Annotated in this window: 226 protein-coding genes, 3 tRNA genes and 2 pseudogenes (2 of these 231 only partly in view); 121 read left to right on the top strand and 110 right to left on the bottom strand. The window is 68.0% G+C overall.

Annotated features, from left to right (window positions below; translation table 11 throughout):
* On the bottom strand, positions 1-38 hold the 5' portion of the coding sequence (locus tag TS85_RS16555) for an Lrp/AsnC family transcriptional regulator (protein ID WP_044333733.1). Its footprint begins 430 nt before the window's first position; only the first 38 of its 468 coding nucleotides appear in the window; it begins with the start codon at positions 36-38; its stop codon lies beyond the left edge, outside the window.
* 131 nt (positions 39-169) lie between these two features.
* Here TS85_RS16555 and putA point away from each other — a divergent pair, with 131 nt between their 5' ends.
* Entirely contained in the window at positions 170-3,865 is a 3,696-nt protein-coding gene (gene putA, locus TS85_RS16560; RefSeq protein WP_044333735.1) for a trifunctional transcriptional regulator/proline dehydrogenase/L-glutamate gamma-semialdehyde dehydrogenase, read from the top strand.
* Between the two features lie 49 nt (positions 3,866-3,914).
* Here putA and TS85_RS16565 read toward each other — a convergent pair whose 3' ends face one another.
* Positions 3,915-4,151: a hypothetical protein gene (locus tag TS85_RS16565; RefSeq protein WP_044333737.1), complete on the bottom strand. Its 237-nt coding sequence runs from the start codon at positions 4,149-4,151 to the stop codon at positions 3,915-3,917.
* 150 nt (positions 4,152-4,301) lie between these two features.
* On the opposite strand from TS85_RS16565, the gene TS85_RS16570 reads away from it, so the two are divergent.
* The 10 genes from TS85_RS16570 to TS85_RS16615 all read left to right on the top strand — a co-directional run bounded on the left by TS85_RS16570 (position 4,302) and on the right by TS85_RS16615 (position 14,487).
* Positions 4,302-5,033, top strand: a complete 732-nt coding sequence (locus TS85_RS16570) for a response regulator transcription factor (RefSeq protein ID WP_044333739.1) — start codon at positions 4,302-4,304, stop codon at positions 5,031-5,033.
* Positions 5,030-6,355: an ATP-binding protein gene (locus TS85_RS16575; RefSeq protein WP_044333740.1), complete on the top strand. Its 1,326-nt coding sequence runs from the start codon at positions 5,030-5,032 to the stop codon at positions 6,353-6,355. Before TS85_RS16570 ends, TS85_RS16575 begins: the two co-directional genes overlap by 4 nt.
* An 84-nt stretch (positions 6,356-6,439) precedes the next feature.
* A complete protein-coding gene (locus tag TS85_RS16580; RefSeq protein WP_044333741.1) occupies positions 6,440-7,135 on the top strand; it encodes a carbonic anhydrase in 696 nt (231 codons plus the stop codon).
* Complete coding sequence (locus TS85_RS16585; RefSeq protein WP_044333742.1) at positions 7,132-8,631, top strand: SulP family inorganic anion transporter; 1,500 nt, start codon at positions 7,132-7,134, stop codon at positions 8,629-8,631. Before TS85_RS16580 ends, TS85_RS16585 begins: the two co-directional genes overlap by 4 nt.
* Positions 8,632-8,884: 253 nt before the next feature.
* A complete protein-coding gene (locus TS85_RS16590) occupies positions 8,885-9,709 on the top strand; it encodes a TorF family putative porin (RefSeq protein WP_044333744.1) in 825 nt (274 codons plus the stop codon).
* A gap of 243 nt (positions 9,710-9,952) precedes the next feature.
* Positions 9,953-10,225: a hypothetical protein gene (locus tag TS85_RS16595; RefSeq protein ID WP_407082082.1), complete on the top strand. Its 273-nt coding sequence runs from the start codon at positions 9,953-9,955 to the stop codon at positions 10,223-10,225.
* Between the two features lie 174 nt (positions 10,226-10,399).
* Complete coding sequence (gene otsB, locus TS85_RS16600; RefSeq protein WP_044333746.1) at positions 10,400-11,131, top strand: trehalose-phosphatase; 732 nt, start codon at positions 10,400-10,402, stop codon at positions 11,129-11,131.
* A complete protein-coding gene (locus TS85_RS16605) occupies positions 11,128-12,924 on the top strand; it encodes a glycoside hydrolase family 15 protein (RefSeq protein WP_044336461.1) in 1,797 nt (598 codons plus the stop codon). Before otsB ends, TS85_RS16605 begins: the two co-directional genes overlap by 4 nt.
* Complete coding sequence (locus tag TS85_RS16610; RefSeq protein WP_044333748.1) at positions 12,921-14,318, top strand: alpha,alpha-trehalose-phosphate synthase (UDP-forming); 1,398 nt, start codon at positions 12,921-12,923, stop codon at positions 14,316-14,318. The genes TS85_RS16605 and TS85_RS16610 overlap by 4 nt, the downstream gene beginning before the upstream one ends.
* Before the next feature lie 95 nt (positions 14,319-14,413).
* A tRNA-Gly gene (locus TS85_RS16615) sits at positions 14,414-14,487 on the top strand.
* Between the two features lie 10 nt (positions 14,488-14,497).
* On the opposite strand, the gene TS85_RS16620 is transcribed toward TS85_RS16615, so the two are convergent.
* A complete protein-coding gene (locus TS85_RS16620) occupies positions 14,498-15,064 on the bottom strand; it encodes a hypothetical protein (protein ID WP_155006456.1) in 567 nt (188 codons plus the stop codon).
* Positions 15,065-15,126: 62 nt separating this feature from the next.
* Complete coding sequence (locus TS85_RS16625) at positions 15,127-15,624, bottom strand: winged helix-turn-helix transcriptional regulator (RefSeq protein WP_044333753.1); 498 nt, start codon at positions 15,622-15,624, stop codon at positions 15,127-15,129.
* 148 nt (positions 15,625-15,772) lie between these two features.
* Between TS85_RS16625 and TS85_RS16630 the strand changes: the two genes are divergently transcribed.
* From TS85_RS16630 to TS85_RS16640, 3 genes are read left to right on the top strand one after another with little or no spacing between them, the layout of a single operon-like run.
* Positions 15,773-16,087, top strand: a complete 315-nt coding sequence (locus TS85_RS16630) for a CC_3452 family protein (RefSeq protein WP_044333754.1) — start codon at positions 15,773-15,775, stop codon at positions 16,085-16,087.
* 49 nt (positions 16,088-16,136) lie between these two features.
* Positions 16,137-18,224 carry a RelA/SpoT family protein gene (locus tag TS85_RS16635; protein ID WP_044333756.1) on the top strand — a complete coding sequence of 696 codons (2,088 nt, stop codon included), beginning with the start codon at positions 16,137-16,139 and terminating at the stop codon, positions 18,222-18,224.
* 57 nt (positions 18,225-18,281) lie between these two features.
* Positions 18,282-19,307: a glycosyltransferase family 2 protein gene (locus TS85_RS16640; RefSeq protein ID WP_044333757.1), complete on the top strand. Its 1,026-nt coding sequence runs from the start codon at positions 18,282-18,284 to the stop codon at positions 19,305-19,307.
* A 61-nt stretch (positions 19,308-19,368) separates the two neighbouring features.
* Here the strand turns inward: TS85_RS16640 and TS85_RS16645 are convergent, their stop codons facing one another.
* Both TS85_RS16645 and TS85_RS16650 read right to left on the bottom strand, forming a co-directional pair.
* Positions 19,369-20,100, bottom strand: a complete 732-nt coding sequence (locus TS85_RS16645; protein WP_044333758.1) for a class I SAM-dependent methyltransferase — start codon at positions 20,098-20,100, stop codon at positions 19,369-19,371.
* Between the two features lie 15 nt (positions 20,101-20,115).
* Positions 20,116-20,508, bottom strand: coding sequence for a GtrA family protein (locus TS85_RS16650; RefSeq protein ID WP_173426283.1), 393 nt, complete (start codon positions 20,506-20,508; stop codon positions 20,116-20,118).
* A 157-nt stretch (positions 20,509-20,665) separates the two neighbouring features.
* Here TS85_RS16650 and TS85_RS16655 point away from each other — a divergent pair, with 157 nt between their 5' ends.
* The gene (locus tag TS85_RS16655; RefSeq protein WP_227698805.1) at positions 20,666-22,477 is read left to right on the top strand and encodes an AcrB/AcrD/AcrF family protein; all 1,812 of its coding nucleotides are present in this window, start codon (positions 20,666-20,668) and stop codon (positions 22,475-22,477) included.
* On the opposite strand, the gene TS85_RS16660 is transcribed toward TS85_RS16655, so the two are convergent.
* The 6 genes from TS85_RS16660 to TS85_RS16685 form a co-directional block, all read right to left on the bottom strand.
* A complete protein-coding gene (locus TS85_RS16660; protein ID WP_044333759.1) occupies positions 22,437-23,075 on the bottom strand; it encodes a MarC family protein in 639 nt (212 codons plus the stop codon). The two genes, TS85_RS16655 and TS85_RS16660, sit on opposite strands and share 41 nt — an antisense overlap.
* A gap of 25 nt (positions 23,076-23,100) precedes the next feature.
* Positions 23,101-23,973: a bifunctional methylenetetrahydrofolate dehydrogenase/methenyltetrahydrofolate cyclohydrolase FolD gene (gene folD / locus TS85_RS16665; protein ID WP_044333760.1), complete on the bottom strand. Its 873-nt coding sequence runs from the start codon at positions 23,971-23,973 to the stop codon at positions 23,101-23,103.
* Entirely contained in the window at positions 23,970-24,272 is a 303-nt protein-coding gene (locus TS85_RS16670) for a DUF167 domain-containing protein (RefSeq protein WP_044336467.1), read from the bottom strand. Before TS85_RS16670 ends, folD begins: the two co-directional genes overlap by 4 nt.
* A gap of 5 nt (positions 24,273-24,277) precedes the next feature.
* Positions 24,278-24,580 carry a YggT family protein gene (locus TS85_RS16675; RefSeq protein WP_044336469.1) on the bottom strand — a complete coding sequence of 101 codons (303 nt, stop codon included), beginning with the start codon at positions 24,578-24,580 and terminating at the stop codon, positions 24,278-24,280.
* A 95-nt stretch (positions 24,581-24,675) separates the two neighbouring features.
* Positions 24,676-25,575 (bottom strand): acetylglutamate kinase, encoded by a 900-nt coding sequence (gene argB / locus TS85_RS16680; RefSeq protein ID WP_044336472.1) that lies wholly within the window; start codon positions 25,573-25,575, stop codon positions 24,676-24,678.
* Between the two features lie 40 nt (positions 25,576-25,615).
* Positions 25,616-26,296: a queuosine precursor transporter gene (locus TS85_RS16685; protein WP_044333761.1), complete on the bottom strand. Its 681-nt coding sequence runs from the start codon at positions 26,294-26,296 to the stop codon at positions 25,616-25,618.
* 98 nt (positions 26,297-26,394) lie between these two features.
* Here TS85_RS16685 and TS85_RS16690 point away from each other — a divergent pair, with 98 nt between their 5' ends.
* Together TS85_RS16690 and TS85_RS24225 are read left to right on the top strand one after the other, a co-directional pair.
* Positions 26,395-27,711: a NupC/NupG family nucleoside CNT transporter gene (locus tag TS85_RS16690; protein WP_044333762.1), complete on the top strand. Its 1,317-nt coding sequence runs from the start codon at positions 26,395-26,397 to the stop codon at positions 27,709-27,711.
* A gap of 208 nt (positions 27,712-27,919) precedes the next feature.
* A complete protein-coding gene (locus tag TS85_RS24225; RefSeq protein ID WP_162184736.1) occupies positions 27,920-28,741 on the top strand; it encodes a PilZ domain-containing protein in 822 nt (273 codons plus the stop codon).
* A gap of 7 nt (positions 28,742-28,748) precedes the next feature.
* On the opposite strand, the gene TS85_RS16700 is transcribed toward TS85_RS24225, so the two are convergent.
* The 6 genes from TS85_RS16700 to TS85_RS16725 all read right to left on the bottom strand — a co-directional run bounded on the left by TS85_RS16700 (position 28,749) and on the right by TS85_RS16725 (position 33,911).
* Positions 28,749-29,618, bottom strand: a complete 870-nt coding sequence (locus TS85_RS16700) for a 3-hydroxybutyryl-CoA dehydrogenase (RefSeq protein ID WP_044333763.1) — start codon at positions 29,616-29,618, stop codon at positions 28,749-28,751.
* Positions 29,619-29,665: 47 nt separating this feature from the next.
* Positions 29,666-30,643 (bottom strand): L-histidine N(alpha)-methyltransferase, encoded by a 978-nt coding sequence (egtD, locus tag TS85_RS16705; RefSeq protein WP_044333765.1) that lies wholly within the window; start codon positions 30,641-30,643, stop codon positions 29,666-29,668.
* Position 30,644: 1 nt separating this feature from the next.
* Complete coding sequence (egtB, locus tag TS85_RS16710) at positions 30,645-31,916, bottom strand: ergothioneine biosynthesis protein EgtB (protein WP_155006605.1); 1,272 nt, start codon at positions 31,914-31,916, stop codon at positions 30,645-30,647.
* Between the two features lie 61 nt (positions 31,917-31,977).
* Entirely contained in the window at positions 31,978-32,535 is a 558-nt protein-coding gene (locus TS85_RS16715; RefSeq protein WP_044333768.1) for a cob(I)yrinic acid a,c-diamide adenosyltransferase, read from the bottom strand.
* Positions 32,536-32,687: 152 nt separating this feature from the next.
* Entirely contained in the window at positions 32,688-32,915 is a 228-nt protein-coding gene (locus TS85_RS16720; protein ID WP_044333770.1) for a twin transmembrane helix small protein, read from the bottom strand.
* Between the two features lie 9 nt (positions 32,916-32,924).
* The gene (locus tag TS85_RS16725; RefSeq protein WP_044333772.1) at positions 32,925-33,911 is read right to left on the bottom strand and encodes a glutamyl-Q tRNA(Asp) synthetase; all 987 of its coding nucleotides are present in this window, start codon (positions 33,909-33,911) and stop codon (positions 32,925-32,927) included.
* A 97-nt stretch (positions 33,912-34,008) separates the two neighbouring features.
* On the opposite strand from TS85_RS16725, the gene TS85_RS16730 reads away from it, so the two are divergent.
* The 4 genes from TS85_RS16730 (at position 34,009) to TS85_RS16745 (ending at position 39,374) form a co-directional block, all read left to right on the top strand.
* Positions 34,009-34,575: an HNH endonuclease gene (locus TS85_RS16730; protein WP_044333774.1), complete on the top strand. Its 567-nt coding sequence runs from the start codon at positions 34,009-34,011 to the stop codon at positions 34,573-34,575.
* Between the two features lie 343 nt (positions 34,576-34,918).
* Positions 34,919-37,195, top strand: coding sequence for a transglycosylase domain-containing protein (locus TS85_RS16735; RefSeq protein ID WP_077228667.1), 2,277 nt, complete (start codon positions 34,919-34,921; stop codon positions 37,193-37,195).
* A 266-nt stretch (positions 37,196-37,461) separates the two neighbouring features.
* Complete coding sequence (locus TS85_RS16740; protein WP_044333776.1) at positions 37,462-38,463, top strand: threonine aldolase family protein; 1,002 nt, start codon at positions 37,462-37,464, stop codon at positions 38,461-38,463.
* A complete protein-coding gene (locus TS85_RS16745) occupies positions 38,460-39,374 on the top strand; it encodes a DMT family transporter (RefSeq protein ID WP_044333778.1) in 915 nt (304 codons plus the stop codon). The genes TS85_RS16740 and TS85_RS16745 overlap by 4 nt, the downstream gene beginning before the upstream one ends.
* Here TS85_RS16745 and TS85_RS24805 read toward each other — a convergent pair.
* The 4 genes from TS85_RS24805 to TS85_RS16760 are packed head-to-tail and all read right to left on the bottom strand — an operon-like array spanning position 39,284 to position 44,186.
* Complete coding sequence (locus TS85_RS24805; RefSeq protein WP_077228668.1) at positions 39,284-40,105, bottom strand: Rossmann-fold NAD(P)-binding domain-containing protein; 822 nt, start codon at positions 40,103-40,105, stop codon at positions 39,284-39,286. The genes TS85_RS16745 and TS85_RS24805 overlap by 91 nt on opposite strands.
* 4 nt (positions 40,106-40,109) lie before the next feature.
* Positions 40,110-40,877 carry an APH(3')-I family aminoglycoside O-phosphotransferase gene (locus tag TS85_RS16750; protein ID WP_044336478.1) on the bottom strand — a complete coding sequence of 256 codons (768 nt, stop codon included), beginning with the start codon at positions 40,875-40,877 and terminating at the stop codon, positions 40,110-40,112.
* A gap of 37 nt (positions 40,878-40,914) precedes the next feature.
* Positions 40,915-42,528 carry a M28 family metallopeptidase gene (locus TS85_RS16755; protein ID WP_044333779.1) on the bottom strand — a complete coding sequence of 538 codons (1,614 nt, stop codon included), beginning with the start codon at positions 42,526-42,528 and terminating at the stop codon, positions 40,915-40,917.
* On the bottom strand, positions 42,525-44,186 hold the full coding sequence (locus tag TS85_RS16760; protein WP_044333780.1) for a M28 family metallopeptidase: 1,662 nt from the start codon (positions 44,184-44,186) through the stop codon (positions 42,525-42,527). Before TS85_RS16760 ends, TS85_RS16755 begins: the two co-directional genes overlap by 4 nt.
* 119 nt (positions 44,187-44,305) lie before the next feature.
* On the opposite strand from TS85_RS16760, the gene pepN reads away from it, so the two are divergent.
* Together pepN and TS85_RS16770 are read left to right on the top strand one after the other, a co-directional pair.
* Positions 44,306-46,894, top strand: coding sequence for an aminopeptidase N (pepN, locus tag TS85_RS16765; protein WP_044333782.1), 2,589 nt, complete (start codon positions 44,306-44,308; stop codon positions 46,892-46,894).
* A gap of 7 nt (positions 46,895-46,901) precedes the next feature.
* Complete coding sequence (locus tag TS85_RS16770; RefSeq protein WP_044333783.1) at positions 46,902-47,294, top strand: hypothetical protein; 393 nt, start codon at positions 46,902-46,904, stop codon at positions 47,292-47,294.
* Between the two features lie 176 nt (positions 47,295-47,470).
* On the opposite strand, the gene TS85_RS16775 is transcribed toward TS85_RS16770, so the two are convergent.
* A complete protein-coding gene (locus TS85_RS16775) occupies positions 47,471-49,090 on the bottom strand; it encodes an alkaline phosphatase D family protein (RefSeq protein ID WP_044333784.1) in 1,620 nt (539 codons plus the stop codon).
* Between the two features lie 157 nt (positions 49,091-49,247).
* Here TS85_RS16775 and TS85_RS16780 point away from each other — a divergent pair, with 157 nt between their 5' ends.
* Complete coding sequence (locus TS85_RS16780) at positions 49,248-50,807, top strand: hypothetical protein (RefSeq protein WP_052507975.1); 1,560 nt, start codon at positions 49,248-49,250, stop codon at positions 50,805-50,807.
* Here the strand turns inward: TS85_RS16780 and TS85_RS16785 are convergent.
* From TS85_RS16785 to TS85_RS16795, 3 genes are read right to left on the bottom strand one after another with little or no spacing between them, the layout of a single operon-like run.
* Complete coding sequence (locus tag TS85_RS16785) at positions 50,735-51,943, bottom strand: glycosyltransferase (protein WP_044333785.1); 1,209 nt, start codon at positions 51,941-51,943, stop codon at positions 50,735-50,737. The two genes, TS85_RS16780 and TS85_RS16785, sit on opposite strands and share 73 nt — an antisense overlap.
* Before the next feature lie 19 nt (positions 51,944-51,962).
* Positions 51,963-52,496: a DUF2141 domain-containing protein gene (locus tag TS85_RS16790; protein ID WP_044333786.1), complete on the bottom strand. Its 534-nt coding sequence runs from the start codon at positions 52,494-52,496 to the stop codon at positions 51,963-51,965.
* Positions 52,493-53,419, bottom strand: coding sequence for a hypothetical protein (locus tag TS85_RS16795; RefSeq protein WP_052507976.1), 927 nt, complete (start codon positions 53,417-53,419; stop codon positions 52,493-52,495). Before TS85_RS16795 ends, TS85_RS16790 begins: the two co-directional genes overlap by 4 nt.
* 186 nt (positions 53,420-53,605) lie before the next feature.
* Here TS85_RS16795 and TS85_RS16800 point away from each other — a divergent pair, with 186 nt between their 5' ends.
* A complete protein-coding gene (locus TS85_RS16800) occupies positions 53,606-54,703 on the top strand; it encodes a glycosyltransferase (RefSeq protein WP_044336482.1) in 1,098 nt (365 codons plus the stop codon).
* Here the strand turns inward: TS85_RS16800 and TS85_RS16805 are convergent.
* The 6 genes from TS85_RS16805 to pyrE all read right to left on the bottom strand — a co-directional run bounded on the left by TS85_RS16805 (position 54,688) and on the right by pyrE (position 60,711).
* Positions 54,688-56,781 (bottom strand): TonB-dependent receptor, encoded by a 2,094-nt coding sequence (locus TS85_RS16805; protein ID WP_155006606.1) that lies wholly within the window; start codon positions 56,779-56,781, stop codon positions 54,688-54,690. The two genes, TS85_RS16800 and TS85_RS16805, sit on opposite strands and share 16 nt — an antisense overlap.
* Positions 56,782-56,807: 26 nt before the next feature.
* A complete protein-coding gene (locus tag TS85_RS16810) occupies positions 56,808-57,911 on the bottom strand; it encodes an AI-2E family transporter (RefSeq protein ID WP_077228865.1) in 1,104 nt (367 codons plus the stop codon).
* Between the two features lie 59 nt (positions 57,912-57,970).
* Complete coding sequence (gene lepB, locus TS85_RS16815) at positions 57,971-58,843, bottom strand: signal peptidase I (RefSeq protein ID WP_044333788.1); 873 nt, start codon at positions 58,841-58,843, stop codon at positions 57,971-57,973.
* The gene (gene acpS, locus TS85_RS16820) at positions 58,843-59,256 is read right to left on the bottom strand and encodes a holo-ACP synthase (RefSeq protein ID WP_044333789.1); all 414 of its coding nucleotides are present in this window, start codon (positions 59,254-59,256) and stop codon (positions 58,843-58,845) included. Before acpS ends, lepB begins: the two co-directional genes overlap by 1 nt.
* 148 nt (positions 59,257-59,404) lie before the next feature.
* Entirely contained in the window at positions 59,405-60,133 is a 729-nt protein-coding gene (locus TS85_RS16825; RefSeq protein ID WP_044333790.1) for a pyridoxine 5'-phosphate synthase, read from the bottom strand.
* Positions 60,130-60,711 carry an orotate phosphoribosyltransferase gene (gene pyrE, locus TS85_RS16830; RefSeq protein WP_044333791.1) on the bottom strand — a complete coding sequence of 194 codons (582 nt, stop codon included), beginning with the start codon at positions 60,709-60,711 and terminating at the stop codon, positions 60,130-60,132. Before pyrE ends, TS85_RS16825 begins: the two co-directional genes overlap by 4 nt.
* Positions 60,712-60,880: 169 nt before the next feature.
* On the opposite strand from pyrE, the gene coxB reads away from it, so the two are divergent.
* The 9 genes from coxB to TS85_RS16870 all read left to right on the top strand — a co-directional run bounded on the left by coxB (position 60,881) and on the right by TS85_RS16870 (position 67,981).
* A complete protein-coding gene (gene coxB / locus TS85_RS16835; RefSeq protein WP_044333792.1) occupies positions 60,881-61,945 on the top strand; it encodes a cytochrome c oxidase subunit II in 1,065 nt (354 codons plus the stop codon).
* A gap of 1 nt (position 61,946) precedes the next feature.
* A complete protein-coding gene (gene ctaD, locus TS85_RS16840) occupies positions 61,947-63,620 on the top strand; it encodes a cytochrome c oxidase subunit I (protein WP_044333793.1) in 1,674 nt (557 codons plus the stop codon).
* A gap of 432 nt (positions 63,621-64,052) precedes the next feature.
* Positions 64,053-64,340, top strand: coding sequence for a hypothetical protein (locus TS85_RS16845; protein ID WP_044336487.1), 288 nt, complete (start codon positions 64,053-64,055; stop codon positions 64,338-64,340).
* Positions 64,341-64,401: 61 nt separating this feature from the next.
* Positions 64,402-65,307 carry a heme o synthase gene (locus TS85_RS16850; RefSeq protein ID WP_044333794.1) on the top strand — a complete coding sequence of 302 codons (906 nt, stop codon included), beginning with the start codon at positions 64,402-64,404 and terminating at the stop codon, positions 65,305-65,307.
* Positions 65,304-65,447, top strand: a complete 144-nt coding sequence (locus TS85_RS25880) for a hypothetical protein (RefSeq protein WP_173426241.1) — start codon at positions 65,304-65,306, stop codon at positions 65,445-65,447. Before TS85_RS16850 ends, TS85_RS25880 begins: the two co-directional genes overlap by 4 nt.
* Complete coding sequence (locus TS85_RS16855; RefSeq protein ID WP_044333796.1) at positions 65,444-65,977, top strand: cytochrome c oxidase assembly protein; 534 nt, start codon at positions 65,444-65,446, stop codon at positions 65,975-65,977. The genes TS85_RS25880 and TS85_RS16855 overlap by 4 nt, the downstream gene beginning before the upstream one ends.
* Before the next feature lie 85 nt (positions 65,978-66,062).
* A complete protein-coding gene (locus TS85_RS16860) occupies positions 66,063-66,947 on the top strand; it encodes a cytochrome c oxidase subunit 3 (RefSeq protein WP_044333798.1) in 885 nt (294 codons plus the stop codon).
* A 25-nt stretch (positions 66,948-66,972) separates the two neighbouring features.
* Positions 66,973-67,347 (top strand): DUF983 domain-containing protein, encoded by a 375-nt coding sequence (locus tag TS85_RS16865; RefSeq protein ID WP_044333799.1) that lies wholly within the window; start codon positions 66,973-66,975, stop codon positions 67,345-67,347.
* Positions 67,348-67,354: 7 nt separating this feature from the next.
* Positions 67,355-67,981 (top strand): SURF1 family protein, encoded by a 627-nt coding sequence (locus TS85_RS16870; RefSeq protein WP_044333800.1) that lies wholly within the window; start codon positions 67,355-67,357, stop codon positions 67,979-67,981.
* Here the strand turns inward: TS85_RS16870 and TS85_RS16875 are convergent.
* Positions 67,978-68,628 (bottom strand): glutathione S-transferase family protein, encoded by a 651-nt coding sequence (locus TS85_RS16875; protein WP_044333801.1) that lies wholly within the window; start codon positions 68,626-68,628, stop codon positions 67,978-67,980. The genes TS85_RS16870 and TS85_RS16875 overlap by 4 nt on opposite strands.
* Before the next feature lie 118 nt (positions 68,629-68,746).
* On the opposite strand from TS85_RS16875, the gene thrC reads away from it, so the two are divergent.
* The 4 genes from thrC to TS85_RS25525 all read left to right on the top strand — a co-directional run bounded on the left by thrC (position 68,747) and on the right by TS85_RS25525 (position 72,406).
* Entirely contained in the window at positions 68,747-70,138 is a 1,392-nt protein-coding gene (gene thrC / locus TS85_RS16880; protein WP_044333803.1) for a threonine synthase, read from the top strand.
* Positions 70,135-71,007 carry a class I SAM-dependent methyltransferase gene (locus TS85_RS16885; RefSeq protein ID WP_044333804.1) on the top strand — a complete coding sequence of 291 codons (873 nt, stop codon included), beginning with the start codon at positions 70,135-70,137 and terminating at the stop codon, positions 71,005-71,007. The genes thrC and TS85_RS16885 overlap by 4 nt, the downstream gene beginning before the upstream one ends.
* Positions 70,992-71,303, top strand: coding sequence for a hypothetical protein (locus TS85_RS16890; RefSeq protein ID WP_155006457.1), 312 nt, complete (start codon positions 70,992-70,994; stop codon positions 71,301-71,303). The genes TS85_RS16885 and TS85_RS16890 overlap by 16 nt, the downstream gene beginning before the upstream one ends.
* 164 nt (positions 71,304-71,467) lie before the next feature.
* Positions 71,468-72,406: a hypothetical protein gene (locus tag TS85_RS25525; RefSeq protein ID WP_155006458.1), complete on the top strand. Its 939-nt coding sequence runs from the start codon at positions 71,468-71,470 to the stop codon at positions 72,404-72,406.
* A 98-nt stretch (positions 72,407-72,504) separates the two neighbouring features.
* On the opposite strand, the gene TS85_RS16895 is transcribed toward TS85_RS25525, so the two are convergent.
* The 3 genes from TS85_RS16895 to TS85_RS16905 are packed head-to-tail and all read right to left on the bottom strand — an operon-like array spanning position 72,505 to position 74,113.
* Positions 72,505-73,149 (bottom strand): heme exporter protein CcmB, encoded by a 645-nt coding sequence (locus tag TS85_RS16895; protein WP_044333806.1) that lies wholly within the window; start codon positions 73,147-73,149, stop codon positions 72,505-72,507.
* Positions 73,146-73,712: a heme ABC exporter ATP-binding protein CcmA gene (gene ccmA, locus TS85_RS16900; protein WP_044333807.1), complete on the bottom strand. Its 567-nt coding sequence runs from the start codon at positions 73,710-73,712 to the stop codon at positions 73,146-73,148. Before ccmA ends, TS85_RS16895 begins: the two co-directional genes overlap by 4 nt.
* Complete coding sequence (locus TS85_RS16905) at positions 73,709-74,113, bottom strand: metallopeptidase family protein (protein ID WP_155006459.1); 405 nt, start codon at positions 74,111-74,113, stop codon at positions 73,709-73,711. Before TS85_RS16905 ends, ccmA begins: the two co-directional genes overlap by 4 nt.
* 49 nt (positions 74,114-74,162) lie before the next feature.
* Between TS85_RS16905 and TS85_RS16910 the strand changes: the two genes are divergently transcribed.
* Entirely contained in the window at positions 74,163-74,450 is a 288-nt protein-coding gene (locus TS85_RS16910; protein WP_044333809.1) for a 4a-hydroxytetrahydrobiopterin dehydratase, read from the top strand.
* Here the strand turns inward: TS85_RS16910 and TS85_RS16915 are convergent, their stop codons facing one another.
* The gene (locus TS85_RS16915) at positions 74,451-75,236 is read right to left on the bottom strand and encodes an SDR family oxidoreductase (RefSeq protein WP_044333810.1); all 786 of its coding nucleotides are present in this window, start codon (positions 75,234-75,236) and stop codon (positions 74,451-74,453) included. It lies immediately after the preceding gene.
* A gap of 58 nt (positions 75,237-75,294) precedes the next feature.
* Here TS85_RS16915 and TS85_RS16920 point away from each other — a divergent pair, with 58 nt between their 5' ends.
* The 4 genes from TS85_RS16920 (at position 75,295) to TS85_RS16935 (ending at position 81,307) form a co-directional block, all read left to right on the top strand.
* Positions 75,295-76,059: an ATP-binding cassette domain-containing protein gene (locus tag TS85_RS16920; protein WP_044333811.1), complete on the top strand. Its 765-nt coding sequence runs from the start codon at positions 75,295-75,297 to the stop codon at positions 76,057-76,059.
* Between the two features lie 187 nt (positions 76,060-76,246).
* A complete protein-coding gene (locus tag TS85_RS16925; RefSeq protein ID WP_044333812.1) occupies positions 76,247-77,800 on the top strand; it encodes an ABC transporter permease/substrate-binding protein in 1,554 nt (517 codons plus the stop codon).
* 16 nt (positions 77,801-77,816) lie between these two features.
* Positions 77,817-80,273, top strand: coding sequence for a glycoside hydrolase family 3 protein (locus TS85_RS16930; protein ID WP_044333813.1), 2,457 nt, complete (start codon positions 77,817-77,819; stop codon positions 80,271-80,273).
* The gene (locus tag TS85_RS16935; RefSeq protein ID WP_044333814.1) at positions 80,270-81,307 is read left to right on the top strand and encodes an aldose epimerase family protein; all 1,038 of its coding nucleotides are present in this window, start codon (positions 80,270-80,272) and stop codon (positions 81,305-81,307) included. Before TS85_RS16930 ends, TS85_RS16935 begins: the two co-directional genes overlap by 4 nt.
* A gap of 37 nt (positions 81,308-81,344) precedes the next feature.
* Here TS85_RS16935 and TS85_RS16940 read toward each other — a convergent pair whose 3' ends face one another.
* From TS85_RS16940 to TS85_RS16950, 3 genes are all read right to left on the bottom strand, one after another.
* Positions 81,345-82,922 carry an aldehyde dehydrogenase (NADP(+)) gene (locus TS85_RS16940; RefSeq protein WP_044333815.1) on the bottom strand — a complete coding sequence of 526 codons (1,578 nt, stop codon included), beginning with the start codon at positions 82,920-82,922 and terminating at the stop codon, positions 81,345-81,347.
* 89 nt (positions 82,923-83,011) lie between these two features.
* Positions 83,012-83,794: a FadR/GntR family transcriptional regulator gene (locus tag TS85_RS16945; protein ID WP_052507977.1), complete on the bottom strand. Its 783-nt coding sequence runs from the start codon at positions 83,792-83,794 to the stop codon at positions 83,012-83,014.
* 19 nt (positions 83,795-83,813) lie between these two features.
* Positions 83,814-83,906: transfer RNA gene (locus TS85_RS16950), tRNA-Ser, on the bottom strand.
* A 157-nt stretch (positions 83,907-84,063) separates the two neighbouring features.
* On the opposite strand from TS85_RS16950, the gene TS85_RS16955 reads away from it, so the two are divergent.
* Complete coding sequence (locus TS85_RS16955) at positions 84,064-84,831, top strand: DUF1134 domain-containing protein (protein WP_077228670.1); 768 nt, start codon at positions 84,064-84,066, stop codon at positions 84,829-84,831.
* 37 nt (positions 84,832-84,868) lie between these two features.
* Here TS85_RS16955 and TS85_RS16960 read toward each other — a convergent pair whose 3' ends face one another.
* The gene (locus TS85_RS16960; protein ID WP_044333817.1) at positions 84,869-86,194 is read right to left on the bottom strand and encodes a dihydroorotase; all 1,326 of its coding nucleotides are present in this window, start codon (positions 86,192-86,194) and stop codon (positions 84,869-84,871) included.
* A gap of 44 nt (positions 86,195-86,238) precedes the next feature.
* On the opposite strand from TS85_RS16960, the gene ygfZ reads away from it, so the two are divergent.
* Positions 86,239-86,979, top strand: coding sequence for a CAF17-like 4Fe-4S cluster assembly/insertion protein YgfZ (ygfZ, locus tag TS85_RS16965; protein ID WP_044333818.1), 741 nt, complete (start codon positions 86,239-86,241; stop codon positions 86,977-86,979).
* 114 nt (positions 86,980-87,093) lie between these two features.
* On the opposite strand, the gene TS85_RS16970 is transcribed toward ygfZ, so the two are convergent.
* The 22 genes and pseudogenes from TS85_RS16970 to TS85_RS17065 form a co-directional block, all read right to left on the bottom strand.
* Positions 87,094-88,230: an OmpA family protein gene (locus tag TS85_RS16970; protein WP_044333819.1), complete on the bottom strand. Its 1,137-nt coding sequence runs from the start codon at positions 88,228-88,230 to the stop codon at positions 87,094-87,096.
* A gap of 101 nt (positions 88,231-88,331) precedes the next feature.
* Positions 88,332-88,835: a DUF2793 domain-containing protein gene (locus TS85_RS16975; protein ID WP_044333820.1), complete on the bottom strand. Its 504-nt coding sequence runs from the start codon at positions 88,833-88,835 to the stop codon at positions 88,332-88,334.
* Complete coding sequence (locus TS85_RS16980) at positions 88,832-91,012, bottom strand: GTA baseplate fiber-binding domain-containing protein (RefSeq protein WP_044333821.1); 2,181 nt, start codon at positions 91,010-91,012, stop codon at positions 88,832-88,834. Before TS85_RS16980 ends, TS85_RS16975 begins: the two co-directional genes overlap by 4 nt.
* A gap of 1 nt (position 91,013) precedes the next feature.
* A complete protein-coding gene (locus TS85_RS16985) occupies positions 91,014-91,433 on the bottom strand; it encodes a hypothetical protein (RefSeq protein ID WP_044333822.1) in 420 nt (139 codons plus the stop codon).
* Positions 91,430-92,236: a DUF2163 domain-containing protein gene (locus TS85_RS16990; RefSeq protein ID WP_044333823.1), complete on the bottom strand. Its 807-nt coding sequence runs from the start codon at positions 92,234-92,236 to the stop codon at positions 91,430-91,432. Before TS85_RS16990 ends, TS85_RS16985 begins: the two co-directional genes overlap by 4 nt.
* Positions 92,233-94,491 (bottom strand): DUF2460 domain-containing protein, encoded by a 2,259-nt coding sequence (locus TS85_RS16995; protein WP_044333824.1) that lies wholly within the window; start codon positions 94,489-94,491, stop codon positions 92,233-92,235. Before TS85_RS16995 ends, TS85_RS16990 begins: the two co-directional genes overlap by 4 nt.
* A complete protein-coding gene (locus tag TS85_RS17000) occupies positions 94,491-95,057 on the bottom strand; it encodes a hypothetical protein (protein ID WP_044336491.1) in 567 nt (188 codons plus the stop codon). Before TS85_RS17000 ends, TS85_RS16995 begins: the two co-directional genes overlap by 1 nt.
* 12 nt (positions 95,058-95,069) lie before the next feature.
* Positions 95,070-95,291, bottom strand: a pseudogene (locus TS85_RS24810) (phage tail assembly chaperone); the annotation flags it as partial.
* A complete protein-coding gene (locus TS85_RS17005) occupies positions 95,288-95,605 on the bottom strand; it encodes a gene transfer agent family protein (protein ID WP_077228671.1) in 318 nt (105 codons plus the stop codon). The pseudogene TS85_RS24810 and the gene TS85_RS17005, both read right to left, overlap by 4 nt.
* A gap of 113 nt (positions 95,606-95,718) precedes the next feature.
* Positions 95,719-96,126: a phage major tail protein, TP901-1 family gene (locus tag TS85_RS17010; protein WP_044333826.1), complete on the bottom strand. Its 408-nt coding sequence runs from the start codon at positions 96,124-96,126 to the stop codon at positions 95,719-95,721.
* Positions 96,127-96,521: 395 nt separating this feature from the next.
* Complete coding sequence (gp17, locus tag TS85_RS17015; RefSeq protein ID WP_044333827.1) at positions 96,522-96,923, bottom strand: tail completion protein gp17; 402 nt, start codon at positions 96,921-96,923, stop codon at positions 96,522-96,524.
* Positions 96,920-97,117, bottom strand: coding sequence for a hypothetical protein (locus tag TS85_RS17020; RefSeq protein ID WP_044336493.1), 198 nt, complete (start codon positions 97,115-97,117; stop codon positions 96,920-96,922). The genes gp17 and TS85_RS17020 overlap by 4 nt, the downstream gene beginning before the upstream one ends.
* Positions 97,114-97,683 (bottom strand): head-tail connector protein, encoded by a 570-nt coding sequence (locus tag TS85_RS17025; RefSeq protein WP_227698523.1) that lies wholly within the window; start codon positions 97,681-97,683, stop codon positions 97,114-97,116. Before TS85_RS17025 ends, TS85_RS17020 begins: the two co-directional genes overlap by 4 nt.
* A 14-nt stretch (positions 97,684-97,697) precedes the next feature.
* The gene (locus TS85_RS17030) at positions 97,698-97,976 is read right to left on the bottom strand and encodes a hypothetical protein (RefSeq protein WP_044333828.1); all 279 of its coding nucleotides are present in this window, start codon (positions 97,974-97,976) and stop codon (positions 97,698-97,700) included.
* The gene (locus tag TS85_RS25530) at positions 97,973-98,737 is read right to left on the bottom strand and encodes a hypothetical protein (protein ID WP_155006460.1); all 765 of its coding nucleotides are present in this window, start codon (positions 98,735-98,737) and stop codon (positions 97,973-97,975) included. Before TS85_RS25530 ends, TS85_RS17030 begins: the two co-directional genes overlap by 4 nt.
* Entirely contained in the window at positions 98,737-99,003 is a 267-nt protein-coding gene (locus TS85_RS17035; protein WP_044333829.1) for a spike base protein, RCAP_Rcc01079 family, read from the bottom strand. Before TS85_RS17035 ends, TS85_RS25530 begins: the two co-directional genes overlap by 1 nt.
* A gap of 103 nt (positions 99,004-99,106) precedes the next feature.
* The gene (locus TS85_RS17040; RefSeq protein WP_044333830.1) at positions 99,107-100,162 is read right to left on the bottom strand and encodes a phage major capsid protein; all 1,056 of its coding nucleotides are present in this window, start codon (positions 100,160-100,162) and stop codon (positions 99,107-99,109) included.
* A gap of 78 nt (positions 100,163-100,240) precedes the next feature.
* Positions 100,241-100,735, bottom strand: a complete 495-nt coding sequence (locus TS85_RS17045) for a hypothetical protein (RefSeq protein ID WP_044333831.1) — start codon at positions 100,733-100,735, stop codon at positions 100,241-100,243.
* Positions 100,732-101,136, bottom strand: a complete 405-nt coding sequence (locus tag TS85_RS17050; RefSeq protein ID WP_227698806.1) for an HK97 family phage prohead protease — start codon at positions 101,134-101,136, stop codon at positions 100,732-100,734. Before TS85_RS17050 ends, TS85_RS17045 begins: the two co-directional genes overlap by 4 nt.
* Positions 101,133-101,441 (bottom strand): DUF6127 family protein, encoded by a 309-nt coding sequence (locus TS85_RS17055; protein WP_044333832.1) that lies wholly within the window; start codon positions 101,439-101,441, stop codon positions 101,133-101,135. The genes TS85_RS17050 and TS85_RS17055 overlap by 4 nt, the downstream gene beginning before the upstream one ends.
* Positions 101,441-102,547: a phage portal protein gene (locus TS85_RS17060; RefSeq protein WP_044333833.1), complete on the bottom strand. Its 1,107-nt coding sequence runs from the start codon at positions 102,545-102,547 to the stop codon at positions 101,441-101,443. The genes TS85_RS17055 and TS85_RS17060 overlap by 1 nt, the downstream gene beginning before the upstream one ends.
* A 224-nt stretch (positions 102,548-102,771) precedes the next feature.
* Positions 102,772-103,440 carry a spermidine synthase gene (locus TS85_RS17065; RefSeq protein WP_044333834.1) on the bottom strand — a complete coding sequence of 223 codons (669 nt, stop codon included), beginning with the start codon at positions 103,438-103,440 and terminating at the stop codon, positions 102,772-102,774.
* A gap of 199 nt (positions 103,441-103,639) precedes the next feature.
* On the opposite strand from TS85_RS17065, the gene TS85_RS17070 reads away from it, so the two are divergent.
* Positions 103,640-104,050: an endonuclease domain-containing protein gene (locus tag TS85_RS17070; RefSeq protein ID WP_044333835.1), complete on the top strand. Its 411-nt coding sequence runs from the start codon at positions 103,640-103,642 to the stop codon at positions 104,048-104,050.
* Positions 104,051-104,159: 109 nt separating this feature from the next.
* Here the strand turns inward: TS85_RS17070 and TS85_RS17075 are convergent, their stop codons facing one another.
* The 4 genes from TS85_RS17075 to TS85_RS17090 all read right to left on the bottom strand — a co-directional run bounded on the left by TS85_RS17075 (position 104,160) and on the right by TS85_RS17090 (position 107,728).
* Complete coding sequence (locus TS85_RS17075) at positions 104,160-105,476, bottom strand: DNA-packaging protein (protein WP_044333836.1); 1,317 nt, start codon at positions 105,474-105,476, stop codon at positions 104,160-104,162.
* Positions 105,473-105,922 carry a hypothetical protein gene (locus tag TS85_RS17080; RefSeq protein ID WP_044333837.1) on the bottom strand — a complete coding sequence of 150 codons (450 nt, stop codon included), beginning with the start codon at positions 105,920-105,922 and terminating at the stop codon, positions 105,473-105,475. Before TS85_RS17080 ends, TS85_RS17075 begins: the two co-directional genes overlap by 4 nt.
* A 501-nt stretch (positions 105,923-106,423) precedes the next feature.
* Positions 106,424-106,879 (bottom strand): hypothetical protein, encoded by a 456-nt coding sequence (locus TS85_RS17085; RefSeq protein ID WP_044333838.1) that lies wholly within the window; start codon positions 106,877-106,879, stop codon positions 106,424-106,426.
* 138 nt (positions 106,880-107,017) lie between these two features.
* A complete protein-coding gene (locus TS85_RS17090; protein WP_227698524.1) occupies positions 107,018-107,728 on the bottom strand; it encodes a LexA family transcriptional regulator in 711 nt (236 codons plus the stop codon).
* Here TS85_RS17090 and TS85_RS24995 point away from each other — a divergent pair, their 5' ends adjacent.
* The 52 genes from TS85_RS24995 (at position 107,729) to TS85_RS17340 (ending at position 147,236) form a co-directional block, all read left to right on the top strand.
* On the top strand, positions 107,729-107,989 hold the full coding sequence (locus TS85_RS24995; RefSeq protein WP_044333839.1) for a hypothetical protein: 261 nt from the start codon (positions 107,729-107,731) through the stop codon (positions 107,987-107,989).
* Positions 107,990-107,991: 2 nt separating this feature from the next.
* Complete coding sequence (locus tag TS85_RS26150; RefSeq protein WP_052507978.1) at positions 107,992-109,410, top strand: MucR family transcriptional regulator; 1,419 nt, start codon at positions 107,992-107,994, stop codon at positions 109,408-109,410.
* Complete coding sequence (locus tag TS85_RS17105) at positions 109,407-109,694, top strand: hypothetical protein (protein ID WP_044333840.1); 288 nt, start codon at positions 109,407-109,409, stop codon at positions 109,692-109,694. Before TS85_RS26150 ends, TS85_RS17105 begins: the two co-directional genes overlap by 4 nt.
* The gene (locus TS85_RS25540; RefSeq protein ID WP_155006461.1) at positions 109,691-109,837 is read left to right on the top strand and encodes a hypothetical protein; all 147 of its coding nucleotides are present in this window, start codon (positions 109,691-109,693) and stop codon (positions 109,835-109,837) included. Before TS85_RS17105 ends, TS85_RS25540 begins: the two co-directional genes overlap by 4 nt.
* On the top strand, positions 109,834-110,337 hold the full coding sequence (locus TS85_RS17110) for a LexA family protein (RefSeq protein WP_044333841.1): 504 nt from the start codon (positions 109,834-109,836) through the stop codon (positions 110,335-110,337). The genes TS85_RS25540 and TS85_RS17110 overlap by 4 nt, the downstream gene beginning before the upstream one ends.
* A complete protein-coding gene (locus TS85_RS17115) occupies positions 110,337-110,582 on the top strand; it encodes a hypothetical protein (protein ID WP_162184737.1) in 246 nt (81 codons plus the stop codon). Before TS85_RS17110 ends, TS85_RS17115 begins: the two co-directional genes overlap by 1 nt.
* Before the next feature lie 173 nt (positions 110,583-110,755).
* Positions 110,756-111,139 (top strand): hypothetical protein, encoded by a 384-nt coding sequence (locus TS85_RS17120; RefSeq protein WP_044333843.1) that lies wholly within the window; start codon positions 110,756-110,758, stop codon positions 111,137-111,139.
* Positions 111,139-111,282 (top strand): hypothetical protein, encoded by a 144-nt coding sequence (locus TS85_RS25545; protein ID WP_155006462.1) that lies wholly within the window; start codon positions 111,139-111,141, stop codon positions 111,280-111,282. The genes TS85_RS17120 and TS85_RS25545 overlap by 1 nt, the downstream gene beginning before the upstream one ends.
* On the top strand, positions 111,282-111,689 hold the full coding sequence (locus tag TS85_RS17125) for a hypothetical protein (protein ID WP_044333844.1): 408 nt from the start codon (positions 111,282-111,284) through the stop codon (positions 111,687-111,689). The genes TS85_RS25545 and TS85_RS17125 overlap by 1 nt, the downstream gene beginning before the upstream one ends.
* Positions 111,689-112,138, top strand: a complete 450-nt coding sequence (locus TS85_RS25000; protein WP_052507979.1) for a hypothetical protein — start codon at positions 111,689-111,691, stop codon at positions 112,136-112,138. The genes TS85_RS17125 and TS85_RS25000 overlap by 1 nt, the downstream gene beginning before the upstream one ends.
* The gene (locus TS85_RS17135) at positions 112,135-114,102 is read left to right on the top strand and encodes a transposase domain-containing protein (protein WP_162184738.1); all 1,968 of its coding nucleotides are present in this window, start codon (positions 112,135-112,137) and stop codon (positions 114,100-114,102) included. Before TS85_RS25000 ends, TS85_RS17135 begins: the two co-directional genes overlap by 4 nt.
* A gap of 18 nt (positions 114,103-114,120) precedes the next feature.
* Complete coding sequence (locus TS85_RS17140; protein ID WP_044333845.1) at positions 114,121-115,095, top strand: AAA family ATPase; 975 nt, start codon at positions 114,121-114,123, stop codon at positions 115,093-115,095.
* A complete protein-coding gene (locus TS85_RS17145) occupies positions 115,092-115,514 on the top strand; it encodes a helix-turn-helix domain-containing protein (RefSeq protein ID WP_077228674.1) in 423 nt (140 codons plus the stop codon). Before TS85_RS17140 ends, TS85_RS17145 begins: the two co-directional genes overlap by 4 nt.
* The gene (locus tag TS85_RS17150; protein WP_044333846.1) at positions 115,511-116,227 is read left to right on the top strand and encodes a gp16 family protein; all 717 of its coding nucleotides are present in this window, start codon (positions 115,511-115,513) and stop codon (positions 116,225-116,227) included. Before TS85_RS17145 ends, TS85_RS17150 begins: the two co-directional genes overlap by 4 nt.
* Positions 116,224-116,430: a hypothetical protein gene (locus tag TS85_RS17155; protein ID WP_044333847.1), complete on the top strand. Its 207-nt coding sequence runs from the start codon at positions 116,224-116,226 to the stop codon at positions 116,428-116,430. The genes TS85_RS17150 and TS85_RS17155 overlap by 4 nt, the downstream gene beginning before the upstream one ends.
* A 2-nt stretch (positions 116,431-116,432) precedes the next feature.
* Positions 116,433-116,828 carry a hypothetical protein gene (locus tag TS85_RS17160; RefSeq protein ID WP_044333848.1) on the top strand — a complete coding sequence of 132 codons (396 nt, stop codon included), beginning with the start codon at positions 116,433-116,435 and terminating at the stop codon, positions 116,826-116,828.
* A 71-nt stretch (positions 116,829-116,899) separates the two neighbouring features.
* Positions 116,900-117,553 carry a glycosyl hydrolase 108 family protein gene (locus TS85_RS17165; protein WP_052507982.1) on the top strand — a complete coding sequence of 218 codons (654 nt, stop codon included), beginning with the start codon at positions 116,900-116,902 and terminating at the stop codon, positions 117,551-117,553.
* Positions 117,550-118,074, top strand: coding sequence for a hypothetical protein (locus TS85_RS17170; protein ID WP_044333849.1), 525 nt, complete (start codon positions 117,550-117,552; stop codon positions 118,072-118,074). The genes TS85_RS17165 and TS85_RS17170 overlap by 4 nt, the downstream gene beginning before the upstream one ends.
* A 7-nt stretch (positions 118,075-118,081) precedes the next feature.
* Complete coding sequence (locus TS85_RS17175; RefSeq protein ID WP_155006463.1) at positions 118,082-118,276, top strand: hypothetical protein; 195 nt, start codon at positions 118,082-118,084, stop codon at positions 118,274-118,276.
* On the top strand, positions 118,273-120,306 hold the full coding sequence (locus TS85_RS17180; protein WP_044333851.1) for an SGNH/GDSL hydrolase family protein: 2,034 nt from the start codon (positions 118,273-118,275) through the stop codon (positions 120,304-120,306). The genes TS85_RS17175 and TS85_RS17180 overlap by 4 nt, the downstream gene beginning before the upstream one ends.
* Positions 120,307-120,320: 14 nt before the next feature.
* On the top strand, positions 120,321-121,073 hold the full coding sequence (locus TS85_RS17185; RefSeq protein WP_044333852.1) for a hypothetical protein: 753 nt from the start codon (positions 120,321-120,323) through the stop codon (positions 121,071-121,073).
* Positions 121,074-121,116: 43 nt separating this feature from the next.
* Positions 121,117-121,569, top strand: coding sequence for a hypothetical protein (locus TS85_RS17190; RefSeq protein ID WP_044333853.1), 453 nt, complete (start codon positions 121,117-121,119; stop codon positions 121,567-121,569).
* Positions 121,562-121,969 carry a hypothetical protein gene (locus TS85_RS17195; RefSeq protein ID WP_155006464.1) on the top strand — a complete coding sequence of 136 codons (408 nt, stop codon included), beginning with the start codon at positions 121,562-121,564 and terminating at the stop codon, positions 121,967-121,969. The genes TS85_RS17190 and TS85_RS17195 overlap by 8 nt, the downstream gene beginning before the upstream one ends.
* A complete protein-coding gene (locus TS85_RS17200; RefSeq protein WP_044333855.1) occupies positions 121,966-122,268 on the top strand; it encodes a hypothetical protein in 303 nt (100 codons plus the stop codon). The genes TS85_RS17195 and TS85_RS17200 overlap by 4 nt, the downstream gene beginning before the upstream one ends.
* A complete protein-coding gene (locus tag TS85_RS17205) occupies positions 122,268-122,840 on the top strand; it encodes a phage protein Gp27 family protein (protein ID WP_044333856.1) in 573 nt (190 codons plus the stop codon). The genes TS85_RS17200 and TS85_RS17205 overlap by 1 nt, the downstream gene beginning before the upstream one ends.
* Positions 122,840-124,351, top strand: coding sequence for a terminase large subunit domain-containing protein (locus TS85_RS17210; protein ID WP_077228676.1), 1,512 nt, complete (start codon positions 122,840-122,842; stop codon positions 124,349-124,351). Before TS85_RS17205 ends, TS85_RS17210 begins: the two co-directional genes overlap by 1 nt.
* Positions 124,352-124,366: 15 nt before the next feature.
* Complete coding sequence (locus TS85_RS24240; protein WP_052507983.1) at positions 124,367-126,502, top strand: phage portal protein family protein; 2,136 nt, start codon at positions 124,367-124,369, stop codon at positions 126,500-126,502.
* Positions 126,495-126,884, top strand: a complete 390-nt coding sequence (locus TS85_RS17220) for a phage portal protein family protein (protein WP_044333857.1) — start codon at positions 126,495-126,497, stop codon at positions 126,882-126,884. The genes TS85_RS24240 and TS85_RS17220 overlap by 8 nt, the downstream gene beginning before the upstream one ends.
* Positions 126,881-127,066: a hypothetical protein gene (locus TS85_RS17225; protein ID WP_044333858.1), complete on the top strand. Its 186-nt coding sequence runs from the start codon at positions 126,881-126,883 to the stop codon at positions 127,064-127,066. The genes TS85_RS17220 and TS85_RS17225 overlap by 4 nt, the downstream gene beginning before the upstream one ends.
* Before the next feature lie 2 nt (positions 127,067-127,068).
* On the top strand, positions 127,069-127,650 hold the full coding sequence (locus TS85_RS17230) for a DUF1643 domain-containing protein (RefSeq protein ID WP_044333859.1): 582 nt from the start codon (positions 127,069-127,071) through the stop codon (positions 127,648-127,650).
* Entirely contained in the window at positions 127,651-128,790 is a 1,140-nt protein-coding gene (locus TS85_RS17235; protein ID WP_052507984.1) for a phage minor head protein, read from the top strand.
* A gap of 122 nt (positions 128,791-128,912) precedes the next feature.
* On the top strand, positions 128,913-130,013 hold the full coding sequence (locus TS85_RS17240; protein ID WP_044333860.1) for a phage protease: 1,101 nt from the start codon (positions 128,913-128,915) through the stop codon (positions 130,011-130,013).
* A complete protein-coding gene (locus tag TS85_RS24245) occupies positions 130,013-130,819 on the top strand; it encodes a hypothetical protein (RefSeq protein ID WP_052507985.1) in 807 nt (268 codons plus the stop codon). Before TS85_RS17240 ends, TS85_RS24245 begins: the two co-directional genes overlap by 1 nt.
* Positions 130,820-130,831: 12 nt before the next feature.
* Positions 130,832-131,737 carry a Mu-like prophage major head subunit gpT family protein gene (locus TS85_RS17250; RefSeq protein ID WP_052507986.1) on the top strand — a complete coding sequence of 302 codons (906 nt, stop codon included), beginning with the start codon at positions 130,832-130,834 and terminating at the stop codon, positions 131,735-131,737.
* On the top strand, positions 131,737-132,360 hold the full coding sequence (locus TS85_RS17255; RefSeq protein WP_044333861.1) for a hypothetical protein: 624 nt from the start codon (positions 131,737-131,739) through the stop codon (positions 132,358-132,360). Before TS85_RS17250 ends, TS85_RS17255 begins: the two co-directional genes overlap by 1 nt.
* 109 nt (positions 132,361-132,469) lie before the next feature.
* The gene (locus tag TS85_RS17260) at positions 132,470-132,883 is read left to right on the top strand and encodes a phage protein Gp36 family protein (RefSeq protein WP_044333862.1); all 414 of its coding nucleotides are present in this window, start codon (positions 132,470-132,472) and stop codon (positions 132,881-132,883) included.
* Positions 132,883-133,443 carry a phage virion morphogenesis protein gene (locus TS85_RS24250; protein ID WP_052507987.1) on the top strand — a complete coding sequence of 187 codons (561 nt, stop codon included), beginning with the start codon at positions 132,883-132,885 and terminating at the stop codon, positions 133,441-133,443. Before TS85_RS17260 ends, TS85_RS24250 begins: the two co-directional genes overlap by 1 nt.
* A gap of 127 nt (positions 133,444-133,570) precedes the next feature.
* Positions 133,571-134,236, top strand: coding sequence for a phage protein Gp37 (locus TS85_RS24255; protein WP_052507988.1), 666 nt, complete (start codon positions 133,571-133,573; stop codon positions 134,234-134,236).
* A 2-nt stretch (positions 134,237-134,238) separates the two neighbouring features.
* Positions 134,239-134,478 (top strand): DUF2635 domain-containing protein, encoded by a 240-nt coding sequence (locus tag TS85_RS17275; RefSeq protein WP_044333863.1) that lies wholly within the window; start codon positions 134,239-134,241, stop codon positions 134,476-134,478.
* Positions 134,475-135,911, top strand: a complete 1,437-nt coding sequence (locus TS85_RS17280) for a phage tail sheath subtilisin-like domain-containing protein (protein WP_044333864.1) — start codon at positions 134,475-134,477, stop codon at positions 135,909-135,911. The genes TS85_RS17275 and TS85_RS17280 overlap by 4 nt, the downstream gene beginning before the upstream one ends.
* Before the next feature lie 34 nt (positions 135,912-135,945).
* Positions 135,946-136,317 (top strand): phage tail tube protein, encoded by a 372-nt coding sequence (locus tag TS85_RS17285; RefSeq protein ID WP_044333865.1) that lies wholly within the window; start codon positions 135,946-135,948, stop codon positions 136,315-136,317.
* Positions 136,318-136,421: 104 nt separating this feature from the next.
* Positions 136,422-136,706: a phage tail assembly protein gene (locus TS85_RS17290; protein WP_044333866.1), complete on the top strand. Its 285-nt coding sequence runs from the start codon at positions 136,422-136,424 to the stop codon at positions 136,704-136,706.
* 122 nt (positions 136,707-136,828) lie between these two features.
* Positions 136,829-138,412: a tape measure protein gene (locus TS85_RS25795; protein ID WP_052507989.1), complete on the top strand. Its 1,584-nt coding sequence runs from the start codon at positions 136,829-136,831 to the stop codon at positions 138,410-138,412.
* The gene (locus TS85_RS17300; protein WP_044333867.1) at positions 138,409-139,641 is read left to right on the top strand and encodes a DNA circularization protein; all 1,233 of its coding nucleotides are present in this window, start codon (positions 138,409-138,411) and stop codon (positions 139,639-139,641) included. The genes TS85_RS25795 and TS85_RS17300 overlap by 4 nt, the downstream gene beginning before the upstream one ends.
* Positions 139,634-140,707 carry a phage baseplate assembly protein gene (locus TS85_RS17305; RefSeq protein WP_052507990.1) on the top strand — a complete coding sequence of 358 codons (1,074 nt, stop codon included), beginning with the start codon at positions 139,634-139,636 and terminating at the stop codon, positions 140,705-140,707. Before TS85_RS17300 ends, TS85_RS17305 begins: the two co-directional genes overlap by 8 nt.
* Positions 140,704-141,432 carry a phage baseplate assembly protein V gene (locus tag TS85_RS24260; RefSeq protein WP_052507991.1) on the top strand — a complete coding sequence of 243 codons (729 nt, stop codon included), beginning with the start codon at positions 140,704-140,706 and terminating at the stop codon, positions 141,430-141,432. Before TS85_RS17305 ends, TS85_RS24260 begins: the two co-directional genes overlap by 4 nt.
* Positions 141,429-141,689 (top strand): hypothetical protein, encoded by a 261-nt coding sequence (locus TS85_RS17315; protein WP_044333868.1) that lies wholly within the window; start codon positions 141,429-141,431, stop codon positions 141,687-141,689. The genes TS85_RS24260 and TS85_RS17315 overlap by 4 nt, the downstream gene beginning before the upstream one ends.
* On the top strand, positions 141,686-142,174 hold the full coding sequence (locus TS85_RS17320; protein WP_052507992.1) for a phage GP46 family protein: 489 nt from the start codon (positions 141,686-141,688) through the stop codon (positions 142,172-142,174). Before TS85_RS17315 ends, TS85_RS17320 begins: the two co-directional genes overlap by 4 nt.
* Complete coding sequence (locus TS85_RS17325) at positions 142,171-143,217, top strand: baseplate J/gp47 family protein (protein ID WP_044333869.1); 1,047 nt, start codon at positions 142,171-142,173, stop codon at positions 143,215-143,217. Before TS85_RS17320 ends, TS85_RS17325 begins: the two co-directional genes overlap by 4 nt.
* Entirely contained in the window at positions 143,214-143,816 is a 603-nt protein-coding gene (locus tag TS85_RS17330) for a YmfQ family protein (protein ID WP_052507993.1), read from the top strand. Before TS85_RS17325 ends, TS85_RS17330 begins: the two co-directional genes overlap by 4 nt.
* Before the next feature lie 3 nt (positions 143,817-143,819).
* Positions 143,820-144,338, top strand: coding sequence for a gp53-like domain-containing protein (locus TS85_RS17335; RefSeq protein WP_044333870.1), 519 nt, complete (start codon positions 143,820-143,822; stop codon positions 144,336-144,338).
* Positions 144,339-144,743: 405 nt separating this feature from the next.
* Complete coding sequence (locus TS85_RS17340; RefSeq protein ID WP_227698525.1) at positions 144,744-147,236, top strand: TonB-dependent receptor domain-containing protein; 2,493 nt, start codon at positions 144,744-144,746, stop codon at positions 147,234-147,236.
* Here the strand turns inward: TS85_RS17340 and dapF are convergent, their stop codons facing one another.
* Together dapF and TS85_RS17350 are read right to left on the bottom strand one after the other, a co-directional pair.
* Positions 147,237-148,190, bottom strand: coding sequence for a diaminopimelate epimerase (gene dapF, locus TS85_RS17345; protein WP_044333872.1), 954 nt, complete (start codon positions 148,188-148,190; stop codon positions 147,237-147,239). It lies immediately after the preceding gene.
* 37 nt (positions 148,191-148,227) lie between these two features.
* Positions 148,228-148,890, bottom strand: coding sequence for a glutathione S-transferase family protein (locus TS85_RS17350; RefSeq protein WP_044333873.1), 663 nt, complete (start codon positions 148,888-148,890; stop codon positions 148,228-148,230).
* 252 nt (positions 148,891-149,142) lie between these two features.
* On the opposite strand from TS85_RS17350, the gene TS85_RS17355 reads away from it, so the two are divergent.
* Positions 149,143-151,488, top strand: coding sequence for a DUF2339 domain-containing protein (locus tag TS85_RS17355; RefSeq protein WP_227698526.1), 2,346 nt, complete (start codon positions 149,143-149,145; stop codon positions 151,486-151,488).
* 16 nt (positions 151,489-151,504) lie between these two features.
* Here the strand turns inward: TS85_RS17355 and TS85_RS17360 are convergent, their stop codons facing one another.
* Positions 151,505-151,852 (bottom strand): PilZ domain-containing protein, encoded by a 348-nt coding sequence (locus tag TS85_RS17360; RefSeq protein WP_155006468.1) that lies wholly within the window; start codon positions 151,850-151,852, stop codon positions 151,505-151,507.
* Between the two features lie 122 nt (positions 151,853-151,974).
* Positions 151,975-152,457 carry a DUF6456 domain-containing protein gene (locus TS85_RS17365; protein WP_044333877.1) on the bottom strand — a complete coding sequence of 161 codons (483 nt, stop codon included), beginning with the start codon at positions 152,455-152,457 and terminating at the stop codon, positions 151,975-151,977.
* 86 nt (positions 152,458-152,543) lie between these two features.
* Between TS85_RS17365 and TS85_RS17370 the strand changes: the two genes are divergently transcribed.
* Together TS85_RS17370 and TS85_RS17375 are read left to right on the top strand one after the other, a co-directional pair.
* On the top strand, positions 152,544-153,107 hold the full coding sequence (locus TS85_RS17370) for a helix-turn-helix domain-containing protein (RefSeq protein WP_044333878.1): 564 nt from the start codon (positions 152,544-152,546) through the stop codon (positions 153,105-153,107).
* An 83-nt stretch (positions 153,108-153,190) separates the two neighbouring features.
* Positions 153,191-153,559 carry a hypothetical protein gene (locus TS85_RS17375; protein WP_044333879.1) on the top strand — a complete coding sequence of 123 codons (369 nt, stop codon included), beginning with the start codon at positions 153,191-153,193 and terminating at the stop codon, positions 153,557-153,559.
* A gap of 26 nt (positions 153,560-153,585) precedes the next feature.
* Here the strand turns inward: TS85_RS17375 and TS85_RS17380 are convergent.
* From TS85_RS17380 to TS85_RS24815, 7 genes are all read right to left on the bottom strand, one after another.
* Positions 153,586-153,661, bottom strand: a tRNA-Val gene (locus TS85_RS17380).
* A 91-nt stretch (positions 153,662-153,752) separates the two neighbouring features.
* Entirely contained in the window at positions 153,753-154,679 is a 927-nt protein-coding gene (locus tag TS85_RS17385) for a winged helix DNA-binding protein (RefSeq protein WP_044333881.1), read from the bottom strand.
* A gap of 168 nt (positions 154,680-154,847) precedes the next feature.
* Positions 154,848-156,323, bottom strand: coding sequence for an NAD(P)(+) transhydrogenase (Re/Si-specific) subunit beta (locus TS85_RS17390; protein WP_044333883.1), 1,476 nt, complete (start codon positions 156,321-156,323; stop codon positions 154,848-154,850).
* A 25-nt stretch (positions 156,324-156,348) separates the two neighbouring features.
* Positions 156,349-156,642, bottom strand: a complete 294-nt coding sequence (locus tag TS85_RS17395) for a proton-translocating transhydrogenase family protein (protein ID WP_044333884.1) — start codon at positions 156,640-156,642, stop codon at positions 156,349-156,351.
* Between the two features lie 2 nt (positions 156,643-156,644).
* On the bottom strand, positions 156,645-157,013 hold the full coding sequence (locus TS85_RS17400) for an endonuclease domain-containing protein (RefSeq protein ID WP_044333886.1): 369 nt from the start codon (positions 157,011-157,013) through the stop codon (positions 156,645-156,647).
* A 146-nt stretch (positions 157,014-157,159) separates the two neighbouring features.
* Complete coding sequence (locus TS85_RS17405; RefSeq protein WP_044333889.1) at positions 157,160-158,281, bottom strand: NAD(P) transhydrogenase subunit alpha; 1,122 nt, start codon at positions 158,279-158,281, stop codon at positions 157,160-157,162.
* Between the two features lies 1 nt (position 158,282).
* Complete coding sequence (locus TS85_RS24815; protein ID WP_077228678.1) at positions 158,283-158,420, bottom strand: aa3-type cytochrome c oxidase subunit IV; 138 nt, start codon at positions 158,418-158,420, stop codon at positions 158,283-158,285.
* 162 nt (positions 158,421-158,582) lie between these two features.
* On the opposite strand from TS85_RS24815, the gene TS85_RS17410 reads away from it, so the two are divergent.
* Positions 158,583-160,010: a sigma-54-dependent transcriptional regulator gene (locus tag TS85_RS17410; RefSeq protein WP_044333890.1), complete on the top strand. Its 1,428-nt coding sequence runs from the start codon at positions 158,583-158,585 to the stop codon at positions 160,008-160,010.
* 155 nt (positions 160,011-160,165) lie between these two features.
* On the opposite strand, the gene TS85_RS17415 is transcribed toward TS85_RS17410, so the two are convergent.
* Positions 160,166-160,729, bottom strand: a complete 564-nt coding sequence (locus TS85_RS17415) for a cytochrome b (protein WP_044333892.1) — start codon at positions 160,727-160,729, stop codon at positions 160,166-160,168.
* Between the two features lie 107 nt (positions 160,730-160,836).
* Between TS85_RS17415 and TS85_RS17420 the strand changes: the two genes are divergently transcribed.
* On the top strand, positions 160,837-162,021 hold the full coding sequence (locus tag TS85_RS17420; protein ID WP_227698527.1) for a Gfo/Idh/MocA family protein: 1,185 nt from the start codon (positions 160,837-160,839) through the stop codon (positions 162,019-162,021).
* A gap of 153 nt (positions 162,022-162,174) precedes the next feature.
* On the opposite strand, the gene TS85_RS17425 is transcribed toward TS85_RS17420, so the two are convergent.
* From TS85_RS17425 to TS85_RS17435, 3 genes are all read right to left on the bottom strand, one after another.
* On the bottom strand, positions 162,175-163,131 hold the full coding sequence (locus tag TS85_RS17425; RefSeq protein WP_044333894.1) for a cation diffusion facilitator family transporter: 957 nt from the start codon (positions 163,129-163,131) through the stop codon (positions 162,175-162,177).
* Positions 163,132-163,137: 6 nt separating this feature from the next.
* Positions 163,138-163,500, bottom strand: coding sequence for a hypothetical protein (locus TS85_RS17430; protein ID WP_044333895.1), 363 nt, complete (start codon positions 163,498-163,500; stop codon positions 163,138-163,140).
* 136 nt (positions 163,501-163,636) lie between these two features.
* Positions 163,637-164,404, bottom strand: a complete 768-nt coding sequence (locus TS85_RS17435) for a Bax inhibitor-1/YccA family protein (protein WP_044333896.1) — start codon at positions 164,402-164,404, stop codon at positions 163,637-163,639.
* 119 nt (positions 164,405-164,523) lie between these two features.
* On the opposite strand from TS85_RS17435, the gene thpR reads away from it, so the two are divergent.
* Positions 164,524-165,060: an RNA 2',3'-cyclic phosphodiesterase gene (gene thpR, locus TS85_RS17440; RefSeq protein WP_044333897.1), complete on the top strand. Its 537-nt coding sequence runs from the start codon at positions 164,524-164,526 to the stop codon at positions 165,058-165,060.
* Positions 165,061-165,103: 43 nt separating this feature from the next.
* Here thpR and TS85_RS17445 read toward each other — a convergent pair whose 3' ends face one another.
* Together TS85_RS17445 and TS85_RS17450 are read right to left on the bottom strand one after the other, a co-directional pair.
* Entirely contained in the window at positions 165,104-167,398 is a 2,295-nt protein-coding gene (locus TS85_RS17445; protein WP_044333898.1) for a TonB-dependent receptor, read from the bottom strand.
* Positions 167,395-167,889 carry a MarR family winged helix-turn-helix transcriptional regulator gene (locus tag TS85_RS17450; RefSeq protein ID WP_044333899.1) on the bottom strand — a complete coding sequence of 165 codons (495 nt, stop codon included), beginning with the start codon at positions 167,887-167,889 and terminating at the stop codon, positions 167,395-167,397. Before TS85_RS17450 ends, TS85_RS17445 begins: the two co-directional genes overlap by 4 nt.
* Positions 167,890-168,134: 245 nt before the next feature.
* Between TS85_RS17450 and TS85_RS17455 the strand changes: the two genes are divergently transcribed.
* Entirely contained in the window at positions 168,135-169,694 is a 1,560-nt protein-coding gene (locus tag TS85_RS17455) for a spinster family MFS transporter (protein ID WP_044333900.1), read from the top strand.
* Between the two features lie 160 nt (positions 169,695-169,854).
* Here the strand turns inward: TS85_RS17455 and TS85_RS17460 are convergent, their stop codons facing one another.
* From TS85_RS17460 to TS85_RS17470, 3 genes are all read right to left on the bottom strand, one after another.
* A complete protein-coding gene (locus TS85_RS17460; RefSeq protein WP_044333901.1) occupies positions 169,855-170,391 on the bottom strand; it encodes a superoxide dismutase family protein in 537 nt (178 codons plus the stop codon).
* Positions 170,392-170,474: 83 nt separating this feature from the next.
* Positions 170,475-171,521: a hypothetical protein gene (locus TS85_RS17465; RefSeq protein ID WP_044333902.1), complete on the bottom strand. Its 1,047-nt coding sequence runs from the start codon at positions 171,519-171,521 to the stop codon at positions 170,475-170,477.
* Between the two features lie 2 nt (positions 171,522-171,523).
* On the bottom strand, positions 171,524-172,324 hold the full coding sequence (locus TS85_RS17470; RefSeq protein ID WP_155006469.1) for a hypothetical protein: 801 nt from the start codon (positions 172,322-172,324) through the stop codon (positions 171,524-171,526).
* A 105-nt stretch (positions 172,325-172,429) separates the two neighbouring features.
* On the opposite strand from TS85_RS17470, the gene TS85_RS17475 reads away from it, so the two are divergent.
* From TS85_RS17475 to TS85_RS17500, 6 genes are read left to right on the top strand one after another with little or no spacing between them, the layout of a single operon-like run.
* Positions 172,430-173,062 carry a hypothetical protein gene (locus TS85_RS17475; RefSeq protein WP_044336536.1) on the top strand — a complete coding sequence of 211 codons (633 nt, stop codon included), beginning with the start codon at positions 172,430-172,432 and terminating at the stop codon, positions 173,060-173,062.
* Complete coding sequence (locus TS85_RS17480; protein WP_044333905.1) at positions 173,059-174,207, top strand: hypothetical protein; 1,149 nt, start codon at positions 173,059-173,061, stop codon at positions 174,205-174,207. The genes TS85_RS17475 and TS85_RS17480 overlap by 4 nt, the downstream gene beginning before the upstream one ends.
* The gene (locus TS85_RS17485) at positions 174,197-175,153 is read left to right on the top strand and encodes an AAA family ATPase (RefSeq protein ID WP_044333907.1); all 957 of its coding nucleotides are present in this window, start codon (positions 174,197-174,199) and stop codon (positions 175,151-175,153) included. Before TS85_RS17480 ends, TS85_RS17485 begins: the two co-directional genes overlap by 11 nt.
* A complete protein-coding gene (locus tag TS85_RS17490) occupies positions 175,150-176,439 on the top strand; it encodes a DUF58 domain-containing protein (RefSeq protein WP_044333910.1) in 1,290 nt (429 codons plus the stop codon). The genes TS85_RS17485 and TS85_RS17490 overlap by 4 nt, the downstream gene beginning before the upstream one ends.
* A complete protein-coding gene (locus TS85_RS17495) occupies positions 176,436-177,434 on the top strand; it encodes a stage II sporulation protein M (protein WP_044333912.1) in 999 nt (332 codons plus the stop codon). The genes TS85_RS17490 and TS85_RS17495 overlap by 4 nt, the downstream gene beginning before the upstream one ends.
* Positions 177,427-178,272, top strand: a complete 846-nt coding sequence (locus tag TS85_RS17500) for an RDD family protein (RefSeq protein ID WP_155006470.1) — start codon at positions 177,427-177,429, stop codon at positions 178,270-178,272. Before TS85_RS17495 ends, TS85_RS17500 begins: the two co-directional genes overlap by 8 nt.
* Before the next feature lie 7 nt (positions 178,273-178,279).
* On the opposite strand, the gene TS85_RS17505 is transcribed toward TS85_RS17500, so the two are convergent.
* Entirely contained in the window at positions 178,280-178,483 is a 204-nt protein-coding gene (locus TS85_RS17505; RefSeq protein WP_044333915.1) for a hypothetical protein, read from the bottom strand.
* 14 nt (positions 178,484-178,497) lie between these two features.
* A complete protein-coding gene (locus TS85_RS17510) occupies positions 178,498-179,835 on the bottom strand; it encodes a hypothetical protein (protein WP_044333916.1) in 1,338 nt (445 codons plus the stop codon).
* 287 nt (positions 179,836-180,122) lie between these two features.
* Here TS85_RS17510 and TS85_RS17515 point away from each other — a divergent pair, with 287 nt between their 5' ends.
* From TS85_RS17515 to TS85_RS17525, 3 genes are all read left to right on the top strand, one after another.
* Positions 180,123-181,199: an IS5 family transposase gene (locus tag TS85_RS17515; RefSeq protein ID WP_044332087.1), complete on the top strand. Its 1,077-nt coding sequence runs from the start codon at positions 180,123-180,125 to the stop codon at positions 181,197-181,199.
* Between the two features lie 295 nt (positions 181,200-181,494).
* The gene (acnA, locus tag TS85_RS17520; RefSeq protein WP_044333918.1) at positions 181,495-184,164 is read left to right on the top strand and encodes an aconitate hydratase AcnA; all 2,670 of its coding nucleotides are present in this window, start codon (positions 181,495-181,497) and stop codon (positions 184,162-184,164) included.
* Between the two features lie 264 nt (positions 184,165-184,428).
* The gene (locus TS85_RS17525; protein WP_077228680.1) at positions 184,429-185,019 is read left to right on the top strand and encodes an outer membrane protein; all 591 of its coding nucleotides are present in this window, start codon (positions 184,429-184,431) and stop codon (positions 185,017-185,019) included.
* Between the two features lie 45 nt (positions 185,020-185,064).
* Here the strand turns inward: TS85_RS17525 and TS85_RS17530 are convergent, their stop codons facing one another.
* The 7 genes from TS85_RS17530 to mtnP all read right to left on the bottom strand — a co-directional run bounded on the left by TS85_RS17530 (position 185,065) and on the right by mtnP (position 192,802).
* On the bottom strand, positions 185,065-186,126 hold the full coding sequence (locus tag TS85_RS17530; RefSeq protein WP_077228681.1) for a sulfotransferase: 1,062 nt from the start codon (positions 186,124-186,126) through the stop codon (positions 185,065-185,067).
* Positions 186,080-186,454 (bottom strand): hypothetical protein, encoded by a 375-nt coding sequence (locus TS85_RS17535; protein ID WP_044333922.1) that lies wholly within the window; start codon positions 186,452-186,454, stop codon positions 186,080-186,082. The genes TS85_RS17530 and TS85_RS17535 overlap by 47 nt, the downstream gene beginning before the upstream one ends.
* Positions 186,454-186,681 carry a hypothetical protein gene (locus tag TS85_RS17540; protein ID WP_044333924.1) on the bottom strand — a complete coding sequence of 76 codons (228 nt, stop codon included), beginning with the start codon at positions 186,679-186,681 and terminating at the stop codon, positions 186,454-186,456. Before TS85_RS17540 ends, TS85_RS17535 begins: the two co-directional genes overlap by 1 nt.
* A complete protein-coding gene (locus TS85_RS17545; protein ID WP_155006471.1) occupies positions 186,672-188,099 on the bottom strand; it encodes an arylsulfotransferase family protein in 1,428 nt (475 codons plus the stop codon). Before TS85_RS17545 ends, TS85_RS17540 begins: the two co-directional genes overlap by 10 nt.
* Positions 188,100-188,259: 160 nt before the next feature.
* Complete coding sequence (locus TS85_RS17550) at positions 188,260-191,259, bottom strand: TonB-dependent receptor domain-containing protein (RefSeq protein ID WP_044333928.1); 3,000 nt, start codon at positions 191,257-191,259, stop codon at positions 188,260-188,262.
* Between the two features lie 216 nt (positions 191,260-191,475).
* Complete coding sequence (locus tag TS85_RS17555) at positions 191,476-191,931, bottom strand: FKBP-type peptidyl-prolyl cis-trans isomerase (RefSeq protein WP_044336540.1); 456 nt, start codon at positions 191,929-191,931, stop codon at positions 191,476-191,478.
* A gap of 1 nt (position 191,932) precedes the next feature.
* Positions 191,933-192,802: an S-methyl-5'-thioadenosine phosphorylase gene (gene mtnP, locus TS85_RS17560; protein WP_044336543.1), complete on the bottom strand. Its 870-nt coding sequence runs from the start codon at positions 192,800-192,802 to the stop codon at positions 191,933-191,935.
* Between the two features lie 140 nt (positions 192,803-192,942).
* Between mtnP and TS85_RS17565 the strand changes: the two genes are divergently transcribed.
* Positions 192,943-193,917 carry a quinone oxidoreductase family protein gene (locus TS85_RS17565; protein WP_044333930.1) on the top strand — a complete coding sequence of 325 codons (975 nt, stop codon included), beginning with the start codon at positions 192,943-192,945 and terminating at the stop codon, positions 193,915-193,917.
* A gap of 42 nt (positions 193,918-193,959) precedes the next feature.
* Here TS85_RS17565 and TS85_RS17570 read toward each other — a convergent pair whose 3' ends face one another.
* Both TS85_RS17570 and TS85_RS17575 read right to left on the bottom strand, forming a co-directional pair.
* On the bottom strand, positions 193,960-197,253 hold the full coding sequence (locus tag TS85_RS17570) for a TonB-dependent receptor domain-containing protein (RefSeq protein ID WP_044333932.1): 3,294 nt from the start codon (positions 197,251-197,253) through the stop codon (positions 193,960-193,962).
* 283 nt (positions 197,254-197,536) lie between these two features.
* Entirely contained in the window at positions 197,537-198,568 is a 1,032-nt protein-coding gene (locus TS85_RS17575; protein WP_044333934.1) for a LacI family DNA-binding transcriptional regulator, read from the bottom strand.
* A 144-nt stretch (positions 198,569-198,712) separates the two neighbouring features.
* Between TS85_RS17575 and TS85_RS17580 the strand changes: the two genes are divergently transcribed.
* Positions 198,713-200,071, top strand: a complete 1,359-nt coding sequence (locus TS85_RS17580; RefSeq protein ID WP_044333936.1) for a pectate lyase family protein — start codon at positions 198,713-198,715, stop codon at positions 200,069-200,071.
* A gap of 123 nt (positions 200,072-200,194) precedes the next feature.
* On the opposite strand, the gene TS85_RS17585 is transcribed toward TS85_RS17580, so the two are convergent.
* The 7 genes and pseudogenes from TS85_RS17585 to TS85_RS17615 all read right to left on the bottom strand — a co-directional run bounded on the left by TS85_RS17585 (position 200,195) and on the right by TS85_RS17615 (position 208,381).
* Positions 200,195-201,754, bottom strand: coding sequence for a carboxylesterase/lipase family protein (locus TS85_RS17585; RefSeq protein WP_044333938.1), 1,560 nt, complete (start codon positions 201,752-201,754; stop codon positions 200,195-200,197).
* Positions 201,741-202,757: a sugar kinase gene (locus tag TS85_RS17590; protein WP_044333940.1), complete on the bottom strand. Its 1,017-nt coding sequence runs from the start codon at positions 202,755-202,757 to the stop codon at positions 201,741-201,743. Before TS85_RS17590 ends, TS85_RS17585 begins: the two co-directional genes overlap by 14 nt.
* Positions 202,754-203,509 (bottom strand): 2-dehydro-3-deoxy-D-gluconate 5-dehydrogenase KduD, encoded by a 756-nt coding sequence (gene kduD, locus TS85_RS17595; protein ID WP_044333941.1) that lies wholly within the window; start codon positions 203,507-203,509, stop codon positions 202,754-202,756. The genes TS85_RS17590 and kduD overlap by 4 nt, the downstream gene beginning before the upstream one ends.
* 154 nt (positions 203,510-203,663) lie before the next feature.
* Positions 203,664-204,503, bottom strand: coding sequence for a 5-dehydro-4-deoxy-D-glucuronate isomerase (gene kduI / locus TS85_RS17600; protein WP_044333943.1), 840 nt, complete (start codon positions 204,501-204,503; stop codon positions 203,664-203,666).
* A gap of 21 nt (positions 204,504-204,524) precedes the next feature.
* Entirely contained in the window at positions 204,525-205,973 is a 1,449-nt protein-coding gene (gene uxaC / locus TS85_RS17605; protein WP_044333945.1) for a glucuronate isomerase, read from the bottom strand.
* 244 nt (positions 205,974-206,217) lie between these two features.
* Positions 206,218-207,525, bottom strand: a pseudogene (locus TS85_RS17610) (MFS transporter); the annotation flags it as partial.
* Positions 207,526-207,580: 55 nt separating this feature from the next.
* Positions 207,581-208,381 carry a 2-keto-4-pentenoate hydratase gene (locus TS85_RS17615; protein WP_044333947.1) on the bottom strand — a complete coding sequence of 267 codons (801 nt, stop codon included), beginning with the start codon at positions 208,379-208,381 and terminating at the stop codon, positions 207,581-207,583.
* Positions 208,382-208,946: 565 nt separating this feature from the next.
* Here TS85_RS17615 and TS85_RS17620 point away from each other — a divergent pair.
* From TS85_RS17620 to TS85_RS17640, 5 genes are all read left to right on the top strand, one after another.
* A complete protein-coding gene (locus tag TS85_RS17620; RefSeq protein ID WP_077228868.1) occupies positions 208,947-211,838 on the top strand; it encodes a TonB-dependent receptor in 2,892 nt (963 codons plus the stop codon).
* Positions 211,839-211,952: 114 nt separating this feature from the next.
* A complete protein-coding gene (locus TS85_RS17625) occupies positions 211,953-212,798 on the top strand; it encodes a sulfurtransferase (protein ID WP_044333951.1) in 846 nt (281 codons plus the stop codon).
* Entirely contained in the window at positions 212,795-213,979 is a 1,185-nt protein-coding gene (metC, locus tag TS85_RS17630) for a cystathionine beta-lyase (protein ID WP_044333953.1), read from the top strand. Before TS85_RS17625 ends, metC begins: the two co-directional genes overlap by 4 nt.
* Positions 213,979-215,253, top strand: a complete 1,275-nt coding sequence (locus TS85_RS17635; RefSeq protein WP_044333955.1) for a mechanosensitive ion channel family protein — start codon at positions 213,979-213,981, stop codon at positions 215,251-215,253. Before metC ends, TS85_RS17635 begins: the two co-directional genes overlap by 1 nt.
* A gap of 48 nt (positions 215,254-215,301) precedes the next feature.
* Positions 215,302-216,441 (top strand): GNAT family N-acetyltransferase, encoded by a 1,140-nt coding sequence (locus TS85_RS17640; RefSeq protein ID WP_044333956.1) that lies wholly within the window; start codon positions 215,302-215,304, stop codon positions 216,439-216,441.
* 2 nt (positions 216,442-216,443) lie between these two features.
* Here TS85_RS17640 and TS85_RS17645 read toward each other — a convergent pair whose 3' ends face one another.
* From TS85_RS17645 to TS85_RS17665, 5 genes are all read right to left on the bottom strand, one after another.
* Positions 216,444-218,129 carry a hypothetical protein gene (locus TS85_RS17645; protein WP_044333958.1) on the bottom strand — a complete coding sequence of 562 codons (1,686 nt, stop codon included), beginning with the start codon at positions 218,127-218,129 and terminating at the stop codon, positions 216,444-216,446.
* A 44-nt stretch (positions 218,130-218,173) separates the two neighbouring features.
* Positions 218,174-219,916, bottom strand: coding sequence for a hypothetical protein (locus tag TS85_RS17650; protein WP_052507996.1), 1,743 nt, complete (start codon positions 219,914-219,916; stop codon positions 218,174-218,176).
* A complete protein-coding gene (locus tag TS85_RS17655) occupies positions 219,913-221,427 on the bottom strand; it encodes an NAD(P)/FAD-dependent oxidoreductase (protein WP_044333960.1) in 1,515 nt (504 codons plus the stop codon). Before TS85_RS17655 ends, TS85_RS17650 begins: the two co-directional genes overlap by 4 nt.
* 246 nt (positions 221,428-221,673) lie before the next feature.
* Positions 221,674-222,894: an argininosuccinate synthase gene (locus TS85_RS17660; protein ID WP_044333962.1), complete on the bottom strand. Its 1,221-nt coding sequence runs from the start codon at positions 222,892-222,894 to the stop codon at positions 221,674-221,676.
* Between the two features lie 83 nt (positions 222,895-222,977).
* A protein-coding gene (locus TS85_RS17665) for an SAM-dependent methyltransferase (protein WP_044333965.1) crosses the window boundary here: on the bottom strand, positions 222,978-223,152 show its end. 1,091 nt of this gene lie beyond the right edge of the window; the window shows 175 of its 1,266 coding nt (coding positions 1,092-1,266); its start codon lies beyond the right edge, outside the window; the stop codon is at positions 222,978-222,980.

A 223,152-nucleotide genomic window follows, 5' to 3' on the forward strand; every position in this document is an offset into this window, starting at 1 on the left:
CGGTCGAAACGGTCCAAAGCACTGGGTTCTGGCTTCATGCTGCGTGTTTTCTCTATGAATAGGCCGAAGATCGGTTCTTTCACGAACCCAATCGCCGATCAATGGTCGGATCGCCGCGCGCGCCTTTGCTAAGAATGCGGAAAGCCCCTTCCCGCTTTCGAGGCCGCCTGTGACCGCAAACCCCTTTGCCGATTTCGCCCCCGCGATCCGCCCCGCCGATCCGGCCCGCGCCGCGATCACCGCCGCCGCGCGGCTGCCCGAGCCGGTCTGCGTCCCCCCGCTGGTCGAGGCGGCGACCTTGCCCCCCGCGCTGCGCGCGCGCGTCGCCGAGACTGCGCGCACGCTGATCGAGGGGCTGCGCAGCGGGCGGCCCCCGGCGGGGGTGCAGGCGCTGGTCCAGGAATATGCGCTGAGCAGCCAGGAGGGCGTCGCGCTGATGTGCCTTGCCGAGGCGCTGCTGCGCATCCCCGACACCGCCACCCGCGACGCGCTGATCCGCGACAAGCTGGCGGGGGGCGACTGGGCGGCGCATCTGGGCGAGGGCCGGTCGCTGTTCGTCAACGCCGCGACCTGGGGGCTGGTCGTCACCGGCAAGCTCGCCGACAGCGCCGATGACGAAGGGCTGTCCGCCGCGCTCACGCGCATGGTCGCGCGGGTCGGGGCGCCGGTGATCCGGCGCGGGGTCGACATCGCGATGCGGATGATGGGCGAGCAGTTCGTCACCGGCCAGACGATCGAGGAGGCGCTGCGCCGCGCCGCGCCGCTCGAGGCGCGCGGATTCGGCTATTCCTATGACATGCTCGGCGAAGCGGCCGCCACCGCCGAGGACGCCGCGCGCTATCTCGCCGACTATCAGCGCGCGATCGACGCGATCGGCAAGGCGTCGGCGGGACGCGGCATCTACGCAGGCCCCGGCATCTCGATCAAGCTGTCCGCGCTCCACCCACGCTACAGCCGCGCGCAGGGCGCCCGCGTGATGGCCGAACTCCTCCCCCGCGTCCGCGCATTGGCGCTCCAGGCGCGCGGCTATGGCATCGGGTTCAACATCGATGCCGAGGAGGCCGACCGGCTCGAGCTGTCGCTCGACCTGCTCCAGTCGCTGGCCGAGGACCCGGCGCTGGGCGAGTGGGACGGGCTGGGCTTCGTCGTCCAGGCCTATGGCAAGCGCTGCCCGCTGGTGCTCGACTGGATCGTCGCGCTGGCGCGGCGCACCGGGCGGCGGATCATGGTGCGGCTGGTCAAGGGCGCCTATTGGGATGCCGAGATCAAGCGCGCGCAGGTCGACGGGCTGAGCGATTATCCGGTGTTCACGCGCAAGCTTTATACCGATGTCTCGTACATCGCCTGCGCGCGGAAGCTGCTGGCGGCGCGCGACGCGGTGTTCCCGCAATTCGCGACGCATAATGCGCAGACGCTGGCGACGATCTACCAGCTTGCCGGGCCCGATTTCGCGATCGGCGACTATGAGTTCCAATGCCTGCACGGTATGGGCGAGCCGCTGTACGACCAGGTCGTCGGTGCCGACAGGCTGAACCGCCCCTGCCGCATCTATGCGCCGGTGGGCACGACCGAGACGTTGCTCGCCTATCTCGTCCGCCGCCTGCTCGAAAACGGCGCCAATTCGTCCTTCGTCAACCGCATCGCCGACCCCGATGTGTCGGTCGGCACGCTGATCGCCGATCCGGCGGAGGCCGTGCGCGCGATGCCGGTGCCGGGGGCGCCGCACGACGCGATCGCGCTGCCCGCGCGGATCCTGGGCGCGCGGCGCAATTCGACCGGCATGGACCTGGCGAGCGAGGCGGTGCTGGCGGCGCTCAGCGAGGCGCTGGCGGACAGCGCGGCGCAGGCGTGGCAGGCGGGGGCGCAGGGTACCGCCCGCGCGGTGCTCAACCCCGCCGATCACCGCGACGTGGTGGGCATTGTCTATGACATGGCGCCGGAACCTGCACAGGCTGCCGCGACGCGCGCAGCCGCGTCGGACTGGGCGGCGACGCCGGTCGAGGACCGCGCGGCGATGCTGGAGCGTGCGGCGGAGGCGCTGGAGGCGCGGATGCCGGTGCTGATCGGGCTGCTGATCCGCGAGGCGGGCAAATCCGCCGCCAACGCCATCGCCGAAGTGCGCGAGGGGGTCGATTTCCTCCGCTATTACGCTGCCGAGGCGCGGCGGATATTGGCCGACGCCACGCCTTTGGGGCCGGTGGTGTGCATCAGCCCATGGAACTTCCCGCTGGCGATCTTCACCGGACAGGTCGCAGCGGCGCTCGCGGCGGGCAATCCGGTGCTCGCCAAGCCCGCCGAGGAAACCCCGCTGATCGCCGCCGAGGCGGTCCGCATCCTCCATGCGGCAGGCGTTCCGGCGCACGCGCTCCAGCTCGTCCCCGGCGACGGCAGCATCGGCGCGGCTTTGGTCGCGGCGCCACAGACCGCCGGGGTGATGTTCACCGGCTCGACCGACGTCGCACGGCTGATCCAGCGCCAGCTCGCCACGCGCGTCTCCGCCGATGGCCAGCCCATCCCCCTGATCGCCGAGACCGGCGGGCAGAATGCGATGATCGTCGATTCGTCGGCGCTGACCGAACAAGTAGTGGCCGACGTGCTCGCCTCGGCGTTCGACAGCGCGGGCCAGCGTTGCTCGGCGCTGCGGCTGTTGTGCGTGCAGGAGGAGGTTGCCGACCGGACGCTGGCGATGCTGCGCGGGGCGATGCGCGAGTTGCGCGTCGGATCGCCCGCGCGGCTGGCAGTCGATGTCGGCCCGGTGATCACCGAGGACGCCCGCGCGACGATCGCCGCGCATATCGATGCGATGCGCGCGGCGGGGCACCGGGTCGAACAGACGCCGCTGGAGCCGGAGACCGACACCGGCACCTTCGTCGCGCCGACGCTGATCGAGATCGGATCGATCGCCGAATTGAAGCGCGAGGTGTTCGGCCCGGTGCTGCACGTGATCCGCTATGCCGCGCGCGACCTGGATGCGCTGGTCGATGCAGTCAACGCGACCGGCTATGGCCTCACCTTCGGGCTGCACACCCGGCTCGACGCGACCGTGGCGCGGGTCACGCAGCGGGTGCGCGCGGGCAATCTCTACGTCAATCGCAACGTCATCGGCGCAGTCGTCGGGGTCCAGCCGTTCGGCGGGCGCGGGCTGTCGGGCACGGGGCCGAAGGCGGGCGGGCCGCTCTATCTGACGCGGCTGGTGGCGCAGGGCAATCGCATAGCGCAGCCAGGACCTCTAAGCGCCGTCATCCCAGCGAAGGCTGGGATCCATTCAGCCACTCCGCTGGACGAAGAAGCGCAGGCCGAGCCCCGAATGGATCCTGACTTTCGTCAGGATGACAATGGGTTTCACCCGATGCAATCGCCCCCCGAACCGGCGGACGCCGTGCGACGGGTGATCAGCCAGTCCCGGCTGGGGCTGGAAACCGAACTCCCCGGCCCGGTCGGCGAGCGCAACCTCTATGCGCTCCATCCCCGCGGGCGGATCGCGCTGGTCGCCGCGACCGAACCGGGGCTGCGGCGCCAGCTGGACGCCGTGCTCGCGACGGGGAACAGCGCCGTGACCGGCGCCCCGCGCGCATGGCTGTCCGGGCTGGACGACGCCGTGGCGGCGCGGATCGAATGGGCGGCGGACCCGCTGGCGGCGCCCGGAATCGCCGCGGCGCTGGTGGAAGGCGATTCCGATGCGGTGCGCGCGGCGGCGCAGGCGCTTGCGGCCCGCGACGGCGCGATCGTCCCGCTACAGGCGCGCAGCAGCACGGCGCTGGCGGCGGGCAATGGCTATGTGCTGGAATGGCTGGTCGAGGAAGTCTCGACGTCGATCAACACCACCGCGGCGGGCGGGAACGCCAGCCTGATGGCGCTGGCTTGAGCAATGCTGCGTCCGGGCGGGGGGGATGCCCGGACGCAGACCGACACCGTTAGTTGGTGCCGGTGGGCTTCGTTGCGCGGTCTGCGCGCGCGAGCTGGGTAGCCGCATCACAGCGGACGATCGCCGGAGCGGTGCCGATCTTGCCGGCGGGAACATGGACCTGCTGCACCGAGCAGCCGGCCTTCAGCGCTTCGCTGACCTGGAGCGGGCCGTGTGCGCGGTCCTGGGCGAGGGCGGGCGTTGCGGCTGCGGCAACCAGTGCGGCGGCGGCGAAAAGACGGATCATTGCGGAGTCTCCTGCGGGAAAATCCCGAGACGCCGAGCTAGGGAGGCAAGCTTTCTCGCCCTTGGCGCCGCCATGACAAATTGTTTCCGGGATCGTTCGCCCCCGCCGGTGCGTTGATTATGCGTGAGCACCCCCCTAATTCATCGCGCAATGCATTCTTACGATCACGCAACGGTTTCCCCCACGATCGTCCTTGTCGAGGACGATCCGCCGCTGCGCACGCTGACGACGCGCGCGCTTCAGGAAAATGGCTATACCGTCCGCCCCGCCGCCTCCGCGCCGGAGATGTGGCTGGCGATGGAACAGGGGCCGCCCGACCTGGTGCTGCTCGACATCATGCTGCCCGGCACCAACGGGATCGACCTGTGCCGCGCGATCCGGCAGAAGAGCGAAGTGCCGATCATCTTCATCTCCGCCAAGGGCAGCGAAACCGATCGCGTGATCGGGCTCGAACTGGGCGCCGACGATTATATCGCCAAGCCGTTCGGCACGCGCGAGCTGATCGCGCGGGTGCGCGCGGTGCTCCGTCGCGGCGGTGTCGAGCGCCAGCCGCAGGATCGCCCGCGCGGCATGCTGAAGTTCGACGGCTGGACCGTGAACATGCCGCGCCGCGAGCTGGTTTCGCCCACCGGCGCGGTGGTCGACCTGACCGGCGCCGAGTTCGATCTGCTGGTGACCTTGTGCGACCATAGCGGCCGCGTGATCGCGCGCGAGCGGCTGATCGAGCTGTCGCGCACCCGGCTGGGCGACAGTTCGGATCGCAGCATCGACGTGCTGGTCAGCCGGCTGCGCCGCAAGCTGTCGAGCGCAGGCAACGCCGCGCCGATCGTCACGGTGCGCGGCGTCGGCTATATGCTGAGCGCGCCGGTCGTCCGCGATTGAAGCCCTGGCTCCACGCGCCGGCCGGCCTGGTCGGGCGAATCTTCGCGATCCTGCTGCTCGCGATGGTCATGGAGTTCGGCGTGTCGACGCTGCTCTACGAGCGCGCGAGCCATTTTTCGCTCCAGGATGACGAGGCACGGCGGCTTGCCGAGCATCTGGTGATCTCGCGCAAGCTGGTGGCGGAGCGCCCGCCGATCGAGCGCCCCGAAATGGCGCATGAGCTGACCACCAATCGCTACCAGGTGCGCTGGGCGCCGCAGCTTCTGCCGCCGCCCCGCCTCGCCCCCTCGCTCGACCGGATGTATCAGCAGATCATCGGGTGGGAGCCCGAACTGGCCAATGCCGATCTGCGGCTCAACCTCGCCTCGCCGGGGCGCGACGCGGTCACCACCGGCGGGCTGCGGCTGTCGGACGGCAGCTGGCTGCATTTCAGCACGCAGGAATCGATCCACCAGCCCAATCTGGTGATCGAGCGCGTGTTGCTGGCGATGATCCCGGCGGCCGCGCTGATGCTGATCGGCGGGCTGGCGGTCCGGCGCACGCTGCTGCCGCTGCGCAGGCTGGCGCAGGCGACCGACAGCGTCGGCAGCGGCAGCGAGGAGGAAGTGCCAGAGGGCGGCCCCAGCGAGGTCCGGCGCGTGATCAGCGCGTTCAACCGGATGCGCGCGCGCATCCACCGGCTGATCGCCGATCGCACCCAGGCACTCGCCGCGGTCGGCCACGACCTGCGCACCCCGCTCGCCCGGTTGCGGCTGCGCGCCGACGGGATCGACGACGACGGCCTGCGCGGCGCGATCGAAGGCGATCTGGCCGAGATGGAGGCGATGGTATCGTCGCTGCTCGCCTATCTGGGCGGCGAGGCGGAAAGCGAGAAGCCGGTGGTCATCGACCTGGCGGTGCTGTGCGCGACGTTGTGCGACGACATCCATGATCGCGGCCACGACGGCAGCTATCGCGGCCCGTCGCATTTCGAACTGGCGGTGCGCCCCTCGTCGATCAAGCGCGCGCTGGTCAACCTGGTGGAGAATGCACTCCACCATGGCGACACCGTCATGCTGTCGCTGGCGCGGGTCGACGACACCGTGCGCATCCGCGTCGAGGACGACGGCCCGGGCATCCCCGAGGACCAGCTCGCCAAGGTGCTGGAGCCGTTCGTGCGGCTCGACACGGCGCGTGCGCGCGACACGATCGGGCTGGGCCTCGGCCTCGCGATCGTCACCCGCTCGGTCGCCGAGCATGACGGGATTCTGACGCTGAGCAACCGCGCCGAAGGCGGGCTGTGCGCCGAAATCTGCCTGCCGCTGCCGAGCAATCATTCGTAACGCTTCCGCTGCACTGCCGCAAAGCGTCGTTCGTATCTCCTGTTCCCAACCCGCTTTGCGCGGGGCCGCAGAAGGAGCAGTCTTGTGAACGAGCTAATCGGCCGAGTATTCAGTTTCGAGAAGCGGGTTTTTCCGGACCAGGGCGCGCTGTACGCGAAGCTCGCCGCGCACGGACAAAGCCCCAAGGCGCTGATGATTTCCTGCGCGGATTCGCGCGTGGTCCCCGAACACATCATGCATGCCGACCCCGGCGACCTGTTCGTATGCCGCAATGCGGGGAACATCGTGCCCCCGTTCACGACCCAGAATGGCGGCGTCTCGTCGACCGTCGAATATGCCGTTTCGGCGCTGGGCGTGCGCGACATCATCATCTGCGGTCATTCGGACTGCGGCGCGATGAAGGCGCTGATGAACCCGGAAATGCTGAACGGCATGCCCAATGTCGCCGCCTGGCTGCGCCACAGCCACGCCGCAGAATGCGTCGTCCGTCACGGCTATCCCGAGCTGGAGAATGGCGAGGCCGTGCGCACCGCCGCGCTTGAGAACGTCGTCGTCCAGCTTGCGCACCTGCGCACCCACCCCTCGGTCGCAACTGCGATCGCGCGCGGTGAACTGGCGCTGCATGGCTGGTTCTTCGATATCGGCGCGGGCGCGATCCTGGCGCTCGACGGCAATACCGGCAAGTTCGTGCCGCTGCGCGAGGACCGGCCGCTGCCGGTTGCGCTGAAGGCCGAACAGCGGATCGCATCCGACATCGCCTATGCGGAGGCCGCCGAGTGAAACTCCCGTCGGCCAGCGTCGCAGGCCGTGATTTCACGGCCTCGATCGTCGTCTTCCTGGTCGCGATGCCCCTCTGCATGGGCATCGCGATCGCATCGGGCGTGCCCCCCGAAAAGGGGCTCATCACCGGCATCATCGGCGGCATCGTCGTCGGTGCGCTGGCGGGTTCGCCGCTCCAGGTGAGCGGCCCCGCCGCGGGCCTTGCGGTGATCGTCTATGAACTGGTGCGCGACCAGGGCCTGTCGGCGCTGGGCCCCATCCTCATCCTCGCCGGCGCGATCCAGGTCGTGTCGGGCATCTTCCGCCTCGGCGGATGGTTCCGGGCGATTTCGCCCGCCGTGGTCCACGGCATGCTCGCCGGGATCGGCGTGCTGATCGTCGTCGGCCAGTTCCACGTCATGTTCGACGCGACGCCGCTGCCCAGCGGGCTCGAGAATCTGATGGCGATGCCCGGACGCCTGCTCGGCCTGTCGCCTGACATCGCCGCCGCCGAACTCGCGATCATCGTCGCGCTGGTGACGATCGGCGTGATGCTCGGCTGGGAGAAATTCCGTCCCAAGTCGCTGCGCCTCGTCCCCGGCGCGCTGCTCGGCGTGGTTGCGGCGACGCTCGTCGCACTTCTGCTGGGGCTCGACGTCGCAAAGGTCACGGTGCCGGAGAACATCGCGGGCGCGATCGACCTGCCGGGCGCCGATTTCGCCAATCGCTTCCTCGATCCCGCGGTGATCGGTGCCGCGCTCGCCATTGCCTTTATCGCCAGCGCCGAGACCTTGCTGTCGGCGGCGGCGGTCGACCGGATGCACGACGGCGTCCGCACCAACTATAACAAGGAACTGCGCGCGCAGGGCATCGGCAATTTGCTCTGCGGCTTTGCCGGCGCGCTGCCGATGACCGGCGTGATCGTGCGCAGCTCGGCCAACGTCCAGGCGGGCGCGACGACGCGGCTGTCGACGATCCTCCACGGCGTGTGGATCCTCGGCATGGTCGCGGCGCTGCCGTTCGTCCTGCGCGAGATTCCGATGGCGGCGCTCGGCGCGGTCCTCGTCGTCACCGGCTGGCGCCTCGTCAACCTCACCCATGCGACGCATTTGTTCAAATATTACGGCATCCTGCCCGCGTTGATCTGGGGCGTGACGCTGGTGCTGGTCGTTGCAGAGGATCTTCTGACCGGCGTGCTGGTCGGTATCGCGCTCTCGCTGTTGGAGCTGATCCCCAACCTGCGCAACCTGCGGCTGAAGGTGAACCGCGAGGAGGATGGCCTCCACCAGACCGTCCGCCTCACCGGCGGGGCGACCTTCCTGTCGCTGCCCAAGCTGTCGGACATTCTCGACGCGGTGCCCAGCGGCGCGCCGGTGCGGCTCGACGTCGCAGGGCTCCGCTCGGTCGACCATACCTGTGCCGAGCTGCTCAAGGACTGGCTGGCGCGGCGTCGCGCAGCCGGTGGCGAAGTCGATGTGTTCGGCGCATCGGGCAAGACTGCCGCCCTCGCCCACTGATCGCGGTCCCTCCCCCGCGCGATTGCGGCGTCGGCACCCTTTCCGCTCGCGGAAAGTGTGTCGGCGCCGCAACGCTTTTCCGGCCAGCGATTATAGCAATGTTTCGTTACGGATCAGCAAGCAACGGGAAGCATCCGGGGAATAGACGAAAGGCCTCTCGACTGATCTCGCCCACGTGCCGACCCGGTACGCAAAGAGGCAGAGGCAGCGGGAAGCAGGCAGGGACCACCGCTATTCAGCACAAGGGGGTTCCATGAAGTTCCAGTCCGTCGCCATCCTCGCTGCCGCCGCTATGGCTGCCGCCGCAACTCCGGCCTGCGCGCAGGATACCGCCCCACCCGAACCCGTCACCGTCACCGGTTCGGTCGCGTTGGTCTCCGATTATCGTTTCCGCGGCGTGTCGCAGACCGACGAGGAAATGGCGATCCAGGGCGGTATCACCGTCAGCCACGAACGCGGCATCTATGGCGGCATCTGGGGTTCGAACCTCGCCGGCTGGGGCACCTTTGGCGGCGCCAGCATGGAGCTGGACCTGATCGCCGGCTACAAGCTGCCGCTGAGCGAAGGCACTGCGCTCGACGTCGGGGTGACCTGGTACATGTATCCCGGCGGCGCCGACAAGACCGACTTCGCCGAACTCTATGCCAAGGTTTCGGGCAGCCTCGGCCCGGTCAGCGCATTGGCCGGCGTCGCCTATGCCCCCAAGCAGGAGGCACTCGGCAATTTCTCCAACACGCCGTACAGCCGCGGCCAGAACGAGGATAATCTCTACCTCTGGGGCGACGTCAGCACCGGCATTCCCGGCACGCCGATCACCGCCAAGGCGCATCTCGGCTATTCGGACGGCAATCCCGGCCTCGGCCCCAACGGCACCAGCGTCGCGCCGACCGGCAAATATTTCGATTACCTGATCGGCGCCGATGTCGCCGTCGGGCCGCTTGTGCTCGGCGTCGCCTATGTCGGCACCGACATCACCCGCGATCAGTCGCGCTATCTGCTGCCGAACTTCTCTTCGACCAAGGATGGGTCGTCGATCTCGTCGGGCAAGGCGGTGTTCTCGGTCTCCGCCGCGTTCTGAACCCACGCACCGGGGCCGGCCCAGACCGGCCCCGGATCGCGCGTCCTTTCCTCGTTGGGGGGAAGAGTGTCGCATGGGCCAAATTGGGCCGTCATCCTGACGAAAGTCAGGATCCATTCGGTGCTCGCTATGGGCTTGTTGGTCCAGCGGAGCGGGTGAAGGGATCCCAGCCTTCGCTGGGATGACCGCCTTTGGTGCTCCGAATGCCCTCCTACTATATGGGGGCTTGCTCTACATCGACGGTTGGCCGCACTGGACCTTCGCGCCGCGAACCGCGAAGAGGCGCGCATGACCCGCGCCGATCTCCAGGATATCCTCGTCACAGCGCTGCTGCGCCAATGGGGCGGCACCAAGCGGCGTTGGCGGCTCGTCATCGGCCCGGTGCGGCTGTACGATCCCGCGACCCACCCGCATTGCAACTGGTCGATCGCGCCCGCCGGCACCGCGGGCGAGAATGCCGCAATCGAGGCGGCACTCGACGAGCTGCGCGGACAGCACCCGATTCTCCTGGACTGATCCTCCTTCCGGCGCATCTTGTTGCAGCGCAATGCGCATGCACCGCGCTCGGAACCCCAGCACGGCTGGCCCGTTGCCTAACCGGGTGCCGCGCGCGCAAGCGCGCCGCAGCCTGCCGCGCCGTGCCGTTCAACCATCCCCCGGGGGTCAGCCATTTCTACTGCCCAGACCGATATGCTCCTTCAGCCGCCGCTGTCGCTGCTCCAGGGCGCAAGCCTGTTCCTCGACGTCGACGGGACGCTGATCGAGCTGATGGATCGCCCCGACGCAGTCGTCGCCGATGCAGCGCTGCTGCGTCTGCTCGCGGCGCTCGATAGGCGGCTCGACGGGCGCGTCGCGGTGGTCAGCGGGCGCTCGCTCGCGCAGCTCGACGAGATCCTCGGCTCGGCCGCAGAGGCGCTGGCGCTGTCGGGCAGCCATGGCGGCGAATATCGCTGGCCCGGCGTGATGGCGCGGCCCGAACGCCCCGCGACGCTCGACCGCGCCGTGCGCGACCTCGGCGCGCTCGCCGGGCAGCACCCCGGCGCGCTGGTCGAGGAGAAGAGCTATGGCGTGGTGTTCCACTATCGCATGGCGCCCGACGCCGAGGAGCCCGGGCTGGCGCTGGCCGCCGAGCTCGCCCGCACCCTCGACCTCCAGCTTCAGGACGGCAATCGGATGATCGAGCTGCGCGTCCCCGGCGGCAACAAGGGCGATGCCGTGCGCCGGCTGATGGAGCGGCCGGAGATGATGGGCACCGTGCCGTTGTTCGTCGGCGACGACCTGACCGACGAGCCCGCATTCGAAGCCGTGGCCGCGCTGGGCGGCGCGGGCATATTGGTCGGCCCCCCGCGCGACACAGCCGCCCGCTATGCGCTGCGCGATCCCGTCGCGGTCCGCGCATGGCTGGCCGAGGCGGCGCGATGACCGCGACGCTCGATCTCTGGCCGATCGGCAATTGCCAGGTGTCCGCGCTGGTCGACCGCGCCGGGCGCTTCGTCTGGGGCTGCACGCCCCGCGTCGACGGCGATCCCGCTTTCTCGTCGCTGCTCGATGCCGCGCCGCGTGCGGGCGACGGCGCGCGCGGCTTTTGGGAAATCGATCTCGAGGACTGCGTCGAGACCCAGCAACACTATCTGCGCAACACCCCGATCCTGGTGACGCGCCACACCGATGGCGCGGGCAATGCGATCGAAGTCGTCGATTTCTGCCCCCGCTTCCGCCGCAACGGGCGGATGTACCGCCCGGTGGCGTTTGCGCGGATCGTGCGCCCGGTCGCCGGATCGCCGCGCATCCGCATCCGGCTGCGCCCCGCGCGCGACTGGGGCGCGGCCGATGCCGAAAGGACGCGCGGATCGAACCATATCCGCTATCTGCTCGCTGGCGCCGTGCTGCGGCTGAGCACCACGGCTCCGGTCGGCTGGGTCGAGGACGAGCGGCTGTTCCGCGTCGAGCGCCCGCTCCACTTCTTCCTCGGGCCGGACGAGAGCTTTTCGGACGATCTGCGCGCCGCGCTCGACACGATGCTGGATCGCACCGAGCAGGAATGGCACGAATGGGTGCGCGGGCTGGCGACGCCGCCCGAATGGCAGACGGCAGTGATCCGCGCCGCGATCACGCTCAAGCTGTGCCAGCACGAGGAAACCGGCGCGATCGTCGCCGCGCTGACCACGTCGATCCCCGAACATGCGGGGTCGCAGCGCAACTGGGACTATCGCTATTGCTGGATCAGGGACGCCTATTACACCGTCCAGGCGCTCAACCGGCTGGGCGCGCTCGACGTGCTCGAAGGCTATCTCGAATATCTGCGCAACATCATCGATAATGCGAAGGGCGGCCATATCCAGCCACTCTACGGCGTCGGCGGCGAGGCGCGGATCGAGGAGCGCGAGGCGCCAGGGCTGACCGGCTATCGCGGCATGAGGCCGGTGCGCGTTGGCAACCAGGCCTATGAACAGGTCCAGCACGACGCCTATGGCCAGATCGTCCTGTCGAACACCCAGAGCTTTTTCGACCAGCGGCTGTTCCGCGTCGGCGGCATCGCCGATTTCGAAGCGCTGGAGGCGATCGGCGAGCGCGCCTGGGAAGTCCATGACAAGCCCGATGCGGGGCTGTGGGAATTGCGCACGCGCAGCCATGTCCACACCTATTCGGTGGCGATGTGCTGGGCCGCGTGCGATCGGCTGGCCAATGCCGCGCAGGCGCTGGGACTGGCCGCCCGCGCGGCATTCTGGCTCGATCGGGCGGGGCATATCCGCACCACGATCGAGCAGTCGGCGTGGCGCCCCGACACCCAGCGGCTGTCCGCGACCTTTGGCGGCGACGATCTCGACGCCAGCCTGATCCAGCTGCTCGACCTGCGCTTCCTGCCCCCCGATGACCCGCGCTTTCGCGGCACGCTGGAGGCCGTCGAACAGGGGCTGCGGCGCGGCAGCCACATGCTGCGCTATGCCACCGAGGATGATTTCGGGCTCCCCGAGACGGCGTTCAACGTCTGCACCTTCTGGCTGATCGAGGCGCTGCACGCGACCGGGCGCCTCACCGACGCGCGCGCCCTGTTCGAGGAGATGCTGTCGCGCCGCACCGCCGCCGGGCTGTTGTCGGAGGATATCGACCCGCTGACCGGCGAATTATGGGGCAATTACCCGCAAACCTATTCGCTGGTCGGGCTGATCAATTGTGCGGGCATGCTCAGCAAGCCGTGGAGTGCGATCCGATGAGCCGCCTGATCGTCGTCTCGAACCGGGTTTCGCCGCCGCGCCAGGGCGCCGCCAACCAGGGCGGGCTCGCCGTCGCGCTCGCCGCGGCGCTGCGCGAGACCGACGGGCTGTGGTTCGGCTGGTCGGGCGAGGAGACCGAGACCTTTACCGGCGCGATCGACTATCAGACGAGCCAGGGCGTGACGACCGCGACGATCGACCTCGAGCCGCAGGATACCGAGGAATATTATAACGGCTATGCCAACCGCACGCTGTGGCCGCTGTTCCATTACCGCATCGACCTGGCCGAATATGAGCGCAGCTTCGCGGGGGGCTATGCCCGAGTCAATGCGCGCTTCGCCGACACGCTGCGCCCGCTGATCGAGCCCGACGACGTGGTGTGGGTGCACGACTATCACCTGATCCCGCTCGGGCTGGGCCTGCGGCGACGCGAATGCACCAATCGCATCGGCTTTTTCCTCCACATCCCCTGGCCGCCGCGCCGGCTGCTGCTCACCTTGCCCAGCCATATGCAGCTCGTGAAGTCGCTGTTCGCTTATGACGTGATCGGCTTCCAGTCGCACGATTCGATGGAGGCGTTCCTCGATTACGTCCGCAGCGAGCTGGGGCTGGAGGTCGACCTTCAGGGCGCGTTCCATGTCGCGGGGCGGCGCGTGACCGCGATGGTCTGTCCGATCGGCATCGACGCCCGCGCGTTCGCCGAGGTCGCGCAGAGCGAAGATGCGCTGACGATGCAGGACGCGATGCGCAAGAGCGCCGATGGTCGCGCGATGATCGTCGGAGTCGAGCGGCTCGATTATTCGAAGGGGTTGCAGGAACGCTTTCTCGGCTATGAGCGCTTCCTCGCGTCGCACCCCGAGATGCACGAGCAGGTCTTCCTGCTCCAGATCGCCCCGCCCTCGCGCGTCGATGTCGGCAGCTACCAGGAGATTCGCGCGACGCTGGAGGCGCTGTCGGGGCGGATCAACGGCGCCTATGCCACCGCCGATTGGGTGCCGATCCGCTACGTGAACCAGGGCTATCCGCACGCGCGCCTCACCGGCATCTATCGCGCCGCCCGAGTCGGGCTGGTGACGCCGCTGCGCGACGGGATGAATCTCGTCGCGAAGGAATATGTAGCGGCGCAGGACCCCGACGACCCCGGCGTGCTGATCCTGTCGCGCTTCGCGGGCGCCGCGGAACAGCTGCGCGAGGCGCTGCTCGTCAACCCGCACAGCGCCGAGGACATTGCCGATGCGATCGCCGCCGCGCTGGCGATGCCGCTCGCCGAACGCCAGTCGCGCTGGCGGGCGATGATGGCGAATATCGAGCGGCAGGACGTGGCGTGGTGGATGCACCGCTTCACCCGCCAGCTTGCCGGCGGCGCGCTGGGGGAGCCGATTGCGACGTTCTGACGTCAACGCACCGCAGAATCGCAACGTCGATGTTGACCCCGAAAGCCCGGTCGTGGCACTGGGCTTGCCTCGCATCGCTCGCAGGCGGTCCTCGGGCGGGTATAGTACAATGGTAGTACAGCAGCCTTCCAAGCTGAATACACGGGTTCGATTCCCGTTACCCGCTCCACCTTTCGATCTCAGGCCACCCTGCAGAGCTTTGTAACGTTGGAAGCAGAAGTCTCGCGCACCGATTCCAGGTGGGGAAAGCTGTCACAGGGCAGCAGCGCCAGATCGATCCCACCGGGGGCTTCGCGGGCCAGTGCATAGCCGTAGCGAAGCCCTCCGCGCTTCGCATCGTCGACCTGCATCAGATAGATACCGGCCCGCAGCCGCTGGAATTCGAGGCGTAGTTGCTGGTCGGGTGCGGTCAGCCGGTAGCCCGGGCCATCGCGGACGATCTGCATGGGCACGGGCGCCCGATCGTCACCGGGGCAATAGATCGGCTGCACCCGATGGACCCGACGGTCATCCGAATCCGCAATGTCGAACACATAACCCGGCGACACGCAGCGCCGACGCACGCGCCACGGCTTATGTCGCGACGCCGCAGGGTCGGTGAGTGTATAGCCCTGATATTGGCCGTCGAGCAGGCCCGGCACGACCTCGGGCTGTTCGATCAGCGGATCGTGCGAGCCCAGGGTACAGCCGCTCATCGCGGCCAAGGCGACAACGCCGAGCGCGGTGCCTCGTATTCCCAATGCCATTGTACCGCCTCGCTGAGGGACGGCACATTTTTGCCACAATTGCTCAGGCGCGGCAAGTTCGGCTACTCCGCCGCCTCGTCCCGCACCTCCGCATCGCGCACCACCTCGTCCGGCAGCGCCCAGAGCAAGTCGCCCTTGGTCAGCACCCTCCCGTCATGCGCGTGGACCGCGATCTGCGCGATCGGCTTGTGGTCGCGCGCGTCGACCAGGATCGGCGATGCGGGGACGCAGGTCTCCCAGCGTTCGCCCCATTGGCGCAGCGCGATCATCGTCGGGAGCAGCGCATGGCCCTTGTCGGTCAGCCGGTATTCGACCTTCCGCCGATCCGCCTCGCACGGTTGCCGCACGAGGATGCCGTGTCCCACCAGCCGCGCGAGCCGATTGGCCAGGATGTTGCGCGCAATCCCCAGCTCCGACTGGAACTCCTCGAAATGGTGCAGCCCGTTGAACGACCCGCGCAGGATCAGGAAAGACCAGCGCTCGCCCATCGCCTCCAGCGCCGCCGGAAGGCTGCAGACGGCGGCCAGCTCGCACAGCGATTCTCGCAGTCCATTACCCATAGCCGGCGATCCTAACGCACTTTGCCGCCCGGCGGAACGGGCTAAGATTTTGCAACGCAGCAATAGTTTCTGCTTGCAACTTACCCTGATGTCAATTAGGTAGCGTTTCGCAACTTGATTGCACGAGAAACGCTTTCAGGAGGACGACATGACCCGCTTCCAAGGCGCGGCCGCACTGGCCGCGGCAATGCTGGCGCTCGCGCCCGCCACCGGCATCGCCCAGACCGCCCGCGGCTATTATGCCGCAACCCCCGCCTCGGCGCCCGCCAAGAACAGCCTCGTCACGCGCTCGACCGTGTGGAAGTGCGGCGACGGCGTGTGCGTCGCGTCGAAGGCCAATGCCCGCGACCCGATCATGTGCGAACTGGTCGCCCGCGAAGTCGGCACGCTGACCGCATTCCGCGCCAATGGGGCGGATTTCGATGCCGATGCGCTGGCAAAGTGCAACGCCAAGGCCCGCTGATCCCACTAAATCGTTGCATATGCGCGGCACGGGGCCCCATTTAGGGACCGTGCTGCGTCAATATGAACTTGTAGACCGGGTCCTCTCCTACGACCCCGATGCCGATGAAGCGTTGCTCAACCGCGCTTACGTGTTCTCGGTGAACGCCCATGGCTCGCAGAAGCGCGCATCGGGCGACCCCTATTTCAGCCACCCGATCGAAGTGGCCGGCATCCTGACCGACCTGCATCTCGATGCGGAGACGATCGCGACTGCGATCCTCCACGACACGATCGAGGATACCGTCGCCACGCCGGAGGACATCCAGCGGCTGTTCGGCGACAATGTCGCGCGGATGGTGGACGGCGTCACCAAGCTTTCGAAGATCGAGGCGCAGACCGAGAGCGAGCGCGCCGCCGAGAATCTGCGCAAATTCCTGCTGGCGATGTCCGACGACATCCGCGTGCTGCTGGTCAAGCTGGCCGACCGGCTGCACAATATGCGCACGCTCCATCACATCAAGAATCCGGACAAGCGCAAGCGCATCGCGCGCGAGACGATGGACATCTACGCCCCGCTCGCCGAGCGGATCGGCATGTACGAGTTCATGAAGGAGATGCAGAGCCTCGCCTTCAAGGAGCTCGAGCCCGAGGCGTATGAATCGATCACCCGCCGGCTCGACAACCTCAAGATCGAGGGCGAGGACCGCATCGCCAAGATCGCCTCGGGGCTGAAGCTGCTGCTCGCGCGCGGCGGGATCGATGCGGAGGTTTCGGGGCGCGAAAAGCATCCCTATTCGATCTGGAAGAAGATGTCCGAGCGGCATGTCAGCCTCGAACAGCTCAGCGACATCATGGCGTTTCGCGCGATCGTCAAGACCGAGGAGGAATGCTACCGCGCGCTGGGTTCGATCCACCGCCGCTGGCCGATGGTGCCGGGGCGGTTCAAGGATTATATCTCGACCCCGAAGCGCAACGGCTATCGCTCGCTCCACACCAGCGTGATCCATGCCGAGAATATGCGGATCGAAATCCAGATCCGCACCGGCGACATGCATGCCCAGGCCGAATATGGGCTGGCGGCGCATTGGGCGTATAAACAGGACGCGGTGCGCCCCGATACCCAGGTCAGCTGGATTCGCGACCTGATCGAAATCCTCGAACATGCCGAAAGCCCCGAGGAGCTGCTCGAACATACCCGCATGGCGATGTACCAGGATCGGATCTTCGCCTTCACGCCGAAGGGCGAGCTGATCCAGTTGCCGAAGGGCGCGACGCCGGTCGATTTCGCCTATGCGGTGCATTCCAATCTGGGCGATCAGGCAGTGGGCGCCAAGATCAATGGCCGCGTCGTGCCGCTGCGCACCGAAATCGCGCAAGGCGACCAGGTCTCGATCCTGCGCTCCAAGGCGCAGGAGCCGCAGGCGAACTGGCTCAACTTCGCGATCACCGGCAAGGCGCGCGCGTCGATCCGCCGCCACATCCGCCACAAGGAGCGCGACGAGACGCTGAGCCTCGGGCGCAAGCTGTACGAAAATATCCTCCAGCGGCTGCCCACCCCCGCCGGGGCCGAGGCGCTGCGCGACGCGCTGCGGCGGCTCAAACTGTCGGACGAGGATGCGCTGATGGAGGCGATCGCCCGGCGCCAGCTCACCGACGGCCAGGTGATGGAGGCGATCATGCCGGGTTCGGCACTGGGCACCGATCATGAGATGCCCACTCAGATCCAGGCGATCGACATCAAGGGGCTGACTCCCGGCGTCGCCTTCGTGCTGTCCGAGGATTGCCGCCCGGTTCCCGGCGACCGCATCGTCGGGCTGCGCCGTCAGGGTGAACCGATCGAAGTCCATGCAATCGACTGCGCCACCCTCGCCGACACCGACGAGGACGACTGGGTAGACCTGACCTGGGGGAACAAGGCCGAGGGCGGGGTCGCGCGGATCGCGGTGACGCTCAAGAACGAACCCGGCGCGCTGGGCGCGATCGCCACGCTGATCGGCCAGCACAAGGCGAACATCCTGGGCATCCGGCTCGACAATCGCGATACCACCTTCCACACCAACACGATCGACCTCGAAGTCCGCAACGCCGCGCATCTGATGAAGCTGCTCGCCGCGTTGCGCGCCGCCGACATGGTCAGTTCGGCCGAGCGGGCCTGAGCGCGTAGCCGCTTTTCCATGTGACGCCGCCGCGGCGGCGCGCTAGACACGCGCCCCATGAACCGCCTTGCGCTTTCCGTCGTCATCCCCTGCTACAATGAAGAGGCCTGCCTCGAAACGCTGCATGCCCGCGTTTCCGCGGCGGCGCGCGCGGCGGTGGGGGACAGTTTCGAAATCGTCCTGATCAACGACGGGTCGAAGGACGCGAGCTGGCCGGTGATGCAGCGGCTGAGTGCCGGCGACCCGCACCTCGTCGCGATCAACCTCTCGCGCAACCACGGCCATCAGCTTGCGCTGACCGCCGGGCTCGATCTGTGCGCGGGGCAGCAGATCCTGATCATCGACGCCGACTTGCAGGACCCCCCCGAATTGCTGGCCGACATGCGCGCGGCGATGGCGGCGCAGGGCGCCGACGTGGTCTATGCCGTCCGCCGCAAGCGCGAAGGCGAGAGCATCTTCAAGAAGCTGACCGCCGCGATCTTCTACCGCGCGCTCGACCGGATCACCGACACGCCGATCCCGCTCGACACCGGCGATTTCCGGCTGATGAGCCGCCGCGCGCTCGATGCGTTCCTGTCGCTGCCCGAACAGGCGCGCTTCATCCGCGGCATGGTCGCGTGGATCGGCTTCCGCCAGGTGCCCTTCGTCTATGACCGGCACGAGCGCCATGCGGGCGAGAGCAAATATCCGCTCGCCAAGATGATCCGCTTCGCGCTCGACGCGATCACCGGCTTCTCCACTGCGCCGCTGCGCTTCGCCAGCCATGTCGGGCTGCTGCTCACCGCCGCGTCGGTGCTGCTGGTGCTGTACATCGTTGTCGCCTGGCTGCTGGGGCAGGCGATTCAGGGCTGGACCTCGCTGATGCTCGTCGTCGTCGTGCTCGGCGCGGTGCAGATGTTCGTGCTGGGGATGATCGGCGAATATCTCGGCCGCCTCTATGTCGAATCGAAGCGGCGCCCGCTCTATCTGGTCGCCGATGTCGCGGGGCCAGTACGCGGCCACGCCTCACTCGGCTATCGCTTCGAGGATTCGGGCGCGGTGAGCGTCTCGCCCCAGGCCGTGCGGAGCGACGCGGCGGAGTAACTATCTCTCTCCCGTTGGGAGAGGGAGGGAGGCGCGAAGCGCCGGAAGGGTGAGGGTGACCTCAGCCCTTCGGCGACGCCAGCACGATCAGCGACAGCCCCGGCGGCAACGGCACCCGCCCGACCAGATGCCGCTCCAGCCCGAATATCTTCTCGAACACCGCATTCAGCGCGCGCGGCGGCGGCGAATCGTCGCTGTCGTCCTTGCCGGTCAGCTTGCCCGCGATCCGCGCGGCGACCGCGGCGGGGAACAGCAGCGAATTGAACCAGCCCAGCTTGCGATGCGCCAGCCCCGCCTTGTCGAGCGCCGCGACCAACGTCGCCTTCGAATAGCGGCGCTTATGGTGGTTCACCACGTCATGCGCGCTCCACATCCATTGGTGCGCAGGCACGGTGATCAGGATCTTGCCGCCGGGCTTGAGCGCGGTCGCCATCGCCTTCAGCGCCGCGACATCGTCCTCGACATGCTCGACCACGTCGAGCACCGCGACCAGATCATAGCTCCCCGGCTCGACCCCCGTCAGTTCGGGCAGCGGCGACGATCCCACCGGCTTGCCCAGCCGCTCGCTGGCAAAGGTGCGCGCGGTCTCGTCGATCTCGATCGCGTCGACCTCGCCGAACTGCGCGAGCATCGGCAGATTATGCCCGGTGCCGCAGCCGATCTCGAGGATGCGCGCGCCCTGCGGCAACCCGCCCCAGCGCTCCAGATAATCGGACAGGATTTCGCGGCGCGCGCGGTACCACCAATGCGTGGTGTCATGCGCGGCCATGCGGTCGTAAACTACGCGATCCATCAGATTTCGGCCATTTCAGCTAAATACCAATCGGCGGTTGAGCCAGAAGGTGGCAAGCGGCGTCACGCAAACCGCGGGAACGAGCGGCCACCAGGTCGGACCATGCACCAGCGGGCCGGTCAGCAGCCAGGTGAATCCCGCATTCAGCACCATGCTGAGCGACTGGACCGCGAAGAATTTCGACTGGGTCTTGAGGCTGCGGGTATCCGCGCCATGCCCCTTGAAGCTCCACGCGCTGTGCATGAAATAGCCAAAGATCACGGCGCACACAAAGCCGACCAGCGACGCGGCGACCGGGTGGATGACAAAGGTCGCCAGCGGCCAATAGGCGGCGGCGTACACGATTGTGGAAAGCCCGCCCGCGATCCCGAAACGGATCAACTGGCCGAGCAGCCCGCTTGCCCGCATCGCGTCCACTCGCCGAAGAATTGCTGTCACTGATGCTTGCCCTTGCGCCTCTTGCCGCCCTAATGCCCCCGGCAGAGCGAGGAAAGCCATTTTGCAGCTAAAGCCGATCGGCGGTTTCCGCCTCGACAAGGAACTCGACCGGCATTGGCTGGCCTGGATGCTCGTGGCCTGGGCGTGCGTCGTCGCGTGGTTCCTGGTCCAGCGGCAGGGCAACATCCATTGGCTGGTGCTCAGCGACACCGACGACAATATGCGGCTGATGCAGGTCCGTGCGCTGCTCGCCGGACAGGGCTGGTATGATCTGCGCCAATATCGGCTCGATCCCGCGCTGGGCGGGTTCGACATCCACTGGTCGCGCTTTGTCGACTTGCCGATCGCCGGGCTGATCCTGCTGCTCAAGCCGTTTATCGGGACCGCGGCGGCGGAGAAATGGGCATGCGGGATCGCGCCGCTGCTGCCGCTCGCGATCACGATGAGCGGGCTGTCGCTCACCGTAAGGCGGCTGGTCGCGCCGTTCAGCTGGCCGCTGGCGATCATCGTGCTGCTCGGCTGCGCCTCGACGCTGATGATGTACGCGCCGATGCGGATCGACCATCATGGCTGGCAGCTCGCCTGCCTCGCGATGACCGTCGCGGGGATGGCCGATCCGGCGCGGGCGCGCGGCGGCGCGGTGGTGGGCATCGCCAGCGCGCTGTCGCTGACGATCGGGCTGGAGATGCTGCCCTATTGCGCGATGGCGGGAGCGATCCTCGCACTGCGCTGGGTATGGGATGCGGGCGATGCCGCGCGGCTGCGCGCCTATGGGCTGACGCTCGCGGGCGGATCGGCGCTGGGCTTCGCGATCTTCGCGTCGAACGCGAACCAGGTGCTGCGCTGCGACGCGCTGACGCCGGTGTGGCTGAGCGTGATGGTGGTGGCGGGGGCGCTGCTGTTCGCGCTGTCGCTGGCGCCGCTGCGTTCGCGCTGGGTGCGGCTGGCGCTGGCGGGAGCGGCGGGCGCTGTGATCGTCGCGGGGTTCGTGCTGCTCTTCCCGCAATGCCTGGGGCGCCCCGAACAAGTCTCCGACGAGCTCGCGCAGACCTGGCTGAACAATGTCCGCGAGGCGCGTCCGATATATCGCCAACCACTCAAAACCGCTTTTCCAATCGCGGTGCTGCCGGTCATCGGCATCCTTGGCGCTTTGGTGGCGACGTGGCGCGCGCGGGGCAGCGCGAGTGCCGTTGTGTGGGCAACGATCGCCTTGTTCACCGCCTTCGCCGCCGCGATGCTGCTCTGGCAGATCCGGGCCGGACCCGCCGCGCAGATGCTGAGCGTACCGGGCGCCGTCGCGCTGGTATGGGTCGTCGTGCCATGGTTCCTCGGGCGCAAATGGATGCTGGTCCGCGTGCTGGGCTCGGCGGCGGCGTTCCTGCTCGTCTCGGGGCTCTTCGCCGGGCTCGCCCTCCCCTATCTGCCCGTCGCAAAGGGCGGCAAGGGCGGCGGCACCCCCGACAAGGTGGCAAAGGCCAATTCGGCCTGCGCGCGCATGTCGTCGCTCCGCCCGCTCAACGCCTTCGCGCCCGCGACGATGTTCACCCATGTCGACCTGGGCCCGCGCCTGATCGTGCTGACGCATCACAATGGCGTCGCGGGCCCCTATCACCGCAACGGCGCGGCGATCCTCGACGTCCACCATGCCTTTACCGGCCCGGCCAGCGGCTTCCGCGCGATCGCGGCGCGGCACAAGGCGACCTATCTGCTGACCTGCCCCGACATGTCGGAAACCACCGTGTACCGCGCCCGCGCGCCGCAGGGGTTCTTCGGCCAGCTCTATCGCGGACAGGTGCCGCGCTGGCTGGAGCCGATGCCGCTCCCCGCCAATTCGCCGCTCAGGCTGTGGCGCATCCGCTACGACCTGCCAAATGATCCGCGGAGCGACCGCGCGCCGGTCAGCCCGAAACCGCCCGCCCCGCGACCAGCGCGGCCCTGATCCCGTCGATCACGAACTGCACGGCCAGCGCGCCCAGCAGCACGCCGAGCAGCCGCGAAACGACCGCCTCGATCTTCGCGCCGACGACGCGCATGATCGGCCCGGCGGCAAGCAGCGCGACGAGCGTCAGCAACAGGATCGCCGCCATCGCCGCGAGCACCACCGAGGCCCGCTCGATCCCGTTGTTCTGCGACATCAGCAGCATCGCGGACGCGATCGATCCCGGCCCGGCGATCATCGGCATCGCCATCGGGAAGATGGAAATATCGGCAGGCTCCGCCGCCCGGACCTTCTCGGCGCGTTCCTCGCGCCGCTCGGTGCGCTTCTCGAACACCATTTCCAGCGCGATCAGGAACAGCATGATCCCGCCCGCGATCTTGAAGGCGTTCAGGCTGATCCCCAGCGCACGCAGCAGCGCCTCGCCGAACAGTGCGAAGCCGAACAGGATGATCGCCGCGACGACCACCGCGCGCACCGCCATCGCCCGGCGATGCACCGCGCTCGTCCCCGTGGTGAGCCCCGCAAAGATCGGCGCGCAGCCGGGCGGATCGATCACCACGAAGAAGGTGACGAACGCCGATATGAACAGCTCGATCATGCCCGCGCCCCTCCCCTAATTGTCCTCAGATGTCCGCCGCCAGCGGCACGCCGGCATTGCGATGCGCGGCGACCAGCGTGTTGCGCAGCAGCACCGCGATCGTCATCGGCCCGACTCCGCCCGGCACCGGCGTGATCGACCCCGCGACGCTCGCCGCGCTGTCGAAATCGACATCGCCGACCAGCCCGGCATCGGTGCGGTTGATCCCCACGTCGATCACCGTCGCACCCGGCTTCAGCCAGTCGCCCTGCACGAAATGCGGACGCCCGACCGCCGCGACGACGATATCGGCATGCGCCAGATAATGCGGCAAATTGCGCGTGCGCGAATGGACGAGCGTAACGGTGCAGCTCTTCGCCGTCAGCAGCGCCGCCATCGGCTTGCCGACGATGTTCGACCGCCCGATCACCACCGCGTCGAGCCCCGACAAATCGCCCAGCCGGTCCTCCAGCAGCATCAGGCAGCCCAGCGGCGTACAGGGCACGAAGCCCTCCAGCCCCGTCACCAGCCGCCCGGCATTGACCGGGTGAAAGCCGTCGACATCCTTGTCTGGGCTGATCCGGGTCAGCACCGCCTGTTCGTCGATATGGCGGGGCAGCGGCAACTGGACGAGGATGCCGTCGACCGCGGGATCAGCATTCAGCCGGTCGACCAGCGCGACCAGATCGTCCTGGGGCGTGTCGGCGGGAAGCTTATGCTCGAAGCTCTCCATACCCGCCTCGCGCGTCATCCGCCCCTTGCTGCGGACATAGACGGCGGACGCCGGGTCCTCGCCCACCAGCACCACCGCCAGCCCGGGGGCACGCCCCGCCGCTGCCCGGAAAGCGGGGACCTGTTCCGCGATGCGGGCGCGAAGCCCGGCTGCGAATGCCTTACCGTCGATCAATTCTGCGCTCATGGGGTCGCCCCATAGAGGCTGGCGGCGATTCCCGCCAGCATTGCCGTATCGCCTGCGATACGAAGCCGCTTGAGCCGGGCGGTCTCGCCCGCGATCAGCGTCACGTCGCGCTTCGCCACGCGGAATGTCTTGGCCACCAGCGGCACCAGCGCGGCATTGGCCGCACCCTCCACCGGCGGGGCGGCGAGCCGGGCGGCGAAATGGTCCGCGGTGCCCGCCGCCAGCACGTCCTTCGACGCGCGCGGCGTCACCCGCACCGCAATCTCGATCCCGCCCGCCGCTTCGCGCCACGCGGGCATCGCGATCAATAACCCGCGCTGACGATCTGTATGATCAGCGTCGGAATGACGATGTTGTTGAGGATATACAGGATCAGCAGCACGATCAGCGGCGAGATGTCGAGCGCGCCGAAATCGGGGAGGATGCGGCGGATCGGGCGATAGACCGGCTCGGTCACGACGCGCAGCCCGTTCCACACGCCACGCACGAAATCATTGTACAAATTGATCACGTTGAACGCGAGCAGCCACGACATGATCGCCTGGATCACGATGACGAAGGTAAAGATCGTGAGCAGGAAGCTGACGATCTGGAGCAGCATGATCAGGATGGCCAAGGGTCTCTCCGAAAAAATCCGGTGCGCCGGCGAACGGCGCATCCGATGCTAGATAAGCCCGCCGGGCGAAAAGCCCAAGCGGCGCCTCAGGCGTGGACCAGCGTGCCCGCGCCGCGCCGGGTGAAGATTTCCAGCAGCATCGCGTGCGGGATGCGCCCGTCGAGGATCACCGCGGCGTCGACTCCGGCCTCGACTGCGGCGACGCAGGTCTCGACCTTGGGGATCATGCCCCCCGAAATCGTCCCGTCGTCGCGCAGCGCCGCGATTCCTGCGGGATCGAGATCGGTCATCAGTTCGCCCGACTTGTCGAGCACCCCCGCCACGTCGGTCAGCAGGAAGAAGCGCGAGGCACCGCATGCCGCGGCGATCGCGCCCGCCATGGTATCGGCATTGATGTTATAGGTATGCCCATCGGCGCCCAGCGCGATCGGCGCAACCACGGGGATGAAGCCCTGTGCCGCCAGCGAATTGAGCAGCGCGGGATCGACCGCCACCGGCTCGCCGACAAAGCCCAGGTCCACGTGCCGCTCGATCCCCTGGAGCTTGTCCGGGTCGCGTCCCTCGATCTTGCGCGCGGTGACGAGGTTGGCGTCCTTGCCCGAAATCCCCACGGCGCGCCCGCCCGCCTGGCCGATCCAGCCGACGATTTCCTTGTTGATCGAACCCGCCAGCACCATTTCGGCGATCCGCGCAGTCTCCGCATCGGTGACGCGCAGGCCCCCGACGAACTGCGATTCGACGCCCAGCCGCTTGAGCATCGCGCCGATCTGCGGCCCGCCGCCATGGACGACGATCGGGTTGATCCCGATCGCCTTGAGCAGCACCACGTCCTCGGCGAAATCGCGTTGCAGCTCGGGATCGCCCATCGCGTGCCCGCCATATTTGACGACGAAGGTCGCCCCCGCATAGCGCTGGAGATAGGGCAGCGCCTCGATGAGCGTTTCGGCCTTGGCGAGCATCGCCGGCGCGGGGGCATTGTCGGTCATGCGCGGCATCTAGGCGCGGCGCACGCTTATCGCAATGTTGCTAGAGCGAACGCCGCCCGTCCAGCGCGCGACCGATCGCGACGAAGACATAGATCAGCGGCGGCACCAGCACGATCGACAGCACGACCTTCGCCAGCATCTGCCCGACCAGCAGCGGGCCGATCGGGAAATCGCCGGAGAAGGCGATCGTGACGAAAATCAGCGTATCGACGATCTGGCTGAGCACCCCGGCGATCACCGCGCGCAGCCACAACAGCTTGCCCTGGCCGGACTTCAGCGCGCTGAAGATCGTGACGTTGAGCGTCTGCGACACGCCATAGGCGATGATCCCCGCCGCCCAGATGCGCCCGGTCGTCCCCAGGATCAACTGGATCGAATCGCGATATTCGGGCTGCATCTTGGGCGAGGGCGGCAGGACCCAGACCAGCCACGACAGCGCCATCGCCATCAGCAACGGCACGAAACCAAAGCGCACCAGCGTGTTCGCGGTGGCCTGGCCGTGGAGTTCGGCGACGGCGCTGGATACCGCGACGAGCATGAGAAACGCGAATATCCCCGCCTCGACCGCAAGCGGCCCGACACCTACCCAATTGCCGATCTCCGACACCGGACCCAGCGAAACCTGCTTGTTGCCGAGCACGCCGGCGATGCAGACCATACCCCCGTAAAAGACCGACAGGGCGAAAAGCGAACGCGAGATCGCGGAGCGGTGAATGTCCATCGAGCGATGCTAACGACATCGCAGGGGTTTTCGCTAGCCCCTTCGGGCGGCGCGTGTATGCTTCACGCTTTGCGTTGCGCGTTTGCGGGGGCGAGCTGTTGAGTCATTTTCCGATCGGCATCTTTGGCGTGCTGGCGATTCTCGCCATCGCCTTCGTGCTTTCGTCGAACAAGCGCGCCATCCGGTTGCGGGTCGTCGGCGCCGCCTTTGCGCTGCAGGCCGGGATTGCGGTCCTCGTGCTGCGGACCGGCTGGGGACAGGCGGCGCTGCACACCATGTCGAACGGCGTGTCGGCGCTTTTGGGCTATGCCGCGGCGGGCACCAGCTTCCTGTTCGGGCCGCTCGCCCGTCCCGAACTGGGCGGGCAGAGCTTCGCCATCTCGGCGCTGCCGGTGATCATCTTCTTCGCTGCGCTCGTGTCGATCCTCTATCATCTGGGGGTCATGCAGTTCGTGATCCGCTGGATCGGCGGCGCGATCGAGAAGGTTGTCGGCACGACCAAGGTCGAATCGCTGTGCGCGGCGGCGAACATCTTCGTCGGGCAGAGCGAATCGCCGCTCGTCATCCGCCCCTATCTGGCGCGGCTCACCCCGCCGCAACTCTTCGCGGTGATGAGCGTCGGCATGGCCGGCGTCGCGGGGACGATCCTTGCGGCCTATGCCAGCCTGCTCGGCCCGGCATCGCTGCCCTATCTGCTCGCCGCGTCGTTCATGGCGGCGCCGGGGGGCTTGCTGATGGCCAAGATCATCATGCCCGACGACCTGGTCCCGACCGACGGCGCGCTGCCGCTGGGCGACGATCCCGAGGAGGAGCTGATCCGCGTCGCCGAGCATGATCTGGAGGAGGAACGCGCCGCGAACCTGATCATGGCCGCCGCGATGGGCGCCTCCACCGGCGTCAAGATCGCCGTCGCCGTCGGCGCGATGGTATTGGCGTTCGTGGCGCTCGTCGCGCTCGCCAACGGGCTGCTGGGCGGCGTCGGTAACTGGCTCGTGGCGCTGTCGGCCAATTTCGGGCCGGGCGTGCATGGCTGGGCGCAGGCCTATCTGACCGACCTCAGCTTCCAGAAGATCATCGGCACCATTTTCGCGCCGATCATGTATCTGCTCGGCATCTCGTGGCACGAGGCGGCGGCGGCGGGCGGGCTGTTCGGGACCAAGCTGGTGCTCAACGAGTTCGTCGCGTTCATCGACCTGGGCACCATGACCGACCTGGCGCCGCGAACCCGTGCCATCGTCACCTTCTCGCTGTGCGGCTTCGCCAATTTCAGCTCGATTGCGATCCAGATGGCCGCGACCGGCAGCCTGGCGCCCAACCAGCGGGCGATGATCGCCAAGCTGGGCGTCCGCGCCCTGATCGCGGGCAGCCTGGCCAACCTGATGAGCGCGGCGCTGGCGGGGCTGCTGCTTCCCTAACCCGGCGTTAGCGCAATCTGCCTACCCTTAATTTACCGGGCGCCGCTACTCGCTCGGGTTCGGAGCACGATGACGTGCCGGTCGGCGCCACGGCGGCGGCCATCAGATGGGGAGCGGGTCGCGCTTGCCGTCTGCGGGAGGGATCTGCGCAATCCGCACGCCTTTCCGCACTGCATGCCTCCTCGCGTTCGTAGGCGGGAGCGTAACCATGACGCGTACTGTAGTCCCCTTGAACCCGGAGCCGAGCGCGACGGACGTCGAGCCCGAAGACCCGATCGCGTGGCTCCGCGAATGCCTGATCGCGGCGTTCCCGATCCCGGGGGCGAGCACCCCGCTGTCGGCGACGCTCCAGACGGCCTGTGCGCGGCTGGCGCAGGTGCAGGCGCCGCGGGCGGTGCCGCAGAAACTGGTGCCCGTGCCGGCGCGGGCGCCGCAAACCGCCAGCGAGCGCCGCGCGGACCAAAGATCGAAGCTGACCGTCTTCCGGTCCGCCATCCTCCATTGGGACGGAATCCAGGGGCTGTGCCTGATCCGCAACCTGTCACCCGGCGGGATGATGGCGAAGGTCGGGACCGCGATTCCCGTCGAGACCCGCGTCGTCGTCGAGATGCGATCGGGCCATATGCTCGCCGGGCGGGTCGCCTGGACGCACGAGGGGCGGATCGGCGTGCAGTTCGATGCGCGGATCGACGTTGGCGAAGTGCTCAACGGCCCGCACAAGGTCGCCAGCCACTGGGTCCAGCGGATGCCCCGCGTCACCCTGCCCTGCGACGCCAGCCTGGTCGTGGGATCGACGCGCGAGGCGGTGCAGTTGCTCGACGTGTCGCAGGGCGGGGCCAAGGTCGAGGCGCAGCGGCTACGCCCCGGCGACGACGTGACGATCGGCGTCGGCGGGATGGCGCCGCGGACCGGCGCCGTGGTCTGGACGCGCAACGGCCGCGCCGGGATCGCCTTTCACGCCGCAATCCCGTTCGACACGCTGGCGCAATGGGCGCTCGAGCGTCAGACTGCGATGTGCGTCCCGGCGTGACTCGCGCTCAGCGCGTCGGCACCGGCTCCGGCCCCGAATAATCGTAGAAGCCGCGCTTGGTCTTGCGGCCAAACCAGCCTGCCTCGACATATTTGACGAGCAGCGGCGCAGGCCGGAATTTGGGGTCGCCGGTGCCTTCGAACAGGACGCGGGTGATCTCCAGGCAGGTGTCGAGCCCGATAAAGTCGGCCAGCGTGAACGGGCCCATCGGGTGGTTGAGCCCAAGCTGGCACGCCGCATCGATATCGGAAATCGTCGCCACGCCCTCGCCCAGCGCGAAGCACGCCTCGTTGAGCATCGGCATCAGCACGCGGTTGACGATGAACCCCGGCGCGTCATTGGCGTGAACGATACGCTTGCCCAGCGACTGGCCGAACGCCTCGACCGCCGCCACCGTCGCGTCTGAAGTCGCAAGGCCGCGGATCAGCTCGATCAGCCCCATCACGGGCACCGGGTTGAAGAAATGCACCCCCATGAACCGCGCCGGATCGGGCGATGCCTGCGCCAGCCGGGTGATCGGGATCGACGAGGTATTGCTCGCCAGGATCGCGTCGGCGCCCAGCACCTTGCCCACTGCCTCGAAAATCTGGCGCTTGACGGCTTCGCGCTCGGTCGCCGCCTCGATCACCAGTTCGCAGGGGGCCATGGCGGAGACGTCCGCCACCGGCTCGATCCGGGCGAGCGCCGCCTCGGCATCGGCGGCGGTGATCTTTTCCTTCTCGACGGCGCGCGCGAGCTGCTTGGCGATCCCCGCCTTGCCCGCCTCGGCGCGTGCCTGGTCGACGTCCGAGAGCAGCACGCGATAGCCCGCCTGTGCCGAGACCTGCGCGATCCCCGCGCCCATTTGCCCCGCACCGATCACGCCCACCGTCTGCATCGCTCGTCTCCTTCGTCCCCGCCCGTAACGTCCGAAGCGCGCTGCGGCTAGGGTGCGCGGCGCAGCGGCTGGGCCTCGCACAGGATCAGCGCGAACCAGTCCTGCGGATCGGTCCATTCGGCGATTGGGGTCCAGCCGCCGCCGCGCAGGAGCTGGCGCGCGCCGTTCGGCCCATATTTATGGCTGTTCTCGGTGTGGATCGTCTCCCCCGCCGCCATCGCGAAGCCGCGGCCATCGACCGCGAAATCGACGTCGCGCTGTGCCTCCAGATGCATCTCGATCCGCGCGGCGCCCGCGTTCCAGAGCGCGTGGTGGCGAAAGGCGTCGACGGGGATCGTCCCGCGCAACTCGCGGTTGATCCGCTCCAGCAGGTTGAGGTTGAACGCCGCCGTTACGCCATGCGCATCATCATAGGCGGCGACCAGCGTCTCGACCGGCTTGACTCGGTCCATCCCGATCAGCAGCCGCGCGCCCTTGCCTAGCCATTCGCGCATCGCCCGGAGCAGGTCGACGGCGTGCCACGCGTTCATGTTGCCGATCGTCGATCCGGGGAAGAAGCCCAGCTTGGGCATGTCGGCGACCTGCGGCGGGAGCGGCACGGGGCGCAGGAAATCGGCTTCGACCGGATAGACCGGCAGCCCCGGAAACCCCTGCGACAGCTCTCCCGCCGACTGGCGGAGGAAGTCGCCCGAAATGTCTATCGGCACATAGGCGCCCGCATCGATCGCGCGCAGCACGATCGGCGTCTTGGCCGAGGAGCCCGAGCCGAACTCGACCACCGCCGCCGCCGGCGCCGACAGCCCGGCAAGCTCGGGCCCGATCTGGCGCAGCAGCGCGGTTTCGGTGCGAGTCGGGTAATATTCGGGCAGGTCGGTGATCGCCTCGAACAGTTCCGACCCCCGGCGATCATAGAACCAGCGCGCCGGGATCGCGCGCGGGCGGGCGGCGAGCCCGTCGAGCACGTCGCGGCGGAAATTGGGATCGGCGAGGCTCGCCTGGCCATCCTCGACTTCCGGCTTGAGCATCTCAAATATCCTTTGCGAGCCGCACGCCGGTGAACTGCCAGCGCTGGTGCGGGTAGAAGAAATTGCGGTACGCGGCGCGGACATGCCCGCGCGGGGTGGCGCACGATCCGCCGCGCAGCACGAACTGGCCCGACATGAATTTTCCGTTGTATTCGCCCACCGCGCCCTCGACCGCGCGGAAGCCGGGATAGGGGCGATAGGCGCTGCCGGTCCATTCCCAGACATCGCCGAAGAACGCCGGGCCGCCCAGCGAGGGGCGCGGTTCGACCGGGCCGGCGGCATCGAGCTGGTTGCCGGCCAGCGGATCGTGCGCCGCCGCCGCCGCTTCCCATTCGAATTCGGTGGGCAGACGGGCGCCCGCCCAGCTGGCATAGGCGTCGGCCTCATACAGGCTGACATGCGTCACCGGCGCGGCGGGATCGATCGCGCGGCGTCCGTCGAGCCCGAAGCGGCTCCACCCGCCCTCCTCGCGGCGCCAGTAGAGCGGGGCGGTGATGCCCTGCGCCTGGACCCAGCTCCAGCCGTCGGACAGCCAGTGGCGCGGATCGGCATAGCCGCCATCGGCGATGAACGCGGCCCATTCGCCATTGGTGACGGTGCGGTCCGCCAGCGCGTGGGGATGGAGCAGCGCGCGGTGGCGGGGGCCTTCGCAATCGAAGGCGAAATCGGGCGAAGTTGATGAAGTTGAGGCACCCGAGGCACCGATCTCGACCTCGCCCGATACCCCCTCGATCCAGCCGATCGGGCCGGGCATCGCCACGGGGACCTTGGCCGGCGCAGACCAAATCGCTGATTCTAAAGGATTTACTGAGAAGTGATGAAGGATGTCTGTCAGCAGCAACTCCTGATGCTGCTCCTCATGATGCATCCCCAGCGTCACCAGCGCGCGTGCAGCCTCCGGAAGCGTCGGCAGCGCCGCCAGCACCGCTTCGTCCACCGCGGCACGATAGTCGAGGATCTGCGCCAGCGATGGCCGCGACAACAGCCCGCGCATCGGGCGGGCATGGCGCGCGCCCTCCGCCTCATAATAGCTGTTGAACAGAAACGGCCAGTCGGCGTCGAACAGCGCATAATCGGACACGAAATCGCGCAGCACGAAGGTTTCGAGGAACCAGGTCGTGTGCGCGAGATGCCATTTGGCGGGCGACGCATCGTCCATCGACTGAATCGTCGCATCGGCATCCGACAGCGGCGCGACGAGCGCGACGCTCAGCCCACGCACGCGGGCAAAGCGCTGCTCCAGCGGCGCGGCGGCGTGCGCCCTCTCGGCCATCGTTCGCATTTTGTTCTCCTAGCCCGGCGCTCCGCCGATCGTCAAGCCGGAGAAATGCCGCTCAGCGCGACGCGCCGGGGACCCAAAGAACGTCACCGCCCCCATTTTGGTTCACCGCGCGCGCCGCGACGAACAAAAGATCGGAGAGCCGGTTGAGATAGGCAAGAGCATCGGGCGAAAGACCGACGCTGAGCCCCGCCCCGACCGCCGACCGCTCCGCACGCCGCACCACGGCACGCGCGAGGTGGAGCGCGGCAGCCGCAGGATCGCCCGCGGGCAGGATGAAGCTGGTCAGCGGTTCGAGCGCGGCGTTGAGATGATCGATCCTCGCCTCGATCCAGTCGGTCTGCGCCGGCAGGATGCGCAGCGCGCCCGCAATCTCGATCGGCGTGGCGAGATCGGCGCCGAGATCGAACAGGTCGTTCTGGATGCGCGCCAGCATGTCGCTGAAGCTGCCCGGGCCGATCGCGGCGCGCGCGACGCCGATCGCGCTGTTCGCCTCGTCGACATCGCCGATCGCCGCCATCCGCGGATCGCTCTTCGACAGGCGCGAGCCGTCGACCAGGCCGGTGGTGCCGTCATCGCCGGTGCGGGTGTAGATTTTGTTGAGCTTGACCATGCGCCGCGCCCTACGCCCGACCGCGGCGGGGCGGAAGCGATAATGCGTTGCTTTGCGGGATGCCGGCCTCATGGGCAGGGCAATCGCATGTGAATGCGTATGCCCTATGATGGGAATTGGGGGAACAGGCCGGTGCCCCCGAACCGCGAAACTCAGCCCTTGGCGGAGGCGATCATCAGGATCAGGGCGATGATGCCGATCGCGATCGCCTGGAACAGGATGCGCTTCTGCATCATCTTGTTCGACTGGATCGCCCGCTCGCTGGGGCCGGTGCCTTCCAGGTCGCTGGTCGTGGTGCCGGCCATGTTGACCAGCCCCCGCACGAGGAAGAACAAGGTCGCGAGCATCGCGGCAAGGAGCAGGATGGCGAGGAACAGCATCGCGCCACCCTACGCCTGTCCGGCGCCGATGCCAACCGGGAGTTGCCCGGAGCGCAGCCGCTCCGCCAGCGCCCGCCCGTCCTCGCCGCCCAGCCGCATCGCCTCGAGCGACGGCGCGCCGTGGCGCTTGGCGAGGCGGGTGCCGTCGGGGCCGAGCAGCAGCGGGTGGTGGCGATAGTCGGGGGTGGGCAGCCCGAGCAGCGCCTGGAGCAGGCGATGGACATGCGTGGCGGCGAACAGATCGACGCCGCGCACGACATGGGTGATGCCCTGCGCGGCATCGTCGACGGTCACCGCGAGGTGATAGCTGGCGGGCGCGTCCTTGCGCGCGAGGATGACGTCGCCGTGCTGGCGGGGGTCGGCGGGGATGGTGCCGGTGGCGGGGTCGTGGAAGGTTAATTCCTCCGACAGCCGTCCTTCTTCGCCCCCCTTCCGCTTGCGGGAGGGGCTGGGGGAGGGAATGACGGAGAGGGCGCGCGGGATCGTTTCATTCCCTCCCCCGACCCCTCCCGCAAGCGGAAGGGGAGCGCGGGCGGCAGGCGGAGCAGCACCTATCCACGTCAGTGCGCGCTCCATATCCAGTCGCCAGCTATGCGGGCGCGACAGGTCCGGCTCGGCCAGCCCGCGGCAAATGCCCGGATACACCCCCTCCGGCCCGTGCGGCGCCGAGAGGCTGGCGGCGATGTCGGCGCGGGTGCAGAAACAGGGGTAAAGCAAGCCCAGCCCGCGCAGCCGGTCGAGCGCCTGCCCGTACAGCGCCAGCCGCTGCGACTGGAAAAGCACCGGCCCGTCCCATTCCAGCCCGAGCCATTCGAGGTCGCGCAGGATCGCGTCGACATGCTCGGGGCGGCTGCGGGTCCCGTCGATATCCTCGATCCGCAGGCTGAACCGCCCGCCGCGCGCGCGCGCGAAATCCTGCGCCTGGATCGCCGACCAGGCATGGCCGAGATGAAGGCGCCCCGTGGGGCTGGGCGCGAAGCGGGTGTGGATAATCATTGCCACGGCCCTTGACCGCGAGTCGCCGCATATGCTGTCATGCCCACGTCACGCTTTCCCGGCAGGGGAGGCGCGAACAACCAGGGCGAGGGAGCGCATGTACCATCCCGATTTGATCCGCCATCCCGATAGCTGTCCTGCGCTCGTCCTGAACGCCGATTATACGCCGTTGAGCTATTATCCGCTGAGCGTATGGCCCTGGCAGACCGCGATCAAGGCGCTGTTCCTCGACCGGGTCGACGTCGTCTCCTATTACGAACGCGAAGTGCGAAGTCCCAGCGCGAGGCTGAAGCTTCCTTCGGTCATCGCGCTCAAACAATATGTGAAGCCTTCGAACTTCCCCGCCTTCACCCGCTTCAACCTGTTCCTTCGCGACAAGTTCACCTGCCAATATTGCGGATCGCCCCGCGACCTGACCTTCGACCATGTCATCCCCCGCGCCCAGGGCGGGCGCACCACCTGGGAAAATGTCGCCACTGCCTGTGCCCCCTGCAACCTGAAAAAGGGCGGGCGGACGCCGCAACAGGCCGCGATGCCGCTCCACCTCCCGCCGATCCGCCCGACAAGCTGGCAGCTCCAGGAACATGGCCGCCGCTTTCCGCCGGGGCATCTCCACGAGACATGGCACGACTGGCTGTACTGGGACGTCGAGCTGGAGGCTTGAGGGGGCGTTCCGGGGGCTATCGCATTTGCGCGGTCGTCACCCTCACCCTTCCCACCGCCTTCGGCGGCGGGCCCCCTCCCTCTCCCAACGGGAGAGGGAGGGAGCGCCAGAGGCGCGGAAGGGTGAGGGTGACGACCGTGCAAAATGCCCGCCCTGCGGCGGTCGGAGCAATCCTCAAAGCACCGCCGCCTGTGATTCTGGGCTCCTGCCTGCGCAGGAGAGCGTTTTCGCGTTTGAACAACAGCGGTTGCGCGGTCCGCCTTGCCTTCGCGACCGTATTATACTAACAACACACTATGGTGTTGCGCTTTTCTCCGCGACCGGGTGAGCCTAAGAGGCGCTGATGGCGCGCGAACCCGGCAGCAACGATGTTCGCTTTCCGCTACGGCGGCAGGCGGAGCCCGAGAGCGCGCCCGCGCCGACCCCGGCGCCCCGGCCAGCGCCCGAGGCGAAGCCCGCGCGCGATGTGCGATCCTGGCTCCCCGGGCGGACGGCGGCGCCGAGTCCGCTCGAGCTGACCGGCGGGTTGCCGCCGCCCGAGCGCGTGGCGCCCGTGCCCGAATGGCGCCGCGCCGCGCCTCCGCCGCCACCGGCTCCGACACCCCCGCCACCGCCGACCGCCGATGCCGCACCGGCGGGCTATACGAGCAATCTGCCGGTGCTCGTCCGCCGCAACCCGTGGAAATGGGTGACGCGCGGGATTGCGCTGTGCATCCTGTTGTTCGTGCTCGCGGTGGCCTGGCTGGCGGTTACCGCGCCGCTCTCCAAGTCGCTCCAGCCGCCCGCCCCGCCCTCGATCACCTTGCTGTCCGCCGAGGGCACGCCGATCGCGCGGCGCGGCGCGGTGATCGGCGAACCGATCGATGCGGCGAAGCTGCCCGCGCATGTCCGCGACGCCTTCGTCGCGATCGAGGACCGGCGCTTCTATGGCCATTGGGGCGTCGATCCGCGCGGCATCCTGCGCGCCTTCGTCCATAACGTCACCAGTTCGGGCGGGTCGCAGGGGGGGAGCACGATCACCCAGCAGCTCGCGAAAAACGCCTTCCTGACGCAGGAGCGCACCGCGACGCGCAAGTTCCAGGAAGTGCTGATCGCCTTCTGGCTCGAGGCGTGGCTATCGAAGCAGGAGATCCTGTCGCGCTACCTGTCGAACGTCTATTTCGGCGACAATGTGTACGGGCTGCGCGCGGCGTCGCGGCATTATTTCAGCGCCGAGCCCGAGGACCTGAACGCGAGCCAGGCGACATTGCTCGCCGGGCTGGTCCAGGCGCCGAGCCGGCTGGCGCCGACGGGCAACCTCAAGGGCGCGCGCGACCGGCAAAAGCTGGTGATCGGGTCGATGCTCGACGCCGGGCTGATCACCAAGGCCGAGGCGGCGGCGATCCGCCCCGCGGTGCTGCGCGTCAGCCGGAGCAAGGAATTGCCCAACGGCACCTATTTCGCCGATTGGGTGCTGCCCCAGGCGCGCGACCGCGCGGGCGGCGTCGCGACCGAGCAGACGGTCAAGACCACGCTCGAAATGCCGATCCAGCAGGCCGCCGAGCGCGTCGTCAAATCGGCGGGGCTGCGCGGGCTGCAAGTCGCGATGGTCGCGATGCGCCCCGATGGCCGCGTCGTCGCGATGGTCGGCGGGCGTAGCTACGGCCAGAGCCCGTTCAACCGCGCCACCCAGGCGCGGCGCCAGCCGGGTTCGACCTTCAAGCTGTTCGTCTATCTGGCGGCGCTGCGCAGCGGGATGACCCCTGATACGATGGTCGACGACAGCCCGGTGACGATCGGCGAATGGTCCCCGACCAACAGCGACGGGCGCTATGCCGGGCGGATCACGCTGCGCCAGGCCTTCGCCAAGTCGAGCAACGTCGTCTCGGCGCGGCTGACCGCGAAGATCGGGGTGGGCAACGTCATCCGCGCGGCGCGCGACCTGGGCATCTCGACGCCGATCAGCAACGAGGCGTCGATCGCGCTGGGGACCTCGACGGTGTCGCTGCTCGAGCTGACTTCCGCGTACGCCGCGATCGCCAATGGCAGCTATCCGGTGCGCCCGGTGGGGCTGAGCGACGATGAGTCGGCGGACGACTGGCTGGCGAAAAGGCTGGGCGCGGCGACGCGGTTTCGCGGGGACGAGATCGACGATCTGCGGTCGATGCTGGAGAGCGTGGTGGCGGCGGGCACCGGGCGCAGCGCGGCGTTGTCGATCCCCGCTTATGGCAAGACCGGCACGACGCAGGACAATCGCGACGCGCTGTTCGTCGGCTATGCCGGCGGGCTGGTGGCGGGAGTATGGATCGGCAATGACGATAATTCGCCGAGCCCGGGCCTCGCGGGCGGCGGGCTGCCCGCACGGATCTGGCGCGACTTCATGACCCGCGCGCTCGACCTGCGCGCGCCGCCGCCGCCCGAGCCGGTGGAGGAGGTCGAGAATGCGATCGACGAGGGCGTGACGCTCGACGATGTGCTGAACGGGCTGGACGGGATCATGCGCGGCGGGCCGATCGAGACCGAAATCGACCCCGGCGACCCGCGCGACCCTGATGGCGGCTATGGCAGCGACCGCGACCCGCGCGACGAACGACGGCGCGGGGAGGACCGGGATCGGCGGCGCGATGGCGGATTTGAGTAGCGATTGGTGAGCAATTCCTCCCCGGGCGAAGCTCGGGGAGGGGACCGCGCTCGAAGCGCGTGGTGGAGGGGTGCCGCGCAGACGGCGGGGCGCTGTCGGATAGCGAGTCCCGCGCCTGGCGGCGCGGCCCCTCCACCATGCTGCGCATGGTCCCCCTCCCCGTTCCGGGGAGGAGTTAAATTCCTTCCCGTTCCGGGGAGGAATTGGATGGGCGACCGTCCCGCAACCGGTTGACCTCGCCCCCCGGCATCCGCAAAGCCCCTGCCATGCGCTTTTTCTCCGACAACGCTGCCCCGGTCTGCCCGCAGGTGATGCAGGCGATGGCGGGGGTGAACCAGATCGACACCGCCTATGACGGCGATCGCTGGTCGAAATCGCTCGATGCGCGCTTCTCGGAACTGTTCGAATGCCCGGTGCGGGCGCTGTGGGTGCCGAGCGGCACGGCGGCGAATGCGCTGGCGCTGGCGGCGCTCTGCCCCCCGCATGGGGGCGTCGTGTGCCACCGCGACGCGCATATCCAGAATGACGAGTGCGGCGCGCCGGAATTCTACACGCACGGCGCCAAGCTGATGATCGCGGAAGGGAACGGCGCCAAGCTGACTCCAGACGGCATCACCGACGTGATCGATGCCATCGCCAACGACGTCCACCGCATCCAGCCGCACGCGATCTCGATCACCAACGCCACCGAATATGGGCTGGTCTATGCCCCCGACGAAGTCGCCGCGATCGGGGCGCTGGCGCGGGCGCGCGGGTTGGGGCTGCATATGGATGGCGCGCGCTTCGCCAATGCCGTCGCGCATCTGGACTGCCACCCCGCCGATGTGACGTGGCGCGCGGGCGTGGACGTGCTGAGCTTCGGCTTCGTCAAGAACGGGGCGATGAGCGCCGAGGCGTTGATATTCTTCGACACCGCGCTGGCCGACCTCACCCTGTATCGCCGCAAGCGCGCGGGGCTGTTGCTGTCGAAGGGGCGGTATCTGGCGGCGCAGTTGCTGGCGATGCTGGAGGGCGGGCTGTGGCTCGCCAATGCCCGCGCCGCCAATGCCGGCGCGGCATTGATCGCACGGGCGGCGGGCGCGCGGCTGGTGCATCCGGTGCAGGCGAACGAAATATTTCTGCGCGCCACGCCGGAGGAGGCGGCGTTGCTGAGGGCGCGCGGCTTCGACTTTTACGACTGGGCGCCGGGCGAAATCCGGCTCGTCACGTCCTGGGACCAGTCGGCCGAGGCGATCCGCCCGCTGGCCGATGCGGTCGCGGCGCTTTGATCGGGAACACGCCCCGCTCGACGCGGCTGACGGTGCTGATCCCCTTCGCGATCGTCACGCTGATCTGGGGTTCGACTTGGCTGGTGATCAAGGACCAGATCAGCGTCGTGCCCGCGTCCTGGTCGGTCAGCTATCGCTTTGCGGTGGCGGGCGTCGTCACGCTGATCTGGGCGGCGGCGCGCGGCGACGGGATACGGCTCGACGCGCGGGGATGGGGCTTTGCGCTTGCGCTGGGGTTTGCGCAGTTCGTGATGAACTTCAACTTCGTCTATCGAGCGGAGGCGCACATCACCTCAGGCGTCGTGGCGATCGTCTATGCGCTGCTGCTGGTGCCCAATGCGATCCTCGCCCGCGCATTCCTGGGGCAGAAGATGGGGCGGCAATTGCTGCTCGGCTCCGCGGTGGCGATGGCGGGGGTCGCCTTGCTGTTCGTCCATGAGGCGCGGCTGAGCCCGGTGGGGCCGCACGAGGCGCTGATCGGGATCGGGCTGGCGCTGGCGGGGGTGCTCTCCGCATCGGTCGCCAATGTGATGCAGGCGACGCGGACCGCGCGCGCCTATCCGATGGCGACGATCCTGGGCTGGGCGATGCTGAGCGGCGCGGCGATCGACGCGAGCTGGGCCTATGCCACCGCCGGCGCGCCGGTGTTCGAGATGCGCGCGGGCTATATTGCGGGCATCCTCTATCTGGGGGTGATCGGCTCCTCGATCACCTTCACCATCTATTTCCAGCTCATCCGCACGATCGGCCCGGCCAAGGCGGCCTATACCAGTGTGCTGATCCCGGTGATCGCGATGCTGCTCTCGACGCTGTTCGAGGGCTATCGCTGGTCGCTGCTGGCGGGTGCGGGGTCGCTGCTGGCGCTGGCGGGGCTGGTCATCGCACTGAGGGCGCGCAGGCCCAATCGATAGGTCGGGTAGAGCGGACGCCAGCCGAGCAGCCGCCGCGCCTTGCCCGAGGCGATCCGTCGGTTCTCGGCATAGAAGGCGCGCGCCTGCGGGCTGAGCTGCGCCTGTTCGAGCGGGATTTCGGGAGTCGGTTCCAGCCCAAGCAGCGTCGCGGCATAAGCGAGCACATCGCTTTGCGGCGCGGGCAGATCATCGGCGAGGTTATAGGCGCCCGGCGGGCCGTCGAACCCGGCGATCACCCCGCGCACGATGTCGTCGACATGGACCCGGCTGAACACCTGCCCCGGCACCGCGACGCGCACCGCAGCCCCCGCCGCAACCCGGTCCAGCGCCGAGCGGCCCGGCCCATAGATCCCCGGCAGGCGGAACACCCGCGCGTTCGGCAGCGCGCACCATGCCGCGTCGGCGGCGAGACGGGGCCCGCGCCGCCCGGTCAGCGGTGCGCTTTCGTCCACCCACGCCCCGCCGCTGTCGCCATAGACGCCGGTGGAGGAGAGATAGCCGAGCCACGCGCGCGACGCCGCGATCTCCGCGCCATAGGCCGCAAGCACCGGATCGACGTCGGTCGGCGGCACGCTGGACAGGATATGCGTCGCGTGCGCGATCTCGAACGCCACGCGCGACCGATCGGCATAGTCGGCACGGCGGACGCTCGCGATCCGCCACCCGCCGGGGGCAAGCGCGTCGGCGATGCGCGAGGCGGTGTAGCCGGGGCCGAAGATCAGCAGCCGCATGGGATCAGAAACACTCGTCGAGCATCAGGTGGAAGTCGTGCTTCGCGGGATCGTCGGCGATGCCATAGGATGCGAGCAGGCGGTCGGCGAGGGCGCCTTCGAATTCGTCGAGGCAGTTGCAGAGGATCGCAAGGTCCTGCCAGCGGTCCGCCACGCCCATCCGGCCCAGATCGATCAGTCCGGTGACGCGCCCGTCCTGCACGAGGATATTGTCGAGCGAGAAATCGCCATGCGTCACGACGGCATCGGGCGCGAGCGGGAGCAGCGCGTGCATCGCGTCCCACAGCTGCGTCGCGGTCCAGCCGGCGCGCGCGTCGTCGAACTCGTCGGTCTCGACCAGCCCGGCATCGATCCGCACCCGCGCCTGCCCCAGCCGGACGCGGTGGCCGGCGTCGAACGGGCACGCCTCGGTCGGGATCGCGTGGAGCGTGCGCAGAATGGCGGCGAGTGCGTCGACGAGCGCGGGCGCGCCATCGGGATCGGCTTCGAGCGCCTGATAGGCGGTGATGCCCGGCATCGCATCGGTGAGCAGCCATGCCGCATCTTCGGTGGCGGTGAAGTGGCGGACTCCGGGAACCGGCAGCCGCCCGCGTGCCCAGCGCAGCCGGACCATCTCGTCGGTCACGGCCTCCGCCACCTCGCCATGGCCGTGCTTCAGGTACAGGTCGGCGCCGTCGGGCGCTGATAGCCGATAGACCCCCGCCCCTGCTTCGCCGACCAGATCGCGATGCCAGCGGCACCCCTCGACCAGCGCGGAGAGGGCGGGTGGCATCGGCTGCGGCGATGCGGGGGCTTCGCGGGCCTCCACGCTAGTTCGCGCCGTAACCGCCGAACTGCACGCCGAAGAAATCGCCCTTGTTCCAGCGTGGGCGCTGGTCGGCATCGGCCAGCGCGCGGGCGACTGCGGCGTTGACGCGCAGGAACTTGGCGGCGGAGGCCCAGTCGATCGGGAGGTTCAAATCGTCCGAGGGCTTGTGATAATGGTTGGCGAGGAAATCCTTCTGCGCCGCATCGCCCGCCCCGCCCGGGCCGCTGTCGACCGAAATCGCGGGGATGCCCGCCTTGACGAAGCTGTAATGGTCCGATCGCACGAAGAACATTTCCTCGGGCGCGGGATCGGGCACGACCTTCAGCCCCTCGCCCGCCGCCGCCGCCTCGACCACGGGGCCGAGGCTGGAGCGCTCGCCGCCCAGCACCACCAGATCCTGGAGCGGGAAGGTGAGGATCGGCATGTCGAGGTTGAGATCGGCGACCAGCGCGCCCGCCGGGACGGTCGGGTAATGCGCGAAATAATCCGAGCCGATCAGCCCCTTTTCCTCGGCGGCGAGCGCGGCGAACAGGATCGAGCGGCGCAGGCGCTTGCCCGATTGCTGGAGAGTGCGCGCGACTTCGAGGATCATCGACACCCCCATCGCATTGTCCATCGCGCCGTTATAGATGCGGTCGCCCTTCACCGCGGTGCCGACCCCGATATGGTCGAGATGCGCGGAGAGCACGACGACCTCGTCCTTGAGCGCGGGATCGCTGCCCGGGATCATCCCCAGCACATTGGCGGTCTGCGCGGTGCGCAGCCGGGTCTTGGTCGCAAGCTTGAGCGTGCCGGGCAGCGCCCCGGTGGGGAGCCGTGCGCCCTTTGCCTCGGCGGCGAGCACGGCCTTCCAGCCGTGCTTTGCGCCCGCGAACAGCTTTTCGGCGCCGGCAGCACCGACATAGCCGACCACTGGCGCGCCGGGCGCAGGATTATACGCCTTGCCATCGGGCGCGGCCCAGGTGCTGCGCTCATAATCCCAAAAGGGCACGATCGCCTCGAACGGGAATTCGGCGCGGCGTTCGGTCGATTCGACGATGATCACCGCCCTGGCGCCGCGATCCTGCGCGAGCTTCGCCTTCTGGTCGTCGTCGCCGAAATGCGCGCTGACGGCGTTGGGGAGCCCCTCTGGCACGCCGGGGAAGAGCAGCACGATCTTGCCGCGCACGTCGAGCCCTTTGTAATCGTCGCGCTTCCCCTCGGGATAGACGATGCCATAGCCCGCGAAGACCAGCCCGCCCTCTGCCGTGAAATCGGGGCTGCTCGGCACCGCGCCGTTGAGGAAATCCTTGCCCCATTCGAGCGGGATCGTGGTGCCGTCGCGAGTCAGCATCCATTTCGCCCTTTCGGACGGGCGATAGGTGACGAGGCTGAGCGGCTGGAGCCAGCTTCCCTTTGCCCCCGCCGGGGTGAGGCCGAGCGCCAGCATCTGCGATGCGACATATTCCGCCGCGATATCGTAATCGCGCGTGCCGCCCTCGCGCCCGCGCAGCGCGTCGGAGGCGAGGAACTGGACATGCGCCTTGATCGCCGCCTGTTCCGGGGGAAGCTGTTGCGCGACCGCGACCGGCGCGGCGAGCAGCAGCAGCGGGAGGAGCAGGCGGCGGAGCATCATTTCTCCATCGGCCCGCCGAACGCGGTGCCGAAGAAGTCGCCCTTCTTCCACATCGGCTTCTGATCGGCGTCGGCGATCTCGCGCGCGATGCGATAGTTCACATCGACGAAGCGCACCCCCGATTCCCAGTCGATCGGGCGCACCTGCGCGACTTCGTCCGAGGGCTTATGGTAATTATCCGCCAGGAAGCTGTCGGTCGCGGCCTTGCCCTCGCCCTTCTCGCCGGGCCAGAGGAAGACCGAGGGGATGCCCTGTTGCACGAAGCGATAATGGTCCGATCGCACGAAGAACGCCTCGTCCGGGCGCGGATCGCTGCCGACGCCGACGCCGATCTGCGCGGCGGCGCGCGCCACCGTCTCGCCCAACGTCGAATGCGCGGCGCCGAAGGGCGTCACATCCTCGAACTTATAGGTGATGATCGGCATGTCGAGATTGACGTCGGCGACCAGGTTTTCCTTGGGCACCGTGGGGTTGTGCGCAAAATAATCGGAGCCAACGAGCCCCTTTTCCTCCGCCGTCACCGCCAGGAACAGGATCGAGCGGCGCGGCGCCTTGCCCGATGCCTTGAAGCGCTTGGCCTCCTCGATCAGCGAGGCGATGCCGACGGCATTGTCCATCGCGCCGTTATAGATGGTGTCGCCCTTCGCATCGGGCCGCCCGACACCGACATGGTCGAGATGCGCCGACAGCACGACGACTTGCTTGCCGAGCGCGGGGTCGCTGCCGGGGAGGATGCCCGCGACATTGTAGCTGGTGATGGGGGTCAGCACGGTCTTGCTGCCCACCGTCAGCGTCGCGGGGAGCAGCATCGGCTTGAACGTCGCATCGTCCTTTTCCGCCAGCTTGACGATCGTCGCCCAGGGCGTCTTGGCACCTTCGAACAGCTTGGCGGCGCCCGCCAGGCTGAGCAACCCCATCCCCGGCGCAGCGGGGGTCGGGATATGGCCGGTGCCATCGGCCTCGGCCCAGGTGACGCGCGGGCGGTCCCAATTGGCGACGATCATCTTGAACGGGTAATTGCCGCGTCCCGCGCGCGGCCCTTCGAGCGAGAGATAGCCGACCGCGCCGCGCTTCATCGCGATCTCGCCCTTGGTCGCGGCATTGCTGAAATGCGCGCGCTCTTCGGCGGGGAAGGCGCTGGGGGCGCCGCCGAAGAACAAGACGATCTTGCCGCGCACATCGACGCCCTTGTAATCGTCGCGGCCCAGCCCGACGATGCCATAGCCGACGAACGCCACCGGCGCGGTGCGCGCGAAGCTGAGCGCGGCGGGGTTGGCGCCGGGGATATAGTCCTCGCCGAACACCAGGCTTACCGGGGCGCCGCCCTTGCGGGTGATCGCCATGCTGCCCTTGTCCGCCGCCTTGTAGCTGAGCAGCGGTACCTTTTGCAGATAGGAGCCGGCGTCGCCCGCCGGGCGCAGGCCCTGTGCGTAGAATTGCGATGCGACATATTGCGCAGCAATGTCATATTCGGGCGAGCCCGCGTCGCGCCCGCGCATCGCGTCGGAGGCGAGGAACATGACATGGCTCTTCATCGCCGCCTGGTCTGCGGGCAGCTCGGCATTGACGACGGCGTTCTTCTCGGGCGTGCCGACCTGCGCGACGGCAGGCGTCGCGAGCAGCAGCGCGAGGGCGAACGGAGGGGCGTGACGGAACATGCAGGGAAACCTCGGGAGGGAGGGTGGAGGGGATCGCCTATCGGTAGCATTCCGCCACTCATAGGCAAGTCGCCAGTTTGGGGTGACGCGCGGCGATGTCGCTCTTATATCGCCGCACTATGGCAGACGCACAGACCGCAACCCAGGCGCCCACGATCACGCGCCGCGAAGACTATCGCGAACCCGATTGGCGCGTTCCGGAGATCGCACTCGACTTCGATCTCGATCCCGCCGCGACGCGCGTCCGCGCGACGTTGCAGGTCGAGCGCAACGGCGTGCATGATCGCCCGCTGGTGCTGGACGGCGATGCGCTGGTCCCCGTGTCCGTGCTTGTCGACGGCGTCGAGGCGACGGGCTGGTCGATGGACGGGCCGAACCTCGTCATCCCGCTGACCGGCAGTGCGCACCGGATCGACACCGAAGTCGTGATCGCGCCCGAGCGCAATACCCAGCTTCAGGGGCTGTATGCGTCGCAGGGGATGCTCTGCACCCAGTGCGAGGCGGAAGGGTTCCGCCGCATCACCTTCTTCCCCGACCGGCCCGACGTGCTGTCGCGGTACAAGGTGCGGATGACCGCGGACAAGGCGCGCTTCCCGGTGCTGCTCGCGAACGGCGATCCGATCGCGCAGGGCGAGGGCGCGGACGGCAGGCATTGGGCCGAGTGGCACGATCCCTTCCCCAAGCCGAGCTACCTGTTCGCGCTGGTCGCGGGTGATCTGGTCGCCAATCGCGGCAGCTTCACGACATTGTCGGGCCGCACCGTCGAGCTCGGCATCTGGGTGCGCAGCCCCGACCTCGCCAAGACCGACCATGCGCTGCATGCGCTCAAGCTGTCGATGGCGTGGGACGAACAGGTCTATGGCCGCGAATATGACCTCGACGTGTTCAACATCGTCGCGGTCGACGATTTCAACTTCGGCGCGATGGAGAATAAGGGGCTGAACGTCTTCAACAGCCGCTACATCCTCGCCGATCCCGACACCGCAACCGATTATGATTACGACGCAATCGCCGCGGTGGTCGCCCATGAATATTTCCACAACTGGTCGGGCAACCGCGTCACCTGCCGCGACTGGTTCCAGCTCAGCCTGAAGGAAGGCTTCACGGTATTCCGCGACCAGAGCTTCTCGGCCGACCAGGGCAGCGCCGCGGTCAAGCGGATCGAGGATGTGCGCGGGCTGCGCGCCAGCCAGTTCCCCGAGGATTCGGGCCCGCTCGCGCATCCGGTGCGCCCCGACGAATATATCGAGATTTCGAACTTCTACACCGCGACGATCTATAACAAGGGCGCCGAAGTCATTCGGATGATCCACACCATCCTCGGCCCGGACAAGTTCCGCGCGGGCACCGACCTGTATTTCCAGCGCTTCGACGGCACCGCCGCCACCTGCGAGGATTTCGTCGCGAGCATGGAGGAAGCAAGCGGCGCCGACCTGAGCCAGTTCCGCCGCTGGTACACCCAGGCGGGAACGCCGCGCGTCTCCGCGACGCTGACGCAGGAAGGCGGGCGCGCGCGCCTCAGCCTGCGCCAGAGCGTGCCGCCGACGCCGGGCCAGCCGGTCAAGGAACCGATGGTCCTGCCGCTCAAGATCAAGCTGTTCGGCAGCTTCACCGGGCGCGCAATGTGCGACGAGCAGCTCATGCTGTTCAAGGACGATGCCGCCGAGATGGTGTTCGAGAATCTGTCCGAGACGCCGGTGCTGTCGATCAACCGCGGCTTTTCCGCGCCGATCATAGTCGAGACCAACCGCACCGCCGCCGACCTGGCATTCCTGTCGGCGCATGATGACGATCCCTTTGCCCGGTACGAGGCGATGCAGCAGTTGATGCTCGATACGCTGGTGGCCTCGGTCGCCAGCGGATCGGCGGATCACCAGCCGGTGATCGACGCGGTGCGAAACACGCTGACCGACGGCGCGCTCGACCCGGCCTTCATCGCCGAGGCGGTGCTGCTGCCCTCCGACAGCTTTATCGGCGACCAGATGGCGGTGGTCGATCCCGAGGCGATTTTCCGCGCCCGAGAATCACTGCGCCGCGACCTGGGCATGGCGCTCAACGCCGAATGGCGCGCCGCCTATGACGCGGTGCGCGCCAACCGCTTCGAATATTCGCCGACGGGCAAGGGCGCGCGGCGGATCAAGACCGTGGCGCTGGGCTATATCGCGGCGAGCGGCGCGGCGGACGCCGCCGCGCTGGCCTATGCCCAGTTCGAAGGCGCGGACAATATGACCGATCGCCAGGGCGCGCTGACCACGCTGGCCAGCGGCACCTCGCCGCTGCGCGAACAGGCGATCGAGGCGTTTTACCAGCGCTATGCCGGCAACGGGCTGGTGCTCGACAAATGGTTTCAGACCCAGGCGCTGTCGAGCCGCGACGACACCGCGCAGCGCGTCGAGGCGCTGGCGCAGCATCGCGACTTCACGCTCGCCAATCCGAATCGCGCGCGCGCGCTGATCGGGGCGTTCGCGGTCAACCAGCGCGCGTTCCACGATATTTCGGGACGCGGCTATCGCTTCGTCGCGGACCAGTTGATCGCGCTCGACCGGCTCAACCCGCAGACCGCGGCGAAGCTGATCCCGCCGCTGGGCCGGTGGAAGCGCTTCGACGCCGCCCGCGCCGCCCGGATGCGCGCCGAGCTGGAGCGGATCGTGGCGACGCCAGGGCTGAGCAAGGACATGTTCGAGCAGGCGACCAAGTCGCTGGATTGAGGGGGGGATGGCGGCATTCCGCGCCATTCGGGTCGGGCCGCTTCCGGTGGATATTGTCAATGCCGCCTTGGGAACTGACCTCGAACCCGGCGAGGTTTGGGTCAGTGCCGCGTGCCATGCCCATATCGCGACCGATCATGCCGGCGATTACCCGCACATAATCGCCGCCATTTTCGACATTGTGGCGCGCCCGCTCTATGTCGGGCAGGACCCGAAGCACGGGCGCAATTTCTATCTGGTGCGGCCGATGCCCGAGGGCTCGGCGAACCCGCATGGTCTGGTCTCGGTAGGCTTCGAGCGCAATCGCTTCGGCGGGTATAATGTACGCAGTGCGTACACCGTCAGCCAGGAGACGATAAACCAGCGCAGAAGCGCCAACAGGTTGCATCTCGCCCGATAGAAAAAGGGGAAGGCAAAGCCCTCCCCTTTTGGTCTGAGCGCGTTGCAAAGCGCGATCTCTCGGCTCGAAGCCTATACCCGGCCCTTTCAGACCCGGTGCGTGGGTAGCGGTTCCACCTCTCAAACCAGTACCGGCTACCTAGTGCAAAGGGGCGGAAAATTCAAGCCTGAGGCCCCTCACCCCATCACGTTGCGCCCCCGCCGCACCGTCGCGGTATGACCGATGCTTGCCCGGGTCGTGCGCTCCGTCACGGTATCCATGAACACCCAGTCGTTGCGCGCACCCTCCGGGGTCAGGGTCAGCGCCATATAGCCGCGGCGGCTGGTGTCGCACCATTTCAGCTCGGGATTGGCGGCGACCATCCCGGCGGCGATCACCTTCGGATCGGCGGCGGCATAGGCTTCGTAGCCCGGCGACGTGACGGCGTGCCCGGCGAACTCGACGCCTGCGGGCTTGCCGTCCTGGCCCAGGTCGAAGGCCCATGCATTGTGGCTGTCGCCGCAGAGCACGATCAGGTCCGCGCCCGCCGCCTGCGCCGACTTCAGGAAGCGCGCGCGCGCCGCGGGGAAGCCGCCCCAATTGTCGAGATCGGCGGGGAGCCCCAGCTTGCCCGCCATCACCCCTGCCTCGACATAGGCCTTGGTCGCAGCGCCCGAATCGGGCTTTAGCCAATCCAGCGCCTGGGCCGGGACTCGCTGCTGGCCCATGATCGTGCCGAAGCCGACGACCTGCCATTTCTGGCCACGCCGCACCGACCCGGCGAGTGCATGCCCCAGCCACACCTCCTGCTCGGTGCCGAGCATCGTCCGCGCCGGGTCCTGGAGCGCGCCGTCGCGGAACTCGGCGAGCGCGCGGGCCGGATTGGCCGTCTTGAACAGCGCGTCGAGATCGGGTTCGTCGCTGCGCGCGATCAGCCGGCTTTCGGTGCGGTACAGCGTCGCCAGCGTGCCGATGTCATAGCTGCCCCAGGGCGTCTCCGACACGGGCATCCATTCCTTGAACGCCTGGAGCGCGGCCGCCTTGCGATCATTCCAGTCGGCTTCGTCGGGCTGGTTGTTCTGCGCGCTCATTTCGCGGCTGTTATTGGCCGATTCGTGATCGTCCATCTGGACCAGCATCGGCTTCATCGCGTGCAGCGCCTGGAGGTCGGGATCGCTGCGATAGCTGGCGTAGCGGAGGCGATAATCGGCGCGGTGTATCATCTCGCCCGCGGGTTCGGGCCAGCGATTCGCGACCGCGCCGCCCGCGGGCGCATAGCCGCCGCGCTTATATTCGTAGAGATAGTCGCCGAGATGGACCCACAGGTCGATATCGTCGCGAGTCGCGGCATGGCCATAGGCATTGAAGAAGCCGAACGGCAGGTTGCTGCACGAAAACACCCCGATGCCGAAACGCGCGACCGGGCCGATAGGGAGCGTCCTGGTCCGACCCACCGGGGAGAATCTGCCATCGGGGGCGACGAAGCGATAGAAATAGGGCGTATTCGGCGACAGGCCCTGCACCGTCACCTTGGCCGTGAAATCGCGCCATGGCCCGGTGATCTGTTCACCACCCGACACGATCCGCGCGAAATCGGCGGTGGACGAGATTTCGGCGCGGAGCCGCACGGCGTCGCCGGTCGACGGCACATAGCGCGTCCATAACAGCATCGTATCCGGCCCCGGCTCGCCGCTCGCCACCGAATGGGTGAAGCCGCTGGCCAAAGCCTGTGCGCGCGCGAAGCCGGGGAGCGCCAGCGCGCCCAGCCCCAATGTGCCGGTGAGCAGCAGCGAACGGCGATCGATGTTCAGGGTCATGGCTTCCTCCAATGGGACGAGCGCTTGCCCTGCTGCTGTGTCGGGTTCGTGACAGCCGCCGCGGCTGCGGCTATGGAACGCCCAAGTCGTAAACAATCAGGCGGTTCGTACATGTCTTCGCTTCGGCATACGCCCACTCCGGCCGGGAGCCCCCGACTTGCCCGCTGACACGGCCCTTCTCGATTCCCGACTCGCCCCGTTCGCCTCGCTCCAGACCGCTGTCGCCGCGCTGCCGCGCTGGTCGATCCTGCTGCTCGTCGCCATCGCCGTCCGCGCGCTGACCTTCGGCAACCCGGTGGTGCATGTCGACGAGGAATTCTATTTCGTCACTGCGCGGATGATGCTCGACGGCGCGCTGCCCTTTGTCGACATCTGGGACCGCAAGCCGGTGGGATTGTTCCTGCTGTATTTGCCCGCCGCGGCGTTCGGCGTGCCGGGGGGCATCTGGGTCTATCAGATGATGGCGCTGGCCAGCGTGGTGGCGACTGCGCTCGTGATCCTGCGGCTGGCGAAGCATGCCGGGTGGGAACGCGGCGGGATGGTCGCGGCGATTCTGTATATCCTGATGCTCAATTTCGGCGACGGCCAGGGCGGGCAGTCGCCGGTCTTCTACAATCTGCTCACCGCGGTCGCCGTCGCGGCGATCGTGCCGCGCCCGCGCGAGGCGCGCGATTCCGCCGCGCGGTTCCGCCGGGGCATGATCGCGATGGCGCTGATCGGCGTCGCGCTCCAGATCAAATATTCGGTGCTGTTCGAGGGCGCGTTCCTGGGGCTGTGGCTGATGTGGCGCGAGCATCGGCTGGGCACGAGCACCGCCGACGTGGTGCGGCGGGGCGCCGCATGGGCCGCGATCGCCGCCGCACCGACGCTGGCGGCATGGGCGTTCTATGTCGCGGTCGGCCATGGCGATGCGTGGTTCTACGCCAATTTCGGATCGATCGTCGATCGGCAGAGCGATCCCGCCCTGGTGCTGCTGCGCGCCTTTCTGAAGGTCGCGCTGATCCTGGGGCTGCTGCTGATCGTCAGCGGGCTGTCGCGCCGGGTGCCGGTTCGCGACGCGAGCGAGCATCCGGTGCGCGCGCTCTATTTCGGCTGGCTGATCGCGTCGGTGTTCGGGCTGCTCGTCTTCGGGTCGTGGTTCAACCATTATGCGCTGCCGGTGCTGCTGCCGGCGTGCGTGTGTTGCGCAGGCTATCTGGGCGGGCACCGGCTGGGCCGCGCCCTGGTGGCGCCGGCGTTGCTGGCGATGGCGCTGTTCGGCGGCGAATATACTGCGTGGAGCGCGGCGTGGCACCGCGGCAACGCGCAGCAGCTCGAGACGCTGGCCGACGCGATCGGGCACGGGCCGGGCTGCATGTACGTCTATTCGGGCAATTCGATACTCTACAGCTATACCGGGCGTTGCGCGCTGAGCCCGTGGCTGTTCCCCAGCCATTTGTCGCGCGAGCGCGAGAATGGCGCGCTGGGGGTCAACCAGCTTGCCGAGATCGACCGGATTTTCGACCAGCGGCCCGAAATCGTCGTGATGCGCCCCGAATATTTCGGCGAGCGGATGGCCGCGCATGCCCTGACGGTACGGCGGCTGAACGCGGGGGGCTATACGCTGCGCGGGCGATACCCGCTCGGCGACCTGATGATCGACGTCTATGCGGCGCCGGGCGTGACCGCGAGCGCGGTGCCGATCCCGCCGCGCCGGGCGGCCAGCAAGCCTTCATAATAGGCCATCAGCTCGACGGCATGGTCATAATCGCTGCGCACCCGCTGCGCAGCATGGCGGGCGGCGGCGCGCAGGATCATGGGCTCGCGCGCGAACATCCGCCGGATCGCGTCGGCCGCCGACAGCGCGTCGCGCGCGGCATAGGTCTCGGCGAACAGCGGATCGGCGAGCTCGGCGAACCCGCCTTCGTCCGGCCCGATCAGCGGCAGCCCCGATGCCAGCGCCTCGGACGCGACCAGCCCGAACGGCTCGGCATCCGATCCGTGGATCAGCGCGTCGCAGCTCGCCATGATCCGCGACAGCCGCACGCGATCATAAACCGGGCGGAAAATCTTGATGTGCGGGCTGCCCGCGATGCGGGTCTCCAGATGGCGGCGCTGCGGTCCGTCGCCGATCAGCATCAGCCCCACGGGCAAGTCGTTCGCCGCCGCCTCGACCGCGTCGATCACCAGCGGCCAGCGCTTTTCCTTGTGATGCCGCCCCAGCCCGAGCAGCAAATGCCCCTCCGGCGGTAACCCCAATTGCGCCAGCATCGCCACGCGCAGCTTCTCGTCGCGCAGATCGGGGGAGAACCAGCTCCGCTCGATCCCCAGCGGCATCGACGCATCGACGTGCATCCCCCGGCGGCGAAAGCGCTTGGCCAGCGCCGGGCCGTTGGTGACGAAGGCGTCGTAATGCGCGAGGAAGCGGTTCATGTACCGCGTGTACCAGGCAAAGGCCTGTTCGACCTGGATCGGCGTGGCCACGCTGTCGAGCCAGCGCTGCGGATAGGCGCCGATCTGGTCGCCATGCGCGAAGAATACCTTGAGCGCATCGCCCTTCCAATTGGCGACGGTCCAGCCGGGGAGCCAGGGCGAGCTGCATTCGACGATATCGGGCCGCAACTGGTCGAGCAGCGCCCAGACCGGCGCATCCTTGACGAAGATGCAGTAATTGCGATCCAGCACGAGCGCCGGCGACTTGACCCAATGGATGCGTCCGCCACCGGGCCGGTCCTCGATGCCGTCCTCCAGCGCGGGGGCGACGACGATCAGCTCGTGCCCGAGATCGGCCATGATCCCCATCTTGCGATCGAGATAGGTGCGCACGCCGCCGCCGGTGGGCGAGTAGAACTCGTTGACGTCGACGATGCGCATCGCGGCCCCCTCCCCCCGATCAGTCGTCGATCGGGCCGAAGCCGCCCAACCCGCGCAGATATTGCGCGTGGACGGTGATCTGGCCGCCCTGTGCGGGGATGTTCACCAGCGCCTGGCGCACCTTGGGCCGGCTGCGCCCCAGCTTCTGGTTGCTGGGGAAACCGGCGCCGTCCTGCCAGAAGTTGAACTTGTTCTTGCCGTCGCGGTCATGCGTGAACAGCAGCGCCCATTGTCCGGCGGCGGGCGCGCGGATGCACACCGATACCGGGCCCGAAGCGGGCGTCGGCGCCCAGACGCGGCGCATCTGCTTGCCCTGCGCCTTGAGGTCGCGATCGTCGCGCAGGAAATCGGCTTCGTTGGGGGGATAGATCTCGACCTTCAGCCGGCCGCTGCGGTCCTTCAGCCCGACCACGTTGACGCGCAGCTGCGGCCCGGTGCCGATCGCGCACGAACCGTCCACCGGGTCCTGCAGTTCGGCCGCGGCCGTGGCGCCGGTGACGGGCAGGATGCCCATGCCCAGGGCCAGGACGAGAACGACACGGGTGCGGTTCATTGCTTGTTCCTCGTAATCAGCGCGTGGATGCTGAAGCCCATGATCAGCGCCACATGGCCCAGGAGCGTAAGGCCGGCGATCAGCGCCATCAACTCGGACAGGGCCTGCCCCTGCCCGATGATCATGATCGCGAAGTTGGCGAAAAGCAGTTCCTTGTTGGGAACCAGCGGCAGGCGCCATGCGAGCAGCCGCGCCGCCGCCATCAGCAACCATACCCCGACCGAAACCTGGGGCATCGCGAAATGCCAGGCAAAGGCGATGAGCATCGACCCGCAGACGATACGCGCGCAGTGGATGCCGAACACCCACCAGAGCTGGCCGCGGGGCAGCGAGAATACCCGCTTCGAAAAGATCATGAACGGCAGCGACATCGCGAAGATGACGGCGATCGATCCCATCAGCGTGTTGAATTCGGCAGGCTTGAGCAAATTGATCCCGAACGGCAGCGCCATCGCGACCACCGCCAGCGTCACGGCATTGCCCGCGATCGCCGAGAGGATCAGCACGTCCTTGACCGCCCCGAACGGCGCCGCGACCATCCGCGTCCGCTGGCGCGCCCAGGCGTAGAAATAGGCCTCGCCCGAATAGCCGATCAGCACTTCGTTCGAGATGCGCTTCTTGTGCAGCGCGGCCATGCCCGCGAGCGGGATATTCCACAGCCGGCGGAAGATGATGTAATCGAAGGTCGGCGGGCCGAGATAATAGACCGCGAAGACGATGTAGAACAACGGGTTGGTCGGCAGCGCACGGGTCAGCCCGGCCAGCCCGGACCCGAACAGCTCGCGCCCCAGCCCGACGATCATCAACAGAGTAAGCCCGGCGCCCAGGATCATCGGCCAGCGCCGCCGGATCTTCTCCACGGGCTCAAGCCCGGCCAGGTCTGTAGCGCCCGCACGGGGAGCTTCGACAACGCTCGTGTTCACCGAAGACTCCACAACAGGGCTTTTCACCAATTCGCCTTCCGCCGCAAATGCGCGAAACAAATTTCGCATTGTTTCCGCACTTCCACCCTAAGCCTCTATAGGCCCGATACGCGACGCTGGCGGAAGTGGCAGCGGAATGCGGTTTATTCCGGGGGCGATTTGGGCTTTAGCAAGGCGCTCCGCAAGATGATACGGCAACGCACCAATCCCGGGACGGCCCGGCACATCCTGACCTGCGCGCAAACGATGCGCGGCGGCGGGGTGGAGCGTGCGATGCTGCGGATGGCGCAGGGCTGGATCGACGCCGGGCGACAGGTAACGATGGTGCTCGGAAGCCGCGAGGGGCCGCTCGCCGACGAAATCCCGGTGGGGATGACGGTGATCGAACTGGGCGATGCGCGCTATGCGGCGCTGGGCGCGCTCGCCGCGACGGCGCGGCGCACCGCGCCCGACGTGATTTTCTGCCCCGGCAATCATTATTCGGGGATCGCCGCATTGGCTCGGCTGCGGCTGGGGCGCGGCTGCCCGCCGATCATCGGCAAGGTGTCCAATGCGCTGGTCCGGGCCGAGCTGAGCGCCGGGGCGCAGTGGCGCTATCGGCGCTGGCTGCGGCTCCACCCGTGGTTTCTCGACCATGTCGTCGCGATGACGCCGGCGATGGCGGCGGAGGCGATCGCCGAGATGCACCTGCCGCCCGCGCGAGTGAGCGTGATCGCCAACCCGCCGGCGCTGCCGCGGGAGGGTGCGGCCCCGGTCGCGCTGCCCGAGGGGCGCTATCTGATCGGAGTTGGGAGGCTGGAGCCGCAGAAGCGCTGGGACCGGCTGATCGCCGCGCTGCCGATGCTCGCCGACCGGGACGTGACTCTGCTGATCCTCGGTGAAGGCAGCGCCCGTGCAGCGCTGGAGGCGCAGGTCGCCGCGCTGGGGCTGGGGGCGCGCGTGACGCTGGCCGGGCACGCCGCCGATCCGCTGCCCGCGCTGGCCGGGGCGGCGGTGGCGGTGCTGACTTCGGATTATGAAGGTGTGCCCGGCGTGCTGCGCGAGGCGCTGTCGGTAGGCACGCCGGTGGTGTCGACCGAATCGAGCGTCGCAGTGCGCGAGATCGTGACCGGCGACGCGCTGGGCACCGTGGTGCCGCGCGACGACTCGGCGGCGCTGGTCGCGGCGCTCGACCGCTGGCTGGCGCCCGACGCAGTGCGCCCCGCGCCGGTGGCGCCGGGCGGCGACCCCATCGGCGCCTATCTCGCGCTGTTCGACCGGCTCGCCGCTCAGCGCAGCCGATAGCGGAACCCCAGCCACAGCGTCCTTGGCAGCGCGCGCTCGACGACGCCGGGGCCGCTGATCCCCGCCTCGACGCGCGCATCGGCGAGGTTCTCGGCACGCGCCTCGATCGCCAGCGCCGCGGTGATCGGGAGCGCGGCGGTGGCGTCGAGGGTGAATGCATCGGCGAGGCGGCGGGCGTTCTGGTCGTCCTCGAACTGCGGCCCCGCATAGCGCGCGGTGAGCGAAGCCCCCGCCCCGGCGCGTTGCCAGCCCAGCGTCGCCGATGCCTGGTGCGCGGCGGTCTGGGCGGGGCGCAACCCGTCGAGCGGTGCGGCAGTGCCCGAGGCGTGGACGCGCGAATCGGCATAGGCATAGGAGGCGCTCAGGCTGACCGGGCCGGTGGCATAGCGCGCATCGAACTCGACGCCGCGCGCCTCGACCGAATCGAGATTCTGGCGCTGGCGATACACCCCCGCCGCCGAGACGAAGCCGACGCCCGCGAACGTGCCCGGCCCGCGCGCGATAGTGACATTGGCGATCGCATCGTCGAGCCGGTTCCAATAGCCCGTCGCGCGCAGCGTCAGCGCCTCCAGCGGGCGCCAGTCGATGCCGATCTCGGCCCCGGTCAGCCGCTCGGGATCGAGCGCGGCGTTGGCGCCGGTCGCGTCCGCACCGACGCGGAACGGGCGATAGAGTTCGTTGAGCGTCGGCAGCCGCCAGCCGCGATAGGCCGCGCTGCGCAGCGTGACGCCGCCCAGATCGAGTGCCGCGCCCACGCGCCCGCTAGCCTCCCACCCGTCGCGATTCGCAAAGCGGGCGTTGGTCAGCGCCGCGCCGCCGGTCAGCGCGCGTTCGACCAGACTGCCGCCGGTGATGCTCCAATGATCGACGCGCCCGCCCGCATTGAGCGTCAGCGCGCCTGCCTCCAGGCTGGCATCGGCGAACCCGCCGACGGTGGTGCTCGCCCCGCCTGCCTCGCGGCGGCGCGTCGGGGCGCCGCTGACGAAGGTGTAGAGTTCCTGGGTGCGGCCCTCGACTCGGCGGACATCGCTGCCCAGCCGCAGCGTCACGCCGCCGCCGATCGGCGGGGCCAGCTCGACTCGCCCGCCGATCCCGGTCGAGGGGACGCTATATTGGTCGAGCGACGCCGTCACCGTGTCGCGCGTATCGCTGATGCTGGCAAAGCCGCTCGCAAACTGGCGGGTCTGGAGATAGGCGAGCGCCGACCAGCCCCAGCCGCCGCGCTTGACGATACGCACGCTGGCGTCGGCGCCGTCGCTGGCGACGGGGGTATAGGCGACGCCGCGGTCGCGGCGGTCGGTGAAGCCCGAGACATTGGCCTGAAGCTCAGCCCCCTGCCCCAGGTCGACCACGCCGCGCAGCGCGATGCTGGCCTGTTCATAGGGCGCGGCGCGATCGACGCGCCCGCGATCCTCGGCCACGGTCGGGATGAAGCCGTCGCCGCGCGCATATTGCCCCGCGACCGTGACGAAGCCGCTGCCCAGCGTCGCCGATCCGACCGCGCTGGCATCGACGCTCTCGCGGCTGCCATAGGCGCCGCGAAGCTGGAGCGCGCCCAGATCGTCGGGCCCGCCGCTTTCCAGGTCGATCGTGCCGGCCAGCGCGCCGGGCCCGGCATAGCCGCTGCCCCCGCCGCGCGTGACGCGGATGCGCGCGAGGCGATCGGGGAGATAGGCGGGGAAGGCGACCCAGCCGCCAAACGGGTCCGATTGCGGCACCCCGTCCAGCGTCAGCAGCGCGCGGCTCGAAGCATTGCCGCCGAGCCCGCGCAGCGTCACGCCCTGGCTGGTCGGGTGCGCCGAGCGCGAATCGGAGCGGCGGAACTGGGCGATTCCCGCGGCATCGCGCAGCGCATCCTCCAGCCGCCCGCTGGCCGTAGACGACAGCCGGGCACGGTCGATCGTGACGACGTCATAGGCGGCCTCGCCCGGCGGTGCGTCGAGCCCGCGACCGGTGACGACGATCTCGGCATCCTCGCCCTGCGTCTGCGCCTGGGCAAAGGCCGGGCCGGCGGCGAGCAGCGCCGTACACAGCGCCGCGCGGCGCAGCGCTGCGCCTTCATTCCAGTCTTGCGGCATCATCTTCCCCTGTTGGTCGGTCGCGGTCATCCGCCGCGTTGTGAATCCATCGATGCCGACGCGGTCTCGAGCGTCGCATTCTGGCGGAGGCGCCAGCCGAACCGGCGCGGCGCGTTCCCGTCCTTGCCCGCATTCGCGGCGCGCTCGGCCTCGCTCTCCAGCGCGACCTTGAGCATCGCGACCATCGGATCGGCGAGCGCCAGCCCCATGACGCCGAACAAGGTGCTCGCGAGGATCTGTGCCGACAGCGTCAGCGCCGGGGGCATGTCGACGGTGCGCTTGGCGACCAGCGGCAGCAGGACATAGCCGTCGAAGGTCTGCACCCCGAAATAGATCATGATCGCCCAGAAGCCCTGGTCGGTGCCCGCGCTGAACCCCACCGAGACCATCAGCACGCCGCTGACGAACGCGCCGACATTGGGGATGAACGCCAGCATGCCGGTGAGGATGCCGAGCAGCAGCGCCATCGGCACCCCGGCGAACCACAGCAACACGAAGGTCAGCGCCCCTTCGAACACCATGCCGAGCAGGCGCCCCGCGAGGAGCACGCGCAGCGTCCGCGCCATCCGGCCGAGAGTCAGCGCGAACTGGTCGCGCCCTTCGATCGGGACCATCCATTGCAGCCCGCGCTCGTACAGCCGCGGCTCGATCGCGACGAACAGCCCGATCGCCATCACCATCACCAGGCTGGCCCCCGCGCCGATCACCGAGCCCACCGCCGAGGTCAGCCGCCCGACCGAGCCCAGCGCCTGCTGCAATATCCCGCTCAAGTCCGAACGACCGGGCATGATGCCCAGGCTGGATATCCAGTTCACGACGCGATCGCCCTGCCCCTCCAGCGTGGCGCGGAGTTCGTTGGCCTGCTGGCTGATCTGGACCCCGGTCAGGTAGAAGACGCCGACGATGAAGGCGAGCACGAGGAGGACGACGATCACCAGCCGCAGGCCCCGCGGGATCGGCAGCGCCTTGCCCAGCAGCCGCACGCCCCCGTCCAGCATCGATGCGAAGACCAGCCCGGCAAAGATGATCAGCAGCGGCTGGATCAGCAGCACGACCAGCGCCACGCCGATCGCCAGCCCGAACCACACCGACGCACGGCGCAGCTCGGCGCGCACCACCGGGTCGCGCATCTCGTTGGGGCCGGGTTCGTGGACGACCTGGATGCCTTCGGCCTCGGGCGTGTTGGCGGTCACTGCATGTCCCTTTGCGGATGAAGCGTGGTGCCGGCGCGGCCCGATCGGAAAGACGCGGGCCAGGTCAGCGGGTTCCAGCTCGCGCTGCCGTCGAGCGAAAACGTGATGAATTCGGCGCGGCCGCCGATATTTTCCCACGGCACCGGCCCGCCGAGCCCGTTTTCCGCGACCGAGAATCGGCTGTCGGCGCTGTTGTCGCGATTGTCGCCCATCAGGAAGACGCGGTCGCGCGGCACGCGGATCTCGGCAAAGTCGTCGCCGCGGGTCTGGCCCAGGTCGACGGTGTCGTAGGAGCGCCCATTGGGCAGCGTCTCGCGGAAGATCGGCAGCCGGCACACCAGCCGCCCGCGCACCTGCACCCGGCGCCCCTCATAATGTTCGCGATCGCACTGGCTGTTGGCGTCGACCGGAATGTCGCGCGTGCCCATTGCGCGGCGCGGCACCGCGACGCCGTTCAGATACACCACCCCGCCGCGCACCGCGACGCGATCCCCCGGAAGAGCGATCACGCGCTTGATATAGTCGATGGTCTTGCCCGGCGGCGTGACGATGACGACGTCGCCGCGTTCGGGCAGCCGCCCGAACAGCCGCCCCTTCATGAAGGGCAGCAGATGGAAGGTCGGGGTGACGAAGCTGTAGCCATAGGGATATTTGGTCACGACCAGCCGATCGCCGACGAGCAGCCCCGGCAGCATCGATTCGGAAGGGATGTAGAAAGGCTTGGCGATCAGGCTGTGGAAGCCGAGCACCGCGAGCACGAGCCACACGATCCCGCGCGCCTCGGCCCACCAGTCGGTGCCGCGGTGCGTTTCGGACTCCGCATCGGTGTCGTCATGGGTCAACGCCAATTCATCCGCCGCCGCGGCCATCAATCGTCCTTCCCGATCGGCACTGCCTCGATAATGACCATGGCAAAGGCCCAGGGATGGTCGTCGGTCAACGTCAGATGCACCTTTGCGCGGTGGCCTTCGGGGGTGATGGCGTCAAGCCTGGCCTTGGCGCCGCCCGTCAGTGCCAAGGTCGGCGCGCCGGACGGTGCGTTGACGACACCGATATCCTTCATGAACACGCCTGCCTTGAACCCGGTTCCGACTGCCTTGGAAAAAGCCTCTTTCGCCGCAAAACGCTTTGCCAGCGTCCCCGCCTTGGTGTGCGGGCGCCGCGCCGCCTTGGCGATCTCAACCTCGGTGAAGGCGCGCTGCTCGAAGCGCGTGCCGAACCGGTCGAGCGACGCCTGGATGCGCTCGATATTGCAGAGGTCGGAGCCGGTGCCGAGGATCACGACGGCATTCCTCCCCGGAACGGGGAGGGGGACCATGCGCAGCATGGTGGAGGGGGGGCGCCACAGGGGCGTCGCGCGCGGCACGCCCCCTCCACCACGCCTTCGGCGCGGTCCCCCTCCCCGTTCCGGGGAGGATTGTGTGGGTAGCTCACCGCGCCGAATCCATCAGCGCGCGCATCCGCTCGACCACCGGTGCCAGCCCCTCGAAGATCGCCTCGCCGATCAGGAAATGGCCGATGTTCAGCTCGGCGACCTGCGGGATCGCGGCGATCGGCACGACATTGTCGAAGGTCAGCCCGTGCCCCGCATGCGGCTCCAGCCCCGCCTTCACCGCCAGCGCGGCGGCGTCGGCGATGCGGCGCAGCTCGGCTTCGCGCGCATCCTCGGCAAGCTCGCAATAGCGGCCCGTATGCAGTTCCACCACCGGCGCCCCCAGCCGCAGCGCGGCATCGAGCTGGCGCTCGTCGGGCTCGATGAACAGCGACACGCGGCACCCGGCATCGCGCAGCGCCGAGACCATCGGGGCGAGGTGATTATGCTGTCCCGCGGCGTCGAGCCCGCCTTCGGTCGTGCGCTCCTCGCGCTTTTCGGGGACGATGCACACCGCGTGCGGGCGATGCCTGAGCGCGATCGCCAGCATCTCGTCGGTCGCCGCCATTTCGAGGTTGAGTGGGATCGTCAGCTCGGCGGCCAGCCGCGCGATATCGTCATCGGTGATGTGGCGGCGATCCTCGCGCAGATGCGCGGTGATGCCGTCGGCGCCCGCCTGTGCCGCGAGCAGCGCCGCGCGCACCGGATCGGGATAGCCGCTGCCGCGCGCGTTGCGGACGGTGGCGACGTGATCGATGTTTACGCCGAGGCGGAGTTTCCGACTCATGCCAGCGCCCGGCTGCCGGGCTTGATCGCGGGGATCGCGGCCAGTTCGGGGGGAAGTTGGTCCGCCGGATAGGCGGGAACGTCGAGCTTGAGCAGGCTGACCAGCGGCACACCGATATCCGCCTTGCCGCCCGAACGATCGACGATGCACGCCGCGCCGACCAGTTCGCCCGGATAGCGCCGGATCGCCGCGATGCATTCGCGCGACGACAGCCCGGTGGTGACGATGTCCTCCACCATGACCACGCGCGCGCCCGCGGGGATTTCGAAGCTGCGACGAAGCTGGAATTCGCCGTCCTCGCGCTCGACGAACATCGCGAGGCACCCCAGCGCCCGCGCGGTTTCATAGCCGGGGATGATCCCGCCGATCGCCGGCGAGACGACGATGTCGGCCGGCCCGAACGACTCGCGAATCAGCGCGCCGAGTGCGCCACAGACGCGCCCGGTGCGCACCGGATCCTCGAAGATTCGCATTTTCTGTAGAAATACGGGGGAGCGTAATCCCGACGAAAGGATGAAATGTCCCTCGAGCAAGGCGCCAGCCGCCCGGAACTCCTCAAGAATCTCGTCTCCGGTCAACGCTGCGCTCCCTGGTTTCAACCCGCCGAACCCCTTAGGACTGGCATTGATCGACCGCAACCGCACTCAAAAAGGTGTTGAGAACGGGCTTGGGCCGGGTATACGCCCTTGCCATTGGGGTATTCTTGCCTCGCCTACGGCGCTCTCGCGAACAGGGTGAATACACACGATGCGCATGCTTGGGTTGACTTCGATTGTCCTGGCGGCGGGGCTGGCGTTCGCCGCGCCCGGTCATGCCCAGAATTCCACCGCGCCGGAGGCTCCCGCAGCCGCCGCTGCCACGCCTGCGCCCGCCGCGCCGGCGGTGGCGGACCCGACGCTGGACGAGGCGGGCAAGCCGCTGACGCGCGCGATCCCCGGCATGGGACAGCCGGTGGCCGACGCGATCTCGCTCCAGGATCAGGTGACGCCGACCGGGCGCGAGGCGCACTGGTTCCACAACATGATCCTGCTCCCGCTGATCACGATCATCTCGCTTTTCGTGCTCGCGCTGCTGATCTACGTCATGATCCGCTATCGCCGCGCCGCCAACCCGGTGCCGAGCAAGACCAGCCACAACACGATGATCGAAATCGTGTGGACGCTGGCGCCGGTGCTGATCCTGATCGCGATCGCCGTCCCCTCGATCCGGCTGCTCGCCGCGCAGTTCAAGCCCGCGCCGAAGGAGGCCGTGACGCTGAAGGCGATCGGCAACCAGTGGTTCTGGTCGTATGAATATCCCGACAATGGCGTCACGCTGACCGCGAACATGCTCAAGGAGCAGACCGAAGTCGGCGCGGGCCAGCGCTATCGCACCGATGCCGACGGTCCCCGCCTGCTGGCGACCGACACCCGCGTCGTGCTGCCGTACGGCGTGCCGATCCGGCTCCAGACCACCGCGCAGGACGTGATCCACAGCTGGGCGATGCCCGCCTTCTGGATCAAGCTCGACGCGGTACCCGGCAAGGTCAACGAGACCAGCTTCATCATCGAGAAGCCCGGCCTGTATTTCGGCCAATGCTCCGAACTGTGCGGCGCGCGCCACGCCTATATGCCGATCGCCGTGGAGGCCGTGAGCCCCGCCGCCTTTGCGCAGTGGGTCGCATCGAAGGGCGGCACGATGCCGGGCGCCGAAGCGGCGCCGGCAGCAGCCGAGGCCAACGCGACTGCCGAGACCAACGCCACCGCCGAACCGGCAGCCACCAACGATGCAGCGACCGAGAATGTCGCGGCCGACAACAGCACGGGCAACTGAGATGACCGACACCGCGCTTCCCTATGCCGCGCATGCCGACCATGCGCATGACCATCATGACGCCGATCACAAGCCGGGCTTTTTCGCCCGCTGGTTCATGTCGACCAACCACAAGGACATCGGCACGCTGTACCTGATCTTCGCGATCGTCGCGGGGATCATCGGCGGGGGCATTTCGGGCCTCATGCGCGCCGAACTGATGCATCCGGGCATCCAGTATCTCCCAACCTGGCTGACGATGCTCCACGGGTCGGCGACCTTTGACGAGGCGCTGCACTTCTGGAACGTGCTGATCACCGCGCACGGGCTGATCATGGTCTTCTTCATGGTCATGCCGGCGATGATCGGCGGCTTCGGCAACTGGTTCGTGCCCATCATGATCGGCGCGCCGGACATGGCGTTCCCGCGGATGAACAACATCTCGTTCTGGCTGCTGATCCCCGCCTTCACGTTGCTCCTCGCCTCGCCCTTCGTCGGCGTCGGCGCGGGTACGGGCTGGACGGTCTATGCCCCGCTCTCGACCTATGGCGAGCCCGGGCCTTCGGTGGACATGGCGATCCTGTCGCTCCACCTTGCGGGCGCCAGCTCGATCCTGGGCGCGATCAACTTCATCACGACGATCTTCAACATGCGCGCGCCGGGCATGACGCTGCACAAGATGCCGCTGTTCGTTTGGTCGGTGCTGATCACCGCCTTCCTGCTGCTGCTCGCGCTGCCGGTGCTGGCCGCCGCGATCACGATGCTGCTGACCGACCGTAATTTCGGCACGGCGTTCTACGATCCGGCCTATGGCGGCGATCCGGTGCTGTACCAGCATCTGTTCTGGTTCTTCGGCCATCCCGAAGTGTACATCATGATCCTGCCGGGCTTCGGCATTGTCAGCCACATCATCGCGACGTTCAGCCGCAAGCCGGTGTTCGGCTATCTCGGCATGGCCTATGCCATGGTCGCGATCGGCCTGGTCGGGTTCGTCGTGTGGGCGCACCACATGTTCACCACCGGGCTGTCGGTGCAGGTCAAGATGTACTTCACCGCCGCCACGATGATCATCGCGGTGCCGACGGGGGTCAAGATCTTCTCGTGGATCGCGACGATGTGGGGCGGATCGATCAGCTTCAAGACCCCGATGGTCTGGGCGATCGGCTTCATCTTCATGTTCACCGTCGGCGGCGTGACCGGCGTCGTGCTCGCCAACGGCGGCGTCGACGACTATATGCAGGACACCTACTACGTCGTCGCGCACTTCCACTATGTGCTGTCGCTCGGCGCGGTGTTCTCGCTGTTCGCCGGCTTCTACTACTGGTTCCCCAAGATGACGGGGAAGATGTACAACGAGTTCCTGGGCCAGGTGCATTTCTGGGTGTTCTTCATCGGCGTGAACGTGATGTTCTTCCCGATGCACTTCCTGGGGCTCCAGGGCATGCCGCGCCGCTACCCCGACTATCCCGATGCCTATGCCGGCTGGAACCAGGTCGCCACCTATGGCTACATGATCATGGCGGTGGGCATGGCGGTGTTCTTCGTCAACGTCATCCTGTCGCTGATCGCGGGCCGCAAGGCCGAGGGCAATCCGTGGGGCGAGGGTGCCACGACGCTGGAATGGACGCTGTCCAGCCCGCCGCCGTTCCACCAGTTCGAGACGCTGCCGGTGATCGACGGCGGTTCGCACCACTAAGACGGCCGACCGGCCAGGAGACGCAAAGCCCCGGAGGGAAACCTCCGGGGCTTTTGCTTTTGGGGGGTTTGGACGCGGGGGGCAGGGCAATCGCATTTGGCATCGGGTGAACATAAACGCCGTCATCCCAGCGAAGGCTGGGATCCATTCAGCCACTCCGCTCGAACCAAAAGCCCATACCGAGCACCGAATGGATCCTGACTTTCGTCAGGATGACTCGGTTTTTGCCATATGCGATTGGCCTGGGGGGAGGGCAAAAGAAGAGAGAGGTTCGCCCTCGATCCCGACGGGTGGAGAATCGTACAACCACGGCGTCCCACCGCCACCGACCGCAACTTCGATTTGTTTTCGATCGCGCGCGTGCGATGCTCCCGAATGTCGCGCCGGCTCGTTGAGGCAAGCGAATCGGCGTATCGGATTTCGGGGGCGATAATGAATAATTGGCCATATGCAGGCTGGGCGCGCGCGGGCTGGGATGCCTGGGCGCTCGGCGTGGAGGCATCGGCGGTGATCGGGCTGCGAGTCGCCAAGATGGCGGCGGGCGGCCCCGGCGTCGGCAGCGAGGCCTATCTGATGGTCTCCGAAAAGATGCTGTCGGCGCTCGAGCTCCAATCGGCGCTGGTCACGGGGCGATTGGGCGACTCGCCGCTCGCGGGCACCAACAAGGTGCTTCGCCACTATCGCCGCAAGGTGAAGGCGAATCGCAAGCGGCTGGGGTGAGCAAGCCGGGGAAAGGCGGGCCTTTCCCCGCGCGCCACGCGCGCCTATAGCGCCAACAGCCATGTCCACCGCAGCCACCCTTTCGCCCGCCCTGCCCGCCGACTGGCGCGACTTCCTGGCGCTGACCAAGCCGCGGGTGATGACGCTGGTGGTCTTTACGGGGCTATGCGGGATGCTGGCGGCGCCGGTGCCGATCCATCCGGTACTGGGGTTCACCGCGATCCTGTGCATCGCGCTGGGCGCGGGCGCGGCAGGAGCGCTCAACCAATGGTATGAGGCCGATCTGGACGCCAAGATGCGGCGGACCGAGCGGCGGCCGCTGCCCGCCGGGCGGATGGACCGCCAGTCGGCGCTCCATTTCGGCGTGGGGCTGGCGGGGTTCAGCCTTGCGCTGATGTATTTCGCGATCAACCTGACGGCGACGCTGATCCTCGCGGTGTCGATCCTCTTCTATGTGTTCGTCTACACGATCTGGCTCAAGCGCCGGACGCCGCAGAACATCGTCATCGGCGGCGCCGCCGGGGCGTTTCCGCCGCTGATCGGCTGGGCGGCGGCGACGGGCGACATCGCGACGTTGCCGGTGCTGCTGTTCCTGCTCATCTTCCTATGGACGCCGCCGCATTTCTGGGCGCTCGCGCTGTTCGTGAAGATCGATTACGCCAATGCCGGGGTGCCGATGCTCCCGGTGGTGTCGGGCGAGCGGGTGACGCGGAACCAGATCGGGCTGTACACGCTGCCGATGGTCGCCGCGGCGATCGCACCGTGGCCGCTGGGGCTGGCGGGGCCGCTCTATGGCTGGGCGTCGGTGGCGCTCAACGCGGCGTTCCTGCTGCTCGTCGCGCAGGTGACGTTCCGCAATTCGGCGCCGGGCGACGCGATGCTGCCCGAGAAGCGGCTGTTCAAATATTCGATCCTCTATCTCTTCGTGATCTTTGGGGCGCTCGTCGCCGACAGGTGGTTTGCATGACCGAGAATGATTCGAACCTCGAGGCGATTCGCGGCCGCCAAAATTCGCGCGCGCGGATCATGGCGCTGCTGCTCGGCGCGTTCGTGGTGCTCGTGTTCGCGATCTCGATCGTCAAGATCAAGCTGGGGCATCCGGGATGACGCGCAACCTGCGGACCGCATTGCTCGCCGGGATCGGCGTGTGCACGATGACCGGAGTCGGCTTTGCCAGCGTGCCGCTGTACCGGATGTTCTGCGAGGCCACCGGGCTGAACGGCACCACCCAGCGCGGCACCCGCGCGCCGGGCACGACGGGGCAGAAGATCACGGTCGCGTTCGACAGCAATGTCAGCAACAAGCTCAACTGGAAATTCGCCCCCGAGCGCCGCAGCGACACAATCGACATTGGCGGGCGCGACATGGCGTTCTTCACTGCGACGAACCTGGCCGACAAGCCGGTCAGCGGCACCGCGACGTTCAACGTCACGCCGACGACCGCGGGCAAATACTTCACCAAAATCCAATGCTTCTGCTTCACCCAGCAGACGCTGGCGCCGGGCGAGACCGTGCGGATGCCGGTGATCTTCTATGTCGATCCCAAGATCCTGGACGATCCCGACGCGCGCGACATTCAGGAGATCACGCTCTCCTACACCTTCTATCCGTCCGACACGCCCAAGACCACGGGCTGACCCCGGCCCCTACGGCGCATTACGACCGTTGCGGGAAGCGGATTCGCATCCTAAAGCATTGCCAAACAGCAACAGGGACGAGCCGATGGCCGGAGCCAAGAACCATCAATATCACATCCTGCCGCCCAGCATCTGGCCGCTGTTCGGCTCGATGGCGGCACTGGTGCTTGCCGCGGGCGGCATCATGTGGATGCACAATATGCCGGCCGCGAACCTGGTATTCTATGCGGGCGTTGCGGGCATCCTGATCACCTTTTTCGGCTGGTGGTCGGACGTCATCAAGGAGGCGCATGCCGGCGATCACACGCCCGTCGTGCAGCTCCACCTTCGCTATGGCATGATCCTGTTCATCGCTTCCGAAGTCATGTTCTTCGTTGGCTGGTTCTGGGCGTGGTTCGATTTCGCGCTGTTCCCCTCGACGGTCGAGGCAGTCGGCGGCACCTGGCCTCCGAAGGGGATGGAAGTCCTCAACGCGTGGCAGTTCCCGCTGCTCAACACGCTGATCCTGCTGCTTTCGGGCTGCACGGTCACCTGGGCGCATCACGGGCTGCTCCACAACGAGCGCGGCGGCGCGATGAAAGGGCTGTGGGGCCTGATCGGCGTCGGCGAGAATGACAGCGTCAAGAAGGGGCTGTGGCTCACGGTGATCCTGGGCCTGTTGTTCAGCAGCCTCCAGGCCTATGAGTATATGGAGGCCCCCTTCCCGTTCAAGGCGGCGAGCGACGGCGGCAGCAGCTATGGCGGCGCCTTCTTCATGGCGACCGGGTTCCACGGCTTCCACGTCATCGTCGGCACGATCTTCCTGATCGTGAACCTCGTGCGCGTGTATCGCGGCCACTTCACCCCGCGCCAGCATTTCGGCTTCGAAGCCGCCGCCTGGTACTGGCATTTCGTCGACGTGGTGTGGCTGTTCCTCTTCGCGTCGATCTATGTCTGGGGTGGCTGGGGCGCGCCCGTCCACGCGGGCTGACGTGACCGGACAACCGAACGACGAAATGGGGGGAGGCAGCGCCACGCTGCCTCCCCCTGCTTATTCCGGGCTCTATGGCTGCTGCCCGCGCTGCGGCGCCAAGACGCTGTTCAAGCGATACGCCACCTTTGCCGATCGCTGCCCGAAGTGTGGGCTCGACTTTACCGAGTTCAATGTCGGCGACGGGCCGGTGGTGTTCCTGACGCTGGGGATCGGTGCGCTGATCACGGTGCTGGCGCTGTGGGTCGAGTTCACCTTCGAGCCGGGGGTGCTGGTCCATGTCCTGCTATGGGTGCCGATCACGCTGGCGCTGACGATCGTGATGCTGCGCTTCTCCAAGGGGCTGTTGCTTGCGCTGGAATTCCGCAATCGCGCGGGCGAAGGCCGGATCAAGGATTAGCCCCGTCATGCCGCGTTTCCCGCTGCTCCCGACCGCGATCGTCGGGCTGGCCATCGCCGCGATGATCGCGCTGGGCGTGTGGCAGCTCGATCGCCGCGCGGAGAAGCACGCGGCGCTGGCGCAGTTCGCCGCCAATCTCGGCAAGCCGATGATGCCGTTCCCGCACGGACCCATCGGCGACGCCAACCTTTTCCGCCGCGCGAGCGCGATGTGTCCGCAGCCGAGCGGCTGGATCAAGCAGGGGGGGCGTTCGGCGAAGGGCACCAACGGCTGGCGCCACATCGCGCAGTGCGGGGCGCAGGCGGGCGAGCCGGCGCTGCTGGTCGACATGGGGGTGACCCCCGATCCCAAGTTCGAGGCGCAGTGGCCGGGCGGCGCGGTGACCGGCACGATCACCCATGCCCCCAACCATACCCCGCTGATCGCCGCGATGTTCGGCAAGGCGGCGCCCAAGACGCTGATGCTGGTATCCGACACCGCCGCGCCGGGGCTGGAACCCAGCGCAAAGCCCGATCTGTCTAGCGTGCCGAACAACCATCTGGCTTATGCGGTGCAGTGGTTCCTGTTCGCGGGGGTGGCGGGGATCATCTATGTGCTGGCGCTGCGCCTGCGGGCCAAGCGGGGCTCCGCCTAGCTCCGCTCGGCTGCTTCGAACGCGGCGCGCTGGGCTTCGAACGCGCGGACGAACGCGGGCCGTGCCTCGCCCCGCGCGACATAGCCGGCGAGCGGCGGCACCGCCTCCAGCAAGCCCGAGCCGTGCAGCCGGCGCAGCACCGCCACCATCAGCAGATCGCCCGCGCTGAAATCGCCCTCCAGCCAGTCGCGCCCGCCCAGCCACTGCGCGAGCTCGCCCAGTCGCTTGCGCACGCGATCGGCGAGCAGCACCAGCCGTTCGGCGTGCCAGCTTCGGTCGCGTTCGGTGAGCAATGCCATGCTGCGTTCGACGATCGGCGGTTCCACCGTCGCCTGCGCCGCGAACATCCAGGCGATGGCCCGCGCGCGCGCCGGGTCCGCGACGGGCAGCAGCCCGGCATGCCGCGTCGCGATGTGGAACACGATCGCGCCCGATTCGAAGAGCGCGGCGTCCTCGCCCTCATAGGTCGGGATCTGGCCGAAGGGGTGCAGCGCAAGGTGCGCCGGTTCGCGGAGCTGCGCGAACGACAGCCCGCGCGTGGCATAGGGCTGGCCGACTTCCTCCAGCGCCCAGCGCACCGCCATGTCGCGCGCCAGTCCCCTGCCCCGATCGGGCGAGCGCGCAAAGACAGTGATGACAGGTCCCATGGCGGCCCCTCCCTCTGCGCTCAGGATGCGCCAGCGGGCCGCGGCGTCAAGCGCGCAGCCACGCCGCCTAAAGATCACCTGTCTTGCTGCCCCGCTCCGCCAGCGCTAACGCCCCCCGATGCGCTACCACAGCACCCGCGGCGACGCGCCCGTTCTGGGCTTTCGTGATGTAACCCTGGCCGGACTCGCCAGCGATGGCGGGCTGTATGTCCCCGAGCGCTGGCCGTCCTTCTCTACCGAGCAGATCGCGGCGATGCGCGGCCTCAGCTATGCCGAGACGGCGGTGCAGGTAATGCTCCCCTTCGTCGGCGACGACCTGACCGAGGCCGAGCTGCGGGCGCTGTGCACGCAGGCCTATGACCGGTTCGCGCATGCCGCCGTCACCCCGCTCGTCCAGCTCGATGCGCAGAACTGGCTGCTCGAGCTGTTCCATGGGCCGACGCTGGCGTTCAAGGACGTGGCGCTGCAGCTTCTGGGGCTGCTTTTCGAGAAATTCCTGGTGGGCAGCGATGCGCCGCTGACGATCGTCGGCGCGACGTCGGGCGATACCGGCAGCGCGGCGATCGACGCGGTTGCGGGGCGGCACGGGGTCGACATCTTCATGCTCCATCCCAAGGGCCGCGTGTCCGAGGTCCAGCGCCGCCAGATGACCACGGTGCTCGCGCCCAACGTCCATAATATCGCGATCGAGGGCAGCTTCGACGATGCGCAGGCGCTGGTGAAGGCGATGTTCAACGACGCCGACTTCTCGGGGCGCTTCCGGCTGAGCGCGGTCAATTCGATCAACTGGGCGCGGCTGATGGCGCAGGTGGTCTATTATTTCTACGCCGCCGTCCGGCTGGGCGGGCCCGAGCGGCCGGTGGCGTTTGCGGTCCCCACCGGCAATTTCGGCGATGTGTTCGCGGGCTATGTCGCCGCGAAAATGGGGCTGCCGATCGCGAAGCTGATCGTCGCGACCAATGTGAACGACATCCTCCACCGCGCGCTGTCGAGCGGCGATTACTCGACCGGGATCGTCACGCCGACCGCCGCGCCGTCGATGGACATCCAGGTCAGCTCGAATTTCGAGCGGCTGCTCGCCGATCTGGCGGGTGGACCGATCGCCGAGCAGATGCGCGGGTTCGAGGCGAGCAAGGCGATGCGGCTCACCAACGCGCAGCAACAGGGCGCCGCCGCGCTGTTCGTCAGCGACCGAGTCGAGCCCGACGATATGAACGAGGCGATGCGCTGGGCCTATGCCGAGACGGGCGAAGTGATCGACCCGCACAGCGCGATCGGGCTGGCGGCGGCGCGGCGTGCCGGGCTGCCCGCCGACGTGCCGATCGTGACGCTGGCGACCGCGCACCCCGCCAAGTTCGCCGACGCAGTCGAGCGTGCGACCGGCAACCGCCCGCATATCCCGGCGCGGCTGGGCGACCTGCACGAGCGGCAGGAGCGGTATGACGTGCTGCCCGCCTCGTTCGTGGCGATCGTTGCCTATATCGCCGAGCGCGCCAAGCCGCGGCCATGAAGCTGGGCATCCTCACCGGCGAGCCCTGGGGCGATTACGGACTGGTCGATAGCGGGCATGGCCGCAAGCTCGAACGCTATGGCGCATATCAGTTCATCCGCCCCGAGCCACAGGCGATGTGGGCGCCCGCCTCGCCGGACTGGGACGCGCATGGCGAATTCGTCCCCGCCCCCGATGACGAGGGCGGCGGGCGATGGGTGTTCCACAAGCCGACCCCGCGCGAGGGCTGGCCGCTGGCATGGGAGGAAGTGCGCTTCACTGCGCAGACCACGCCGTTCCGCCATCTGGGCTTCTTTCCCGACATGGCGCCGGTGTGGCGCTGGATGCGCGGGCAGATCGCCGGGATGGACGCGCCCGAGTGCATGAACCTGTTCGGCTATACCGGCGTCGGCACGCTGGCGCTGGCGGCGGCGGGCGCGCGGATGACGCATGTCGATGCGTCGAAGAAATCGGTCGCCGAGGGCAAGGCCAATGCCGCGCTGTCGCGGATGGAGGACAAGCCCATCCGCTGGATGATCGACGACGCGATGAAGTTCACTGCGCGCGAGGGGCGGCGCGGGCGGCGCTATGACGGGATCATCCTCGATCCGCCCAAATGGGGGCGCGGGCCGAACGGCGAAGTGTGGAAGCTGGAGGAAGGGCTGCCGGGGCTGATCGCCGATTGCCGGACGCTGCTGGATGCCGATTCGCGCTTCCTGTTCCTGACGGTCTATGCGGTGCGGATGTCGGCGCTGGCGATCGGCGAGCTGGTGCGCCAGCATTTCGCCGACCTGGGCGGGACGGTGGAATGCGGCGAGCTGACCGTGCGCGAGGAAGCGCGCGGGCTGATGCTGCCGACCGCGATCTATGCACGGTGGAGCAGGGATTGAGCGGGCTGTTCGCGTTCCTGGCGACGGGCATCGCCGACACCGCCGAGGGCCGCCGTCCGGGCGCGCGCTACGCGATGCTGGTCTATGTGACCGCAGCGGATTTCGAAGCGGCACAGCGCCGCGCGGCAGGGGTGGCGATCGGCGCCGGGTGGATGCTGGTGCGGCTGGAAAAGGGGAAACCGATCGCCGCGAACGAGGCGAGTGGCGACCCGGTGCTCGACGCAGCGGCGCAGACCGCGATCGAGGACGGGTCGGCGCTGGTGGTCTATGGGGATGAATTGCCGCCGGCGGCTTGAGGGCTCAAAAGAAGATAGGGGTTCGCGCAGAGGCGCGGAGGCGCAGAAAAGGGTTTTTGCACGCGAAAGCGCAGTGGGCCGCAACGGATTTACACGCCCAACGTAACGTCGCAGGTTCGGCGGTCCATGCCCTATGATTCACCCGGTCTGCCCGTGGTGCGCCAGTGAGCGCGCTACCCGTCGCCCCAAGGCGCACCGCCCTGCTCGGCACCCTTGCGTTCGCGTTGGGTTCGTGCGGCGCGCCGCCACAGGCCACGATTCCGACGACTCTGTCTGCTGAGAACCTTGTAATCAACGTTGGAGGGTTCCCGACGCGATCCGGCGCGTCCCGAGTCGGCGCCACTTGCTACACGCCAGGCGGAGACGAAGCAGCGCGCCAGTGCGGCACGCTGGATATAAGGCTCGACCTTATCGGCATTCTCAATCCCGATCACGTCGGTTTGCCGGGATTTGGTGAAGAGTCACCGCCGATCGCCGATGCCGTTGCCGCCTATAATCGCGTGCTAGCCGACCTGCACAAGTCTGCCCCTGCGGATTTTACAGGCGCGCTTGCCAGCGCCCGAAGTACAATCCGACACCATCTCGTTTCCGTCTGCACCATCGAAGCGCGTCGCTTTCGCGGCGAGAACGATCGTATAACAGTCGAACTGTTTGTGCTGTATGCGTGGATCGGCTTTCGCCAATCGCTGATCGACGGTGGGGAGCAAGCGGTCCTATGGGAGGATGTCATCGCCCTGCCGTGCTTTGAGCGGACAAGGAATTTCCTGTTCGGTGCCTCTCCCGGCTTTTTGAGCAAAGCGACGGGATCGTTCTACGCGTTCCCTTCGTATTTCGCGCGCGCCCTGGCGGCCCATTTTCACGCAAAGCGTCAGGAGTCGCTGGCGGATGCATTTTGGTATCGCGCCGAACTGGGGGACGCCGACGATCGCAAGGTTAGCTGCATCGTAGGCCCGCTCGCCAGCCAATATCCGAGCCCGCGTATGGCGTTGCCGGAGCTTTGGGGAATTTGTGCCGTCAATGCGGCGCGTGGGCAATCCTGCCTTGCGACACTCCGATCCTGTGGCGGCCCTGCCACGCCGCCGCCATGGACAAAATCCCCGTAACGAGAACGCGACGTTGACGGCGCGAGGCCCGCCTCTTCTCTGCGCCTCCGCGCCTCTGCGCGAACCTCTACCTTCTTTTTGCCCCGCGACTCAGCGCCTCAGCTCCGCCCCATCCGAATCGCCGCCCCCGCGACGAACGGGCATCCCGCGACCAGCAACAGGCTCACCGCCCCCAGCAGCTTGAAGGCCCCCGGCTGATCGCCGCTCGCGCCTGCGCCGAAGATCAGCAGCGGCACCGCGAAGGGCAGCATCACTAGTCCCGCCAGCGCCCCTGCCCCGCGCAGCCCCGCGACCAAGGCCGCCGTCGCCACGCCCAAAGCCGCCAGCCCCGGCGTGCCGATCGCCAGCGCGAGCAGGATCGGTGCCAGCGTCGCGCCCGGTATCTGGAGCAGCCCCGCCGCGATCACGCTGGCCGCGAGCAGCGCGGGTGCGAAGCCCAGCCAATGGCCGAGCATCTTCGCCGCCGCCACGGTCGCGTCCGCAATCCCGCGCGCCGCGAACTGATCGAGCACGCCGCTCTCCGCATCGGGCGCGACCAGCCGCTCGACCGGGAGCAAAGCCGCGAGCAAAGCCGCCGCCCAGATCACGCCGCCGCCGACGCGCGCGAGCAGCTTCGCGTCGGGCCCGATCGCAAAGGGGAACAGGATCGCGACGAGCAGGAAGAACGCAACCGGCATCAGCAGCCCGCCGGTGCTCCACGCGCGGCGCAATTCGCGCCACACGATCGCGGCGAAGCCGGTCACAGCCGCACCTCCACCGCATCGGGCAGCGCCAGCGGCAGATGCGTCGCGACCAGCGCGATTCCTCCGCCCGCCCGATGCCGCGCAATCAGCCCTTCCAGCGCCGCGACCGACGCGACGTCCAGCCCGTTGGCAGGCTCGTCGAGCAGCCACACCGGCGCCCCGCTCGCCACCACCCGTGCCAGCGCGGCGCGGCGGCGCTGGCCGGTGGAGAGCAGCCGCACCGGAACCTGCGCCAAATCGGCCATCCCCACCGCCTCCAGTGCAGGGGCAATGTCCGCCGTCCCGTCGATCCGCGCCCAGAAGCCCAGCGCGGCGGCGACGCTCAGTTCGGGATCGAGCGCGGCGGCTTCGCTCAGCAGCGCGCGCGCGCCCTCGCCTTCGACGCTCCCGGCGAAGGGCGCCAGCAGCCCGGCGGCGATACGGATCATGCTCGACTTGCCGGTGCCGTTCGGTCCGACGACCAACGCCGCCTGTCCGGGTGCCAGCGCGAAGCTGAGCCCCTCGAACAACAGCCGCCCCCCGCGCACGCACGCGACATCGCGGAACGCCAGGGTCCCGCTCACTCCGCCGAGTCTTCCAGCGCGTGCATATCGTCGTCGGACAACCCGAAATGATGCCCGACTTCGTGGACGACGACATGGCTGACCAGCGCCTCCAGCGTCACGCCGCTATCCACCCATTCGTCGAGGATCGGGCGGCGGTACAAATGGATGCGATCGGGCAGCGCGCCCGAATCGAACAAGGATTTCTCGCCGATCGGGCGGCCATGGTAGAGCCCGGTCAGGTCGAACGGGTCCTCGATCCCGAGCGCGTCGAGCGTCTCGTCATCGGCGAAATCCTCGACGATCAGCACCACGTCGCCCAGATGCGCCGCGAACGGCTCCGGAATGCGCGCCAGCGCGGCGCGGGCCAGCGCCTCGATCCTCGCTGCGTCCGGCGCATGGGTTGGCGCTTGCCCGCTCATCCGCGAACCCATAGGCGGTGCAGGCGACACGCGGCAAGGGAGAGCGACGATGGTGGTGCGGCTGACCGAGGGATTGCGGACCGAATCGCTCGCGGCGCTACCCGATTGGCGCTATGATTCGACACGCGACGCGATCGAGCGGCGCTTCCTGTTCAAGGATTTCAGCGCAGCGTTCGGGTTCATGACGCGAGTCGCGCTGCTGGCGGACAAGGCCGATCACCACCCCGAATGGTCGAACGTGTGGAACCGCGTCGACATCGTGCTGACCACGCATGATGCGGGCGGGCTGTCGACCCGCGATATCCAGATGGCGCACGCGATCGACGCGCTGCTGTAGTCAGGCGATTCCCCCGCGCATCCGCCGGCGCAGCCTGCCCGGCATCCATCGCGCGGCAAAGGCGAGGCGGCGCGCAGTCTTGCCGACGATGACATGCAGTTTATCGCCCTGCACCGCCTTCCATACCTGTTCGGCGACGGCGTCGAGCGGGGTGAATTCCAGCCCGGCGGCGCGCACCGAATCGCGCGCGCTATAGTTGGTCCCCGACACGGGCGAATCGAGGAGCGGGGTGTCGATGAAGCTAGGCATCAGCACGCGAACCTTGATCCCGTCGCGCGCCCATTCGCCGTCGAGCGCTTCCGATAACCCGCGCACCCCGAACTTGACCGCGGCATAGAGCGCCAGCCCCGCCGAGCCATAAATCGCCGCCGCCGACGCGGTGTTGACCAGCGCCGAGTCCGGAGTCGCCTTGAGCAGCGGATAGGCGGCGCGCGCGCCGTTGATGACGCCGACCAGGTTGATGCCGACGATCCGGTCGATCTCGTCGTCGGTCGCGGTGGCGAAGGGGCCGCCCACCGCGATCCCGGCATTGTTGAACATCACGTCGAGCCGCCCGCCGCTGGCAACCGCAAAGGCATCGAGCGACTCGCGCCACTGGTCGCGGTCGCGCACGTCCATCACATGGGTGGTTGCCATGCCGGGCGGGAGCAGCGCCTTGGTCGCCTCCAGCCCCGCCGCGCTGATGTCCGCCAGCCCGACGCGCCAGCCGCGCGCGGCGAAATGCACGGCCACCGCACGCCCGATGCCCGAACCGCCGCCGGTGATGAAGATCGCCGTCTGCCCCATGCCCCGCTCCTGTTGCTTTTTTTGACCTTTGCGCGATCATCCCGCACAACCCGGCGCGATGCCAGAGCAAACCCGCCGCGTAACCTTCAAAAATGTCAGTAAGCGCTATGGCGCCACCGTCGCGGTCGATTCGGTGTCGCTGGAGATTGCCGGGGGCAGCTTCGTCGCGCTGGTCGGTGCGTCGGGATCGGGCAAGTCGACGCTGCTCAAGATGGTCAACCGGCTGATCGAGCCGAGCGACGGCGCGGTGTGGATCGACGGCGCGCCGGTGGCCGCCGAACCCGCCCCGGCGCTGCGGCGGCGGATCGGATATGTGTTCCAGAATGTCGGGCTGTTCCCACATATGACGGTGGGCGAGAATGTCGCGATCGGGCTGCGGCTGGCGGGGCAGCGCGACGTCGCGGCGCGGGTGGCGGAGCTGCTCGCGCTTGTGGAGTTGCCCGGCGTGATCGCCGCACGGATGCCCGATGCGCTGTCGGGTGGGCAGCGCCAGCGCGTCGGCGTCGCCCGCGCGCTCGCCACCGGGCCGAAGCTGTTGCTGCTCGACGAGCCGTTCGGCGCGCTCGATCCCGTCACCCGCGACGCGCTGGGCAAGGCGATTGGCGCGTTGCACGCGACGATGGGGCTGACGACGATCCTGGTGACGCACGACATGGCCGAGGCGCTGCTGCTCGCGGATCGCGTCCTGGTGATGGAGGCGGGGCGCGTCGTCGCCGACGCATCCCCGCGGGAGGTGCTGGCGGGCAAGGCCGGGCCGGCAGCGGACGCGCTGGTCGCGGTGCCGCGCGAACAGGCGCACCGGCTGGCGGAGTTGGGGGCGTGAGGGGGGTGCGATCGTCCGGGGGGCCGCGGGGTGGTCGCCTATCCACCGTTGTCGCCCTCACCCTTCCCAACGCCTCCGGCGGCGGGCCCCTTCCCTCTCCCGTTGGGAGAGGGAGGGAGGCGCGAAGCGCCGGAAGGGTGAGGGTGCTGGAAACTTGGTCCCCCTCCCCGTTCCGGGGAGGAGTAAGTTGACCGCCGCCTTTGCCCGCGTGCCCGAGTTGCTCGCGCAGCATCTGTTGCTGGCGTTCGCGGCGCTGCTGCTGGGGCTGGTCGTCAGCGTGCCGCTCGCGATCCTGTCGGCGCGGCATCGAAGCGTGGCGCGGGTCGCGCTGGGGCTGGCGAGCCTGATCCAGACGATTCCCAGCCTCGCGCTGCTCGCGCTCTTCTATCCACTGTTGCTGTCGCTGTCGGCGCTGGTCGGCGGGGGGATTCCGGCCTTGGGCTTCCTGCCGTCGCTGCTCGCGCTGTCGCTCTATGCGGTGCTGCCGATCCTGCGCAACGGCGTCACCGGGCTTGCGGGCATCGACGCGGCGGTGATCGAGGCGGCCGACGGCATGGGGATGACGCGCGCGCAGAAGCTGCGGCTGGTCGAGGCGCCTTTGGTCGCGCCGGTGCTGATGGCCGGAATCCGCACTGCGGCGGTGTGGACGATCGGGGCGGCGACGCTGTCCACCACGATCGGCCAGCCGAGCCTGGGCGACCTGATCTTTGCGGGGCTCCAGACGCAGAACTGGGCGCTGGTGCTCGCCGGGTGCGTCGCGGCGGTGGGGCTGGCGCTGGTCGTCGACGCGCTGCTCGGGCTGGCCGAGATTGGGATTGCGCGGCGGCGGCGCGGGCTGGTCTGGGCGAGCCTGGGCGTATTGCTGGCCGGCGCGCTGGTCGCGCTCGCGCCCGCATGGCCCGCGGGCAAGGGGGTCGTGACGGTCGGCGCGAAGGGCTTTTCGGAGCAATATATCCTCGCCCGCGTGATCGGCCACCGGCTGGAGGCGGCGGGCTATACCGTCCGCTATCGCGAGGGGCTAGGCTCGGCGGTGGCGTTCAGTGCGCTCGCGGGCGGCGATATCGACGTCTATGTCGACTATTCAGGCACGCTGTGGACCAACCAGATGCAGCGCAGCGACGTGCCCCCGCGCGCCGCGATCGTCGCCGGAGTCGCCCAATGGGCGAAGCGCGAGCATGGCGTGACGCTGCTCGGCAGCCTGGGGTTCGAGAACGCCTATGCCTTTGCGATGCGCGGCGACGATGCCCGGCGGCGCGGCATCCGCAGCCTGGCCGACCTTGCGGAGCAGGCGCCGCATCTCGAATTCGCCACCGATGTCGAGTTCCTCGAGCGCCCCGAATGGCGTGCGGTGCGCGATGCCTATGGGCTGCGGTTCAAGGCGGCGCATCCCTATCAGCCGACCTTCATGTACCGCGCGCTGGCGAGCGGGCGCGCCGACGTGATCCCCGCTTTCTCGTCCGACGGGCGCATCGCCGCCGACCATCTCGCGGTGCTCGAAGACCCCAAGGGCGCGATTCCGGGCTATGACGCGGTGCTGCTGCTCGCGCCGTCGCGCGGCGATGATGCACGCTTCGTGGCGGCGCTGCGCCCGCTGGTCGGGGCGATTTCGGTCGAGCGGATGCGCGAGGCCAATTACCGCGTCGACCGCGACGAGGCCAAGGCATCGCCCGAAGACGCAGCGCGCTGGCTGGAGCGTGGACTTGGCCGCGAGGTTTCTGGTAACGCTCGCACAAGAGAATAGGGACGGAGAGATTCTGATGGGTATCAAGCTGCTTCTGGCGACGACTTTCCTTGTGTCCGCACCGGCTTTTGCGCAAACTTCGCCGACAACGCTGTCTGGCCAGACAGTCGCCGATCCCGCCAAATGGCCCGCCGCGAAGAGCCAGGGGCTCAGCGATCCCGCGACCGAGACGTTCGTCGACGGGCTGCTCGCGCAGATGACGGTCGAGGAGAAAATCGGCCAGATGATCCAGGCGGATATCGGCGCGATGAAGCCCGAGGAGCTTCGCCAATATCCGCTCGGATCGGTGCTCGCCGGGGGCAATTCGCCGCCGCTGTCGGGCAATGACCGCTCGCCCCAGGCCGATTGGGTGGAGACCGCGCGCGCCTTCCGCGCCGTGGCGATGGAGCCGCGCGGCAAGCATGCGCCGATCCCGCTGCTGTTCGGCGTCGATGCGGTCCATGGCAACAACAATGTGGTCGGCGCGACGATATTCCCGCACAATATCGGGCTGGGCGCCGCCAACGACCCCGCTCTGCTCCGCCGCATCGGCGAGGTCACCGCGATCGAAACCGCCGCCGCCGGCCCCGACTGGGCGTTCGGGCCGACCGTCGCGGTGCCGCAGGACGATCGCTGGGGCCGCACCTATGAAGGCTATTCGGAGGACCCGGCGATCGTCCGCGGGCTGGCCGGCGCGATGGTCGAGGGTATCCAGGGCAAGCCCGGTACCACCAACCGCATCCAGAAGGGCTATGTCGCGGCCAGCACCAAGCATTTCCTGGGCGATGGCGGCACCCATGACGGCATCGACCAGGGCGATGCCCGCGTGTCCGAGGCGACACTGGTCGCGATCCACGGCGCGGGATACCCGCCCGCGATCGAAGCCGGCACGATGACCGTGATGGCCAGCTATTCGAGCTGGAACGGCGCGAAGATGCACGGCAACAAATCGCTGCTCACCGATGTGCTCAAAGGGCGGATGGGGTTTGAAGGCTTCGTCGTCGGCGACTGGAACGGCCATGGCCAGGTCCCCGGCTGCACCAACACCGATTGCCCGGTCGCGTTCAACGCCGGGCTCGACATGGCGATGGCGCCCGATAGCTGGAAGGGGCTGTTCGATTCGACGCTGCGCCAGGCAAAGGACGGCACGATCCCGATGGCGCGGATCGACGATGCCGTGCGCCGCATCTTGCGCGTGAAGGTCAAGCTGGGGCTGTTCGACCCCGCCCGCCCGATCGAGGGCAAGGCCGGGGTGCTCGGCGCCCCCGCGCACCGCGCCGTGGCGCGCGAGGCGGCGGCCAAGTCGCTGGTGCTGCTCAAGAACAGCGGCGTGCTGCCGATCAAGGCGTCGGCAAAGGTTCTCGTCACCGGCCCCGGCGCCGATTCGATCGGGATGCAGACCGGCGGCTGGACGCTGAGCTGGCAGGGCGACGGCAATGGCAATGAGCTGTTCCCCAACGCCGAATCGATCTTTGCAGGCATCCAGAAGGCCGTGACGGCAGGCGGCGGCACCGCCACGCTCTCGCCCGATGGCAGCTTCACGGCAAAGCCCGACGTCGCGATCGTCGTGTTCGGCGAACAACCCTATGCCGAGATGCGCGGCGACATCCGCACGCTGGAATTCCAGCCCGGCGACAAACAGGCGCTGGCGCAGCTCCGTACGCTTAGGGCGGCGGGGATTCCCGTTGTGTCGGTGTTCCTCTCAGGTCGCCCGCTCTGGGTGAACCCCGAGCTGAATGCGTCGGACGCATTCGTCGCGGCATGGCTGCCGGGGAGCGAGGGCGGCGCGATCGCCGATGTGCTGGTGGGCGACACGGGCGGCAAGCCGCGCGGCGACTTCCACGGGCGGCTGTCGTTCAGCTGGCCCAAGACCGCGGGCCAGTTCACGCTCAACAAGGGGCAGCCGGGCTATGACCCGCTGTTCGCGCTGGGTTACGGCCTGACCTATGCCAAGCCGGGCAGCGTGCCCGCGCTCAGCGAGGAATCGGGCGTCGACGCCTCGCTCGCCAATACCAGCGTGTTCTTCGCGCGCGGCGCGGCGCCGGCACCCTTCTCGTTCGCGACCGACAGCGGCATCAAGCGAACGACCGTCGAGGGCCCGGCGACGCAGGAGGGCGGCCAGCTGCTCAGCTGGCCCGCGGGCAAGGCGACGCTGCGCATCGGCGGGCGCGAACTGGACCTGAGCCGCGAGGCCAATGCCGACTTGTCGCTCCAGCTGACCTATCGCCTGGAGGCGCCCGCGACCGGCCCGGTCCGGCTGCTGATGGAGGGCGGCACCAACAAGGGGGCGATCGACGCGACCAGCCTGTTCACCGGCCAGACGGGGACGTGGCGCACCGCCAAGATCCTGCTCAAATGCTATCAGCAGAACGGCGTCGACCTGAGCAAGGTCGTAGCACCCGTGGTGATCGAGGCATCGGGGCCGCTGTCCTTCGCGATTGCCGAGGCGCGGATCGTGTCCGATCCCAACGCATCGATCTGCCCGGGCAAATGACCGGGGCGATCCAGACGGTGGAGATTGCGCGCGGAGCCTTCCGCGCGCAGTTCCTCACGCTGGGCGCGGCGCTGCGCGTGCTGGAGGTGCCGGGGCGCGACGGCAGCGTGGCGAATGTCGTGCTCGGCTATCGCGACCTCGACGCCTATCGTGGCCCGCCGAGTTTTCACGGCGCGGTGGTGGGGCGCTATGCCAATCGCATCGGCGGCGCGCGGTTCACGCTCGACGGGACGCCGTTCGCGATCGCGGCGAACGACGGCGCGAACAGCCTGCATTCGGGGCCGCTAGGCTTCGACCAACAGCTCTGGAGCGTGGTCGCGCAAGATGCCTGGTCGGTCACCTTCGCGCTGGTCAGCCCCGATGGCACGAACGGCTTCCCCGGCACGCTCCGCGCCGAGGCGCGCTACACGCTGGAGGAAGACGGGCTGGCCGTGGCGCTGACCGCGACGACCGATCGCGCGACGGTCTGCAACCTGACCCAGCACAGCTATTTCAACCTGGCGGGCGAAGCGAGCGGGACGAATGTGCTCGGCCACCGGCTCCAGGTCGAGGCGAGCCGGATGACGCCGGTCGACGCCGCGATGATCCCGACCGGCGCATTCGCCGATGTCGCGGGGACGCCATTCGACTTTCGCACCCCCCACGCGATCGGGGAGCGGATCGACGCGCCCGACGACCAGCTCCGGCTCGGCCAGGGCTATGACCATAATCTGGTGCTCGACGGTGCGTTCGGCACGCCGCGCCGGATCGCGACGCTGTTCGACCCTCAATCGGGGCGCGTGCTCGATCTCGAATCGTCGAAGCCGGGGTTGCAGCTGTATACCGGCAACCATCTGGGCGGCGGCGCGCCGGGAACCGGGGGCCACGCCTATCCGCCGCGCGGCGGGCTGTGCCTCGAACCGCAGTTCTTCCCCGACAGCCCCAACCGCCCCGATTTCCCGAGCGCGCGGCTCGATCCCGGACAGGTCTATCGCCACGACATGGCGTTCCGCTTCCGCGTTGCCGCCACAGACGAAGAGGCCTTCCCCGGCTGATCGCCGGGAAAGGCCTTTGTTCGATCCTGTCCCCTGATCAGGCGACCGTGGGCTTCCCGTCGACGCGGCGCGGGACGATCGTCTCGCCGTCACGCAGCTCCGCCGGGAGCAGCGCCTCGGGCAGGTCCTGATAGCTTACCGGGCGCAGGAAACGGTCGATCGCCAGCGTGCCGACCGAGGTGCTGCGGCCATCGGCGGTCGACGGATAGGGCCCGCCATGGACCATCGCGTCGGTCACTTCGACACCCGTCGGCCAGCCATTTGCAAGGATACGCCCGACCAGATTCTCGAGCAGCGGGAGCAGCGTCTGCGCGACGGCGTGGTCGCCCGCATCGAGGTGCAGCGTCGCGGTAAGCTGGCCCTCCAGCAGCGCCACGACCTTGAGCAGCTCGTCGAGATCGGCACAGCGCACCAGCAGTGAGGTCGCGCCGAACACTTCCTCGGCATGGCCGGGATCGGCGATGAAGTCCGCGCCGGTCATCGTGAACAGCGCGCCCTGGCCGTTGGTCGGCCCCTCGGGCGCGAGCCCCTCGGCCAGCTTGGTGATCGACGATGCCGATGCCAGCCGCGCGACGCCGCTCTCATAGGCCTTGTGGATGCCGGGGGTCAGCATCGTCTGCGACGGCGCGCCCATCATCGCCGCCGATGCGGCGCTCAGGAAACGCTCAAGGTCGGGGCCGTTGATCGCGAGGACGAGGCCCGGATTGGTGCAGAACTGCCCCGCGCCCATCGTCACCGACGCGACATAGGCGGTGCCCAGCGCCTCGGCGCGCGCCTTCAGCGCTTCCGGCAGCAGGAACACCGGGTTGACGCTGCTCATCTCGGCATAGACCGGGATCGGCACCGGGCGCGCCGCCGCCAGCTTCATCAGCGCGACGCCGCCGCCGCGCGATCCCGTGAAACCCACCGCCTTGATCTGCGGATCGGTGACCAGCGCCTGCCCCACCGAATTGCCGGGGCCGTTGATCAGCGAGAACACGCCCTCGGGCATGCCCGTGCGCTCCGCCGCCTTGACGATCGCGCTGGCGACCAGCTCGGCGGTGCCGGGATGCGCCGAATGGCCCTTCACGATCACCGGGCAACCCGCGGCGAGTGCCGAGGCGGTGTCGCCGCCCGCGACCGAGAAGGCGAGCGGGAAGTTGGAGGCGCCGAACACCGTCACCGGCCCCAGCGGCACCATGCGCAGCCGCAGGTCGGGCTTGGGCGCGGGCTGGCGATCGGGGATTGCGTGATCGATGCGCGCGCGCAGATATTCGCCGAGGCGGATTTCCTTCGCGAACAGCCGCATCTGGCCCGCAGTACGCCCGCGCTCGCCGGTCAGCCGCGCCTTGGGCAGGCCGCTCTCGACCATCGCACGCTCGACCAGTTCGTCGCCCAGCGCCTCGATTTCCTCGGCAATGGCTTCGAGGAATTCGGCGCGGCGTTCGCGCGGCAGGGCGGCATAGATCGGGAAAGCGGCGGCGGCGGCAGCCGTCGCGGTCGCCACGTCGTCAACCGTCGCGACGCTGAAGCGCGGCTCGATCTCGGCGCCGGTGGCGGCGGCCACGGCCTTGAAGCCGGCGCCGTCGCGCTGAACGCGCTTCGACGCGATAAAAAGATCCCCAGTCAGCGACATTCAAACTCTCCCGATCTCGATGGACGTTAGCGGTAACATGCCCGAGGGCATTTAAGGCCTGGGGGCGCCCGGTTCAATGCCGCGCGGCCTCAGCAGCACAGGCTGAGCCTGCGCCCGCGCGCCGATGGGTCGCTCGCCTCGATTGTGTCGGCGAGCCCCAGATCGACCAATTTCGCCATCGCATCATGCGCAGCCTGCGCGTCGCCGGCGGCAATCGCATCGTACACGCGCAGATGGATCGGCAGCGCGTCGTGGGGCGCGGGCAGCCGATCCTGCTTGAACGCCGTGGTAAAGGCGATCGCCGCCGCCACCCCGCGCGTCAGCGAAATGATGAAGTCGTTTCCCGATGCCTCGAGCAGCGCAAAGTGGAACTGTTCGTCGCAGCACCGTCCCTGTTCGGTCGCGAAGCTGTGCCGCGCGACACCGTCCAGCCCCGCCTTCATCCGCGCCAGCTGCGCGTCGGTCCGCCGCAACGCCGCCAGCCGCGCGGCATCGGGCTCGACGATGCGCCGCAGCTCGAACAGACTGACGATCAGTTCCGGGTCCGGCTCTCCCGAAAAGGTCCAGGCCAGCACGTCGGGATCGAGCAGCTGCCACTCGCTGCGCGGGCTGACCTGCGTGCCGATCTTGGGGCGCGAATGGACCAGGCCCTTCGCGGCGAGGATACGGATCGCCTCGCGATACGCGGTGCGCGACACGTTGAACTGGACGCTGGCGGCGATCTCGCCTTCCAGTATCTCGCCGGGCTGGAGCGCACCCGACACGATACGGATGCCCAGTTCGCGCGCGACGGTGCCGTGGAGCCGCAGCGACCGCGGCCGCGCAGGCCTGATCCGGATTTTCTTGGGGGGTGCGGGCCGAGCGTCGGTCATCCAATCCCTTGGGCAATTTTGGCGGAGACGGAGGGATTCGAACCCTCGGTAGGAGTAATCCCCCTACGGCGGTTTAGCAAACCGCTGGTTTCAGCCACTCACCCACGTCTCCGGAAAGGGCCCGAGCGGAGGCCTATAGCGAGGGTCTCTCGCGCGATCAACGGCAGAACCGCTCCAACGTGAAATCGACTCGTCTGACCGCTCCGTTCATTGCAGCGACAGGGCGGCAGGCATAGCGTGCAGCGTCTTTTGGGGGTGTTGGAATGCGTATGCGGGCGTTGATGCTATGGGCTGCCGCGGCAATGCTGGGTGTGAGCACCGCGCCCGCAATGGCGCAGATGACGACGATCGACCCGAACACCGGGATCGATTCGGACCTCCAGACAGCCCCTGCGCCGCAGGAGAGTCCCGCACCGCAGGACCCTGCCTATCCGCAGGAGCCCGCTTACCCACAGGATCAGGGCACTGCCTATCGCCCGCCGCAGCGCGACACCGCGCCGGCCCGCGATCCGCAGGCGCCCGCCACCGCCGCCACCACGCGCGAACGGGCGACCGACACCTTCCAGCATGACGATCTGATCGGCGCAGCCGAGGGGGTGTTCGGCAAGGGCGCGTCGGGGCTTGCCGGGATCATCGAGAATATCCTGAAGGAACAGGGCGAACCCAATGCCTATATCGCCGGGCGCGAGGCGTCGGGCGCGATCGGGATCGGGCTGCGCTACGGCTCGGGCGAGATGTTCCACAAGGTCGAGGGCAACCGCAAAGTCTATTGGACCGGCCCCTCGGTCGGCTTCGACCTGGGCGGCGATGCGAACAAGGTGTTCGTGCTCGTGTACAACCTGTTCGACTCACAGGATTTGTACAAGCGCTTCCCCGCGGGCGAGGGCCGCGTCTATTTCGTCGGCGGCTTCTCGGCGAGCTATATGCGCAGCGGCGACGTCGTGCTGATCCCGGTGCGGCTCGGCGTCGGCTGGCGGCTCGGGATCAACGCGGGGTATATGAAGTTCAGCGAGAAGAAGAAGTGGATGCCGTTCTGATCGCGCATCCCCGCGCGGGCGGCTGAGGCCTCGCGCCTCAGCCGAATTCCACGGCCTCGAACCGCACCGGTGCGCCGATCGCGGCCTCGGCCAGCTCGCCGTCCCACATCACGCGATTGCCGCGCACGATCGTCCCCATCGGCTTGCCGGTCAGCGCCATCCCCGTGAACGGCGACCATCCGCAGCGCGACGCGAGCCAGCTTTCCTCGATCGTCCACTGCGCCTTCAGATCCACGATCGTGAAATCGGCGTCATAGCCCGGCACGATCCGCCCCTTGCCGACGATCCCGAAGATCCGCTGCGGCCCGGCGCTGGTCAGGTCGATCAGCCGCTGGAGCGTCAGCCGCCCCTCCGCGACATGGTTGAGCATCAGCGGCAGCAGCGTCTGGACGCCGGGCATGCCGCTGGGCGAGGCGGGATAGTCCTGCGCCTTTTCGGCGATCGTATGCGGCGCATGGTCCGACCCCAGCACGTCGGGGACGCCCTGGCGCAGCCACTCCCACAGCCCGTCGCGATGCGCCCCAGACCGGATCGGCGGGTTCATCTGCGCATAGCTGCCCAGCCGCGGATAGGCGTCCTCGCCCGCCAGCGTCAGGTGCTGCGGCGTGACTTCGCAGGTCGCGATGTCCTTGTTCTGCCCCAGCAATGCCAGCTCGGCGGGAGTCGTGACGTGCAGCACATGGATGCGCCGCCGCGCCGCGCGCGCCAGCCGCAGGATGCGCCGGGTCGCCAGGATCGCGCTCTCGTCGTCGCGCCATACCGGGTGCGACGCCGGGTCGCCCGCGATTCGCTCGCCGAGCCGCTCCTGCATCCGGAACTCGTCCTCGGCGTGGATCGCCACGCGGCGACGCCCCGATGCCAGCACCCGCGCCAGGTTATCGTCGTCGGATACGAGCAGGTCGCCGGTCGACGCGCCCATGAAGATCTTCACGCCCGCCGTCCCCGGGAGCCGCTCCAGCTCGGCCAGCGCCGCCGCATTGTGATTGGTCGCGCCGACGTAAAAGGCATGGTCGCACCACATCCGGTCCTTCGCGCGGGCCAGCTTGTCGGCGATCGCCTCGGCCGAATCGGTATTGGGCTTGGTGTTCGGCATCTCGAACACCGCAGTCACCCCGCCCAGCACGGCGGCGCGGCTGCCGCTCTCCAGGTCTTCCTTGGCCTCCAGCCCCGGCTCGCGGAAATGGACCTGGCTGTCGATCACCCCAGGCAGCACGTCGAGCCCGGTGCAGTCGATCGTCTCGCCGGCGTCGCCCACGGTGCCGATCGCCACGATCCGTCCGCCGGACACGCCGACATCGACCGCCGCCGGCCCGCTGGGCAAATATACGCGCCCGCCCGTGAGTTTTAGATCGACGCTCGCCATACTCGCCTCTTCCGCCAAAGCCTTGCGCCTCCTACCTGTTCGGGATGAGCGAAACCAGTCCCGGCACATGGCTTGCCGATCGCGCGCTGCTCCGGATCGCCGGCGACGACGTCCGCGGCTTTCTTCAGGGACTGCTGACGCAGGACCTCGCCCGCGTCGCGCCGGGGGCCCCCGCCTGGAGCGGTCTGCTTACCCCGCAGGGGAAGGCGCTGTTCGATTTCCTGCTGTGGGACGAGGGCGACGCGATCCTGATCGATTGCGAGGCGAGCGCGCGCGAGACGCTGGCGCGGCGGCTGGCGATGTACCGGCTGCGGCGCGCGATCACGATCGATCCCGTCGAGGGCGGGGTGCATTGGGCGCGCGCCGGGGACCAGGGCGCCCCCGATCCGCGCCTTGCCGCGCTCGGCCGGCGCTGGCTCGGCCCGGCGCAGAGCACTCCCGCGTCCGATTGGCGCGCGCACCGGCTGTCGCTCGGCGTCACCGAGGGCATGGAGGAACTTGGGCAGGACAAGACGCTCTGGCTCGAATGCAATGCCGAGGAACTGCACGGCGTCGGCTTCGCGAAGGGCTGCTATGTCGGGCAGGAGAACACCGCACGGATGCACTATCGCGCCAAGGTCAACCGGCGGCTGGTCGTGGCACCGCTCGGTGCGCCGGGCGAGCGCACCCGCGCAACCTATCCCGAGCTCGGCCTGATGGTCGAACTGCGGCGAGTCGAGTCGCTGGGCGACGCGCTGGTCCCCGACTGGCTGGCAGCCGCGCTGACGCCCGCCGACAAAGTATAAGGCCGCGCAACGCCGCGCCTCGACATAGCCGAACGCTTCAAGACACGAAAAAGGGGAGACCGGTTGCCCGGCCTCCCCTGATTTCCGTCCAATCCCCAAAGGGATCGGCGTGGCTTACATGCCAGCGCCCGGACCGTACTGGATTTCCACCCGACGGTTCTGGAGCTCGCGGACGCCATCGGCGGTCTCGACGCGCGGGCGGCTTTCGCCGAACGCTTCGGTCGAGATCACGCCGTCGGAGATGCCGCGGCTGGTGAGATATGCCTTCGCCGCGTCTGCACGACGCTGCGAGAGACCGACATTGTAGCTTGCCGAACCCGAACGGTCGGCATGGCCGGCCAGCATGACCTTCGAGTTGCCGCAGTTCTGATAGTTGCTGATGGCATTGTCGAGAATGCTCGCGGCTTCCGGCGTGATGTCCGACTTATCCCAGTCGAAGAACACGATATACGGTCCGGGAGTGCACTGGACGACCGGAGCGACCGGGGTCGGCTCGGGGGTCGGGGTCCACACCGGTGCCGGTGCGGGCTCAGGCGCCGGAGCCGGAGCCGGTTCAGGAGCCGGTGCGCCGAAGTTGAACACCAGGCCGCCCATGATCGAGTGCGAGCGATAGCGGAAGTACGTGTTGCGACCCGCAATGTCGGTCAGCTCGACGCCCGGTGCGTTGAAGAAGCGATACTTCAGCGAAACGTCGATCGAGTCGTTCAGGGGTGCGCGGACGCCCGCGAGAACCTGCCATGCGACGACCGTGTCCGAATCGTCGAGGAAGTTGCCGCGCGTGTTCAGGCCGATCTTTTCCTTGACGCGTGCAACGCCGAGGCCGGGGCCGACAAAACCCTGGACGCCATCGTCATCGCCGAAGTCGAACAGGCTGTTGACCATGAAGCTGAGCGCCGACGAGCTGCCACCGGCATAGTCGAACGAACCGGGCGCACGGTTGGTGTACGCGCCGCTTGCGCCGGCGACCGGCGTGGTCAGCGTGGACGAATATCCATCGACGCTTGCCTTGCGGTAGCTGACTTCAGCCTCCAGGCGAACCGGACCCAGGTCATAGCCCACGGTGCCGGCGACGTCGAAGCCGTACTTGTGGTCTGCCTTGGCGGCGTCGGGGCGATATGCCAGGTTGAAATCGATATCTTCGACCAGCATGGCGCCGCCCTCGATGCCCACATACCACGCGTCGTCGCGTGCGAGGGCGGGCGTGCTCAGTGCGGTGGTCGCGAGTGCCAGAATAACGGCCAGCTTCCGCATAATAATCCCCTTTCTTAGTTGTCACTACGGACAGCGACAAACTCACTACCGAAACGAAAGTTTCTGCGCAAGCGAACAAATCCGCTACTGTTGCATATACGTCACACCGCCGTTCCAATCAGGCCGTGGACGCGCAATGCTTCCAGCACCGCGATGATAGCTGCTCGCGCTGCGCCATCAACCACCAACCCCCCAATGGGTTCCGCTATGTCGGGCATTCTTTCGCCAACTACCTGTAAACCGCCGATAAAAACTTTTCCATGCGCCTCTCCAAAGCGCCATTCGCCGCCGCGGAACAGGGCAAATCCGCTAGTCTGGTCGATCCACAGCCGCGTTCCTTCTCGCGGTTGCACCATTCTCCACCCGCCCGGCGTCCATCCGGCGATCGCATGGGCATGGCCGGACCATGCCCCCGTGGGGCCGGCACCCACTATCCAGCATTGTCCCTCTGCGGGATCGGTCGGCGGCGCTGACAAAACCCCCTCCGCCGCCGCCTGCACGCTGAGGTCGATCAGCGAAAGCGCCTCATTATGGGACATTTCCTTCTGCGCCTGCCCGGGCTGGAGCAGGGGCAGCGATAGCCGCGGCGTCATCATGTCGGTCATGCGAAATCTCCCAGAGGGGGCAGGGTGAGGACGGCGGGGGGCGACAGCCCGTTTGCGCCGATCTGACGGATGCTGAGCGTCGACGCGACCGCCCGATCGGCGGCGCTCAGCGTTGCTGCAGGTGCGAAGACCTCCTCGCTGCGTGTGCTTCCGGACACGGGTGTCCACGCGACCAGGTAGCGCTCGCTTTCCTCGCCCAGCGGCGCGTCGACCCCGTCGAGCCACGCCCATCCGGTCCGGCTTCGGCGAACCCAGCGAACCTCCGTCCTTCCATCGGGCTGGCGCTCAGCCATAAGATGCACCGGCGCGGGCGGGACCAGCGCGATTCCGCGAATCGGTGCACCGCCGGAAACGCCTGCGGAGTCGTCGCCCACTCCTTTCGCCAGGATCGCGGCATCGCGCCCGATGCTCGCACTCGGCAAGTCGAGCAGCGCGAGCGTGTCGGCGGCGAGCAGCACGAATCGGTCCCCCACGGCCTGTGTGCCGATCGCCGCCTCGGTCCCGCGCCGCCCGCGCCACAGCCCGTGCAGCCGCCATCGCGCCCCGCCCAGCGGCTCGGCGCGCGCAAACTGGAAAAGCTCGTCCCCCGCCATCGCCAGGTTTGCCCCGTCGCACAGCGCCCCCGCATCGGCGTCCCCCAGCACCATCGCCGCGTTCGCCAGCTCGACGTCCAGCGCATGCATCCGATCCTCCAGCGCGGCACAGCCCGCCCCGGGCGGCACCGCGATTCGCCCGATCACTGCGGGCAGCGCGGTGGCGCCCGCGGAGGACCAGCTCGCGCCGCCATCGACGCTGAGCAGCAGCGCCGCCCCGCGCCACCCCGCGCCGCTCCCCGCCGCCGCGACCGCCAGCCGCGGCACGGTCGCGGCGCCCGCATCGATCGGCGGCAGCTCGAACACCGCAATCTCGGTCGCGCCGATCGTCCGGTCGGGCGCCGCCAGCACCCGCCCTGCGCTTGCCGCCGCGTCGGGCAGCTCGGGCGCGATGCCGACGCATTCCAGCGACACCACCATGCGCTCCAGCGTCCAGCGCGCGACGCGCCACTGCCCCGGCGCGTCGGCGATCGTCACGCGCGCGCCGGGACGGATCGCCAGCGCGCGCCACGGCAGCGCCAGCGTCCGCCGCTCGCGCGCCTGCTCGGCATGCGCGAGCGCCGCCTCGGCCAGAGTCTTCGCCGCACTCGCATCGATCGCGGCGGCCAATTCGATTCGGCTCTCGCTGTTGCCCGGTCCCGGGCGCACCGCGCGCTGGATGCCTGCCTGGTAATCGCGCGCGGGGTCGTAATGCGCCAGGCTGAGCGCGCGCGGCGCGGCGTCGGCGGCGGCGATGCTCCGCGCGCCGCGCGACCGTCCCTCGCTGTCGCGCCCGGCGCCTGCATCCTCGACCGCCACCGCGTCGCCGCCGCCACGGCACAGCGTCAGCGCGTTGCCGTCCGCACGGAACCACCCGCCCAGCGCGTCGCTCAGGGTCTCGGCCACCGCACGCACGCTCGCGCCATAGGCCGAAAACCCCGCCAGCGCCGGCATCGGGCCCTCCGCCGCCAATGCGCCCTCGCCGATCTCGGCCAGAATTATGCCCGGGTCGCACCCGCCCGTATCGGCGAAGACCTCGAAGGTCAGCGACGGGATGCGGTTGCCGAAATCGGCGAGCGGCAGGTCCTCGAACACTGCATAGGCGATGCCCCGGTGCGCGGGTGCGCGGCCGATGCCCTCGGCGGCGGCGATCAGCGGGTCGGGCGCCTGATCCTCGCTCCCGGGATGGAGCCGGAACCCCGTCGTCACCTTGAAATCGCCCGCCGCCCCGCGCAACAGACTGCCCTCCGCCCAGATGCGACCGACCCCCAGCACCGGGCGCGCCGACAGCGCGACGGCAAAGCTCGCCGTATAGCTATAGGTCGTCGTGGTCGGCTGCCCCTTGCCGCCCTCGCGGCTGCGATGCTCGATCAGGTCGGTGGCCCAGATCACCGTCCCCGCGACGCGCATCGCGCCGAACAGCCGGGGAATCTGGGTGCCATAGGAGGAGGTCTGGACGCGCAGCTCGTTCAGCCGCGGCCCCTCGCGCCCCTTCGCCTTGAACAGCACCTCGCGGTCGAACACGCCCCCCAGCACGCCGCCCAGCGCCGCCCCGAACGGCCCGCCGATCGCGCCGCCCGCCATGGTCAGAACCACGCTCGCCATGTCATTCCCCTTGGTTGATGCGCCGCTCGTTGATCCGCCACCGCCCGATCACCGGCCAGGGCGGGGCGCCCGGTCGTTCGACCACGCGTCGCAGCATCGCGTCGGCATGGACGATGCCGTCCCCGCTATCGATCGCCAGATGGATCTGCCCCGGCCCTGCGGCCAGCAGCAGCAGGTCGCCCGGCTGCGCATCGACAACGCCGGTCAGCCCCCATGTCTCGATTGTCGCGGCCACGCGCGCCGCATCACCGCTGCGCAACCGATAGCCCTGCGGCACCACGCCGCCGGCACCCCCTGCGCCCAGCGCCAGCGCAGCGAGCCCGACACAATCCAGCCCGCTCTCGACGTCGCGCCCGTGCAGCCGGAACCGCGCGCCGACTGTGCCACGCGCCGCCGCGACGACGCGCGCGCCCGCGCTCATCCGCCGGGGTAGCGCGTGAGCAGGTCGATCCCCGGCAAATAGGGCTCGCCCCGGAAATTGGCGGCGTTGCCGAATCGCTCGGCGCACATCGCGATGCTCTTGGCGCACCCCTCGCTCAGCTCGACCAGCGCGCCGATGGCGGCAAAACGCGGCGCGCGGCGCAGCACCACCACGGCGCCCGCCGAATGCGCGATGGCATCCTCCAGCCCCGAATTGGCGCCCCCGAACCACCGCAACCGCCCGCCGCCGTAGCAATCCGCGCTCGGCTCGCTCGCGTCGAGCGTCAGCACCGCGCCGTCGCTGCCGATCACCCGCGCAAACCGCCGCCGCCCCGCCATCGCCACCCGGCACCGGGCATCGCCCAGTTCGGCGCGGCATTCGGGCGAGGTCTCCTCGACCACGGGCCGCTCGAGCGCCGCCGCGACACCGCGCAGCTCGGCGGTGAGCACGCCGTTCTGGGTTTCCACTGCCCCGATCGTCCCTTCGCCCAGCGCAATGCCCGCGTCGGGCGCGGTCCAGTCGGTCGCGAACACGCGCACCCGCGCCCCGTCCCAGCGCCCGGCGAGCAAGTCCGCCTCGCTGATCGCGGCGCTGGTGAGCGCGCCAGTCACGTCCATGCTGTCGGCATCGAGCGCGGCGCTGCGCGCGATCGCGCTCGGCGTCATCCCCGGCGCCGCGCGATAGGTCATGCCGTCGATGGTCAGGTCGCGGTCATGCGCGGTCAGCCCGATCGCCACCCCATCGCGCCGCTCGACTCGCCAGCACAGCGCGATCGTGGTGAGTTCCCCCTCCAGCGCGGTCATTCGCGGATCTCCACCAGCGGCACCGACGCCGCCATGCCCGCAAGGAAAGTCGCGCGGCTCACGTCCAGCCGGTCCTCGGCAAAGCGCACCGGCATGTCGAAGTCGAAGGTCGCAGTAACGACCGCGCCCGCCGCCGGGGGCACGTCGAGCGTCACCATCCCGCCGGGCCCGACCGTGAACCCGCTGGTGGCCACGCCGCCGACCGTGATCTGCACGCTCCCCACCACGGGCCGCGTGATCCGCCGCACGCTGTCACCATACTGCCGGACCAGCGCGAACCCCGAAGTCGCGCCGTCGCCGGTGCCCAGCACCTCGTCCACCCCCTGCCAGTCGAACGGGTCGCGCAGCCGGAACCCCCGCGCCGGGCCGATCCGCGCGCGAAAGAACGCGATCAGCGCGGCGATGTCCGCCTCGGATCGCACCCCCGGCCCCACGTCATAGCGCGTCCGCGCCTCGGCCCATTCGGCATTGCGCGCCTCATGCCCGCCCGCGCTGGTCACGATCGCCGTCGAGACCTCGGTCGAAACCTCCGCCTCGCGCCCCAGCGCGATCGGGAAGCGCACCTCGTCGAAAGCCACCATGCCATCCTCCTCCTGGTCGAAATGGACGAACCCGTCGCGCAGCACCTGCGGCAGTGCCCAGACATAGGTCTGCGCCACCCCCCGCCGCCGCGCAGCCTCCGCGGCCCCGGCAATCGCGCGCCACTGGCCGCGATCCTCGAGGCGCAGCACAAAGCCCGCCAGATAATGCTGCGCCCCCGCCGGATAGCCCAGCCGCGCCTCGACCGCCGCAATCCCCCGCGCCGTCGCCGCCGCATCCCCCGCCGCCGCCCAGTCATAATCCTCCAACTGGAGCACATCGAATGCAGGCCGCGCCCAGCCCAGCGGCAGGTTCGCCCGCCGCGCCTCGGGCATCGCGCGGTCGAGCACGGTCGGCAGATAGGCGAGCAGCAACACCTCCGCCCCCGGCGCCACCCCTCGCACCGCATCGCGCAACGCCAGCGTCGATGCCGCCAGCAGCGCCCCCGCCGCATCGAGCACGCCGGTCTCCACCACCCCGCGCAGATTCTGCTCCGCCGAATCGCCCAGCGCCACCCGCGCCGCCGCGTCGTGGATGCACAGCCGCCCATCGGCCATCACCCACCACCACGGCTCGCCGATCTGGAAGCGCACCGCCAGCCCCGCGTCCACCGCGATCCCGACAAACGCCGCCGCCACCGCGCGCAGATACGCCATCGCCCCGCCCTGCGCCGGCGACAACAATGTCGAGGGCGGGCTCCACCCGGTCAGCGCCGGGCTCCCGTCCGCCGCCCGCTGCTTCCAGTCGCCCCAGCAATGCGCGTCGAACAGCTCGTACGACAGCGACCAGATCACCCCCAGCCCCAGCGCCTTCGCCCGCGCCGCGAAATCGCGATGCCACGCCGCACACGCGACGTTCAGCGCCCCCCCGGCGAGCCCGACATAATAGCCCCCCGAATGCGCCTCGAGCCGGAAATAATGGCTCATCCCGACATAGTGCAGGATGTCCCCGCGATAGCCGAGCTGGAGCAGGTTGCGCAGCAATCGCGCCGGCGTCAGGTTGTAGCTGTCGTCATAGCCGCTCGCGATGCGCAGCCCATGCTCGGGCACCACGACATCCCCAATGCTTAGCACCGCCCCCGGCCCCTCGCACACAATGCCGCTCATCTCGGCCCAGCCCTCGACCGGCGCCGCCAGCGCCGCATCGGCCCCCGTGTACCCCTCCGGCACCAGCGACACGAACATCCGGTCGACATCGCCTGCGAACACCGGATCGGCCTCGCCCGGCAGCAGATAGCCGGCGTCCAGCGCGGCAAAGTCGATCGCGACCAGCGCGTCCTCGGGACTGCCCAACGCATAATTCCACAGCCGCACATACCAGGAGCGCGCCACGCCCCCGGCATCGCGCCCCTCGATCGTCAGCACCGGGCCGTTGACCGCGTCCAGCGCCACCACCCCCGCCGACCGCCAGCGAAACCGCAACCGGCACCCCCGGAAATCGCGCCGCGTCTCGTACCGCAACAACGCATGGTCGTGCCGGTCCTCGGCCTCCCAGATCAGCCCCGCCAGATCGTCCTGCCGGTAAAACACCGCATCGACGCGCAGCGCATCGGGCGCCGTCGTCACGACGCTCGCCATCATCGGACGCGGGAAATTGACGGTCCAGTAAACGGGGTCGAAGCGCGACACCGTCCCCGCCGCCTGCCCGCCGCGCGCCTCCGCCAGCCACCAGCCCATCACTCGACTCCCGCCAGCGCAGCCTTGACCGCGCGCGCCACCTGCCGGCTCGATTGCGCCAGCGCCCGCGGCGCCTCGCCGCTGCCCGCCTGGACGGTGATCGACACGCGCACGTCGCGCGCACCCCCGCCCTGCGCCGCCGCGATGCTCCCCGCCCCGGTCGGCACGAACAGCTCGGGGCCGCGCTCGCCCACCCAATAGGGGCGGTTGGGGCTCACCGGCCCGCCCGTCGCGCGCCCCGGCGCGCCGCCGACCAGCCCCGACAGCGACGCCAGCAACCCGCCGCCGCTCGTCCCCGATCCGCCCAGCACGCTCCCCACCAGATCGTGCAGCGCCGATGCCGCAATCTCGTTCACCACCGACAGCGCGACGCGGCGCAGATCCTCGAAGCCCAGCTTCCCCGTCCGGATCGCCTTGCCCAGCGCACCCTCGATGGCGCGCCCCGCCCGATCCACGCCATCGGCCAGCGGCCCCTCCAGGCTCCCGCGCATCTCGGCCACGTCGCGCGCGAATGCGGCGGTATCGGCACGCACCGACACCACCAGCCGTTCGATTTCTTCATCCATCGGGAAATGCTCCTTCAACCGTGCCAGCATGTCGGCATCGGGCGGCGCCACCACCGGCCCGGACACCGCCGCCGCCAGTGCCGCCAATTCGGCGGGAGTCGCGTTCCAGAAAATCTCGGGCGTCCAGCCAAGCGCCACTCCCGCCACCCCCGCCAGCCGCACCGCGGAGTCGGCAAAGCGCCTGTCCTGAGCCTGCCGAACGGGCCCGTCCTGAGCCTGACGAAGGAGCGTCACCGCCCCGCCAATATCTGGCCGATCAGCATCTTCAGCGCCGGCATATTCGCCGCCAGCCCGCGCGACGCCACCGCATCGGCGAAGCGTTCGCGGGTCATCCCGTCGGGCAGCTCGACAACACAATGCCAGAACAGCGCGACCATCTCCGACAGGCTCAGCCGCCCCTCGGCCACGCGCTCGACCATCGCGAACAACGGCCCCACTTCGCCCTCGGCAGCGACCAGCGCCTGAAAGCTCGGGCGCAGCACCAGTACCGCACCGCCAATCCGCAGCTCAGCTTCGCCCCGTGCCGCATTCGCACTCCCCTCCCTCACAGGGAGGGGAGTGTCGGGTCGGCCATGCCCCCGGCATGGCCTGAACAGCGCGGGGCGCTGTTCACCCGGCACTGGGTGGGTCGGTGTCTCACCGAGCCCGCCATCAACCGCGCTCACGCGCTCACCACCGGCCCGGAGCTTTCCAGGCTCAGCGTATAGCTGCGCTCGCCGTTGAAATCCCCGGCATAGTCCAGCCGCGTGACCAGGAAGCGCCCGGTCATGCTCTCGCCGCTCTCGAAGCTCAGCCGGTAATCGTCGAGCACGCCCGCCAGCGCATTGGCCTTCACCCGCGCCTCGGCGGCGGAGCCGGTAAACACCCCCGCGCCCGACACGCTCACCGATCGCACCCCCGCCCCCGACAGCAATTCGCGCCACCCGCCCGAATCCTTCGACGTGATGACCACGGTCTCGCCATTGACGCTCAACTGCGTCGTGCGCAGCCCCGCCACGGTCGCATAGACCACCGGCACCGCCCCATTCCCCACCTTGAGCAGGAACGCACTACCCTTCTCCGCCGCCATATTGGTTCTCCTGTCTGAAGTTGGTTCGAAGTCCCGCTCGCCAAATGCGCTCCCCTCCCCTCTGGGGAGGGGTCGGGGGAGGGGCCGAAATAGAAGCCGCGCGATCCCGTCGCCCCAAACACTTTCCCCTCCCTGCAAGGGAGGGGTCAGGGGTGGGTGCGAGGGCGTAGCCCGAGCTTCTACGTTCGCAGATGAGCCACCGGTCGGGGCATCGAGCCCCGACCGGTGCCGAACCCACCCCCAGCCCCTCCCTTGCAGGGAGGGGAGCGAACGCCCGCCAAACACGCTCCCCTCCCCTCCGGGGAGGGGCCGGGGGAGGGCCGGGGGAGGGGCCGACATAGAACGTCGCCGCCCTCCCCACCCCCTCCCGCAAGCGGACGGGGGAACACGCTCCCTCACCCGCTGCGCAACAACCGCACCCGCCACTCGCTCGTCGCGACCCATCGCGCCTCGCCCTCGCGCACGATCCGGCTGCGCAGCAGCACCAGGCTCGCGATCCGCCAGCCCTCGCCCAGCACCACCGGCATCGCCGCGACGGCGTCCTCCGCCGCCCCCGCCAGCCCCCGCAACCGCACCGGCCGCTCGCCACTGTCGAAGATCCGCACCGCGATCCGCCCCTCGCGGCCGGCCATGTCCTTGGTCCCCCAATCGACCAGCACCGCTTCGTCGATCAGCGCATAGGGGCGCGCGGCGCGCACCGGCGGCGCGTCGAATATCGCCGTCACCGCGCCCGCCAGCGGCGCATGCCCCGCGAGCGCCGCGCGCAATGCCTCCTGCAAAATCCCCTGCACGCTCATCGCAGCAATCCTCCCACCCAGCGCAGCGCCGGATCGTCGCGCAGCCCGCGCCCGCTGACCGTCACGCCCGCCTCGTCCTGCACGACGTGCGCCTGCGGCATCGCCTCGCCCAGCCGCTGCGCCAGCGTTGCCGCCGCGCGCGCCGCCGCCGCCTCACCCGCACGGCGCCCTCGCGCCGCCAGCCCCTCCATCATGCGCAGCGCCGCGCGTCGCGCAGCCGCATCCGCCGCCACGGTCGCCACAATGCGGCAACCGCGGCGGGGGGCATCGCATCGCCCCCGCGCGCCTCGAACAGATGCGCCGCCAGCATCGTCGCGCCCTGTGCGATCCCCGGCGGCAATGCGTCCCAGCCATCGGCCAGTCCCGCCTCGAACGTCACCACGATCGTCGCCGCGCCGCCGGTCAGCCTTACCCAGCCCTGGCCCAGCGCATCGATGTCGATCGCATAGCCCGCACTCGCCAGCGGAGTCGTGCCACCGTCCGCGCCGATCGCGCCGACGCCGGTGATCGCCCGCACCGGCACTGCGCCCAGCGGCTGCCACGCGCCCCCCGCCGCGATCGTCTCGGTCATCGTCCGCGCGATCAGCGCCAGCCCGATGAAGCTCTCCGCCAGCCCCAGCGCGGTCTCCGCCAGCCCGCCGATCAGTTCATCTTCGCTCGCGTCGATGCTGCGCAGCATCCGTCGCACCGCGGCAATCGCGGAGGCGCGGTCCTCCGCCCCCAGCGCGATTGCGCCGGGGCGGTTCATTCCCGTGAACATCGTCGATCTCCCGCTCAGGCGACGGCTTCGGCCGCCGCGTCCCACTCGACTTGCTCGGCGATGACGCCGCCCGCGCGCGCCGCCTCGCCGCCCTCGGGCTCGGGCCAGTCGCCCCCGTTCCAGCTTCCCCCCGGCCCCAGATAGCCGACGACGCGACGCCCCTCGGCATCGACGCTGTCGGGCCGATACCAGTGCGCGCCGGGGGTCGGGTCGGGGTTGTGCGCGGTGCAGAATGCCAGATAGGCGTCGGCCTGCGCGCCCTCGCCCTGCGCGAACAAGACCACGCGGCTCATGCGATTGCCCCCCGATCCTTGCCCCACCGCGTCAATTGCGCGGCCTGTGCCGCCGACAAGGGGTCTGTGACCAGGATTGCGGAAATCAGGCCTTGCCAAAAATTAGAGGCCGTCGTCGGCGATGACGCCCCAAACCGCAGACGGTTGGATGTCGTTCCGGCAAGCGTACCAGTCCCGGTTACGGACGTACCGCCGTTGACCTGCAGGGCACTTGCGCCATCCGCGAACACGCTGCGGCAGATAAAAGGCCCCCCTGAAAAGTCCGTTACATCATCACGAACCGTTGCGAAGCTTGTGCCATCGGGTACGGTGATCGAAGCGCGGTTTACACCAGCCGAAGGTGCTCGCAGCACGCGGCGAGATAAGGCCCCGGAGGTTCCGCCCGAGCTGAAAGCCATTTTCGATCCAGCGTCAGCCGCGAGCGCGGTTTGCGTGACGAGAGCCCAAACTTCATATGGCGCAGAACCAGAGGGCAACGGGGATGGTGCCATCTCCAGATAGTCGTCGGTGCCGTCGAACCGCACTCCTGGTCGCCCGCCAAAGCTCGTGCTTTCCCACAGTGGCTTGAACCCGGAGGTCGCCTGCGAAACTGTGTATCCGTTTATCAGGTCCGTCCAACTCGTGACGTTGTTCCCCGCCAGCGCCATCCGATCGACGCGCTCGGCATCCCAGAAGCCGAGCAGCGCCGGCCCCAGCATCGCGTGCGGCCCCCCGCGCATCCGCGCCGCCGCCTCCCAGCTCGAAAGCCCCAGCCCGATCATCAGTACAGCGCCAGCAGGTCGGCGGCGGTGGTGCCGGTGGCGCGGATATATTGCGCGCGAAACGGCAGGATGCAGCCGCTCGGCACGTTCTTCCAGCTCTGGTCGATCGTGCCATTCACTCCGCGCATCGCGATGTTGCCGCCGGTGCCGACATATAGCGCCTTGGGAATGTTGGTCAGCGCGTTGGTATCGTGCGGCACCACCGCGACGGTGCGCGTCGCAGGCGCGGAAATGTGATCCGCCAGGTTGGCGAAGGAATCTGCCATGGAATGTCTCCAGAAAAGATCCTCCCCGAGCCCTGCTCGGGGAGGGGGACCATTCGCGCAGCGAATGGCGGAGGGGCCCGCCGCGAACGGCGGCCGTTGGGGGTCAGCTCGCCGCGAACTTCAGCAGCTTGATCGCCTCCGAATTGCTCACCATCCCGCCGATGCGCTTGGTGGCATAGAAGTGGACGAACGGCTTGTTGCTGTACGGATCGCGCAGGATCTGCGTCTCGCCGCGCTCGGCGATCAGATAGCCCGCCTTGAAGTTGCCGAACGCGATCGACAGGCTGTTGGCGGCGATGTCGGGCATGTCCTCGGCCTCGACCACCGGATAGCCGAGCAGGCTCGCGGGCTGGCCCACCGCCAGTCCGGGGGTCCATAGCAGTTGCCCGTCGCTGGTCTTGAACTTGCGGATGCGCGCCAGCGTCGCCGAGTTCATCACCCAGCTCGCGCCCTGGCGGTACGGCGCGCGCAGCGTCTGGACCAGGTCGATCAGCTTCTCCTCGGGATTGGCCGCGAACGCGCCCGCCGCACCGCTCGGCACATATTGCAGCGTCCCGAACGCGCGCGTCGCGTCGCCGGTCGCCGCGGTCGGCACCGCCAGGAAGCCCTTGGGCTTGCTGGTGCCGTTGCCGCTGACGAACGCGGCGCCCTCGGCGGCGGCGAATTCGCGCGCGACTTCGCCCGCCAGCCACTGCTCGACGTCGAACGCCACGTCGTCGAGCATCGCCTGGCTCGCGGCGGGGTTGGCGAACAGGTCGCCCATCGGCGGTGCGACTTCGTTGAACACCGGGCTATCGGTCTCGTCGCGCGCGCCGGTCTCGGACGCCCAGCCGCTCTTGAAGCCGCCGCTGGCGACCAGCTTGCGATACCCGCTGGTGCCGACCGTCACGACATTGGCGATCGCACGAATCGGCGAGATCGCCTTGAGCGTCACGTCGACCATCGCGTCGATCTCGCGCGGCACGGCATAGCCGCCCGCGGCGTCGGTCGCCCCCGACATCGCCTTGGCCTCGAACGCGCTGCCGCTGCGCAGGAACGCATCGAACCCGGCATCCACTGCGGGACGCCCGCCGGCCAGCATCGGCCGTACCGGCGGCAACCCGGCCCGCTCCACGGCTTCAAAGCTCGCCTCGAGCGCGTCTGCTTTCACTTCGATCATGTCATTCTCCCAGGACAAAAGAAAAGGCCCGGTCGGGATGTCCCGCCGGGCCTGGCAATCGGTTGAAAAGAGGGTGGGTTAGAGCGGCTCGGGCGGAGTCCCGCGCGTGCAGCAGTCGATCGCCTCGTCGAGGATCTGGTCGAACAGATCATCGTCCCCGCCCAGCTCGGCGCGAATCTCCTTGAGCGCCGGCACCAGCGACGGGTCGGCAACATAGGCCGCCGCCTCGATCGTCAGCGAATCGATCCCCTCCTCGCCCAGCAATTCGGCCACGCGCGGCAGCGCACGCTCGGGCTCGCGGATCGCAACGCCGATCAGCGCCTCGCCCGCGGCATCGCGATGGTCGTCGTCCATCCCCGCCGCCAGCGCCGCGCGCGTCGCATCGTCGTCGCGCTCGGACTGGGCGAGCAGCATCAGCGCCCAGTCGCGATTCGCAGGGTCGGCATCCTGCGTCAGCGCGATCAGCGTCGCGGCGCGCGCATCCGCCTCCGCATCGCCGGCCAGCGTCGGCTCGTCGTCGATCAGGCTGCACAGGAATGCAGAGGGCGGGCGATATTCGGGTTCGTCGGTCATGCCCCCGCTTTCGCAGTTTCCGCGCCGCTTGTACAATCCACAGCATGCACGCGCGCCAGCGGCTGCATCGGGCTGGCGACCAGGCTCACTTCGACCAGCGTCAGCGCAGTGATCTCGCGCCGCGCGCCGTGCCGCGCCGCGGTCACCCGATACCCGAACGACAGCCCGGTCACCGCGCGCTGTGCCACCAGCGCCGCCAGCCGCGGATCGTCCACCCGCGCCACCACGCGCAGCCCGTGGCGGTCCTCCCCCAGCGTCTCGATTCGCCCCACCGGCGCCCCGCCATGCTGCCACAGCAGCGGCACCGCCCCCGCCCCCGCAAACGCCCCCCGCCGCACCACATCGCCCCCGCGATCCACTGCGTCGAACACCGCGGCATAGCCCGCAAAGCGCACGCTCACTTCAGCCACCCCGGAAACCCCAGCTTGACCGCCAGCCCGACCAGCACCAGCGCCGCCAGCATCCGCCCCGCCCATTGGAACGCCCCCTTCAGCGCCGACCGCTTCGCATCGCGCCACGCCCCCAGCAGCTCGCGCAGCTCGGCCATGTCCTTCGCCGCCCCCGCATCCGCCAGCCCCAGCCGCGCCAGCGCCCGCGTCGCGCCCAGCTCGCCCGCCTCTTCCGCAATCGCGCGCAGCGTCGCCAGGTCGGCGCCATCGCCCTCGGCCTGCTCGATCAGCTGCGCCAGCACCAGTTCGTCGCTCATCACAGCCCCACTTTCGCGCGTTTCTCTTCCAGCGTCAGGAAATCGGCGCCGCTCACCAGCCGCCATAATTGCTCGCGGTCCTCGGCCATCGCCGGCACCCGGTCGAGATCGACCGCCAGCGCCGCCTGCGGAAACCACCCCGTCAGCCCCTGCGCGATCCCCGTCAGGATCGTCTCCGCCACCGGCAGCACCGCCAGCCGCCAAAGCGCGCGATTCGCCTCGCGGTAATTGGCGTAGCTATTGTCGCCGGGCAGCCCCATCAGCATCGGCGGCACCCCGAACGCCAGCGCGATCTCGCGCGCCGCCGCGGCCTTCAGCCCGACAAAATCCATGTCGGCGGGGCTCAGGCTCATCGCCTGCCATTTCAGCCCGCCTTCCAGCAGCATCGGCCGCCCGGCATTGGCGGCGCCCGCAAACCCCGCCTCCATCTCGGCCTTCAACCGGTCGAACTGCGCGGGCGAAAGCGCTGCGCCGTCGCCATTGTCATAGACCAGCGCCCCGCTCGGCCGCGCCGCATTGTCGAGCAATGCCTTGTTCCAGCGCGCGGCGGCATTGTGGATCGCAATCGCCCCCGCCGCCGCGCCCAGGCACCCGATGCCATAATGGTCGTCGAGCGGGTGAAACGCCTTGAGGTGGATCACCGCGGGCCGCCCGCCTGCATCCTCCGCCGCCAGCCGCGTCACGCTCGCCCCCACCCGGTATCGATACGCCACCGGCCATCCGCGCGCATCAGGCTCCACCTCGACTCGCTCGGGGCGCAACGCGAACAGCTCGACCACCTCGCCGCCGCTGTCGGTCAGCAGCTGGACATAGGCATTGCCGTGCAGCAGCAATTGCGCCGCCAGCACTTCGGTCAGCACCTGCCCCCCCGATCGCGTGGTCGCCAGCGCCACGATGCGCGGATCGCTCGCGGTCAGCGGCGCGCTGCCCACGCCCTCCGCGACCAGCTTCACCGCGCGCTGCGCCACGGCATTGTGGCAATATCCCTCGCGGACCTGCGCCTCGTAGCTGCGCGGCCAATCGCCGTGCATCCCCACGCTCGCACCCCGCGCCAGCGACGGACGCGCGTCTGCACGCCCGGCCGCCTTGCGCCCGAACCAGTTCATTGCCGTCTCCTCATGGAATTAGGTCGTCGGGCCAGCCCCGTGGAGCCAGGCCATCACATCACCCGCAATCGCGCCCTGCCGCTTAAAACTCAGCGCTCCCCTCCCGCTTGCGGGAGGGGTCGGGGGAGGGCCTGAAGTAGAAGAAGCGCTGCAAAGGTGCAGCCCCTCCCGCAAGCGAAAGGGGGATTAAGAAGGTAATGCGGAACGCGCCGAACGCCCCAAACCTACCGCTTCTGCCCAAACCAGATCACATGCCGCGGCCCCTTGCCGTTGCTGCGCGCCTTCACGGCCACTTCCTCGACGCGGAAATCGGCATCGCGCATCCGCCGCGCGAATTTCGCGTCGGGCCCCGCCGACCACACCGCCAGGAAGCCGCCGGGCTTCAACGCCCCGCGCGCCGCCGCCAGCCCGCGATCCGAATACAGCCCGTCATTGCCCGCGCGCGTCAGCCCGTCCGGCCCATTGTCCACATCGAGCAGGATCGCGTCATACGTCCCCCGCGCCCGCGCGATCATCGCCCCGACATCCTCGATCACGACCTCGACTCGGCGGTCGTCCAGGCACCCGGCAGTCAGCTCGGCCATCGGCCCGCGCGCCCACTCCAATATCTTGGGCACCAGCTCGCTCACCGTCACCCGCGCATTCGCCCCCAGCATCGCCAGCGCCGCGCGCAGCGTGAACCCCATGCCATAGCCGCCGATCAACAGATGCGGATGATGCTTCGCCACCCGCTCGATCGTCAGCGTCGCCAGCGCTTCCTCCGACCCGCTCATCCGGCTGTTCATCAATTCGTTGCGGTCGAGCACGATCATATGATCCCCCCCCCGCCGAAACAGCCGCAACGGATCGCCCCCCGGCACCTCGGCAGTATCGATCAATTCGCGCGGCGTCATAACGGCATCTCCCAGGAATCCCCGCCTTGCCCCGCCCCGGCCCCGATAGGCAAGCGTGGCGACCATGCGCTCCCCTCCCTGTAAGGGAGGGAGTGTCGGGTCGGCCATGCCCCCGGCATGGCCTGAACAGCGCGGGGCGCTGTTCACCCGGCACTGGGGTGGGTTGGCGAGCGAAGCGAAGCCATCCTAAGCTCACCCCATGCAACGCCGCATCCCTTTGCTCCTGACCACCCGTGCCCGCGAGCTTCGCAACAACCCGACGCCCGCCGAGCTGCTGGTCTGGCAACGCCTATCCCGCTACCGGCCACGCTTCACCCGCCAGCTCGTCGAGGCGCCGTTCATCAACGACCTGGCCTGTCGCGAAGCCCGGCTCGCAGTCGAGTTCGACGGAAGCCAGCATCTCGACGCCGCGGCCCAGGATGAGCGACGGTCGGAATATCTGCGCGCCAAGGGCTGGAACGTCATCCGCCTGTGGAATTCCGACGTCCTCTCGAACCCGGACGGTGCCGTCGCCCATATCTTGAGCGAAGCCGCCGAGTGCCTCGGCGGCACCCACCCCCAACCCCTCCCTTCCAGGGAGGGGAGAATCAGGAATCCACGTCTACGCTAGCCTCAAACCACGCGCCCGAGACGAAACGAATTCCCCTCCCTTCTAGGGAGGGGTTAGGGGTGGGTTGGCGAGCGCAGCGAAGCCATCCTAAGCTCGCCCCACGCCCCCCTCAAACCACCCGCACCGCCGCCCCCGCCGCGCGCCGCAGCATCAGTTCGGTCAGCGCCCATACCAGCGCATCGGCCCGATCCGGCGATCCGCCCGGCCCGTGATAGCCCGCGATGGTCAGCCCGCACATCTCGTCCTCCAGCGCGGGGTAGGCGCCGACATGGCGCACCTTCCCCACTTCATACAGCGCCGCCACCGGCTCGGCCCGCGCGCTCTTGCCCTTGCTGGCATGGACCAGCCGCACAGGCAGCGTGCTGTTCGCGGCGATCAGGACGCTGCGCACCATGTCGCCGCCCTGGTTGCGCTCGGCCACCACCCGATCGGCGCGGTGCCGCCGAGCGCATGCCGCCACCGTCGCCGCCCAGCCCTCGGGCGACAGTCCTCCCGCGCTCGCATCCTCGAGGACATAGGCCTTGCCGTCCTCGCCCAGCCCGACGCACACGATGCCGCACGCATCGCCCCCCGCGCTCGCGGGCGGGTCCACCCCCACCACCACGCGCGCCATCCCCGGCATCGCCGTCACCCGGCATTGCTCGATCATCGATCGCGTCCACAGCGCGCCGAGCAGGTCGTCGATCATCTCGCCCTCCAGTTCCTGCCGCCCCAGCCGCGTGCCCGCATAATCGGCGACCATCGCCGCCACGAAACTGGCGGGCAAATGCGGATTGTCGCGCGTGCGCCCCCGCGTCTCGGTAAAGCCGTCCATCGCCATCACCCGCCGCATCAGCTTCACCGGGCGCGGCGTCGTGGTCACCAGGGTCCGGGGCGTGCTCCCAAGCCGCAGCCCCAGCATCAGATTGTCCCACGCGGCGTCTCCGCCCGCGCGCCACTTGCCCAGTTCGTCGCACCAGGCGGCGTGATGCTGCGGCCCGCGCAGCTTTTCGGGCGCTTCCGCTGAAAACACGAAGCCCCGCGCACCCGAGGCGAAATCGATCTCGCCCGCCGCCGATCGCCAGCGGGGGCGCTCGTCCAGCCGGGCAATCCCCATTACCCCCGCCGGGCCTTCCACCATCACCCGGCGCACATCCTCCACTGTCGATCCCACCAGCGCGATCAGCGCATCGGGTTGGGTCCGGGCAATGTGCATCACCCATTCGGCGCCGGCGCGCGTCTTGCCGAAGCCGCGACCGGCGCGGATCATCCAAACCCGCCATTCGCCCTCCGGCCATGCCTGCCCCTCATGCGCCCACATCCACCATCGCGACGCCAGCTCGCGCCGCTGCGGCTCGGTCATCCGGGCGATCACCTTCACCCGTTCGAAGCGGGGTAGCGCCAGCAGCCGGGCAAGGATGTCTGCATCCTCGGCGCGCGTGCTCATGGCGCGGCCTTGCGCACACGCTTCTCGGCGGCGTCGATCTGCTTCAACAACGCCGCATTGGTTTCCTGGACCGTGGCGATCCGCGGCTTCGGGCCGCCGCGATACGGCACGCCCTCCATCGCCTTGCGGTGCCGCTCGAGGACCGACTGCGCCAACAGCGTGTCGATCGGCGGCAGCCCGGCCCGCTCCAGCGCGTCGTCCTGTCCCTTGCCCGCCAGCGCGTGCGCGACAAGCTGCGTCTCCAGCATCTGGTAGCCGAGCTTCAGCGCCTTGTCCCATTCGACGGCGAAACCCGGGTCGCGCCGCCGCTGGATATACACCGCCTGCGAAGCAACCCCCGCCGCCCGCGCGGCTTCGCTGACGTTGCAGGTGGCAGCGAGCGTGTCGAAAAAGGCGTCGCGCATCTCCGCCGTCCAGTGGATGCGCATGCGTTTCGGCTTGTCCATTCGATCCTCCCGCCGGTCCGCGAGCCCAAAAGCGAACGGGCCGCAGCACCTGGGTGCCTGTGAGGGGACACTGAGGGCGGGAGTGCCGGGATAAGGCGGCATTGGGCGGGATTAGGTGGGACGAGTGGCGGAAATGCGTGGGTTTTGGGTTGCCGCGGGGCGCGGGGCGCGGTTTGGCCACTGTCTAGAGTCATTGGGCTCCTAGACGACGTTGGGACAGGTCGGGCTGGAGTCTGGGCGCGCGCGGGGGCTTTGCGTGAAAGTGCCCTTTAGAGCGCCTTAGCGGCGGAAAAGCGTGGGTTTAGGCGCGACTAAGGCGCGGGCGCGGGCGTTGGGAGCGTAATTTTGTTGCGGGAACTGGGACCCCGAGGAGTCTCAGTTAGCGCCGTGGGCCGGGGGCCGACGAAAATGGCGGAAATGCTGGGGTTTCCCGGCTCGGCGCCGACGAAACGGGGCGGTGCCGGCGCTTCCTAACTGGGACCGTTTTCTGCGCGGGGCGGCCTACTCGGCGCTGAAGCCTTCGGGGTTCTTGATCGAGATGATATCGGCCTTGCAGGTCTCGTGATCGATGCGTGCCCAGGCGGTGAAGATGCTCTTGCCGCCCAGCGCGTTGGCGGCGCGGAAATCCATGCGTAGGATGTGGTTGCCCACGTCATTTACCGGCGCGATCGTCGTTTCGGTGTGCGAGAAGCTGTCGGGGTCGCCCAGCTTCGCCTTGATCTGCTTGATCAGGTCGCGGTTCGAGCCGTCCCAACTGCTCAGACAGTGGAACCCTTTTACCTTTTCCTCTGCCGCCTCCTGTTCGGCCTGCGCGACCTTTGCAGGATCGGGCGCCTCTTTTGCGACCGGGAAAGTCTCTTCCTTCGCCGCTGGCGTGCCGTCTGAGAGCAACCAGAAAATCACCAGGAAGAACACGATGGTGCCGATGACGATGTTGCGCGCCCTGGCGAGACGCATCGCCTCCAGATCGGTGCGACAATGTGGGCAGGTCCGCGCGCGGGCGCTGATTTCTTCGTCGCAGCGCGGGCAGCGGGTGCGCCCTGCGTCTGATGCCGCGACTTGCCACCTGTCAGCCATGGTTTCCCCCAAGGATCGTCAGAGTTTCCGCCCGATGAATATCACACGCCCCACGATGTTCACTTCGTCTTCGCTCGCCACGGCATCGGGCACGCGATCATTATCGGACAGTATCGTGATCGTGTCGCGCATGATGCGGATGCGTTTGATCATGGCGATGTGCCCGACGTTGAGCGCCCAGATCGCGTCCTGTTCGTGGATGGTGCGTTGCGAGCGGTCGATCAGGATGATGTCGCCATCCATCAGAGTGGGCACCATCGAATCGCCGCGGCCCCGTGCGAAGGTGAGCTGCGATGGCGGCGTGCGGGTGATCCGCTCCAGCCAAGGGCGAGGGAAGTGCAGCACTTCCGCCTGAACGTGCTCCGAGTCCGAATAGGTCCCGCCCATCCCGTAGGCCAGATCGATCTCATGCACCGGGACAAGATCAAGGTCATCCGAAGCGCCCTTGTCACCCCCGCCACCTTCGGTGCCGGTTAACAGCCACTCCAGGCTGACCTCCAGAGCCCGCGCCATCTTGATCGCATTATCGGCGCGCGGGGTGGTGAATTTTTTCCGCATGTCGCTGAGCGCGCTGCTGGAAATTCCGCTTTTTCGGCTGAGCCACGCATCAGTCCGACCTTTTAGCGCCGAGTCCACGCGAGAAATAAGGTCAACAACCGAGAAACCGGATTGATCCGGTTTGTCGGATGATATATCCGATAACTCGGACCGATTTAGCGGATTGGACATATGGCGCTTACACAAGACGAACGCGAGTGGCGGGAGAACGTGAAGGCCGCGATTCGCACGCGGTACGGATCGGTCTTCCGGTTCGAGGATGCGTTTGATCTGCCCCGGAAGTCCGCATCGGACGTCCTTCGCGGTCGCACGAATAAGAGCGTCAGCGACGCCTTTGCCAAAGTTCTGCCTCCCGAGATGGCCCGTCAGTCCGACAAATCGGATAGCAGCAACGAGTGCCGCGCGCATCGTCAAAGTGCGGAGGCGCGCTAGACATGGTCGCCGCAGCCGCAAACGACGTGCCCGAGCCCATCCCCGCGGGCGAGATCGTGCTGGTCGGCGTTGCCGACGTGCGCGAGGGCGAGCGGCTTCGGCCTATCGATCCGGTCTGGGCCGAGGCGCTGGGCGGGATCATGGCCAAGGAGGGCCAGCAGACCCCGATCGAGATTTGCGCCGAGGCGGGTAAGCCGGGCTGGCTGCTGGTGGCGGGCGGGCATCGGCTTCGGGGTGCCGGCATGGTCGGCATGGAGCTGATCGAGGCGCGGATCGTGTCGGGCAGCGAGGCGCATCGGCGGATGCGCGAAGTCACCGAGAATCTGTGGCGACGTGAGCTGGAGCCAATCGACCGCGCCGCGTTTCTCGCCGAGTTGGTGACGCTGCATAAGGTGTCGCGCGGGATCGACCCGACCAAGGATGGACGGTCGGCGTCGGTGCAGGTGCGCTGGCAGAAGGCTCTGAAGGAAGAGGCTGCCGATACAACGGCAACGGTTGCCGTTGTATATGGATGGAGCGCCGAAGTTGGCGAGCAGCTCGGGCTTTCCGAGCGCACCGTCCGCAACGACCTCTACCTTTACCGCCGTTTAGCCCCCTCTTTGATCGCCCGGCTGCGCGCCGTGCGGCACCCGGTTGCGGGGAATGCGGCGCAGCTGAAGGCACTGGCGAAGCTGGAGCCGGGCGAGCAGGCGGCGGTGGTCGATATGCTGGCGCTGGTCGGCAATGATGGCGTGCCGCTGGTCAAGACGGTGAGCGATGCGCGGGCGCGGCTTTCGGGGGACAGCGCGGCTGTCGACCCGGCGGACAAGCGCTTTGCGACGATCATCGGCACCCTAAAGCGCATGGGCGTGTCGGAGCGACTGGGGTTGTTCCAGTCTCCGCAATTCCATGATCTTATTCCGGCTGAGGCGCGGCAGTTGCTGGCGCCGATGCTGCGCGCTGGCGCCGAGAGCGATGGGGAAGAGAATGACCTCGGGTTTGAATCGGCGCGTTCAAGCAGCCGAGAAGCTGGGTTGGGTCGCGATGAGCGATCTGTTCTGGCGGGCGGGGCTGACGCGGGACGCCAGCGACATCCTCGCGGCGCAAAGGGCGAAGGTACATCCGCGCACGGTGCGCCGTTGGCGGGACGATCAAGCGTATCTGCGGGAGCTGCTGACGCAGAGGTAAATCCGCTCACACCCGCCGTGCCGATCCGGCAATCGTGCAAGCCGGATTACATGGTTTGCCTGGAGTGCGGCGAGAAGGTCCAGCACCTTAGCCTGCACCTTCGCACGGCGCATATCCTGACGCGCGCCGAGTATCTCGTGCGGTGGAAGCTGCCGCTCGACTATCCGTTCCTCGCGCCCAATTACAGCGAGGCGCGGCGCAAGGCACACCGGGCGAACGTTGTGCGCGTCGTTGCCGCGCGGGGTGCGGCATGAAGCGGCTGCGCCCCCGGATCGTGCCGCTTAACCCGGCGCAGGCCGAGCAGCTCCGCACGATCCTGGCGCTGATCGTGCGGCGCGCGGCGGGCCGGGTCGATACGGCGCGGGTGTGGGCCGAACTGGCCGAGCAGCACGGCGCCACGCTCCATTTCGTCAACGGGACCCATCACCTCAACATCGCCGGCATCGCCGCGACCTGCACCTCGTGCACCGCGGGCGTCATCGCCGCGTGGGTGCGCGCGGCGCGGCGGCGGCTGGCGCAAGCGGGAGAGCAGGCATGAAAATCCGTGTGGCTTCGCGGCCCGACCCGGTGCGCGTGCAGATCAGCGTCGGCGACCTGGTGTTCGCGTTCGTGTTGGGCGGCGCGTTTTTCGTGCCGATCGTCCTGCTGGCGATCGGGATTGCGACGGGGGCGTTCGAATGACGCCGAACCAGAGTCAGGCGCTGGACTTCGTCCGGGAGCGCATCACCAAGGCGGGGTTCGCCCCGACCCTCAAGGAAATCGCCGAGCAAGTCGGGGTGTCCGAGCCGGGCGCGCGCCGGATCGTCGAGGCGCTGGCGGCGCAGGGCTATCTGCAGCGCAAGCCAGGCATGACGCGGGGGATCGAGCTGCCGGGCAGCGACCTGCGCGTGGTGGACAGCGCCGCATTGTGCGCCGAGCTGAAACGGCGCGGCGAATGGCCGGTGGCCGAGCGGCGGGGCGCGAGCGATGGCGGGGATTGCGGCGCGTTCGGATGCCGGGACGCGGCGGTGCATGACGGGTTTTGCGGGCATCATTGGGGGCTGATCCCGCCGGGCGTGCTGCGCTCGCTACAGGAACGCGCGCGGTGGCTCCACGAAGAGCCGACGATCGCAAGCCGGCGGGCGTACATGCAGGTGTACCAAATGGTGCGCGACATGCTGCACTCGACGTGGCGCCGGTGATGGCGGCGCGGGTGCCCGAGGCCGACCGGCTGCGCGCATGCCGCCTGCGCTTCGAGCGGGCGCTGCGCGACGGGATCACGATGACCGAGGCCGACACGCGGCTGTCGCTGGAGCGGATCGCCGAGCGTCGGCGCCGGATCGAGGCGATTCGCACCCGCGCGGCGCCGGTCGCCGCCGACCGATCGACCCAGACCTATCACCGCAACTGCGCGCTCCTGGGCGAGCGCGACGATCAGGAGGATTGAGCGATGCGTGCGATGTTGAGGACGAGAGTCCAGCGGATCAGCCGACAGGAGCACCGCGAGGCGCTGGCATGGGCGCGGCGGTGGCGCGCTGAGCACCGGGCCGAGTTCGACGCTCTTTACCCGCCGTTGAAGTACGCACCGCGCTGCCCGACCTGCGGCCAGGAGCGCGGGGCATGAGCGGCGGTTCCAACCTGCGCCGGGCGCCCGATGCGCTGACGCCGCCGCGCGTCGCCCAGTTCCTGCGGATGCTGGAGGCGGTGAATTCCGATCCCTGGGAGGTGGCGATGCGCGCCGCGAAGCCGGTGGCCTATCTGCGCGCCGAGCCGGGCCAGGCGCGCAAGCCGGCGCCGGTGAGCTGGGCCGAGCGCGAGATCGCGCGGAGCGAGGCGGCGCGCGCATGGCTGCGCCAGCGGGGCGTTGCCGTGGTGCGCGTGCTGAGCGCCGCCGCGGTGCCCACGGGCATGTTCACGGTCTCGACGCACCGGGGCGAGTTCACGCGCGCGGACGTGGTGCGGATCGCCGAGGGCATGGGGTTTTGCGGGGAGGATGCGGCGTGATGCGCTGGCTTCCCCGCTTCGAGTCCTACGAATGGTGCGGCTGCGATGACGGCGGCGAATTCGAGGGCCGGGAGTTCACCGCGACCTGGGGCCGCTGGACGATGACGCTCGCGTTCGGGCGCTACAACGGGCGGCTTGACTGATGGTCGCCTATTCCTTCGCGCCGATGTTCGCCGAGGCCGTTGCCAGTCTGGCGAAGCGGCAGACGGTGCGTGCCTTTCGCAAGCGCCACGCGAGGCCGGGCGAAGCGCTCCAGCTCTACACGAGCATGCGGACTCGATCCTGCCGCAAGCTGCTTGCGGTCGACCCGGTGTGCGTCGATCTGCGCCACATCCTGATCGCGCACGGGGCGCTTCAGCCGCTCTTTATCTCGATCGAAGGGCGCGACCTCGATCGCGATGAAATCGAAGCGTTCGCGATCGCAGACGGATTCGGCGGCGGCGCGGAGCCGGATGGCCTGGCTGCCGACCGCATGGCTGATTTCTGGCTGCGGCATCATGGGGCCGAGTCCTTTGGCGGCGTCGTGATCCGCTGGGAGCCGCGCGCCTGATGTCCCGCCGCGCCGCCCCCGATCCTCGCCAGATCGACCTGTTCGCCGCCGAGAGGCCGGTGGGCAGGCCGGGAGGGTTTGCGGGTGCGGATGCGTGGGTGGCGACCGAGGTCGCGCAGATGCTGAAGGACGATCCGCGCAGCCGCGAGGAGATTGCCGGGGCACTGAGCGCGTCGCTTTGCGAGGAAGTCTCGCGCTGGATGCTGGATGCCTATGCGTCGCCGGGGCGCGACAGCCACAATATCAGCTTTGCGCGCGCCATCGCGCTGGCGGCGGTCACCGGAAGCCGGGCGCTGATCGAAGAAGCGGTCGCGCGGCTGGGCGGTGAAATCTCGTGGGGATCGCAGATCGTCGCCGCCGAGCTGGGCCGCGCCGAGGCCGAGGCCGAACGGCTGAAAATCAAGATCAAGACACTGCGCCACATGGTGCGAAGGGACGGACATCGGTGAAATTGGGCGGGGGAAAAGAGTGGTTCACCGCGTCGGAGCTGGCCGAGCTGGCGTTGCCGGGCCTGTCGACCGCGCGGAACAAGATCAACCAGCGCGCCAGGGACGAAGTCTGGGCGTTGAAGGTCAGCGCGACCGGCGCACCGCTGGCGCGGCCCCGGATGGGGGCCAAGGGCGGCGGGCTGGAATATCACCTGTCCGCGCTGCCCGCCGCCGCGCGATCGGCGCTGGTCGCGCGGGGCGTGGGGGTGGTCGCCGACGTGTCGAGCGCGCCCGAGACCGGGAGTGCCGCGAAGTGGCGCTGGTACGCCGCGCAGACCGACAAGACCAAGGCCGAGGCCGAGCGGCGCATGGCGATCATCGCGCTGGTCGAAACCTATGAGAGCGTCGGGCTGACGCGCAGCGCGGCGGTTGCCAGCGTGGCGGGCCAGCGCGGCGTGGGCGCGTCGACGCTGTGGGACTGGCTGACCCGCATCCAGGGCATCCCGCACTCCGACCGGCTACCGATCCTGGCGCCGGGCAAGGCGTGCGGGGGCAAGGAAGCCGAAATGGACGATCGCCTCTGGGAGTATTTCAAGTCGGATTATCTGCGCCCCGAAGCGCCGACCTATGCCGATTGCTATCGCCGGACCACCGAATATGCGGGCACGATCGATGCGCCGATGCCGTCGCTGAAGGCGCTGACGCGCAGGCTGCAACGCGAGATCGATCCGCGCGTCGTGATCCTGCGCCGCAAGGGCGCCGACGCGCTGCGCCAGACGCTGCCGCCGCAGACCCGCAGCGTGCGCGACCTCCACGCGCTGGAGGCGGTCAATATCGACGGGCACAAGTTCGACGTGTTCGTGCGCTGGCCGGATGGACGGATCGGGCGCCCGCTGATGGTGGCGATCCAGGACCTGTACAGCCGCATGTTCCTGTCGTGGCGGATCGACGAGAGCGAAAGCGCGCTGAGCACCCGGCTGGTGTTTGCCGACCTGTTCCGCGACTGGGGTATTCCCAAGGCGTGCGTGCTCGACAATGGCCGCGCCTTTGCCAGCAAGGAACTCACCGGCGGTGCGAAGAGCCGGTATCGGTTCAAGATTCGCGACACCGACCCGACCGGCGTGCTGGTCGCGCTGGGAATCGCGATCCATTGGGCGTTGCCGTTTCGCGGCCAGTCCAAGCCGATCGAGCGGGGTTTCCGCGATTTTTGCCAGTCGATCGCCAAGCATCCGGCGTTCGCGGGTGCATATACGGGCAACAAGCCCGACGCCAAGCCCGAGAATTACGGCGAGAAGGCGATTCCGATCGAGGTGTTCCGCGAGGTCGTGGCGCGCGGCATCGCCGCGCACAACGCCCGCGAGGGTCGCCGGACCGAGACGGCGAACGGGAGCAGCTTCGGAGCGGTGTTCCGCGAAAGCTATGCGACCGCCCCGATCGGCAAGGCGACCGATGAGCAGGTGCGGCTGGCCATGCTGTCGGCCGAGAGCGTGCGGTGCCATCGCAAGACGGGTGAGATCGTGCTGGAGGGCAACCGCTACTGGTCGGCGGAGCTGAGCGCGCATCATGGCGAGCTGCTGACGATCCGGTTCGACCCGGACAACCTGCACTCCGAGATTCAGGTCTATACCCAGGCCGGTGAATTCATTGCGACCGTGCCGGTTTACGCGCCGGTCGGGTTTTTCGACAAGGCGGGCGCGAAGGCGCGGGCCAAGCTGGAAGCCGATTACAAGCGCAAGGTCCGCGACATGGCGAAGGCCGAGCAGCTGCTCGACGCCGCCGATCTGGCCGCGATGCTGCCCGATTACGAAGACGAGACCCCGGCTCCGCAAGCCGGCGTGGTGCGCCCCGTGCGCCACCGCGGCCACACCGTGGCGCAGATCAAGCCGGTGACCCAGCGCCAGCAGCTCGCCGCCGTCGAACAAGCGAACCTCGACATCATCGACCGCCTCGCCGCCGCGCGAACGAAGCTGCGGTCGGTCCAATAATCCAAGGAGGATCAGGGCATGAACAATCCGGAAGACGTACCGATCGACGCCACCGAAATGATCGAGTGGATCAAGGAATATCGCCAGGTCAAGAATATGAGCTGGGCCGGACTGGCGCGGGTCAGCGGCATTCCGGCGGGCACGCTCAATCCTGTCGGGCTGGGTGTCTACAAGGGCAATATCGATAATATCGCCCGCAAAATCTACATGTTCCGCCAGAAAGTCGAGAGCCAGCAGGCGCGGGTTCGCACGTTGCTCAACAAGCCGACGTTCCTGGAGACCAAGACGGCACGGCGCATCCTGAGCATTTTGGAGCAGGCGCAGGACGGTGGGCTGGTGCTGATCGCGACCGGCCCCGGCACCGGCAAGACGATGACCGCCGAGCATTATCGCAAGGGCATGTCGAACGTCTGGCTGGCGACGATGGACGAAACGACGCGCACCCCGACCGCGATGATCGCCGAGGTGCTGCGCGCCATGCGGATTTCGCCGGTCAACGGGCGGACGGACGCGCGATCGGTGCAGATCAAGGAGCATATGCAGGATCGCCAGGGGCTGTTGCTGGTCGACGAGGCCAATCACCTCGACCTGCCCGCGATCGAAGTGCTGCGGAACTGGCACGATATTTCGGGGGGCGGGATCGCGCTGCTCGGCAACGAGGAGCTGTACCGCCGCATCTATGGCCATGGCACCACCGGCCACCAGTACGCCCGGCTGCGCAGCCGCATCGCGATGGATCATCACCAGGACATGCCGCGCCCCGAGGATGTCAGTGTCTATCTCGACAATGCCGGGATCGAGAGCGACGACGTGCGCCAGCTGTTGTCGCGGCGCGCGCTGGCGCGCGATTCGGGCGGGCTGCGCGAAATCCAGAAGGTGATCGAGCTGGCGCACAAGCTGGCGATCGGCGAGGACACCGTCGTCGCCGACCAGCATTTCCGCGACGCGCTCCAGGTGCGTTCGACCAGCTATGTGCGGGGGGCAGCGGCATGAGCGGGCTACAGCAGGCACGGAGCCCGCGCATCGTCGCCATCATATTGGACGGTGCACCGGATGCCGCCGCTCGGGCGCGTCTGCGCCGGCTCGTTGCGGATTCGGGATGCCTAGCGGTGCCCGCGATTCCCGAGGTCGAGGAGGTAATCGCGCGCGTCGCCTTCGAAATGGGGGTGCCGCACTCCGAGATCGTGGGTGCCGCACGCGGCCCGAGGCTGGCGCGGGCGCGGCGGGCGGTAGCCTGGGTCGCGAAGCGCCTGGGGCGGTCGCCCAGCGAAATCGGGCGCCGGACGGGCAATCGCGACCATTCGACCGTGCTTAGCCAGATCAGGCGCGCCGAGAACATGCGGCCGATCGACCCCGCCTTCCGAGCGCTCACCGACCGGCTTGTCGCCGAATTCGAATGGATCGCAGCATGAGCGCGGAACGTATCTGGGGGCGCGGGCGCGTCGCGGGTGTCGTCGACATGCCGGGGCGCAAGCGCGTGGCGGCTGTGGCCGCGCTGCCTTCCTCGCCCCTTCGCAACAAGCTGATCGGCAAGGTCAAGATCGCGCAGAAGGACCTGAAGCTGTCCGACGAGGATTATCGCGCGGTGCTGGTGGAAGTCACCGGCAAGCGCAGCGCGCGGGAGTGCAGCGAGGGCCAGCTGGTCGCGGTGATCGAGCGGTTCAAGGCGCGCGGGTGGGTGCAGGCGGCGCCCAAGGGCCGCGCAGGCAAGACCCGGCCCGCCGACCATGCCGTCGCCGCCAAGGCGCGGGCGTTGTGGATTTCGCTCTATCACCTCGGCGCGATCGACGATCCGAGCGAGGCGGCGCTGGAGAAAATGGCGCGCAAGATGCTCAAATGCGAGCGGATGCAATGGGCCGACCAGTCGCAGGGATACAAGCTGATCGAGGCGCTGAAGGCGATGGGCGCCCGTGAAGGGTGGCACATGGACCTGTCCGGAGTGCCGACAGAGGACCAGACCAAGGCCCTCAAGAGGTGGCTGATCCGCGCGATCCGGATGAAGCTGGAGAAGCTGGGCGTTGGCGTGGCGACGACTGCCCTGGCCTGCAACGTTGAGGCGACCCCGGCAGAACTGGACGAGGCAGCGAGCGAGTTGGGCAAGCTCCTGCGGGCCGCACGGGCATGATGGCCGCGCTCAACCTCGACCGGCGCGGCTATCGCCCGCTGTACCGCACCGGCACGCTGTGCCCCGGTTGCGGCAAGGGGCATTGGATCGTCGGGCGGCAATCGGCGGAGTGCGTGCGTTGCGCCACCGCGTTGCCGCTGGCGCCGGTCGAGATCGAACCCGCCGTGCCGCCGCACCGCCCGGCCTGGGCCGATCGTCCGTGAACATGCGGCGCCGCAAGCTGGAGGCGTGGGGCGAGCTGGAGGAACAGCTCGCCGCCGACATCGGCTGGGCGGCGACCGAGAAGCTTATCGAAATGCTGGGCGGCACCCGCATTTTCGTGCCGCGCGCGATCGGGGTGCATCATCCCATCGCCGTGGCGATCGGCGCCAAGGCGGCGTCGCTGCTCGCCGCGAAACATGCCGGTGCGACGTTCGACTTGCCAAAAGCGCATTATCGGCGTGAAAGGGCGTTGCAGACGGCGCTAAACCGCCCCGAAGGCATGACGATCGCCGATGTCGCAATCGCGTTCGACTATACCGAGCGGTGGATCTACAAGATGCTGGAGCAGCACGCGGCGCAACAGGAAGCCGAGGACCTTCAAGGCAGGCTGTTCGGATAGCGTCGCCGATCGCGGTAGCCCTGAATTAGTTCAGGTAAGGGAGCGACCCTGCTCCAGCCCATAGACTTCCCATGGGCAACTCCACCGACACCATCACCGTGCAGGCGTTCGGCGCCCGCTATCTGGCCGCGTACCGCAAGGTGGCGCCGATCGAGGGCGGGCATTCGAACGATCCCGACGATCGCGGCGGCGAGACAAATCTCGGCGTGTCGCTTCGGTTCCTTCGCGCCGAGGGGCTGATCGACCTCGACGGCGACGGGATCGCCGATTTCGACCTCGACATGGACGGCGACCTGGACGGCGCCGACATTCGCCTGCTCAAGCCGATCGACGCGAAAATGCTGTTCCAGCGGTGCTTCTGGAACCGCCTGGGGTGCGACGCCTATCCGCTCGGGCTGGGCGAGGCGATGTTCGACCAGGCCGTCAATGGCGGGCTCGGCGCCGCGAAGAAGCTGTTGCAGCGGGCGATCAACAAATGCACCGCGCGGGTGGCGCATGTCGCGGGATGCCCGGCGCCGCTGAAGGATGACGGCGCGATCGGGACCGCGACGCGCGCGGCGCTCGACTGGGCGCTCAAGCTGCCGTCGATCGGCGTTCCCGCGCTCCTCGCCGCCTATCGCCTCGCCGCCGACGAACGCTATCGTGCGATCGCCGCCGCCGATCCTTCGCAGCGCAAATGGCTCAACGGCTGGCAGAAGCGCGCCGCCACGCTGGGTGTGCTGTGAGCATCTGGCCGCGCATCGTCGCGGGCATCGCCGGCACGGCGCTGATCTGGGCGGCGGCCGATCGGTTTCGCCAGGCGGCGCTGGTCAAGGCGCTGCGGCACGATGCCGCCGCCTGTGTCATGGCTTCGAAGACGCCGGGTTCGGTGCTCGATTCCTGCGCGCCCGACATCGTGCTGCGCGTGCGCCAGGCATGGGCCGCGCAGCAATGCGAGGCGGCGATCAAGGCATCCGACCTCTATGCGATTCGGGCCGTGTGCGGCGAGCAGGTCAAGCGCGGCCAGGCCGCGCTGGACGCCGCGCAGGCCAACCTCGCCGACGCCCGCGAGCAGATCGCCCGCATCCGCCAGGACAGCGACGCCGCCCTTGCCCGCGCCGAGCTGCGCGCGACCGACCAGGCCGACAGGAAAGCCCATGATGACCGCACGATCGATGCCGCCCCGCGCCTGGATGACGGTCGCGTGCTTTGCGATGCTGGGTGCCTGCGGGCGCTCGGTGGCGAGCCCGCCGCCGCGCAGCCCTGATCCCATCATGGTGACGCACACCGACATCCGGCGGGAATGCCCCGCCGAGGTGACCGCGCCACTGCCCCCGCGCATCGTGGCAGGGGCGGACGTGCAGATCGCGGCGCTGCCCGCGACGCTGGGCTATCTGGCGGCGCGGTTCCGGCGTGAGGCGTTGCTGGAAGCGCGGCTGATCGATGCCGCCGGGCAGTGCCCGAAATGAACGTGTTCCCCCCGGCACCCGCCACGACCGAGCAGGTCGGGCTTGCCACGCTGGAGGTGCGCGTCAACGCGCTGGAGGCGGCGCTGGCGGAGGTCGCCGCCGAGAAGCAGGCCGCGATCGACGCGCTGGCAGTGGCGCGCGCGACGGGCGACGCGACATCGCTGGACCGCGTCGACGGGGAGACCGAGGGGCGTGTCGCGAGCATCCAGCAGCTTGCCGATGTCGTCGGCGACGTGGTGCAGGGCCAGCAGGCGGTGCTGGACGCCGCGGTGAACACAACCGCGGCGACCGAGGCGGCCCGCCAGCAGGCGATCACGACTACCGCGGCCGCGCAGGATGTCGTCGATGCGGGGGCGTACATCGTCGCCGCTGCTGCGGAAGTGGAGGACAAGGCAGGCGAGGTGGAAGTAACGGCGGCGGCTGTGGCCGGCGTGGTCCATAAGACCAACGTCACGGCAACGTCTGAAGACCCACTTGTCTTGTTCAAGACAGCGCTCGGATTCGTGTTCGCGGAACTATATGCGAGAGGGCTTCGGGCCGGCGGCGTATCTCTCAATGCCCCCGGCCAGTCGGACGCGATGCTGTCGATACGCAATGCGCTGGGCTTCGTCGGGTTCGAAGTAGCAGCAGACGGCGCGCTGGCGCTTCCCGGCGGTACGTGGCGGGGAACGACCAATGGGGGATTTGATCTTTCCACCTTGGGCAGATCGATCTTGTCGTATGAAGGCGGCGCATTGGGGCTGGTCGGAGCGCCGGTGAAGGCCATTGACGACGCTCTTTTCCGCGTCGTGAACCCGCTCGGCTTCGTGGCGCTGCAAATCGGTCTGGATGGCAATGTGGCCATCAATGCGGCAGCCAATGAGCCCGTCTATACAGCCCCGTCCGTCACACCGGTCATCGGGACGCAATTGTACCTGGTGAGCGATCGCCCCACACCGCTCTACGTCGAGAACATTCTGACGACCCGCACTGATGTCGAGACCGCCAAGGTCACGATCGCATCGTCCAAAGGGGCACCCGCGCAGCCCTTTGCGGCCTCGGCCCGGGATGGAGCAATCATGCTTGATCCCGCCCGGCTCGGCACGAGTGCCACGTTGTCGGTCCGCAAGTTGGGCGACCGTAACCCACGTCTGACAAAGACTCTCACCGTTTCGGTCAAGGCTGTGCCGGTGTCCGGATCGCCAGCGCCAAAAATACTCTTGATCGGCGATAGCATTACCAACCGCCAGACCGGCTACAACATCAATGCGCTACTGACGGCATGGGGTTTTGCGCCCCAGTGGATCGGCACGATAGTTGGGTCGAACTCCAACAGTTCCAGCGCTACTGGCGGCCCCCTGGGCGAGGGGCGCGAGGGCTGGGCGTTTTCCGACTATTTGGGCACGTCATTGGACAACGATGTGCCCCTGGGTGTGCTGGCGGTCGGTCAGGAGGCCACCTATCAGGCCGCCAACAAGACGGACAAACGAGGCTATCAGCCGTTCCTCAACCCGAACACCTCCGCTGGTGCTCAGACGCCGATCGTAACGATTTCGGGCGTCAATTACCGATTTGATCTTCGCTTCTACCTGGATCGCTTCAGCCTGACAGACCCGGATCTGGTGGTCGTCAACATCGCCATGAACGACAAGACCGAGTTGGGAGCGGCGGCGAGTCTCGCGCAGGTGAAGTCGGGATATGGCTATTTGCTCGACGAAATTCGCCGCGTGCTGCCTGCGGCGAGTATTATTCTGTGGGCGACCAACCATCCCGCGTCGTCGGCGGGCGATACCGAGTGGCTCGAATGGCAGCCGATCCTGTCGGCCATTGTCGATATCGTGACCACACGTCGCGCGGCGGGTGATGCTAACCTACACCTTTGTTCGACCTGGGCGCATCAGAGCGGTGAGGCTGGCTGGTCTTTGACATCTGGCACTACGGGCGCGGACGGCGTCACCACCACCACAATCTCCGACATCACCCATCCTGGCGCAGCTGCGCGCGAACAGCATGCAGAAGCGCTCGCCACCGCAATCGCCTGTATCGCCTGATAGGAGACCTACAAATGCCAACACCTGGACTCGAAATCACAACCGGCGCCGCGGTGATTCTGCCCAATGCGGCAAAGCTCGTCATGCCCGGCACGCTCGGGTCGGACCTGGAATTTCTGCATCTCCTAACCGATGGCGTCGATACCGCGCTGCGGAACTGGGCGGAGGGAAAACCCAGCGCAATCTCGATCGGCTCCCCCACTGCCGCCAGCGGGTACCTGTCGTTGCGGTCGGGCACGAGTTATCTGCAAACGGGCGTGATCGACGTGGCGGGGGACGTCACGATGCTCGTTGTGGGCCGCGACACCGGAGACAAGAGTGCCGACAGCGCTCGATTCTGTTATGTCGGGTCGTCCAACACCCTTGGCATCTTCACATCGTCGAGCAGCCAAACGCGCCTGACCACGCGCGCGACGCAGGACGGGGGCGCGACGGGGACATCTACCGCGTCTTATGTAGCGAACCCCAATGGATGGGCTTGCCTGATCGGCGCGGTGTTCCAGACGGGGGTTTCCTCTAGCACTGCCGACGATCCTACGTTGTACGACATGGGGGCAGGCACATCGGGTACCGCTAACTACAATACACCCTTCGTCCGAGTCCCCACTGGGGCCGCCTTTACGATCGGCCACTGGGGCACGAACCAGAACGGCCCTGGGGATATAGCGCTGGCCGCCGCCTGGTCGCGGGTGTTGTCGGTGTCCGAGCGGACGCAGGCTTACGCTTGGGCAAAAGCTCTGGTGGCTACCAAGGGGCTGAGCATTTGATGACTACGCGGTCGGCGCCGATAGCGGCGGAAGGGATGCGGTGATGTCACCCGCGGACGCCCTGACCCGCGCCGAAATCGTGATGCCCGCCGCGATGCTGATCAGCAGCGCGGGCACGCGGCTGGTCGTGCCCGGCCCGGAATGGCTGGTGGTCGCGGGCGTGGCGTTGCCGATCTTTTCGTCGGGCGCGGGCGTGCTGGGCGTGGTGCTGGGCATGTGGCTGGCGCCCGCGCGGGCGATCCCGCTGGGGTGGCGGCGCCAGGGAGCGCTGGTCGTGACGCTGCTCGCGATCATCCTGTGCAGCGTGATCGCCACCGGACAGCAGCCACTGGTCGCGCTGGGCTGGGGCATCGGCCTTGGCTTTTCGGGTCTCACCGTCGCCGAGCTGCTGGGCGAGCAGGCGCGATCGGCGCTCAAGACAATCGGCGATGCATTCATCGCGCACGTGGCCGGAAGGGTCGGCGGCGGGAAAGGCAAGGATTCGGACAATGGCTGACTGGTTTTCAATCCTGGGCACACTCGTTGCGGTCGTGGCGGTGTTCGTGACCGTGCATCGCCACGGGCGCGGCAATCCGATGGGCACCGGCCAGCTGTCGCGCCAGATCGGCAAGCTGTTCGCCGAGGTGCAGCGGCTCAAGACCTCGCAGGGCAATGCTGCGACCAAGGCCGAGCTGGGCGTGCTGGCCGGCGAGGTCCGCGCCCTGGAGGCGCGCGCCGCGACCAGCATGGAAGTGATCGCGCTGGAGGGCAAGGTCAACACGCTGCGCGCCACCCTGGAGGGACAGCTCAACACCGTTTCGGCGCAGGTTTCCGACCTCAAGGAGTCCTCGGAGGTCACGCGAAAGGGCGTGGAGGTCATCCAGAATATCCTGATGAAGGGAGCACTCGACCGATGAACTATGCCGAGGAGGTCGCCGCGCGGCGCCGGCTGTTGCTGTTGCAGCTTCTGATCGAGGATGGCGGCCAGGGCAATGACGGGACGCTGCTGACCGCGTTGCGCACGATGGGCGAGCGCCAGGCGCTCGACCAGGCCGCGTGCCGCCAGCTGTTGCGCGACCTCGCCGATCGCGATTGCGTCGTCGTCGGGATGGTGCGCGACACGGTGATGGTGGCGCGGATCACCGAGCGCGGGCGCATGGCCGTGGCGGGCGACGTGTCGATCGGCGGGATCGCCAGTCCGTTCGCGGGGCTGTGATGGCGCGGCACCAGCCCTCCGCGATCGATCGGCTAGGCCCGCAGATCGTCGAGTGGGTCGGGCGTCGCCGCTCTGCAGGACGCACGATCGACGAAATCCTGACCGAACTGAATGCGCTGCCCGAGTTGGTCGAGCAGCAACTGGAAATCTCGCGATCGTCGCTGGGCCGGCACGTCAAGGGCCTGGCCGAGATCGGCGAGCGGATGCGCCGCAGCCGCGAGATCACCGAGTCGCTGGCGCGCATGGGCAACCGTGCCGACAACAAGATGCTGCGCGGGACGATCGAAGTGCTCAACACGATCGTGCTGGAGACGGCGCTGGCGCTGGAGGAAGACGAGGACGGCCAGGTGCGCCCGGTCGCGCTCAACCCGGCGCAGGTCAAGGCGCTGTCGGAGGCGACGCGCGCTTTGGCATCGGCGGAAAAGACCGATGCCGATCGCGAGGCGCGCATCCGCGCCGAAGCCAAGGCGGAGGCCACCGCCGAGGCCCGCAAGAAACTGGAGGCCGCCGGCCGATCGGGCGAGCTGGACCCCGAGGCACTGGCGCGCGCCAAGCGCATCATGGGGTATTGATGGCAGACATCGTCGTCGGCGACGAACTTGCGCGCCTCATCCATTTTACGCCGTATCAGCGCGCCTGGCTGGCCGATAAGAGCCGGTTCAAGGCGGGCATGTTCGCGCGCCAGACGGGGAAGACGTTCGGCACCTGCGCCGAGCTGGTCGAGGATTGCATCGAAGCCGAGATCGCCCGCAAGCGGACGCGCTGGGTCATCCTGTCGCGCGGCGAGCGCCAAGCCAAGGAGGCGATGGACGAAAACGTCAAGCCGATGACGCGCGCCTTTTGGGAATTGTATCGCGGGCTGATGGCGGGGCCGGCGCCCGAGGTGGAGGAGGGCGAGTGGAAGGTCACGCGCGATGACGGCACCGACGCGACGTACAAGCAATTCGAAGTGGTCTATCCGGGCGGTTCGCGGATCACGGCACTGCCCGCCAACCCCGACACGGCGCGCGGTTTTTCCTCCAATGTGCTGTTCGACGAGTTCGCGTTCCACGCCAACAGCAAGGCGATCTGGGGCGCCGCCTATCCGATCATCTCGAAGGGGTGGAAGGTCCGCGTTGTCTCTACGCCCAACGGCAAGAGCAACAAATTCTACGACATCATGACCGAGGACCCGACGATCTGGTCCCGGCATATCGTCGACATCCATCAGGCGGTGGCGCAGGGCCTGGACCGCAACATCGACGAGCTGCGCGCGGGCCTGAGCGATCCGGACCTGTGGGCGCAGGAATATGAGCTGCAATGGCGCGACGAGCTGTCGGCCTGGCTGGACTATTTCCTGATCTCGCAGTGCGAGACCCCCGGCTATGGCCGCATCCGCGAAATGGAGTTCACCGAGGGCAAGCTGACGCATTGCGTCGAGCGCGGCACCGCGCTGCCCCCGGCGCGCGGGCGGATATTCGCGGGCATGGACATCGCGGCCAAGAAGGACCTCACCTGTATCTGGACTGCCGAGGAAATCGGCGACGTGCTGTACCCGCGCGAGATCGTGACGATGCGGCGCGCGCCCTTCGCCGCGCAATATGCCGAGATCGAGCGCATGGACGCGCGCGACAATTGGGCGCGGTTCGCGGGTGACGAGACCGGCATGGGCATCCCCGTGCTGGAGCGTATCCGCGAGATACTGGGCGCCAGTCGCGTCGATGGAATCACGTTCAGCATGTCGTCCAAGCTGGGCATGGCGACGCTGCTGAAGGACCGGATGCAGGATCGCCTGTTCCGCCTGGTCGAGGGTGATAAGGCGACCCGCGAGGATCTGCATTCGATCACGCGCGTCGTGACCGAGACCGGCGCGATCCGCTTGCTCAACGATGGCGAGAGCGACGGCCATGGCGATCGGTTCTGGGCAGCGGCACTGTGCTGTGTCGCCGCTTCCGGCCAGACCCAGCAGATCGGCTATCTCGGCATTCCCAAGGCGGGCTTTGGCGACGATCCCCGCGCCGATCGCGACCTTCACGACGCATTCGCCCAGCGCCACGGCCAGCGCGCCACCCCGGCCGGCCGGTTCGGGAGCGGCAGCTGGTGAGAAAGGACCTCCTAAATGACCGATAACCGATCGCTGACGGCCTATCAGGCGCCGCCGCCGCCCACGCTGATCGACAGCCGGGGCCGTCCGCTGCGCAGCGCGACCGACGTGCTGACGCGCGAGATCGGCGGGCCGACGATGGCGGGGGTGCGATCGGTGCTGTCGGGGCATCCGGCGCAGGGGCTTGACCCGTTGCGGCTGACGCAAATCCTGCGCGCGGCGGAGACGGGCGATGCGACCGCCTATCTGGAGCTGGCCGAGGAGATGGAGGAAAAGGACCTCCATTATCTGTCGGTGCTCGGCACGCGGAAGCGCGCGGTGTCGCAGTTGCCGGTCGAAGTCGAGGCGGCGGGGGAAGGCCCGGAATATGAGGGCGACGCGCAGCTGGTGCGCGACTGGTTGAAGCGCCAGACGCTCCAGGCCGAGCTGTTCGACATCCTCGACGCGATCGGCAAGGGATATAGCGCGACCGAGATCGTGTGGAACATGACCGGCGACCTGTGGCTGCCTAGTGTGCTGACGCGCCAGGACCCGCGCTTTTTCGAATATGACCGCGACACCGGCAAGCAGTTGCTGCTCAAGGGCGGGATCGACGGCTATCACGGCCTGGCGCAGCCGCTGCCCCAGTATAAGTTCATTGTCCATGAGGCGGCGGCCAAGTCGGGTTTGCCGATCCGCGGCGGGCTGGCGCGCGCGGTGGCGTGGATTTACCTGTTCAAGAACTTCACGCTCAAGGACTGGATGACGTTCCTGGAGGTGTATGGCCTCCCCCTGCGCGTCGGCAAATATCAGAACGGCACCAGCGAGGAGGATATCCGCAAGCTGGCGCGCGCCGTCGCGCAGATCGGGTCGGATGCCGGGTGCGTGATCCCCGCGTCGATGCAGATCGACTTCATTACCAGCCAGGGCGGCGCCGCGAACCCGGAGATGTTCCAGGCGCTGTGCACCTATGGCGACGAGCTGATCAGCAAGGCGGTGCTGGGGCAGACGAGCAGCAGCGACGCCAAGGCCGGCGGGCTGGGGTCGGGCCAGGCCGATCTGCACGGCGATGTGCAGCACCTGATCGAATGTTCGGATGCGGTGCAGCTGTCGGCGACGGGCACGCGCGACCTGGTCATCCCGATGGTGATGTTCAACCGGGGCGTGCGCGACAAATATCCGCTGCTCAAGATCGGGCGCCCCGATCCGGTCGACGTCAAATCGGCGCTGGAGGCGATGGACAAGGGCGTCGCGCTGGGCGTGCCGATCCCGGTGTCGCATTATCGCAAGGTCACCGGCATTCCCGAGCCCAAGGCCGGCGAAGCGATCCTCGTTCGCGCCGCAGCCCCGCAGAGCGCGCAGGAGCCCGCGCAGGCCCCAAACGGCCCCGACGTGCCCCGCGAACCCGCAACCGGCCCCTTAGTGGCCCCTTTGGCGCCTGAATCGCGGTTGCAGGACCGGACGGGCGACGCCGTTCCCGCCGCCGTGTTGATCGACGCCAAGTACAACGCTTCGCAGCCCCGCGTGCCGCGCGGATCGAAGCGGGGCGGCGAATGGTCGGACGGGCGTGGCGGCGGGCCGGGCTTTGGGGGCGCCATGCCCCTCGGCGGCGGTGGAGGCGGCGGCGGTGCCGGTGGTGCCCCTGTCGGCGGTGGAGGCGGTGCGTCGCCCGAGACTGTCAAACCGGGGAAGCTGACCCGCGCGGAGGCCAACGCAGTCTCCGACTACTCGCTGATGGACTATAAGCTGATCAACGAGCAGGCCCGCGGCGAAGCCGACTATGGCGCGAAGACCAAGAAGAAGGTCGAGGTGATGGACCGAGCGGTAGCCAAAAGCCGCCTGTCCGAGGACGCCGTGCTCTATCGGGGCGTCAGCGGGCCGGGTGTCGAGGCGCTGAAGCGGGCGGGTATCTCCGAGGGTTCCGTTATCCGCGATCCGGGGTTCCTGAGCACGAGCCGGTCCAGGGACGTTGCGGTGATGGGCTTTGCCGAGGCCAAGGGGTCGATCCTCATCGCTATCACCGCGAAGAAGGGCTCCAAGGCACTAGATGCCGCGCCGCATTCCAACCTGCGGCACGAGCAGGAGGTGATTTTCCCGCGTTCGGCTAAGTTGCGGGTGACCAAATGGGACAAACGTACCCGCACCCTGCATGTGGAGGCCGAAGATGACTAAGAAGACCGACAAGTTCATCGCTGATCGGGCGGCGTCGATCCAGGTCAACAACGATGGCGCCAAGGGCGAACCCTTCGACCTCGGCGACGACGAAGGCGACGCCGTCCCCGCCGCCGCCGACCTGGCACCGCGCGAACCCGATGCGATCGACCGGCTGGTGGAGGATGCGCTGGGCGAGCTGGGCGGCGCGAGCGACGCGCTGTTCGCGCCGATCGCCGAGCTGATCGATGCCGCCAATTCGATGGAGGAAGTGCGCGAGCTGCTCGCCACGCGGGTCGGCGACCTGATCGCGGGCATGGACGCCGAGCAGATCGTCCAGTTGGGCGAGCGGGCTGGGTTCGCGGCGCGGATCGCCGGGTTGATCGAGGTGCCGGGGAAATGAGCGACGACAGCGAGATGATGTTCGAAGACGACGCGGCCTATGCGGTCGGCGAGAAGGTCATGGAGATGGCGGAGCGGCTGGCACCGATCGCGAAGATCACGCCGGGCGCCCGCGCGGCCTGGGCATTCGAAATGGATGGCCAGCGGTTTGAAGTCGAGCTGCGCCTGGCGTCGGGGAAGTAGGGATGGATGCCGCGACCCGCATGTTCGGCGTCGATCTGTTCGGCGATCCGGTGCTCCAGCGCGCGGCGGAATTCGTGCATGGCGATCGCGTCGTGCTGTCGCGGCGCTGGGGCGCAGGGCCGATCGGGCTGGCGATCGGGTGCAACCCTTCGGATGCCGATGGCGCCAAGGATGATCCGACGAGCTGGTGGCTGACCAAATGGTTCCACCATGCCGGGTTCGGCGGCTATGACCTGGCCAACCTCTATCCGTTCTGCACGTCGAGCCCGGTTGAGTGCCGGCGCCGTGCCGATTGGGCCGCAACCAATGATTGGCATGCGCGCGACCAGCTGCTGTTCGTCAACCTGCCACGCGTGATCGCGCTGGCAAAGGCGGCGCATCAGGTGTTCGTCTGCTGGGGAAACATCGCGTGGGATAGCGATTGGATCGACCACGTCGTCGAGGAGATGCAGACCGGCGTCGCGCCCTGGCCCAATCTGTGGTGCTGGGGCCTGACCGGGACCGGTGCGCCGAAACATCCGATGTCACGGGGTAAGCACCGAATCGCAATCGACCAGCAACCGATCCTCTGGCGCGCGGCCTAAATGCCCGGCCCCGAAGCCCTGCCCGCTGCGGGCGTTGCGCCCGAGGAGGCGATTGCGTTTTTCCGGGCCAAGGGGTTTCGGATCGGCTTTTCGTGGCTGGACGTGTTCCGCAGCGAGCACGCGCGCTGGTTCACCGTCGCCAAGGCGATGAGCCGCGACCTGCTGGAGGATATCCGCGCCGAGGTGGACAAGGCGATCGCCGACGGCACGACGCTGGCCGATTTCCGCAAGGCGTTGCAGCCCCGGCTGGAGGCGCGCGGATGGTGGGGCCGCAAGACGATGATCGACCCGGCCACCGGGCAATCGAAGAATGTGCAGCTCGGCAGCCCGCGCCGGCTGAAGACGATTTTCAACGCCAACGTCCGCACCGCCTATGCCGCCGGCAAATGGGAGCGGATCGAGCGGACCAAGAGCGCCTTTCCGTTCCTCGAATACACCTCGGTCATGGACGGGCGCGAGCGGCCCCAGCACCACGCATGGGACGGGACCATCCTGCCCGTCGACGATCCCTGGTGGGATACGCATACCGGCCCGTGCGATTGGGAATGCCGGTGCAGCGTCGTGCAGCGCACCCAGCGGATGCTCGATCGCCAGGGCAAGCGCGTGACCGAGCAGCCGATCCGCTTCCCGGAGATCGAATGGGTCAATGAGCGCACCGGCGAGACGGGCATGATCGAGCAGGGCATCGGCAAGGGATGGGATTACAACGTCGGCAAGGAATATCTGCGCGGGCTGTCGCCGCGTGCGTTGCCCGAGAGCTTTGACGGCGCCGAGGAAGTCCCCGCGGCCGCGCAGCTCACCGGATCGCAGCGCGCGCTTGCCGATCGCTTCCTGAAGGCGTTCGGGATCGATTCGGGCAAAGAGGCGGTGTGGACCGACCGCGACGGATGGCCGCTGGCGATCGGGCGGAGCTGGTTCATCGGCGCCGATGGGTCGGCGCGGTTTCCGGGCGGCGCGGCGGGCCTGGCGATCGACCGGATCGCGGCGGCGATCGTCGAGCCCGATTCGATTCGGTGGATATGGATCGCGGCGCGCGACGGCCGGGCGCTGCTGACGCGGCGCTATGCCCGCACGGCAAAGGGTATGACGACGATCGTCGATGTCGGCCGCGAGGGCTGGCGCTGGAAGACGACGCGCTGAGAGCCGGAACGATATGGACTTGGGCGCCGTTTCGTCGGATGAGGAGCCCGCGCCCCGGCGCCTGATCGTGCACTGAATTAGTTCAGGTAAGAGCGGCCCGCGCGGCTCGGCATAAGCCGGGCATGGGCATCGAAACCACCGACATTCTGCTGATCGCGGCATCCGCCGGCACCGCGCAGGTGCTCGAAGCGGTTGCGTGTGCCGATCAGACTCTGGTCGGTGCCGATGGCGCTCCCGCCACCCGCGTCAAGCTGTTGCCGATCGGGCGCATCGAAATGCGCGACGGGCGTGGGCCCTATACCATTCGCGACCAGGCGCACGCCGCCGCGATCGTGGCGGCGACCCAGCAATGGCTGGGCGGCGCCGATTTCAGCTTCGATTACGACCACCAGATGCTCCACGCGGTAAAGCCCGGCGTGGGCGGCACCGCACCGGCATCGGGATGGTGTGCGGCGTCGGCGCTCACCGCCGAGGCGGATGGCATCTATGCCAATGCGATCGATTGGACCCCCGCTGCCGACGCCAAGCTTCGCGCGCGCGAATATCGCTACCTGAGCCCGTTGTTCTTCGCGGACGCGAAGAACGGCAACGTGCTCCGACTCAAGAATGCCGCGCTGGTCAATATCGGCGCGATCGACCTCCCGGCCATCGCGGCCGGACACTCCGGAGAAGACGACACCATGGACCTGACCGCACTTGCGGCGTTGCTCGGCCTTGGGGCCGATGCGGGCGTCGAGCAGATCGCCGCGGCGATCGGCGAACTGAAGAAGACCTCCACCAGCTCGATCGCCGTTGCGGCCGGCCTGGCGGACACCGCCTCGGTCGAGGAAATCGCCGCGGCGATCACCACGCTGAAGACCAATGCCGTCGATCCGGCCAAGTTCGTGCCGATCGAGCAGGTGTCGGGCCTCACCCAGCAGCTTTCGGTGCTGACCGCCGACCGGGCGGAGCGCGAAGTCGCCGCCGCCTGCGCCGAGGGTAAGCTGGCGCCGGCCATGAAGGCCTGGGGCCTGTCGCTGTTCCAGAAGGACGAGCAGGCGTTCCGCGATTTCGTGTCGGCAGCGCCGGTGATCGTCGCCGCCGGCTCGGTCCTCGGCAATCGCAAGCCGACCGAGAAGGCCACGACCCTCACCGCCGACGAGATCGCGGCGTGTGAGATGACCGGCATGAGTCACGCCGACTTCCTGGCGGCGAAGAATGCCCAGATCGAGGAGGTCGCATAATGTTGGCCGCACCCAAGCGCACCCAGAAATTCGCGGGCGGTGGCCTGCTCAATGTCGGGGTGAAGGCATCCGCCGTCATCCTCCAGGGCGGGCTCGTCATGCTGTTGTCGGGCTATGCCACGCCGGCGCGTGCCGGCGCGGGCGGCACCGACCTGCTCAAGATCGCCGAGGTCGCGAACATGCGCGTCGTCGGCATGGCGCTGGCGAGCGTCACCGGAACCGCCGCCGATGGCGGCGCGACGATCGATGTCGAGGAAGGCACCTACCTCCTCAAGAACAGCGCCGGGGTCGATGCGATCACGGTGGCGGACATCAACCGCACTTGCTTCGTCGTCGACGACGAGACGGTGGCGAGCAACGCCGCGGGCGGCACCCGGCCGCGTGCCGGCGTGGTGCGCGAAGTTACCAGCGCGGGCGTGTGGGTGGAGATTTCCGCCGCCGCCTCGGCCGGCGCTCCGCGCAGCGTCTGGCTGCCCTTTGCGATCAACGAGACCGATACGCTGGCCGGTACGTCGGCCGAGCTGGTCGCGCCGGGCGCTGGTCGCATCGGGCGGCTGAGCGTCGTTGTCCAGAAGGCTGTCACCACCGGCGGCGATGTCACCGTCGCGGTCGGCACCACCGCCGTTGTCGGGCTGACCTGCACGATCGCCGATGCGGCGACCAAGGGCACCGTCGTCACCGACGCGCCGACCAATGGCGATGCGACGACGATCGTGGCGGCGGGCGACCGCATCCAGATCATCCCCGCCGCCGCCTTCAACACCGCGGGCGCCGTTTCCGGCCTCCTCGAAATCATCCTCAAGTAAGGAGCCAGGCACTTGGCACGCATTGTCACCCCGGCGCTTCTCGCCGCGCTCAATACCGGCTTCAAGGCTGACTTCACGCGCGGCGAGACGGGGGCACCGATCGTTGGCGCCGCGCTTTCGACCTCGGTCCCGTCGAGCACCGCGATCAATACATATGGTTTCCTGGGCAACCTGCCGATCTTTCGCAAGTGGGTCGGCGAGAAGCGCGTCAAGCAGCTCCAGTCCAAGGTGTATCAGCTCGTCAACGATGACTACACGGCGGACTTCGCGATCTCCCTCAAGGAGATCGAGGACGACATGATCGGCCTCTACCCGGCCATGTTCGAGGGCTGGGGCCGCGAAGCCGGCGCATGGATGGACCGGCTGCGGTTCGAGGCGCTGGCGGAGGGCCATTTGCGCGAGTGTTTCGACGGCCAGAATTTCTTCGACACCGACCATCCGACGTACAACGAAGATCCTGCGGCGCCCGCGACGTGGTCGAATAACGACACGACCGGCGAGGGCGAGGCATGGTTCCTGCTCGACCTGTCACAGCCGCTCAAGCCGCTGCTCGCGCAGGAGCGTAAGAAGCCCGTTTTCTGGTGGATCAACGACAAGTTCACTGACAGCCAGGTTGCCGAAACCGGCCTTACGCGCGCCTATGCCGAGGCACGCGGCGCGGTCGGCTACACGATGCCTTTCCTTGCCTATCGTTCGACCAAAACGTGCAACGCCACCAACATCATCGCCGCCCGCGATGCGATGAAGGCTTTCAAGGACGATAATGGCGAGCCCCGGGGCGTCCGCCCCACGGCGCTCGTCGCGGGCGTGAGCAACCAGCAGCGCGCCAAGGATTCGTTCAAGGCCAATCTGGCCGGCGGCGAAAGCAACACTCTGGCTGGCGAGATGATCATCATCGAAGCCGATCGGCTGCCCTGATGCGCGGGGTGCTGCGCATCAAGAGTGCCCGCGTGCCGTTTCGGCGCGCGGGGCTCACCTTCGGAGCGTCGGCCAGTCTGGTCGACATCCGCACGCTGGACGGTGCCCGGCTGCTGGCGCTGGCGCGCGAGCCGCTGTTGTCGATCGAGATCGGCGATGGCGAGGGCGGCTTCCGTCCGCTCCCGCATTTCGACGCGGGGATGACCGCCGAGCACGCGCAGATGATCATCGATTCGACGATCGAGGAGCTGGGGCCGATCGACGCCGGTGCCGAACCCGCCGCCACGACGGATGCCGGCGACGATGCGCTCCAGGCCCAGCTTCGCCAGCAGGCCGAGCTGATCGAGCGGCAGAATGACGATCTGGCGAAGCTGCGCGACCTCGCGAGCGAGGCCGGTCGGGTTCAGGCTGACCTGATCCGCACGATCGAGCAGCAGAACGCCGACATGGACGAAGCGCGTACCCGGCTCGCCGATGCCGAGCGCGAAGTGACCGCGCTGCGCGACAGCACGGTCGATGCCGAGGGCATCATCAAGACGCTCCGCGCCGAGATCGCGACGCTGAAGGCGCCCAAGCCTGCCAAGGCCGCGAAGGTCGCCAAGACCGAGACCGCGACCGACTGAGTCCCTCCCTGGGTACGGGCGCCCGTTGCGTCTTGCGCCCGGACTGTTCCCGGCGGGCCATTCATGCCCGGCCCGCCGGGGACCTTTTAGAAAGGATCGACCGACCGCCATGTACGCCACCGCCGACGATATCCGCGCACGCTATGGCGAGGACGTTCTCGTCCAGCTCGCCGGGGCGGATGCGTGGGGACCGGTGGCGATCGCGGCGGTCAACCTCAAGCTCGCCGACGCATCGGTGCTGGCGGACGGCTATATCGCCAAATATTACGCGCCCGCGCCGGGCGCCGTGCTGCCGCCGCTGCTCGTGCAGCTCGTGTGCAAGATCGCCTATTGCGAGATGCACCGGGTTCCGACCGAGGAAGCGAGCAGGCAGCGCGCCGAGGCGATGAAGGTGCTGGGCGATATTTCGCGCGGGCTGGTCAAGATCGACGAAGGCCGCGGGGACTTGCCCGCGCGCGATGGCGCCGTGCTGGTCGAGGACCCCGGCCGCACCTTCAGCCGCGACCGGCTGGGCGGCTTCTGATGGCGGGCGCATCCTTTTCCGTCCATGCCGAGGGCGTCGCCGCCGTCGAGGCGCGGCTGGCCCGGCTTGCCGCGAAGCTGGGCGACCTGTCCCCGCTGATGGACACGATCGGCGCGCTGGGCGAGACGCACACACAGGACAATTTCGAAGGGCAGCACACGCCGGACGGCGTGCCCTGGGCACCGTCGAACCGCGTGCGCAGGACGGCGGTGGGCGCCGCCGGGCCGCAGCGCATGACGGGCAAGACGCTCCAGGACTCGCGGCGGCTGTATCTGTCGATCACGCATCGATCGACCGCGCGCTCCGCCGAATGGGGCAGCAACGTCGCCTATGCCCGTCGCCACAATGACGGGTTCGACGGGACCGAGGCCGTTGCCTCGCACAAGCGCACGATGCGCCAGGCGTTCGGCGTCGCGCTGGCCGAGCCGATCGAAGTCGTGGTCGGCGCCTTCAGCCGCAAGGCCAACACGCCCGCGCGTACCTTCCTCGGGCTTTCGGCCGAGCTGATCGGCGACATCGAGGACGCGAGCGAACACTATTTGACGGAGGCCGGCGAATGATCGGCCTTTGCACCCGCCTTAACCCCGCGAGAGCAGGGGGAGGACAAGACGGTACGGCTCGCAAGGCCCCCGCAGCATCGTCATCGGGCGATGCTTGCTCCCCCATTTTCGCTCGCGGAGCCGGCGCATGATCGCGGCGATCGAGCTGGCGATGCTGGCGCGGCTCAAGGCCGTTGCCGATGCCGGGGCCTATGATTTCCCGCGCTGGCGGACGCTGTCGACCTATCCCGACAATTGGGATGCGTATCTCGAATCGGATGCGCAGATCGCATGCCCGGCCGCCTGGGTCGTGTTCGCCGGGTGGCAGGGGACCGAGGACGATGGCGACGATCAGGTCCGCGTGCTGCGCGGGTCGTTCGGGCTGATGGTCGCCGACGAGAATCTGCGCGCCGACGAAGCCTATCAGCGCCATGGCGGCCCCGATCCGGCAAAGGAGCCGGGCAGCTATCGCCTGATCCTGGGCGCGGTCGCCGCGCTGTCGGGGCAGACGCTGGGTCTCGACCTGTACACGCCGCTGGAGGCCGGGCCGCTGCGCGCGGTGCGGCCGACCGACGCGCTGCGCAAGCGCAAGCTGTCGATGTACGCCGTCGAGTTCACCTGTGACTTCCCGCTGATCGTCGTGGGCGATGGCGAGACCGATCCCGCCGCGCTGGAGGCGCTGCACGCCAATTGGGACATCCCGCTGTTCGGGCAGCCGCTGCCCGTCGATCGCGATCCCGTCGCGCCCGGCGTCCAGTTGCCCGACGATTACCGCGCCGACGCCACCGACCATCTTGAGCTGGAGCAAGAGTGACCATGTCCGACCGCCGTTTCATCAAGCCCGCACCGGGCCTTTCGGTGCACGATCCCGAGACCGGGCGGCCTCTGGTCCCGCAAGGGCGCGGCGTCGCGTGGAACAGCTGGTGGCAGCGGCGCTGGAACGACCGCGACGTGATCGCCACGACCGAGGCCGAGATCGCCGCCGCCGAAAAGGCCGCGGAGAAGGCGGCCGCCAAGGCCGCGACCAAGCCCGCCGAAGGGAGCACCGAACAGTGACCAGCATCGTTTTCGATTCGATCGCCAGCAACCAGCGCCGCCCCGGCGTCGCCGCGGAATTCTCCAACGTGCGGGCGGTTTCGGGGCTGCCGCCGGCGCCACAGAAGATCCTGCTGGTCGGGCAGAAGCTGGCGACCGGCAGTTCGGCGCTCGTGCCGCAGCGGATGACGTCCGCCGATCAGGCGGTTGCCCTGTTCGGTCGGGGGTCGATGCTGCACGGCATGGTCCGTGCCGCGCTGAAGGCGAGCGGATCGACCGAAGTGTGGGCGATCGGTGTGGAGGATAATTCGGGCGGCGTGTCCGGGGTCGTGTCCCTTACCTATACCGGCACCGCCACGGCAGCCGGGACGGTATCGATTCTGGTCGCCGGCGTGCGTATCCAGATGGCGGCGATCGTCGGCACCACGGCAACGCAGATGGCAACCGCGACCGCCGCGGCGATCAACGCGCTGCCCGACCTGCCGGTTGTCGCCACCAGTTCCGCGGGCGTGGTGACTGTGACCGCGCGGCACAAGGGCGCGGTAGCGGGGGATGCCTTGGGAATTATCCCCTCTTACTATGAGGGAGACGGCATCCCCGCCGGACTAAGCGTTGCAATTGCGACGGTTACTGCTCCGTCAGGCGATCCTGACCTTGATGACGTATGGGCGGTGCTCGGCGACGAGCAGTTCCAGTCGATTGCACTTTTCGCCAACGATTCGGCAAATCTGACCTCCGCCGATGTCGAGTTGGCATCGCGCTGGGGACCGGAGCGTCAGGTCGAAGGCCATGCGTTCACCACTATAAGGAGCACCTACTCCACGCTCGCGACTTTCGGCGCAACCCGAAACGGCCCCCACCTGACCGTCGTCGCCAGCGATGACCTGCAAGTGCCAAGCTGGGTGATCACGGCCACCGTCGCGGCTTTATATGCAGTCGAGATCGAAAAGGACCCGGCCCGACAGCTGACCAAGCTGGTGTTGCCGGGCATCCCGGCGCCGCGGCGTGGCTATCGCTTTACCAAGATGGAGCGCGAGCAACTGCTGCACAACGGAATCTCGACGCTGGACGTCAGCCCATCGGGCGAAGTCGTCATCGAGCGGCTGATCAGCACGTACCGGGTCAACGCATATGGCCTGCCCGACATCAGCTGGCTGGACGTCAACACCGCGGCGACGCTGGCCTATTACCGGTACAGCTGGCGCTACCGCATGCAGACCAAGTTTCCGCGCGCGAAGCTGACGGCGGACACGATCGCCGCGATCCGGGCGGAGACGATCAACCTGGCGCGCGAATGGGGCGAGGCCGGGCTGATGGAGGATGTCGACGGCTTTATCGCCGGCCTCGTCATCGAGCGCGACGCGACCAATCCGACCCAGCTCAACCTGCTGATGACGCCCGACGTCGTCAACGGCCTGTTGCAGCTGATGGCGCGGTTTGAATTCATCCTCTGAGCGACCCCTGAGCGGGCAATAAGGAGCGGTTTAGATGGCGAGTAAAAATCAGGTCGCGGGCAAGGCCAAGGTCCGCGTCAACGGCGGGGCGATCGAGACGATGGGCGATACCACGCTGGAGCTGGGCGGGGTGAAGCGCGAGCCGATGCCCGGCGATTACAATGCGGGGAACTTCAAGGAAGGCGCCCCGGCGCCGGCAAAGCTCACGATCAAGATCCCGGCCAAGTCGTCGTTCAGCCCGACCGCATGGGCGGCGATCGTCGGCGCGACGGTGCTCGTCGAGTTCGATACCGGCAAGGCCTTCACGTTCAAGGAAGCCTATTCGGAGGGCGCCCCCAACGCGACCACCAGCGACGGTTCCTATGAGGGCGTGCTGTACGGCCAGCCCGCCGAGGAGATCGCCTAGGACCTGCACGGGGCGGCGGCTGCCGTCCCTGCGGATGCCCGGCATCGACTTCACCCTGGATCGAGCCGCGGGCCGGCGCGGCGACCAGCATTTGAGGACCCATCATGGCCGCGACCGTCTATCCGCTCAAGCACCCCATCATCGTCACCATCGGCGAGCGTACCGAGGAAATCACCTCGCTGGCGCTGCGCCGCGCGACCGGCAACGACCTGTTGCTGATCGACAGTTTTCGCCACCAGCCGATGAAACTCGTGCTGGAGATGATCGCCGCGCTGAGTGGCCAGCCCTTCGTCATCATCCAGAAACTCGACGCGGGAGACGTCGGCCCTTTGGGCGAACTTGCCTTCGCGAATGTGGAGGATGGCCTGCCAATTGGCGGGACCTCCTAGGCGAGCTGGCCGCCGAGTTCGGGTGGCCGCCCGCCGTGCTGCTGTCGCTGTCCCTGGCGGAGCTTGAGATGTGGATTGACCAGCTCAACCGGCTCCGCACCGCAACCGAAGGCTGAAACCCCATGAAGCTGTCGCTGATCCTGGAAGCCATCGACCGGGCCACCGCCCCGGCGCGGCGCGTGACCGCCGCCGTGGAAGGGCTGACCCGCCGGGGGATCAAGCCGCTGGGCAAGGCGATGCAGGACGTCGATCGCGCGGGCAGCCGCTTCCTGACCGGATTGCCGACGCGGATCACGGCACTGGCGGCGCGGGTGCGGGCGCTGGCCGGGCGTGCGGGCATGGGAGCGCTGACCAAGGCGGCCGAGGGCACGGGCTTTGCGATCGGGCGGCTGATCCGGATGGCGGGCGGGCTTGCCGCCAAGGGGCTGGCGCTGGGCACGGCCGGCGCCGGCTTCCTGGGCGGATGGTTCACGAGTGGCGTGATCGGTCAGGCGTCCAAATTCGAGCAGTTCCGCGTCGTGCTGGAAAATACCGAGGGCAGCGCCGCCGCCGCTAAAAGGGCGATGGACTGGGTCAAGCAATTCGCCACCGTCACGCCCTATGAGCTGGGCGACGTGATGGAGGCGTTTGTCGCGCTCAAGGCCTATGGCATCGACCCGACCGATGGCGCGCTGCGCACGCTGGGCGATGCCGCGTCGGGCATGGGCAAGCCGTTGATGCAGGCGATCGAGATGATGGCCGACGCGCAGACCGGCGAATTCGAGCGGCTGAAGGAATTCGGCATTCGATCGAAGGTGCAGGGCAACCAGGTCGCCTTCACCTATCAGCGCAACGGGAAGGAGATCACCCGCACCGCCCAGAAGAGCGGCGTCGCGATTCAGAAGGCCCTGATGGGCATTTTCGGCGAGCGATTTGGCGGGATGATGGACAAGCAATCGCGGACGTTCGCCGGCATGTGGTCGAACCTGTCCGACGCGCTGACCAATTTTCAGGTGTCGATCGCGGACGCGGGGTTTTTCGACGCCGTTAAGGGCAAGCTTGAGGCGATGCTGTCCCGCGTCAACGCGCTGGCCGCCGATGGCACGCTCGCCAAATGGGCGCAGACGATTTCCGACCGGATGACGGCGATCGCCGACAAGGCCGTCCAGTTCGCCACGGGCACCGATTGGGCGGCGGTGGGCAATGGGCTGGTAGGCATAGCGAACGCCTTGCTCGCGATCGTCGGGGCGCTGGGCAAGGCGTATAGCTATGCGTCGAATATCAGCGCGATCGCCGCCCGCAACCAGGCCAAGAATGGGTTGAACGGGTGGTTCGTCAGCGATCTGCGCAAGGCCGAGCTGCGCGAACAGCTTCGGAGTGCGAACCGGCGACTGGGGATGAACCCCAACGACGGCATTCCCGCCGACCAGCTCGAAAAGGAGCGCAGGGCACTCGACGTGACCGTGCCGGGCGTCGCGCCGCGCAAGCCGTTTGTGCCGACCGAAGCCCCGGCCTGGGGCAAGCCGGGCGCCTTTCGGCCGCTCGCCCCGCCCCGCGCGCTGGTGCCGTCGTCGGCCCGCCCCGCCGCGCCCGCCAAGCCCGCCGAGGGCAAAATCTCGCTCCACGTCACCACCGATCGTGGCGTTACCGCCACGCCGACGCAGGTATCGGCGCGCGGCATGAAGGTGGAGGTCAACACCGGCCGCGCCATGTCGGGTGTCGCGTGAGCGCCCCGGCGGGGTGGCAGCCCGGTGCCTGGCGCGGGCTGGCGTTCGTCACGAACGGACAGGACCAGGAGGGTGGGCGTCGCGGCGTCGTCCATGAATTCCCCCAGGCCGAGAAGCCGGTGTGGGAGGATTTGGGCCGCAAGGGCCAGCGTTATTCGATCGACTGCCATATCATCGGCGACGGGTTCATCGCGCGTGCCGCGGCGTTCGCCGATGCACTGAACGCGCCTGGCGCGGGGACGCTGGTGCACCCGTGGTACGGAACGATGCAGGTGGCGGTGGAGGGATTCACCCGCACCGATTCGACCGAGGACGGCGGCTATGCGGCGTTCACGATCGCCTTTGTCGAGACCGGCCTTCCGGCGCCGGCCCAGCCGAGCGTGGACAGTGCGGCGCAGGCGCAGGCGGCGGCGGAGGAGGAGCAGGCGGCGGCGGTCGAGAAGCTCGACGAGGATTTCAGCCTGTCCGAAGTCGCCGCGTTCGTCGAGGAACATGCCGGCGAGATCGTCAAATATGCCGGGGCGGCGATGGCGACGATGTCGGCGTTGCAGGGCGGGATCGGGCCGGGGCTGCTCGCGATCCAGGCCAATCTGGGGCTGTTGCCGCCGGGGGTGCAGGCGCAGCTGCGCGACGCGCTGGCGCTCGGCACGACATTGCTGACCGCGGTGCAATCGATCCGGGTCGTGGCGACTGCCGGCGTCGGGCTGATCGACGGACTGATCGGGCTGCTCGACCTGGGCAGCGACTTGCCGCCGATCGTCGGCGACACGCCCGCGCGCGATCGCCAGCGGGCCAACCAGGCGGCGCTGATCCAGATGATCAACCTTGCCACGGCAGGCGAAGTGGCGCGGGCGATCGCCGACACGAGCTTCACCTCCTATGACGAGGCGGTGCGCGTGCGCGATGCCGCGGCCGACGCCCTGGACGCGCTGGCCCTGCGCCAGGCGGATGCCGGCGACGATACGGGCGCCGATTCCTATGACCGGTTGCGCCGGGCGATCGTGCGCGACGTAACCGCGCGGGGCGGATCGCTGGCGCGGCTGATCTCCTACACCCCGCCGGGCACCGCGCCCGCGATTGTGATCGCGCACCGGCTGTACGGCGATCCCGCCACCGTCGAGGCGCGCGCGGCGGAGATCGTGGCGCGCAACGGCATCGCGCATCCCGGCTTCGTCCCCGGCGGCCGCGCGCTGGAAGTGCTGAGCAGCGGGGGTGACGCCAATGGCTGACGTCGACGCCGTTGCCGAGGCCGCCAAGATCGCCGAGCGTGTCGAGCTGGCGATCGGCGGCCTGCTCTATTCGGGGTGGACCGAGGTGAGCATCACGCGCGCGATCGACGCGATGAGCGGCAGTTTCGAGCTGGCGCTGGCGGCGCGCGCCGATGGCGCGTCGGCGGACCTCCCGGTCAAGCCGGGCGATAGGTGCGAAGTGCGCGTGGGCGGCGAGACGGTGATCAACGGGTGGGTGGATGCCGTCGCGCCGTCGATCGATGCCAATGCCCATGCGATCCGGGTGAGCGGGCGCGACCGTACCGCCGACCTGGCCGACTGTTCGGCGATTCACAAGCCGGGGAGCTGGCGCAATGTCCGGCTGGAGGCGATCGCGGCCGAGCTGGCCAAGCCGTTCGGGATCAAGGTGACGGCGAAGGCCGATACCGGCAAGCCGATCGCGCGGTTCGCGCTGCAACAGGGGGAGACGGTGCAGGCGGCGCTGGAGCGGTTGCTGCGGTTTCGCGGGCTGTTGATGGTGGCCGATTCGGCGGGCGACCTGACGCTGATCACGCCTGATGCCAATGCGCCGATCGCGACGCTGGCGCTGGGGGTCAACATCCTGTCGGCGGACGCCACGCACGATCATCGCGACCGGTTCAGCACCTATCGCGTCAAGGGCCAGGCGCCGGGCGACGAGCATCATCACGGCAAGGCGGTTTCGCAGCTTTCGGGCACCGCCAGCGATGCCGGCGTCGCGCGCTATCGCCCGCTGCTGATCGTCGCCGAGGAGGGCAGCGACAATGGCGGGGTGACGGCGCGGGCAAAGTGGGAGGCCGGGGTGCGCGCGGGCCGATCGCTGTCGGTGCAGGTTCGCGTGCTGGGGTGGCGCGTGTCGGCCGGGGGCGCCCTGTGGCGGCCCAATGTGCAGGTGCGGGTGCAGTGCCCGGCGGTGCAGATCGACGATGCGACGATGCTGGTGACGGCGGTGACCTTTGAAAAGAGCGATGCCGGCACCACCGCGACGATCACGGCGATGCCGCGCGGCGCGTGGCAGCCGCTCGCCGTCGCGGAGCCCAAGAAGTGAACGTCGCCGCGTCGATCGCCGCGCTGGGCGGGCGGATGCAGATGGCGATCGGGCGGTGCGTGCTGCGCGCGGTGGCCGACGACAAGGCGTGCCAGGAAGTCCAGATCGACGTGCTGGCCGACGAGACGATCGACGGGGTCGAGCATTTCCAGACCTATGGCCTGAGCGTGCATCCGCATCCCGAGGCCGAGGGGGTGTTGTTGTCGGTGGGCGGGCGCCGGGGCAACAGCATCGTGATCGCGGTGGGTGACCGCCGCTATCGGTTGAAGGGCATGCAGGCGGGCGAGGTCGCGCTGTACGACGATCTCGGCCAGGTCGTGCGGCTGACCCGCGACGGTATCCTGATTTCGAGCGCGCAGGGCGTGACGATCGAGACCGAAGGCGACCTGTCGATGACCGCGCAGGGCGACATGACGATCGGCGCGGGCGGAAGCCTGTCGATCGATGCCGAGGCGGGGATCGCGATCACCAGCGCGGCCGGCGCTTCGGTCACTGCCGACGGCGCGCTTGCGCTCGACGGGGCGAGCATCGCCGCCTCGGCAGACGGCGCGGTGACGATCGACGGCGCCAGCCTGACTGCTGGCGTCTCCGGGGCGGTGGCGATCAACAGTGACAATGTAGGCATCGGCAATGGCGCGACGCTGGGCGCGGCGCGGCGCACCGATGCGGTCAACGATTCGGACGACGTGATTTCGGGTGGCTCCAGCAAGGTGAGGATCGCATGAGCGCAAAAGGTTTCAAACGGCACACCCTCGATCCCGTCCAGGGCGGCACCATCCTTCGCGGCCTCGGCTATGCGCTCAAGCATGGCGACCCGGTCGAGGCCAGCGCGACACGCGATCGGAAGGGCCGTTGGCGGCGGGTCCATGCGCGGTGGCAGGATGGCTGGCGCTGCACATTGGTGCTTCACACCGATGGCACCGTGTCTTTCAGCATGACGCTCAAAATCCGCACCACCGACACGACGGTGGCGGCGGCGTGACGGACATCGCGATCGCCCTGGACGCCGAGACCGGGCTGTTCGACTTCGCGATCGAAGGCGGCGGGCTGGCGACCGATGACGGGTTGCGCACTGCGATCCTGATCTCGCTGCTCACCGATGCGCGGGCGCGTGACGACGACGATTTGCCCGATCCCAATGGCGATCACCGTGGATGGTGGGGCGATTGCGCCAATGCCGATTCGAACGACCGGATCGGCTCGCGGCTGTGGCTGTTGGAGCGCGCCAAGCTCACCGATGCGACGGTGTTGAAGGCGCGCGACATCGCGCGCGAGGCGCTGGCCTGGCTGGTCGAGGATGGCATCGCGCAGGCCGTCGACATCGAGGTCACCCGGATCGCGCCGACCGCCAGCCGCCCGACCGGCGCGCTGGGCATCCGGATTTCCATCACCCGCACCACCGGAGCGACCGCGGCGCGGTTCGATTTCGTGTGGGACGCGACCGCGCGGAGCCTGACCACGTCATGAGCTTTTACAGACCGACCCTGTCCGAGCTGATCGCCCGCGCCGAGGCGGACATCGACGCCCGCTTCCCCGGCGCCGACAGCCGCGTGCGGCGCAACGCCCTCAACGTGCTCGCGCGGGTGCATGCGGCCGCGCTGCACGGCGCCTATGGGATGATCGAGGACGCCTCGCGCTTCCTGCCCGACGTGGCGGACGGTGCGCGCCTGGAGCGTTGGGCATCGATCTATGGGTTGGTCCGCAAGCCCGCCGAGGCGGCGACCGGGAGCGTTGCGCTCACCGGCACGAACGGCACCGTGGCGACTGCCGGATCGGTGCTCGTACGCGCCGATGGCGAGCGGTACGTGATCGCGAGCGACGCGACGATCGCGTCGGGTGTCGCCTCGGCAGAGGTGGCGGCGGAGATCGCGAGCACGGCGGCGGCCATGGTCACGGGGCAGGAACTGACTTTCCTGTCGCCGATCGCCGGGATCGGCGCGACGGCAATCGTCGAGGCGCCGGGCATTGGCGGCGGTGTCGACCTGGAGACCGACGCCGGGCTGCGCGCGCGGCTGCTGGCGCGCATCCAGGCGCCCGTGCGCGGCGGAGCAGCAAGCGACTATCGCTACTGGGCGACCGAGGTGCCCGAGGTCACGCGCGCCTGGGTCTATGAGAATTGGGACGGGCTCGGCACCGTCAAGCTGCTGTTCGTGTGCGATGGGCGGGCGGACATCATCCCGGGCAGCGGTGACATTGCGGCGGTGGAGGCGTGGATCGCGCCGCGCCGCCCGGTATGCGCCGACGTGACGGTGGCGGCGCCGATCGCCGACGCGATCGCGTTCGACATCACGCTGACGCCCGCGACCGATGCGGTCAAAGCCGCGGTCGAAGCGGCATTGCGCGACCTGATCGCACGCGAGGCCGAGCCCGGCGGGACGCTGCTGATCAGCCATATCCGCGAGGCGATCTCGACCGCGGCCGGCGAGACCGATCATGTGCTCAACACCCCCTCGGCCAATGTCACCGCCGCCGCGGGGCACATGTCGACGTTCGGGAGCGTGAGCTGGTGACCTATACCGCCGCGCAATATCGCGATCAGCTGGTCTCCCTGTTGCCGCCCGGTGCGGCATGGGGCGGCGGCGCCGTGTCCCCCACGCTAGGTGCGTTGCTGGAGGGCTGGAGCGCGGAATTCGAGCGGCTGGATTTGCGGGTCGAGCAGCTCGGCGAGGAGGTCGACCCGCGCACGGCCTATGAGCTGCTCGGCGACTGGGAACGCAACCTTGGCTTGCCCGATCCGTGCACGGCCGCGGCGACGACGATTTCGGGGCGCCAGTCGGCGGCGCTGCGCAAGCTGGCGCTCCAGGCGGGGCAGACCCCGGCTTTCTATACCGAGCTGGCGGCGTCGATCGGGTTCGAGGTGGTGATTCACGAATTCGATCCCGACGTGGATGCCTATGACGCTTCGCTGACCGCGCTGATCGGCGGCGGCGCGTGGCGCTATGTCTGGCGGGTCGAAGTGCTCAATGCCGGCGACTTCACCTATGCGCGGATCGGCGACGCGGTGGGCACGCGCCTGGTCGAAGGCGATGCCGCGCTCGACCTCGAATGTCTGCTCCACGCGGCCAAGCCCGCGCACACTGTCGTCATTTTCAGCTACCCGGAGACCTGACCCATGCATCGCATCGATACGTCCGGCGCGACCGTCGACAACAAATTCAAGGCGTCGCCGGCACCCGCGACCCAGATCGGCCCCGACTGGATGAATGCCGTTCAGGAAGAGCTTGCCAAGCTGGTCGAGGACCCGACCGGCGGCAGCACCGCGTTGGTCAAGGCCAACAACGGTCAGGTGCTGGCTGCCGTGCTGGCGATGATCGGGCGTGAGGCGACGGCGCGCACGGCTGCGATCACTGCCGCGATCAACGCACTGGCGGAGCGCCGCCAGGTCGGGGTTTATTCCGGCCTGCTGACCGCGCCTACGACGCTCATGATCACCTTCCCTGTGGCGTTCCCGTCCGGCTCGGTACTCTCGATCGTCGCCACCGAAATCAACGCGACCGCCAGCGCCTCCAGGGACAACTGGGTCCAGATAATGAGCTATGACGAAACGGGCTTCACCGTCGTTGTCCAAGGCTCGGCGACGGGGGGCAGCCAGTCGATCGACGGGTTCCATTGGCACGCCGAGCTGGTGTAGCGTTCAAGGGCGCCTTAGCGGCTGCTGAGGGGTGCGTTAGAGATGGATTTGCGGTTTCGAAGTGCTCCAGACTTCACTGTCCCACACTCCGAGGTTTTCTGTCCCGCTACAGTGCCCGGCCCGCCAGAGACCCGAAGGCCCCGACTCGCAATTCTTCATCGTTCCTGTTTTGTACTCGATGAGCGTGACGATGTCAAGCGCTTTGTACCTAATGGGTTTGTTTCTAGCCGAGCTGCACGTCCCTTTGGCTAGCGACTCTCAACCGTGTTGCGCACGCCCGCAAACCGGGTTCCGCGCACCTCTCCTTCAGTAGATTCCCTGAATTCGTCCGACAAAGCCGAGTCCTCTGCACGACCGCTCCTACAATGAAGGCAATAATTTCTCGAATTCCGAGAGGATTTGTCTGTGTCCTTCCGTGTCCTGATGCTTGGCGCTGCTTCGATCGCGCTGCTATCGCCCTTGGCGGCATTTGCCGGCCCCGATCCCGATCCCGCCCCCGACGCAGTGAAACAGGAGGCGGCGCCAAAGGCCGCCGACCCCGACATGATCACCACCGGCGTCGCCAAGGGGCGCGACCGGCTCGACAGCGCGACCTCGACCAGCGTGTTCAAGGCCAGCGAGATCCAGAAGCTCGGGCCGCGCCCGCTCGCCGATCTTCTGCGCACCGTCCCCGGGCTGCGCGTCGAATCGGCGGTGGGCGAGGGCAATGCCAATTACACCGTACGCGGGCTTCCGCTCGCGGCGGGCGGCTCGAAATATATGCAGCTCCAGGAGGATGGGCTGCCCGTGATGGAGTTTGGCGACTTCTTCAATTTCGCCGCCGACGTGCTGCTGCGCGCCGATTTCAACCTGGCCCAGATCGAAACGATCCGCGGCGGCTCGGCCTCGACCTTCTCGTCGGATTCGCCCGGGGGCCTCATCAACCTGATCTCGAAGACCGGCGACACCCCCGGCGGCGCGGTGCAATTCACCAAGGGGCTCGACTATGGCGAGAACCGCATCGACGCCGATTACGGGGCAAAGCTCGGCGAAGACTGGCGTTTCCATGTCGGCGGCTTTTATCGCTGGGGCGAAGGGCCGCGGAACATCGGCTTCACCGGCTATCGCGGCGGCCAGATCAAGGCGAATATCACGCGCCAGTTCAGCAACGGCTATATCCGGCTGAACGCGAAATATCTCGACGATCGCTCGCCGACCTTCGCGCCCTATTATTTCAGCCTGAAGGGCACCGACGACAAGCCGGTGATCGCCAGCCTGCCCGGCTTCGACATCCGCAAGGATTCGGTGCTGTCGCCCCATATCAGCGCGGTGAAGACGCTCGACGGGACGAACACGCTCGCGCAATATCCCGTGAAATACGGGATGCACCCCAAATCCAAGGCGATCGGTATCGAGGCGCAGTTCGATTTCGGCGGCTGGATGATCAGCAACCGCGCGCGCTATTCGGAGAGCTCGGGCGATTTCCTGCGCATCTTCCCCAATACCGCCGACAGCGTCACCGCCTTCGCCGCGTCACAGGGCGGGGCGGGCGCGGTGGCGAGCTATGCGACGGGGCCGAATGCCGGCCAGGTGATTTCGCCGACCGCGAACATCAACGGCAACGGGCTGCTCGCGCTCTATTACATGGCGGAGACGCGGGCGCGCTCGCTCGACAATTTCACCAACGATTTCCGCGCGACGCATGTCTGGCGGGTCGGGCGCGGCGACCTGACGGTGACTGCGGGGCTGTACAAGGCGATCCAGACGCTCAAGTCCGAATGGCTCCACGCCTCGATCGACGTCGATGTCGCGGGCGACGGCCAGACCGCGATGGTCAATGTCACCAGCGCAGGCGGCGTGCCGCAGACGCTGGACGGCTTCTACGCCTTCGGCCGCGGCCGCACGAGCAAGTTCCGCCGCATCTTCGACGTCAAATATAATGTAACTGCCCCCTACGGCTCGGTAAATTACCGGATCGGCAAGGTCGCGATCGGCGGCAGCCTGCGCTATGACAGCGGGCGGGTGCGCGGGTCGCTGTTCGGCGCCGACCTGGGCGGCGGGCGCGTGGGGCTGGGCGCGACCGACATGAATGGCGACGGCAAGCTGACGGCTCCCGAGCAGAAGGTCGCCTTCCTGCCGCTGTCGCAACCCGCGCCGGTCGACTATAATTACGGCTATCTCAGCTATTCGGGCGGCGTGAACTGGCGCGTGGCGGAGCCCTTCTCGCTCTTCGCCCGCTACAGCAAGGGCGGCCGCGCCAACGCCGATAAAATCCTCTTTACGCCCATCGTTAGCCTAACCACCGGCGATGTTACTGATACTGCAGACAAATATGATGCCGTCCGCCAGCTGGAGGGCGGGTTCAAGTTCCGCAAATCGGGCATTTCGCTCAACGCCACCGCCTTCATCGCGCATGCCGACGATCATAACGTCCTCAACGGCTCGGCGAACCAGACCATCCGCAGCTACCGCGCCGAGGGGCTGGAGCTCGAGGGCGGCATCCGGCGTGGCGCCTTCAGCCTGACCGCGGGCGCCACCTATACCACGGCCAAGATCACGCTCGACAAGCTCGATCCGACGCTGACCGGCAAGGAGCCCCGCCACCAGCCGTCCTGGACGTTCGAGGCGACGCCGCAAGTTGAGACCGGGCTGTTCACCGTCGGCGCCAACATCGTCGGGCTGACCAGCAGCTATGCGCAGGACAGCAACCAGCTCAGGATGCCGGGCTTCACCGTCGTCAATCCGTTCGTCCAGTTCCGCCCGATCGACCGCGTCCAACTGTCGCTGAACGCGAATAACGTCTTCAACAAAGTGGGATTCTTCGAGATCTCGCAGAGCACCGTCCCGGCCAACGGGCTGGGGTCGGGGCGGACGATCCATGGCCGCACCGTATCGGCCTCGGCCCGCTTCGACTTCTGATCAGCCCGGGACGCGGCGCAGCCCGGCCAGCGCCGCGTCCCACGCCGCGATCTCGTCCGCACGCCGCGCCAGGACCCGCACCGGCCCGGCGTGCTCGGCTGCCAGGTCGACCTCGATCTCGGCATCCCATTCGAACGTCGCATTGCCGCTGATCGTCACGACTCGGTCCGCGCTCGCCATGCCGCGCACCAGCCCGCCCTTGTTGTAGACCAGCATTTCGGCACCCATCGCCACCCGCCCGGTCAACCCGGCGGCGAGCACCGAAGCCGCCATCGCACTCCCGCAACTATCGGTCAGCCCGACACCGCGCTCGAAGGTGCGCACGAACAGCCCGCCCTCGCGCAGTTCGACGAACGACAGATTGGCACGCGCCGGGACCAGCGCGGGTCCCGCTTCGCACCATTGCCCCAGTCCAACCAGCTCGCCCTCGTCGATGCGCTCGACGAACGTCACCAGATGCGGGTTGGGCATCGCCACCGCGGTAAAGCGCCGCGCACTCGGCAGCCCATCGATCGGTGCGTCGATCACCTCCGCCGCGGCGATATTCAGCCCCACATCGGCGGTCGCGGTCGATGCCGGCCCGACGATGGTGCGCACCGTCGCCACCCCCGGCGCCAGTTCGGGATCGCGCGCAACCTCCGCGCTGCTCGTCTTGAGCCGCACCCGCGCGGCGTCGAGCCCCAGCCGCTCGAACCCCAGCCGCGCGACGCAGCGCAGCCCGTTCAGGCACGTCTCCGCCTCGGACCCGTCCGAATTCCACATCCGCATCCCGAACGCGTGACGATCATCGCCCTGGGTCAGCGCCAGCATCCCGTCGCCGCCGACCGGTCCGTCGCGATCCGCCAAGGCGCGCGCCAGCCGTGCCCATTCGGCTTCGTCGAGCGCCAGCGCGCGCGCGTCGATCAGCGGGAAGTCGTTTCCCGAACCATGGCATTTGACAAAGGCGATCCGCATCGCGCCGCCCTACGCAACCGCGCGCGGCTTGGCCAGATCACTCTGCCGCAACGGCCCCGCCCATCGCCGCCACCATCGCGCAATCCCTCGCCAGCACCTCCGCGAAGCTCGGGCGCGCATGGATCGCGTCGAGATAGGCGGCGGTCCGCGGATAGGTCGCCGCGTCGACCTGCACGCCGATGCACCGCAGCGTCGCAAAGGGGCTCGCCACGGCGATGTCGGCCAAGGTGATCCGGTCCTGGACCAGATAGCCGCTGTCGGGGATCGCTGCCTCCAGATAGTCCAGGATCGGCGGCAACAGGTCGCGATGCGCGGCGCGCACCGCTTCATGGTCGCACGGCCTGTTCAGCACACGAGGCAGCACGAAGCGGTTGCCGAAGATCGCACTGCCCGCCGCCATGATCAGCGTATCGGCCAGCTCGTCATACCAGATCGTCCGCGCACGCGCGCGGGCCTCGGCGGGGATCAGCGCGGGATCGGGGAATTTCGCCTCGAGATAGGTCACGATCGCGCTCGAATCGGCGATCGCGAAATCCTCGTCCTGCAATGCGGGTATCTTGCCGAACGGGCTCGCCGCTTCGAACGCCGGCCCGCCGCGACCCATGCCCCCCGGGCGAGGCTCCAGCGTCAATCCCTTCTCGACGCCAAAGGCCCAGGCCTTGCGCACATACGGCGACAATGTCGAACCGAACAACAGCATCGGGCAATCCTCCCTGGCAAACCATTCTGATCCTCCGCGAACGGGTGGGCACCGGTTCGACGGACTGCAGCGACAGCAACCCGATGCTGTGGCAAGAGAGCGCGAATGATCGGATTCACGCTTCTGCTCGCCCTTGGCGCCGTGGCCTTCCTGCTGGTCCTTCGGCGCCTGAAGCTTCTGGAACAGGAGCTTCGCCGCGTCGAGTCCCTGATTGCGTTGTCAGAAACTCCGGTACGGTCCCCGCCCCGCGAAATGGCACCCCCCTTGCGCGCCGCCCCGCCGCGACTGCGTGAAGCACCGCCCCCCGCCGCCGCGCCGGCGCCCCTGCCCGAGCCCCTGCCCGAGCCCGCGGCCGACTCTGCCCCGCGCGCCGGTTTCGAATCGCTGGTAGGCGGGCGGCTGCCCATCTGGATCGGCGGCGTGGCGCTCGTGCTGGCCGGATTTTTCCTCGTACGCTATTCGATCGAGAATGGGCTGCTCGGCCCCGCGGCGCGCACGCTGCTCGCCGCACTGTTCGGCGCGGCCTTGGTCGCGGCCAGCGAAGCCGCCCGCCGCGCGCCGCAGACCCGCGATGATCCGCGCGTCGCCCAGGCGCTGGCCGGCGCGGGAGTCGCCAGCCTCTATGCCACGCTCTATCTCGCCGCCGCGCTCTATCATCTGATCGCGCCCGGAGCGGCGTTCGTCGCGATGCTCGCGGTCACGGCCGCTGCGCTGGGGCTGTCGCTGCGCCATGGGCCGCCCACCGCCGCCATGGCATTGGTCGGCGGCTTCGTCGCGCCGCTGATCGCCGGGTTCGACGCAGCGGGTATCGGCCCGCTCCTCGTCTATCTCACGCTCTTCCTCGCCGCGCTGTTCGGGCTCGCGATCCGCCGTGGCTGGGGCTGGCTCGCGCTCGCGGCGTGCGTCGCCGGCTTTGGCTGGATCAATTTCCTCGCGGTCGCGCTCGGCGGTGTCCCCGGCGATCTGCCTGCGGTCGGCGCGTTCACGATGCTGCTCGCAGCGGGCGCCAGCGCCGCCTTCGCCGCGACCGGGATCGCGAGCCGCTGGCTGCGCATCGCGCCGCTCGTCGCCGGGCTGGTCCAGCTCGTCGCGCTGGCCCCCGCGCTCGATTTCTCGCCGCTCGCCTGGGGCTTTTACCTCGTGCTCGCCGCCGCCACGCTCGCGCTCACCGCGCGCCAGCCTACTTATGCCCCCGCCAGCCTGGCGGCGCTGGCGCTGCTGCTCGTCCTCGAAGGCCTGGCGCTGGTGCAGCCCGATCGTGGCTTCGCGCCGGTCGCTGCGGGCATCGCGACGCTGCTCTTTGCGCTGCCGGGGCATGGCTGGGCGCTGCGCGAACGCCATTGGGCGGCGCTGGCGGCGGCGGGCACGTCCGGGCCGCTGCTCGTCGCGCACGCAGCCGCGCCGGATCTTCTGGCCGCCTGGAACTGGGGAATGCTCGAACTCGCCGCGGCTGCGGCGTGCGGCCACCTCGCCTGGCGGCTGCATCGCGCGGCGCAGCCCGCGATGCAGCCCGCCGCAACGCTTGCCGCGGGGCTGCTCGCTGCGGTCGGGCTCGCCCAATTCGTGCCGGTCTCCTGGCTTGCGCTGCCGCTGACGGTGGTGCTCGTCGGGCTCGCGCTCTGGGCGCGGGTCGCGCGCGTGCCGGCGCTGTTCGTCCTGCCGGCGCTGCCCTTCGTCGCCGCGCTGATCGCCGCGGCGCTGCCCATCGCCGGCTTTGCCGAGTTGCTGTTCGCCTCTGCCACCGGCGACAGGCTTCCCTTCGCGCACCTTCCCGCCGCGGCGACGCTGCTGCAAAGCTTGGCGCTTCCGGTCGCCGCATTGCTCGCGACGCTGCTCGACCCGCGCCAGCTTGGCCGCGCGCGGGAATGGCTGGGCGGCACGGCGATCACGCTGGGGCTGCTCCTCGTCTACGCGCTGGCCAAGCAGCCGCTGGCGATCGACACGCTGCCGCGCTTCGTCGCCTGGGGCTTTGTCGAACGCGCGCTGCTGACTCAGGCGTGCCTTGCCGCGGGGTGGCTGATGCTCAAACGCCAGCGGCTGCCCCGGCTCGGCGGTGTCCTGCTGATGCTCGGGCTGTGCCGCTTCGTCTGGTTCGACCTTGTCCTGTTCAACCCGGCACTCGTTGCCCAGTCGGTCGGCCCGCTGCCGCTGATCAACGCAGCGTTCCTGCATGCCGCGCTCGCCGCCTTCTGGCTCTGGAGCCTCGCCCCCGCGCGCGGCTTCCGCGCCGCCGCGGCGCTGTTCACACTGGTCGCCGCGCTCGTGGCGGTGCGCCAGGCGACGCATGGCGATCTGCTCACGGGCCCCGTGTCGACGGGGGAAAATGGCGGCTATTCGGCGATTTTGCTCGGCGTGTCGGGGTTCTGGCTGTGGCGCGGCATCGCTGCGCGCCACCACGATCTAAGGCTTGCCGGGCTGGGGCTGCTCACGGTGGTGACGTGCAAGGTGTTCCTGATCGACGCCGCCGCGCTCGACGGCCTGCTGCGCATCCTGTCGTTCCTTGGGCTCGGCGTGGCACTGATTGCGATCGGCTGGGGCTATGGGCGCTTTCTCGGCAGCCCGGCACCGGCCGCGCCGGAGAGCGACGCAGCGACATGACCCGCTCCGCGCGGGTTCAGCCGTTGAGCGTGCCGATCCGGCGCGACGCGGCGGCGACCAGCGCATCCTGTGCGCGCAGGATCGCGTCGAGGCACGATTCGGCGATCGGGCGGGCAAAGACCACGCCAAACCGGCGGCCCTCGGCCCAGGCGACGCGCGCCGTGCCCAGCCCGATGCCGCACGCAATCTGCACATCGCTCCCCACCGCCGGGGTCGGCGTGCCATAGACCATTGCGCCCAGCGTCGACAGATCGAGCAGATGCACGCGCACCGCGTCCCGCGTGTCCGTCGTCATCTGCGCGGGCTGGAACACTTTGCGCCGCGCATTTCGGCGCCGTTCCTCGCGATTGGTTGAAAGTCTCATCGAAACCCCCTGATTTCGTTACGGCTGCACTCGCACGGCAGCGGGGATCGCGTCGCGTCGAATAGTGGTTAGGAAAAGCTTGCCTGGTCCAATTTAGTTGAAATGTTGCACGCGTGCCGCACCTATCCGGCGCGGTCGCCGTGCAGCCCGTAATGATCGGCGACTCGGTCGAGTGCGAGCGTCAGCACCAGCTTGCCCGCGCGCACCGGCCACCCCAGCCCCTTTTCGGCATCGGCCAGGCCTTCGCCGGCGCACACGACGCGCCACAATATGTCGGCCAGGCCCGGCCCCGCCGCGCCGATCGCCGCATCGAACCGGCGCCGCGCCGCAACCTGTGCCAGCGTCGGATCGATCGCTGCGGGCGGGCCGCGGCGTCCCGTCTGACCGGTGCGCGGCTCCCACCGCATCGTCACGCTGGGGGCCAGCGAAGCCCGTTCGTAATCGCCGCGAAGGCGCTCGCCCGCCTCAAACTGGCGCGCGCTCAAATGCCCGCGCGCGCGTAGCCAGGACAGGGGCGATTCGGCGAGGTTGACCGTCACGCTACGCCGCCGCGCGGTTGCGCGGGGCTGTTCGGGTTCGATGTCGCGTTCCACCAGGTGCCGCATTGCATGCTCCTCTTCTGTGCGACTCGGCCTTGCCACGAAGGCCTGCTTGTAGGACAGTAGAAAAACCGATTTGGTTAGGACGCCCTATGATCACTGCTATTCGCGAAGTGCGCCGGGCGCAGGGACTGACGTTGGAGGAAGTCGCCGCGCGCTGCGATCCACCCACCACGGCGCAGACCATCGGTCGGCTGGAAACCGGGATGCGCACCGTTTCGGTGGGCTGGCTCAACCGGATCGCCGCGGCGCTCGGGGTCGATGCCGCCGATCTGGTGCGGCTGCCCGACCGGCCCGACATTGCCGTGGCGGCCGAGCTGGACGTCGACGGCGCGCATGCCCTGACGCACCCGGCGACGGTGACTCCGCCGCGTGCGGAGCCGGCGCTGGTGGCCGTCGTGGTGCGCGGCGGGATTGGCGATTATCGCGCGGGGGACGTGATCTGGTGCGAACGGCTGGCGCCTGAGGCGTTCGGCACCGCGCTCAACCGCGACGTGCTCGTTCCGCGGCCGGTGGGGCGCTATGTCTTCGCGCGGATGATCGGGCGTGAGCGGGGCCAGCTCCACCTCGTGCCGCTGGGCGCCGGGGCGCGGCAACAGGTCGTGGCCGATCCGCCCTGGATCGCGCGTGCGGTGCGGCTGGTGCGCCCGCTTTGACGCGCGCCATAGGCATCTCTACGCACTTGCCGACTCGTGTGGTTGGGCGCATTTTGCGGGAAATTACCGGAGGGGAAAATGCAATGTTGAAACTGGCTGTATCGGCTGCATTCGCAGTCGCCATGGTCGCCTCGCCTGCCTTGGCGGAGGAATGGGACTTCGTGCTGATCAACGGTGCGGGCAAGGCGATCAAGACCGTCGAAGTCGCGCCCACGGGCACCACGACCTGGCAGGCGAACAAGAAGGACGAGGACGTCAAGCACGAGGCCGAAGTAAAGGCCGGGGGCCGCATGACCGTCCATTTCGACAAGGGCAGCGAATGCCGCTATGACGTGAAGGTCACCTTCGCCGACGACAGCACCGGCGTCTGGGCGCGCATTAATTTGTGCGATAACAGCTATGTGACCGTCAAATACAACGCAGCCGGCGCCCCGGTCGCCACCGCGAGCTGACCGCTCCGTTCCGTATAGCGCCGGGATGGTGGGCGGTGACGGGCTCGAACCGCCGACCCTCTCGGTGTAAACGAGATGCTCTACCAACTGAGCTAACCGCCCCCTGCCCCCGCGCGCAATTTCGGTGCGCGGGCGGCGATGGGAAGTTGCCGATGCCAAAAGCCGGGCTCGGGGGCAAGCCCCTGTCGCGCGATTACACCAGTTGCAGCCCGTGGCGCCGTACCGCCCCTACATAGTTGCGCATGCCATCCAGCGCCTTGGCACTCAGCGCGATATAGGCGCGGCGGCGGTCCGCGGGGTCGGCCTGGCGCTCGAACAACCCGGCTTCGTGCAGCGTGCCGATCCAGCGCAGCGCCGTCGTCGGCGGCACCGCCGCGGCGATGCAGAGGCTGGATACCGACACCCGACGGTTTTCCAGCGCCGAGGCGAACAGGTCGAGCAGCATGTCCCATGCGGGATCGGCGAACAGCTCGCCTTCGAAAAACTGGGCGCGCATCCGTCGCGCGCGGATCACGGCGCGCAGTTCGGGCGCGCTGGGATCGCCGGGTTCCGCGCCTTCTGCCCGATAGCCGGTTGCGGTATCGCGGACGCCGCCGCGGCGCTCGGCCTCCTCACCGCGGGTAAGCCGGGCGAGCGTATCGACCAGCCGCGCGACTTCGGCGGTGACGCGCTGCAACTGGTCGGGCTCGGGCTCGCGGCTCGCATCCTCGACCATTGCGCCGGCGCGCCAGGCCGCGATCGACACCGCGCTCAGCCATTCGCCTTCGGTCGGGTGGCAGAGGAGTTGCGTGCGCGGGCCCAGCAATTGCGCCGCCCCAAGGTCGATCTGCTCCGGCAGCAGCGCCGCGACGATCCCCAGCGATCGTTCGCGTGCCAGCGTGTCGACCCGCGCCAGAACCAGGTCGAGCAGCGCGTCTGGCGCCCCAGCCGCCTCGACGACGATGAGGTGGACGCCATCATAGCAGGTTACGTCGCGTGCCGCCTCGGCGAAGTCGACCAGAACCGCGCCGCATTGCGCCCGCTCGATCGCAGCCAGCGCCGCTCCCGCTTTCGCGCCCGGCTCGGCTACCACCAATGCCTTCAGCGTTGTCGAGCCATAGTCGATCTCCGGTTGCAGCATCACCCATCCCCCCGGTTCGGCGCTCAGTTCGTCTTCTGTTCCAGGGATGCCGCATCGCTCCGAAACGGTTGAGTCGATCTATCTCCATTTCGGAGGATTACCGGTGCCGCGGCGAGTGCCCCCGCGACAACCCCTCCGAATCGGATCAACTCACCGATTCGGCGACAATCAATCGAGCGACTTCACGATCTCTTCGACCATCTTCTTCGCGTCGGCGAGCAGCATCATCGTATTGTCGCGATAGAAAAGCTCGTTGTCGACGCCGGCATAACCGACCCCGCCCATCGATCGCTTGATGAACAGCACCGTCTTGGCCTTTTCGACGTCGAGCACGGGCATCCCGTAGATCGGCGAGGACTTGTCGGTCTTCGCCGCGGGATTGGTCACGTCGTTCGCCCCGATGACGAACGCAACATCGGTCTGCGCGAACTCGCTGTTGATGTCTTCCAGCTCGAACACGTCGTCATAGGGCACGTTCGCTTCGGCGAGCAGCACGTTCATGTGCCCCGGCATCCGCCCCGCGACCGGATGGATCGCATATTTGACGCGGACGCCATGCGCCTTCAGCTTGTCGCCCATTTCGCGCAGCGCGTGCTGCGCCTGCGCCACCGCCATGCCGTATCCGGGGACGATGATGACCTGTTCGGCCTGGCTCATCAGAAACGCCGCGTCCTCGGCCGAGCCGCGCTTCCACGGCCGGTCGGTGGCGACCGCCCCGGCAGGCCCGCCGCTGTCACCGCCAAAGCCGCCCGCGATCACGCTGATGAAGCTGCGGTTCATCGCGCGGCACATGATGTAGCTCAGGATCGCGCCCGAGCTGCCGACCAGCGCGCCGGTGACGATCATCGCGGTGTTGTGCAGCGTGAACCCCATCGCCGCCGCCGCCCAGCCCGAATAGCTGTTGAGCATCGACACCACCACCGGCATGTCCGCGCCACCGATCGGCACGATCAGCAGGAAGCCGATGACGAAGCTCAGCACCGTCACGGTCCAGAAGATCCACGGACTCTGGTCCTGGGTGAAATACGCGATCAGGCCGAGAATGCCGGCGAGCAGCGCAAGGTTGATGACATGCCGCCCCGGCAGCAGGATCGGCTTGCCGCCCATATTGCCGTTAAGCTTGAGGAAGGCGATGACCGAGCCGGAGAAAGTGATCGCGCCGATCGCGATGCCAAGGCCCATTTCGATGCGGCTGACCGTCAGAATCTCGCCATCGTCGCCCAGAATGCCGAACGCGCCCGGATTGAGGAACGCCGCCGCCGCGACGAGGACCGCCGCAAGCCCCACCAGCGAGTGGAAAGCCGCCACGAGCTGCGGCATCGCCGTCATCGCGATCCGCCGGGCGGTAACGATGCCGATCGCAGCGCCGATACCGATCGCCACCAGCAGCTCGACCAGCGTCAGCGTGTCGAGCACCGGCGTACCGAAATTCTCGCAGATCGCGCCTGTGGGGCATGGCGGCGCGATGCGCGGGATGTGCGTCACCAGCGTCGTGACGACCGCGATCGTCATGCCGATCATGCCGAGCCGGTTGCCGCGCTGGCTCGACGCCGGGCTCGAAAGCCCGCGCAACGCCAGGATGAAGCACACCCCGGCGACCAGATAGGCGAGCGATGCCCAGGGATTGGCAGCGACGTGTTCCATGCTCAGCAGTCTCCCCGGCGGCGCATCAACGCACCTTCTTCTTGTACATCGCCAGCATCCGCGCCGTGACCGCGAAGCCCCCGAAAATATTGATGCTGGCCAGCACCACCGCGAGCAGCCCCAGCCACTTCGAAATAGCACCCCCCGCCCCGATCCCGCTCGCCGCGCTGGCGATCAGCGCGCCGACGATGATGACCGAGGAAATCGCGTTGGTCACCGCCATCAGCGGCGTGTGCAGCGCGGGGGTGACCGACCAGACCACGTAATAGCCCACGAAACAGGCCAGCACGAAGATCGACAGGATCGAGATGAAGTCCATATTTACTCCTGATCCTCGCGCCGCAGGGCGGCGCGAGCGACGATGCCACGGACGACTGCATCGCAGTCGCGCAAAATCTCGCGGGCCGGGACTCGCAACACATCCAGGCTCCGGTCTGCAAACCATCTGTCCCGGGCCAGATCGCGTTCCGGACGGTCTCCGAACCCATGAGCCTCGCCATCAACTTCGATGATCAACCGACATTCATGGCAATAGAAATCTGCGAAAAACGGGCCTGCGGGATGCTGCTTGCGAAACTTGAACCCGCCGGGTCGCGGCTTCAGCGCCCTCCACAGCAGCACTTCCGGCAGCGAAAGTTCGCGGCGCATCGTCCGCGCGCGCTGCGTGCTTCCGGCTACGCCTTGCAGCATTCAAATCCTCCCCTGAAAGGGGAGGGGGACCGCGCCGAAGGCGTGGTGGAGGGGTATTCCGGTCGCAGCGAAGGGCCCACGCCCCGAGCGGCGACACCCCTCCGTCGCGCTAGCGCGCGCCACCTCCCCTTGCAGGGGAGGATTGGTCACGAAACCAACCTCTCATGAACCACCTTGCCGCCCTGCGTCACCCGCACGGCGTTGCCGATTTCCTCGTCGAGCACCGGCTTGCCCGCTTCCTTGTCCCAGAAGGCGCTGAGGAAGTTGAACAGGTTGCGCGCGAACAACGCGCTCGCGTCCGCCGACAGCCGGCTCGGCACGTTGCGGTGGCCGACGATCCGGACGCCGCTAACCGTCACGACTTCGCCCGCGACTGCGCCTTCGACATTGCCGCCCTGCTCCACCGCCAGATCGACGATGACGCTGCCCGGCTTCATGCTCGCGACCTGCGCCGCCGAGATCAGCCGAGGCGCCGGGCGTCCCGGAATCAGCGCCGTCGTGATGACGATGTCCTGCTTGGCGATGTGCGCCGAAACCAGCTCGGCCTGTGCCGCCTTATATTCGTCCGACATTTCGGTGGCATAGCCGCCGCTGCCTTCGCCTTCGATGCCGGCCACCTTCTCGACGAAGATCGGCTTGGCGCCCAGCGAGAGGATCTGTTCCCTGGTCGCGGCGCGCACGTCGGTAGCGGAGACCTGTGCGCCCAGCCGCCGCGCGGTCGCGATCGCCTGGAGCCCGGCGACGCCCACGCCCATCACCAACACCTTGGCCGCGCTCACCGTGCCCGCTGCGGTCATCATCATCGGGAACGCACGATCATATTCGGCGGCGGCGTCGAGCACCGCCTTGTACCCCGACAGGTTCGACTGCGACGACAGGATGTCCATCGACTGGGCGCGGGTGATTCGCGGCATGAATTCCATCGCCAGCGCCTCCGCGCCGAGCGCGGCGTAGCGATCGATCCGCGCGCGCTCCCCGAAGGGATTGAGCCCAGCGACGATCCACGCCCCCGGCGCGAGTCCGCCGAGCGTATCGGGATCGGGGCCCTGCACGCCCAGCACGATCCCGGCATCCGCAAGCACCTCCGCGCGGCCGGCGACGGTTGCGCCGACATCGGCATAGGCATGGTCGGCGATCGAGGCGCCGGCGCCCGCGCCGACCTCCACCGCCACCTGCGCGCCGAGCCCGATGAACTTCTTGACGGTCTCGGGAGTCGCGGAAACGCGCCGCTCCCCCGCGACCGTCTCCTTGAGCACCGCGATCTTCACGTCAGCTGGCGATCAGGAAGACGACGAACGCGGCAATCAGGGCGACGCCGACGGTGCCCCATTTCATCATGCTGGTAAAACCCGCCCAGGTCGCTTCATGCGCCTGCAGATCCGCGTTGTTATTGCCGGTGTCGGCCATGCCAGTATTTCCCCTGAACGGTGTCGGCGGACCTTAACCGCGGTAATGCATCCTCTTCAAGCCCGCGGCGCCCAAAGAGACTTGCGGCAAGCTTAAGCCTGCCTTTACCCCTGTCCGCTACCAAGGGCGACCTGAATTGGGACAACGGGGACAGGAAAAGCGATGACGCGCAATGGCCAGCGCCTCCTGATGCTGATCGACGACGAGCCGGCGCAACGCCGGCTGGTCGCCGCAATCGCTGCGCGCCGCGGCTGGCGGACGCTGTTCGCGGGCGAGGGCGAAGTCGCGATCGCGACGCTTGGCACGCCAGACGGGATGGCGCTCGACGCGGTGATTCTCGACCATGCGTCGTCCGACGCCGACGCCGCCGAGCTGATCGCCGAGCTGCGCGCGCAGCGTCCGCAGCTGCCGCTGCTCGTGCTCACCGCCAATGGCTCGGTCGCCTCCGCCGTCAGCGCGATGCGCGCGGGTGCGACCGATTTCCTGGTCAAGCCGATCGCCGCCGAGCGCCTGCTCGCGGCGCTGGAGGCCGCAGTCGGCGGCAAGACCTCGGGCGAGCTGCGGCCGCTGACCGAAAAGCTGACGGCACTCCTCGGCTTTGACGAGATCGTCGGATCGGCGCCGCAATTCCGCGCCGCGCTGGCGATCGCGGCGAAAGCGGCACGCGCGCGCATTCCGGTGCTGATCGAAGGCGAAAGCGGAGTCGGCAAGGAAGTCATCGCCGAGGCGATCCATGCCGCGAGCCCGCGCAACAAAAAGCCGATGATCACGATCAATTGCGGCGCGATCCCCGCCAATCTGGTCGAATCGGAGCTGTTCGGGCACGAGAAAGGCGCGTTCACCGGTGCGTTCGAGCGCAAGATCGGGCGCTTTGCCGATGCCGATGGCGGCACGCTGTTCCTCGACGAAGTCGGCGAGATGCCGCTCGATGCGCAGGTCAAGCTGCTCCGCGTGCTGCAATCAGGCGAAATCCAGCCGATCGGCGCGCGCCATCCACGCGAAGTCGATGTCCGCGTGATCGCCGCGACCAACAAGACGCTGGCCGCCGAAGTCGAGGCGGGGCGGTTCCGCGAGGACCTCTATTACCGGCTCAACGTCGTCCAGGTGACGATCCCGCCCTTGCGCGAGCGCGTCGGCGACATTCCGGCGCTGGCCCGGCACCTGCTCGCGCGAATCGCCGAACAGCCGGGCCTTCGCCCGCTCGGCATCACCGACGATGCGCTGCAACTGCTCGCCAGCTATGACTGGCCGGGCAATGTCCGCCAGCTCCAGAACGCATTGTTCCGCGCCGCCGTGCTGTGCGACGGCGACGGGCTGACGCGCCTCGACTTTCCGCAGATCGCGCAGCTTGCGGCGGGGCGCCCGCCGATCGGCGGCAATGCCAACCAGAATGCGGGCAATGCCGGGATCACGCTGTTCCGCCCCGACGGCAATCTGCGCGCGCTCGACGAGATCGAGGCGGACGTCATCCGGCTGGCGATCGGCCATTATCGCGGGCGCATGACCGAGGTTGCGCGCCGCCTGGGGATCGGGCGATCGACGCTGTACCGCAAGCTGGGCGAGCTTGGGATCGACCAGAGCGCGGCTTAACCGCCCGTTTGGAAATTCGCGAAAGAGCGAATTTCAGCGCGGCACCGGCCCGCTCCCCCACCCGGCCACCCAACGGCAGTGTATTCTATGGGTGGCCGGGTGGGGGAGCGGGCCGGTGCCGCGAAATGCGCTTCGGCGCATTTCCAAACGGCCTCTTAATCCCGCCGCCGCCACATGGGCACCACCGGCAGCATCCGGTGCAGCACCCAATCGCGGTTGAGGAAATGATGCTTGAGCGCGCCCAGCACATGGAGCGCGAGCACGACGTAAATCGCCTTGACCAGCAGCTTGTGGATGCCACCCAGTTGCTCGCCTGCGGCTTGCGATTCGGCGATCGGCAAATTGCCGACGGGGAATAGCCCGAACCAGTCGGTGGCCGGCGCGCCGCCCGCCGACGCCGCCGCCCAGCCCAATAGCGGCACCGAGAGCGTCAGCGCGTAAAAGGCGATATGCGTGCCGCGCGCCAACACGCGCTCCCACGTCGCCATGTTCGCCGGAAAGGGCGGCCAGCGATGCGTGAGGCGCCATCCGATCCGCGCGAGCGTTAGCACCAGAATCGTGATCCCCAGCGATTTGTGGAGCGCGAAATGCCCGAGCTTGGCCGGGCCGCTAGCATCCTCCATCCATCCGCCAACCGTGGCATTGGTGAAGATCAGGACGAAGATCGTCCAGTGGAGCAGGATCGAGACCGTCGAATAGCGGCGTTCATTCTCGCGCATACACCCTGCTCCCTTTGCGCCAATTAAGACCATAGCGATGCTGGCGGGAAATCGATCCCTGGCTATACTCCGGCAAAAGCGGGGAATCGCCCACAAGGAGAGTTGCCATGGCCGATTTGTCCCGACGCGCGCTGATCGAACTGGGTCTTGCCGGCGCCGTCGCCGCCCCCGGACTTGCGCGGGCCGCCGCTCCCGCACTGCCGCCGCTGCCCGAGGACAAGAAGCTGGGCTATGCGCTGGTCGGGCTGGGCAAGCTGTCGCAAGGGCAGCTCGTGCCGGGGCTCAAGGCCGCGCGCGGCGCGAAGCTCACCGCGCTGGTCAGCGGCGACAAGGCCAAGGCGACGCGGATTGCGGAGGCCAATGGCATCGCGGCGGACGCGATCTATGACTATGCCGGGTTCGACCGGATCGCGAACGATGCGCGGATCGACATCGTGTACATCGTGCTGCCCAATTCGATGCACGCCGAATACACGATCCGCGCGCTCAAGGCGGGCAAGCATGTGCTGTGCGAGAAGCCGATGGCGACCAGCGCCGCCGACTGCGAGGCGATGATCGCCGCCGCGCGCAACGCCGATCGCAAGCTGATGATCGCCTATCGCTGTCACTATGAGCCGCATAATCTGGAGGCGATGCGCCGGATCCGGTCGGGGCAATATGGCAAGCCCAAGTTGGTCGTCACCGACATGAGCCGCCAGTCGACGCTGTCCGATCCCTCCGACGCATGGCGGCTCGACGCGAAGCTGTCCGGCGGCGGGGCGCTGGCGGACATGGGGGTCTATGGCATCAATGGCGCGCGCTATCTGCTCAACGAGGAGCCGGTCGAAGTCCGCGCCTGGGCGCAGACCGACCGGAGCGACCCGCGCTTCCGCGAAGTCGAGGATTTGATCGCGTGGCAGTTCAAATTCCCCTCGGGCGCGATCGCCAACGGATCGACCAGCTTCGGCGTGGTGGGGGCGATGCGGTTCGACGTCTATTGTGAGCGCGGGCGGCTGCGCGGCGATCCGGGGGCCTATTATGGCGGCAACCGGCTGGACGTGTTCGGCGGGCCGGGACAGGGGCCGGTGGAGCTGCCCGACATCGACCAGTTCGCGCGCGAGATGGACTGGATGGCGGACGTGGTGCGCGGCACCGTACCGCTGGTGACTCCCGGCGAAGAGGGATTGCAGGACGTGCGGCTGATCGAGGCGATCCTGCAATCGGTGGCAAAGGGCGGCGCGACGGTGAAGACCGACTGGGGCTATAAGCGCGCGTTCGATCCGGGCGCGGTGGTGCCGGTACTGCCGGCGTAGGCTCCTGTTTGGAAATGCGCCAAGGCGCATTTCGCGGTGCCGGCCCGCTCCCCCACCCGGCCACCCGACGACAATATTCTAGGGGTGGCCGGGCGGGGGAGCGGGCCGGCACCGCCTTGAAATTCGCTCTTTCGCGAATTTTCAAACAGGTGCTCAGCCGAGCGGGACCGCGTCGATGGCGTTTTCCGCCTTTTCGGGGCGGATATAGATTGAGCGCAGTTGCGGCGACTGTGCCTTTAGCCGCTGTTCGAGCCGCTCGATCAGCGTCTCCGCCTCCCCCATCGGCAGCGTGTCGACAAAGTCGGCGCTGATCGCGACGAACACCGCGTCGGGCGCACTGTGGACGGTGCGGACATGGTTGACGGCGGTGATCAGCGGCTCGGCCTCCAGCGTCGCGCGGATCGCCGCGACCAGCGCGGGGTCCGCGCGTTCGCCGATCAGCAGCCCCTTCGCCTCGCGCGCCAGCAGCATCGCGACGCCCGCCAGGATTGCGCCGATCACGATCGAGGCCCAGCCGTCGATCCGCGAATCATTCCAGTAATGACTCGCCCAGATCCCGGTCCCGGCGACCACCAGCCCCGCCAGCGCCGCCGAATCCTCGAACAGCACGATGAACCCCGCCGGGTCCTTCGAATCACGCACCGCCGCCCACCAGCGAAGCGCGCCCTTGGCCTTGCCGAATTCGCGGAGCGCGATGCCCCAGCTCGTCCCCTCCAGCACCAGCGCGATGCCGAGGACGATGTAATTCACCAGCGGACTATGCATCTCCTCGGGCTCGGCGATGTGCTGGAGCCCTTCATAGATCGATACCGTCGCGCCCAGCCCGAAGATCAGGATCGCGACGACGAACGCCCAGAAATACAGCTCGCGGCCATAGCCGAAGGGATGGAGCGCATCGGGCGCGCGCCGGGCGCGGTGCTGGCCATAGAGGAGCAGGCCCTGGTTGCCGGTATCGACGAGGCTGTGGACGCCCTCGGTCAGCATCGACGACGAACCCGTGAACGCCGCCGCGATGAATTTCGCGACGGCGATCCCGAGATTCGCCAGCAATGCGGCGTAGATCACGATGTTGGCGCGCCAGCCCTCGCCGGCGCTGGGGGCCTTGGACACCTTAGGTCAGTTCAGCCCGATCTTCGAAAGAATCTTGCCCAGCACTCCCTTGTTCCCCGCCGCGCCCGCGGCATTGGACGCGAGCTTCTTCTCGGCGGCGGCATTGTAGCCCGAGCTTTCGGGCGGCTGGTTGTTGTGGATCGGCTGAGTCGAGGCGGGCGGGTCCGACGCGTCCATCGATTCGTCGAGCGCGCGGTCGAGCCGCGCTTCCTTGCTCTCGGGGTTACGCTCGAGCCGCTCGACGATCGAGCGGTCGGTGCCGGCATCGGCGGAGCCGGACGCGCCCTTGCGCTCGGGACGGGCTTCGGATTCCGGGCCGGGGGCGACCGACATGCGGTCCAGCGCGGGGTCGATCGGGTTGGCAGTCATGATTCACTCTCCTGAGCGTTGCCCTGCTGTAACGACCCGTGACGGAGTCGCGTTCCCGCGCGATCTGCGCCCCCAAACAAAAACGGCCCGGCGAGTGGATCGCCGGGCCGCTGATTTCTGCTTGTTTTTGCAGGCTTTAGTTGCGCGAGCTGCCGAACAGACGCAGCAGGAACAGGAACATGTTGATGAAGTCGAGATAGAGCTTCAGCGCGCCCATGATCACGACCTTGCCCATCGCATCGGTGCCCGCGACATAGGCGTACATGCTCTTGATCTTCTGCGTGTCATAGGCGGTGAGCCCCGCGAAGATCAGCACGCCCAGCGCGCTGATGATCAGGCTCATCGTCCCCGACTGGAGGAACAGGTTGACGATCATCGCGACGATCAGGCCGACCAGGCCCATGATCAGGAAGGTGCCGAGGCCCGACAGGTCCTTCTTGGTGGTATAGCCCCACAGGCTCAGCGCGCCGAAGCCGGCGGTGGTGCCGAAGAACACCTGGGCGATCGACATATCGGTATAGGTGACGAAGATCGTCGAGAGCGACGCGCCGAGCAGACCGGCATAGGCGAAGAACAGCGTGCGCAGCGTGCTCGTCGACATGCGATTCTGGCCGAAGCTCATCGCGAACACGATCGCGAGCGGCGACAGCATCACGACCCAGCCGAGCAAGGTCGGGGAAAGCGCATTGCCGCGCGACGTGAGCTGGAGGGTAAACAGCAGCTGCTGGAGCGACTCGATCTTGCCGAACGCCAGCGCGACGATGCCCGTCAGCAGCACGCCCGACATCATGTAGTTGTAGACGGACAGCATATAGGACCTGAGCCCCGCGTCATACGCGTCCGACCGCGTCGCCGACGTGCCATAGGCCGCCGCGCCGCTCCGGGGATCCGACCAATTTGCCATTTCAAACTCCTTTGCCCGGCACCACATGCCGGCTGACGCTGAATATCGTCCCCGCGACGGTCCTTTTCAAGCGAAACCCGCTCCCCGAGACGCCCGTTCCGTGATTTAAGCGCGCTATTATGTTACGTATCTTTGCTGGGCTCGCGCTGCCGGGCCAGATCATGTCTTCGCTGCTCGCGACGATGGGCGGGATTCCCGGCGCGCGGTGGCAGAGCGCGGAGCAGCTCCACCTGACGCTGCGCTTTATCGGCGACGTCGATCGCCGCGTCGCCGAGGATATTGCGTTGGCCCTTGGCCAGGTGTCGGTGCCGCCGATCACCATCGCGCTGTCGGGCGTCGGCCAGTTCGAAAGCCGGGGGCGGCCCAACGCCGTGTGGGCGGGGGTTCGCCCGCAGGCGCCGCTGGCGGCACTCCACCGCAAGATCGACCAGGCGGTGGTCCGGTGCGGCCTCCCGCCGGAGGGGCGGGCCTATTTGCCCCACGTCACGCTCGCGCGGATGAACGCGGCGAGCGGCGCGACCGACCTTTTCCTCGAAACCCATGCCGGGCTGGCCAGCCCGCCCTTCACGCTCGACCATTTCATTCTGTTCGAGAGCAGGCTGGGGCATGGCGGTGCGAGCTACACGCCCGTCGAACGCTACCCCCTTCGGGGATAAGGGACCGGCCCCGGCGACACGCGCCGCCGGGGCCGGCTCGGCCTCAGAACTTGAAGCCCGCGCTCACCCCCCATTCGCGCGGACGGCCATAGCTCGCCTCGGCGAGCCCGAACGCGCCCGAGACATTGCCCGACACCAGGTACAGTTCCTTGGTCAGGTTGGTGCCGAACACCGCCAGCGTGATGTCCTTGTTCGGCAGCGTGTAGCTCAGCCGCGCGTTGAGCAGGCCATAGCCGTCGTCGGTGATCAGCGGCGAATTGGCGACGTCGTGATAGATGCGGCTGTACATCGTGTAATCGGCGCGGAACGCCGCCTCGCTCCCGCCCGCAAATTCATGCGTGACGTTCACTCCGCTGGTGACGGTCCATTCGGGTGCCTTGACGAAATGGCTGTTGAGCGTGATCGGCAGGATCTGCGTCGGCCCGAGCCCGGCACCGACCGAGGTGTATTTCGCGTCGAGATAGCCCAGCCCCGCGTTGAAGGTGAACCACGGCGCGGGCCGCAGCACGGTCTCCAGCTCGACGCCGTTGATCTCGCCCGACGCGGCATTCGCGACGAAGTTGGTCGGCGTCTGGTTCACCGTGAGCTGGATGTCCTTGTACTTCGAATGGAACACCGCGAGGTTCGCGGTCACCATCCCTTCCAGCCATTGCGACTTGATGCCGCCTTCATAGGTGGTCAGTTCCTCGGGCGCATAGGCGGTCACCTCTGCGTCGCTCACCAGCGGGCGGCCGTTGAACCCGCCCTGCTTGAAGCCCTTCGAATAGGACACGTAGAGCAGCAGGTCCTTGGTCGCCTTGAAATCCATGCCCAGCCGCGGGGTGAATTTCTCGAAGGTCGCCTTCTTGGTCACGTCGACGAACTTGACCAGGTCACGCTGGCGCACGTTGATCGAGGTGAAGATCTTCTGGTCGCTGGTATAGCGCCCGCCCGCGGTGATGCGCAGCCGGGGCACGATCTCGAAATCGACCTGGCCATAGGCGGCGAGGCTACGATTGTCGGTATAGTTCTGGATGAACACGGCGGGCGAATAGGGCGGCGGCGCGGCGGGCGCCCATAGCCCGATCGCCAGATCGGCGGTGGCGATATCCGACGCCTTTTCCTTGAAGTAGAAGCCGCCCAGCACATAGCTCAGCCGGTCGTCGATCGCCTTGCCGGTCAGCTGGAGTTCCTGGCTGAGCTGCCACTGCTTGTCGCGGTTGGTGGTCTGGCGGAAGACGAAGGGCGTGTTGTCGCCGTCGCGGGTGAAATAGGCCTTCATGTCGCGATAGGCAGTGATCGACTTGAGCGTCGCATTGCCGAATTCATAGGCGATCGTGCTCTGCACGCCCCACAGATCGAGATCATTGTCGTTCGGCCCGCCTGCCCAGGTTTCATAGGGGCTGGCGGTGATATAGCTGGGGTTGAGCGTGCGCTGGCCATTGGGCGCGACGATGCCGCGGCTGGGCGCGACATAGGTGTTGTAGTTGGTCAGGAAAGGGATGCCGGTGATCCCCGGCTTGTTGCCCACCGCCAGCAGGTCCGACGGCGCGGAGGTTTCGCGGGCGCGGGTATAATCGCCGCCGATATCGATCGTCAGCCCGCTGCCCTCGGGCTGGATGCGCAGCTTGGCGCGGACCATCTGCGCCGCGCGATCGCCCTGGGTATCGCCGTCGAACAGCCGCTTCACATAGCCGTCGCGATTGAGCGACGCCGCCGAGATGCGCAGCGCGGCAAGGCCGGGGACGATCGGCAGGTTCACCGCGCCCTTCACATCGACACGGTCATAGCTGCCATAGGTGCCCTCGATCCTGCCGCTATACTCGTTGAGGTCGGGATTGGTGGTGTTGATCAGCACCGCGCCGCCGATCGTGTTCTTGCCGAACAGCGTGCCCTGCGGACCGCGCAGCACCTGGACATTGTCGATGTCGACGGCGTCCATCACCCCGCCGATCGACCGCGCATAATAGACATCGTCGACATAGAAGCCGACGCCGGGATCGCTGAAGATCGCGAAGTCGTTCTGGCCCACGCCGCGGACGAACACCGTCGCATTGTAATTGCCGCCGGAGAGCGCGGCGGCGCCGTCGAAGCGGATGTTCGGCGTGAACTTGGCGATTTCGTCGAGCGTCGCGACGTTGCGCTCGGCCAGCGCCTCGCCGCCCAGCGCAGTGACCGCGACCGGCACGTCCTGCAGCCGTTCCGACGTGCGGCGCGCCGTGACGATGATGTCACCGTCATAGCCCGCCTCCTGCGCCGCCCCCGTCGCCTCGGGGGCTGGCGTGTCCTGCGCTTGCGCGATCCCCGTGCTGAGCGCCAAAAGCGCCGCGCTGCCCAGGAATGTGGTCAGTCCCTTCATTTGATCCTCCTCAAGATCGCTCGTGTCATTGGAGTAGTGCGCGGAGCGGTCGCGCTATTGGCTTCGCGGACCTTGACGAGCAGCCGGTAGAGCTCGGCGCGCTCGGCTGTCGTCAGGGTCTGGAAAAATCGGGCATCATGGTCGGCGATGGCCTCGACGACTTCGTCATGGAGCCGCTGGCCGGCATCGGTGAGGTGCAATGCGTTGCTGCGGCGGTCGCGCCCGGCGCGGCGCTCGACGGCGCCCTGTGCAACCAGGTTGTTGACCAGCGCCATCGCACTCGCAGGATTGATGCTCAGCGCGCGCCCGAGCGCAGCCTGATCGCCGCCCGGATTTCGCTGAATATAGACGAGGGCAGTCGCGCGCCCCGGCGGGACACCGAGCTTCGCAACGTCCTCGGTAAGCGCGTTCATCGACAGCAGATCGACGCGGCGCAGCTGATAGCCGACGCGCAGCGCGAGGTCGCCGACGACCGAATCCTCCCTATCCACGACATTCCTCCCCGGGAACGGCTTATGCTATGCATTATTACTATATGGCAGGCATAGGGTGCAAGACGGCGCGGCGACCGGTTCATGCTTTCGGCATCGAAATGACCGCCATCGTGGCTTTCAGGATACACCCTTCGGCGACACGGGCCGCGCGCCAGAGATTCTCCGCTTTCGTAAACCGGGTATGCCCTGCTAGCCTCACGCCCGACGCGTCCGCCCAAGCCGGATGCGCATAGGAGAGGATCATGTCGGACGCCGCCGCACCGCCGGCCCAGGGCAAGGCGGGCCCCTATTCCTGGTACGTCCTGTTCGTGCTGTTCCTGGTCTATGCGCTCAACTTCATCGATCGCCAGATCCTGACGATCCTCGCGCCCGACATCCGCCGCGACCTGGGGCTCAGCCATGCCGATATCGGGTTTCTCTATGGCACGGCGTTCGGCGTGTTCTATGCGCTGTTCGGGATTCCGCTGGGGCGGCTGGCCGATGGCTGGCACCGCGTCCGGCTGATGACGCTGGGGCTGGCGCTATGGTCGACGATGACCGCGCTCTCGGGCCTTGCGCGCAGCGGCGGCGCGCTGGCGGCGGCGCGAATCGGGGTTGGCATCGGCGAGGCGACTTCGGGCCCTTCGGCCTATTCGCTGATCTCGGACTGGTTCCCGAAGCGCCAGCGGGCGACCGCGCTCGCGCTCTATTCGGCGGGCATTTATTTCGGGGGCGGCTTCTCGCTGTTTATCGGCGGATCGATCGCGCAGCATTGGAACGCGGCCTGGCCAAATGGCGGCCCCGGCGGGCTGGTCGGGTGGCAGGCGGCGTTCATGGCGGTTGGGCTGCCGGGGCTGCTGCTCGCCTTATGGGTCGCGACGCTGCGCGAGCCGCTGCGCGGGCGGTCCGAGGGATTGGCGACTCCGCCGCACCCGGCGCCGTTCCGGGCGTTTTTCGACGATCTGGTGACGATCCTGCCGCCGCTGACGCTGATCGGCGCGGCGCGCACGGGTGCGCGGGCGCTGGCGACGAACCTGCTGGTGCTGGGGCTGTTGGCAGCAGCGGTGTTCGCACTGGTCCGGCTGGGGGAGCCATTGCCGCAATGGCTGGCGGTGGCGACCGGAATCTATGCGGTGTTTTCCTGGAGCAGCGCGCTCCGCCGCCGCGACCCGGCGACCTTCCGCCTGATCCTGGGCACGCCCGCCTTCCTGTGCGTGGTGCTGGCGTACGGCCTCAACGCCTTCCTCGCTTATGCCGTGGCGGGGCTGGCGCCGAGCTATGCCGCGCAGGTGTTTCAGGTGAGCAGCAGCGAGGCCGGGCTGTGGATCGGCGGACCGGCGATCCTGGGCGGCTTTGCCGGGGTGACGCTGGGCGGGATCGCCGCAGACCGGCTACGCCAGCGCTATGCCGCGGGCCGGATCATGGTGGTGCTGTTCGGCGCCGTCGCGCCCGTGGTGCCGATGATCGTCGCGTTCACGACCAGCGACAAGACGCTGTTCTATGCAATGCTGCCGCTGACCCAGGTGCTGGCCAGTTGCGCGCTGGGATCGGCGGCGGCGGCGACGCAGGATCTGGTGCTGCCCCGGATGCGCGGCACCGCGACGGGAGCGTTCTTCATCGGGACGACGCTGATCGGGCTGGCGATGGGGCCGTATCTGGCGGGCCGCATCGCCGACCTGTCGGGCAGCCTGTCGATCGGGCTGCTCTCGCTACTCGCGAGCGTGCCGATCGCGCTTGTCGCGGCGATCGCTGCACTGCGGCTGGTCCCCCAGGCGGAGGCGACGCGCGTTGAGCGCGCGCGCCTTGCCGGGGAGCCGCTATAGGGATTCAGAGACCGTTTGAAAATTCGCGAAAGAGCGAATTTCAAGGCGGCACCAGCCCGCTCCCCCGCCCGGCCACCCAACGACAATATTCTAGGGGTGGCCGGGCGGGGGAGCGGGCCGGTGCCGCGAAATGCGCGGCAGCGCATTTCCAAACGGTCTTTTACATCGCCTGGAACACGCCGCAGGCGATGCGCCCGCCGCTATTGCCCGAGGGATCGGTCTTGTAATCGTCGGGCCCGGCATGGACGACCAAAGCCGCGCCATCCTGGTCGAGCAGCCCTTCATAGGTGCCGCCGGGCAGCGTGAAGATCGTGCGGTCGGACCCATTGTCGCCGACCTGTAGATTGGGCATGTCGCCGGCATGCGGGCCCATCGGGTTCTCCTTGCCATGCTGGTGCGCGGTCGGGTTCCAATGGCCGCCGGCGCTGGCGAAATCGGGCGCCTCGCACTTGCCGACGGTGTGGACATGCGTGCCATGCGCACCCTTGGGCAGCCCGTGGGTCTCGACGATGACGCGGATCGCGCCGTCGACTTCTTCGGCCACCGCCTTGCCGACATCGACGCCGGCGGGGGTGCGCAGATCGGCCTGCGCGCGATAATGGCCCGCCATGTAGCGCGCATTCTTCTCCGGCGAGGCGCAGCCACCCGCCAGCACCGCAACGGCGGCGACCGCCACCCACATCCGCTTGTCTACCATCGACCCAACTCCGCCTGATTCCATTATGCGCGTGTAATGGCCTTGGACGCGCGGAGTTCCAAGCGGCGTTTGCGGCGCCTGCGTCAGTCCGCCCGCGGCGCCGGACAATTGCCGCCGCGAACGCCGCTGACGCTGCCGATGCCGAGGATGATCTTCGCCCGGCGCTCGAACGTCAGCGCCTGCCATCGCCCGCTATTCCCGATCGCGGTGCGGCTGCGCAGGAACGTCAGGTGCAGCATTTCATATTGCTCGGGATCGATCATGCCGAAATCGATCATGCAGCCCCATTGTTCGACATTCCACGCCGCGTCGCGCTGGATGCCGTCCTGGTCGATCGTGCGGGCGAGCGCGCCATACCAGTCGAAGATCGCCCGCAACCGCGTCCAGCGCTCGCCCGGCGGCATCGCCGCGAGCTTGGCGCGCAGCCGGGCCAAGTCCTCGTCGATCGGGAAAAAGCCCTGCTGCACCTTGGTATCGACGGCCCAGCGCACCTTGCGCATCGTGATCGGCTGGCCCGGGAACACACGGAGCAGGTCGAGCCGCACCGCCTCCAGCAGCGCGACATAGGCGTCGGTCTGGACCTGGAGCATCGCATCGCTCTCGAAGATCGCCGTCAGCTCGGCGAGGATCACCGGATTGAGTTTCCCGTCAGCCCCATGCGCCGCGAGGATGCCCGCGCGGCACCGGTCGCGCACCGGCACCGCAAGGCAATCGCGCGAGAAGAGCAGCTTGCCATAGGTCGGGGCCAGCGCCTTCACCGCGCGCTTGAAGCGCCCGCGCGAGCGGAAGCTGTCGCGCCACGCCTTGAGCACCGGCTGGAGGCTGCCGGTACCGTAATTCCACTGCGACATGCCGACCGAGACGAGCTGGCTGTCGAAATTGCCGACCGGCATCGCCCAGCAGCCCATCGTCTCGGGAATCGAAGTTTCGTGCATCAGCGCGAAGACCTCGGCCCGGCCGACGCCGATCTCCGCCAGCCGCGCCGCGCTTTCCGGGGCGATGCGCAGGAACGGCGCGTCGCCGACGGTGCGGCACGGCGGCGGCACGGGTGCCTGCGCCACCGCCGGCGGCGCCACGGCCAGCAGCAGCGCGGCTGCCGCCGCGCCGATCGCGTAAACGCCCGACCGCATGATCAGGCGAAGATCGCTTCGAGATCGCCCGGCGCCACGCCTTCCTTCACGTCGCGCAGCTCGACATAGATGCACGCCTGGATCGACACCATCACCATGCTGGACAGCGCGCTGACGATGGCGCCCAGCACCGATAGCAGCATTGTCGCGCTGCCCGCACTGCGCGCGGCGGCGGTCAGCATCCCCACGGGAATCGCGAGGAGCCACAACGCGAAGACGAGGACCAGCATCGTCAGGAAAATCCGCCAGCGCGATCCGCTGGTGAGTTCCCGGCTGCGGCCAAAGGCTTCGAAAATGCCGACCTGTTCCTGGACATAGACCGGCACCGTCACCGACCACATCAGCCACAGGATGATCCCGGGCACGACCAGCAGGAGGAAGCCCACCCCCACGCCGATCGCGAGCAGGAAGCTGATCGCGATCATCGGCAGGAACAGCGCCAGCCCGACCTTCAGGCAGCGGGCAAAATTGGGCGTCTCGCCCGACAGATGCTGGACGGTCGCGCGAGTCAGCGCCGCCTGGAGCACCGTCGAACTGACGATGCTGACGAGCCACACGATCACGATCGGCACGAACACCGCGGGGCGGAGCACGGCCATCGAATCGGTGGTATCGACTGCGATCTGGCTCGCCTGCCACCAGTCGATCGCGAAAGCGGGCAGCCCCGACAGCACCAGCGAGAGCCCGGCAAAGAGCAGGAAATTGGCGCCGATCGTATCAAAGGTGCGCGAAAGCACCGTGGAAATCTCGTATCGGCCGTCCTCGGTATACGCCATGCCCTGCCCCTCTTCCCGTTTGCCCACGCCGCCCCCCTGCGCGCGTGCGGATTGCAACGTGCATTCGAAACCGCCTTCAAGTCCAGTGCATTGCGCTTTTCACGCCGGTTTCGATCGGATAGCGTCGCGATCGTGGGGGCAGTTCAGGCACAGGGGGCACGGCCCACGACCGAAACGGTCGCCGCAGCGCATGCGCAACTGCGCGCCCGCACCGACATCCAGTTCGACCTGCCTCCCGCCGCCCCGCCCGAAATCCCGCCCTGGCTGCGCTGGCTGGCCAGGGCACTGGAGCCGCTGGCGCCGTTTGCGGGCTGGATATTCTGGGGCGTGCTGATCCTGGGCGCCGCGACGATCCTGTGGCTGATCGTCGCCAACCTGATCCGCAACCGCAGCCAGCGCGACCGAGTCGCTTCGCCGGAAGCCGAGGCCGAAGCGTGGCGCCCCGAAGAGCGCGTGGCCCGCGCGCTGCTCGCCGAGGCCGATGCGATGGCGGCGGCGGGACGGTTCGACGAAGCCGCGCGGCTCCTCCTCCACCGCAGCCTCGAGGACATTGCCCGCAACCGCCCGCGCCTGCTCCGCCCCGCACTCACCAGCCGCGAGATCGCCGGGATCGCAGCCCTGCCGCAGCGCGTCCGCGAGGCGTTCGTCGCAATGGCCGCGCCGGTCGAGCGCAGCCTGTTCGGCGGGCACAGCCTGGCGCGCAGCGATTGGGAAGAAGCGCGCGCGGCCTATGGCGCCTTCGCGCTGCCGGGGTCGTGGAAATGAGCGCGGCGTCGGCGAACCCCGCGCCCTTTGCCGCGCGGACGATGCTGGTCGTGGTCGTGCTCGCGGTCACCGGCTTCCTCTCTTATGCGCTGCTCTCCGCCTATGCCGACGATCTGCGCCCGACGCGCGGCACCGGCACGCACGCGCTGTCGACCTCGGCGGTGGGCTTTGCCGGGGTCGCCGAGCTGGTCCGGCGGACGCGCGGCGAGGTCCGCTTCGCGCGCAGCGAGGCCGAGGTGGCGAGCGAGGGGGTGTTGGTGCTCACCCCCGGCCCGGACACCGATCCGGCGGCGGTGAAGCGCATCCTCGACTTGCGCAGCGACCTGACGACGATCGTGATCCTGCCCAAATGGCGCGTCGCCCCGCTGCCGAACAAGCCCGCCTGGGTCCAGTCGACGGGGACGCTGCCGCCGGTGCTGGCCGCGATGCCCGTGTCCCTGTCCGCGAAGGTGACGATCGGCGAGGGACGATCGGGCTTCCGCACGCTGTCGGGGCCGGATCTCGACAGCGCCTATGACTCGCCGGAGGGCGATGTGCTGGCCGCCTATCTCGACGACAGCCTGGCGATCTTCGTCGCCGACCCCGACCTGTTCGACAATCGCGGCCTCGCCACGCTGGCAGGGGCAGAGCGCGCGCTCGACATCCTCGGCCAGGCCGCAGCGGAGGACAGCCCGATCGCGTTCGACCTCACGCTCCACGGGTTCGGGCGCAACCCGAATCTGCTCAAGCTCGCGGTCGAGCCGCCCTTCCTGCCGCTGACGCTGTGCATCCTGCTCGCCGCATTGCTCGCGGGGTGGCACGCGATGCTGCGTTTCGGCCCCGTCGCGGTGCCCGAGCGCGCGCTGGCGTTCGGCAAGCGCGCGCTGGCGGATAACGGCGCGGCGCTGCTGCGGCTGGCGCGGCGGCGGCACTGCACCGGCGAGCGCTATGCCCATCTGGTACGCGATTCGGTCGCCGCCGATACCGGCGCGCCTGCGGGCCTGAGCGGCCCGGCGCTCGACGCCTATCTCGATCGCCTGCCGCATGGCGGCGAACCCTATTCGCAGCTCGCGGCGCGCGCCGCCGATGCCCGCGACACCGCCGCGCTGCTTTCCGCCGCGCGCGCCCTCTATCATTGGAAAAGGACCGTCACCCGTGGACATTGAGCAGGTAAAGGCCCTGGGCGACACGATCCGCGCCGAAGTGGGCAAGGCGGTGGTCGGGCTCGACGAAGCCGTCGAGCTGATGCTCGTCGCGCTGTTCGCCTCGGGACATATATTGCTCGAAGGGCCGCCGGGCACCGCCAAGACCTTCCTCGCGCAGTGTTTCGCGCGCGCGGCGGGGCTCGACTATGGCCGCATCCAGTTCACCCCCGACCTGCTGCCCGGCGACATCCTCGGATCGAACCTGTTCAACTTCCAGACCTCGTCCTTCACGCTCACGCGCGGGCCGATCTTCACCGAATTGCTGCTCGCCGACGAAATCAACCGCACACCGCCCAAGACCCAGGCGGCGCTGCTCGAGGCGATGCAGGAGCGTACCGTCACGATCGACGGCGTCGACCACCGGCTGAGCGACCGCTTCATGGTCGTCGCGACGCAGAACCCGATCGAGAATCAGGGCGTCTATCCGTTGCCCGAGGCGCAGCTCGACCGGTTCCTGTTCAAGTACGAAGTCGGCTATCCCAGCGCCGAGGAAGAACACCGGATCGTCACCGCGATGGGCAATCGCTTCGGCATGCCCCGGCCCGAGGAATGGGGCGTGGCGCAGGTCGCCGACGCCGCCACGATCCGCGCCGCCGCCGATGCGGTCGCGGCGAACCGGCTGGCCGAGGAAGTCGTCGATTACGTCGTCCGCCTCGTCCGCGCGACGCGCAGCACCGGCGATCTCCAGATCGGCGCCTCGCCCCGCGCCGCCGCGACGCTCGCCGCCGCCGCCCGCGCGCGCGCCGCATTGGACGGGCGCGATTTCGTGCTGCCCGACGATGTGAAGCGGCTCGCCCCCGCCGCGCTGCGCCACCGCGTGATCCTGTCCCCCGCCGCCGAGATTGACGGGCGATCGGTCGACGCCGTGATCGCGGCCTTGGTCGAGCAGGTGGAGGCGCCGCGTTGATACGCCCGACGCGGCAGAGCGTGATGCTGATGGCCGCCGGCGCACCGCTGGCGTTGCTGGTCGGCGTCGCGCTGCCGCAGATCTGGGCGATCGGGCTGGTGTGGATTCCGCTGATCCTTGCGCTGGTGGCGCTCGACGCGCTGCTTGCCGCCGCGCCGCCGCAGATCGACATTGCCTGCCCCGGCGCGGTCGAGATCGGGGCGCCACTGCTCGTCGACATCACCCTGTCCGCTGCCCCGCCGGGACTGGAGCTTGCGCTCGCCACCGGGCCAAGGCTGCGCCCGCGCGGCGCCGACACGATCCGCTTCGCCCCCGGCGAGCGCCAGGCGCGGATCGCGTTCGATCCCGTCCGCCGCGGCACCGACGGCATCGCGTCGGTATGGAGCCGCTGGACCGGCCCCTTGCGGCTCGTCTGGCGCCAGCGCGTCGAAACGCTCGACCGCCGCATCGTCGTCACCCCCGATATCCGCCCGGTGCGCGAAGCCGCCGCGATGCTGCTGCGCGACGCACAGGCGGGCGAGATGGCGCGCGTCGAGCGCGGCGAGGGCAGCGAGTTCGAGGCGCTGGCCGAATGGCGATCGGGGATGGAGCGCCGCACGATCGACTGGAAGGCGAGCGCGCGCCACCACAAGCTGTTCGCGCGCGAGAACCGGATCGAGCGCAACAACCAGATCGTCTTCGCGATCGATGCCGGGCGCGTGATGTGCGAGCCGGTCGCCGGGCTGCCGCGCATCGATCGCGCGATCAGCGCGGCGCTGCTCGCGGCCTATTCGGCGCTGCGGCTTGGCGACCGGGTGGCGTTGTTCGGGTTCGATTCGAAGCCGCGCATCGCGTCGGGCGCGGTTTCGGGCACCCGCGCCTTCCCGCTGATGCAGCGGCTGGCGGGCGAGCTCGACTATAGCACCGCCGAGACCAATTTCACCCTCGCGCTCGCGACGCTGGCGGGCGACCTCACCCGCCGGTCGCTGGTGGTGGTGTTCACCGAGTTCACCGACCAGGCGGGCGCCGAGCTGATGATCCGCGCCGCCGCCAGCCTGATGGGGCGTCATCTGGTGCTGTTCGTGGTCCTGAACGATGTCGAGCTCGAATCGATCGCCGCCGCCGAGCCGCGCACGATCGACGATGTCTCGCGCGCCGTCACGGCGGCGGCGATGCTGCGCGAGCGGCGGATCGTCGTGTCGCGGCTGCGGCGGCTGGGCATCCATGTGCTGGAGGCCGCGCACGACGCGGTCGGCCCCGCGCTGGTCCGCCAATATCTCGATTTCAAGCGGAGGAACCTGTTGTGAGCGTCCCCGATCCGACCGGCGCCCGCTTCCGCGACCTGCGCCAAGCGGATTGGGAGCGGCTGGAGACGCTGATCGCGCGGATCGAGCGCGGGCGCGCATCGTCGCTGTCGAACGAGGATCTGTTCGAGCTCCCGGTGCTGTATCGCGGCGCGCTGTCGTCGCTGTCGGTCGCGCGCGAGACGTCGCTCGACGCCGATCTGGTCGGCTATCTCGAATCGCTCGCCGCGCGCGCCTATTTCATCCTCTACGGCGTCCAGCCGCCGCTATGGCGCCGCATCGCGCAGTTCTTTGCCGTGGCCTGGCCACAGGCGATCCGCAGCCTGGGGCGCGAGACCGGGGTGGCGGTGGCGATGCTGCTGATCGGCACGCTCGCCGCCTATTGGATGGTGTCGCGCGATCCTTCGTGGTTCTACGCGATCCTGCCCTCCGACCTGGCGGGCGGGCGCGGGCCGCATGCTTCGGCGGCGGAGCTGCGCGCGACGCTCTATGATCCGGGCGATGCGCTCGCGGTGTTTGCGGCCTTCCTCTTCACCCATAACAGCCAGATGGCGCTGATGTGCTTCGCGCTGGGCTTTGCGTTCGGGGTGCCGACGGTGCTGCTGCTGTTCTACAATGGCTGCATCCTCGGCGCGTTCCTGGCGATCTATGTGCCGAAAGGGCTGGGGCTGGCCGCCGCCGCCTGGCTGTCGATCCATGGCACGACCGAGCTGTTCGCGATTGCGCTGGCGGGCGCGGCGGGGCTGCATATCGGGATGGCGGTGGCGTTTCCGGGCCGCGCGGCGCGCGTCGATGCGGCGGTGTCGGCGGGGCGGACCGCGGCAATCGCGATGCTGGGCGTCGTCGTGATGCTGAGCGTGGCGGGGGTGCTGGAGGGCGTGGGCCGCCAGATGATCCGCGCCGACGGCGTGCGCGCGGCGATCGGCGGGGCGGCGTTGCTCGGCTGGCTGCTCTATTTCTACGTCCTCCCGCTGCGCACGGATGCCGCCGATGGCTGAGCCGCGCACCCGGCAATTCGTCACGCCCGAGGGGGTCGACCTGCGGCTCGAGCTGGCGGGCGTGGGCGAGCGCGCTGCGGCATTCCTGCTCGACCTCATCATCCTGATGCTGGTACTGATCGCATTCACCATCGCCGCGCTGTTCGTGCTCGTGGGCACCGGCCCGGCGGGGGGGCAGGCGATGGCCGCGATCTGGCTGCTCGGCTTCTTCCTACTCCGCAATTTCTACTTCACTGCCTTCGAGCTGGGCACGCGCGGCGCCACGATCGGCAAGCGCGTGCTCAAGATGCGCGTCGTCGCGCGCAATGGCGGGCGGCTGTCGGGGCATGCCGTGGTCGCGCGCAATGCCATGCGCGAGCTGGAGTTTTTCCTGCCGCTGTCCTTCTTCGCCTATGAGAGCAGCCAGGGGCTGGCCGACTTCGCAACCGCCGGCGCGGGGCTGTTGTGGAGCGGGGTTTTCGTCCTGTTCCCGTTCTTCAACCGCGACCATATGCGCGTCGGCGACCTGATCGCCGGCACCTGGGTCGCGCGCCAGCCGCGGCGCACGCTGCGCGCCGCGGTGGTCGAGCGGCAGGCGGCACCGCTCTACAGCTTCACCGATGCGCAGCTTGGCGCCTATGGCGAATTCGAGCTGCAGAAGCTCGAGGAAGTCCTGCGCCGCGGCGACGAGCTGGCGATGATCGTCGTCGCGCGCACGATCCGCACCCGCATCGGCTGGACCGGCGCGCAGGGCGACGAACTGCCGTTCCTCCAGGCCTATTACGCCGCGCTGTGCACCCGGCTGGAGCGCAACATGCTGTTCGGGCAGCGTCGGCGCGACAAGCACGCACAAGGTTAGCGCCGCGTCAGGCGGGGAAGCGCGCCAGCGCGATCCACCCCGGCGTTCCGCCATGGATTCCTCCCAGCGGAGTCGAGGCCGGATCGGAGAAGGTGGTGATCCCGTCAAAGGGCTGCACCGTCCCCTCGATGATCTCCAGGTCGCCGGCGGCTTCCGCCACGGCCTTCAGCCCGCCCTTGGTCTTCGCGAGCAGTATCGCCAGATCGCTCATTCCGCTTCCCTCCCTTATTGCACGAGCATGGCCTGCATCGACGGCGGCAGCAGCCCGAAGGCGCGGCGCGCCGCGGCGAAGTCGGCGGCCTGACGCAGCGCTTTCAGCCTGTCTGCGATCGCCCGAGGCATGCCGCGCTGCGCGACCGGATCGATCAGCGCCGCGACCTTTGCGGGGCTGGGCGCCAGGGTCTGCGAGTCGACTACGCGCGCCCAATAGCGCGAGAAGCGCTCGTCGGTCGCGGTGCGGAGCGCGTCTTCCGCCTCGTTCGCCTGCGAATCGAGCACCGCTTTCTCCGCGCCGCCGCGGACCCCGAACAACTTGTTCGTTTCCGATTCCACTGCCCTGAGCAGATACTCGCCGCACCTGTCGATGATACCCGACCCGCTGGCCTGTTCCGCGGCCGCCTGAGTGCTCTCGTTGCTGAGCAGACGGATGCAGAAGAACTGGATTTCGTCCTGGTCGCGGATGTTCTTGTTGACGATCGCCTCCACCCGACCCGCCACTTCGCGCACCGTCGCTTCGTCGCGCGCGGATGCCTGGACGATCTGCGCAGCCACCGCGCTGGCCCCCGCCACGGTGCCCGCGCCGCCGTCGGTCGCTTTGACCATCGCATTGTAATGCGCCGTCGCTGCGGCGCTGGCGGTCGTGGCGTCGCCGATCGCCTTGTCGGCGTCGTCGCAGGCCTGCTTCTTCTTGGCGTCGTCGCCAGCCAGCGTCGTGCCCGCCGAGACCTGCGCCGTCAGCGCCGAGCATTTCGGGTCCTTGCCCTCCAGGTCGGCCTTGGTCTTCTTCGCCCCGGCCAGCACACCCGCCGCGGCAACGCTGGCCTTGTGCGCATCGTCGAGTCGAGTCGCCGCTTCCCCCGCGGCCCCGGCGCCCGCAGTGCCGTTCGCCGCGATCACCACCGTTGGCGGGCGCAACGCCCCGGTCAGTTGTTCGATCGCCATCGTAGACACGATCAGCCGCTGGAGCCGGGCCCGGTCGATCGGGCCGTCCAGCGCGCCGCCGCCGTCGTTCAGCCCCGAGAGGCAGTTATAATAGACCTGGAGGGCCAGCAAATTATATGCCTGTGTCCGGGCGATCGTCGCGCCCTGCTCCGATCCAGCATAGGAAAAGTTCGCCGAGACATCGAGCGCGGTGGGGTCGGCGGATTTCGACACCTTGCCACCGGCGGCAAGCGACTGCGCATACACGGAAAACACGTCGGGCGGCGGCTCGCTGCAGAATTTGTCGCCCTGGCGGATCACCACGCGTTGCTTGGCGTCCAGGCTGAGGATCGAATTGGCGCCATCGGCGATAGGCTTGTAGCGATAAATCGAATTATGATTGGCGCCGCAAGCGCTTAGCAATAATCCGGTGGATAATAACACGAATGCTACGACACGCATCTAAAACCTCCGCATAGAGGCGGCATGCACCGCGCCCAATTCGTTGCGACCGGAGGGATTGTCACGCAAACGAGTCGATATATCGATCCCTTTCACCATATTACTGCGCACGCCTTTTGCAACTACTTCGTCATTTGACGCACTGGTTGACGGCACAATTGTCCCGAGGGATCATTGGGCACCTCCATTTACCTCTCGCCAAATTGGCGCAGTGATGATTCACTGTCGGCGGTCAGCGGGAGCGGACGATGCGGCAGGCTGGGCTTTTCGGATTATCGGACCACATGAAGCGCCTTTCAGCGGACGGCGATCCGCTGGAGGTGCTGGCGCGGATCGTGGACTTTGAAGCGTTTCGGCCGACGCTGGTAGCTGCACTGGGCTATTCCGACGGTACCAAGGGTGGTCGTCCGCCCTACGATCCGGTGGTGATGCTGAAGGTGCTGGTGCTGGCGGCGCAGAACAACGTGGCCGACGGGCGAATGGAATGGCTGATCCGGGATCGGCTGAGCTGGCTGCGCTTCCTGGGCTTCGATCTTGGCGCAGCGACGCCGGATGCGAACACGATCCGCATGTTCCGCGAGCGGCTGACTGCGGTCGGCGCGCTCGATACGCTGTTTGCCGATTTCGACCGCCAGTTGAAGGCGCGGGGCTATCTGCCGATGGGGGGTCAGATTGTCGATGCAACGCTGGTCGCCGCGCCCAAACAACGCAACACCGAGGCCGAGAAGGCCGCGGTGAAGGCGGGCCGGAGCGCTGCCGAGATCTGGCCGGACGAACCCGCCAGGGCGCGCCAGAAGGATGTCGATGCCCGCTGGACGCTTAAATTCGCCAAGGCGCGACCGACCGCCGATGGCAAGCCGCAGCCGGATATCGCAATCCCAAGCTTCGGGTATAAAAGCAGCATCTCGATATGCCGGACCTTCGGCTTCATTCGTAAGGGCCAGGTCACCGATGGCGCGCGCTACGACGGGCGCATGCTGCGCGACGTGGTGACCAGCGACAACACCGCATCGGATGTCTGGGCCGATACCGCCTATCGCAGCCAGAGCAATGAGCGTTGGCTGAAGGCCCAGGGCCGCGTCAGCCGCATCCACCGCAGAAAGCCCAAGGGCAGGCCGATGCCCGCCCATGTCCGCCGCGGCAACGCCACCAAGTCGAAGATCCGGGCCCGCGTCGAGCATGTGTTCGCGCATCAGAAGGCCGTCATGGGCCTGTTCATCCGCACCATCGGCATCGAACGGGCCAAGGCCAAGATCACGCTCGCCAACCTGGCCTTCAACATCCACCGCCTGATCTTCCACGAGCGACGCGCCGCCATGGGATAATTGCGTCCGCGCTCTACGGAAGCCGCTGAAAATCCCGGCAAACCCAGCGCCAAACCCCAGGGCTACCCAAAGCGCCACCTCGAATCCTCAATACGATCGCATCAACGGGTAAATGGAGGCGCCCATTTAGCCAGCAGCCTGCGCGCATCCTCGCGCCCCTTCCCCTGCCCTCCCCCCCCTGCTATCGGCTCCCTCGAATCTTCGCATTCGCAGCACTCCGTTGCGCCCGCGCGGCCCCATGCCGCGTCCCCCGAGCGCCCCGGATCGGACAAGACAGGGAAGGAACCCGCGCCCCATGACCGCTATCGGCAAGGACAGCCTCGGCACTCGCGACACGCTCAGCGTCGGCACCAACAGCTATGCCTTCTACTCGCTGCCCAAGGCAGCGAAGAAGCTTGGCGATATTTCGCGCCTGCCCTTCAGCATGAAGGTGCTGCTGGAGAACATGCTCCGCTTCGAGGACGGCACCACCGTCACGCGCGAGGATGCGCAGGCGATTGTCGACTGGCAGAAGGACGCGCGTTCGAACCGCGAGATCCAGTATCGCCCCGCGCGTGTGCTGATGCAGGATTTCACCGGCGTGCCCTGCGTGGTCGATCTGGCCGCGATGCGCGATGCGATCACCAAGCTGGGCGGCGACCCGGCCAAGATCAATCCGCAGGTGCCCGTCCACCTCGTCATCGATCACTCGGTGATGGTCGACGAATTCGGCACGCCCCAGGCGTTCGACGAGAACGTCGAGCTGGAATATGAGCGCAATGCCGAGCGCTATGAGTTCCTGAAATGGGGATCGAAGGCGCTCGACAATTTCTCGGTCGTCCCCCCCGGCACCGGCATCTGCCACCAGGTGAACCTCGAATATATCGCCCAGTCGGTATGGTCGTCCAACGCCCCCGACGGCACGACGATCGCCTATCCCGATACGCTGGTCGGCACCGACAGCCATACGACGATGGTCAATGGCCTGGGCGTGCTCGGCTGGGGCGTCGGCGGCATCGAGGCGGAGGCCGCGATGCTCGGCCAGCCGGTGTCGATGCTGATCCCCGAAGTCGTCGGCTTCAAGCTGACCGGCGCGCTGGCCGAGGGCATCACCGCCACCGACCTCGTGCTGACCGTGACGCAGATGCTCCGCGCCAAGGGCGTGGTGGGCCGCTTCGTTGAATTCTATGGCCCCGGCCTGCCGATGATGACGCTGGCCGATCGCGCGACGATCGCCAACATGGCGCCCGAATATGGCGCCACCTGCGGCTTCTTCCCCATCGACGAAAAGACGATGGACTATATGCGCCTGACCGGGCGCCCCGACGAGACGATCGCGCTGGTCGAGGCATATGCCAAGGCACAGGGCATGTGGTACGATGCGTCGCTGCCCGATCCGGTGTTCACCGACACGCTCGAACTCGACATGTCGAGCGTGCGCCCGTCGCTCGCGGGGCCGAAGCGCCCGCAGGACCGCGTCAGCCTCGACACCGTCGACGAAGTGTTCAACGGCGATCTGAGCAAGGTCTATCACAAGGACCAGGCCGTGCGCGTCGCGGTCGAGGGCGCCGAGCATGACATTGGCGACGGCGACGTTGTCATCGCCGCGATCACGAGCTGCACCAACACGTCGAACCCGTCGGTGCTGATCGCCGCCGGCCTTGTCGCGCGCAAGGCGCGGGCGCTGGGCCTGACGCGCAAGCCCTGGGTCAAGACCTCGCTGGCGCCGGGTTCGCAGGTCGTCACCGATTATCTGAACAAGGCCGGGCTGTCCGAGGATCTCGACGCGATCGGCTTCAACCTGGTCGGCTATGGCTGCACGACCTGCATCGGCAATTCGGGCCCGCTGGCCGAGCCGATCTCGGCGGCGATCAACGGCAACGACATCGTCGCCGCATCGGTGCTGTCGGGCAACCGCAACTTCGAAGGCCGCGTCTCGCCCGACGTGCGCGCCAACTTCCTCGCCTCGCCGCCGCTCGTGGTCGCCTATGCGCTCAAGGGCACGGTGACCCAGGACATGTACGAGACGCCGATCGGCGAAGGCACCGATGGCCCGGTCTATCTGAAGGATATCTGGCCGACCAACGCCGAAGTCGCCGGACTGATGGCCGCGAACATCGACGACCAGATGTTCCGTTCGCGCTATGGCAATGTCTATCAGGGCGACAAGCACTGGCAGAACATCACCGTCGAGGGTTCGGACACCTATAACTGGCCCGTCAGCAGCACCTATATCCACAACCCGCCCTATTTCGAGGGCATGTCGATGACCCCCGCCCCTGTGCAGGACATCGTCGAGGCCAAGCCGCTGGCGATCCTGGGCGACTCGATCACCACCGACCACATCTCGCCCGCGGGCAGCATCAAGGCGGACAGCCCCGCCGGCACCTTCCTCCAGGGGCATCAGGTCGCGAAGAAGGATTTCAACAGCTATGGCGCGCGCCGTGGCAACGACGAAGTCATGGTCCGTGGCACCTTCGCCAACATCCGCATCAAGAACGAGATGGTCCCCGGCATCGAAGGCGGGATGACCCGCTATGGCGGCCAGGTCATGCCGATCTATGACGCCGCGATGCGCCACAAGGCCGACGGCACCCCGCTGGTGATCGTCGCGGGCAAGGAATATGGCACCGGATCGTCGCGCGACTGGGCGGCGAAGGGCACCAACCTGCTCGGCGTGCGCGCGGTCATCACCGAGAGCTTCGAGCGTATCCATCGCTCGAACCTGGTAGGCATGGGCATCCTGCCGCTGCAGTTCGCCGAGGGCGTGACGCGCGAGTCGCTGAAGCTGAAGGGCAGCGACGTGTTCACGATCACCGGCGTCGCCGGGCTGCGCCCCCGCCAGGACGTCGAAGTCACGCTGACTCGCGAGGACGGCACGGTCGAGACGTTCCTGACCCGTTGCCGCATCGATACCGTCAACGAGCTGGAATATTTCCTGCACGGCGGCATCCTCCAATACGTGCTGCGCAACCTCGCTGCCTGAGGGCACGTCGCACCGAAAACCGAAAAGGGAGGGGCTCGCCCCTCCCTTTTTTGTGCCGCGTTCGCAAGGCTGTACGCGCGATGAACCAACCGGGGCAGGCACGCCACATTGTCGCCTCCGGCCCGATCTCTGCCGCTAAAAGTCACGCAATGGCCCCATTGCTGCAACCCGACGAAACGCCCGCGCGCGTTTCGCGCCCTAGCTCCTGAAGCGCGCCGAATGGCTCCCCCGCCACTGCGGCGCGCGTTTGTCAGGAGTTAAATCATGAAGACTATGCGTATCCTCCTCACCCTCGCCGCCACGGCTGCGGGCACCCCGGCGCTCGCGCAGGATGCCAGCGAGTTCCAGGGCCCGCGTGCAGAGGCCACGATCGGGCTCGACCAGTTGCGCTTCGACCTCGCCAATGTCGGCAGCGACGGACGCGCCAAGCAAAGCGATCTCGGCTATGGATTCGCGATCGGCTATGACGCTGCGGTCACGCCGAAGCTGCTGGTCGGCGTCGAAGGCGGCGTGAACCTGTCCGATCTCCACGCGATAACCGGCGACGCCACCGACGGCGGCGAACTGCGCCAGCGCCGCGAGCTGACGCTGGCCGGGCGGATCGGCACGCCGCTGACCGCCAACACGCTGCTGTACGGCAAGGTCGGCTATGCCAACCTCCAGGTCCGCGAGGACCAGACCGTGGCCAGCGTCACCGACAGCCAGAAGCGCGATCTGGACGGCGTCCTGGTCGGCGCGGGCCTGGAAGTGAAGATGACCCCGACGGCCTATTGGAAGAGCGAATATCGCTACACCAACTATGCCGATGGCTATTCGAGCAACAAGGTGCTGACCGGCGTCGGCATCCGCTTCTGAGCTTTGGGCGGGGAGCGCAGCCGTGCTTCCCGCCCTTGCCCAAACTCATCGCGGGACGCACCCGACCAGCCGGGCATGCACCGCGCGCGCCTCCGCGATCAGCCCGGCGTCGGCCTCCGCTTCGGGATGCGCGGCGGGCGGCTGGAGCGCCGCAACCGCGACCGACCCCGCTATTCCCGCCGCATCGGCGATCCGCGCGACCAGCCGCGGATCGGCCCGACAGAGCCGGTCGTAATCGACGAAAATCTGCCGGGGCCGCACCGCGCCGGGCGCGTCGAGCAGCCAGCGATACACGGCGATCCAGCTGCCCAGCCAGTAATCGAGCTGCTCGCCCGCCGCGTCGGCCGCGGGGGCACCCGGCAGCACGAACGGACGCCGATCCGCGCCGAACTCGTGATGGCCCAGCCACGTCATGAACCGCGCGCGGAACGGGTCCTCTGCCGCCAGCGCACAGGCGCGGAGATGCTGGTGGCGCAGCGACAGCGCCTGCTGCACCGGATCGCGAAACGGATGGAGCAGCACGGCATCGGGAAACGCCGCGACCAGCGCCTCGAGCCGCAGGACATTATTGTTGTTCTTCGACAGATAGCGCCCGCCGCCGCCGGCCATCAGCACCAGCGCGACATAGTCGCGAAACGCCGCGACCGTCTCGTCGCCGATGTCCATGGGCGCGAGGCCCTGCGGCGTCCGGTAGCGCGCGCCCTCGGTGCAGCGCCAGAAGACTTCCTCGATCGCCTCGGGGCTGTCGAGATCATGCGTCAGCCCGTCGCCATGCCCGCGCTCCTGCGCGTCGACATGCCGCCGCATCCGCATCGTCAGCGCGCGCCAGCCGTTCGGGGCGAGTGGGAACGGCATGTCGCGATACGAGGGCGCGACGAAGCCGCCGGCGCCGTGCAGCATCCGCGTGAGGATCGACGTCCCCGCCCGCGCGAGTCCGCTGACGAACACCGGGCGATCGATCGGCTGCACCCGCGCCGCGCGCCCGTGCCGCGCCCGCTCGAAATCGAACGACGCCTCCAGCACGGGACGATAGTCCAGCGCGAGATGGTGGAGCAGGCGGTCAGCGCGGCTGTACACGGCGCCCCAGCTGCGTGCGGAACAACGCATAGCCCAGCGCGAGCGGGAACACCCATAGCCGCGTGGTCCAATCGAGATGGAGCTGCGATTCGGGGTCCGAGCCCGCCCAGAGCAGCGCGACAAAGGGCGACGCGACCACCACCAACAAGGCCCCGGCGCGCAGCGAGCGCGCGAACAGCCGCCGCGCCAGCAATTGCATCGCGCGCTCCTTGCCCCATTCGGACACGCCGCGCAGCGCGATCAGCCGCATCGCGCGCTGGCTGCATTCCGCCATCGCGCCGAACGCCGCCAACAGCGGCAGCGCGCGCGCCAGTTCGAGCACCGCGACCACCGCCAGCAGCGCAACCAGCAGCGCCATCAGCGCTCGCGCCGCTTGGCCGCGCCGCGCACCCGGCGGAGCACGCGCTTGACCGGGTACCAGACCAGCGAGGCGATCGCGAGCAGCAGCGATCCGATCAGCCCGAAGGCGACGCCGATCGCGCCGAACCCGAGCCCGGGGCCGGTATAGGCCGAAGCGGCCGAGGGCGCGGTGGCGAGCAGCAACGCCGCCGCGAGCGCGCAGAGATGGGGTAGGGTCAGACGCATGGAGTGGTCATCGCTTTCTGGATGGCAGTGCCATCGGTGGAGGAATCGAGGTAGCGCGCCCAGGCGAGCGCGAAGCGGCGCTGCTGGGCGTCGGCGGAAATATAGCGCCAGCGCACCGTGCCATCCGGCGCGACGCGGAGCAGGCGGCCCTGCTCGGTCTCCTCGACGATCGCGTCGCCATCGGGGAGCGGCGTGCCCCGCCCCTGCGCGCGCGTCGCGATCGCGTTGCGGCGAAACGCCTCGGCATAGGGCGAGGTCGTGACGCCCTTTGCGAAATCCTGCACCAGCAGCCGATTGGTGCCGTTCACGGCCTCGCGCGGATAGCCCATCAGGACATTGTTATCGAACACCGAGATGCGATGATCGTCGAGGATCGTGACGTCGTGCTGGAAGCGCCAGGGCAGCACCCGCCACCACAATATGCGCCCGGTCGCGGGGCGATACAGCGCCACCATCGACAGGTTGCGCAGGCTGAGGAACACGTCCCCCCGCCGCCAATGGGGGCCGTCGGCCATCACCGGCTGGATATCGTTGAGGTGGAACGGATCGTCGCTATACGGCCGCCCCCGCCACAAATGGCCGAGCCCGTTGCGTTCGAGGATCGCGGCGACCGTCACGCTCGACAGCAGCGTCCCGTCCGGCGAGACATTGGCGACGGCATCGTCCCAGAAGGTCGGGCGCACCCCCGGCTCGGTCGGGCGCGGATGGCGATAGGGCACCCAGAGCGTCCCGTCCGGGCCCCGCTCGGTGGAATGGGTGAAGATCCCGTCGAGGCTCCACATCAGCCGTCCGCACGGATCATAGCGGGCGAGCGGCGACGAATCATGGACCACGATGCTGCCATCGGACAGCAGCAGCGGATGCATCAGCCGGTTGCGTGGCGCATCCTTGTCACGCCGGACATCGGTCAGCGCCGAAGTGAAGCGCGAGCGCGCGTTCGCGGCGTCGACATCGGGCACGATATCGCGCAGCGTCGCGCCGTCGCTGAGCCGGATCAGCCGGACCACCGAGCGCCCGCGTTCGGGGTCATAGGGCGAGACCAATGCATAGCCGGGATCGACCAGCCCTTGTGCGGGGTTGCGCCAGAATCCGGCGGGCAGGCGCGGATACTGGCCGCGGAAATAGGGGGCGCTGCCTTCGAAGCTGCGCTTGATCGTATCGGGCAGGCGCGCCGTCTGGATCGCGGCGCGACCGAGCGCGCCCGACTTCTGCCAGCCATCGACCACGGCCCCGAACGCGATCAGCCCGCCCGCGCCGAGCACGATCACCAGCAGCAACAGCCAGAGCGGGACCGGGCGGTACAGCAGCCGCTCGAGCGGCGAGGTCTCGGGAGGCACCCGGCCGTCGCGCGACACGACCGGAGCGGCGGTATCGCCGCCGCCCTTGTCGCTCGAAACCAGGTCCACCTGCCGGAACATTACGAACACCCGTATTGTCCCCCCGCCCGAGGATGGGATTGGAATCAGGGCATTTCCTCAAAATTTCCGGATATGTCTGGCGTGTTTACCCCGGGCGCACAAAAATGGGGGCGACTTCCCAAAAGGAAGCCGCCCCCAAAGGCTCGCGAGGTAGTTGCGATCAGAAGCGGAAGTTGGCGCCCGCCCGGAACTGGCGCCCGATCAGACCCGCATAATGCCAGGTCGTCAGGAAGTTCGGCGCGCTGGAATAGGCCGCCGGAGCGATCGGTGCGCGCGCATCGAGCACGTTCTTCACGTTGACGTAGAAGGTGAAGCCGTCGTTCACCCGGACCGTCGCGTTCAGGTCGTTGCTGATGAACGAATTGACGTAACAGAATTTGTTGAGGTCGGTCGAACGATACAGGCTTGCCGAGCAATCCGTGGTGAAGGGTGCGGTCTGCTGGTCGGTCGACACTTCCTTGATCCGGCCGACATAATAGCTGGTCAGGCTGAGCGAGAAATTGCCGAAGTCGAGCGTGTTCTGCCAATTGCCGCGCCAGTTCGGCGTGCCGTTGCCCGACGACAGGTCATAGGGTCCCAGCGTCCCGGCATATTTCTGCACGCCAGTCGTGGTGTGCAGATCATATTGGAAAGTGTGAGTCGCCTCGATACGGCTGGTGAACTTGATCCCCGGCGAAATCTGGATGTTCGCCGTCGCCGCCAGGTCGATGCCCGACGTAATCGCGTAATTGGCGTTTACATAGGGCACGTTGATGATCAGCACGCGGGGCAGTGCATTGGGGAACAGCGGATCGGCGCCGTCGACGGTATTGACCGAATAGCCGGGGCCAACCGCAGCCACCGCCGCCTGTGCAGCCGCGAGGTTCGCCGCGCCGAAATACGCGCTGACGGCCTTGCCGATATCGGGCCCGGCGATGATCAGCTTCGATTTCTTCACATTATAATAGTCCGCCGTGAAGCTGAGCCAGGAGACCGGCTGCAGGATCGTGCCGGCCGTGAAGCTGCGCGAGGTTTCCGGTTCGAGATCGGGATTGCCTGCGACGCCGCGACCCAGCGAATAGGGAAGATTATATGCGTTGCCCCCGGTGGTGCAGCCGGTGCCGCTTGCCACGCCGCCATGGGCGATTTGGAACGCGCAAGGCGGCGTCGTCGTCACGAAGCCCGCATATTGGCTGCGCGGACCCGATTCCGCGAAGGTCGGCGCGCGGAAGCCCTGCGAATAGGTGCCGCGCAGGGCGATCTGCTTGATCGGCGTGAACTTCACGCCGACCTTGGGCGAGAAGTGGCTGAACCCTTCCGAATAATGATCGTAGCGGCCCGACGCGTTGACATCGAGGACGTTCAGGATCGGTGCGTCGAGCTCGAAATAGCCGGCAGAAACCGTGTGCTCGCCGAATGCCGAAGCGGTCGTCAGGCCATAGGTGTCGAGCGCGGCGTTCTGGTTGTTGTTCTCCAGCTTCTCGCGACGGACCTGCCCGCCCACGGCGAACTGGAGCGTGCCGCCGGGCAGTTCGGCCAGCGCCTTGGTGATCGAGGCGTCGAGGCTGTACATTTGCGAATAGGACGGCGTCGTTTTGTCAGGCGAGAGCGCGTTGCGCACCGCCGCCGTGTTGAGCGACGGGTTCACGAAATTGTACGAGCCCGTGTTGATCGCAGTCCGCAGCGCGGCGATGTTGATCAGGCCGTGCTGGGTGATGCTCAGATTGTCGCGGGCATAGACGCCGTCAATGCTCCAGTCCCAGCCGCCTTCGAAGCTGCCATGCAAGCCCGCGGCCGCGCGATAGACTTCGTTGTTGCGCTCGCTCCCGGCCGGAATGTCGCCGAACAGGTAATAGATGCGCGCGGCCCCATTGGACGGGTCGTTTGCAAAGGCCGAAGCATAGGGATTGTTGGGGTTCAGCGTGCGGCCCGGAGTCGCCGCGTTCGCGCAATTGTTTCCGGTCGGACAGATATAGACCGGCAGCACGATGCCGGGGTTGCTCGACGCGGTCAGGGGGCTGGCGCCGAACGGCTGGGTCTGACGGATCGCCGAGGGGATGCCGTGGATGCTGACATAGGACCGGCTATAGCTGCCGGTGACATAGCCCTCGATATTGTCGGCGACCCGATAGCTGACACGGCCATTGACCGAATAGCGCTCCTGCAGCGGCTGGAGCTGGCGATACATGTCGGTCAGGTCGTATTTGCAGCCGGTGCCGGCGGCGACGGTGAACGTGCCGCGGCTGCAATTGGCGAGGCCGAGCGCAGTATATTGGCTGGTCTGGGGCGATCCCGTCGCGCCGCTGAGCGGGTTGTTGAGATCGTTCTGGCGCACGCGTCCGACATAGGCGGTCGGCACATTCTGGGTCAGCGAGCTGTCGTCGGCGTTGCCGTCGTTGCCGCCGATCGCGAGCAGGTCGCGGGTGTTATACGGAAAGCCGCGGTCGTGGCTGAGCACGCGACCGTCGCGCTGATACTCGCCGTTAATATAGATGTTGAAGCCTTGCGCCTCGTAGTCGCCATAGCCTGCGGTCAGCTCCGCGCGGAGGTGCCCGGCATCGCCCTTTTCGGCGGCACCACCCTCGATCGAACCTTCGAGACCGGTAAACTGCTTCTTGAGGATGATGTTGACCACGCCGCCGATCGCATCGGCGCCGTAGCTGGACGAAGCGCCGTCCTTGAGGACTTCGACGCGGTCGACCAGGCTGAACGGGATGCTGTTCAGGTCGACATAGGCGTTATGGCCGTCGTCGTTGATCGGGAAATTGGTCGAGCGCAGCCCGTCAATGAGCACCAGCGTCGACGAAACACCCAGCCCGCGCAGCGACACGGCCGAACCGCCGGCGGAGAAACCGGTCTGGAAGCCCGTGCCGATCGATCCGGCACTGTCGGCGGAGATCGAGCGGATGGCGTCGGCGATCGTGGTGATGCCGGCCTTGTCGAGCGTATCGGCGGTCAGCACGGTGACCGGCGACGGCGTCTCGGTGTCGGCGCGGCGGAACCGCGAGCCGGTGACGACGATCTGGTCCTGCGCGCCGTCGTCGGCGGCTGGGGCGTCCTGCGCGACCGGCACCTGCGGCGCGGTCTGCGCCATTGCGGGTGCGATCGATCCGAGTGCAAGTGCGAACGGCGCGGCGCTGCGGCTGAGCCGCGCGAAATGAGAGCGTGTCGAGGACTGCATGGGGCTGTTGCCTCCGGAGGCCGCTGGGTAGGCGGCGCGCTTGGGTAAGCGGGCCTCCCCCCGGATGGCCCGTTACAGCCCTGCCCGAGTTGGAAACATTCTGTAAAGAACCGGAAACATTTAAAGTCGCGGCGTGATAACTGAGCAACACGCTAACTAAGCGTGTGCCCTGTGTCTGGTTTCCGCCAAGATCTAACGCAGTCGCCCGCGCCCGCTTCAGCCGCCGATGCCGAGCAGCTCGATCTTGAACAACAGCGTCGCGCCGCCGGGGATCGGCCCCTTGCCGCGCGGGCCGTAGCCTAGGTCCGAGGGGACGGCGATTTCGATCGTGTCGCCGACGCCCATCAGCGGGACCGCGATCTGCCAGGCGCGGATCAGCCGGTCGAGCGGGAAGGTGGCGGGGCCGCGGCCATAGGAGCTGTCGAATTCGGTGCCGTCGATGAAGCTGCCGGCATAGTGGATCGTCACCTGGTCGGTCGCGCTCGGGTGTGTGCCCGCGCCGTCGCCCTTTACGCGCCGCCAGCGCAGCCCGCCCTCGGCGGAGTGCCACCCCTCGCCGCCCTTCAGGCTGGCCAGCGCCAGCATCTGGCGGTTCATCCACGCGGTGTCCTGCGAAGGATCGACGGCGGGGGCTTCCTGCGCGAACAGGGCAAGGGCGGCAAGGATCAACATGTCATTTCCCCAGGGCGCGGCCGGCGACCGCATCGAGCTTGGCAAGAAGGTTCGGATCGCGCGCGTGCGGCGCGGTGATCAGCGCCGTATCGAGGCAGGCGTCGATCGGCGAGGCGGGGCGCTCGGCAGGCAGCGCGCGCAGCAGGTGCATCACCATCGCGCGCGCCTTCGCCGCGTTGGCCGAAAGTTGCGCGATCACCTGCGCCACATCCACCGCCTCCTCGCCCTCGCGCCAGCAGTCATAATCGGTGACCATCCCGACCAGCGCATAGGGCAGCTCGGCCTCGCGCGCGAGCTTGGCCTCGGGCATCGCGGTCATCCCGATGATGTGGCAGCCCCAGCTGCGATAGAGATGGCTCTCTGCGCGCGTCGAGAATTGCGGCCCCTCCATCGCCAGATAGGTGCCGCCGACATGCGTCTGCGCGCCGCCCGCGCGCGCCGCGTCCGCCGCCAGCGCCGACAGCCGCGGGCACACCGGATCGGCCATCGAGACATGCGCGACCATGCCGCTTCCGAAAAAGCTCGACGCGCGGCCCTTGGTCCGGTCGATGAACTGGTCGGCGATGGTGAAGCTGCCCGGCGGGCGATCCTCGACGAGGCTGCCGACCGACGAGACCGCCAGAATGTCGGTGACGCCCAGCCGCTTGAGCACGTCGATATTGGCGCGGGCGTTCAGTTCCGACGGCCCGATCCGGTGGCCGCGACCATGGCGGGGCAGGAACACGACCCTGACCGGCCCGACCCAGCCGACGAAGCAATCGTCGGAGGGCGCCCCCCAGGGGCTTTCGCACGCGACCCATTCGCCATCCTCGATGCCGTCGACATCGTAGAGGCCCGAACCGCCGATAATCCCGATCGTCCAACCCGCCATGCGTGCCTCCCCCGCTCCCGTCGCCGCATAGAGCAAGATCGCCGCGCCCTCAAAGCCGTTCGGGGGATTATTTGCCCGCGTCCGCTTGATCTGGCCCCGGCGCACCCGAAATCGGCGCCTCCCTCTCGAAAGGCCCGACCATGGCGCACCGCATCCAGTTTTCCCGCACCGGCGGTCCCGAGGTCCTCGAATGGGTCGAGCAGGACGTACCCGCGCCGGGCCCGGGCGAAGTGCGCATCCGTACCGCTGCGATCGGGCTGAACTTCATCGATACCTATCACCGCTCGGGGCTTTATCCCGTGCCGCTGCCGAGCGGGCTGGGGATGGAGAGCGCGGGCGTGGTCACCGATGTCGGCGCCGGCGTCACCGGCTTTGCGCCCGGCGACCGGGTGGCGTCGTTCGGCCCCGCGATCGGCGCCTATGCAACCGAACGCAACCTGCCCGCCGACAGCCTGTTCCGCCTCCCCGATGCGATCGACGACGAGACCGCCGCCGCGGTGCTGCTCAAGGGGTTTACCGCCGAGTTCCTGGTCGAGCGCGCCGCGAAGGTGCAGCCGGGGTGGACCGTGCTGGTCCATGCCGCGGCGGGGGGCGTCGGCCAGTTGCTGGTGCAATGGCTCCACCATCTCGGCGCCACCGTCGTCGCCACCGTCGGCACCGAGGAGAAGGCCGCACGCGCACAGGCGGCGGGCGCGGCGCATGTCCTCCTCTCGCGCCGGGACGACATCGCCGCCCGGACGCGCGAGATCACCGGCGGCGCGGGCGTGCAGGCGGTGTTCGACGGCGTCGGCGCCGCGACCTGGCCGGCATCGCTGGCCGCCACCGCGCGGCGCGGACTGATTCTCAGCTATGGCAATGCCAGCGGGCCGGTGGAGGGTGTCGCGCTCGGCACGCTCAACCAGCATGGCTCGCTGTTCGTCACGCGGCCCAAGCTGTTCGACTATTATGTGACGCCCGAGGAGCGCGCCGCGGGATCGGCGCGGGTGTTCGAATTGGTCGCGTCCGGCGTGCTGCGCCCCGAGATCGGCCAGCGCTTTGCCCTGCAGGATGCCGCCGAGGCGCATCGCCGGCTGGAGGCGGGGCAGACCGAGGGATCGACGATCCTGCTGCCATGAGACCGGCGGGGGCGGCACACGCCACCGCCCCCCGCCGCCGCGTCAGAACACCAGCCGCAGCCCGCCGGTGATGATCCGCCCGGTGCTCGCATAGGTTTGCGACACCGGGTTCGCCGCATACATCGTGCGATATTGCGGGTTATTGGTCATGTTGCGCCCCTCGAGCGACAGCTTGGCGAAGTCGGTGAGGCTCAGCGCCAGCGCGAAGTCGATGTTGAGCGTGTCCTCGTTATAGCCGAAATCGCCGATCACGGGCGAGTTGCACGCCGCACCGGCATTGGTCGTCGTACCCACGCTGCACGTCCCGCTGGCGAGCGGGAAGCGGTTGACATAGCGTTTCCGGAACGAGCCCGAGACGCGGGCGGAGAACAGCTTGTCCTCATAATAGAGCGTCGCGTTGAATGCATCGGGCGAGGTGTTGAGGAACGGCCCCTCGGCATAGCTGTTCGCCGCGGTCGACGCCGTCCCGGTCTGCGCCGTGGCAAGCACCGTGCCCGTCAGATAGCTCAGCTTCGAATCGATATGCGTATAGTTGGCGGTGACGCCGAACCGGTTGAACGGCGCGGGCAGGAAGAAGAAGTCGCTCTGCAGATTGACTTCGAATCCCTTGATCGTGCCCCCCGGCGCGTCCTGGAACTGGCGGATGCCCCAGGTGCCGCCGGCCAGCGTATAGGCCTGGAGCGTCGGGCTGGTCATCGATGCGACGATCTGCTGGTAGATTGCCGGCTCGAACACGCTCGACAGTGGCGCCTCGCCCGCGATCTGCTGCGGGAAGCTGCCCAGATCCTTCTGGAACAGCGTCAGCCCGATCAGCCCGTTGTTGCGGAAGTATTTTTCGATGCTGACGTCGTAATTGGTCGCGCGGAACGGGTTGAGATAGGGATTGCCCACCGTCACCGTCGGCGCCGAGCCGTTGGTGGCGAGCCCGCTGGAGAAGGACGTGGTGCCAGGCGTCAGGCTGGCGAGCTGAGGCCGCGAAATCACCTCGGCGGCGGCGAAGCGCAGGATGGCGCCCTCGGCAAACTCCCAATTGGCGTTCATCGACGGCAGCCAGTCCCAATATTCGTTGTTGGCGGTCACGGGCACGCCCGCGACGCCGTCCGCGCCGCCGACATTGCCCGAACCCGCCACGCGCGTATTGGCGACGCGCAGCCCGACATTGCCGCGCAGCGGGCCACCGAGCAGGGTCATGTCGTAATCGACCTGGAAAAAGCCCGACAGGTCGCGTTCCGAAACCGCCGCGCGCTGCCGGCCATCGACCACTGCGCGGAAATCGCCCCATTTGTTGACGCAGTTGCAGTCGATGCCGAACTGGTTGACGAACTTGTCGAGGTCGGGGGCGTAGAAGCTGGTCGGCGTGCCCGCGGTGACATTGAGCCCCTGGCCGAAACCGACGGTCTGGCCCAGGTCGGTGATCGACAGCTTTGCCTCGGCCAGCGTCGGGTTGATAGCCTCGATCGCCTGGTTGCGGCGGCCCTGGTCGCCCGAATAGTCGAACTTCTTGTACGTGCCGCCGGCCCGCAGCGTCATGCCGTCGGTCGCCTCATAGGCGAAATTGAGCCGGCCGACGCGGAACTCGTTGCTGACGCTGTTGGTGAAATAGCGGATCGTCGACAGCCCCTTTACCAGCGACCAGTTGCTCGCATTGGCGACGTCGAAGCCGGGGGTGAATACCGGCATCTTGCCGCCGCCGCGCTCGTCGAAGACATAGCCGTTCTTGTCGATCGCGTTGAACTCGGCGAGCAGCCCCACCGCACTGAACTCGGACTTGGACCAGCCGGCGGTGGCGTCGATCTTGATCCGGTCGCCGATTTCCTGCGTCAGGTTGATCGTCGCCTGTTTGAAGGTCGTCGATCCATCCTGCGAATCGGTCGAACTGCGCCAGTCGACCCGGTCGAGCGCGAGATAATCGGCCTGGCCCGCGGCGTTGACATGCGCGCCGCGGATCACGGTGTTCGGGCGCCCGATCAGCTCGGTGTAATAGCCGGTCTGGTTCGCGGTCGCGACATAGCCGGGCGACGCGGCGTTGTTGTAATAATCGAACGGATTGAGGTTGTTCGGGTTCCGACTGTTGAGATAGCCCGGCAGGATGACGTCTCCGGTCAGCGTGCCGTCGCAATCGACGATCGCGCTGGGGACGCAGTTTGGATAGAGCGCGACGCGATCGGCATTGCCGTTGGTCGTACCGACCGCGCGCAGTCCTGCGCTGCCGGTCTGTGCCGCCCGCGTGTTGGTGCCGTTGCGGTTCAGCCCGATCGTGGTGATCGCGGCGGTCTCGCTATATTGGTCATATTTCGAATAGACGCCGTCGATGGTGATCTCGGTCCGGTCGGTCGGGCGCCACTGCGCGGTCGCGGTGAAGCCCAGCCGCTCATATTCGAGCTTCTGCCGCCCGATCGAGGGCAGCGCCGGGATGATCGTGGTCGGCTTCACCAGCGAATAAGCCGCGGGGTCCGATCCGAAGGTGGCGCCGGTGCCGCCGGGGCGCGCAAAGCCATAGGTGACCGGCGTGACGCCGTTCAGCTGCGAGTTGCGATAGGTATAGTCGAACGAGCCGATGTTGCGGCGATAGGCGTCGATCTGCTGCTCCTGCTTCTGGTACGCGCCAGAGACGAGGATGCCGAAAGTGTCGGTCACGCGGACCGAGGCGAGCCCGGTGACGCGCGGGTTCCAGGTCTTGCCATTCTCGCGATATTCGCCCTCGGCGCCCAGCGCGAAGCGATTGGTCTTGTAGCTGAGCGGGCGCCCGGTGGTGAGGTCGATGATCGCGCCCAGCGAGCCCTCGTCATTCTCCGCCGCGGTGGTCTTGGTGATCTTGACCCCGCCGAACAGTTCGGACGCGAAGGTGTTGAAATCGAACCCGCGCGAACGGTTGGCGCCCGAATCCGAATTGTTGCCGCCGGCGATGTTCAGCGCGTCTGCGCCGTTCAGCCGCACCGACTGGAAATCGCCGCCCAGCCCGCGCACGGTGATCGTCCGCCCCTCGCCATTGTCGCGATCGATCGAGATGCCCGGCAGGCGCTGGATCGATTCGGCCAGGTTGGCGTCGGGGAAATCGGCAATGTCCTCGGCGGTGATCGCGTCGACGATCTGGTTCGAATTGCGCTTGATGTTGAGCGCATTTTGCAGCGAGGCGCGGAAGCCGGTGACCACGATCTCGTCGGTCGCCGCTGCTTCCTGCGCCGAGTCGGCGTCGGTCTGGGCCTGCGCCTGCGCGACCGACGCGGTCAGCAGCGCGATCCCCAGCACGCCCAGCGCCGACGTTGCGCGCAGCCCGCGACCGGCGGCGGAACGACGCGCCGCGGCGCGCCCCGTCGAAGAAACCGTATGAAACATCGGAAAAAATCCTCCCCAGCCCAAAGTTCGGGCCAAGCCGGCACGGCACCTGGGAGAGAGGGCGGTAACCGCTTTCCGGAGCGTGCACGCACAGAGCGGCACCCCCTTTAAAGGCCATCCTTTCCCCTTCGCCCGCGGCTCTTCGTCCGCTCGGCACCCGCGTTTACCGCTTGGTTGCCACAATGTTTCCGCAATCTGCGAAGTTAGTCAACCGGTGTCATTTACGGTCGAAGGAAGCCGTTGGCGGTGGTGCAATCCTGCCACACCGCCCCCGCCGGGGGTCTCACTCCGCGCGCGGCGCGGCGACCGAGGCGCGGTGAATCAGTGTCGAATGGAATAAGGACGGTTCTTCAACCGCATGCCCGTCGCCGAAGAAATCCGCGAGCAGCTTGAGCGCCGCCGAGCGCCCCATCGAGATGATCGGCCAATGCACCGTGGTCAGCGGCGGCCAGATATGCGACGCGATCGCAGTATCGTCGAACCCGATGATCGACAGGTCGTCGGGCACGGTCATCCCCCGGCGCCGCGCGGCATGAAGCGTCGCCGCCGCCATCTCGTCATTCGATGCGAAGATCGCCGTGGGGCGCGGCGACAAGTCGAGCAGCCGGTCGGCGGCGGCCAGCCCGCTTTCGAACGTGTAATTGCCATCGGCGATCAGGCTGCGCGGCAGGCGGATGCCGGCCTCCGCCAGCGCCTGTTCGAACCCCTTGCGCCGCTCGCGCGCGGAGCGAAACCCATGCGGCCCGGCGATCAGCCCGATGCGGCGATGCCCCAGCGCGATCAGGTGGTTGACCGCCTGCACCACCACGTCGCAATCGTTCGAAGCGACGGTGTGCTCAGGCGTGTCGAGCGCGGTCGACCCCATCCGTACATAGCGACAGCCGACTTCCTGGCACAATTGCGCGATCATCTCATTCTCGGACACCGGCGGCAGGATCAGCACGCCGTAGAGCCGCTGGCGCTCGAGGAAATTGCGGACATCCGCGAGCATCGTCGACGAACCGCGATCGACCGGGCGGACGATCAGTTCGAATTCGGTATCGCGGATCGCCTCCAATATGCCCGCCTGGACGTTCATCACCATCTGGGCATTGGGGTTGTCGTGGATCAGCCCGAGCAGGAAATTGCGCCGCAATGCCAGCGCGCGCGCCTGGACATTGGGGACATAGCCGAGGTCGGCGATCACCGCCTCGACCTTGGCGCGGGTATCGGCGTTGAGCAGCGGCGATCGGTTGATCACCCGGCTGACGGTCTTTTTGGACACGCCGGCGAGGCGGGCGACATCGTTGATCGTGGGCTTGCCCTGGCGCTGCATCCTGCGAGCATAGTGGCTCGCGAGCCAAAGTGATACTGTCCTTGGGGACAGCGGCGTGCGACCTTGCATCCTTCTGGCATCCCGCTAAAAATACCCGCGGTAACCGGTAGCATAACCGGCATTTCACCCCGTGAGAGGCATGTCATGAAGCTTGGATACTCCTTCGCCCTGATCCTGGCCTGCACTGCGGCGCTCCCCGCAGCCGCGCAGAATGCCTTTCCCGGCGCCGTCGGCCCCGCCGCGCAGACGATGGGCGGACGCGGCGGCCAGATCGTACGCGTCACCAACCTTGACTCGGACGGCCCCGGCTCGCTCAAGGCGGCGCTGGAGACCAAGGGGCCGCGCATCGTCGTGTTCGAAGTCGGCGGGGTGATCGACCTGCGCCGGTCGGTGCTGGAGATCACCGAGCCCTATCTGACGATCGCGGGACAGACCGCGCCCTCGCCCGGGATCACGATCATTCGCGGCGGGATCGACCTGAAGACGCACGACGTGATCATGCGCCACATCCGCATCCGCACCGGCGCCGACGGCCAGCCCAAGCGCAGCGGGTGGGAGGCCGACGCCTTCTCCACCGTCGCCGCGCATGACGTGATCCTCGACCACAACAGCTTCAGTTGGGCAGTCGACGAGAACATGTCCGCATCAGGCCCGCGCTTCACCGGCAACAGCGTCGAGGAATGGCGCAAGGGTACCAGCTACAACATCACCTTCTCGAACAACCTCGCCGCCGAGGGGCTCGCCAATGCCAGCCACCCCAAGGGCGAGCATTCGAAGGGGTCGCTGGTGCATGACAACACCACCGGCATCGTTTTTTATCGCAATATCTGGGCGCATAATGTCGAGCGGCACCCGCTGGTGAAGGGCGGGGCGCAGGTGTTGATGGTCAACAACCTGATTTATAATCCCGGGCACCGGGCGGTGCATTATAATCTGATGGCGCTCGAATGGGCCGATCATCCCTATGTCACCGGCGAGATCACTGCGATCGGCAATGTCCTGCGCGGCGGCAACGATACCGATCCGGGGCTGTCGTTCCTGATGCTGGGCGGCGACGGCGACCTGGCCTATTATGGCCGCGACAATCGCGCGGTGGACCGGCATGGCGAGAAGCTGCCGATGTTCGGGCGCTATGGCGAGACCAGGGCGCGGCTGATCGAAGCCCCCAAGCCGCTGGCATCGATCGCGGGGATGGACATCCTGCCCTCGGCTGCGGTCGAGACGAACGTCCTCGCCACCGCCGGCGCCCGCCCGTGGGACCGCGACGCCGACGATATCCGCGTGCTGTTCTTCGTCGCGGAAGGGCGCGGCGACATCATCGACGACGAGAATGAAGTGAGCGCGTACCCCTCGTTCAAGCCGACCAAGGCGAAGTTCGTCGAGGCCGATTGGGACCTGGCGACGATGGAGCCCAAATCGGGGCGCTATCCGGGGCAGGCCGGGCCGGTGCAGGAGCATCTGAGCGACCGCGACGCCGCGATGCGCGGTGTGGGGAAGCAGTAGGGCGGCGCTGGCTTTCTCGCCTTCGTCATCCCGGCCTTGAGCCGGGACCCCGCTGACTTCTTTGCGAAGGTTGACAGAGCCAGCGGGACCCCGGCTCAAGGCCGGGGCGACGGAAACGGGGGGCTAACTCCCCGGCTGGATATACGGCACCCTCGCGAACAGCTCGCGTTCCCATTTGCGCGGATCATTCACTGCGCGGCTGGCGGCGTCGAACACCATCGTCGCGCGATCGGGCAGCCGATAGGCGGGCCATTCGGGCACGCCCTTCGCCACCGGCCTGCCGGTCCGCGCCAGCGCCGCAAACGCCGCCATCATTTGCCCGCTCAGCCGCTGGGCATCCGGCCCGGTGCCGGTGAACGATCCCTCCGCCGCCAGCGTGCCGAACGCCAGCGCGATGTCCATCGTGTGCGGGGCGCCGCGATTGGGCTGGGTCGGGGACTGGAAATCGACTTGATAGACCCAGGTGGCGTTCGCCCCCGCCGCTGCGCGGGCATCGGCCTCAATCACCTGGCCGCGCCAGCTCCGCCCGGCGGTGGTCGCGCGGTAGAAGATGTCGGCGGGCGCATCGTTCGGAAACTGCGCGCGATATTGCGCGACGACCCATTCGGGAAGGATGTCGACGCGCATGTCGGGGGCGATCTCGGCGGCGAGATTGTCCCAGGTCAGTGCCTTCACGCGTGCCGAATCGGGGGACACGAACGCCCGCGTCTCGTCGCGGGTGTTGCCCAGGATCATCGGGATCGCGTTGGATTGCGGGTTGGGATCGGGCCAGAACGGGTGGCGCACGAGCCATTTCATGTCGAGCACCGGCCCGAAATAGACGCCGCCGCCCAGCACCGGATCGGTCGCCGACAGCGCCTCGACCAGCCGCTCGACCGGCAATTCCAGCAGCGGGGCGAGGTTAGTCTCGCTGACCCCCAGCTTCGCCAGATAGGCGCGGGTGCGCAGCGTCGCATTCTGCGGTCCCGATGCCGTGACCTGCTGGCCGCTCATCGTCGCGGCGGAATGGAACAGCCCCTGCGCAGCGGGCATGCCCATCAGCGTCGCGATCTTGGCGCCACCGCCCGACTGGCCGAACACCATCACGCGATCGGGGTCGCCGCCGAACGCCGCGATGTTGCGCCGGACCCATTGCAGCGCGAGGATGAGGTCGAGCTGGCCCAGATTGCCGCTATCGGCAAAGCGCGGGTCCAGCCGCGCCAGATAGAGATAGCCGAGCGCGTTGAGCCGGTGGTTGACCGTCACCACCACGACATCCTCGCGCGCGGCCAGCGTCGCGCCGTCGTTCAGCGGATCGGTGACGCTGCCGTTCGAATAGGCGCCGCCATGGATATAGAGCATCACCGGACGCCGCGCGCGCGCGTCGGCGCCGGGGGTCCAGACGTTGAGGAACAGGCAATCCTCGGACTGGGGCGCGTACTTGCCCTTTTGCGGGGCGACCGGTCCAAAGCCGCGCGCCTCCATGCGCTCGCCCGGCGCGGAGACCGGAACGGGCGCGCGAAAACGTTCCGCGCGGGCGTAACGGATGCCGCGGAAACGCCGGATCGCGCCGTCGCTGTCGCCGGCATAGTCGCCATCGGGCGCGCGCACCGTTTCCGCCGTCGCAGCGCGTGCGCCGCCCGCTACCAGCAGCGCGGCGCCTGCGCCGATCAGCGTACGGCGGTCGATCTCACCGCCGGACATCCATCCCGCCCTCGGTAAAGGCCGCCAGATCGGCACGCGTGAACAGGCTGGCGTCACCCGGCAGCGAATGCTTGAGCGCGGTCATCGCCAGCCCCGCCTGCGCCGTCGCCTGCGCGTCGCCGCCCTCCAGCAGCCCGTGGAGCACGCCCGTCGCAAAGGCATCGCCCGCGCCCAGCCGGTCGACGATGCCCGCCACCAGCAGCTCGGGGGTCTGATAGCCCTCGGCGCGGGTATCGACGCGCGCGGCGATGCGGTGGCTGTCGGCGTCATCGACATGGCGCGCAGTCGAAGCGATGAGCTGGAGCTTGGGGAAGGCCGCGAACGCCGCCTCCGCCGCCTCGCGCCGCCGATCGGCGCCGTCGCCCGAAAAATGCGTGCCGAGCAGCAACGAGATGTCGCGATGGTTGCCGAACAGGACATCGGCATGGCCGATCAACTGCGTCAGCACGGTGCGCGGATCGCTGTCCCACGCCTCCCACAGCCGCGCGCGGTAATTGCCGTCGAACGACACCGGAATGCCCCGCGCGCCCGCCGCCTCGGCAGCGGCGATGGCCGCATCGGCGCTGTTGGGGCCGATCGCCGGGGTGATGCCGGAGAGATGGAGTCGCTGGCAGCCGTCGAGCGCCTTGTCCCAATCCCATGCCGCTGCGGGGCGATCGGCGAACACCGAATGCGCGCGGTCATAGACGACTTCGGACGCGCGCAGCCCCGCGCCTGGCTGGAGGAAATAGAGCCCCAGCCGCCCCGGCTCGGCGGCGATCGTCGAGGTGTCCACCCCGCGCCCGCGCAGCTCGCGGATCACGGCATGGCCAAGCTGGTTGTCGGCCACCGCGCTCACCATCCGCGCGGCATGGCCGAGGCACGCGAGCCCCGTCGCGACATTCGCCTCCGCCCCGCCGACATGGATCTGGAGCGCATTGGTCTGGAGCAGCAGCTCGCGCCCCGGCGGCGAGAGGCGCAGCATGACTTCGCCGAAGAACGCGATCGGGCGGCTATCGCTCATCGTGCCAGCCACCCGCCATCGACCGCGAGGATATGGCCCTGGACATAGTCCGACGCCGAGGATGCGAGGAACACCGCCGCCCCGCCCATATCGTCGGGCGAGCCCCAGCGCGCGGCGGGGATGCGTTCGAGGATCGAGCGGTTCCGCGCCGCGTCGGCCTGGAGCGCGGCGGTGTTGTTGGTGGCGATATAGCCGGGGGCGATCGCGTTGACGTTGATCCCCTTGGCCGCCCATTCGTTCGCGAGCAGCTTGGTGATCCCGCCGATCCCCGATTTGGACGCGGTATAGCTGGGCACGCGGATGCCGCCCTGGAAGGTCAGCATCGACGCGATGTTGATGATCTTGCCGCGCCCTTGCGGGATCATCTTCCGCGCCGCGGCCTGGCACAGGAAGAACACCGATTTGAGGTTGGTATCGACCACCGCGTCCCAATCCTCCTCGGTAAAGTCGAGGCTGTCGTTGCGGCGGATGATGCCGGCATTGTTGACCAGGATGTCGAGCCCGCCGAGCTTTTCCACAGCTTCGTCCACGATTCTGTCCACAGGCTCGATGGTCGACAGATCGGCGGAGATGATCTCCGCGCGGCGGCCCAGCGCGCGCGCCTTCTCCACGGTCTCCTGCGCGGGCGAGCGGCCCACTGCGGCGATATCGGCGCCCGCCGCGGCCAGCGCCAGCGCGATGCCCTGGCCGATGCCGGTATTGGCGCCGGTGACGACCGCGACGCGGCCCGTGAGATCGAAGGGATTCTGCATAACTTCTCCCGCGCTCTCCCCGCGCGCTCCCCTTCCGCTTGCGGGAGGGGTCGGGGGAGGGCCTGAAACCATTGGTGCGGTACTGCCCCTCCCCCTGCCCCTCCCGCAAGCGGAAGGGGAGCGCAGAAGGCGAGCGGCAGTCTGCCTTACGACCTTACGCCAGCTGGCAAATATCCAGCACGTTCATGTCGGTATAATCCTGGTTCTCGCCCGCCATCGCCCAGATGAACGCATAGGCCTTGGTCCCCGAGCCCATGTGGATCGACCAGGGCGGGCTGATCACCGCTTCCTCATTGCCCATCACGATATGGCGCATCGCCTCGCCTTCGCCCATGTAGTGGAAGACGCGGTCGTTCGGGCCGTCGAGCTCGAAGTAGAAGTAGATTTCGCTGCGACGCTCATGGATGTGCGGGGGCATGGTGTTCCACACGCTGCCCGGCTTGAGCACGGTCAGCCCCATCACCAGCTGCGCGCTGTCGCAGATGCCCGGGATGACCATCTGATAGATGGTCCGCTCGTTCGATTCCTCCAGGCTGCCGCGCTCCAGCGTGGTGGCGTCGGCGACCGAGATCACGCGCGTGGTGAACGCCTTGTGCGCAGGGCACGACGCCAGATAGAAACGCGCGCCGGCACCCGAAAACTGCACGTCCTTCGCGCCCATCGTCACGTACAGGCAATCCTTGTTGCCCAGCGTGAAGGCCTCGCCATCGACGGTCACGACGCCTTCGACGCTGCTCACATTGACCACCGCCAGCTCGCGGCGCTCGAGGAACGGGTGGCCCGCAGCCGATGCCGGCTCGGTCTGGTCGGGCAGCTTGACCGGCGCGGCACCCACCGCAACCCCGCCGATCACGAAGCGATCGGCATGGGTATAGTTGAGCGCGCACTCGCCCTCACGGAACAGCCCGTCGATCAGATAGCGATCGCGCAGTTCCTCGTTCGAGACGCACTCCATCATGTCGGGGTGGGTGGCGTAATAGGTCCGATCGAACATCACAGGCTCCGTGGATTTGAGTCAGGCAGCGGCGGCGACGGGGGTCGGCGCCGGGGTATCGAGCTTATAGGCGCGCTTCACGAGTCCATTGGTCAGCTCATAGGCTAGCTCGGCGGCTTCCCAGTCGAGCAGCCGCCCATCGGTGACGAGCCGCGCGAGGAAATCGCAGTCGATGCGCCGCGCGACATCGTGCCGCGCGGGGATCGACAGGAAGGCGCGGGTATCGTCGTTGAAGCCGACGGTGTTGTAGAAGCCGGCGGTCTCGGTCACCTGCTCGCGGAAGCGGCGCATCCCCTCCGGGCTGTCGTGGAACCACCAGCTCGGGCCGAGCTTGAGGCACGGATAATGCCCCGCCAGCGGCGCCAGCTCGCGCGCATAGACGGTCTCGTCGAGCGTGAAGAGGATGATCGACAGGCTGGTGCTCGTCCCGAACCGGTCGAGCAGCGGCTTGAGCGCATGGACATAGTCGGTGCGCATCGGAATGTCCGCACCCTTGTCGCGGCCATGGCTGGCGAACAGCCCGCCATTATGGTTGCGGAAAGAGCCGGGATGGATCTGCATCACCATGCCGTCGTCCGCCGACATCGCCGCCATCTCGGTCAGCATCTGCGCGCGGAACAGCTCGGCATCCTGCGGGGTCCAGCGGTCCGAGAGGATCGTGCGGAACAGCCGCTCGGCCTCGTCGTGCGACAGGTTGGCGGTCTGCGCGGTCGGGTGGCCGTGATCGGTCGCGGTCGCCCCCGCCGCGCGGAAATCGGCGCGGCGCTTGCGGTGCGCCGCCAGATAGCCGTCCCAGCTATACACGTCCTCGCCGGTCTTCTCGGCGAAGACCTTCATCGCGCCGGCGAACTGCTCATGCTCGACATCGATCACCGCATCGGGGCGATAGGTCGTGACGACGCGCCCCTGCCAGCCCGAGGCGTGGATCGCGTGATGCGGCGACAAATCGTCCTGCGGCCCCTCGGTCGTCGCGAGGAAATCGATGTTGAAGCGATCGAACAGCGCGCGCGGGCGAAAGGCGTCGCTCGCGAGCTTTTCGTTGATCGTGTCGTAATAGAAATCGGCGGTGCTGCTCTCCAGCGCGACGTCGAACCCGAACACTTCGCCAAAGACATGGCCGAGCCACATCGACGAGGGCGTGCCGCGGAACAGGTACATATGCTCGGCAAAGATACGCCACGCCTTGCGCGGATCGGTGGCGGGCACGCCCGCCTTGCTCGGCACGCACAGATCGTCGAGCGCGACACCCTGCGAATAGAGCATCCGGTACAGATAATGGTCGGGCGCGAGCAGCAATTCGGTGGCGTTCGACCAGTTGGCGTTGGTCGAGAACCAGGTCGGGTCGGTATGGCCATGCGGGCTGACGATCGGCAGGCCCGCGACCTCCCGGTACAGCGTCCGCGCGACGGCGCGCGTGCGCTCGTCGGCGGAAAACAGGCGGTCGGGATCGAGCTTCAGCGGCTTGGTCATGACAGTCTCACTGCTTCTGCGTGCGAATGAAGAGGTTCGCCACGATCGCCAGCGCCACGACCGCGGCGCAGGCGAGCAGCATCGCATAATAGCTGCCCGGCTCGAAGCAAGGCGAGGTTGCGCCCATCCATACCGGGATGCACCCCTCCGCCGCCTTTTTGCCCGAGGCGAGGAAGATCACCACCCCGACCAGCCCGGCGAAGACCGACACGATCACGGCCCAGGGCGTCGACACGCGGAAGCGCTCGACTCTCGCCAGCCGCGGCGACAGCAGATGGACCGACAGCAGCGCGAGGAAATAGGCCGCGCCCGCCGCGATGAACATCGGCGCATAGCTGCCCACGCGATCGAGCACGTCGCCCGAATATTTCGAGAACAACGCGCCCCCGATCGCGCCCAGCGTGCCGCCGATCCCGATCACCGCCCCCACCGCGAAGCGGGGGAAGGTGTCCGACGGCAGCGTATAGAGGTTCGCCGAAAACCCCTGATGCGCCGCCGCGGCGATTCCGATGATCAGCACGCTCAGCCACAGGCTGGGCACCGAGGTCGCGAACACCACCGGCAGCACGAAGAAGGCGCAGATCAGCATCGTCAGCTTGCGCGCCCGATTGACCGTCATCCCCGCCTTCATCAGCCGCCCCGACAGCCAGCCGCCGGCGACGCTGCCGACATCGGAAATCAGGTAGATCGCACCCAGCGCCAGCGCCGCGGTGGGGGTCGACCAGGTCTTGAGGTCGAGGCCATATTGCGCGCCGAGATAGCCGGGCAGCCAGAACAGATAGAACCACCAGATCGGATCGATGAAGAACTTGCCGAGCGCGAATGCCCAGGTCTCGCGCGTCGCGAGCAGGCGCAGCCACAGCCCCGGGGTCTTCATGTCGGGATCGGCCGGGTCCTGGGTGATGTGCGCCAGTTCCGGCGCACCCACGCGCGAATGGCTTGCCGGATTGTCGCGATAGATCGCCAGCCAGGCGACCAGCCAGATCAGCCCGAACACGCCGGTCAGGATGAAGGTCATCCGCCAGCCGACCGCCGGCACCAGCAGGAAGCAGAGCAGCGGCGCGGCGATCGCGCCGACATTCGATCCGGCGTTGAACACGCCGACTGCAAAGGCGCGCTCCTTTTGCGGGAACCATGTCGCCACCGCCTTGACGCCCGCGGGAAAATTGCCCGATTCGCCAATGCCCAGCCCGAACCGGGCAATCGCGAACTGCGTGACGCTGTACGCGCCGCCATGCGCGACATGCGCGATCGTCCAGATCACCACCGCAACCGAATAGCCGATTCGCGCGCCGATCACATCGACGACCTTGCCGAAACCGAGATAGCCGACCGCATAGGCGACCTGGAACCACACGACGATGTCGGCATAGGTCCGCTCGTCCATGCCGAGCGCGGGATCGCTCATCATCGTCGGCTTGAGCAGCCCGATCATCTGGCGATCGATATAGTTGATCGCAGTCGCGGCGAACAACAGCGCCACGATCATCCAACGGTATCGCCCTATGCGATCCGCCGCACTGGCGATGATCGCCTCACTCGATGCCGTCATCTGCCTCTCCCTCACTCTTCTCGTTCCGGGTCTTCGCCAGCGGTCGCTCGCCCGATCAGTCCCGCCGTCCGCCGACGATACGGCACTGGACCCGCATCGTATCGCCGAAACGGGCCTCCACCAGCGCGCCGGGGCGCACTTCGTGGACGCCCGTCACGGCGCCGGTCGAAATCCACTGGCCCGCCGCCAGCGGAAGCCGCCGCGTCGCGGCAAGCTCGAACAGGAAGCGCACCGCGCCGAACGGCCCGTCGAGCATGTTGCGGGCAAGACCCTCGCCCGCAACCGCCCCATCGATTGTTAGCGCTACCGGCCAGCTAAGGAAATCCTCATTCCGAAGCACTTGCGCGCCGACGACCAGTCCGTTGTTGTTGCCGAAATCGGAAATGGTGACCGCCGGGCCATGCGTGTTGATCCCGACAAAGGGCGAGCTGGCGACTTCGATGCCCACGCGGACCTCGTCGACAAACCCGGCGACCTCGTCATTCGTCCATGCACGGTCGAACGACTCGGGCAGATGCCCGATCCGGAGCAGATATTCGGCCTCTGCCGCGGCAAAGCCGTCGCCGAACACCGGCATTTCGGGGACGTCGCCGGGGGCGGTATCGACGACGCTTCCCGCGAAGATCGGCCCGGCGAGCCGGTTATTGCCATAGGTGCCGACCAGCGGATCGGGGATCCGCCCGACTTTCCACCCCAGGATCGGCGCATCGAACAGCCCGATCGCATGCTCCTGGATGCGATAGGCGTCGTCGAGCGACTGGGGCAGCGCACCCGGATATTCGGTCAAGCCGGTGCCCGCGCGGCGGGCATGGACAAATGCCCGGGCAATATCGGCGACAGCAATCTGGGCGCTCATCGGCTTCCCTTCCCCTTCGTAAATCTGGTCATGGATGGCATCTGGATCGCACGAACGCCGCGCGGCGGATCGCCCGCGACAACCGGTCGCGGCGATCGAAGCAGGGCATGGGCTTGCGCATTCTTGGGAACCATCACTCACTCGTCGGCGGCGGCGCCGCCTTGTCTCAGTCTTTCGCGATCCTGGAGCGAGCCTCGCGGCAGCCATGTCGCCGTCCTGGCCGGATGCGATCTGGGCCGCCGACATCGCTTTCGCGACGCACGGACGGCGCGCCCTCTCCAAATGCCTCTCCCCCGGTTGCCCCGGGTTGGCGAGCCCCAATATGCTACCGGTGTCAAATCCCGGCGTCAATCCGCTTCGCGGGCGTTGACAAGGGGCTCGAGCGTCGATAGCTCTTACCTGACACCGGTTACCAGCAGACCGGGAGAACGAGTCGCCACAGAGCGTCCGTTCGGGGGAGGCCAAGAATGTTGGTACGCTTATCAGCCTCCTTATTCGCGTCCGATGGTGTGCAGCAGTGCGCGCGTCGGACCTACCGCCATTCGCGGCGTTCATGGAGGATGACATGCGCTCTTCGGTTTCCGTTCCCGTAAAATCCCTGGCCCGCGTCGCGGGCGGCACGTCGATGGCCGCGCTCGCGCTGGGCCTGTTGCTGCCCGCAACTGCCCATGCCCAGGATACCCCGGCCCCCGCCGCCGAAGCCGCGATCGATCCGGACGCGCCCGCCGACGAGATCGTGGTCACCGGTTTCCGCCAGTCGCTCCAGGCGGCGCTCAACGTCAAGCGCGGCTCGGTGTCGTCGGTCGACGCGATCGTCGCCGAAGACATCGCCAAATTCCCCGACCAGAACCTGGCCGAATCGCTCCAGCGCATCCCCGGCATCTCGATCCAGCGCGACGGCGGCGAAGGGCGTTCGATCACCGTCCGCGGTCTCGGCGCGCAGTTCACGCGCGTCCGCGTCAACGGAATGGAGACGATCGCCACGTCGAACGACGGCGCCGCCGCCAATCGCGAGCGCGCGTTCGATTTCAATGTCTTCGCCTCCGAACTGTTCAGCTCGATCGTCGTCCACAAGACCGCGGAGGCGTCGCTCGACGAAGGCTCGCTGGGCGCGGTGGTCGATCTCAACACCGGCAATCCGCTGGGCGGCAAGACCGGGCTGACGCTGGTCGGCTCGGGGCTCGCCAATTATAACGACCTGGCCAAGAGCTGGGGCCCGCGCCTCGCCGGGCTGGTCGCGTGGAAATCGCCCTCGGGCAAGTTCGGCGTCGCCGCGTCGGCCGCCTATTCGAAGCTCGACACGCTCGAGCTGGGCAACAACACGGTGCGCTGGGCACAGGCTCGGTTCGATTCGGTCAACGGCACGCCGTGCTTCTACAACAGCGCGACGGGCACGACGCCGGTCGCCAATACCGGCGGCGTATATCGCTCCAGCGCCGGTTGCGACGCGGCCGCACTCGCCTTCCACCCGCGCATCCCGCGCTATGGCGAAGTCAGCCTCGGCCGCGAGCGGATCGGCATCACCGGCAGCATCCAATGGGCGCCCTCCGACGCGACCAAGATCTCGATCGACGGCCTCTATTCGAAGTTCGACCAGACCCGCAGCGAGCGCTGGGGCGAAGTGCTGCTGCGCTCGAACGAACGCTCTATCGACGTCAGCAACTATGTAATCGACGCCAACAAGAATCTGGTCAAGGCGACGCTCAACGACGCCTGGGTCCGCACCGAGCGCTTCTACCGCGAATCGAGCACCAAATTCTATCAGCTCGGCGGCAGCTGGGATCAGGATCTGGGCGACAACTTCCGCTTCACCCTGATGGGCGGCTTCTCGCAATCGAACGCCGACGTCCCGGTCGAATCGACGATGATCTTCGACGATCGCGATGCGCAGGGCTATAGCTACGACTATACCGACATGCGCTCGCCGGTGCTCAAGTTCGGCACGTCGGTCACCGATCCGGCGAACTTTCAGCTCGCCGAAATCCGCGACGCGCCCAACTATGTCCACAACAAGTTCCGCACCGCGCAGCTGCGCACCGAATGGGACGTGACCGAGGATTTCACGGTCAAGGCAGGCGGCGTCTATCGCCGGTTCGAGTTCAAGAACTTCTCCTCCAACCGCAGCACCGTGGTCTGCCCGACCAAGACGACCGCAGCGCCGGACGTCGTGCTCGGCACGATCACCTGCTCGGCCTCTTCGGTGTTCGGGCCGACCGCGGTCTATGGCTTCCCGGTGACCGCGGCGCTCTCCGAGCTGTTCACCCTCGGCAATGCGGGCCAGCCCGCGGGCAACACCAATAGCTGGATCATCCCCAACCTTGCCGCGGCCGCGGACTTTACCAAGCTGTACCAGCGCACCGCGGTCGCCGACCTCACCTCGGATCGCGGCGTCATTGAGGAGGTTAGCGGCGGCTATCTCCAGTTCGACGCCAAGGGCGATCTGGGCGGCAGCTGGCGCTATGCGCTGAATGCCGGCATCCGCTATGTCCGCACCGACCAGAGCTCGACCGGCTACAACAGCGGTACGCTCGTCAACATCAAGCGCGACTATGAGGATTTCCTGCCGGCCGTGAACTTCGCGCTGTACCCGAATGACGACCTGATCCTGCGCGCGGCCGTGTCGAAGGTCGTCACCCGGCCGACGCTCGCGCTGCTGACCCCGGGCGGTTCGGTCGACGGGTTCAACTACCGGATCAGCTTCGGCAACCCGCAGCTCGATCCCTATCGCGCCACTGCCTATGACCTTGGGCTGGAATATTATTTCGCGCCGCAGTCGATCTTCTCGGTCGCGCTGTTCAAGAAGGAAATCTCCAGCTTCCCGGTGTCGCAGTCGATCCAGGGCACCTATGCCTCGACCGGGCTGCCGCTGTCGCTGATCGCGCCCAGCGCCCCCGCCTTCTCCAATCCGGAGGGTCAGCTCTGGACGATCAACACCCAGGTCAACGGCACCGGCGCGAACCTGAAGGGGATCGAAATCTCGCTCCAGGCGCCGTTCCGCTTCCTGCCGGGATTCCTCAGCAACTTTGGCGGGATCATCAACGGCACGCTGGTCGATTCGGATGCCGATTATACGGTCAATCTGCCCGCCACCACGCCCGGCGGCGGCAACGTCGCGGCGGTGCGCACCAACACGCTGTACCAACTTTCCAAGCGCGCGGTGAACGGCACGCTCTATTATGAGGACGCCAAATTCTCGGCACGCGGCTCGGTCAGCTATCGCAGCCCGTTCGTCGAGGCGAGCAGCGCGACAGGCAATGTGTTCGAAGGCTATAACGATGCGATCAACGTCGATGCATCGGTCCGCTACAAGCTGACGCCGCAGATCGAGCTGTCGATCGAGGGCATCAACCTGACCGACGCCTATCGCGACCGCTATGTCGATCAGGCCACCGACCGCAATTATGAGTATAATCACTTCGGCCGCACGCTGCTGATCGGCGCGCGCTTCAAGCTCTAGTCGACTCCCGATCGACCGACTGGGCCGCGGCATCCAGCAGGGTGCGGCGGCCCTTTGTCGTGTGCGGGCCGGCACCCCTCGACGCCACTCCCTGCCCCCCCTACAAGGCGCGACATGGATGCTTTGGTGACAACCGACTGGCTGGCGGGTGCGATCGGCACGCCGGGGCTGCTGCTGCTCGATGCGAGCTACACCTCCACCCTGCCGGGGTCGCCGCCGCGCGATCCGCGTGCCGACTATGCGGCTGGGCATGTTCCGGGCGCGCGGTTCCTCGATCTCGACACGCTGGTCGACGCAACCGACCCGCTGCCGTCGATGCTGCCGCCGGCGCACGTGTTCGCGGCGCGGATGGCGGCGCTGGGCTGGACGCCCGAGTCGCACATCGTGCTGTATGACGACAGCGCCCATCATACGTCGTGCCGCGCCTGGTGGGTGCTGCGCATGTACGGCGTCGACGCGAAGCTTCTCGACGGGGGCATCGCGAAATGGCGCGCCGAGGGCCGTCCGCTCGATACCGCGGCACCGGCGGTGATCCCCACGCAGCCCCTCTCGGTCGAGCGGGGCGGCGGCGTCCGCGACAAGGTGCAGATGCTCGCCAATCTCGCCAGCGCCGCCGAACAGGTCGTCGACGCCCGCTCGGCGGCGCGCTTCACGGGCGAGGAACCCGATCCGCGCGCCGATTGCGGATCGGGACATATCCCCGGATCGCGCAGCCTGCCCTATACCCGGCTGTTCGAGGCCGATGGCAGCTGGAAATCGCCCGAGGCGCTTGCCCAGGCCTTTGCCGATGCCGGAATCGAGCTGGACCGCCCGCTGGTCGCGAGCTGCGGGTCGGGGATCACCGCTGCGGTCCTGGTCTTCGCCGCGCATCTGCTCGGCCACGATGCCGCGCTCTACGATGGCAGCTGGACCGAATGGGGCGCGGACCCCGCCACTCCAAAGGCGCTCGGCCCGGCATGAGCGACAAGAAGGACGCGACCAAGGTCGTCACCGGCGGTCGCCGCCCCGAATGGACCCAGGGCATCGTCAACCCGCCCGTCTGGCGCGCCTCGACCATCGTCTATGACTCGATCGCCGAGATGCGCGCGCGCAACGCCGCGGACACCCACCACAAGCTCTATTACGGGCGCCGCGGCACGCCGACACAATGGTCGCTCGCCGATGCGCTGACCGAACTGGAGCCGGGCGCGGAAGCCACCTTGCTCTACCCTTCCGGCGTCGCCGCGGTCACGACGGCGCTGCTGGCGGTGCTGTCGCCGGGCGACGAACTGCTCGTCCCCGATAGCGCCTATGAACCCACGCGCGGCTTTTCGAACGGCATGCTCAAGCGGATGGGGATCACCACGCGCTTCTACGATCCGATGGCGGGTGCCGGGATTGCCGCATATTGCACCGATCGCACCCGCGCGATTTTCCTCGAAAGCCCGGGCAGCCTGACCTTCGAGGTCCAGGACATCCCCGCGATCGTCGCGGTGGCAAAGGCACGCGGGATCACGACACTGCTCGACAATACCTGGGCGACGCCGCTGCTGCTGCCCGCGATCGCGATGGGCGTGGATTATTCGATCCTGGCCTGCACCAAATATATCGTCGGCCATTCGGACGTGATGCTCGGATCGGTGACTGCAGCAGAGGGGCAGTATGCCCGGCTGCGCGCCGCGACCTATCAGCTTGGCCAGATCGCCAGCCCCGACGACGCCTGGCTCGGCAGCCGGGGCCTGCGCACGATGGCATTGCGGCTGAAGGAACAGGGGGCGACCGCGCTGCGCATCGCGCAGTGGCTGAAGGCGCGCCCCGAGGTCGCGCGCGTGCTGCATCCGGCGCTGCCCGACTGCCCCGGCCACGCGCTGTTCGTGCGCGATTTCAAGGGCAGCTCCGGGCTGTTCTCGTTCGTCCTCAACGGCGGCGATGACGCCGCGCGGACCGCGCTGATCGACGGGCTCGAGCATTTCGCGATCGGCTATAGCTGGGGCGGCTATGAGAGCCTGGCGATCCCCGCCGACCCCGAGCGTATCCGCACCGAAACGCCCTGGCGCGCCGAAGGGCCGCTGGTCCGGCTCCAGATCGGGCTGGAGGACCCCGACGACCTGATCGCCGATCTCGAAGCCGGGCTCGCACGCTTCACCGCGGCGCGCGGCTGATGCAGCGGCTTGGCGCCTGGCTCGCCGGGCATAACCTCCCCGACCCCGCCGAACTGAGCGAAGCGGGGGTGTCGATGGCGCTGGTGCTTGTCGCGCTGGCGATCGGCTGGATTACGGGACGGCATCTGGGCGACTGGGCGGCGAGCCAATGGAATCGCCACGTCTCGTCCGCGACGCCCGGGCTGGGGCCGCGGCTCTGCGCGATCCTGCGCCATGGCAGCGCGGCGATCCTGCTCGCGATCCTTGCCGAAGCCTGGCCCTGGGGGCCGCTCGCCGCACTCGGGATCGGCCTTGCCCAAGGCGCGGCGACGGCAATGGTCGCGATCGAATTGCTGCGCGGCCTCCACTTGCCGCGCTGGGCGGCGTGGAGCTTCGCGGCGATCGTGTTCACTGCGATCCTGGCGCACGCGATCGGGGGCATTGCCGCAGTCTCGACCACGCTCGACCGCGTGGGGGTGCGCGTCGGGCACCGCGACTTTACCTTGCTGTCGGTCGTCACCTTCGGCGTCACGGTGATGTTGCTATTCGCGGGCGTCCGGCTGGCGAACCGGATGGTCGCGCACAGCATCGAACGCGCGCGGGGGTTCGACGCGACGCAGAAGCTGCTGTTTCAGAAGCTGGCGAGCATCGCGGCGGTGCTGCTCGCCTTTTTCGTCGGAGTCGACCTGCTCCAGATCGACCTGACCGCCTTCGCCGTTTTCTCGGGCGCGTTCGGGCTCGCGATCGGCTTCGGCATGCAAAAGACCGTGGGTAATCTGATCGCCGGGATCATCCTGCTGATGGATCGCTCGATCAAGCCGGGCGACGTGATCGTGGTGGGCGACAGCTTTGGCTGGGTGAACAAGATCGGCGTACGCGCCGTCTCGATCATCACCCGCGACGGCAAGGAGCATCTGATCCCGAACGAGAATCTGATGACGCAGGAGGTGGAGAACTGGTCCTTTACCGACCGCAACGTGCGGGTCCGCATCCCGGTGACCGTCGCCTATGATTCGGATCTGGCGCTCGCGCAGAAACTGATGCTCCGCGCCGCGGAGGAGAGCCCGCGCGTGCTTGAAGATCCGCGGTCCAATGTCTGGCTGATGGCGTTCGGCGAGAACGGCGTCGAGCATGAGATCCTCGCCTGGATCAGCGATCCCGAAAGCGGCGTCGGCAATGTCCGCAGCGACGTGCTCAACCGGTTGTGGCTGTTGTTCCAGGAACACGGCATCCGCATCCCCCTGCCCCAGCGCGAGGTGCGCGTCCGCGGCGCGACTGCCTCCGATGCAGGCTGAGCGGATGCCCCCTCGCGCGGGGGCGCGGCGCGCCCTATCTTGCCGCCCGTGTCCTCCCCGCCCGTAACCGCCCGAATCGCCGATGGCGTCGCCTCGATACCCGCGGCGGCATGGGATGCCTGTGCCGGCACGGTGAACCCGTTTATCGGCCATGCCTTTCTCTCGATCCTCGAACGCTCGGGCTCCGCGACGGCAGAGGCGGGGTGGCAGCCGCTGCCGATCGTGATCGACGGCACCGACGGCCTGCCCGCGGCGATCGCCCCGGCCTATGCCAAGACCCACAGCCAGGGGGAGTATGTCTTCGACCATGGCTGGGCCGATGCGTGGGAGCGCGCGGGCGGGCGCTATTACCCCAAGATCCAGGTCGCTGTGCCCTTTTCCCCCGTCCCCGGCCCCCGACTGCTGCTGCGCGATCCGGCGCTGGCGCCCGCGCTGATCGCCGGGATCGAGGCGGTGACCGACCAGAACCGGCTGTCCTCGGCGCATGCCACCTTCCTGTCGGAGGAGCAGCTTCCCTGGTTCGAATCGGCGGGATGGCTGATCCGCGCGGGCACCCAGTTCCACTGGCAGAATGACGGCTATGCCGCGTTCGACGATTTCCTGGGCGTGCTTGCCAGCCGCAAGCGAAAGGCGATCCGCAAGGAGCGCGCGCAGGCGCTCGAGGGGCTGTCCATCCGCCACCTGACCGGCGCGGAGATCACCGAGGCGCATTGGGACGCCTTCTGGGTCTTCTATCAGGATACCGGTGCCCGCAAATGGGGGCAGCCCTATCTGACGCGCGCGTTCTTCTCGCTGCTCGGCGCGGAGATGGCGGACAAAGTACTGCTGATCTTCGCCGAGCGCGACGGCGTGCCGATCGCGGGGGCGCTCAACCTGATCGGCGCGGACACGCTCTATGGCCGCTATTGGGGCTGCACCGAGGAAGTGCCCTTCCTCCATTTCGAGCTTTGCTATTATCAGGCGATCGACGCCGCGATCGCGCGCGGGCTGGCGCGAGTCGAGGCGGGGGCGCAGGGCGAGCACAAGCTGGCGCGCGGCTATGCCCCGGTCACGACCTGGTCGGCGCATTACCTCCCCGATCCGGGCTTTCGCCGCGCCGTCGCCGACTTCCTCGAACGCGAGCGGCTGGCGGTCGAGCGCGAGCAGGACATATTGGGCGAGATGATGCCCTTCCGCCGCAGCGGATAGCGCTATCGGCTGTCGTTGCCGGGGCTGATCATCACCTTGGGCTGGCGCCCGTCGTTGAGGATCAGCTCGCGTTCCCAGCGCGGCACCGGCAGTTCGCCCGGCATCACCACCGGCGCGGGCACGCTATGGTCGACCTTGAACAACGCGCTCGTCCCGTCGCGCCATACCGGGATCAGCCCCTGCTCGAAGCGCGGATCATAGCCAGGCGGGCGGATCATCCAGACATAGTCGAACGCATCGCGCGGGAATCGCGCCAGCGCCCAGGGCACCGGCCGCCACCATTCGCGCGGGCATTGGACGTCGGTGACGATCTGCGACGGGTCATGGGCAAAACGCTTTGCGTCGGCATAGCGCACCGTCATCAACTGGCCGCCCGCCATCGACCATTGGTCGTTGGTGTAGGCCAGCTTGCGCTCCAGCGCGAGCGCGGGGACATGCTGGAGCCGCGTCATCGTCCATTCGTTGTAGCAGGTCTCGCCCACGAAGCTCACCAGCCGCGCGCCCTGCGGCAGATGCTCGAGCGCCACCAGCTCGCGGTCATAGGACTTGCCGTAGAGATAGAAGCTATAGGTCGTCGCCGCGATCCGCGCGCCGAAGAACGCCATGCCCAGCGCCGCAACCATGGCTGCGCCGCGGATCGACAGGCCGGGCTTGGGCCGGATCGCGAGAATCCCGATCGCGAGCAGGAACGGCACCAGCCGCATATCGGCATAGGCCGATCCGAACACGATCCGCGGCAACAGGATATACACCGCCAGCAGGAACAGCCCCGACAGCGCCAGGTTGCGCGAATATTGGATATTGGGGTCGCGCACCGCCTTCAGCAGCAGCAGGAACAGCACCCCGACCGACGCGATGTCGAACAGCTGCCAGCGGTCGCGAAACACCTGCGTCACCCACAAAGTCTTGGCGCGCCAGTTGAACCAGTCGCCGGTCTGGCCGCTGACATGCCCGCCGCTGCGCCACGCCACCATCAGCAGCGCGGGCGGGGCGAGCACCAGGCACTGGATGCCGGCATGGATCGCGGGAAGCAGCCAGCCGTGGACCAGATCGCGGTACCATGGCACGCCGGGGCTGCGCCGCAGGTCGTGCTGGCGGATCAGCTCGGCGGAAAAGGCGAGCACGCCCAGCATCCCCCAGCCAAAAGTGTGCGCCACCCAGATCAGGATCGACACCGGCACGAACACGATGCTGCGCAGCAGGAACCGCCCCTGCCGCGCGAGCCGCAGCCACCAACCGAACGCCAGCAGCGCCAGCGCCATCGACAGCGCGAAATTGACGAAGCCGAAATGGAACGGAAAGGCATAGGCCAGCGGCAGCGCGAACAGCGCAGTCGCCGGGATGCGGCCATGCACTTCGCGCGCGATCATCAGCATCCCGGCAACCGTCATCGCCGGGATCGCAATCACGATCAGCTTCACTGCGAATTCGAGACCGAAGACGTGGCTCAGCGGGATGACGAGCAGGTCGACGCCCAGATTGCCCATCAGCGACCATTGGAAATTATACCAGTCGTGCAGCCACGGGACCTGATCGTACACCAGCTGGACGCGATACCGCCCCATATGCCCGGGCAAGTCGACCAGCGGCGGGATCTCCGGCCACAGCAATGGTATCGTGGCAATCAAGGTCGCAAGCGCCACGAACCACCGTGCCTGCCACCACTGCAGCGCTTTCCCCCTGTCCATCGTTCAGGCTTTAAGCGGGCCGGGGCCCCCGCTGCAAGCGGTGGTTAGCGGATGCGCCACACGCGAACGGGGGAATTGGCGATTTCGACGGGCTCCAGCCAGTCGAAACGCGCGCCATCCTCGAGCTGCGCCCAGAAACCGTGCGGACTTTCCTCGCGGTATAATTCGGGTTCGTTGAGCCCCGGGCACACCACCAGATAGCGGGCGCCATAGCCGCGGAGGATGCGGTGCGCGTTATCGGGCGTGCCCGTGAAGGCGGCGATCACATCGTGCATCGCGGCATGGTTGCGGTGATGGCCGCTGGCGATGCCCTGGTGCGGCGTGGCGACCAGGATATCGGGCGTCAGGTCGAGCGGCGCGAAGATCCGCGACGGCGGCAGCGCGGTGCCGATCACGCGCGCATCGAGTCCCCGTTCGCACTGCACCCCAGACGCGGGGCGCTGCTGCCCGGCGCGGACCGCCTCGGTCTGCGGAAAACCCGCCACGGCCAGCACGATCAGGCCGGGGCATATCGTCACCAACGCGCCCGCCGTCGCCACCATGCGCACGCCGGCCCCCTCGATCCGGCGGGCGCGACGGAGCATATGATCCAATGCCCAGGCCGCGCCGGGGATCGCGAAGGCATTGGCCGTCGCGCCCGCCCGCATGACCAATGCCGCAAGCACCAAGGCTGCAAGCAGCGCCGCCGCAACGAGCATCCAGCGCATCCGCATCGCCGCCGGGCTGCTCCACAGCGCCAGTACGGTGCCGATCAGGCCCGTGACGGGCAGCCCGATGGTCAGCCCGGCCCAGACCAGCGAGGATTGTCGCCACAGCGGAAGGCCTTCGTCGGTGTTCTCATACCACATCCGCCGCGTGAGCGGATCGAGTTGCGCGAACGGCCCCCCGACGCATTCGGGCGCAGTGTACAGCAACACCGCGACGGCAACCGCGCCCACAAATGCAAGCGCGGCCAGCCGAATCGCCAGAGGCCCCCGCCCCGTCAGGCTGGCCGCAGAGGCACCGATCGCCCCGACGCCGAGCACCAGCAGCCAGTCCGGCGTCAGCGCGTCGCACATCGGTGCCGCATACTGGACCCCGCGCGTCGCAAGCTGGAGCAGCAACGCCGACAGGAACAGCCCCCACACGGCGCCCAGCAGCATCGGCCTGCGCGCCGGGTCGAATGCCCAGGCCAGCGCGACGATGCCGGTCAGTGCCGCCGCGATCGGCAGTCCTTCGAGCGAAATCGTGACCAGCGCCGCGAGGCACGCCCCCAGCAGCGCCCCGGCCCTGATGCTCGGTCGGCCGACCAGCAGGGTCAGCGCGGCAAGCGCCAGCACGACCTGCCACCCATGGTGATCGATCCGCAGCGGTCGCATCTGGTAGAGCAGCGGCACCGAAAGCGGCGCGATCAGCACCGCCAGCCGCGCGGGCTCCTCCCCCGCCACGCGCCGGGTAAGGACCGCGACGAGCGCGAACATCGCCGCCATCGTCAGCAGCGGCACGGCGATCAGCGCCGCCGTCTCGGCGCCTGCCTGCCCCAGCAACGGGCGCGTGAGCAGCAGGACGGCGGCCAGCGGCAAGTCCACCAGCCGCGACCAGTGCAGGTCCCCGCCTGCCAGCCGGTGCTGGCTGACATCCCACCAGCTCTGCCCGGCGGCCAGGTCACGCACCTCCATCAGCCGCATCGCGTCATCGGGGTCGGGGAACCGCCATTCGCCGATCGCCCCCGCGCTCATCGCCAGCAGCAAAACCGCCGCCAGCGTCCAGCCGATCGTGATCGCCGGCCATAACGGACGCGGGGTCATGCCGCCTTCAGGCGTTCCGGCACGAGCCGCTCGGACGCGAGCGCCGCCTTCTCGCCCTCGGTGCCGCTCTCGTGATATTCGGCGTCCTCGTTGACGTTCCACACGTCATAGACGCGGGCACCGGCGGCGATGTTCTTGACCGTCAGCATCGCGGTCATCATCGCATGGTCCTGGTTGTTATAGCGGTGCATGCCGTTGCGGCCGACCAGGTGCAACGTCGGATAACGCGCCTCCAGCTCGCGGCGCAGCGCATCGACATTGTCGCGATAGCCCTCGTCATAGACCGGATACGCCTTTTCCTGCCGCACCACTGCGCCGCCGACGACGGTCGCCGGATCGGCGAGCCCGAGTTGCGCCAGCTCTTGCGTCGCCAGTGCGACCAGATCGTCGTCCGCCATGCGCCACAGCCCGTCGCCCTCGAAGCAGAAATACTCCAGGCCGACGCACGCGATCGATTCGTCGGGCACCATTTCGGGCGACCAGCTCCGGAAATTCTGGACGCGGCCCACCTTCACGCCCTGTTCGTGGATATAGATCCAGTTGTCGGGGAACAGATCCTCCGAACGGATCATCAGCGCGACCGTCAGGAAGTCGCGATACTGGAGGTCCAGCGCCGCCGGAATCGCAGCGGGCATCGGCTGGATACGCCCCGCCAGCTCGCGCATCGGCGCCGACGAGATCACATGCGCGGCGTTGATCGTCACCACCGCGCCGTCGCCGCGCGTCGCCTGGACGTTCCAGCGTTGGGTTGCGTCGTTATACGCCATCGCCTTCAGCGCATGGTCCATCAGGACATGATTGCCGCCCTCGACGACGCGGTCGCGCGCGGCGTCCCACATCATCCCCGGCCCCTTGCGCGGATAGCGGAAGGTCTCGAGCAGCGTCTTGGTCGCCATCCCGTCATTGGGGGTCCTGTTGAGCCCCAGCGAGCGCTTGAGCCCGTCGAGCACCGCCTTGCCCAGGCTCAGCCCCTTGATCCGCTGCGCCGCCCAGTCCGCCGACATCGTGTCGCACGGCATCCCCCACACTTTCTCGGTATAGGTCTTGAAGAAGATCGAATAGAGCTTGTGCCCGAACTGGTTGACGACCCAATCCTCGAAGCTTTTCACGTCCTTGCGCGGAAACAGCTTGGCCTTGGCATAGCTCGCCATGCACAGGCTCGACGTCCACAGCCCCAGATTGAACAGCGCCTCGAACGCGCGCAACGGATAGCTGTAGAATCTGCCGCCATAATAGATGCGGCTCATCCGGGGGCGTTCGATGAAATCATGCGGAAGGATCTCGTTCCAGAGATCGACCACTTCCTTCGATTTCGAGAAAAACCGGTGCCCGCCAATGTCGAAACGGAAACCGCCATGCTCGACGGTACGGCTGATCCCGCCGACATAGACGGGGTCCTTCTCGATCACGCTGACCGAATAGCCCGCTTTCGTAAGCAGATAGGCCGCGGTCAGGCCAGCCGGTCCCGCCCCGATGATCGCGACGTCGACGGCATTGCTGGTAGCGGGCATTCTGGTGCTTCCCCCCGGTGGAGCATGGGATGCTCCGGCAATGCGGGGGGAAGCGATAAATTCTGGTTAATATCCGGGTAAACCCGGAGGGGCGGCTGTTTGAAAAATGCGCGGAAGAGCGCATTTTTGTTGCGGCCCCGGCCCGCTCCCCCACCCGGCCACCCATAGAATACACTGGCGTTGGGTGGCCGGGTGGGGGAGCGGGCCGGGGCCGCAATGCGCCGTCAGGCGCACAAAAACCCCGCTTTAGCGCCCGTCGCGGCGCCCCAGCAGGCGCAGGCGGAGCGCCTGGAGCTTGATGAAGCCCGCAGCATCGCGCTGGTCATACGCGCCCTGATCGTCCTCGAACGTCACCACCTTCTCGCTGTACAGCGTGTGCGGCGACTTCCGGCCCGTGACGATGACATTGCCCTTGTACAGCTTCAGCCGGACGGTGCCCGTCACCTTCTCCTGGCTATGGTCGATCGCGGCCTGGAGCATCTCGCGCTCGGGCGCGAACCAGAAGCCGTTATAGATCAGCTCGGCATAGCGCGGCGCCAATTCGTCCTTCAGGTGCGCGGCGCCGCGATCCAGCGTGATCTGCTCGATCCCGCGATGCGCGAGGTGGTAGATGGTCCCGCCCGGGGTCTCATACATGCCGCGCGACTTCATGCCGACGAAGCGGTTCTCGACCAGGTCGAGGCGACCAATGCCGTGCTTGCGGCCCAGTTCGTTGAGCGCGGCGAGCAGCGTCGCCGGGCTCATCGCCTCGCCGTTCAGCGCGACGCCGTCGCCGCGTTCGAAATCGATCGTGATCGTCTCGGGCGCGTCGGGCGCGTCCTCGGGGTTCACGGTGCGCGAATAGACATAATCGGGGACCTCGTCCCACGGGTCCTCCAGCACTTTGCCCTCGGACGAAGTGTGCAGCAGGTTCGCGTCGGTCGAGAAGGGCGCTTCGCCGCGCTTGTCCTTGCTCACCGGGATCTGGTGCTGCTCGGCGAATTCGATCAGCCGGGTACGGCTGGTCAGATCCCATTCGCGCCACGGCGCGATCACCTTGATATCGGGCGCGAGCGCATAATAGCCGAGCTCGAAGCGGACCTGGTCGTTGCCCTTGCCGGTCGCGCCATGGCTGACCGCGTCGGCGCCGACCATCTTCGCAATCTCGATCTGGCGCTTGGCGATCAGCGGCCGCGCGATCGACGTGCCGAGCAGGTACAGCCCCTCATACAGCGCATTGGCGCGCATCATCGGGAAGACGAAGTCGCGGACGAACTCCTCCTTCAAATCGTCGATGAAGATATGCTCGGGCTTCACCCCCGCCATCTCGGCCTTGCGCCGCGCGGGTTCCAGCTCCTCGCCCTGCCCCAGATCGGCGGTGAAGGTCACGACTTCGCAGTTATACGTCTGCTGGAGCCACTTCAGGATCACGCTGGTATCGAGCCCGCCCGAATAGGCGAGGACGACTCGGTTGATCTGATCGGACATGAGGCAGCAAACTCCGGCAGGGCAGGGAACGCTGGCCCTCTAGGGTCGGGGGCCGGGATTCGCAAGCGACCCCGGCGCCGAGCTCAGGCGCAAACCCGCGCTCGGTCGCCATCCCCCGCGTCGCCGCCGTCGCGCAGGCGCTGCTCGGCTTCGAACATATAATCGCGCGTGATCGGCAATGCGTCGCGCGATCGCGCGAACTGGAGCTGATAATTGACCAGCCCGCCGTTCAGGAAGCTGACCGTGCAACCGGCGAGG

This window comes from Sphingomonas hengshuiensis, assembly GCF_000935025.1.
Classification (GTDB): Bacteria; Pseudomonadota; Alphaproteobacteria; order Sphingomonadales; family Sphingomonadaceae; genus Sphingomonas; species Sphingomonas hengshuiensis.

What these genes read in the sequence shown, in the direction of transcription:
- TS85_RS16565 (WP_044333737.1), bottom strand. Translation starts at nt 4,151, where the DNA reads ATGATCCGTCTTTTCGCCGCCGCCGCACTGGTTGCCGCAGCCGCAACG.
- TS85_RS16570 (WP_044333739.1), top strand. Translation starts at nt 4,302, where the DNA reads ATGCATTCTTACGATCACGCAACGGTTTCCCCCACGATCGTCCTTGTC.
- TS85_RS16590 (WP_044333744.1), top strand. Translation starts at nt 8,885, where the DNA reads ATGAAGTTCCAGTCCGTCGCCATCCTCGCTGCCGCCGCTATGGCTGCC.
- otsB (WP_044333746.1), top strand. Translation starts at nt 10,400, where the DNA reads ATGCTCCTTCAGCCGCCGCTGTCGCTGCTCCAGGGCGCAAGCCTGTTC.
- TS85_RS16605 (WP_044336461.1), top strand. Translation starts at nt 11,128, where the DNA reads ATGACCGCGACGCTCGATCTCTGGCCGATCGGCAATTGCCAGGTGTCC.
- TS85_RS16610 (WP_044333748.1), top strand. Translation starts at nt 12,921, where the DNA reads ATGAGCCGCCTGATCGTCGTCTCGAACCGGGTTTCGCCGCCGCGCCAG.
- TS85_RS16620 (WP_155006456.1), bottom strand. Translation starts at nt 15,064, where the DNA reads ATGGCATTGGGAATACGAGGCACCGCGCTCGGCGTTGTCGCCTTGGCC.
- TS85_RS16625 (WP_044333753.1), bottom strand. Translation starts at nt 15,624, where the DNA reads ATGGGTAATGGACTGCGAGAATCGCTGTGCGAGCTGGCCGCCGTCTGC.
- TS85_RS16630 (WP_044333754.1), top strand. Translation starts at nt 15,773, where the DNA reads ATGACCCGCTTCCAAGGCGCGGCCGCACTGGCCGCGGCAATGCTGGCG.
- TS85_RS16640 (WP_044333757.1), top strand. Translation starts at nt 18,282, where the DNA reads ATGAACCGCCTTGCGCTTTCCGTCGTCATCCCCTGCTACAATGAAGAG.
- TS85_RS16645 (WP_044333758.1), bottom strand. Translation starts at nt 20,100, where the DNA reads ATGGATCGCGTAGTTTACGACCGCATGGCCGCGCATGACACCACGCAT.
- TS85_RS16650 (WP_173426283.1), bottom strand. Translation starts at nt 20,508, where the DNA reads ATGCGGGCAAGCGGGCTGCTCGGCCAGTTGATCCGTTTCGGGATCGCG.
- TS85_RS16655 (WP_227698805.1), top strand. Translation starts at nt 20,666, where the DNA reads ATGCTCGTGGCCTGGGCGTGCGTCGTCGCGTGGTTCCTGGTCCAGCGG.
- TS85_RS16660 (WP_044333759.1), bottom strand. Translation starts at nt 23,075, where the DNA reads ATGATCGAGCTGTTCATATCGGCGTTCGTCACCTTCTTCGTGGTGATC.
- folD (WP_044333760.1), bottom strand. Translation starts at nt 23,973, where the DNA reads ATGAGCGCAGAATTGATCGACGGTAAGGCATTCGCAGCCGGGCTTCGC.
- TS85_RS16670 (WP_044336467.1), bottom strand. Translation starts at nt 24,272, where the DNA reads ATGCCCGCGTGGCGCGAAGCGGCGGGCGGGATCGAGATTGCGGTGCGG.
- argB (WP_044336472.1), bottom strand. Translation starts at nt 25,575, where the DNA reads ATGACCGACAATGCCCCCGCGCCGGCGATGCTCGCCAAGGCCGAAACG.
- TS85_RS16685 (WP_044333761.1), bottom strand. Translation starts at nt 26,296, where the DNA reads ATGGACATTCACCGCTCCGCGATCTCGCGTTCGCTTTTCGCCCTGTCG.
- TS85_RS24225 (WP_162184736.1), top strand. Translation starts at nt 27,920, where the DNA reads ATGACGCGTACTGTAGTCCCCTTGAACCCGGAGCCGAGCGCGACGGAC.
- TS85_RS16700 (WP_044333763.1), bottom strand. Translation starts at nt 29,618, where the DNA reads ATGCAGACGGTGGGCGTGATCGGTGCGGGGCAAATGGGCGCGGGGATC.
- egtD (WP_044333765.1), bottom strand. Translation starts at nt 30,643, where the DNA reads ATGCTCAAGCCGGAAGTCGAGGATGGCCAGGCGAGCCTCGCCGATCCC.
- egtB (WP_155006605.1), bottom strand. Translation starts at nt 31,916, where the DNA reads ATGGCCGAGAGGGCGCACGCCGCCGCGCCGCTGGAGCAGCGCTTTGCC.
- TS85_RS16715 (WP_044333768.1), bottom strand. Translation starts at nt 32,535, where the DNA reads ATGGTCAAGCTCAACAAAATCTACACCCGCACCGGCGATGACGGCACC.
- TS85_RS16720 (WP_044333770.1), bottom strand. Translation starts at nt 32,915, where the DNA reads ATGCTGTTCCTCGCCATCCTGCTCCTTGCCGCGATGCTCGCGACCTTG.
- TS85_RS16725 (WP_044333772.1), bottom strand. Translation starts at nt 33,911, where the DNA reads ATGATTATCCACACCCGCTTCGCGCCCAGCCCCACGGGGCGCCTTCAT.
- TS85_RS16730 (WP_044333774.1), top strand. Translation starts at nt 34,009, where the DNA reads ATGTACCATCCCGATTTGATCCGCCATCCCGATAGCTGTCCTGCGCTC.
- TS85_RS16735 (WP_077228667.1), top strand. Translation starts at nt 34,919, where the DNA reads ATGGCGCGCGAACCCGGCAGCAACGATGTTCGCTTTCCGCTACGGCGG.
- TS85_RS16740 (WP_044333776.1), top strand. Translation starts at nt 37,462, where the DNA reads ATGCGCTTTTTCTCCGACAACGCTGCCCCGGTCTGCCCGCAGGTGATG.
- TS85_RS24805 (WP_077228668.1), bottom strand. Translation starts at nt 40,105, where the DNA reads ATGCGGCTGCTGATCTTCGGCCCCGGCTACACCGCCTCGCGCATCGCC.
- TS85_RS16750 (WP_044336478.1), bottom strand. Translation starts at nt 40,877, where the DNA reads ATGCCACCCGCCCTCTCCGCGCTGGTCGAGGGGTGCCGCTGGCATCGC.
- TS85_RS16755 (WP_044333779.1), bottom strand. Translation starts at nt 42,528, where the DNA reads ATGATGCTCCGCCGCCTGCTCCTCCCGCTGCTGCTGCTCGCCGCGCCG.
- TS85_RS16760 (WP_044333780.1), bottom strand. Translation starts at nt 44,186, where the DNA reads ATGTTCCGTCACGCCCCTCCGTTCGCCCTCGCGCTGCTGCTCGCGACG.
- pepN (WP_044333782.1), top strand. Translation starts at nt 44,306, where the DNA reads ATGGCAGACGCACAGACCGCAACCCAGGCGCCCACGATCACGCGCCGC.
- TS85_RS16770 (WP_044333783.1), top strand. Translation starts at nt 46,902, where the DNA reads ATGGCGGCATTCCGCGCCATTCGGGTCGGGCCGCTTCCGGTGGATATT.
- TS85_RS16775 (WP_044333784.1), bottom strand. Translation starts at nt 49,090, where the DNA reads ATGACCCTGAACATCGATCGCCGTTCGCTGCTGCTCACCGGCACATTG.
- TS85_RS16785 (WP_044333785.1), bottom strand. Translation starts at nt 51,943, where the DNA reads ATGCGCATCGTCGACGTCAACGAGTTCTACTCGCCCACCGGCGGCGGC.
- TS85_RS16790 (WP_044333786.1), bottom strand. Translation starts at nt 52,496, where the DNA reads ATGAACCGCACCCGTGTCGTTCTCGTCCTGGCCCTGGGCATGGGCATC.
- TS85_RS16800 (WP_044336482.1), top strand. Translation starts at nt 53,606, where the DNA reads ATGATACGGCAACGCACCAATCCCGGGACGGCCCGGCACATCCTGACC.
- TS85_RS16805 (WP_155006606.1), bottom strand. Translation starts at nt 56,781, where the DNA reads ATGCCGCAAGACTGGAATGAAGGCGCAGCGCTGCGCCGCGCGGCGCTG.
- TS85_RS16810 (WP_077228865.1), bottom strand. Translation starts at nt 57,911, where the DNA reads ATGCGCGACCCGGTGGTGCGCGCCGAGCTGCGCCGTGCGTCGGTGTGG.
- lepB (WP_044333788.1), bottom strand. Translation starts at nt 58,843, where the DNA reads ATGGCCGCGGCGGCGGATGAATTGGCGTTGACCCATGACGACACCGAT.
- TS85_RS16825 (WP_044333790.1), bottom strand. Translation starts at nt 60,133, where the DNA reads ATGAGTCGGAAACTCCGCCTCGGCGTAAACATCGATCACGTCGCCACC.
- coxB (WP_044333792.1), top strand. Translation starts at nt 60,881, where the DNA reads ATGCGCATGCTTGGGTTGACTTCGATTGTCCTGGCGGCGGGGCTGGCG.
- ctaD (WP_044333793.1), top strand. Translation starts at nt 61,947, where the DNA reads ATGACCGACACCGCGCTTCCCTATGCCGCGCATGCCGACCATGCGCAT.
- TS85_RS16845 (WP_044336487.1), top strand. Translation starts at nt 64,053, where the DNA reads ATGAATAATTGGCCATATGCAGGCTGGGCGCGCGCGGGCTGGGATGCC.
- TS85_RS16850 (WP_044333794.1), top strand. Translation starts at nt 64,402, where the DNA reads ATGTCCACCGCAGCCACCCTTTCGCCCGCCCTGCCCGCCGACTGGCGC.
- TS85_RS25880 (WP_173426241.1), top strand. Translation starts at nt 65,304, where the DNA reads ATGACCGAGAATGATTCGAACCTCGAGGCGATTCGCGGCCGCCAAAAT.
- TS85_RS16855 (WP_044333796.1), top strand. Translation starts at nt 65,444, where the DNA reads ATGACGCGCAACCTGCGGACCGCATTGCTCGCCGGGATCGGCGTGTGC.
- TS85_RS16860 (WP_044333798.1), top strand. Translation starts at nt 66,063, where the DNA reads ATGGCCGGAGCCAAGAACCATCAATATCACATCCTGCCGCCCAGCATC.
- TS85_RS16865 (WP_044333799.1), top strand. Translation starts at nt 66,973, where the DNA reads ATGGGGGGAGGCAGCGCCACGCTGCCTCCCCCTGCTTATTCCGGGCTC.
- TS85_RS16870 (WP_044333800.1), top strand. Translation starts at nt 67,355, where the DNA reads ATGCCGCGTTTCCCGCTGCTCCCGACCGCGATCGTCGGGCTGGCCATC.
- TS85_RS16875 (WP_044333801.1), bottom strand. Translation starts at nt 68,628, where the DNA reads ATGGGACCTGTCATCACTGTCTTTGCGCGCTCGCCCGATCGGGGCAGG.
- thrC (WP_044333803.1), top strand. Translation starts at nt 68,747, where the DNA reads ATGCGCTACCACAGCACCCGCGGCGACGCGCCCGTTCTGGGCTTTCGT.
- TS85_RS16885 (WP_044333804.1), top strand. Translation starts at nt 70,135, where the DNA reads ATGAAGCTGGGCATCCTCACCGGCGAGCCCTGGGGCGATTACGGACTG.
- TS85_RS16905 (WP_155006459.1), bottom strand. Translation starts at nt 74,113, where the DNA reads ATGAGCGGGCAAGCGCCAACCCATGCGCCGGACGCAGCGAGGATCGAG.
- TS85_RS16910 (WP_044333809.1), top strand. Translation starts at nt 74,163, where the DNA reads ATGGTGGTGCGGCTGACCGAGGGATTGCGGACCGAATCGCTCGCGGCG.
- TS85_RS16915 (WP_044333810.1), bottom strand. Translation starts at nt 75,236, where the DNA reads ATGGGGCAGACGGCGATCTTCATCACCGGCGGCGGTTCGGGCATCGGG.
- TS85_RS16920 (WP_044333811.1), top strand. Translation starts at nt 75,295, where the DNA reads ATGCCAGAGCAAACCCGCCGCGTAACCTTCAAAAATGTCAGTAAGCGC.
- TS85_RS16930 (WP_044333813.1), top strand. Translation starts at nt 77,817, where the DNA reads ATGGGTATCAAGCTGCTTCTGGCGACGACTTTCCTTGTGTCCGCACCG.
- TS85_RS16935 (WP_044333814.1), top strand. Translation starts at nt 80,270, where the DNA reads ATGACCGGGGCGATCCAGACGGTGGAGATTGCGCGCGGAGCCTTCCGC.
- TS85_RS16940 (WP_044333815.1), bottom strand. Translation starts at nt 82,922, where the DNA reads ATGTCGCTGACTGGGGATCTTTTTATCGCGTCGAAGCGCGTTCAGCGC.
- TS85_RS16945 (WP_052507977.1), bottom strand. Translation starts at nt 83,794, where the DNA reads ATGACCGACGCTCGGCCCGCACCCCCCAAGAAAATCCGGATCAGGCCT.
- TS85_RS16955 (WP_077228670.1), top strand. Translation starts at nt 84,064, where the DNA reads ATGCGGGCGTTGATGCTATGGGCTGCCGCGGCAATGCTGGGTGTGAGC.
- TS85_RS16960 (WP_044333817.1), bottom strand. Translation starts at nt 86,194, where the DNA reads ATGGCGAGCGTCGATCTAAAACTCACGGGCGGGCGCGTATATTTGCCC.
- ygfZ (WP_044333818.1), top strand. Translation starts at nt 86,239, where the DNA reads ATGAGCGAAACCAGTCCCGGCACATGGCTTGCCGATCGCGCGCTGCTC.
- TS85_RS16970 (WP_044333819.1), bottom strand. Translation starts at nt 88,230, where the DNA reads ATGCGGAAGCTGGCCGTTATTCTGGCACTCGCGACCACCGCACTGAGC.
- TS85_RS16975 (WP_044333820.1), bottom strand. Translation starts at nt 88,835, where the DNA reads ATGACCGACATGATGACGCCGCGGCTATCGCTGCCCCTGCTCCAGCCC.
- TS85_RS16980 (WP_044333821.1), bottom strand. Translation starts at nt 91,012, where the DNA reads ATGGCGAGCGTGGTTCTGACCATGGCGGGCGGCGCGATCGGCGGGCCG.
- TS85_RS16985 (WP_044333822.1), bottom strand. Translation starts at nt 91,433, where the DNA reads ATGAGCGCGGGCGCGCGCGTCGTCGCGGCGGCGCGTGGCACAGTCGGC.
- TS85_RS16990 (WP_044333823.1), bottom strand. Translation starts at nt 92,236, where the DNA reads ATGACCGCGCTGGAGGGGGAACTCACCACGATCGCGCTGTGCTGGCGA.
- TS85_RS16995 (WP_044333824.1), bottom strand. Translation starts at nt 94,491, where the DNA reads ATGGGCTGGTGGCTGGCGGAGGCGCGCGGCGGGCAGGCGGCGGGGACG.
- TS85_RS17000 (WP_044336491.1), bottom strand. Translation starts at nt 95,057, where the DNA reads ATGGATGAAGAAATCGAACGGCTGGTGGTGTCGGTGCGTGCCGATACC.
- TS85_RS17010 (WP_044333826.1), bottom strand. Translation starts at nt 96,126, where the DNA reads ATGGCGGCGGAGAAGGGTAGTGCGTTCCTGCTCAAGGTGGGGAATGGG.
- gp17 (WP_044333827.1), bottom strand. Translation starts at nt 96,923, where the DNA reads ATGAGCGTGCAGGGGATTTTGCAGGAGGCATTGCGCGCGGCGCTCGCG.
- TS85_RS17020 (WP_044336493.1), bottom strand. Translation starts at nt 97,117, where the DNA reads ATGATGGAGGGGCTGGCGGCGCGAGGGCGCCGTGCGGGTGAGGCGGCG.
- TS85_RS17025 (WP_227698523.1), bottom strand. Translation starts at nt 97,683, where the DNA reads ATGTTCACGGGAATGAACCGCCCCGGCGCAATCGCGCTGGGGGCGGAG.
- TS85_RS17030 (WP_044333828.1), bottom strand. Translation starts at nt 97,976, where the DNA reads ATGAGCCGCGTGGTCTTGTTCGCGCAGGGCGAGGGCGCGCAGGCCGAC.
- TS85_RS25530 (WP_155006460.1), bottom strand. Translation starts at nt 98,737, where the DNA reads ATGATCGGGCTGGGGCTTTCGAGCTGGGAGGCGGCGGCGCGGATGCGC.
- TS85_RS17035 (WP_044333829.1), bottom strand. Translation starts at nt 99,003, where the DNA reads ATGGCAGATTCCTTCGCCAACCTGGCGGATCACATTTCCGCGCCTGCG.
- TS85_RS17040 (WP_044333830.1), bottom strand. Translation starts at nt 100,162, where the DNA reads ATGATCGAAGTGAAAGCAGACGCGCTCGAGGCGAGCTTTGAAGCCGTG.
- TS85_RS17045 (WP_044333831.1), bottom strand. Translation starts at nt 100,735, where the DNA reads ATGACCGACGAACCCGAATATCGCCCGCCCTCTGCATTCCTGTGCAGC.
- TS85_RS17055 (WP_044333832.1), bottom strand. Translation starts at nt 101,441, where the DNA reads ATGAGCGACGAACTGGTGCTGGCGCAGCTGATCGAGCAGGCCGAGGGC.
- TS85_RS17060 (WP_044333833.1), bottom strand. Translation starts at nt 102,547, where the DNA reads ATGAACTGGTTCGGGCGCAAGGCGGCCGGGCGTGCAGACGCGCGTCCG.
- TS85_RS17065 (WP_044333834.1), bottom strand. Translation starts at nt 103,440, where the DNA reads ATGACGCCGCGCGAATTGATCGATACTGCCGAGGTGCCGGGGGGCGAT.
- TS85_RS17070 (WP_044333835.1), top strand. Translation starts at nt 103,640, where the DNA reads ATGCAACGCCGCATCCCTTTGCTCCTGACCACCCGTGCCCGCGAGCTT.
- TS85_RS17075 (WP_044333836.1), bottom strand. Translation starts at nt 105,476, where the DNA reads ATGAGCACGCGCGCCGAGGATGCAGACATCCTTGCCCGGCTGCTGGCG.
- TS85_RS17080 (WP_044333837.1), bottom strand. Translation starts at nt 105,922, where the DNA reads ATGGACAAGCCGAAACGCATGCGCATCCACTGGACGGCGGAGATGCGC.
- TS85_RS17085 (WP_044333838.1), bottom strand. Translation starts at nt 106,879, where the DNA reads ATGCGTCTCGCCAGGGCGCGCAACATCGTCATCGGCACCATCGTGTTC.
- TS85_RS17090 (WP_227698524.1), bottom strand. Translation starts at nt 107,728, where the DNA reads ATGTCCAATCCGCTAAATCGGTCCGAGTTATCGGATATATCATCCGAC.
- TS85_RS24995 (WP_044333839.1), top strand. Translation starts at nt 107,729, where the DNA reads ATGGCGCTTACACAAGACGAACGCGAGTGGCGGGAGAACGTGAAGGCC.
- TS85_RS26150 (WP_052507978.1), top strand. Translation starts at nt 107,992, where the DNA reads ATGGTCGCCGCAGCCGCAAACGACGTGCCCGAGCCCATCCCCGCGGGC.
- TS85_RS17105 (WP_044333840.1), top strand. Translation starts at nt 109,407, where the DNA reads ATGAAGCGGCTGCGCCCCCGGATCGTGCCGCTTAACCCGGCGCAGGCC.
- TS85_RS25540 (WP_155006461.1), top strand. Translation starts at nt 109,691, where the DNA reads ATGAAAATCCGTGTGGCTTCGCGGCCCGACCCGGTGCGCGTGCAGATC.
- TS85_RS17110 (WP_044333841.1), top strand. Translation starts at nt 109,834, where the DNA reads ATGACGCCGAACCAGAGTCAGGCGCTGGACTTCGTCCGGGAGCGCATC.
- TS85_RS17115 (WP_162184737.1), top strand. Translation starts at nt 110,337, where the DNA reads ATGGCGGCGCGGGTGCCCGAGGCCGACCGGCTGCGCGCATGCCGCCTG.
- TS85_RS17120 (WP_044333843.1), top strand. Translation starts at nt 110,756, where the DNA reads ATGAGCGGCGGTTCCAACCTGCGCCGGGCGCCCGATGCGCTGACGCCG.
- TS85_RS25545 (WP_155006462.1), top strand. Translation starts at nt 111,139, where the DNA reads ATGCGCTGGCTTCCCCGCTTCGAGTCCTACGAATGGTGCGGCTGCGAT.
- TS85_RS17125 (WP_044333844.1), top strand. Translation starts at nt 111,282, where the DNA reads ATGGTCGCCTATTCCTTCGCGCCGATGTTCGCCGAGGCCGTTGCCAGT.
- TS85_RS25000 (WP_052507979.1), top strand. Translation starts at nt 111,689, where the DNA reads ATGTCCCGCCGCGCCGCCCCCGATCCTCGCCAGATCGACCTGTTCGCC.
- TS85_RS17140 (WP_044333845.1), top strand. Translation starts at nt 114,121, where the DNA reads ATGAACAATCCGGAAGACGTACCGATCGACGCCACCGAAATGATCGAG.
- TS85_RS17145 (WP_077228674.1), top strand. Translation starts at nt 115,092, where the DNA reads ATGAGCGGGCTACAGCAGGCACGGAGCCCGCGCATCGTCGCCATCATA.
- TS85_RS17150 (WP_044333846.1), top strand. Translation starts at nt 115,511, where the DNA reads ATGAGCGCGGAACGTATCTGGGGGCGCGGGCGCGTCGCGGGTGTCGTC.
- TS85_RS17155 (WP_044333847.1), top strand. Translation starts at nt 116,224, where the DNA reads ATGATGGCCGCGCTCAACCTCGACCGGCGCGGCTATCGCCCGCTGTAC.
- TS85_RS17160 (WP_044333848.1), top strand. Translation starts at nt 116,433, where the DNA reads ATGCGGCGCCGCAAGCTGGAGGCGTGGGGCGAGCTGGAGGAACAGCTC.
- TS85_RS17165 (WP_052507982.1), top strand. Translation starts at nt 116,900, where the DNA reads ATGGGCAACTCCACCGACACCATCACCGTGCAGGCGTTCGGCGCCCGC.
- TS85_RS17175 (WP_155006463.1), top strand. Translation starts at nt 118,082, where the DNA reads ATGGTGACGCACACCGACATCCGGCGGGAATGCCCCGCCGAGGTGACC.
- TS85_RS17180 (WP_044333851.1), top strand. Translation starts at nt 118,273, where the DNA reads ATGAACGTGTTCCCCCCGGCACCCGCCACGACCGAGCAGGTCGGGCTT.
- TS85_RS17185 (WP_044333852.1), top strand. Translation starts at nt 120,321, where the DNA reads ATGCCAACACCTGGACTCGAAATCACAACCGGCGCCGCGGTGATTCTG.
- TS85_RS17190 (WP_044333853.1), top strand. Translation starts at nt 121,117, where the DNA reads ATGTCACCCGCGGACGCCCTGACCCGCGCCGAAATCGTGATGCCCGCC.
- TS85_RS17195 (WP_155006464.1), top strand. Translation starts at nt 121,562, where the DNA reads ATGGCTGACTGGTTTTCAATCCTGGGCACACTCGTTGCGGTCGTGGCG.
- TS85_RS17200 (WP_044333855.1), top strand. Translation starts at nt 121,966, where the DNA reads ATGAACTATGCCGAGGAGGTCGCCGCGCGGCGCCGGCTGTTGCTGTTG.
- TS85_RS17205 (WP_044333856.1), top strand. Translation starts at nt 122,268, where the DNA reads ATGGCGCGGCACCAGCCCTCCGCGATCGATCGGCTAGGCCCGCAGATC.
- TS85_RS17210 (WP_077228676.1), top strand. Translation starts at nt 122,840, where the DNA reads ATGGCAGACATCGTCGTCGGCGACGAACTTGCGCGCCTCATCCATTTT.
- TS85_RS24240 (WP_052507983.1), top strand. Translation starts at nt 124,367, where the DNA reads ATGACCGATAACCGATCGCTGACGGCCTATCAGGCGCCGCCGCCGCCC.
- TS85_RS17220 (WP_044333857.1), top strand. Translation starts at nt 126,495, where the DNA reads ATGACTAAGAAGACCGACAAGTTCATCGCTGATCGGGCGGCGTCGATC.
- TS85_RS17225 (WP_044333858.1), top strand. Translation starts at nt 126,881, where the DNA reads ATGAGCGACGACAGCGAGATGATGTTCGAAGACGACGCGGCCTATGCG.
- TS85_RS17230 (WP_044333859.1), top strand. Translation starts at nt 127,069, where the DNA reads ATGGATGCCGCGACCCGCATGTTCGGCGTCGATCTGTTCGGCGATCCG.
- TS85_RS17235 (WP_052507984.1), top strand. Translation starts at nt 127,651, where the DNA reads ATGCCCGGCCCCGAAGCCCTGCCCGCTGCGGGCGTTGCGCCCGAGGAG.
- TS85_RS17240 (WP_044333860.1), top strand. Translation starts at nt 128,913, where the DNA reads ATGGGCATCGAAACCACCGACATTCTGCTGATCGCGGCATCCGCCGGC.
- TS85_RS24245 (WP_052507985.1), top strand. Translation starts at nt 130,013, where the DNA reads ATGTTGGCCGCACCCAAGCGCACCCAGAAATTCGCGGGCGGTGGCCTG.
- TS85_RS17255 (WP_044333861.1), top strand. Translation starts at nt 131,737, where the DNA reads ATGCGCGGGGTGCTGCGCATCAAGAGTGCCCGCGTGCCGTTTCGGCGC.
- TS85_RS17260 (WP_044333862.1), top strand. Translation starts at nt 132,470, where the DNA reads ATGTACGCCACCGCCGACGATATCCGCGCACGCTATGGCGAGGACGTT.
- TS85_RS24250 (WP_052507987.1), top strand. Translation starts at nt 132,883, where the DNA reads ATGGCGGGCGCATCCTTTTCCGTCCATGCCGAGGGCGTCGCCGCCGTC.
- TS85_RS24255 (WP_052507988.1), top strand. Translation starts at nt 133,571, where the DNA reads ATGATCGCGGCGATCGAGCTGGCGATGCTGGCGCGGCTCAAGGCCGTT.
- TS85_RS17275 (WP_044333863.1), top strand. Translation starts at nt 134,239, where the DNA reads ATGTCCGACCGCCGTTTCATCAAGCCCGCACCGGGCCTTTCGGTGCAC.
- TS85_RS17285 (WP_044333865.1), top strand. Translation starts at nt 135,946, where the DNA reads ATGGCGAGTAAAAATCAGGTCGCGGGCAAGGCCAAGGTCCGCGTCAAC.
- TS85_RS17290 (WP_044333866.1), top strand. Translation starts at nt 136,422, where the DNA reads ATGGCCGCGACCGTCTATCCGCTCAAGCACCCCATCATCGTCACCATC.
- TS85_RS25795 (WP_052507989.1), top strand. Translation starts at nt 136,829, where the DNA reads ATGAAGCTGTCGCTGATCCTGGAAGCCATCGACCGGGCCACCGCCCCG.
- TS85_RS17305 (WP_052507990.1), top strand. Translation starts at nt 139,634, where the DNA reads ATGGCTGACGTCGACGCCGTTGCCGAGGCCGCCAAGATCGCCGAGCGT.
- TS85_RS17315 (WP_044333868.1), top strand. Translation starts at nt 141,429, where the DNA reads ATGAGCGCAAAAGGTTTCAAACGGCACACCCTCGATCCCGTCCAGGGC.
- TS85_RS17325 (WP_044333869.1), top strand. Translation starts at nt 142,171, where the DNA reads ATGAGCTTTTACAGACCGACCCTGTCCGAGCTGATCGCCCGCGCCGAG.
- TS85_RS17335 (WP_044333870.1), top strand. Translation starts at nt 143,820, where the DNA reads ATGCATCGCATCGATACGTCCGGCGCGACCGTCGACAACAAATTCAAG.
- dapF (WP_044333872.1), bottom strand. Translation starts at nt 148,190, where the DNA reads ATGCGGATCGCCTTTGTCAAATGCCATGGTTCGGGAAACGACTTCCCG.
- TS85_RS17350 (WP_044333873.1), bottom strand. Translation starts at nt 148,890, where the DNA reads ATGCTGTTGTTCGGTTCGACATTGTCGCCGTATGTGCGCAAGGCCTGG.
- TS85_RS17355 (WP_227698526.1), top strand. Translation starts at nt 149,143, where the DNA reads ATGGCACCCCCCTTGCGCGCCGCCCCGCCGCGACTGCGTGAAGCACCG.
- TS85_RS17360 (WP_155006468.1), bottom strand. Translation starts at nt 151,852, where the DNA reads ATGAGACTTTCAACCAATCGCGAGGAACGGCGCCGAAATGCGCGGCGC.
- TS85_RS17365 (WP_044333877.1), bottom strand. Translation starts at nt 152,457, where the DNA reads ATGCGGCACCTGGTGGAACGCGACATCGAACCCGAACAGCCCCGCGCA.
- TS85_RS17370 (WP_044333878.1), top strand. Translation starts at nt 152,544, where the DNA reads ATGATCACTGCTATTCGCGAAGTGCGCCGGGCGCAGGGACTGACGTTG.
- TS85_RS17375 (WP_044333879.1), top strand. Translation starts at nt 153,191, where the DNA reads ATGTTGAAACTGGCTGTATCGGCTGCATTCGCAGTCGCCATGGTCGCC.
- TS85_RS17385 (WP_044333881.1), bottom strand. Translation starts at nt 154,679, where the DNA reads ATGCTGCAACCGGAGATCGACTATGGCTCGACAACGCTGAAGGCATTG.
- TS85_RS17390 (WP_044333883.1), bottom strand. Translation starts at nt 156,323, where the DNA reads ATGGAACACGTCGCTGCCAATCCCTGGGCATCGCTCGCCTATCTGGTC.
- TS85_RS17395 (WP_044333884.1), bottom strand. Translation starts at nt 156,642, where the DNA reads ATGGACTTCATCTCGATCCTGTCGATCTTCGTGCTGGCCTGTTTCGTG.
- TS85_RS17400 (WP_044333886.1), bottom strand. Translation starts at nt 157,013, where the DNA reads ATGCTGCAAGGCGTAGCCGGAAGCACGCAGCGCGCGCGGACGATGCGC.
- TS85_RS24815 (WP_077228678.1), bottom strand. Translation starts at nt 158,420, where the DNA reads ATGGCCGACACCGGCAATAACAACGCGGATCTGCAGGCGCATGAAGCG.
- TS85_RS17410 (WP_044333890.1), top strand. Translation starts at nt 158,583, where the DNA reads ATGACGCGCAATGGCCAGCGCCTCCTGATGCTGATCGACGACGAGCCG.
- TS85_RS17415 (WP_044333892.1), bottom strand. Translation starts at nt 160,729, where the DNA reads ATGCGCGAGAATGAACGCCGCTATTCGACGGTCTCGATCCTGCTCCAC.
- TS85_RS17420 (WP_227698527.1), top strand. Translation starts at nt 160,837, where the DNA reads ATGGCCGATTTGTCCCGACGCGCGCTGATCGAACTGGGTCTTGCCGGC.
- TS85_RS17430 (WP_044333895.1), bottom strand. Translation starts at nt 163,500, where the DNA reads ATGACTGCCAACCCGATCGACCCCGCGCTGGACCGCATGTCGGTCGCC.
- TS85_RS17435 (WP_044333896.1), bottom strand. Translation starts at nt 164,404, where the DNA reads ATGGCAAATTGGTCGGATCCCCGGAGCGGCGCGGCGGCCTATGGCACG.
- thpR (WP_044333897.1), top strand. Translation starts at nt 164,524, where the DNA reads ATGTTACGTATCTTTGCTGGGCTCGCGCTGCCGGGCCAGATCATGTCT.
- TS85_RS17445 (WP_044333898.1), bottom strand. Translation starts at nt 167,398, where the DNA reads ATGAAGGGACTGACCACATTCCTGGGCAGCGCGGCGCTTTTGGCGCTC.
- TS85_RS17455 (WP_044333900.1), top strand. Translation starts at nt 168,135, where the DNA reads ATGTCGGACGCCGCCGCACCGCCGGCCCAGGGCAAGGCGGGCCCCTAT.
- TS85_RS17460 (WP_044333901.1), bottom strand. Translation starts at nt 170,391, where the DNA reads ATGGTAGACAAGCGGATGTGGGTGGCGGTCGCCGCCGTTGCGGTGCTG.
- TS85_RS17465 (WP_044333902.1), bottom strand. Translation starts at nt 171,521, where the DNA reads ATGCGGTCGGGCGTTTACGCGATCGGCGCGGCGGCAGCCGCGCTGCTG.
- TS85_RS17480 (WP_044333905.1), top strand. Translation starts at nt 173,059, where the DNA reads ATGAGCGCGGCGTCGGCGAACCCCGCGCCCTTTGCCGCGCGGACGATG.
- TS85_RS17500 (WP_155006470.1), top strand. Translation starts at nt 177,427, where the DNA reads ATGGCTGAGCCGCGCACCCGGCAATTCGTCACGCCCGAGGGGGTCGAC.
- TS85_RS17505 (WP_044333915.1), bottom strand. Translation starts at nt 178,483, where the DNA reads ATGAGCGATCTGGCGATACTGCTCGCGAAGACCAAGGGCGGGCTGAAG.
- TS85_RS17515 (WP_044332087.1), top strand. Translation starts at nt 180,123, where the DNA reads ATGCGGCAGGCTGGGCTTTTCGGATTATCGGACCACATGAAGCGCCTT.
- acnA (WP_044333918.1), top strand. Translation starts at nt 181,495, where the DNA reads ATGACCGCTATCGGCAAGGACAGCCTCGGCACTCGCGACACGCTCAGC.
- TS85_RS17525 (WP_077228680.1), top strand. Translation starts at nt 184,429, where the DNA reads ATGAAGACTATGCGTATCCTCCTCACCCTCGCCGCCACGGCTGCGGGC.
- TS85_RS17530 (WP_077228681.1), bottom strand. Translation starts at nt 186,126, where the DNA reads ATGCGTTGTTCCGCACGCAGCTGGGGCGCCGTGTACAGCCGCGCTGAC.
- TS85_RS17535 (WP_044333922.1), bottom strand. Translation starts at nt 186,454, where the DNA reads ATGGCGCTGCTGGTTGCGCTGCTGGCGGTGGTCGCGGTGCTCGAACTG.
- TS85_RS17540 (WP_044333924.1), bottom strand. Translation starts at nt 186,681, where the DNA reads ATGCGTCTGACCCTACCCCATCTCTGCGCGCTCGCGGCGGCGTTGCTG.
- TS85_RS17545 (WP_155006471.1), bottom strand. Translation starts at nt 188,099, where the DNA reads ATGTTCCGGCAGGTGGACCTGGTTTCGAGCGACAAGGGCGGCGGCGAT.
- TS85_RS17550 (WP_044333928.1), bottom strand. Translation starts at nt 191,259, where the DNA reads ATGCAGTCCTCGACACGCTCTCATTTCGCGCGGCTCAGCCGCAGCGCC.
- TS85_RS17555 (WP_044336540.1), bottom strand. Translation starts at nt 191,931, where the DNA reads ATGTTGATCCTTGCCGCCCTTGCCCTGTTCGCGCAGGAAGCCCCCGCC.
- mtnP (WP_044336543.1), bottom strand. Translation starts at nt 192,802, where the DNA reads ATGGCGGGTTGGACGATCGGGATTATCGGCGGTTCGGGCCTCTACGAT.
- TS85_RS17565 (WP_044333930.1), top strand. Translation starts at nt 192,943, where the DNA reads ATGGCGCACCGCATCCAGTTTTCCCGCACCGGCGGTCCCGAGGTCCTC.
- TS85_RS17570 (WP_044333932.1), bottom strand. Translation starts at nt 197,253, where the DNA reads ATGTTTCATACGGTTTCTTCGACGGGGCGCGCCGCGGCGCGTCGTTCC.
- TS85_RS17575 (WP_044333934.1), bottom strand. Translation starts at nt 198,568, where the DNA reads ATGCAGCGCCAGGGCAAGCCCACGATCAACGATGTCGCCCGCCTCGCC.
- TS85_RS17580 (WP_044333936.1), top strand. Translation starts at nt 198,713, where the DNA reads ATGAAGCTTGGATACTCCTTCGCCCTGATCCTGGCCTGCACTGCGGCG.
- TS85_RS17585 (WP_044333938.1), bottom strand. Translation starts at nt 201,754, where the DNA reads ATGTCCGGCGGTGAGATCGACCGCCGTACGCTGATCGGCGCAGGCGCC.
- TS85_RS17590 (WP_044333940.1), bottom strand. Translation starts at nt 202,757, where the DNA reads ATGAGCGATAGCCGCCCGATCGCGTTCTTCGGCGAAGTCATGCTGCGC.
- kduD (WP_044333941.1), bottom strand. Translation starts at nt 203,509, where the DNA reads ATGCAGAATCCCTTCGATCTCACGGGCCGCGTCGCGGTCGTCACCGGC.
- kduI (WP_044333943.1), bottom strand. Translation starts at nt 204,503, where the DNA reads ATGTTCGATCGGACCTATTACGCCACCCACCCCGACATGATGGAGTGC.
- uxaC (WP_044333945.1), bottom strand. Translation starts at nt 205,973, where the DNA reads ATGACCAAGCCGCTGAAGCTCGATCCCGACCGCCTGTTTTCCGCCGAC.
- TS85_RS17615 (WP_044333947.1), bottom strand. Translation starts at nt 208,381, where the DNA reads ATGAGCGCCCAGATTGCTGTCGCCGATATTGCCCGGGCATTTGTCCAT.
- TS85_RS17620 (WP_077228868.1), top strand. Translation starts at nt 208,947, where the DNA reads ATGCGCTCTTCGGTTTCCGTTCCCGTAAAATCCCTGGCCCGCGTCGCG.
- TS85_RS17625 (WP_044333951.1), top strand. Translation starts at nt 211,953, where the DNA reads ATGGATGCTTTGGTGACAACCGACTGGCTGGCGGGTGCGATCGGCACG.
- metC (WP_044333953.1), top strand. Translation starts at nt 212,795, where the DNA reads ATGAGCGACAAGAAGGACGCGACCAAGGTCGTCACCGGCGGTCGCCGC.
- TS85_RS17635 (WP_044333955.1), top strand. Translation starts at nt 213,979, where the DNA reads ATGCAGCGGCTTGGCGCCTGGCTCGCCGGGCATAACCTCCCCGACCCC.
- TS85_RS17645 (WP_044333958.1), bottom strand. Translation starts at nt 218,129, where the DNA reads ATGGACAGGGGGAAAGCGCTGCAGTGGTGGCAGGCACGGTGGTTCGTG.
- TS85_RS17650 (WP_052507996.1), bottom strand. Translation starts at nt 219,916, where the DNA reads ATGACCCCGCGTCCGTTATGGCCGGCGATCACGATCGGCTGGACGCTG.
- TS85_RS17655 (WP_044333960.1), bottom strand. Translation starts at nt 221,427, where the DNA reads ATGCCCGCTACCAGCAATGCCGTCGACGTCGCGATCATCGGGGCGGGA.
- TS85_RS17660 (WP_044333962.1), bottom strand. Translation starts at nt 222,894, where the DNA reads ATGTCCGATCAGATCAACCGAGTCGTCCTCGCCTATTCGGGCGGGCTC.